This is a genomic window from Roseovarius sp. MBR-6 (assembly GCF_040547525.1).
GTDB lineage: Bacteria > Pseudomonadota > Alphaproteobacteria > Rhodobacterales > Rhodobacteraceae > Roseovarius.
In genome coordinates this window covers 109,781-332,189 of record NZ_JBEPPW010000001.1, presented here as the reverse complement: position 1 = coordinate 332,189, position 222,409 = coordinate 109,781, and the positions used below count along the sequence as shown (strand labels likewise).

228 protein-coding genes, 1 tRNA gene and 1 pseudogene (1 of these 230 only partly in view) are annotated in these 222,409 nt (G+C 65.6%); 173 read left to right on the top strand and 57 right to left on the bottom strand.

The features are described from left to right. Positions 1–62: 62 nt before the first annotated feature. The 9 genes from ABIE57_RS01740 (at position 63) to ABIE57_RS01700 (ending at position 6,687) form a co-directional block, all read left to right on the top strand. On the top strand, positions 63–443 hold the full coding sequence (locus ABIE57_RS01740; protein WP_354537254.1) for a hypothetical protein: 381 nt from the start codon (positions 63–65) through the stop codon (positions 441–443). After that, positions 440–1,297: an alpha/beta fold hydrolase gene (locus ABIE57_RS01735; RefSeq protein WP_354537253.1), complete on the top strand. Its 858-nt coding sequence runs from the start codon at positions 440–442 to the stop codon at positions 1,295–1,297. Before ABIE57_RS01740 ends, ABIE57_RS01735 begins: the two co-directional genes overlap by 4 nt. Next, positions 1,297–2,136 (top strand): 3-oxoadipate:acetyl-CoA acetyltransferase, encoded by an 840-nt coding sequence (locus ABIE57_RS01730; protein WP_354537252.1) that lies wholly within the window; start codon positions 1,297–1,299, stop codon positions 2,134–2,136. Before ABIE57_RS01735 ends, ABIE57_RS01730 begins: the two co-directional genes overlap by 1 nt. Before the next feature lie 330 nt (positions 2,137–2,466). Next, a complete protein-coding gene (locus ABIE57_RS01725) occupies positions 2,467–3,630 on the top strand; it encodes an isovaleryl-CoA dehydrogenase (protein WP_354537251.1) in 1,164 nt (387 codons plus the stop codon). Beyond that, positions 3,627–4,136, top strand: a complete 510-nt coding sequence (locus tag ABIE57_RS01720; RefSeq protein ID WP_354537250.1) for a hypothetical protein — start codon at positions 3,627–3,629, stop codon at positions 4,134–4,136. Before ABIE57_RS01725 ends, ABIE57_RS01720 begins: the two co-directional genes overlap by 4 nt. Further along, on the top strand, positions 4,133–4,348 hold the full coding sequence (locus ABIE57_RS01715) for a hypothetical protein (RefSeq protein ID WP_354537249.1): 216 nt from the start codon (positions 4,133–4,135) through the stop codon (positions 4,346–4,348). Before ABIE57_RS01720 ends, ABIE57_RS01715 begins: the two co-directional genes overlap by 4 nt. Then, complete coding sequence (locus tag ABIE57_RS01710) at positions 4,345–4,821, top strand: lysozyme inhibitor LprI family protein (RefSeq protein ID WP_354537248.1); 477 nt, start codon at positions 4,345–4,347, stop codon at positions 4,819–4,821. The genes ABIE57_RS01715 and ABIE57_RS01710 overlap by 4 nt, the downstream gene beginning before the upstream one ends. 4 nt (positions 4,822–4,825) lie before the next feature. Further along, positions 4,826–5,113, top strand: a complete 288-nt coding sequence (locus ABIE57_RS01705; RefSeq protein ID WP_354537247.1) for a hypothetical protein — start codon at positions 4,826–4,828, stop codon at positions 5,111–5,113. 5 nt (positions 5,114–5,118) lie between these two features. Next, the gene (locus tag ABIE57_RS01700; protein WP_354537377.1) at positions 5,119–6,687 is read left to right on the top strand and encodes an AMP-binding protein; all 1,569 of its coding nucleotides are present in this window, start codon (positions 5,119–5,121) and stop codon (positions 6,685–6,687) included. A 68-nt stretch (positions 6,688–6,755) separates the two neighbouring features. On the opposite strand, the gene ABIE57_RS01695 is transcribed toward ABIE57_RS01700, so the two are convergent. After that, positions 6,756–7,367 (bottom strand): OmpW/AlkL family protein, encoded by a 612-nt coding sequence (locus ABIE57_RS01695; RefSeq protein WP_354537246.1) that lies wholly within the window; start codon positions 7,365–7,367, stop codon positions 6,756–6,758. A 137-nt stretch (positions 7,368–7,504) separates the two neighbouring features. Here ABIE57_RS01695 and ABIE57_RS01690 point away from each other — a divergent pair, with 137 nt between their 5' ends. From ABIE57_RS01690 to ABIE57_RS01540, 31 genes are all read left to right on the top strand, one after another. After that, entirely contained in the window at positions 7,505–9,109 is a 1,605-nt protein-coding gene (locus ABIE57_RS01690; RefSeq protein WP_354537245.1) for a carboxyl transferase domain-containing protein, read from the top strand. A gap of 57 nt (positions 9,110–9,166) precedes the next feature. Then, entirely contained in the window at positions 9,167–11,104 is a 1,938-nt protein-coding gene (locus ABIE57_RS01685; protein ID WP_354537244.1) for an acetyl/propionyl/methylcrotonyl-CoA carboxylase subunit alpha, read from the top strand. After that, complete coding sequence (locus ABIE57_RS01680) at positions 11,101–11,763, top strand: glutathione S-transferase family protein (RefSeq protein ID WP_354537243.1); 663 nt, start codon at positions 11,101–11,103, stop codon at positions 11,761–11,763. The genes ABIE57_RS01685 and ABIE57_RS01680 overlap by 4 nt, the downstream gene beginning before the upstream one ends. After that, positions 11,760–12,626 (top strand): hydroxymethylglutaryl-CoA lyase, encoded by an 867-nt coding sequence (locus ABIE57_RS01675; RefSeq protein ID WP_354537242.1) that lies wholly within the window; start codon positions 11,760–11,762, stop codon positions 12,624–12,626. Before ABIE57_RS01680 ends, ABIE57_RS01675 begins: the two co-directional genes overlap by 4 nt. 53 nt (positions 12,627–12,679) lie before the next feature. After that, on the top strand, positions 12,680–13,465 hold the full coding sequence (locus tag ABIE57_RS01670; protein ID WP_354537241.1) for a crotonase/enoyl-CoA hydratase family protein: 786 nt from the start codon (positions 12,680–12,682) through the stop codon (positions 13,463–13,465). 220 nt (positions 13,466–13,685) lie between these two features. Next, positions 13,686–14,051, top strand: a complete 366-nt coding sequence (locus ABIE57_RS01665; RefSeq protein WP_354537240.1) for an NADH-quinone oxidoreductase subunit A — start codon at positions 13,686–13,688, stop codon at positions 14,049–14,051. Beyond that, the gene (locus ABIE57_RS01660) at positions 14,042–14,575 is read left to right on the top strand and encodes a NuoB/complex I 20 kDa subunit family protein (RefSeq protein WP_354537239.1); all 534 of its coding nucleotides are present in this window, start codon (positions 14,042–14,044) and stop codon (positions 14,573–14,575) included. The genes ABIE57_RS01665 and ABIE57_RS01660 overlap by 10 nt, the downstream gene beginning before the upstream one ends. Then, positions 14,572–15,177: an NADH-quinone oxidoreductase subunit C gene (locus ABIE57_RS01655; protein WP_354537238.1), complete on the top strand. Its 606-nt coding sequence runs from the start codon at positions 14,572–14,574 to the stop codon at positions 15,175–15,177. Before ABIE57_RS01660 ends, ABIE57_RS01655 begins: the two co-directional genes overlap by 4 nt. Further along, positions 15,174–15,377 (top strand): hypothetical protein, encoded by a 204-nt coding sequence (locus ABIE57_RS01650; protein WP_354537237.1) that lies wholly within the window; start codon positions 15,174–15,176, stop codon positions 15,375–15,377. The genes ABIE57_RS01655 and ABIE57_RS01650 overlap by 4 nt, the downstream gene beginning before the upstream one ends. Next, positions 15,377–16,594: an NADH-quinone oxidoreductase subunit D gene (locus ABIE57_RS01645; RefSeq protein ID WP_354537376.1), complete on the top strand. Its 1,218-nt coding sequence runs from the start codon at positions 15,377–15,379 to the stop codon at positions 16,592–16,594. Before ABIE57_RS01650 ends, ABIE57_RS01645 begins: the two co-directional genes overlap by 1 nt. Beyond that, positions 16,591–16,878: a hypothetical protein gene (locus ABIE57_RS01640; RefSeq protein ID WP_354537236.1), complete on the top strand. Its 288-nt coding sequence runs from the start codon at positions 16,591–16,593 to the stop codon at positions 16,876–16,878. Before ABIE57_RS01645 ends, ABIE57_RS01640 begins: the two co-directional genes overlap by 4 nt. 1 nt (position 16,879) lies before the next feature. Then, on the top strand, positions 16,880–18,091 hold the full coding sequence (locus tag ABIE57_RS01635; RefSeq protein ID WP_354537235.1) for an NADH-quinone oxidoreductase subunit E: 1,212 nt from the start codon (positions 16,880–16,882) through the stop codon (positions 18,089–18,091). Between the two features lie 34 nt (positions 18,092–18,125). Continuing rightward, complete coding sequence (locus ABIE57_RS01630; RefSeq protein WP_354537234.1) at positions 18,126–18,893, top strand: helix-hairpin-helix domain-containing protein; 768 nt, start codon at positions 18,126–18,128, stop codon at positions 18,891–18,893. Between the two features lie 12 nt (positions 18,894–18,905). Continuing rightward, entirely contained in the window at positions 18,906–19,127 is a 222-nt protein-coding gene (locus ABIE57_RS01625) for a DUF5337 domain-containing protein (RefSeq protein ID WP_354537233.1), read from the top strand. A gap of 4 nt (positions 19,128–19,131) precedes the next feature. Continuing rightward, the gene (gene nuoF / locus ABIE57_RS01620; RefSeq protein WP_354537232.1) at positions 19,132–20,430 is read left to right on the top strand and encodes an NADH-quinone oxidoreductase subunit NuoF; all 1,299 of its coding nucleotides are present in this window, start codon (positions 19,132–19,134) and stop codon (positions 20,428–20,430) included. Further along, complete coding sequence (locus ABIE57_RS01615) at positions 20,427–20,780, top strand: hypothetical protein (RefSeq protein WP_354537231.1); 354 nt, start codon at positions 20,427–20,429, stop codon at positions 20,778–20,780. The genes nuoF and ABIE57_RS01615 overlap by 4 nt, the downstream gene beginning before the upstream one ends. Before the next feature lie 124 nt (positions 20,781–20,904). Beyond that, positions 20,905–21,303 carry a DUF5333 domain-containing protein gene (locus tag ABIE57_RS01610; protein ID WP_354537230.1) on the top strand — a complete coding sequence of 133 codons (399 nt, stop codon included), beginning with the start codon at positions 20,905–20,907 and terminating at the stop codon, positions 21,301–21,303. Positions 21,304–21,309: 6 nt separating this feature from the next. Continuing rightward, on the top strand, positions 21,310–23,322 hold the full coding sequence (nuoG, locus tag ABIE57_RS01605; protein ID WP_354537229.1) for an NADH-quinone oxidoreductase subunit NuoG: 2,013 nt from the start codon (positions 21,310–21,312) through the stop codon (positions 23,320–23,322). A gap of 2 nt (positions 23,323–23,324) precedes the next feature. Further along, positions 23,325–23,729 (top strand): YNQ4 family lipoprotein, encoded by a 405-nt coding sequence (locus ABIE57_RS01600; protein WP_354537228.1) that lies wholly within the window; start codon positions 23,325–23,327, stop codon positions 23,727–23,729. Positions 23,730–23,742: 13 nt separating this feature from the next. Continuing rightward, a complete protein-coding gene (gene nuoH, locus ABIE57_RS01595) occupies positions 23,743–24,780 on the top strand; it encodes an NADH-quinone oxidoreductase subunit NuoH (RefSeq protein ID WP_354537227.1) in 1,038 nt (345 codons plus the stop codon). Positions 24,781–24,783: 3 nt separating this feature from the next. Further along, on the top strand, positions 24,784–25,278 hold the full coding sequence (gene nuoI / locus ABIE57_RS01590; RefSeq protein ID WP_354537226.1) for an NADH-quinone oxidoreductase subunit NuoI: 495 nt from the start codon (positions 24,784–24,786) through the stop codon (positions 25,276–25,278). Then, positions 25,275–25,688, top strand: a complete 414-nt coding sequence (locus ABIE57_RS01585) for a carboxymuconolactone decarboxylase family protein (protein WP_354537225.1) — start codon at positions 25,275–25,277, stop codon at positions 25,686–25,688. The genes nuoI and ABIE57_RS01585 overlap by 4 nt, the downstream gene beginning before the upstream one ends. Continuing rightward, on the top strand, positions 25,685–26,293 hold the full coding sequence (locus tag ABIE57_RS01580) for an NADH-quinone oxidoreductase subunit J (RefSeq protein WP_354537224.1): 609 nt from the start codon (positions 25,685–25,687) through the stop codon (positions 26,291–26,293). Before ABIE57_RS01585 ends, ABIE57_RS01580 begins: the two co-directional genes overlap by 4 nt. 84 nt (positions 26,294–26,377) lie before the next feature. Continuing rightward, on the top strand, positions 26,378–26,683 hold the full coding sequence (gene nuoK, locus ABIE57_RS01575; protein WP_354537223.1) for an NADH-quinone oxidoreductase subunit NuoK: 306 nt from the start codon (positions 26,378–26,380) through the stop codon (positions 26,681–26,683). Between the two features lie 8 nt (positions 26,684–26,691). Further along, a complete protein-coding gene (nuoL, locus tag ABIE57_RS01570) occupies positions 26,692–28,731 on the top strand; it encodes an NADH-quinone oxidoreductase subunit L (protein ID WP_354537375.1) in 2,040 nt (679 codons plus the stop codon). Further along, a complete protein-coding gene (locus ABIE57_RS01565; RefSeq protein WP_354537222.1) occupies positions 28,731–30,278 on the top strand; it encodes an NADH-quinone oxidoreductase subunit M in 1,548 nt (515 codons plus the stop codon). The genes nuoL and ABIE57_RS01565 overlap by 1 nt, the downstream gene beginning before the upstream one ends. 19 nt (positions 30,279–30,297) lie before the next feature. Then, a complete protein-coding gene (gene nuoN / locus ABIE57_RS01560; protein WP_354537221.1) occupies positions 30,298–31,731 on the top strand; it encodes an NADH-quinone oxidoreductase subunit NuoN in 1,434 nt (477 codons plus the stop codon). A gap of 54 nt (positions 31,732–31,785) precedes the next feature. Then, complete coding sequence (locus ABIE57_RS01555) at positions 31,786–32,550, top strand: biotin--[acetyl-CoA-carboxylase] ligase (RefSeq protein ID WP_354537220.1); 765 nt, start codon at positions 31,786–31,788, stop codon at positions 32,548–32,550. A gap of 16 nt (positions 32,551–32,566) precedes the next feature. Beyond that, positions 32,567–33,337 carry a type III pantothenate kinase gene (locus ABIE57_RS01550; RefSeq protein WP_354537219.1) on the top strand — a complete coding sequence of 257 codons (771 nt, stop codon included), beginning with the start codon at positions 32,567–32,569 and terminating at the stop codon, positions 33,335–33,337. A gap of 6 nt (positions 33,338–33,343) precedes the next feature. Then, on the top strand, positions 33,344–35,011 hold the full coding sequence (locus ABIE57_RS01545) for a ribonuclease J (protein ID WP_354537218.1): 1,668 nt from the start codon (positions 33,344–33,346) through the stop codon (positions 35,009–35,011). A gap of 10 nt (positions 35,012–35,021) precedes the next feature. Then, positions 35,022–35,513, top strand: a complete 492-nt coding sequence (locus ABIE57_RS01540; protein WP_354537217.1) for a DUF2478 domain-containing protein — start codon at positions 35,022–35,024, stop codon at positions 35,511–35,513. An 8-nt stretch (positions 35,514–35,521) separates the two neighbouring features. On the opposite strand, the gene ABIE57_RS01535 is transcribed toward ABIE57_RS01540, so the two are convergent. Next, positions 35,522–36,283, bottom strand: coding sequence for an NAD kinase (locus ABIE57_RS01535; RefSeq protein ID WP_354537216.1), 762 nt, complete (start codon positions 36,281–36,283; stop codon positions 35,522–35,524). A 160-nt stretch (positions 36,284–36,443) separates the two neighbouring features. Between ABIE57_RS01535 and glyA the strand changes: the two genes are divergently transcribed. Beyond that, positions 36,444–37,751, top strand: a complete 1,308-nt coding sequence (gene glyA, locus ABIE57_RS01530; protein ID WP_354537215.1) for a serine hydroxymethyltransferase — start codon at positions 36,444–36,446, stop codon at positions 37,749–37,751. 21 nt (positions 37,752–37,772) lie between these two features. Here the strand turns inward: glyA and crtC are convergent, their stop codons facing one another. Together crtC and crtD are read right to left on the bottom strand one after the other, a co-directional pair. Further along, complete coding sequence (gene crtC / locus ABIE57_RS01525) at positions 37,773–38,597, bottom strand: carotenoid 1,2-hydratase (protein WP_502950130.1); 825 nt, start codon at positions 38,595–38,597, stop codon at positions 37,773–37,775. A 14-nt stretch (positions 38,598–38,611) separates the two neighbouring features. Further along, the gene (gene crtD, locus ABIE57_RS01520) at positions 38,612–40,177 is read right to left on the bottom strand and encodes a 1-hydroxycarotenoid 3,4-desaturase CrtD (protein WP_354537214.1); all 1,566 of its coding nucleotides are present in this window, start codon (positions 40,175–40,177) and stop codon (positions 38,612–38,614) included. Positions 40,178–40,271: 94 nt separating this feature from the next. On the opposite strand from crtD, the gene ABIE57_RS01515 reads away from it, so the two are divergent. The 29 genes from ABIE57_RS01515 to ABIE57_RS01375 all read left to right on the top strand — a co-directional run bounded on the left by ABIE57_RS01515 (position 40,272) and on the right by ABIE57_RS01375 (position 69,057). After that, positions 40,272–41,141, top strand: a complete 870-nt coding sequence (locus ABIE57_RS01515; RefSeq protein WP_354537213.1) for a polyprenyl synthetase family protein — start codon at positions 40,272–40,274, stop codon at positions 41,139–41,141. Continuing rightward, positions 41,138–42,283, top strand: a complete 1,146-nt coding sequence (locus ABIE57_RS01510) for a methyltransferase (protein ID WP_354537212.1) — start codon at positions 41,138–41,140, stop codon at positions 42,281–42,283. Before ABIE57_RS01515 ends, ABIE57_RS01510 begins: the two co-directional genes overlap by 4 nt. Before the next feature lie 115 nt (positions 42,284–42,398). Next, positions 42,399–43,340, top strand: coding sequence for a chlorophyll synthesis pathway protein BchC (gene bchC / locus ABIE57_RS01505; protein ID WP_354537211.1), 942 nt, complete (start codon positions 42,399–42,401; stop codon positions 43,338–43,340). After that, positions 43,337–44,341: a chlorophyllide a reductase iron protein subunit X gene (locus ABIE57_RS01500; RefSeq protein ID WP_354537210.1), complete on the top strand. Its 1,005-nt coding sequence runs from the start codon at positions 43,337–43,339 to the stop codon at positions 44,339–44,341. Before bchC ends, ABIE57_RS01500 begins: the two co-directional genes overlap by 4 nt. Next, positions 44,328–44,483, top strand: a complete 156-nt coding sequence (locus tag ABIE57_RS01495; protein ID WP_354537209.1) for a hypothetical protein — start codon at positions 44,328–44,330, stop codon at positions 44,481–44,483. The genes ABIE57_RS01500 and ABIE57_RS01495 overlap by 14 nt, the downstream gene beginning before the upstream one ends. Beyond that, positions 44,480–45,979, top strand: coding sequence for a chlorophyllide a reductase subunit Y (bchY, locus tag ABIE57_RS01490; RefSeq protein ID WP_354537208.1), 1,500 nt, complete (start codon positions 44,480–44,482; stop codon positions 45,977–45,979). The genes ABIE57_RS01495 and bchY overlap by 4 nt, the downstream gene beginning before the upstream one ends. Continuing rightward, positions 45,979–47,445, top strand: a complete 1,467-nt coding sequence (bchZ, locus tag ABIE57_RS01485) for a chlorophyllide a reductase subunit Z (RefSeq protein WP_354537207.1) — start codon at positions 45,979–45,981, stop codon at positions 47,443–47,445. The genes bchY and bchZ overlap by 1 nt, the downstream gene beginning before the upstream one ends. 4 nt (positions 47,446–47,449) lie before the next feature. Next, complete coding sequence (gene pufQ, locus ABIE57_RS01480; protein WP_354537206.1) at positions 47,450–47,674, top strand: cytochrome PufQ; 225 nt, start codon at positions 47,450–47,452, stop codon at positions 47,672–47,674. Positions 47,675–47,806: 132 nt separating this feature from the next. Further along, positions 47,807–47,956, top strand: a complete 150-nt coding sequence (pufB, locus tag ABIE57_RS01475; protein WP_354537205.1) for a light-harvesting antenna LH1, beta subunit — start codon at positions 47,807–47,809, stop codon at positions 47,954–47,956. A 15-nt stretch (positions 47,957–47,971) separates the two neighbouring features. Next, a complete protein-coding gene (gene pufA, locus ABIE57_RS01470) occupies positions 47,972–48,133 on the top strand; it encodes a light-harvesting antenna LH1, alpha subunit (RefSeq protein ID WP_354537204.1) in 162 nt (53 codons plus the stop codon). Between the two features lie 116 nt (positions 48,134–48,249). After that, a complete protein-coding gene (gene pufL, locus ABIE57_RS01465; RefSeq protein WP_354537203.1) occupies positions 48,250–49,089 on the top strand; it encodes a photosynthetic reaction center subunit L in 840 nt (279 codons plus the stop codon). A 3-nt stretch (positions 49,090–49,092) separates the two neighbouring features. After that, positions 49,093–50,082 (top strand): photosynthetic reaction center subunit M, encoded by a 990-nt coding sequence (pufM, locus tag ABIE57_RS01460; protein ID WP_354537202.1) that lies wholly within the window; start codon positions 49,093–49,095, stop codon positions 50,080–50,082. A gap of 3 nt (positions 50,083–50,085) precedes the next feature. Then, positions 50,086–51,177 carry a photosynthetic reaction center cytochrome PufC gene (gene pufC / locus ABIE57_RS01455; protein WP_354537201.1) on the top strand — a complete coding sequence of 364 codons (1,092 nt, stop codon included), beginning with the start codon at positions 50,086–50,088 and terminating at the stop codon, positions 51,175–51,177. Between the two features lie 92 nt (positions 51,178–51,269). Then, positions 51,270–53,201: a 1-deoxy-D-xylulose-5-phosphate synthase gene (dxs, locus tag ABIE57_RS01450; RefSeq protein ID WP_354537200.1), complete on the top strand. Its 1,932-nt coding sequence runs from the start codon at positions 51,270–51,272 to the stop codon at positions 53,199–53,201. A 49-nt stretch (positions 53,202–53,250) separates the two neighbouring features. After that, positions 53,251–54,501 (top strand): chromate efflux transporter, encoded by a 1,251-nt coding sequence (gene chrA, locus ABIE57_RS01445; protein ID WP_354537199.1) that lies wholly within the window; start codon positions 53,251–53,253, stop codon positions 54,499–54,501. A 72-nt stretch (positions 54,502–54,573) separates the two neighbouring features. Beyond that, a complete protein-coding gene (locus ABIE57_RS01440; protein ID WP_354537198.1) occupies positions 54,574–55,026 on the top strand; it encodes an SspB family protein in 453 nt (150 codons plus the stop codon). A gap of 99 nt (positions 55,027–55,125) precedes the next feature. Beyond that, complete coding sequence (locus ABIE57_RS01435; protein WP_354537197.1) at positions 55,126–55,683, top strand: class I SAM-dependent methyltransferase; 558 nt, start codon at positions 55,126–55,128, stop codon at positions 55,681–55,683. A 51-nt stretch (positions 55,684–55,734) separates the two neighbouring features. After that, complete coding sequence (gene fumC, locus ABIE57_RS01430; protein ID WP_354537196.1) at positions 55,735–57,126, top strand: class II fumarate hydratase; 1,392 nt, start codon at positions 55,735–55,737, stop codon at positions 57,124–57,126. Continuing rightward, the gene (locus ABIE57_RS01425; RefSeq protein WP_354537195.1) at positions 57,123–57,305 is read left to right on the top strand and encodes a DUF4169 family protein; all 183 of its coding nucleotides are present in this window, start codon (positions 57,123–57,125) and stop codon (positions 57,303–57,305) included. Before fumC ends, ABIE57_RS01425 begins: the two co-directional genes overlap by 4 nt. An 82-nt stretch (positions 57,306–57,387) precedes the next feature. Further along, a complete protein-coding gene (locus ABIE57_RS01420; protein WP_354537194.1) occupies positions 57,388–57,627 on the top strand; it encodes a ribbon-helix-helix domain-containing protein in 240 nt (79 codons plus the stop codon). 231 nt (positions 57,628–57,858) lie between these two features. After that, positions 57,859–59,511 carry a BCCT family transporter gene (locus ABIE57_RS01415; protein WP_354537193.1) on the top strand — a complete coding sequence of 551 codons (1,653 nt, stop codon included), beginning with the start codon at positions 57,859–57,861 and terminating at the stop codon, positions 59,509–59,511. Positions 59,512–59,610: 99 nt separating this feature from the next. Beyond that, complete coding sequence (locus tag ABIE57_RS01410; RefSeq protein ID WP_354537192.1) at positions 59,611–60,831, top strand: aminotransferase class V-fold PLP-dependent enzyme; 1,221 nt, start codon at positions 59,611–59,613, stop codon at positions 60,829–60,831. Positions 60,832–60,878: 47 nt separating this feature from the next. Beyond that, the gene (locus ABIE57_RS01405; protein WP_354537191.1) at positions 60,879–62,303 is read left to right on the top strand and encodes a cryptochrome/photolyase family protein; all 1,425 of its coding nucleotides are present in this window, start codon (positions 60,879–60,881) and stop codon (positions 62,301–62,303) included. A 5-nt stretch (positions 62,304–62,308) separates the two neighbouring features. Next, positions 62,309–63,544, top strand: coding sequence for a class I SAM-dependent methyltransferase (locus tag ABIE57_RS01400; RefSeq protein WP_354537373.1), 1,236 nt, complete (start codon positions 62,309–62,311; stop codon positions 63,542–63,544). 18 nt (positions 63,545–63,562) lie between these two features. Next, positions 63,563–64,003, top strand: a complete 441-nt coding sequence (locus ABIE57_RS01395; RefSeq protein WP_354537190.1) for a TrgA family protein — start codon at positions 63,563–63,565, stop codon at positions 64,001–64,003. Continuing rightward, positions 64,000–64,815, top strand: coding sequence for an NUDIX domain-containing protein (locus ABIE57_RS01390; protein ID WP_354537189.1), 816 nt, complete (start codon positions 64,000–64,002; stop codon positions 64,813–64,815). The genes ABIE57_RS01395 and ABIE57_RS01390 overlap by 4 nt, the downstream gene beginning before the upstream one ends. A 56-nt stretch (positions 64,816–64,871) precedes the next feature. Then, positions 64,872–65,903: a cysteine synthase A gene (locus ABIE57_RS01385; RefSeq protein WP_354537188.1), complete on the top strand. Its 1,032-nt coding sequence runs from the start codon at positions 64,872–64,874 to the stop codon at positions 65,901–65,903. After that, positions 65,900–68,344, top strand: a complete 2,445-nt coding sequence (locus tag ABIE57_RS01380; protein ID WP_354537187.1) for a DUF3772 domain-containing protein — start codon at positions 65,900–65,902, stop codon at positions 68,342–68,344. Before ABIE57_RS01385 ends, ABIE57_RS01380 begins: the two co-directional genes overlap by 4 nt. Beyond that, positions 68,341–69,057 carry an alanyl-tRNA editing protein gene (locus ABIE57_RS01375; protein WP_354537186.1) on the top strand — a complete coding sequence of 239 codons (717 nt, stop codon included), beginning with the start codon at positions 68,341–68,343 and terminating at the stop codon, positions 69,055–69,057. The genes ABIE57_RS01380 and ABIE57_RS01375 overlap by 4 nt, the downstream gene beginning before the upstream one ends. A gap of 3 nt (positions 69,058–69,060) precedes the next feature. On the opposite strand, the gene ABIE57_RS01370 is transcribed toward ABIE57_RS01375, so the two are convergent. Both ABIE57_RS01370 and ABIE57_RS01365 read right to left on the bottom strand, forming a co-directional pair. Continuing rightward, positions 69,061–70,182: an AI-2E family transporter gene (locus ABIE57_RS01370; RefSeq protein ID WP_354537185.1), complete on the bottom strand. Its 1,122-nt coding sequence runs from the start codon at positions 70,180–70,182 to the stop codon at positions 69,061–69,063. Positions 70,183–70,213: 31 nt separating this feature from the next. Beyond that, on the bottom strand, positions 70,214–70,828 hold the full coding sequence (locus ABIE57_RS01365) for a histidine phosphotransferase family protein (protein ID WP_354537184.1): 615 nt from the start codon (positions 70,826–70,828) through the stop codon (positions 70,214–70,216). Between the two features lie 26 nt (positions 70,829–70,854). Between ABIE57_RS01365 and ABIE57_RS01360 the strand changes: the two genes are divergently transcribed. The 4 genes from ABIE57_RS01360 to ABIE57_RS01345 all read left to right on the top strand — a co-directional run bounded on the left by ABIE57_RS01360 (position 70,855) and on the right by ABIE57_RS01345 (position 73,687). After that, a complete protein-coding gene (locus tag ABIE57_RS01360; RefSeq protein ID WP_354537183.1) occupies positions 70,855–71,037 on the top strand; it encodes a DUF3553 domain-containing protein in 183 nt (60 codons plus the stop codon). Between the two features lie 106 nt (positions 71,038–71,143). After that, positions 71,144–71,908, top strand: a complete 765-nt coding sequence (gene olsB, locus ABIE57_RS01355) for an L-ornithine N(alpha)-acyltransferase (protein ID WP_354537182.1) — start codon at positions 71,144–71,146, stop codon at positions 71,906–71,908. A gap of 2 nt (positions 71,909–71,910) precedes the next feature. After that, on the top strand, positions 71,911–72,720 hold the full coding sequence (gene olsA / locus ABIE57_RS01350) for a lyso-ornithine lipid O-acyltransferase (RefSeq protein WP_354537372.1): 810 nt from the start codon (positions 71,911–71,913) through the stop codon (positions 72,718–72,720). A 436-nt stretch (positions 72,721–73,156) separates the two neighbouring features. Further along, positions 73,157–73,687 (top strand): CIA30 family protein, encoded by a 531-nt coding sequence (locus tag ABIE57_RS01345; protein WP_354537181.1) that lies wholly within the window; start codon positions 73,157–73,159, stop codon positions 73,685–73,687. A gap of 6 nt (positions 73,688–73,693) precedes the next feature. Here the strand turns inward: ABIE57_RS01345 and ABIE57_RS01340 are convergent, their stop codons facing one another. Next, positions 73,694–74,311 (bottom strand): thiamine phosphate synthase, encoded by a 618-nt coding sequence (locus ABIE57_RS01340; protein ID WP_354537180.1) that lies wholly within the window; start codon positions 74,309–74,311, stop codon positions 73,694–73,696. A 134-nt stretch (positions 74,312–74,445) separates the two neighbouring features. Here ABIE57_RS01340 and ABIE57_RS01335 point away from each other — a divergent pair, with 134 nt between their 5' ends. From ABIE57_RS01335 to ABIE57_RS01325, 3 genes are read left to right on the top strand one after another with little or no spacing between them, the layout of a single operon-like run. After that, complete coding sequence (locus ABIE57_RS01335; protein WP_354537179.1) at positions 74,446–75,861, top strand: YcjX family GTP-binding protein; 1,416 nt, start codon at positions 74,446–74,448, stop codon at positions 75,859–75,861. Then, positions 75,858–76,298: a GNAT family N-acetyltransferase gene (locus ABIE57_RS01330; protein ID WP_354537178.1), complete on the top strand. Its 441-nt coding sequence runs from the start codon at positions 75,858–75,860 to the stop codon at positions 76,296–76,298. Before ABIE57_RS01335 ends, ABIE57_RS01330 begins: the two co-directional genes overlap by 4 nt. Then, positions 76,295–77,290 carry a YcjF family protein gene (locus tag ABIE57_RS01325; RefSeq protein WP_354537177.1) on the top strand — a complete coding sequence of 332 codons (996 nt, stop codon included), beginning with the start codon at positions 76,295–76,297 and terminating at the stop codon, positions 77,288–77,290. The genes ABIE57_RS01330 and ABIE57_RS01325 overlap by 4 nt, the downstream gene beginning before the upstream one ends. A gap of 12 nt (positions 77,291–77,302) precedes the next feature. Here ABIE57_RS01325 and ABIE57_RS01320 read toward each other — a convergent pair whose 3' ends face one another. After that, positions 77,303–77,761, bottom strand: a complete 459-nt coding sequence (locus ABIE57_RS01320; protein WP_354537176.1) for a GatB/YqeY domain-containing protein — start codon at positions 77,759–77,761, stop codon at positions 77,303–77,305. Between the two features lie 153 nt (positions 77,762–77,914). On the opposite strand from ABIE57_RS01320, the gene carA reads away from it, so the two are divergent. Then, on the top strand, positions 77,915–79,063 hold the full coding sequence (carA, locus tag ABIE57_RS01315) for a glutamine-hydrolyzing carbamoyl-phosphate synthase small subunit (protein ID WP_354537175.1): 1,149 nt from the start codon (positions 77,915–77,917) through the stop codon (positions 79,061–79,063). A gap of 70 nt (positions 79,064–79,133) precedes the next feature. Next, positions 79,134–80,369 carry an acyl-CoA dehydrogenase family protein gene (locus ABIE57_RS01310; RefSeq protein ID WP_354537174.1) on the top strand — a complete coding sequence of 412 codons (1,236 nt, stop codon included), beginning with the start codon at positions 79,134–79,136 and terminating at the stop codon, positions 80,367–80,369. Here the strand turns inward: ABIE57_RS01310 and ABIE57_RS01305 are convergent. Further along, positions 80,366–81,121 (bottom strand): alpha/beta fold hydrolase, encoded by a 756-nt coding sequence (locus ABIE57_RS01305; protein ID WP_354537173.1) that lies wholly within the window; start codon positions 81,119–81,121, stop codon positions 80,366–80,368. The two genes, ABIE57_RS01310 and ABIE57_RS01305, sit on opposite strands and share 4 nt — an antisense overlap. Before the next feature lie 77 nt (positions 81,122–81,198). Here ABIE57_RS01305 and ABIE57_RS01300 point away from each other — a divergent pair, with 77 nt between their 5' ends. Further along, the gene (locus tag ABIE57_RS01300; RefSeq protein WP_354537172.1) at positions 81,199–81,573 is read left to right on the top strand and encodes a hypothetical protein; all 375 of its coding nucleotides are present in this window, start codon (positions 81,199–81,201) and stop codon (positions 81,571–81,573) included. Here ABIE57_RS01300 and ABIE57_RS01295 read toward each other — a convergent pair. Further along, positions 81,549–83,045, bottom strand: a complete 1,497-nt coding sequence (locus tag ABIE57_RS01295) for a class I adenylate-forming enzyme family protein (RefSeq protein ID WP_354537171.1) — start codon at positions 83,043–83,045, stop codon at positions 81,549–81,551. The genes ABIE57_RS01300 and ABIE57_RS01295 overlap by 25 nt on opposite strands. A gap of 114 nt (positions 83,046–83,159) precedes the next feature. Here ABIE57_RS01295 and ABIE57_RS01290 point away from each other — a divergent pair, with 114 nt between their 5' ends. The 4 genes from ABIE57_RS01290 (at position 83,160) to aat (ending at position 86,308) form a co-directional block, all read left to right on the top strand. After that, complete coding sequence (locus ABIE57_RS01290) at positions 83,160–83,702, top strand: LuxR C-terminal-related transcriptional regulator (protein WP_354537170.1); 543 nt, start codon at positions 83,160–83,162, stop codon at positions 83,700–83,702. A 116-nt stretch (positions 83,703–83,818) separates the two neighbouring features. Further along, on the top strand, positions 83,819–84,310 hold the full coding sequence (gene accB / locus ABIE57_RS01285; protein ID WP_354537169.1) for an acetyl-CoA carboxylase biotin carboxyl carrier protein: 492 nt from the start codon (positions 83,819–83,821) through the stop codon (positions 84,308–84,310). Between the two features lie 7 nt (positions 84,311–84,317). After that, positions 84,318–85,667: an acetyl-CoA carboxylase biotin carboxylase subunit gene (accC, locus tag ABIE57_RS01280; RefSeq protein WP_354537168.1), complete on the top strand. Its 1,350-nt coding sequence runs from the start codon at positions 84,318–84,320 to the stop codon at positions 85,665–85,667. Beyond that, positions 85,667–86,308, top strand: coding sequence for a leucyl/phenylalanyl-tRNA--protein transferase (aat, locus tag ABIE57_RS01275; RefSeq protein ID WP_354537167.1), 642 nt, complete (start codon positions 85,667–85,669; stop codon positions 86,306–86,308). Before accC ends, aat begins: the two co-directional genes overlap by 1 nt. On the opposite strand, the gene ABIE57_RS01270 is transcribed toward aat, so the two are convergent. From ABIE57_RS01270 to ABIE57_RS01245, 6 genes are all read right to left on the bottom strand, one after another. Beyond that, a complete protein-coding gene (locus ABIE57_RS01270) occupies positions 86,275–86,634 on the bottom strand; it encodes a DUF2155 domain-containing protein (RefSeq protein ID WP_354537166.1) in 360 nt (119 codons plus the stop codon). The two genes, aat and ABIE57_RS01270, sit on opposite strands and share 34 nt — an antisense overlap. Further along, positions 86,631–87,092: an outer membrane lipid asymmetry maintenance protein MlaD gene (gene mlaD / locus ABIE57_RS01265; RefSeq protein WP_354537165.1), complete on the bottom strand. Its 462-nt coding sequence runs from the start codon at positions 87,090–87,092 to the stop codon at positions 86,631–86,633. The genes ABIE57_RS01270 and mlaD overlap by 4 nt, the downstream gene beginning before the upstream one ends. Positions 87,093–87,102: 10 nt before the next feature. Then, positions 87,103–87,486, bottom strand: coding sequence for an NADH:ubiquinone oxidoreductase subunit NDUFA12 (locus ABIE57_RS01260; RefSeq protein WP_354537164.1), 384 nt, complete (start codon positions 87,484–87,486; stop codon positions 87,103–87,105). A 76-nt stretch (positions 87,487–87,562) separates the two neighbouring features. Continuing rightward, positions 87,563–87,931: a RidA family protein gene (locus ABIE57_RS01255; RefSeq protein ID WP_354537163.1), complete on the bottom strand. Its 369-nt coding sequence runs from the start codon at positions 87,929–87,931 to the stop codon at positions 87,563–87,565. A 62-nt stretch (positions 87,932–87,993) separates the two neighbouring features. After that, positions 87,994–89,259 carry an ATP-dependent Clp protease ATP-binding subunit ClpX gene (gene clpX / locus ABIE57_RS01250; protein WP_354537162.1) on the bottom strand — a complete coding sequence of 422 codons (1,266 nt, stop codon included), beginning with the start codon at positions 89,257–89,259 and terminating at the stop codon, positions 87,994–87,996. A 130-nt stretch (positions 89,260–89,389) separates the two neighbouring features. Next, positions 89,390–90,025: an ATP-dependent Clp protease proteolytic subunit gene (locus ABIE57_RS01245; protein WP_354537161.1), complete on the bottom strand. Its 636-nt coding sequence runs from the start codon at positions 90,023–90,025 to the stop codon at positions 89,390–89,392. 209 nt (positions 90,026–90,234) lie between these two features. Between ABIE57_RS01245 and ABIE57_RS01240 the strand changes: the two genes are divergently transcribed. Continuing rightward, on the top strand, positions 90,235–90,576 hold the full coding sequence (locus ABIE57_RS01240; protein WP_354537160.1) for an ArsR/SmtB family transcription factor: 342 nt from the start codon (positions 90,235–90,237) through the stop codon (positions 90,574–90,576). A 5-nt stretch (positions 90,577–90,581) separates the two neighbouring features. On the opposite strand, the gene ABIE57_RS01235 is transcribed toward ABIE57_RS01240, so the two are convergent. Both ABIE57_RS01235 and ABIE57_RS01230 read right to left on the bottom strand, forming a co-directional pair. After that, complete coding sequence (locus tag ABIE57_RS01235) at positions 90,582–91,166, bottom strand: carboxymuconolactone decarboxylase family protein (protein ID WP_354537159.1); 585 nt, start codon at positions 91,164–91,166, stop codon at positions 90,582–90,584. Positions 91,167–91,283: 117 nt separating this feature from the next. Then, entirely contained in the window at positions 91,284–92,186 is a 903-nt protein-coding gene (locus ABIE57_RS01230; RefSeq protein ID WP_354537158.1) for a DMT family transporter, read from the bottom strand. Positions 92,187–92,342: 156 nt separating this feature from the next. Here ABIE57_RS01230 and ABIE57_RS01225 point away from each other — a divergent pair, with 156 nt between their 5' ends. The 4 genes from ABIE57_RS01225 to gnd all read left to right on the top strand — a co-directional run bounded on the left by ABIE57_RS01225 (position 92,343) and on the right by gnd (position 97,507). Then, positions 92,343–93,590 carry an MFS transporter gene (locus tag ABIE57_RS01225; protein ID WP_354537157.1) on the top strand — a complete coding sequence of 416 codons (1,248 nt, stop codon included), beginning with the start codon at positions 92,343–92,345 and terminating at the stop codon, positions 93,588–93,590. Positions 93,591–93,766: 176 nt separating this feature from the next. Continuing rightward, positions 93,767–94,942 (top strand): aspartate aminotransferase family protein, encoded by a 1,176-nt coding sequence (locus ABIE57_RS01220; protein WP_354537156.1) that lies wholly within the window; start codon positions 93,767–93,769, stop codon positions 94,940–94,942. A 78-nt stretch (positions 94,943–95,020) separates the two neighbouring features. Then, the gene (argF, locus tag ABIE57_RS01215) at positions 95,021–95,947 is read left to right on the top strand and encodes an ornithine carbamoyltransferase (RefSeq protein WP_354537155.1); all 927 of its coding nucleotides are present in this window, start codon (positions 95,021–95,023) and stop codon (positions 95,945–95,947) included. A gap of 165 nt (positions 95,948–96,112) precedes the next feature. Further along, positions 96,113–97,507 (top strand): NADP-dependent phosphogluconate dehydrogenase, encoded by a 1,395-nt coding sequence (gene gnd / locus ABIE57_RS01210; RefSeq protein WP_354537154.1) that lies wholly within the window; start codon positions 96,113–96,115, stop codon positions 97,505–97,507. A gap of 241 nt (positions 97,508–97,748) precedes the next feature. On the opposite strand, the gene ABIE57_RS01205 is transcribed toward gnd, so the two are convergent. Continuing rightward, the gene (locus ABIE57_RS01205; RefSeq protein ID WP_354537153.1) at positions 97,749–98,642 is read right to left on the bottom strand and encodes a LysR family transcriptional regulator; all 894 of its coding nucleotides are present in this window, start codon (positions 98,640–98,642) and stop codon (positions 97,749–97,751) included. Between the two features lie 167 nt (positions 98,643–98,809). On the opposite strand from ABIE57_RS01205, the gene ABIE57_RS01200 reads away from it, so the two are divergent. The 10 genes from ABIE57_RS01200 (at position 98,810) to ABIE57_RS01155 (ending at position 110,178) form a co-directional block, all read left to right on the top strand. Next, a complete protein-coding gene (locus ABIE57_RS01200) occupies positions 98,810–102,229 on the top strand; it encodes an indolepyruvate ferredoxin oxidoreductase family protein (RefSeq protein WP_354537152.1) in 3,420 nt (1,139 codons plus the stop codon). Positions 102,230–102,310: 81 nt separating this feature from the next. After that, positions 102,311–103,174 carry a lysophospholipid acyltransferase family protein gene (locus ABIE57_RS01195; protein ID WP_354537151.1) on the top strand — a complete coding sequence of 288 codons (864 nt, stop codon included), beginning with the start codon at positions 102,311–102,313 and terminating at the stop codon, positions 103,172–103,174. Positions 103,175–103,190: 16 nt separating this feature from the next. After that, positions 103,191–104,003 (top strand): glutamate racemase, encoded by an 813-nt coding sequence (locus tag ABIE57_RS01190; protein ID WP_354537150.1) that lies wholly within the window; start codon positions 103,191–103,193, stop codon positions 104,001–104,003. 30 nt (positions 104,004–104,033) lie between these two features. After that, positions 104,034–105,062 carry an N-acetyl-gamma-glutamyl-phosphate reductase gene (gene argC, locus ABIE57_RS01185; RefSeq protein WP_354537149.1) on the top strand — a complete coding sequence of 343 codons (1,029 nt, stop codon included), beginning with the start codon at positions 104,034–104,036 and terminating at the stop codon, positions 105,060–105,062. 18 nt (positions 105,063–105,080) lie between these two features. Beyond that, positions 105,081–105,527: a cytochrome c maturation protein CcmE gene (ccmE, locus tag ABIE57_RS01180; protein WP_354537148.1), complete on the top strand. Its 447-nt coding sequence runs from the start codon at positions 105,081–105,083 to the stop codon at positions 105,525–105,527. A gap of 149 nt (positions 105,528–105,676) precedes the next feature. Then, complete coding sequence (locus tag ABIE57_RS01175) at positions 105,677–106,285, top strand: holin-associated N-acetylmuramidase (RefSeq protein ID WP_354537147.1); 609 nt, start codon at positions 105,677–105,679, stop codon at positions 106,283–106,285. Then, positions 106,279–106,854 carry a holin family protein gene (locus ABIE57_RS01170; protein WP_354537146.1) on the top strand — a complete coding sequence of 192 codons (576 nt, stop codon included), beginning with the start codon at positions 106,279–106,281 and terminating at the stop codon, positions 106,852–106,854. Before ABIE57_RS01175 ends, ABIE57_RS01170 begins: the two co-directional genes overlap by 7 nt. A 58-nt stretch (positions 106,855–106,912) precedes the next feature. After that, a complete protein-coding gene (locus ABIE57_RS01165; protein WP_354537145.1) occupies positions 106,913–108,877 on the top strand; it encodes a heme lyase CcmF/NrfE family subunit in 1,965 nt (654 codons plus the stop codon). Continuing rightward, positions 108,874–109,326 carry a cytochrome c-type biogenesis protein gene (locus tag ABIE57_RS01160; RefSeq protein ID WP_354537144.1) on the top strand — a complete coding sequence of 151 codons (453 nt, stop codon included), beginning with the start codon at positions 108,874–108,876 and terminating at the stop codon, positions 109,324–109,326. Before ABIE57_RS01165 ends, ABIE57_RS01160 begins: the two co-directional genes overlap by 4 nt. 72 nt (positions 109,327–109,398) lie before the next feature. Beyond that, positions 109,399–110,178: an enoyl-CoA hydratase-related protein gene (locus tag ABIE57_RS01155; RefSeq protein ID WP_354537143.1), complete on the top strand. Its 780-nt coding sequence runs from the start codon at positions 109,399–109,401 to the stop codon at positions 110,176–110,178. Positions 110,179–110,190: 12 nt separating this feature from the next. On the opposite strand, the gene ABIE57_RS01150 is transcribed toward ABIE57_RS01155, so the two are convergent. Then, positions 110,191–111,204 (bottom strand): Hint domain-containing protein, encoded by a 1,014-nt coding sequence (locus ABIE57_RS01150; RefSeq protein WP_354537142.1) that lies wholly within the window; start codon positions 111,202–111,204, stop codon positions 110,191–110,193. Positions 111,205–111,361: 157 nt separating this feature from the next. On the opposite strand from ABIE57_RS01150, the gene ABIE57_RS01145 reads away from it, so the two are divergent. Continuing rightward, positions 111,362–112,141 (top strand): SDR family oxidoreductase, encoded by a 780-nt coding sequence (locus tag ABIE57_RS01145; RefSeq protein ID WP_354537141.1) that lies wholly within the window; start codon positions 111,362–111,364, stop codon positions 112,139–112,141. A gap of 161 nt (positions 112,142–112,302) precedes the next feature. Here ABIE57_RS01145 and ABIE57_RS01140 read toward each other — a convergent pair. After that, positions 112,303–112,476, bottom strand: a pseudogene (locus tag ABIE57_RS01140) (recombinase family protein); the annotation flags it as partial. A gap of 130 nt (positions 112,477–112,606) precedes the next feature. Here ABIE57_RS01140 and ABIE57_RS01135 point away from each other — a divergent pair. Together ABIE57_RS01135 and preA are read left to right on the top strand one after the other, a co-directional pair. Further along, positions 112,607–113,935, top strand: coding sequence for an NAD(P)-dependent oxidoreductase (locus ABIE57_RS01135; RefSeq protein ID WP_354537140.1), 1,329 nt, complete (start codon positions 112,607–112,609; stop codon positions 113,933–113,935). 3 nt (positions 113,936–113,938) lie between these two features. After that, a complete protein-coding gene (gene preA / locus ABIE57_RS01130) occupies positions 113,939–115,243 on the top strand; it encodes an NAD-dependent dihydropyrimidine dehydrogenase subunit PreA (RefSeq protein ID WP_354537139.1) in 1,305 nt (434 codons plus the stop codon). 71 nt (positions 115,244–115,314) lie between these two features. Here preA and ABIE57_RS01125 read toward each other — a convergent pair whose 3' ends face one another. Together ABIE57_RS01125 and ABIE57_RS01120 are read right to left on the bottom strand one after the other, a co-directional pair. Then, positions 115,315–115,551 (bottom strand): hypothetical protein, encoded by a 237-nt coding sequence (locus tag ABIE57_RS01125; protein WP_354537138.1) that lies wholly within the window; start codon positions 115,549–115,551, stop codon positions 115,315–115,317. Positions 115,552–115,586: 35 nt separating this feature from the next. Continuing rightward, positions 115,587–116,204, bottom strand: coding sequence for a TetR family transcriptional regulator C-terminal domain-containing protein (locus ABIE57_RS01120; RefSeq protein ID WP_354537137.1), 618 nt, complete (start codon positions 116,202–116,204; stop codon positions 115,587–115,589). Between the two features lie 147 nt (positions 116,205–116,351). On the opposite strand from ABIE57_RS01120, the gene ABIE57_RS01115 reads away from it, so the two are divergent. The 7 genes from ABIE57_RS01115 to ABIE57_RS01085 all read left to right on the top strand — a co-directional run bounded on the left by ABIE57_RS01115 (position 116,352) and on the right by ABIE57_RS01085 (position 124,127). Further along, a complete protein-coding gene (locus ABIE57_RS01115) occupies positions 116,352–117,602 on the top strand; it encodes a Zn-dependent hydrolase (protein WP_354537136.1) in 1,251 nt (416 codons plus the stop codon). A gap of 57 nt (positions 117,603–117,659) precedes the next feature. Continuing rightward, on the top strand, positions 117,660–119,114 hold the full coding sequence (gene hydA, locus ABIE57_RS01110; RefSeq protein ID WP_354537135.1) for a dihydropyrimidinase: 1,455 nt from the start codon (positions 117,660–117,662) through the stop codon (positions 119,112–119,114). A gap of 26 nt (positions 119,115–119,140) precedes the next feature. Continuing rightward, a complete protein-coding gene (locus ABIE57_RS01105) occupies positions 119,141–119,950 on the top strand; it encodes an ABC transporter ATP-binding protein (protein WP_354537371.1) in 810 nt (269 codons plus the stop codon). A gap of 243 nt (positions 119,951–120,193) precedes the next feature. Further along, the gene (locus tag ABIE57_RS01100) at positions 120,194–121,057 is read left to right on the top strand and encodes an ABC transporter permease (protein ID WP_354537134.1); all 864 of its coding nucleotides are present in this window, start codon (positions 120,194–120,196) and stop codon (positions 121,055–121,057) included. Further along, positions 121,057–121,905, top strand: a complete 849-nt coding sequence (locus ABIE57_RS01095; protein WP_354537133.1) for an ABC transporter permease — start codon at positions 121,057–121,059, stop codon at positions 121,903–121,905. Before ABIE57_RS01100 ends, ABIE57_RS01095 begins: the two co-directional genes overlap by 1 nt. Before the next feature lie 45 nt (positions 121,906–121,950). Beyond that, a complete protein-coding gene (locus tag ABIE57_RS01090; RefSeq protein ID WP_454281511.1) occupies positions 121,951–122,931 on the top strand; it encodes an ABC transporter substrate-binding protein in 981 nt (326 codons plus the stop codon). Positions 122,932–123,038: 107 nt separating this feature from the next. Beyond that, positions 123,039–124,127: a PQQ-dependent sugar dehydrogenase gene (locus tag ABIE57_RS01085; protein ID WP_354537131.1), complete on the top strand. Its 1,089-nt coding sequence runs from the start codon at positions 123,039–123,041 to the stop codon at positions 124,125–124,127. Between the two features lie 61 nt (positions 124,128–124,188). On the opposite strand, the gene ABIE57_RS01080 is transcribed toward ABIE57_RS01085, so the two are convergent. Then, a complete protein-coding gene (locus ABIE57_RS01080) occupies positions 124,189–125,190 on the bottom strand; it encodes a GlxA family transcriptional regulator (RefSeq protein WP_354537130.1) in 1,002 nt (333 codons plus the stop codon). 172 nt (positions 125,191–125,362) lie between these two features. Between ABIE57_RS01080 and ABIE57_RS01075 the strand changes: the two genes are divergently transcribed. After that, positions 125,363–126,733, top strand: a complete 1,371-nt coding sequence (locus ABIE57_RS01075) for a class II 3-deoxy-7-phosphoheptulonate synthase (RefSeq protein ID WP_354537129.1) — start codon at positions 125,363–125,365, stop codon at positions 126,731–126,733. Here the strand turns inward: ABIE57_RS01075 and ABIE57_RS01070 are convergent. Then, positions 126,715–127,734, bottom strand: coding sequence for a type I glyceraldehyde-3-phosphate dehydrogenase (locus tag ABIE57_RS01070; RefSeq protein WP_354537128.1), 1,020 nt, complete (start codon positions 127,732–127,734; stop codon positions 126,715–126,717). The two genes, ABIE57_RS01075 and ABIE57_RS01070, sit on opposite strands and share 19 nt — an antisense overlap. Before the next feature lie 110 nt (positions 127,735–127,844). Next, positions 127,845–128,492 (bottom strand): sulfotransferase family protein, encoded by a 648-nt coding sequence (locus ABIE57_RS01065; RefSeq protein ID WP_354537127.1) that lies wholly within the window; start codon positions 128,490–128,492, stop codon positions 127,845–127,847. Positions 128,493–128,565: 73 nt separating this feature from the next. Between ABIE57_RS01065 and htpX the strand changes: the two genes are divergently transcribed. From htpX to ctaD, 3 genes are all read left to right on the top strand, one after another. Beyond that, positions 128,566–129,426, top strand: a complete 861-nt coding sequence (gene htpX, locus ABIE57_RS01060) for a zinc metalloprotease HtpX (RefSeq protein ID WP_354537126.1) — start codon at positions 128,566–128,568, stop codon at positions 129,424–129,426. Between the two features lie 107 nt (positions 129,427–129,533). Next, positions 129,534–131,480, top strand: coding sequence for a threonine--tRNA ligase (thrS, locus tag ABIE57_RS01055; RefSeq protein ID WP_354537125.1), 1,947 nt, complete (start codon positions 129,534–129,536; stop codon positions 131,478–131,480). A gap of 206 nt (positions 131,481–131,686) precedes the next feature. Further along, the gene (gene ctaD, locus ABIE57_RS01050) at positions 131,687–133,360 is read left to right on the top strand and encodes a cytochrome c oxidase subunit I (RefSeq protein ID WP_354537124.1); all 1,674 of its coding nucleotides are present in this window, start codon (positions 131,687–131,689) and stop codon (positions 133,358–133,360) included. A gap of 54 nt (positions 133,361–133,414) precedes the next feature. Here ctaD and ABIE57_RS01045 read toward each other — a convergent pair whose 3' ends face one another. After that, positions 133,415–134,347: a hydrogen peroxide-inducible genes activator gene (locus ABIE57_RS01045; protein WP_354537123.1), complete on the bottom strand. Its 933-nt coding sequence runs from the start codon at positions 134,345–134,347 to the stop codon at positions 133,415–133,417. A gap of 126 nt (positions 134,348–134,473) precedes the next feature. Between ABIE57_RS01045 and ABIE57_RS01040 the strand changes: the two genes are divergently transcribed. The 4 genes from ABIE57_RS01040 to ABIE57_RS01025 all read left to right on the top strand — a co-directional run bounded on the left by ABIE57_RS01040 (position 134,474) and on the right by ABIE57_RS01025 (position 137,406). Beyond that, positions 134,474–134,704 carry a YdcH family protein gene (locus tag ABIE57_RS01040; protein ID WP_354537122.1) on the top strand — a complete coding sequence of 77 codons (231 nt, stop codon included), beginning with the start codon at positions 134,474–134,476 and terminating at the stop codon, positions 134,702–134,704. Positions 134,705–135,083: 379 nt separating this feature from the next. Further along, positions 135,084–136,010 carry a dihydroneopterin aldolase gene (locus ABIE57_RS01035; protein WP_354537121.1) on the top strand — a complete coding sequence of 309 codons (927 nt, stop codon included), beginning with the start codon at positions 135,084–135,086 and terminating at the stop codon, positions 136,008–136,010. Continuing rightward, positions 136,010–137,020 carry a dihydropteroate synthase gene (gene folP, locus ABIE57_RS01030; RefSeq protein ID WP_354537120.1) on the top strand — a complete coding sequence of 337 codons (1,011 nt, stop codon included), beginning with the start codon at positions 136,010–136,012 and terminating at the stop codon, positions 137,018–137,020. The genes ABIE57_RS01035 and folP overlap by 1 nt, the downstream gene beginning before the upstream one ends. A gap of 95 nt (positions 137,021–137,115) precedes the next feature. Then, a complete protein-coding gene (locus tag ABIE57_RS01025) occupies positions 137,116–137,406 on the top strand; it encodes a hypothetical protein (RefSeq protein WP_354537119.1) in 291 nt (96 codons plus the stop codon). Between the two features lie 16 nt (positions 137,407–137,422). Here ABIE57_RS01025 and ABIE57_RS01020 read toward each other — a convergent pair whose 3' ends face one another. Then, on the bottom strand, positions 137,423–137,629 hold the full coding sequence (locus ABIE57_RS01020) for a cold-shock protein (RefSeq protein WP_354537118.1): 207 nt from the start codon (positions 137,627–137,629) through the stop codon (positions 137,423–137,425). A 164-nt stretch (positions 137,630–137,793) separates the two neighbouring features. Here ABIE57_RS01020 and ABIE57_RS01015 point away from each other — a divergent pair, with 164 nt between their 5' ends. Then, positions 137,794–138,114 (top strand): arsenate reductase family protein, encoded by a 321-nt coding sequence (locus ABIE57_RS01015; protein ID WP_354537117.1) that lies wholly within the window; start codon positions 137,794–137,796, stop codon positions 138,112–138,114. 3 nt (positions 138,115–138,117) lie between these two features. After that, positions 138,118–138,486, top strand: a complete 369-nt coding sequence (locus tag ABIE57_RS01010) for a hypothetical protein (RefSeq protein ID WP_354537116.1) — start codon at positions 138,118–138,120, stop codon at positions 138,484–138,486. 111 nt (positions 138,487–138,597) lie between these two features. Here ABIE57_RS01010 and ABIE57_RS01005 read toward each other — a convergent pair whose 3' ends face one another. Continuing rightward, entirely contained in the window at positions 138,598–140,412 is a 1,815-nt protein-coding gene (locus ABIE57_RS01005; protein ID WP_354537115.1) for a M3 family oligoendopeptidase, read from the bottom strand. 142 nt (positions 140,413–140,554) lie between these two features. Between ABIE57_RS01005 and ABIE57_RS01000 the strand changes: the two genes are divergently transcribed. Beyond that, positions 140,555–141,502, top strand: a complete 948-nt coding sequence (locus ABIE57_RS01000; RefSeq protein WP_354537114.1) for a hypothetical protein — start codon at positions 140,555–140,557, stop codon at positions 141,500–141,502. On the opposite strand, the gene ABIE57_RS00995 is transcribed toward ABIE57_RS01000, so the two are convergent. Together ABIE57_RS00995 and ABIE57_RS00990 are read right to left on the bottom strand one after the other, a co-directional pair. Next, positions 141,499–143,091 carry an ATP-dependent DNA ligase gene (locus tag ABIE57_RS00995; RefSeq protein ID WP_354537113.1) on the bottom strand — a complete coding sequence of 531 codons (1,593 nt, stop codon included), beginning with the start codon at positions 143,089–143,091 and terminating at the stop codon, positions 141,499–141,501. The genes ABIE57_RS01000 and ABIE57_RS00995 overlap by 4 nt on opposite strands. Beyond that, entirely contained in the window at positions 143,088–144,083 is a 996-nt protein-coding gene (locus tag ABIE57_RS00990) for a ligase-associated DNA damage response exonuclease (protein ID WP_354537112.1), read from the bottom strand. The genes ABIE57_RS00995 and ABIE57_RS00990 overlap by 4 nt, the downstream gene beginning before the upstream one ends. Positions 144,084–144,180: 97 nt before the next feature. Here ABIE57_RS00990 and ABIE57_RS00985 point away from each other — a divergent pair, with 97 nt between their 5' ends. Beyond that, entirely contained in the window at positions 144,181–145,008 is an 828-nt protein-coding gene (locus ABIE57_RS00985; RefSeq protein WP_354537111.1) for a fumarylacetoacetate hydrolase family protein, read from the top strand. 25 nt (positions 145,009–145,033) lie between these two features. Here ABIE57_RS00985 and ABIE57_RS00980 read toward each other — a convergent pair whose 3' ends face one another. Then, positions 145,034–145,993: an alpha/beta fold hydrolase gene (locus ABIE57_RS00980; RefSeq protein WP_354537110.1), complete on the bottom strand. Its 960-nt coding sequence runs from the start codon at positions 145,991–145,993 to the stop codon at positions 145,034–145,036. Then, the gene (locus ABIE57_RS00975; protein WP_354537109.1) at positions 145,993–146,283 is read right to left on the bottom strand and encodes an SCP2 sterol-binding domain-containing protein; all 291 of its coding nucleotides are present in this window, start codon (positions 146,281–146,283) and stop codon (positions 145,993–145,995) included. Before ABIE57_RS00975 ends, ABIE57_RS00980 begins: the two co-directional genes overlap by 1 nt. Before the next feature lie 82 nt (positions 146,284–146,365). Here ABIE57_RS00975 and ABIE57_RS00970 point away from each other — a divergent pair, with 82 nt between their 5' ends. Together ABIE57_RS00970 and ABIE57_RS00965 are read left to right on the top strand one after the other, a co-directional pair. After that, on the top strand, positions 146,366–146,914 hold the full coding sequence (locus ABIE57_RS00970) for a tetratricopeptide repeat protein (RefSeq protein ID WP_354537108.1): 549 nt from the start codon (positions 146,366–146,368) through the stop codon (positions 146,912–146,914). A gap of 45 nt (positions 146,915–146,959) precedes the next feature. Then, on the top strand, positions 146,960–149,830 hold the full coding sequence (locus tag ABIE57_RS00965; RefSeq protein ID WP_354537107.1) for a helicase-related protein: 2,871 nt from the start codon (positions 146,960–146,962) through the stop codon (positions 149,828–149,830). Positions 149,831–149,850: 20 nt separating this feature from the next. On the opposite strand, the gene ABIE57_RS00960 is transcribed toward ABIE57_RS00965, so the two are convergent. Next, positions 149,851–150,726, bottom strand: coding sequence for a hypothetical protein (locus ABIE57_RS00960; protein WP_354537106.1), 876 nt, complete (start codon positions 150,724–150,726; stop codon positions 149,851–149,853). A 131-nt stretch (positions 150,727–150,857) separates the two neighbouring features. Between ABIE57_RS00960 and ABIE57_RS00955 the strand changes: the two genes are divergently transcribed. The 6 genes from ABIE57_RS00955 (at position 150,858) to ABIE57_RS00930 (ending at position 155,523) form a co-directional block, all read left to right on the top strand. Continuing rightward, positions 150,858–150,933, top strand: a tRNA-Thr gene (locus ABIE57_RS00955). 95 nt (positions 150,934–151,028) lie between these two features. Further along, the gene (locus ABIE57_RS00950) at positions 151,029–151,679 is read left to right on the top strand and encodes a histidine phosphatase family protein (RefSeq protein ID WP_354537105.1); all 651 of its coding nucleotides are present in this window, start codon (positions 151,029–151,031) and stop codon (positions 151,677–151,679) included. Between the two features lie 13 nt (positions 151,680–151,692). Beyond that, entirely contained in the window at positions 151,693–152,307 is a 615-nt protein-coding gene (locus ABIE57_RS00945; protein ID WP_354537104.1) for a glutathione S-transferase family protein, read from the top strand. Between the two features lie 10 nt (positions 152,308–152,317). Then, positions 152,318–153,370, top strand: coding sequence for a saccharopine dehydrogenase (locus ABIE57_RS00940; protein WP_354537103.1), 1,053 nt, complete (start codon positions 152,318–152,320; stop codon positions 153,368–153,370). Between the two features lie 3 nt (positions 153,371–153,373). Next, positions 153,374–154,513 (top strand): saccharopine dehydrogenase family protein, encoded by a 1,140-nt coding sequence (locus ABIE57_RS00935; RefSeq protein WP_354537102.1) that lies wholly within the window; start codon positions 153,374–153,376, stop codon positions 154,511–154,513. A gap of 17 nt (positions 154,514–154,530) precedes the next feature. Further along, positions 154,531–155,523 (top strand): P1 family peptidase, encoded by a 993-nt coding sequence (locus ABIE57_RS00930; protein ID WP_354537101.1) that lies wholly within the window; start codon positions 154,531–154,533, stop codon positions 155,521–155,523. 5 nt (positions 155,524–155,528) lie between these two features. Here the strand turns inward: ABIE57_RS00930 and ABIE57_RS00925 are convergent, their stop codons facing one another. Continuing rightward, the gene (locus ABIE57_RS00925; protein ID WP_354537100.1) at positions 155,529–156,506 is read right to left on the bottom strand and encodes a Hint domain-containing protein; all 978 of its coding nucleotides are present in this window, start codon (positions 156,504–156,506) and stop codon (positions 155,529–155,531) included. Between the two features lie 404 nt (positions 156,507–156,910). Between ABIE57_RS00925 and ABIE57_RS00920 the strand changes: the two genes are divergently transcribed. Together ABIE57_RS00920 and ABIE57_RS00915 are read left to right on the top strand one after the other, a co-directional pair. Next, positions 156,911–157,669 (top strand): TylF/MycF/NovP-related O-methyltransferase, encoded by a 759-nt coding sequence (locus ABIE57_RS00920; protein ID WP_354537099.1) that lies wholly within the window; start codon positions 156,911–156,913, stop codon positions 157,667–157,669. A 129-nt stretch (positions 157,670–157,798) separates the two neighbouring features. Then, positions 157,799–159,721, top strand: a complete 1,923-nt coding sequence (locus ABIE57_RS00915; RefSeq protein WP_354537098.1) for a glycosyltransferase — start codon at positions 157,799–157,801, stop codon at positions 159,719–159,721. Here ABIE57_RS00915 and ABIE57_RS00910 read toward each other — a convergent pair. Continuing rightward, positions 159,662–160,306: a GntR family transcriptional regulator gene (locus ABIE57_RS00910; protein ID WP_354537097.1), complete on the bottom strand. Its 645-nt coding sequence runs from the start codon at positions 160,304–160,306 to the stop codon at positions 159,662–159,664. The two genes, ABIE57_RS00915 and ABIE57_RS00910, sit on opposite strands and share 60 nt — an antisense overlap. Positions 160,307–160,422: 116 nt before the next feature. Here ABIE57_RS00910 and ABIE57_RS00905 point away from each other — a divergent pair, with 116 nt between their 5' ends. The 6 genes from ABIE57_RS00905 (at position 160,423) to ABIE57_RS00880 (ending at position 167,349) form a co-directional block, all read left to right on the top strand. Then, a complete protein-coding gene (locus ABIE57_RS00905; RefSeq protein WP_354537096.1) occupies positions 160,423–161,115 on the top strand; it encodes a M48 family metalloprotease in 693 nt (230 codons plus the stop codon). 186 nt (positions 161,116–161,301) lie between these two features. After that, positions 161,302–162,618 (top strand): glutamine synthetase family protein, encoded by a 1,317-nt coding sequence (locus tag ABIE57_RS00900; protein ID WP_354537095.1) that lies wholly within the window; start codon positions 161,302–161,304, stop codon positions 162,616–162,618. Between the two features lie 45 nt (positions 162,619–162,663). Further along, positions 162,664–163,350 (top strand): type 1 glutamine amidotransferase, encoded by a 687-nt coding sequence (locus tag ABIE57_RS00895; protein WP_354537094.1) that lies wholly within the window; start codon positions 162,664–162,666, stop codon positions 163,348–163,350. After that, positions 163,343–164,710, top strand: coding sequence for a glutamine synthetase family protein (locus ABIE57_RS00890; RefSeq protein ID WP_354537093.1), 1,368 nt, complete (start codon positions 163,343–163,345; stop codon positions 164,708–164,710). The genes ABIE57_RS00895 and ABIE57_RS00890 overlap by 8 nt, the downstream gene beginning before the upstream one ends. Before the next feature lie 48 nt (positions 164,711–164,758). Next, positions 164,759–166,063, top strand: a complete 1,305-nt coding sequence (locus tag ABIE57_RS00885; protein ID WP_354537092.1) for an NAD(P)/FAD-dependent oxidoreductase — start codon at positions 164,759–164,761, stop codon at positions 166,061–166,063. A gap of 77 nt (positions 166,064–166,140) precedes the next feature. Continuing rightward, on the top strand, positions 166,141–167,349 hold the full coding sequence (locus tag ABIE57_RS00880; RefSeq protein ID WP_354537091.1) for a DegT/DnrJ/EryC1/StrS family aminotransferase: 1,209 nt from the start codon (positions 166,141–166,143) through the stop codon (positions 167,347–167,349). A 72-nt stretch (positions 167,350–167,421) separates the two neighbouring features. Here the strand turns inward: ABIE57_RS00880 and ABIE57_RS00875 are convergent, their stop codons facing one another. Beyond that, positions 167,422–167,997, bottom strand: coding sequence for a YceI family protein (locus tag ABIE57_RS00875; protein WP_354537090.1), 576 nt, complete (start codon positions 167,995–167,997; stop codon positions 167,422–167,424). A 138-nt stretch (positions 167,998–168,135) separates the two neighbouring features. Then, complete coding sequence (locus ABIE57_RS00870; protein WP_354537089.1) at positions 168,136–168,639, bottom strand: hypothetical protein; 504 nt, start codon at positions 168,637–168,639, stop codon at positions 168,136–168,138. 233 nt (positions 168,640–168,872) lie between these two features. Between ABIE57_RS00870 and rpsF the strand changes: the two genes are divergently transcribed. From rpsF to ABIE57_RS00845, 5 genes are all read left to right on the top strand, one after another. Beyond that, entirely contained in the window at positions 168,873–169,289 is a 417-nt protein-coding gene (gene rpsF / locus ABIE57_RS00865) for a 30S ribosomal protein S6 (RefSeq protein ID WP_354537088.1), read from the top strand. 29 nt (positions 169,290–169,318) lie between these two features. Then, positions 169,319–169,546: a 30S ribosomal protein S18 gene (gene rpsR, locus ABIE57_RS00860; RefSeq protein ID WP_068292848.1), complete on the top strand. Its 228-nt coding sequence runs from the start codon at positions 169,319–169,321 to the stop codon at positions 169,544–169,546. An 11-nt stretch (positions 169,547–169,557) separates the two neighbouring features. Then, complete coding sequence (gene rplI, locus ABIE57_RS00855) at positions 169,558–170,163, top strand: 50S ribosomal protein L9 (protein ID WP_354537087.1); 606 nt, start codon at positions 169,558–169,560, stop codon at positions 170,161–170,163. A 147-nt stretch (positions 170,164–170,310) separates the two neighbouring features. Continuing rightward, complete coding sequence (locus tag ABIE57_RS00850; RefSeq protein ID WP_354537086.1) at positions 170,311–171,012, top strand: autoinducer binding domain-containing protein; 702 nt, start codon at positions 170,311–170,313, stop codon at positions 171,010–171,012. Between the two features lie 191 nt (positions 171,013–171,203). Beyond that, positions 171,204–171,947 carry an acyl-homoserine-lactone synthase gene (locus ABIE57_RS00845; RefSeq protein WP_354537085.1) on the top strand — a complete coding sequence of 248 codons (744 nt, stop codon included), beginning with the start codon at positions 171,204–171,206 and terminating at the stop codon, positions 171,945–171,947. Between the two features lie 117 nt (positions 171,948–172,064). Here the strand turns inward: ABIE57_RS00845 and tig are convergent, their stop codons facing one another. Both tig and mnmA read right to left on the bottom strand, forming a co-directional pair. Then, positions 172,065–173,396, bottom strand: a complete 1,332-nt coding sequence (gene tig, locus ABIE57_RS00840) for a trigger factor (RefSeq protein WP_354537084.1) — start codon at positions 173,394–173,396, stop codon at positions 172,065–172,067. A gap of 114 nt (positions 173,397–173,510) precedes the next feature. Next, positions 173,511–174,656 carry a tRNA 2-thiouridine(34) synthase MnmA gene (gene mnmA, locus ABIE57_RS00835; protein ID WP_354537083.1) on the bottom strand — a complete coding sequence of 382 codons (1,146 nt, stop codon included), beginning with the start codon at positions 174,654–174,656 and terminating at the stop codon, positions 173,511–173,513. Between the two features lie 124 nt (positions 174,657–174,780). Between mnmA and sciP the strand changes: the two genes are divergently transcribed. The 5 genes from sciP to ABIE57_RS00810 all read left to right on the top strand — a co-directional run bounded on the left by sciP (position 174,781) and on the right by ABIE57_RS00810 (position 180,355). Beyond that, the gene (gene sciP, locus ABIE57_RS00830) at positions 174,781–175,059 is read left to right on the top strand and encodes a CtrA inhibitor SciP (RefSeq protein WP_354537370.1); all 279 of its coding nucleotides are present in this window, start codon (positions 174,781–174,783) and stop codon (positions 175,057–175,059) included. Between the two features lie 95 nt (positions 175,060–175,154). Next, positions 175,155–175,874 carry a response regulator transcription factor CtrA gene (gene ctrA / locus ABIE57_RS00825; RefSeq protein ID WP_354537082.1) on the top strand — a complete coding sequence of 240 codons (720 nt, stop codon included), beginning with the start codon at positions 175,155–175,157 and terminating at the stop codon, positions 175,872–175,874. A 63-nt stretch (positions 175,875–175,937) separates the two neighbouring features. Next, positions 175,938–178,058, top strand: a complete 2,121-nt coding sequence (gene ligA, locus ABIE57_RS00820) for an NAD-dependent DNA ligase LigA (RefSeq protein WP_354537081.1) — start codon at positions 175,938–175,940, stop codon at positions 178,056–178,058. Beyond that, a complete protein-coding gene (recG, locus tag ABIE57_RS00815; RefSeq protein ID WP_354537080.1) occupies positions 178,055–180,145 on the top strand; it encodes an ATP-dependent DNA helicase RecG in 2,091 nt (696 codons plus the stop codon). The genes ligA and recG overlap by 4 nt, the downstream gene beginning before the upstream one ends. A gap of 60 nt (positions 180,146–180,205) precedes the next feature. Continuing rightward, complete coding sequence (locus ABIE57_RS00810) at positions 180,206–180,355, top strand: hypothetical protein (RefSeq protein WP_354537079.1); 150 nt, start codon at positions 180,206–180,208, stop codon at positions 180,353–180,355. A gap of 178 nt (positions 180,356–180,533) precedes the next feature. Here ABIE57_RS00810 and ABIE57_RS00805 read toward each other — a convergent pair whose 3' ends face one another. Then, a complete protein-coding gene (locus tag ABIE57_RS00805) occupies positions 180,534–181,751 on the bottom strand; it encodes a HAMP domain-containing protein (RefSeq protein WP_354537078.1) in 1,218 nt (405 codons plus the stop codon). Between the two features lie 103 nt (positions 181,752–181,854). Continuing rightward, on the bottom strand, positions 181,855–182,310 hold the full coding sequence (locus ABIE57_RS00800) for an iron-sulfur cluster assembly scaffold protein (protein WP_354537077.1): 456 nt from the start codon (positions 182,308–182,310) through the stop codon (positions 181,855–181,857). A 66-nt stretch (positions 182,311–182,376) separates the two neighbouring features. Between ABIE57_RS00800 and hisI the strand changes: the two genes are divergently transcribed. From hisI to ABIE57_RS00780, 4 genes are read left to right on the top strand one after another with little or no spacing between them, the layout of a single operon-like run. Then, positions 182,377–182,745 carry a phosphoribosyl-AMP cyclohydrolase gene (gene hisI, locus ABIE57_RS00795; RefSeq protein WP_354537076.1) on the top strand — a complete coding sequence of 123 codons (369 nt, stop codon included), beginning with the start codon at positions 182,377–182,379 and terminating at the stop codon, positions 182,743–182,745. A gap of 28 nt (positions 182,746–182,773) precedes the next feature. Continuing rightward, positions 182,774–183,415, top strand: a complete 642-nt coding sequence (gene gmk / locus ABIE57_RS00790; RefSeq protein WP_354537075.1) for a guanylate kinase — start codon at positions 182,774–182,776, stop codon at positions 183,413–183,415. After that, a complete protein-coding gene (locus ABIE57_RS00785; protein WP_354537074.1) occupies positions 183,412–183,933 on the top strand; it encodes a gamma carbonic anhydrase family protein in 522 nt (173 codons plus the stop codon). Before gmk ends, ABIE57_RS00785 begins: the two co-directional genes overlap by 4 nt. A 6-nt stretch (positions 183,934–183,939) precedes the next feature. After that, positions 183,940–184,980, top strand: coding sequence for an ATP-binding protein (locus ABIE57_RS00780; protein WP_354537073.1), 1,041 nt, complete (start codon positions 183,940–183,942; stop codon positions 184,978–184,980). Between the two features lie 9 nt (positions 184,981–184,989). Here ABIE57_RS00780 and ABIE57_RS00775 read toward each other — a convergent pair whose 3' ends face one another. Further along, positions 184,990–185,901, bottom strand: coding sequence for a LysR family transcriptional regulator (locus tag ABIE57_RS00775; protein ID WP_354537072.1), 912 nt, complete (start codon positions 185,899–185,901; stop codon positions 184,990–184,992). A 104-nt stretch (positions 185,902–186,005) separates the two neighbouring features. Here ABIE57_RS00775 and ABIE57_RS00770 point away from each other — a divergent pair, with 104 nt between their 5' ends. The 5 genes from ABIE57_RS00770 to ABIE57_RS00750 all read left to right on the top strand — a co-directional run bounded on the left by ABIE57_RS00770 (position 186,006) and on the right by ABIE57_RS00750 (position 191,418). After that, the gene (locus tag ABIE57_RS00770) at positions 186,006–187,229 is read left to right on the top strand and encodes an acyl-CoA dehydrogenase (RefSeq protein WP_354537071.1); all 1,224 of its coding nucleotides are present in this window, start codon (positions 186,006–186,008) and stop codon (positions 187,227–187,229) included. Positions 187,230–187,251: 22 nt separating this feature from the next. After that, a complete protein-coding gene (locus tag ABIE57_RS00765; protein ID WP_454281510.1) occupies positions 187,252–188,526 on the top strand; it encodes an NAD(P)/FAD-dependent oxidoreductase in 1,275 nt (424 codons plus the stop codon). Between the two features lie 88 nt (positions 188,527–188,614). Continuing rightward, positions 188,615–190,018, top strand: coding sequence for an MATE family efflux transporter (locus ABIE57_RS00760; RefSeq protein ID WP_354537070.1), 1,404 nt, complete (start codon positions 188,615–188,617; stop codon positions 190,016–190,018). 204 nt (positions 190,019–190,222) lie between these two features. Then, positions 190,223–190,666 (top strand): type II 3-dehydroquinate dehydratase, encoded by a 444-nt coding sequence (gene aroQ, locus ABIE57_RS00755; RefSeq protein WP_354537069.1) that lies wholly within the window; start codon positions 190,223–190,225, stop codon positions 190,664–190,666. Then, the gene (locus ABIE57_RS00750) at positions 190,663–191,418 is read left to right on the top strand and encodes a LuxR family transcriptional regulator (protein WP_354537068.1); all 756 of its coding nucleotides are present in this window, start codon (positions 190,663–190,665) and stop codon (positions 191,416–191,418) included. Before aroQ ends, ABIE57_RS00750 begins: the two co-directional genes overlap by 4 nt. A 362-nt stretch (positions 191,419–191,780) precedes the next feature. Here the strand turns inward: ABIE57_RS00750 and tsf are convergent, their stop codons facing one another. After that, positions 191,781–192,653: a translation elongation factor Ts gene (gene tsf, locus ABIE57_RS00745; protein ID WP_354537067.1), complete on the bottom strand. Its 873-nt coding sequence runs from the start codon at positions 192,651–192,653 to the stop codon at positions 191,781–191,783. Positions 192,654–192,726: 73 nt separating this feature from the next. Next, positions 192,727–193,506: a 30S ribosomal protein S2 gene (gene rpsB / locus ABIE57_RS00740; RefSeq protein WP_354537066.1), complete on the bottom strand. Its 780-nt coding sequence runs from the start codon at positions 193,504–193,506 to the stop codon at positions 192,727–192,729. Positions 193,507–193,741: 235 nt separating this feature from the next. On the opposite strand from rpsB, the gene ABIE57_RS00735 reads away from it, so the two are divergent. Then, the gene (locus ABIE57_RS00735; RefSeq protein WP_354537065.1) at positions 193,742–194,437 is read left to right on the top strand and encodes a DUF502 domain-containing protein; all 696 of its coding nucleotides are present in this window, start codon (positions 193,742–193,744) and stop codon (positions 194,435–194,437) included. Between the two features lie 19 nt (positions 194,438–194,456). Here ABIE57_RS00735 and lipA read toward each other — a convergent pair whose 3' ends face one another. The 3 genes from lipA to ABIE57_RS00720 form a co-directional block, all read right to left on the bottom strand. Continuing rightward, positions 194,457–195,401, bottom strand: a complete 945-nt coding sequence (lipA, locus tag ABIE57_RS00730) for a lipoyl synthase (protein WP_454283702.1) — start codon at positions 195,399–195,401, stop codon at positions 194,457–194,459. Positions 195,402–195,519: 118 nt separating this feature from the next. Next, positions 195,520–196,479, bottom strand: coding sequence for a hydrogen peroxide-inducible genes activator (locus tag ABIE57_RS00725; protein WP_354537064.1), 960 nt, complete (start codon positions 196,477–196,479; stop codon positions 195,520–195,522). Positions 196,480–196,520: 41 nt separating this feature from the next. Continuing rightward, the gene (locus ABIE57_RS00720; RefSeq protein WP_354537063.1) at positions 196,521–197,609 is read right to left on the bottom strand and encodes a DUF6456 domain-containing protein; all 1,089 of its coding nucleotides are present in this window, start codon (positions 197,607–197,609) and stop codon (positions 196,521–196,523) included. Positions 197,610–197,859: 250 nt separating this feature from the next. On the opposite strand from ABIE57_RS00720, the gene ABIE57_RS00715 reads away from it, so the two are divergent. Beyond that, on the top strand, positions 197,860–198,192 hold the full coding sequence (locus ABIE57_RS00715; protein WP_354537062.1) for a DUF6477 family protein: 333 nt from the start codon (positions 197,860–197,862) through the stop codon (positions 198,190–198,192). Here ABIE57_RS00715 and ABIE57_RS00710 read toward each other — a convergent pair. Further along, positions 198,147–199,694, bottom strand: a complete 1,548-nt coding sequence (locus ABIE57_RS00710) for a trimethylamine methyltransferase family protein (RefSeq protein ID WP_354537061.1) — start codon at positions 199,692–199,694, stop codon at positions 198,147–198,149. The two genes, ABIE57_RS00715 and ABIE57_RS00710, sit on opposite strands and share 46 nt — an antisense overlap. A 269-nt stretch (positions 199,695–199,963) precedes the next feature. Here ABIE57_RS00710 and ABIE57_RS00705 point away from each other — a divergent pair, with 269 nt between their 5' ends. The 9 genes from ABIE57_RS00705 to ppk2 all read left to right on the top strand — a co-directional run bounded on the left by ABIE57_RS00705 (position 199,964) and on the right by ppk2 (position 209,029). Then, the gene (locus tag ABIE57_RS00705) at positions 199,964–201,229 is read left to right on the top strand and encodes an OmpP1/FadL family transporter (protein ID WP_354537060.1); all 1,266 of its coding nucleotides are present in this window, start codon (positions 199,964–199,966) and stop codon (positions 201,227–201,229) included. Positions 201,230–201,271: 42 nt separating this feature from the next. Continuing rightward, positions 201,272–202,840, top strand: a complete 1,569-nt coding sequence (guaA, locus tag ABIE57_RS00700) for a glutamine-hydrolyzing GMP synthase (protein WP_354537059.1) — start codon at positions 201,272–201,274, stop codon at positions 202,838–202,840. Then, positions 202,831–203,103, top strand: a complete 273-nt coding sequence (locus ABIE57_RS00695) for a putative quinol monooxygenase (protein WP_354537058.1) — start codon at positions 202,831–202,833, stop codon at positions 203,101–203,103. The genes guaA and ABIE57_RS00695 overlap by 10 nt, the downstream gene beginning before the upstream one ends. Next, complete coding sequence (locus tag ABIE57_RS00690; protein ID WP_354537057.1) at positions 203,100–203,978, top strand: DMT family transporter; 879 nt, start codon at positions 203,100–203,102, stop codon at positions 203,976–203,978. Before ABIE57_RS00695 ends, ABIE57_RS00690 begins: the two co-directional genes overlap by 4 nt. 141 nt (positions 203,979–204,119) lie before the next feature. After that, positions 204,120–205,223: an outer membrane protein transport protein gene (locus ABIE57_RS00685; protein WP_354537056.1), complete on the top strand. Its 1,104-nt coding sequence runs from the start codon at positions 204,120–204,122 to the stop codon at positions 205,221–205,223. A 114-nt stretch (positions 205,224–205,337) separates the two neighbouring features. Next, the gene (locus ABIE57_RS00680; protein ID WP_354537055.1) at positions 205,338–206,201 is read left to right on the top strand and encodes an ATPase; all 864 of its coding nucleotides are present in this window, start codon (positions 205,338–205,340) and stop codon (positions 206,199–206,201) included. A gap of 18 nt (positions 206,202–206,219) precedes the next feature. Further along, positions 206,220–207,164 (top strand): homoserine O-acetyltransferase MetA, encoded by a 945-nt coding sequence (gene metA, locus ABIE57_RS00675; protein ID WP_354537054.1) that lies wholly within the window; start codon positions 206,220–206,222, stop codon positions 207,162–207,164. Positions 207,165–207,167: 3 nt separating this feature from the next. Beyond that, positions 207,168–208,121 (top strand): alpha/beta fold hydrolase, encoded by a 954-nt coding sequence (locus ABIE57_RS00670; RefSeq protein ID WP_454283703.1) that lies wholly within the window; start codon positions 207,168–207,170, stop codon positions 208,119–208,121. A gap of 38 nt (positions 208,122–208,159) precedes the next feature. Continuing rightward, positions 208,160–209,029, top strand: coding sequence for a polyphosphate kinase 2 (gene ppk2, locus ABIE57_RS00665; RefSeq protein ID WP_354537053.1), 870 nt, complete (start codon positions 208,160–208,162; stop codon positions 209,027–209,029). A 6-nt stretch (positions 209,030–209,035) separates the two neighbouring features. On the opposite strand, the gene ABIE57_RS00660 is transcribed toward ppk2, so the two are convergent. Then, entirely contained in the window at positions 209,036–209,809 is a 774-nt protein-coding gene (locus tag ABIE57_RS00660; protein WP_354537052.1) for a DUF2189 domain-containing protein, read from the bottom strand. Between the two features lie 72 nt (positions 209,810–209,881). Then, complete coding sequence (locus tag ABIE57_RS00655) at positions 209,882–210,310, bottom strand: PaaI family thioesterase (RefSeq protein ID WP_354537051.1); 429 nt, start codon at positions 210,308–210,310, stop codon at positions 209,882–209,884. 58 nt (positions 210,311–210,368) lie between these two features. Between ABIE57_RS00655 and ABIE57_RS00650 the strand changes: the two genes are divergently transcribed. Genes ABIE57_RS00650 through gluQRS form a run of 3 tightly spaced genes read left to right on the top strand, consistent with a single transcriptional unit; the run spans position 210,369 to position 213,401 of the window. Continuing rightward, the gene (locus ABIE57_RS00650) at positions 210,369–211,154 is read left to right on the top strand and encodes an enoyl-CoA hydratase (RefSeq protein ID WP_354537050.1); all 786 of its coding nucleotides are present in this window, start codon (positions 210,369–210,371) and stop codon (positions 211,152–211,154) included. A 42-nt stretch (positions 211,155–211,196) separates the two neighbouring features. Next, complete coding sequence (trmFO, locus tag ABIE57_RS00645) at positions 211,197–212,555, top strand: methylenetetrahydrofolate--tRNA-(uracil(54)-C(5))-methyltransferase (FADH(2)-oxidizing) TrmFO (protein ID WP_354537049.1); 1,359 nt, start codon at positions 211,197–211,199, stop codon at positions 212,553–212,555. Between the two features lie 12 nt (positions 212,556–212,567). Further along, the gene (gene gluQRS / locus ABIE57_RS00640; RefSeq protein WP_354537048.1) at positions 212,568–213,401 is read left to right on the top strand and encodes a tRNA glutamyl-Q(34) synthetase GluQRS; all 834 of its coding nucleotides are present in this window, start codon (positions 212,568–212,570) and stop codon (positions 213,399–213,401) included. Positions 213,402–213,443: 42 nt separating this feature from the next. Here gluQRS and ABIE57_RS00635 read toward each other — a convergent pair whose 3' ends face one another. After that, complete coding sequence (locus ABIE57_RS00635; protein ID WP_354537047.1) at positions 213,444–214,331, bottom strand: YicC/YloC family endoribonuclease; 888 nt, start codon at positions 214,329–214,331, stop codon at positions 213,444–213,446. Between the two features lie 211 nt (positions 214,332–214,542). Here ABIE57_RS00635 and ABIE57_RS00630 point away from each other — a divergent pair, with 211 nt between their 5' ends. After that, entirely contained in the window at positions 214,543–215,187 is a 645-nt protein-coding gene (locus ABIE57_RS00630) for a PAS domain-containing protein (protein WP_354537046.1), read from the top strand. Between the two features lie 9 nt (positions 215,188–215,196). Here ABIE57_RS00630 and ABIE57_RS00625 read toward each other — a convergent pair whose 3' ends face one another. The 4 genes from ABIE57_RS00625 to recA all read right to left on the bottom strand — a co-directional run bounded on the left by ABIE57_RS00625 (position 215,197) and on the right by recA (position 219,618). Next, positions 215,197–215,481: a DUF1330 domain-containing protein gene (locus ABIE57_RS00625; RefSeq protein ID WP_354537045.1), complete on the bottom strand. Its 285-nt coding sequence runs from the start codon at positions 215,479–215,481 to the stop codon at positions 215,197–215,199. A 19-nt stretch (positions 215,482–215,500) separates the two neighbouring features. Beyond that, entirely contained in the window at positions 215,501–215,785 is a 285-nt protein-coding gene (locus ABIE57_RS00620; RefSeq protein WP_354537044.1) for a DUF1330 domain-containing protein, read from the bottom strand. Between the two features lie 11 nt (positions 215,786–215,796). After that, positions 215,797–218,460, bottom strand: a complete 2,664-nt coding sequence (gene alaS / locus ABIE57_RS00615) for an alanine--tRNA ligase (protein WP_354537043.1) — start codon at positions 218,458–218,460, stop codon at positions 215,797–215,799. Between the two features lie 87 nt (positions 218,461–218,547). Continuing rightward, on the bottom strand, positions 218,548–219,618 hold the full coding sequence (gene recA, locus ABIE57_RS00610) for a recombinase RecA (protein ID WP_354537042.1): 1,071 nt from the start codon (positions 219,616–219,618) through the stop codon (positions 218,548–218,550). A 183-nt stretch (positions 219,619–219,801) separates the two neighbouring features. Between recA and ABIE57_RS00605 the strand changes: the two genes are divergently transcribed. Then, positions 219,802–220,443, top strand: coding sequence for a gamma-glutamyl kinase (locus ABIE57_RS00605; RefSeq protein WP_354537041.1), 642 nt, complete (start codon positions 219,802–219,804; stop codon positions 220,441–220,443). Here ABIE57_RS00605 and ABIE57_RS00600 read toward each other — a convergent pair whose 3' ends face one another. Beyond that, complete coding sequence (locus ABIE57_RS00600) at positions 220,444–222,330, bottom strand: ATP-binding protein (protein ID WP_354537040.1); 1,887 nt, start codon at positions 222,328–222,330, stop codon at positions 220,444–220,446. A 63-nt stretch (positions 222,331–222,393) separates the two neighbouring features. On the opposite strand from ABIE57_RS00600, the gene ABIE57_RS00595 reads away from it, so the two are divergent. Continuing rightward, a protein-coding gene (locus ABIE57_RS00595; protein ID WP_354537039.1) for a hypothetical protein crosses the window boundary here: on the top strand, positions 222,394–222,409 show its start. Its footprint extends 395 nt past the window's final position; only the first 16 of its 411 coding nucleotides appear in the window; its start codon is at positions 222,394–222,396; its stop codon lies off the right edge, out of view.

Sequence of the window (222,409 nt, the reverse complement as noted above, 5' to 3'; positions counted from 1 at the left end):
TTGGCATGGCCTTGGTGCGCTGATCCGTGTCAGCAAAGGGCACCATCAAAAGGGAGGCCACGGTGATCGACACCTTCACGCATATCCAGACCACGCTTGAGCAAACGCCGCATCTTTTGCGCCTTGGTCGCCTGTTCTCCGAGACGGTTCTGATCGAGGTGGACAGCCGCGAATATTACCTGACCTTCGAGAAGGGCCGCATCGTGGCCCTGAACGAAGGGCCAAGCCGCAAGACGCCGTGGCGCTTTGCCCTGCGCACCGATGCCGAGGCGCTGGAAAAATTCTGGCAGGAGCGGCCCGAACCGGGCTTTCACGACATTTTCGGCCTTGTGAAGATCGGCCGTGGCCGGATCGACGGCGACATTCTGGCGCTGGTCAAGAACCTGCGCTTTTTCAAAGAGGTTCTGGGCCTTGCCCGCGCGAAAGAGGAGGTAACGGCATGAGCATTGAACCGATCACCGGTCGCTATGTGACCGTCACCATCCAAGGCGCACCGCGCCGCATCTATTTCGAGGAGGCGGGGCAAGGCCGCCCGGTTTTGTGCCTGCACACCGCAGGTGCCGACACCCGCCAATGGCGACACCTGATGAACGATGGCGATATCACCGCAACCAACCGCCTGATCGCGTTTGATATGCCCTGGCACGGCAAATCCCTGCCGCCCGAAGGGTTCGAGACCGAAGAATACATGCTGACGACCGAGGCCTATATCGAGACGGTTCTGGCTGTCATCAACGCGCTCGGGCTGGATCGCCCGGTGCTGGCGGGCTGTTCCATGGGCGGGCGCATCGCGCTGCAACTCGCGGCCCTGCACCCGGATCATTTCAGCGGCTTCATCGCCATCGAGGCGTCGGATTTTCAGCCCGCCTGGTATGATATCGACTGGTTTCACCGTCCCGATGCCCATGGCGGCGAGATGGGCGCGGCGCTTGTGTCGGCCAATATCTCGCCCTTTGCGCCGAATACGGAGCGGTGGAATACGCTCTGGATGTTCATGCAAAGCGGTCCGGGCGTGTTTCGCGGCGATCTGAGCTTTTACACCCGCGACGACAGCCTGATCGCCCGCCTGGCCGGGATCGACACCGACCGCACCCCGGTTCACATCATCGTCGGTGCCTATGATCTGACCTGCACGCCCGAGGATGCCGCGCGCACCGCCAAGGCCATTCCCGGCGCCACGCTGGCAGTGATGGACGAGCTGGGCCATTTCCCGATGAGCGAACATCCCGAGGGGTTCCGCCCCTTCTTCGTCGACGCCTTGGCGCGGATGCCCGCCGCCCGGACGGAGGCCGCGTGATGACCACCCCCTGCATCATCTGCGTCGCCATCACCGGCAGCCTGCCCACCAAGGCCAACAACCCCGCCGTGCCGATCAGCGTGCCGGAACAGGTTGACTCCACCCACGAGGCGTTCGAGGCAGGCGCGACCATCGTTCATGCCCATGTGCGCAACGCCGATGAAACCCCGTCCTCGGACCCCGAGAAATTCGCAGCGCTGAAAGAGGGGATCGAGAAACACTGCCCCGGCATGATCATTCAGTTCTCGACCGGCGGCCGTTCGGGCGCGGGCAAAACGCGCGGCGGGATGCTGTCCCTGCGGCCCGACATGGCGTCGCTTTCGGTGGGGTCCAACAACTTCCCGACCCGCGTCTATGAAAACCCGCCCGATCTGGTGGATTGGCTGGCCGCTGAAATGCTGACCCATGATGTCAAACCCGAGATCGAAGCGTTCGACCTGAGCCATATCCTGAAAGCCAGGGACATGGCCGACAAGGGGCAGTTGGCAGGCACGCCTTATGTGCAATTCGTGATGGGGGTGAAGAACGCGATGCCGGTCGACCGCGACGTGTTCGACTATTACATCCACACGGTCAAGCGGCTGTTTGGGGCGGATGCGCCGTGGTGCGCGGCAGGTATCGGGGCGCATCAGCAAACGCTGAACGAATGGGCCATCGCCGCAGGCGGCCATGCCCGCACCGGGCTTGAGGACAACGTGCGCCTTGACCGCGACCGGCTTGCCCCCTCGAACGCGGCCCTTGTCCGCCGCGCCGCCCAAATCTGCGAACAGCACCATCGCCCCGTGGCAAGCTGGCAGGAGGCGCGCCGCCTTCTCGGGCTGCGCCAGCCCGCAGGCTGAAGCGAGGACAATCAGCATCAGGACGGGGGGCGCGGCGCTCGACGGGTTCGTGCATGACGCAAGGCTGATGGCCGCCGGGGGCTTTGGTCGCCGCGGCCTTTCGGCCGTGCGCATCGACGCGCTTTTGGAGAGAGGTGCCAGACCGGCCATTCCCGTTGGGCACGGATGGCCTCCACGGAGGCGATGTCATGTCCGCCTCCCTCGGGCGCGCCATCAGACCCCGCGTGTCGGGCCGTGCGGTCCACGCCGCGCGCGGGATTGACGCGACTCATCACTCGTGCCTATAAATGAACACATGTTCAATAAACCGGGCCGGGGAGGAAAGGCGCGATGTTCAACGCGGTGATGACATTCGATCTGGGCGAGGATGTGAATGCCTTGCGCGACATGGTGCATCGTTGGGCGCAGGAGCGCGTCAAGCCGATGGCCGCAGAGGTGGACCGCAGCAATGCCTTTCCCAATGAGCTGTGGCCCGAGATGGGCGCGCTTGGCCTTCTGGGGATCACCGTGCCCGAGGAATATGGCGGGGCGGGCATGGGCTATCTTGCGCATGTGGTCGCGGTAGAGGAGGTGGCGCGCGCCTCGGCCAGCGTCTCGCTCAGCTATGGCGCGCATTCCAACCTCTGCGTCAACCAGATCAAGCTCAACGGCTCGTCCGGGCAAAAGGCGAAATACCTGCCGGGGCTGGTCTCGGGCGCGCATGTCGGCGCGCTGGCCATGTCCGAGGCGGGGGCGGGCAGCGATGTCGTCTCGATGAGCCTGCGCGCCGAACGGCGCAATGATCACTACCGCCTCAACGGCAACAAATACTGGATCACCAACGGGCCGGATGCTGACACATTGGTGGTCTATGCCAAGACCGACCCGGAGGCGGGCAGCCGGGGGATCACCGCCTTCCTGATCGAAAAGACGATGGCCGGATTCAGCACCTCGCCGCATTTCGACAAGCTGGGGATGCGCGGCTCCAACACCGCCGAGCTGATCTTCGAGGATGTCGAGGTGCCCTTCGAGAACGTGCTGGGCGAGGAGGGGCGCGGCGTGCTCGTGCTGATGTCCGGGCTGGACTATGAACGCGTGGTGCTGGCGGGGATCGGAACGGGGATCATGGCGGCCTGTCTGGACGAGATCATGCCTTACCTCTCGGAGCGCAAGCAGTTCGGCCAGCCCATAGGCTCTTTCCAGCTCATGCAGGGCAAGATCGCCGATATGTATACCGCGATGAACTCGGCGCGCGCCTATGTCTACGAGGTGGCCAAGGCCTGCGACCGGGGTGAGGTCACGCGCCAGGATGCCGCCGCCTGCTGTCTTTACGCAAGCGAACAGGCCATGGTGCAGGCGCATCAGGCGGTGCAGGCCATGGGCGGCGCGGGGTTCCTTGCAGATGCCCCCGTTGCGCGGCTCTTCCGCGATGCCAAGCTGATGGAGATCGGCGCGGGCACCTCCGAGATCCGGCGGATGCTGGTGGGCCGCGAGATGATGGGGGCGATGGGGTGAGCGATTATAAAGAATATCGAAAAGAGCTGAAGGAAAATGAAATTTTCTTTGATAAGCGTATATCTGACAGGCAAAACAAAGCCTACGAATATGGTGTCATGGTCGTAAAAAACTCGGTCATTATTTCTGGGGGTGGGCTTTTGGCGATTCCTGCCATAGTAGGCTTGAATACCAACATGAATATTGACATAGGTGAAATAACTAAAGCCGGATTTGCGTTTGCGTGTGGTCTTTTTTTAAGTATTCTTGCTACATATGTAGTTCATTGGAATTGGAGTCTGCATGCGCAGGCTTGGGAAAAATATTGGGAAGACCGACGCGAGTTTCTGAAGAAGCTATATATTGATGATATCCCCAATGAAGAAATTAACTTTGAATCAAAAGAACATTTTAGTAATTTAATTACTTGGACATATGTGTTGCCGCATATTCTTGCGATCCTTTATCTAATTTCTGTTGGCTATGGTTTTTTGCGTCTTTACGCAGCTATGGGGGTATCAGGATGAAAGCCGCACTTTCATTTATTGAGATGGCTCACTTAGAGACCGCGCAAGGCCTTGTTTTTGCATTTCTTCGGTCGAGGTCAGTATCCGCACAGGCGCGGCCGCGAGTTGCGCTGGGCAGGCGCATCGGGCTGTGCAGGCGATGGGCGGCAACGGATACCAGCGAAATCCGCCGGATGCTCGTGGGCCGCGAGATGATGGCGGCGATGGCATGAGGGGGCTGATTGCCGCGCTGATGCTCGTGCCGCTGCCGGTTGGCGCGCAGGATCTGGTCTTTGACATCGCGCCGGTCGAGGCGTGCATCCGCGCGGGCGGCGGCGAAGCCTGCGCAGGCAAGGCTGCGGAGAGGTGCATGGAGGTCTCACCGGGGGGCCATACCACCGTGGGCATGGGGACCTGTGCGGACCGTGAGCGGGCCTATTGGGATGGCTGGCTCAACGCGGTCTATCAGCAGCTTTACGTAAACCTGGCGGCGCAGGATGCTCAGGTCGCCTCGGCCGCGCCCAGACAGGCCGAGGCGCTGCGCGACATGCAGCGGGCCTGGATCGGGTTCCGCGATGCCAAATGCGGCTACGAGGCGGCGCAATGGGGCGGCGGCACCGGGGCGGGGCCTGCCTCGGTCAGCTGTCACCTGCACGAGACGGCGCGGCAGATGCTTTACCTGCAATCGAGCCGATTGGGGGACTGAGGCAATGGCGCGGGCCTTCCTTCTGCCGGTGGCGGGGCTTGTCGGGCTGGCGGGTGTGCTTGGGCTGATCCTGGGGCTGCGGGGCATCGGCGCGAGCGAGACAGAGGTGATAGAGCGCGTTGCGGCGCGCTACGTGGTCGAAACGGGCGGGGCGGTGACCGATTGCGCGGCGCGGCCCGCAACAGGCGGGGGGCTGTGGCTGGTGGTGATCTGCGGCTCCGAGAGCGGACGCGTGGCTTATTTCGTGGACCGTGCCGGACGGGTCGCGGACCGGCGGGAGGATGAGGTGTGACAGAGATGCGGCCCATCCTGCGGCGCGCCCCTCATGAGGCGCTCCATGACGGGTTCCGCTGGGAGATCCCCGAGCGGCTCAACATGGCGGCGCAGGTCTGTGACGCCTGGGCCGGGGCAGAGCCCGACCGCGTGGCGATCCGCGATCTGTCGGGCGATGGCGCGCGCGAGGTGAGCTATGGCGCTTTGCGGGCCATGGCGGACGCGCTGGCGCGCGCGTTGGTGGCGCGCGGCGTGGCACGGGGCGATCGGGTGGGCGTGCTGCGGTCACAGGGCGCGTGGTGCGCGGCGGCGCATATCGCGATCTGGAAAATAGGTGCGATTTCAATCCCCTTGTTCAAGCTCTTCAAGCAGGATGCGTTGCTGAGCCGGGTGGGGGATGCGGGCGCGCGCGTGGTCGTGACCGATGCCGAGGGCGCGGGCCTGCTGGCGGCAATGCCCGAGGTTGCGGCGCTTGTGCCCGAGGCCGGGGCGCTGCCCGAGGGGCGGTTCGAGACGGTGGAGACCGGCGCGGACGAGCCTGCGGTGCTGATCTACACAAGCGGCACCACCGGCAGCCCGAAGGGCGCGCTGCACGGCCACCGCGTGCTGACCGGGCACCTGCCGGGGGTGGAGTTGAGCCATGATTTTCTGGGGCAACCCGGCGATTGCCTCTGGACGCCCGCCGACTGGGCCTGGATCGGCGGGCTTTTTGATGTGCTGATGCCGGGGCTAGCCATCGGCGTGCCGGTGGTGGCCGCGCGCATGGCGAAATTCGGCGTCGATGATTGCTTGAAGATCGTCCGAGAAGGTTCTGTCAAAAATGTGTTTTTTCCGCCAACCGCGCTCCGGATGCTGAAAGCGGACGGCGCGCGGATCGACGGCCTGCGCAGCGTTGCAAGCGGCGGCGAGCCGCTGGGGGCGGAAATGCTCGACTGGGGGCGCGCGGCGTTCGGCCTCACGATCAACGAGTTCTACGGTCAGACCGAGTGCAACATGGTGGCCACCTCCTGCGCGACCCTCTTCAGCCCGGTGCCGGGCTGTCTCGGGCGGGCGGTGCCGGGGCATGAGGTTGCGGTGATCGACGTGGCGGGGCGCGAGATCACCGGCGAGGGCGATATCGCCGTGAGGCGAGGTTCGGCCTCCATGATGCTGGAATATTGGGGAAAACCGCGCGAGACGGCAGAGAAGTTTCGCGGCGACTGGCTGGTGACGGGCGACCGGGGGGTGATCGAGGGCGGCTATATCCGTTTCGTCGGGCGCGAGGATGACGTGATCACCTCCGCCGGCTACCGCATCGGCCCCGCCGAGATCGAGGATTGCCTGTTGACCCACGAGGCGGTGGCAACGGTGGGCGTGGTGGGCAAGCCCGACCCCCTGCGCACCGAGATCGTCAAGGCCTATGTGGTGTTGCGTGCGGGCGTCACAGCCTCCGGGGCACTGGCCAGGGAGTTGCAGGATCATGTCAAGGAACGGCTGGCAAGCTATTCCTATCCAAGGGAAATCGCTTTTCTCGATGCGCTTCCGATGACCGTGACCGGCAAGGTCATCCGCAAGGAGTTGAAGGCGCGTGCGGCGGCGGAGGGGGGCGCATGAGCGGGCGCATGGAGAAAAGGGCTGGCGCGATGGCCAGCCCCCTTGGTCGGGTCCGCACTGTGCCGGGATCAGAATTTCAGCACATAGGCGATGTTGAACACCCAAGGGTCGATCTCGACCGTGCCGATATCCACGCCGCCGACCTTGGTATCGGATTCGATCTCGATATAGCGGACATCGGCGCGCAGGGCGGAGCGTTCGCTGATTTCGTAGTCGAGGCCAGCGTGGAGCGCGAGGCCCCAGCTGTCATCCATGTCGACATTGACACCGGCCAGCGCGCCCTTGCCGGTCTCGTCGAAGAAATAGGTGTAGTTGATGCCCGCGCCGACAAAGGGCGTGACCTTGCTGGCATTGACGAAGTGATATTGCAGCGAGAGCGTCGGCGGCAGGTGCTTGACCTCGGCGACCTTGCCCGCGCCCTGAAGATTGGCGTCATGCTCGAAGGGCCAGGCGGCCAGCAGTTCGATGCCGATGCGGTCGGCGATGAAATACTCGATCGTGATCGTCGGGCGCAGGTTGCCGTCGACATCGATCCGACCGGCCAGCGTGTCGGAGTTCTGGGTCGGTTCGACCCAACCGAGGCCGAGGCCGAGCAGGAAGTCACCCTTTTCCTGCGCGAGGGCAGGGGCGGCCGTGCTGGCCATGAGGGCGGCGAGGGTGAGGGCTGTGATCTGTTTCATGGTCTTTCCACTTTCATACTGACGCCGCCCGGTATGGGGGCTTTTCGGTCAGATCACTTTGACGTGAATCAAATTCGGGGCACTGTGCTGCGCTGCGGCAAAATTGCCACAGGCCTGCGGCAAGAGGAGGGACTTTCATGCGTCTGAAATCATCGGCGCTGCCGTCATCGGAGGCCTTTGCAACAAATCGCGCGGCCCATCTTGCGGCGCTGCGCGAGATCGAGGCGGCGGCAGCGTCTGCCGCCGAAGGCGGCGGTGAGCGGGCGCGCGAGCGCCATGTCTCACGCGGCAAGATGCTGCCGCGCGACCGTGTGGCGGGGCTGCTCGATCCCGGCAGCCCGTTTCTGGAGGTGGGGGCCACGGCGGCGCATGGGCTTTATGACGGGGCGGCCCCCTGTGCCGGGGTGATCGCCGGGGTGGGGCGCGTCATGGGGCGCGACGTGATGGTGGTGTGCAATGACGCCACGGTGAAGGGCGGCACCTATTACCCGATGACCGTCAAGAAGCACCTGCGCGCGCAGGAGATCGCCGAGGACTGCCATTTGCCCTGCATCTATCTGGTGGATTCGGGCGGCGCGAACCTGCCCAATCAGGACGAGGTGTTCCCCGACCGCGATCATTTCGGGCGCATCTTCTACAATCAGGCGCGGATGAGCGCGAAGGGCATCGCGCAGATTGCCGTGGTGATGGGAAGCTGCACCGCCGGGGGGGCCTATGTGCCCGCGATGTCGGATGTGACGATCATCGTGCGCGACCAGGGCACGATCTTTCTGGCCGGCCCGCCGCTCGTGAAGGCCGCGACCGGAGAGGTGGTCACGGCCGAGGATCTGGGCGGCGGCGATGTGCATACGCGCCTCTCGGGCGTGGCGGATTACCTGGCCGAGGATGACGGGCACGCGCTGGCACTGGCGCGGCGCGCGGTGGGCAATCTGGGCGCGGCCCCCCAGCCCATGCAGGACTGGCAGAGCCCGGAGGCACCCGCCTATGACCCCGAGGAGATCCTCGGCGTGGTGCCCGCCGATCTGCGCACGCCCTATGATATCCGCGAGGTGATCGCGCGGCTGGTCGATGGCAGTCGTTTCGACGAGTTCAAGGCGCGGTTCGGCGAGACGCTGGTGACGGGCTTTGCTCACGTAACGGGCTGCCCGGTGGGAATCGTGGCCAATAATGGCGTGCTGTTCTCGGAGGCCGCAGCGAAGGGCGCGCATTTCATCGAGCTGTGTTCGCAGCGCCGCATCCCGCTGGTATTCCTGCAAAACATCACCGGCTTCATGGTCGGGCGCAAATACGAGAACGAGGGCATCGCGCGGCATGGCGCCAAGATGGTGACGGCGGTGGCGACCACGAGCGTCCCGAAGATCACCATGCTGGTGGGCGGCTCTTTCGGCGCGGGCAATTACGGCATGGCGGGGCGGGCCTATCAGCCCCGGTTCCTCTGGACATGGCCCAACAGCCGCATCTCGGTGATGGGCGGCGCGCAGGCGGCGGGGGTGCTGGCCACCGTCAGGCGCGACGCGATGGAAAAGCGCGGCGAGACCTGGTCGGCAGCAGATGAAGAAGCGTTCAAGCGGCCCACGGTGGAGATGTTCGAGCGGCAGTCGCATCCGCTCTATGCCTCTGCGCGGCTTTGGGATGATGGCTGCATTGACCCGCGCAAGAGCCGGGATGTGCTGGCGCTTTCGCTCAGGGCGGCGCTCAACGCGCCGGTGGCGGAGACGCGCTTTGGCGTCTTCCGGATGTGAGGGTGGCGATGATGGGATTTGGATATTTGAGGCAAGATGAAGCTGGGAGCACGGGCCATGTTTGAGCGAATCCTTGTGGCCAACCGGGGCGAGATCGCAGCCCGTGTGATGCGCACGGCGCGCGCGATGGGTGTGGAGGTGGTGGCGGTCTATTCCGATGCCGATGCGGGGGCCGCGCATGTGGCGATGGCCGATCTTGCGGTGCATATCGGCGGCCCGGCCCCAGCGGAGAGCTATCTGCGCGGCGAGGCGATCATCGCGGCGGCGCTGGAGACGGGGGCGGAGGCCATTCATCCCGGTTACGGGTTTCTGAGCGAGAACCCCGATTTCGTGGAGGCGGTGGAGGCGGCGGGGCTCAGGTTCATCGGGCCGTCGGCGCGGGCCATTCGGGCGATGGGGCTGAAGGATGCCGCCAAGGCGCTGATGGAGAAAGCGGGCGTGCCGGTGGTGCCGGGTTATCACGGGGCCAATCAGGACCCCGAGCATCTGGCGGGGGCGGCGGACGCCATCGGTTATCCGGTGCTGATCAAGGCCGTGGCAGGCGGCGGCGGCAAGGGGATGCGGCTGGTCGAGCGGGCGCAGGATTTCATGGATGCGCTGGAAAGTGCGCGGGGCGAGGCCAGGACGGCCTTTGGCAATTCGGATGTGCTGGTCGAGAAATACATCCTCAAGCCCAGGCATATCGAGGTTCAGGTGTTCGGCGACGGCACGCGGGCCGTGCATCTTTTCGAGCGCGATTGCTCGTTGCAGCGCCGCCATCAGAAGGTGATCGAGGAGGCCCCGGCGCCCGGCATGACGCCAGAGATGCGCGCGGCCATGGGCGGGGCGGCGGTGCGCGCGGCGGAGGCGATCGGCTATAGCGGTGCGGGCACGGTGGAGTTCATCGTCGATGGCGCGCATGGGCTGCGCCCCGACGGGTTCTGGTTCATGGAGATGAACACGCGGTTGCAGGTGGAGCATCCGGTGACCGAGGCGATTACCGGCGTCGATCTGGTGGAATGGCAGTTGCGGGTGGCCGCGGGCGAGGCGCTGCCTGCGCGGCAGGAGGATTTGAGCATCACCGGCCACGCGTTCGAGGCGCGGCTTTATGCCGAGGATGTGCCCAAGGGGTTTTTGCCCGCGACGGGGCGGCTCACGCATCTGGCCTTCCCGGGAGGGGCGCGCGCCGATAGCGGCGTGCGGGCGGGTGACGAGATCAGCCCGTTCTATGACCCGATGATCGCCAAGCTGGTGACGCATGGGCCGACGCGCGCGGTGGCGCTGCGGCGGCTGGCGACGGCGCTGGCGCGCACGCAGGTGGCCGGGACGGTGACCAATCTCGGGTTTCTGGGGGCGCTGGCGCGGCATGAGGGGTTCGCGCGCGGCGATGTGGATACCGGGCTGATTGCGCGCGATATCGACGCGCTGGTGGTGGTGCCGGAGCCGGGGCCGCGCGAAGTGGCTTGGGCCGCGCTGGCGGGGCTGGGGCTGTTGGAGGGCGCACCGCAGGATGCGGGCTTTGTCCTGTGGCAGCCGCTGGAGCGCGAGGTGGTGTTGATCCATGCCGGTGAGGAGATCACGGTGCGGGTGCGCACGCTGTCGGCCAGCGCGCATGATCTGCGCGTGGGCGAGGTCTGGGTCGCGGCGCGGCGCGTGGACGGGGGCTGGCGGCTCGACGGGCAGCCTGCGGCCCCGGTGGCGGTGGATGGCGCGCGGGTGACGGTCTTCGCGCAATATGGCCTTGCCTTCGATCTGGTCGATCCGCTGGCGCGCGATAGTGCGGCGGGCGGCGATGCCGCGTTGATCGAGGCCCCGATGCCGGGGCTGGTGAAGGCGGTCCATGCCGTGGCCGGGCAGGCGGTGGCCAAGGGCGACCGGCTGGCGGTGCTGGAGGCGATGAAGATGGAGCACAGCCTTCTGGCCGCGCGCGACGGGGTGGTGGCCGAGGTGCTGGCGCGCGCGGGCGATCAGGTGAGCGCGGGGGCGGCGCTGATCCGGCTGGAGGCGGAGGCGTGATCCGGCTGCACCATGTGCCGCTGGCGCGCTCGCTGCGGGTGATGTGGCTCTTGGAGGAGCTGGGGCTGGACTATGAGGTGGCCTATTACTCGATCCGTGACGGCTCCATGCGCACGCCCGCGTTCCTTGCGTTGTCGCCTGCCGGTCGGGTGCCGGTGCTGGAGCATGGGGGGGATGTGTGGTTCGAGAGCGGGGCCATCGTGCAGATGCTGTGCGAGACCTATCCACAAGCGGGGCTGATGCCGCCGCCGGGCCATCCCGACCGGGCGCGCTTTCTGGAGATCCTGCATTATGCCGAGACGGTGGGGTCTCTGCTGGAAAATCTCAACCTCAACCTCGTTTTCCTGCGCCCGCCCGCGAAGCCCTCTGTGACGGTGGTGAAGCTGCTCAACGCGCGGCTGCGCGCAAGCCTTGCGGCGATGGAGGGGCGGGTTTCGGGCGATCATCTTTTGCCCTCCGGGTTTTCGGCCGCCGACATCATGTTCGGCTATGGGTTCGAACTGGCGCGGTATTACGTCGATCTGGACCAATACCCGCGTCTTGTGGCCTATTGGGAGGGCCTGCGCGCGCGCGCGGCCTATGCCCGCGCCAAGGCGCGCGACGGCGAGCAGGATATCTATGCGCGGGAGTTCTATCCCGTGCCGGAGGAGGGGGCATGAGCGGACGGGTAGAGATCTTCGAGGTAGGTCCGCGCGACGGCTTGCAGAACGAGAAAGGCCGCATCGCCACGCGCGACAAGGTCGCGCTTGTGGACCTGCTGAGCGACGCGGGCTTTGCGCGCATCGAGGTGGCGAGTTTCGTCAGCCCCAAATGGGTGCCGCAGATGGCCGACAGCGCCGAGGTGCTGCGCGCAATCAGGCGCGCGCCGGGGGTGCGCTATGCCGCGCTCACGCCCAACCTGCGGGGCTTGACCGACGCGCTCGAGGCGGGGGCGGATGAGGTGGCGATCTTCGGGTCCGCCTCGGAAGGGTTTTCCAAGGCCAATATCAACGCCACCATCGACGAGAGCCTTGCCCGCTTTGCGCCCGTCATGGAGACGGCGGGGGCCGAGGGGCTGCGCGCGCGCGGGTATGTTTCCTGTGTGGTGGAGTGCCCCTATGACGGGCCGGTCGCCCCGGCGCAGGTGGCGCGGGTGGCAGAAAATCTTTGGGAAATGGGCTGTTACGAGATCAGCCTTGGCGATACCATCGGGCAGGGCAGGCCCGAGGCGGTGGATGCCATGCTGGCGGCGGTGTGCGACGCGGTGCCTGCGGAGCGGCTGGCGGGGCATTTTCACGACACGTCGGGCCGTGCGCTGGGCAATATCGAGGTGGCGCTGGGGCGCGGCCTCCGGGTGTTCGACGCGGCTGTGGGGGGCTTGGGGGGCTGTCCCTATGCGCCGGGCGCGGCGGGTAACGTGGCGACCGAAGCGGTGCATGACCGGCTGGTGGCGCTGGGCTACGAGACCGGGCTTGACCGGCACGTGCTGGCGCGTGCGGCGGACATGGCGCGGGCGATGCGGGTTGCGTCGCAAAAATCTTGAAAAGATTTTTGACAAATTTCTTTTGAAGAAATTTGGCGCGAAAAGGAGAGGGTATGAGCGGAACCATCAGCATCGAGACGGACGCGCGGGGCGTGGCCACGCTCTGGCTCGACCGTGCCGACAAGCACAATGCCATGTCCGCGCAGATGATCGCGGAGGTGCATCGGGCGGCTCTGGATCTGGGGGCTGACGATGCGGTGCGGGTCGTGGTGCTGGCGGCACGGGGCAAGACATTCTGCGCCGGTGGCGATCTGGGCTGGATGCGCGAGCAGTTCGAGGCCGATCCCGCGACCCGGAGCCACGAGGCGGGCAAGCTTGCGCACATGTTGCAGGCGCTCAACACGCTGCCCAAGCCGCTCATTGGCCGGGTGCAGGGCAATGGCTTTGGCGGCGGCGTGGGGATGATGAGCGTCTGCGATGTGGCGGTGGCGGTGGAGGGCGCGCAATTCGCGCTGACCGAGACGCGGCTGGGGCTGATCCCGGCCACCATTGGCCCCTATGTGGCGGCGCGCATGGGCGAGGCGATGGCGCGGCGGGTGTTCATGTCGGGCCGCCGCTTCGATGCGCCCGAGGCGGTGCGGCTTGGCCTTCTGGCGCGCGCGGTGCCCGAATCCGCGCTCGATGAGGCGGTGGAGGCCGAGGTCGCGCCTTATCTTGACTGCGCGCCGGGGGCGGTGGCGGCGGCCAAGGCGCTGCTCAGGGGCTTCGGGCCGCGCATTGACGAGGATGTGATCGCGGGCACTGTCGCGGCCCTGGCCGGGGTTTGGGCGGGCGACGAGGCTCCCGAGGGCATTGCCGCATTTTTCGAGCGCCGCAAACCACGCTGGCAGACGGGGTGAGTCGCGCGGATTTGCCGCGGCGCGGCGCGCGCGGTCTGAATCCTTGGCCAATTGCGGGAGATTGCCGCATACCACCGCATACAAATTGCAAGAATCCATCGCGGACAGGGGGCAAAGCCGCGCGGCTTCGGTTGACCGCGTGAAGGGGCAGGGGTAAACCCCGAAGGAGTATGCAGCCATCTTGATGCGCGCCGGGTGCGCGCATGAAAGGAGCCACCCCGTGGAAGAGATGCTGAGGGAATACCTCCCCATCCTGATCCTCATGGCCGTTGCCATCGGTCTGGGCCTTGTTCTCATCCTTGCCGCCGTCATCATCGCCGTGCGCAACCCCGACCCCGAGAAGGTGAGCGCCTATGAATGCGGCTTCAACGCGTTTGACGATGCGCGGATGAAATTCGACGTGCGCTTCTACCTGGTGTCGATCCTCTTCATCATCTTCGATCTGGAGATTGCCATGCTCTTTCCCTGGGCGGTGGCCTTCGCGGATCTGAGCATGGCGGCGTTCTGGTCGATGATGGTTTTCCTCGCGGTGCTGACCGCGGGCTTTGCCTATGAATGGCGCAAGGGAGCGATGGAATGGCAGTGATGACAGGGGCCAACACCGCCGGGCCGGACCGCGAGGTGGCGACACAGGCGCTCAATGCCGAGTTGCAGGACAAGGGATTTCTGCTCACCTCGACCGAGGATATCGTGAACTGGGCGCGCACCGGCTCGCTCCATTGGATGACCTTCGGCCTTGCCTGCTGCGCGGTCGAGATGATGCACACCGCCATGCCGCGCTATGACGTGGAACGTTTCGGCTTTGCGCCGCGCGCCTCCCCGCGTCAGTCGGACGTGATGATCGTGGCGGGCACGCTCACCAACAAGATGGCGCCCGCGCTGCGCAAGGTCTATGACCAGATGCCCGAGCCGCGCTATGTGATCTCGATGGGCTCCTGCGCCAATGGCGGGGGCTATTACCACTACAGCTACAGCGTCGTGCGCGGCTGCGACCGGATCGTGCCGGTCGATATCTACGTGCCGGGCTGCCCGCCCACGGCCGAGGCGCTGGTTTACGGGATCCTGCAATTGCAGCGCAAGATCCGCCGGACGGGGACGATCGTGAGATGAGCAACGCACTCAGGGAACTTGGCGAATATATCGAGCTCAAGCGCGCGGATTGTGTGCTGGGCTGGGAAATCGCCCATGGCGAACTCACCGTCGATGTGTCGCTGTCCAGTATCGCCGGGCTGGCGGAATTTCTGAAAACCGATCAGAACTGCGCCTTTTCCACGTTGGTGGATATCACGGCGGTCGATTACCCCGAGCGCCCCAAGCGGTTCGACGTGGTCTATCACCTGCTGTCGATGTATCAGAACCACCGCATCCGCCTGCGCGTGGCCACGCGCGAAGAGGATATGGTCCCCTCGATCACGGCGGCCTATCCGGCGGCCAACTGGTTCGAGCGCGAGGTGTTCGACATGTTCGGCATCCTCTTCTCGGGCCATCCCGACCTGCGCCGGATCCTGACCGACTACGGCTTTCGCGGGCATCCGCTGCGCAAGGATTTCCCGACCACGGGCTACACCGAGGTGCGCTATGACGAGGCGCAAAAGCGGGTGGTCTACGAGCCGGTGAAGCTGGTGCAGGAATACCGGCAGTTCGATTTCATGTCGCCTTGGGAAGGGGCGCAATACATCCTTCCCGGTGATGAGAAGGAGGCGGGGAAATGATGGGAGGGTATGGCATGGGCGGCGGCGGTCTGATCATGATGCTGATCGTGGCGGCGCTTCTGGTGATCCCGTTCTGGCGGCTCTTGCCGAAATTCGGAATCCCCAACTGGGTAGCGCTGGCGGCGATCATCCCGCTGGGGGCGCTGGTCCTTTTGTGGGTGATGGCGTTCCGCGACAAGCTTGACGGAGGGCGCGCATGATGGACGGCTCCAAGTTCGAGGACGCGCTCACCGGCGAGCAGAAGATCCGCAATTTCAACATCAACTTCGGTCCGCAACACCCTGCGGCACATGGGGTTTTGCGTCTGGTGCTGGAGCTTGACGGCGAGTTGGTGGAGCGCTGCGATCCGCATATCGGCCTGCTGCATCGCGGCACCGAGAAGCTGATGGAAAGCCGCACCTATCTGCAAAACCTGCCCTATTTCGACCGGCTCGATTACGTGGCGCCGATGAACCAGGAACATGCCTGGTGTCTGGCCATCGAGCGGCTGACCGGCACGCCGGTGCCGCGCCGTGCGAGCCTCATCCGGGTGCTCTATTGCGAGATCGGGCGCGTTCTGAACCACCTTCTGAACGTGACCACGCAGGCGATGGATGTGGGCGCGCTGACCCCGCCGCTCTGGGGGTTCGAAGAGCGCGAAAAGCTGATGGTGTTCTACGAGCGGGCCTGCGGTGCGCGTCTGCACGCGGCCTATTTCCGCCCCGGCGGCGTGCATCAGGACCTGCCACCGGCGCTCATCGACGATATCGAGACCTGGGCCAATGAGTTCCCGCGCGTGCTCGATGACATCGACGGCCTGTTGACCGAGAACCGCATTTTCAAGCAGCGCAACGCCGATATAGGCGTGATCACGCAGCAGGAGGCGCTCGACTGGGGCTTTTCCGGCGTGATGGTGCGGGGCAGCGGCATGGCGTGGGATCTGCGCCGCGCGCAGCCCTATGAATGCTATGACGAGTTCGATTTCCTGATCCCGGTGGGCAAGAACGGCGATTGCTACGATCGCTACCTCTGCCGGATGGAGGAAATGCGCCAGAGCCTGCGCATCATCCATCAGGCGGTCGAGAAGTTGCGCGCGCCCGAGGGCCAGGGCGATGTTCTGGCGCGTGGCAAGATCACGCCACCGTCGCGTGGCGAGATGAAGACCTCGATGGAGGCGCTCATTCACCACTTCAAGCTTTATACCGAAGGGTTTCACGTCCCCGAGGGCGAGGTCTATGCCGCCGTCGAGGCCCCCAAGGGCGAGTTTGGCGTCTATCTCGTGGCCGACGGCAGCAACCGGCCCTATCGCGCCAAGATCCGCGCGCCGGGCTTCCTGCATTTGCAGGCGATGGACCATGTCGCCAAGGGGCATCAACTGGCCGATGTGGCGGCGATCATCGGCACGATGGACGTGGTGTTCGGGGAGATCGACCGTTGATCGAGTTGGGCCGCCTGAGCGTCGCACTGGCCGGGCTTGGCCTTGTGGCCGGCTGTGTCGTGCCGCCGCAAGGCACCACGCGCGACGATCTGGCGATTTACGAGCAGGCGGCGCAAAGCCTCAACTGCACCCTCGTGACCGAGGGCGATTTTCTGGCCATGGAGATGCAGACGGGGCTGGCGCGCCAGCAACTTCTCGACATCACCGGGCGTTACCTGTCCACCGGGGGGGCCGAACGGTTGCCCGGCGGTGGCGTGAAACTGACCACAGGAGCCTGTGCCTGAGATGCTACGCCGTCTTTACCACGAGCAGCCCGCAAGCTTTGCCTTCACCCCTGCCAATCAGGAGTGGGCCGAGGCGCAGATCAGCAAATACCCCGAGGGGCGGCAGGCAAGCGCGATCATCCCGCTTTTGTGGCGCGCGCAGGAGCAGGAGGGCTGGCTGAGCCGCCCGGCCATCGAGCATGTCGCCGACCGGCTGGGCATGGATTATATCCGCGCGCTGGAAGTGGCCACGTTCTACTTCATGTTCCAGTTGCAACCTGTTGGTAGTATTGCACATTTCCAGATTTGCGGCACGCTTTCGTGCATGATCTGCGGGGCCGAGGACCTGATCGCGGTCTGCCGCGAGAAAATCGCGCCGAAGCCGCATCAGCTCTCGGAGGATGGCAAGTTTTCCTGGGAAGAGGTGGAATGCCTGGGGGCCTGTGCCAATGCGCCGATGGCGCAGATCGGCAAGGATTATTACGAGGATCTGAGTGCCGCGCGGTTCTCCGAGATCATCGACGAATTGGCCGCGGGCAAGGTGCCCGTGCCGGGGCCGCAGAACGGGCGCTATGCCGCCGAGCCGAAATCGGGGCTCACGAGCCTGACCGAGTTCGAGAGCGGGCGCGCGCAGTATAATGCCAGCGCGCAGGCGGCCGTCGATCTGGGCGAGACCGTGAAGCGCATCGACGGCACCGAGGTGCCGATCCTGGCCCCCTGGCGCGAGAAGGGGGCCGATCACAAGCCCGCGCCGTCCTCTGTCACACTCAACGCGGAACCTGTCGCCGTGACGGCAGCGGCAAAGGCCGAAGCCAAGGCCACGCCGATGGCCAAGGCCGAGAAAAAGCCCGAAGAGGCAAAGGCGCAACTGGTCAAGGCCGAGGCACCCAAAGCGGACCCCGCGCCGGACGCCAAGCAGAGCGTCGCCGAGAGCAAGGCCGAGGCGGGCAAGCGCCCCGAGGCGCTGAGCGCCCCGCGTGCGGGCAAGGCGGACGATCTCAAGCGGATCAAGGGGATCGGGCCGAAACTGGAGAAGCTGTGCAATTCCATGGGTTTTTACCATTTCGATCAGGTCGCCGCATGGACGGAGGAAGAGGTCAGTTGGGTGGACCTGAACCTTGAAGGATTCAAGGGACGCGTCAGCCGTGACAACTGGGTTGAGCAGGCAAAACTGCTGGCCGAGGGCAAGGAGACGGAGTTTTCCGCCCGGGTCAAGAAAGGCGATGTCTACTGACGCGCCAATCTGAGAACCAACGGGAGAGAGTGACATGTCCACAACGTCGAAACTGAGCACTTGCCAGATTGTTTGCTGGGGCCTTGCGTCTTTGGCCGGCCTGGCCGTTCTGATCTCTGCAACCGGCTCGGTCGGATTTCTTGCCGCGTTGCTGCTGGCGGTGGCCTTCGCGGCCTTTATCGGGCTGGTTTTCGGTCGGCTCATCTGCACCGGTTACGGGGCCGAGGATCGCGGGATCGAGGCGAAAGACGTCGAGGCAAGCCTGCGTCAGGCCACGGGCATCACGGGTTACAAGGCCCCGTTCGACGAGGATGACGACGCGCCCGCGCCCAAACCCGCCGCCGCGTCTGCCCCTGCCCATGCCGCAGAGCCGACGGCGAGCGCTGCCACGGCGGCCCCTGCCGTCAGGGCGGGCACGCTGCTGGACGGCGAAGAAGAGCTGTCGACGCGCAAGGGCGAATGGCGTTATGGAGAGCAAGCGGCCCCGGCCGCAAAGCAGGACGAGGCTGACGTGGGCACCCGCCCCGAGGCGCTGAGCGCGCCCAAGGACGGCAAGGCCGACGATCTCAAGGCGATCAAGGGCGTGGGCCCCAAGCTGGAAAAGCTGTGCAACGAGCTGGGCTTTTATCATTACGAGCAGATCGCGAACTGGACCGCTGCCGAGGTGGCCTGGGTCGATGAGAACCTCAAGGGCTTCAAGGGCCGGGTCAGCCGCGATGGCTGGGTCGATCAGGCGAAAATCCTCGCGGCCGGGGGCGAGACCGAGTTCTCGCGCCGTGTCGGCGAGGGCGATGTATATTGAGCATGAAGGACGATGCCGCAACAGGATCAGGAGATCGCGCGCCTTGGGCGCCGCGCCGCGCTTGTGATTGCGGGGACGGGGGTGCTTTGGGTCCTCGCCTCGCTGATCGGGGCTCAATATGGACTGAGCCTGCGCATGCGCGCGCTGTTCGATCTGATGGCGCTTGGCGGCTTCGTCTACGCCTTCGTGCTGATCTATCAACTCTGGCGCGCGCGTCAGGGCAACCGGAGGTGACGGGATGCTGAAGGACCAGGATCGTATCTTTACCAATCTCTACGGGATGCATGACCGCAGCCTGAAGGGGGCCATGGCGCGGGGCCATTGGGACGGAACTGCGAAAATCCTCCAGAACGGGCGCGACTGGATCGTGAACCAGATGAAGGCGAGCGGGCTGCGCGGGCGCGGCGGCGCGGGCTTTCCCACCGGCCTCAAATGGTCCTTCATGCCGAAAGAAAGCGACGGGCGCCCCGCCTATCTGGTGGTCAACGCGGACGAGAGCGAGCCGGGCACCTGCAAGGACCGCGAGATCATGCGCCACGATCCGCATACGCTGGTCGAGGGGTGTCTGATCGCCAGTTTCGCCATGAATGCCCATGCCTGCTATATCTACATTCGCGGCGAATACATCCGCGAGAAAGAGGCGCTTCAGGCGGCCATCGACGAGGCCTACGAGGCGGGGCTCATCGGCAGGAACGCCTGCAAGTCGGGCTGGGATTTCGACCTCTACCTGCATCACGGCGCGGGCGCTTATATCTGTGGCGAGGAAACCGCCCTGCTGGAAAGCCTTGAGGGCAAAAAAGGCATGCCGCGCATGAAGCCGCCGTTTCCGGCGGGGGCGGGGCTTTATGGCTGTCCGACCACGGTGAACAACGTCGAGAGCATCGCCGTGGTGCCCACCATCCTTCGGCGCGGGCCGGAATGGTTTTCGGGCTTTGGCCGCCCCAACAACGCGGGCACCAAGCTTTTTGCCATCTCGGGCCATGTCAACACGCCCTGCGTGGTCGAGGAGGCCATGTCGATCCCCTTCGAGGAACTCATCGAAAAGCATTGCGGCGGGATTCGCGGCGGCTGGGACAATCTGCTGGCGGTGATCCCGGGCGGGTCGTCCGTGCCCTGCGTGCGCGGAGAGAACATGCGCGACGCGATCATGGATTTCGACTATCTGCAAAAGGATCTGCGCTCGGGCCTCGGCACGGCGGCGGTGATCGTGATGGACCGCAGCACCGATATCGTCAAGGCAATCTGGCGGCTGTCGAAATTCTACAAGCACGAGTCGTGCGGGCAATGCACGCCCTGCCGCGAGGGCACCGGCTGGATGATGCGGGTGATGGAGCGGCTGGTGCGCGGCGAGGCCGAGATCGAGGAAATCGACATGCTGTTCGACGTGTCCAAGCAGGTCGAGGGGCACACGATCTGCGCGCTTGGCGATGCGGCGGCCTGGCCCATTCAGGGCCTCATCCGCAATTTCCGCGACGAGATCGAGGACCGTATCCGCGCGCAGAAGGCCGGACGCATCAGCGCGGTGGCCGCAGAGTGAGGGCCGCGCGCGCATATCGGCGGGCGGGGCTGATCGTGCTTTGTGCGGTGCTTGTGGCGGGATGCTCCAAGCGCGAGGAGCGTGTGCTCTTTGACGGGAATTATTATCCGGCGAAGGTGCGCGCCGAGCGCAGCGACCGGCGTGTCTTCACCGCGTCGGTGGGCCGGGCGGGGCGTGGTGTCGAAGGCGCGCGCAAGGCGGCGGTGCATGAGGCCACGCGCCATTGCATCGCGAATTTCGGCACCTCTGCCATCGAATGGAAAGGGGCGCGCGAGGGGCAGGAGGGGCCTGTTTATACCCGTTCGGGGGATCGCGTGTCGGTGTCGGGGACCTGCGTCATATGGCGTTGACCTTTGTCATATCAGGGGTTTGGTTTGCCTGTTATTGCATGACAGGCCGCTGCCTTCCCATCTGCGACGCAGGTGGGCGGGCCGCGTTGGCCGCGCTCCGGTTTGACGGGAAAGGAGCCATGTCATGCGTGTGATTCTCGGGGCAATTCTGGGGTTCGGGCTGGCGGTGCCGGGGGCAAGTGCGGCCTCTCTGGCGCAGGAGACGGACATCAATCAGCGGCTGATGGAAATGTCGGTGGCCGACGAGATCCGCAAGCGCTGCGACAGCATTTCGGCGCGCATGTTTCGCGGTCTGGGGCTCATGAACGAGTTGAAGGCCGAGGCGGTGGCACGCGGCTATTCGGAGGCCGAGATCGAGGCCTACGTGAAGGATCGCGAAGAGAAACGGAAGATGCGCGCGCGCGCCGATGCCTATATCCGGGCGCGCGGTGCGGAACCGAATGACGGGCCGAGCCTCTGTGTGCTTGGCCGGGACGAAATCGAGAAGCAAAGCCGGATCGGCGCGCTTCTCAGGGCAAGGTGAGACGGGATGGCGGACCTACGCAAGATCATCATCGACGGGCAGGAAATCGAGGTCGAGGCGGCGATGACGCTGATTCAGGCCTGTGAACAGGTTGGCGTCGAGGTCCCGCGCTTTTGCTATCACGAGCGCCTGTCGATCGCGGGCAACTGCCGGATGTGTCTGGTCGAGGTCCAGCCCGGCCCGCCGAAACCGGCGGCAAGCTGTGCCATGCAGGTGCGTGACATGCGCCCCTTTCCCGATGGCAGCCCGCCGCAGGTGAAAACCAATTCGCCCATGGTCAAGAAGGCGCGCGAGGGGGTGATGGAGTTTCTGCTCATCAACCACCCGCTTGATTGCCCGATCTGCGATCAGGGCGGCGAATGCGATCTTCAGGATCAGGCCATGGCCTATGGCGTGGATTTCAGCCGCTACCGCGAGCCCAAGCGCGCGACCGAGGATCTGGACCTTGGCCCACTGGTGGAAACGCATATGACGCGCTGCATCTCCTGCACGCGCTGCGTGCGCTTTACGACCGAGGTGGCGGGGCTGCATGTCATGGGTCAGACCGGACGCGGCGAGGATGCGGAAATCACCTCCTATCTGGGTGAGACGCTCAACAGCAATCTTCAGGGCAATATCATCGACCTGTGCCCCGTGGGCGCGCTGGTCTCCAAACCCTATGCCTTTACCGCGCGGCCATGGGAGTTGACCAAGACCGAGACCATCGACGTGATGGATGCGCTCGGCTCCAATATCCGCGTCGACACGAAGGGCCGTGAGGTCATGCGCATCCTGCCGCGCAACCATGACGGCGTGAACGAGGAATGGATTTCCGACAAGACCCGCTTTGTCTGGGACGGGCTGCGGCGGCAGCGGCTTGATCGGCCCTATATCCGCGAGAACGGGCGTTTGCGCCCCGCTGGCTGGCCCGAGGCGCTTGGCGCAGCGGCATCGGCGATCAAGGGTGCGTCGAAACTGGCCGGTCTGGTCGGCGATCTGGCCCCGGTGGAGGCCGCCTATGCGCTCAAGCTGCTGATCGAGGGGCAGGGCGGCGTGGTGGAGTGCCGCACCGACGGCGCGGCGCTGCCTGCGGGCAACCGCTCGGGTTACGTGGGCACCGCGCTGATCGAGGATATCGACCACGCGAAACACATCACCCTGATCGGCACCGATCCGGGCACCGAGGCGCCGGTTCTGGGGGCGCGCATCCGCAAGGCCTGGCTCAAGGGGGCGGAGATCGTGCATGTGGGCCAGCCGGCCGATCTGACCTTCGGGGCCGAGCAACTGGGCGCGCGCAACAAGTTTCTGGCGCGCCTTCTCAACGAGGCGACCCCGCGCGAGGGCGCGCTGGTGATCGTGGGGCAGGGCGCGCTGCGCGGCGAGAACGGTGCCGGCGTGTTGAGCCTTGCCATGCAGGTGGCCGAAAAGCAGGGTGCCGGCCTTCTGGTGCTGCATACGGCGGCGGGCCGCGTCGGCGCGATGGATGTGGATGCCACCTGCGAGGGCGGTGTGGCGGCGGCGCTGGAGGGGGCCGATGTGGTCTACAACCTTGGTGCCGACGAGATCGAGATCGCGCCGGGGGCTTTTGTGATCTATCAGGGAAGCCATGGCGACCGGGGCGCGCATCGCGCCGACGTGATCCTGCCGGGCGCGGCCTGGACCGAGGAACAGGGCCTCTTCGTGAACACCGAAGGGCGTCCGCAACTGGCGCTGCGCGCGGGCTTCGCCCCCGGCGAGGCCAAGGAGAACTGGGCGATCCTGCGCGCGCTTTCGGGTGAGACGGGCGCGGTGCTGCCCTTTGACAGCCTTGCGCAATTGCGTCAGGGCCTGGTCAAGGCGGTGCCGCATCTGGCGCGGATCGACGAGGTTCCGGAAAACGACTGGCAGCCCGTGCCCGCGACCGAGATCGGCGCGGGGCAGGTCGGGGCCGCCATCGGCGATTTCTATCTGACCAATCCGATTGCGCGCGCCAGCGAGCTGATGGCCGAGTTGAGCGCGCTCGCCCGTGCGCGCAGGCCAGAGCCGGTAGCGGCGGAGTGAAGATGGCCGCGCCCCTCATACCCGCGCTCGCGCTCGGCCTGACGGGCGGGCTTGCGGGTTGCGCCGAGCCGGATGGCGCGGCTGTCGTGTCCGATTTCCGGCCCGATTACCGGGGCGTGGAGACGCGGCTTCTGGATGGTGATCTGGTGAATTTTCACGTCACCATGCGGGGCGCGCGCGATGCCTCGGACGTGGAGGCCTATGCCGAGTGCGCTGCGGCGCAATACACGCTGATCCGGGGCTACGGATTTGCCCGCCATGTGCGCACACAGGTGTCGCAAGAGGGTGGTAACTGGCAGGGCGATGCGGTTTATACGATCTCCGAGTCGCTGCCTCGGGGGCTGATGACACTCGACGCCGAAGTCGTCGCCGCGAATTGCGCGGAAAACGGAATACCGATGGTATGAGGACCGGGAGCAAATGGCTGAATTCTTGACAACCCCGTTCGGGACCTTCGTTCTGATCCTCGCGCAATGCCTGGCGATTGTCGGCTTCGTGATGATTTCGCTGCTGTTCCTTGTCTATGGCGACCGCAAGATCTGGGCCGCCGTGCAGATGCGGCGCGGGCCTAACGTGGTGGGCGCTTTTGGGTTGCTGCAATCGGTGGCCGACGCGCTCAAATACGTGGTCAAGGAGGTGGTGATCCCGGCGGGGGCGGACCGGCCGGTGTTCCTGCTGGCGCCGATGACGTCCTTTGTGCTGGCGATCCTGGCCTGGGCGGTCATCCCGATGAACGAGGGATGGGTGCTGTCGGATATCAACGTGGCCGTGCTTTTCGTCTTCGCCGTCTCCTCGCTGGAGGTTTACGGCGTGATCATGGGGGGGTGGGCGTCGAACTCGAAATATCCGTTCCTCGGCTCGCTCCGCTCTGCCGCACAGATGATCTCCTACGAGGTCTCCATCGGCCTCATCATCATCGGGGTGATCATCTCCACCGGCTCGCTCAATTTCAGCGCCATCGTGGCGGCGCAGGATACCGCCTATGGGTTTTTCGGCTGGTATTGGCTGCCGCACCTGCCGATGGTGTTCTTGTTCTTCATCTCGGCGCTGGCCGAAACCAACCGCCCGCCTTTCGATCTGCCCGAGGCGGAATCGGAACTGGTGGCGGGCTATCAGGTGGAATATTCCTCGACGCCGTTCCTTTTGTTCATGGCCGGGGAATACATCGCCATCTTCCTCATGTGCGCGCTCATCTCGCTTCTGTTCTTCGGCGGGTGGCTCTCGCCCGTTCCGGGCCTGCCCGACGGGGTGCTGTGGATGGTCGGCAAGATGGCGTTCTTCTTCTTCCTCTTCGCCATGGTCAAGGCGATCACCCCGCGCTACCGCTACGATCAACTCATGCGCATCGGCTGGAAAGTGTTCCTGCCCATGTCGCTGGCCTGGGTGGTGATCGTGGCGTTTCTTGCGAAATTCGAGGTTCTCGGCGGGTTCTGGGCCCGTTGGGCGATAGGAGGCTGAGCCATGACGCAGATGGATTACGGACGCGCGGCGGGGTATTTCCTGCTCAAGGATTTCTATGTCGGGTTCAAGCTGGGGCTGAAATACTTCTTCGCGCCCAAGGCGACGCTGAACTATCCGCACGAAAAAGGCCCGCTTAGCCCCCGCTTTCGCGGCGAACATGCGCTGCGCCGCTATCCCAATGGCGAGGAGCGCTGCATCGCCTGCAAGCTCTGCGAGGCCATTTGCCCCGCGCAGGCCATCACCATCGACGCAGAGCCGCGCGATGATGGCAGCCGCCGCACCACGCGCTACGACATCGACATGACGAAATGCATCTATTGCGGCTTCTGTCAGGAGGCCTGCCCGGTCGATGCCATCGTCGAGGGGCCGAATTTCGAGTTTGCCACCGAAACGCGCGAAGAGCTTTTCTATGACAAGGCGCGGCTTCTGGAGAACGGCGACCGCTGGGAGGCCGAGATTGCCCGCAACCTCGAAATGGATGCACCCTACCGATGAGCGATCCAACCAACCCATTCGAGATGATGATGCGTCAGGCCCAGGAAATGGCCAAGGCGATGAACCCCGCGCTCGAGAGCTTTTCGCCCAAGGGGTTCGAGAAGCTGTGGCCGACCATGCCAAAGGAATTCATGGAGATGAGTTTCGGCAAGGGCGTCAACAAGAACGGGCTTGACGCCAAGACGCGGCTTTTGATCACGCTGGCGGGGCTGACGATGCTGGGCGCGCAGAGCGATACGCAGATCCGCCTGACCGTCCGCCACGCGCTTGAGGCGGGGGCGACGAAAGACGAGATCGCCGAGACCATCGCGCAGATGGCGATGTTTGCCGGCATCCCCTCGATGACCCGCGCGATGGATTTCGCGCGCGAGGTCATGGACGAGGCAGGCGAGAAAGGATCGGAAAAATGACCATAGCGGCGATGTCCTTCTATCTTTTCGCGGCGGCCCTTCTGGTGGGCGGGCTTTTCACGGTGGTGAGCCGCAACCCGGTCCATTCCGTGCTCTGGCTGATCCTGTCCTTCATCAGCGCGGCGGGGCTTTTCGTGCTCTTGGGGGCCGAGTTCGTGGCGATGCTCTTGATCATCGTCTACGTGGGCGCAGTCGCCGTGCTGTTCCTGTTCGTGGTGATGATGCTCGACGTGGATTTCGCCGAGTTGAAGGCGGAGATGGCGAAATACATGCCGCTCGCGCTGCTCATCGGGGTGATCCTGCTGATGCAGTTCGGCATCGCCTTCGGCAACTGGCAGGTGGCCGAGGGGGCATTGGGCGCGCGGGCCGCGGTGACGCCCGAGGGGGTGGAGAACACCGCCGCTCTGGGGCTGCTGCTTTATGATCAATACTTCATCCTCTTTCAGCTTGCCGGGCTGATCCTGCTGGTGGCGATGATCGGGGCGATCGTGCTGACACTGCGCCACCGCGAGGGGGTCAAGCGCCAGGACGTGCTGGCGCAGATGTATCGCGACCCGGCCAAGGCGATGGAGTTGAAGGACGTGAGACCGGGGCAGGGGCTGTGAGCGGCGACGGGATTTGACGCGCCCGCGCGCCGACGCGCGCCCCAGGACAAAGACGACAATCGGGCACGGCCCGGAGGGACAGACATGATCGGACTTGAACATTATCTGACGGTGGCCGCCGCGCTTTTCGTCATCGGGATCTTCGGGCTTTTCCTGAACCGCAAGAACGTCATCGTTCTCTTGATGTCGATCGAGCTGATGCTTCTGTCGGTCAATATCAACCTCGTCGCCTTTTCCGCCCATCTGGGGGATCTGGTGGGGCAGGTGTTCACGCTCTTCGTGCTGACCGTTGCCGCCGCCGAGGCCGCCATCGGCCTTGCGATCCTTGTCTGTTTCTTCCGTAACCGCGGCACCATCGCCGTGGAAGACGTCAACGTGATGAAAGGCTGATCCCGATGATCTACAAGATAATCCTATTCGCGCCACTCATCGGGGCGATCATCGCGGGCTTCGGCTGGCGCGTCATCGGTGACAAGGGCGCGCAATGGCTGACCACGGGGCTTCTGTTTCTGGCCGCGGTGCTGAGCTGGGTCGTGTTCCTGCAAGGCGCGCATGAGGCGCAGGCGGTGCATATCCTTGATTGGGTGCAGTCGGGCACGCTCGATGCCGCGTGGTCGATCCGGGTGGACCGGCTGACGACGATCATGCTGATCGTGGTGAACACGGTTTCGGCGCTCGTGCATCTCTATTCCATGGGCTACATGGCGCATGACGAGAATTTCCGCGAGAACGAGAGCTATCGGCCGCGCTTCTTTGCCTATCTCTCGTTCTTCACCTTCGCCATGCTGATGCTGGTGACCTCCGACAACCTCGTGCAGATGTTCTTTGGCTGGGAGGGGGTGGGCGTCGCCTCCTACCTGCTGATCGGGTTCTATTACCGCAAGCCCTCGGCCAATGCCGCCGCGATCAAGGCCTTCGTGGTCAACCGGGTGGGCGATTTCGGTTTCGCGCTTGGGATCATGGCGCTTTATTTCCTGACTGACTCGGTGCGCTTTGACGACATCTTTGCCGCAGCCCCGCAACTGGCCGAGACGCAACTGACCTTCCTCTGGTCCGAATGGAACGCCGCCAACCTGATCGCGGTGCTGCTATTTATCGGTGCGATGGGCAAATCGGCGCAGCTTTTCCTGCACACATGGCTGCCCGACGCCATGGAAGGCCCGACGCCCGTTTCGGCGCTCATTCACGCCGCGACCATGGTGACGGCGGGCGTGTTCCTTGTCTGCCGCATGTCGCCGCTGATGGAATACGCTCCGGAGGCGATGACATTCGTTGTGTTCCTAGGGGCCTCGACCGCGTTTTTCGCAGCGACCGTGGGACTTGTGCAGAACGACATCAAGCGCGTGATCGCCTATTCGACCTGCTCGCAGCTTGGCTATATGTTCGTGGCCGCAGGCGTGGGCGTATATTCGGTGGCGATGTTCCACCTTTTCACCCACGCCTTCTTCAAGGCGATGCTGTTTCTGGGCGCCGGGTCGGTCATCCATGGGATGCATCACGAGCAGGACATGCGCAACTATGGCGGCTTGCGCCGCAAGATGCCCTATACGTTCTGGGCGATGATGATCGGCACGCTGGCCATCACCGGCGTCGGTATCCCGCTCACCCATATCGGCTTTGCCGGGTTCCTCTCGAAGGATGCGGTGATCGAGAGTGCATGGGCCGGAACGGCGGGCGGCTATGCGTTCTGGATGCTGGTCATCGCGGCGCTTTTCACGTCCTTCTATAGCTGGCGCCTGATGTTCCTGACCTTCTTCGGCACGCCGCGCGGCGACAAGCACACCCATGAACACGCGCATGAAAGCCCCACCGTGATGCTGGTACCGCTTGGTGTGCTGGCGCTTGGCGCGGTGTTCGCGGGCATGATCTGGTATAACAGCTTTTTCGGCAGCCATGAGCAGGTGAACCGATTCTTCGGGATTGCAGCTCATGCCGAGGCGAGCGACACCCATGGCGAGGCCGCGCCGGTGGCGCATGGCGTGGCACCCGAGGGGGCGATCTTCATGCATCCCGACAACCACGTTCTGGACGACGCCCATCACGCGCCGACATGGGTCAAGGTGAGCCCCTTTGTCGCCATGCTGATCGGCCTCATCACCGCGCTCTGGTTCTATGTCTGGGATCCGGCGATGCCGCGCCGCGTCGCCGAAACCAACCGCCCGCTCTACCTCTTTCTGCTCAACAAGTGGTATTTCGACGAGATCTATGATTTTCTCTTCGTTCGGCCGGCCAAGGCGCTCGGGCATCTTCTGTGGAAGCGCGGCGACGGGGACGTGATCGACGGCTCGCTCAACGGGGTGGCGATGGGGCTGATCCCGCGCCTTACCCGCCTCGCGGGGCGCGCGCAGTCGGGCTATATCTTCACCTATGCCTTTGCCATGGTGCTCGGCATCGTCGCGCTCGTGACCTGGATGACCATCTTCGGGGGGGCCAACTGATGGACAACCTTCTTTCCATCGTCACATTCATCCCGGCCATCGCGGCGGCAATCCTTGCCGTGTTCCTGCGCGGCGAGGATGCAGCTGCGCAGACCAACGCGAAATGGGTGGCGCTGATTGCCACCACGCTGACCTTCCTTGTCTCGCTCTTCATCCTGTTCGGGTTTGATGCGTCGAATACCGGCTTTCAGTTCGTGGAAGAGCGCGAATGGCTTTTGGGCCTGAAATACAAGATGGGCGTGGACGGGATCAGCGTGCTCTTCGTGATGCTGACCACCTTCATGATGCCGCTGACCATCGCCGCGTCCTGGGGCGTGACGACCCGCGTCAAGGAATACATGATCGCCTTTCTGCTGCTTGAGACGCTGATGCTGGGCGTGTTCATGGCGCTCGATCTGGTGCTTTTCTACCTCTTCTTCGAGGCGGGGCTCATTCCGATGTTCCTCATCATCGGGATCTGGGGCGGCAAGGCGCGGATCTATGCGGCGTTCAAGTTCTTTCTCTACACCTTTCTTGGCTCGGTGCTGATGCTGGTGGCGATGGTGGCGATGTTCGCCGAGGCGGGCACGACCGATATCCCGACGCTCCTGCGGCACGAATTCGCCTCCGACAGTTTCCCGGTTCTGGGGATACATCTCGTGGGCGGGATGCAGACGCTCATGTTCCTGGCGTTCTTTGCCAGCTTTGCGGTCAAGATGCCGATGTGGCCGGTGCATACCTGGCTGCCGGATGCGCACGTTCAGGCCCCCACGGCCGGTTCGGTGGTGCTGGCGGCGATCCTCCTGAAGATGGGCGGCTACGGCTTCCTGCGCTTTTCGCTGCCGATGTTCCCGGTGGGCGCCGAGGTGCTGACGCCGTTCATCCTGTGGATTTCGGCGATTGCCATTGTCTACACCTCGCTCGTGGCGCTGGCGCAGGAGGACATGAAAAAGCTCATCGCCTACAGTTCCGTCGCGCATATGGGCTATGTCACGATGGGGATTTTCGCGGCCAACCAGCAGGGGCTCGATGGCGCGATCTTCCAGATGATCAGCCACGGCTTCATCTCGGGGGCGCTCTTTCTCTGCGTCGGCGTGATCTATGACCGGATGCACACCCGCGAGATCGATGCCTATGGCGGCCTCGTGAACCGGATGCCGGCCTATGCGCTCATTTTCATGTTCTTCACCATGGCCAATGTGGGCCTGCCGGGCACATCCGGCTTCATCGGCGAGTTTCTGACGCTGGTGGGCGTGTTTCAGGTCAACACCTGGGTCGCGGCGGTGGCCACCACGGGCGTGATCCTCTCGGCGGCCTATGCGCTCTGGCTCTACCGCCGGGTGGTGATGGGCGATCTCATCAAGGAGAGCCTCAAGACCATCACCGACATGAGCCGCCGCGAGCGCGCGATCTTTGCGCCGCTGGTGGTGATGACGCTGCTTCTGGGCGTCTATCCGCGGCTTGTCACCGATATCACCGGCCCCTCTGTCGAGGCGCTGATTTCCAATGTCGAGCTTGCCCAATCCGTCGCGCGTGCCGCGACGGCGGTGGCGCAGGTTGCGCACTGATCCCCGGAGGCCCTGATCCATGCAGGCTGATCTGAACGTAATCCTTCCGGAAATCCTGCTGTCGGTCTATGCGATGGCAGCGCTTCTGGGGGCGGTCTATACCGGCCGCGACCGGCTTGCGCCGCTGCTCGTCTGGGTGACGGCGGCACTGATGGTGCTGCTGGCGATCTGGATCGGGATGAGCGGCGCGGGCACGCGCACGGCCTTCGGCGGCATGATCAACGATGACGGGTTCGCGCGCTTCGCCAAGGTGGTGATCCTGTTGTCGGCGGCGGCGGTGCTGGTGCTGGGACAGGACTACATGGAGCGCCGCGGCATCCTGCGGTTCGAATATCCCATCCTCATCGCGCTCTCGGTCGTGGGCATGATGGTGATGGTGAGCGCGGGCGATCTGATGGCGCTCTACATGGGGCTCGAGCTGCAATCGCTGGCGCTTTACGTGGTCGCGTCGCTGCGGCGCGACAATCTGAAATCGACCGAGGCGGGTCTCAAGTATTTCGTGCTGGGTGCGCTGTCCTCCGGCCTGCTGCTCTTTGGCGCCTCATTGGTCTATGGCTTTGCCGGCACCACGCTTTTCTCGGGCATCATCGCCGCCGCCGACGGGCAGACCCCGCTTGGCCTGCTGATCGGGCTTGTTCTGGTCATTTCCGGGCTGGCCTTCAAGATCTCGGCGGTGCCGTTCCACATGTGGACACCCGATGTCTACGAGGGCGCGCCGACACCGATCACCGCGTTTTTCGCCACCGCGCCCAAGATGGCGGCCTTGGGCCTGTTTGCCCGCGTGGTGCATGACGCCTTTGGCGGCGTCGTCGCGGACTGGCAGCAGGTGCTGGCGGCGCTCAGCCTTCTGTCGATGTTCCTGGGCGCGGTGGCGGCCATTGGACAGACCAATATCAAGCGGCTGATGGCCTATTCCTCGATCGCGCATATGGGCTATGCGCTGATGGGGCTGGCCTCGGGCACCGTCTTTGGCGTGCAGGCGATGCTGGTCTATGCGGCGATCTACGTGACGATGAATGTGGGCACGTTCGCCTTCATCCTGTCGATGGAGCGCGACGGGCAGCCGGTGACGGATATCCGCAGCCTGAACCTCTATTCCAAGGCCGAGCCGGGCCGCGCGCTGGCCATGCTGATCCTGCTCTTCAGCCTTGCGGGCGTCCCGCCGCTTCTGGGCTTTTTCGGCAAGCTCTACGTGCTGCGCGCGGCCTATGAGGCGGGGCTTGTCTGGCTGGCCGTGGCGGGCGTGGTGGCAAGCGTCATCGGCGCGTTCTACTATCTTCGCATCGTCTATTACATGTATTTCGGCGAGGAGGGATCGACGCTGGAAACCGGTCGCTCGCTGGTGCAATGGGCCTTCCTGATGGGATCGGCGGCGGTGATGCTGTTGGGCATCGTCAACATGTTCGGCGTCGAGACCATGGCGCAGGCGGCGGCGGCGAGCCTTGTCCGCTGAGGCCTGCGCCTGCTGCGGGGCGGGGATGCCTCCGGCGGGAGTATTTGGGGAACGATGAAACCGGGGGCGCGCAGCGATTGGCCCGAGGGCTATGGGCGGCGGGTGCTGGCGCGGGTGGACAGCACCAATGCCGAGGCCGCGCGGATCGCGTCGCAACTGGCGGGGCCGGAATGGATCCTGGCGCTGGAGCAGAGCGCCGCGCGGGGGCGGCGCGGCCGGGCCTGGGCCAACCCGCCCGGCAATTTCGCGGCAACACTGGTGATGCGCCCGTCGGAGACGCCCGACCGCGTGGCATTGCGGTCTTTCGTGGCGTCGCTGGCGCTCCATGAGGCGGTTGTGGCGGCGACGGGACGGGCGGCGGGGCTGGCGCTCAAATGGCCCAATGATGTGCTTCTGAACGGCGGCAAGCTGGCAGGGATATTGCTTGAGAGCGCGGGCGTGGGGGCACATCTCAGCCATTTCGCCATCGGCATCGGCGTGAACCTCGTGGCCGCACCGGACGCGGCAGAGGTGGAGGCGGGGGCGCTGCGGCCGGTCTCGCTTTTGTCCGAAACCGGGGTGGCGATCGGTCCGGAGGCGTTTCTCGACCTGCTCGCCCCTGCCTATGCGCGGCTCGAGGCGCAGTTCGTCACGTATGGCTTCGAGCCGCTGCGCCGGGCCTGGCTCGACCTGGCGGCGCGTCTCGGTCAGGTGATCACCGCGCGCACCGCCCGCGAGACGCATGAGGGCCGGTTCGAGACGGTGGACGCGGCGGGCAACCTGGTGCTGGCGACGGCACGGGGCCGCGTGTCCATCGCCGCGGCCGAGGTGTTTTTCTGAAAACGGGGGGCGGGACATGCTTCTGGCGATCGACTGCGGCAATACCAACACGGTATTCTCGATCTGGGACGGGACGCGGTTCCTGTGCACGCTGCGCACCTCGACCGAGCATCAGCGCACGGCGGATCAGTATTTCGTCTGGTTCTCGACGCTGATTCAGCATCACGGCATCCGCGCCGAGATCACCGAGATGATCATTTCCTCGACCGTGCCGCGCGTGGTGTTCAATCTGCGGGTTCTGGCGGATCGCTATTTCAACTGCCGCCCGCTCGTGGTGGGCAAGCCCGAATGCCGCCTGCCCGTCGATGTGCGGGTGGATGCGGGCACGCAGGTGGGGCCGGACCGGCTGGTCAACACGGTGGCGGGGTTCGATCTGCATGGCGGGGATCTGATCATCGTGGATTTCGGCACCGCCACCACCTTTGACGTGGTCGATACCGACGGGGCCTATATCGGCGGCGTGATCGCGCCGGGGGTGAACCTGTCCTTGCAGGCCCTTCACGAGGCGGCGGCGGCCTTGCCGCATGTGGATGTGACCAAGCCCGAGAAGGTGATCGGCACCAATACCGTCGCCTGTATGCAATCGGGCGTATTCTGGGGTTATGTCGGGCTGATCAATGGGATATGTGAGCGGATAAAGGCCGAGCGCGGACGCGCCATGACGGTCATCGCAACCGGGGGGCTGGCCCCGCTCTTCCAGCAAGGCACGGACCTGTTCGACAGGTTCGAGGATGAACTGACGATGCACGGGCTGACCGTGATCAACGCATATAACAAGGAGGGCTGACGCCCCATGAGCAGCGAACGATTGATCTACCTGCCCCTCGGCGGGGCGGGTGAAGTGGGTATGAATGCCTATGTCTACGGCTATGGCAAACCCGGCAAGGAGCGGCTGATCCTTGTCGATCTGGGCGTGACCTTCCCGGATATGGACGGCTCTCCGGGGGTGGATCTGATCCTTCCGGATATTGCATGGCTGGAGGAGCGCAAGGACCGGCTGGAGGCGGTGTTCGTCACCCATGCGCATGAGGATCACATCGGCGCGGTCGCGCATTACCACGACCGGCTGGGGGTACCCGTTTACGCGCGCGCCTTCACCGCCAATATCGCGCGCCGCAAGATGAAGGAGCATGGCCATCCCGAGCAGGCCGTGCAAACCGCAAGCGTCTGGCCCGGGACGGTGGCGGCGGGGCCGTTCACCGTGGGTTTCGTGCCGATCTCGCATTCCATTCCCGAGGCATCCGGGCTGGTCATCGACACGCCCGGCGGGCGCATCGTGCACACGGGCGATTTCAAGATCGACACCAACCCCGGCGTGGGTGAGCCGTTCGACCGCGATCTCTGGGCCTCGATCGGGGCGGCGGGGGTCAAGGTTCTGGCTTGCGATTCGACCAATGTCTTCAGCCATCACGAGGGCCGCTCCGAGAGCAGCGTGGCGCAGCCGATCACCGATCTGGTTGCCGCCAGCCGGGGCATGGTCGTGGCCACCACATTCGCCAGCAACGTCGCGCGCGTGCGCACGCTGGCCGAGGCGGGCGTGCGGGCCGGGCGGTCCGTCTGCCTGATGGGGCGGGCGATGCAGCGCATGGTGGAAGCCGCGCGCGAGACCGGCGTTCTGCCGGATTTCCCGCAGACCGTGACACCGGAGGAGGCGGGCAACATCCCGCGCGAGAGCCTCATGCTGATCGTCACCGGCTCTCAGGGCGAGCGGCGCGCGGCAAGCGCACAACTGGCCAATGGCAAATACAACGGGATCACCATGAAGGAGGGCGATACGTTCCTCTTTTCCTCCAAGACCATTCCGGGCAACGAGCGCGGCGTGATCCGCATCATCAACCAGTTTTCCGAACAGGGTGTCGACGTGATCGAGGGCGATGACCGCTATCACGTCTCGGGACATGCCAACTGGCCCGATCTTGACGCGATGCACAAGCTCCTGAAGCCGCAAATGCTCATCCCCATGCATGGCGAGCACCGGCATCTGCGCGAGCATGTCAAGCTGGCGCGCGCGAACCGGATCGAGGGCATTCTGGCCGTCAACGGCATGATGATCGACCTCAGCGGCAACGCGCCCAAGGTTGCTGAATATGTCGAGACGGGACGGACCTATCTGGATGGCTCGGTGACGTTCGGCGCGCTTGACGGTGTCGTGCGCGACCGGATCCGCATGGCGCTCAACGGGCATGTGATGATCAATGTCATTCTCGACGAGGAAAATGCGCCGCTCGGCGATCCATGGGTCGAGACGATGGGGCTTGCCGGCACCGGGCGCAGCCGCGCGCCGCTGCCAGATGTTCTGGAAGAAGAGCTTGCGCAGTTCATGGAGCGCGCGGGAGACAAGGTGCTGCGCGACGATGGCAAGCTCGAGGAAGGGCTGCGCCGGGTGGCGCGGCAGAGCGCGCAGACCGAGATCGGCAAGCGGCCCGAGGTGACGGTGGTCATCAGCCGCCTGACCGACTGAGGCCGGGGCGATGCGGATCGCCTGTGTCATGGCCGGGGGGCGGGGGGATATGGACCTGCTGCTGCACGGTTTCGCCATGCGCGCCATCGCGCGCGGGCGACGGCTATGCGGGACGGTGCAGGTCAATTCCGATTGCGGCGAGGGGCGTCCCTGCGACATGGATGTGCAGGTGCTGCCCGACGGGCCGGTGATACGCATCTCGCAAAGCCTCGGCCCCGGCGCGCGGGGCTGTCGGCTTGACCCGGAGGCGCTCGAACAGGCAGTGGCGGAAGCCGAGGCGCGGTTGAGCGCGGGGGCCGATCTGGTCATCGTCAACAAGTTCGGCAAGCACGAGGCCGACGGGCGCGGGTTTCGCGCCCTCATCGCCGAGGCGGTGGCGCTTGGCGTGCCGGTGCTGGTGGGGGTCAACGCGCTCAACGCGCCACGGCTGGCCGAGTTCGTCGGCGGTGAGGTCACACGGCTTGATCCCACCCCCGAGGCGCTTGACGCCTGGCTGGGGTGATCCGCGCCTCAGGTGAATTGCTCACGCAACAGCCGCTCTTCCAGCCCGTGGCCGGGATCGAACAGGATCCGGTGCGCAATGCCGGTCTCGGAGCGGATTTCCACCCAGAGCACGCTTTCGATCCAGCGGCTGTCGGCATCGGCCATGACCGGGCGCTTGTGCGGCTCGATCACGTCAAAGCGCACCGTCGCCGTCTTGGGCAGGAGCGCGCCGCGCCAGCGGCGGGGACGGAACGCGGCGACGGCGGTCAACGCCAGCACATCCGCGCCAATGGGCAGGATCGGGCCGTGGGCCGAGTAGTTATAGGCGGTGGAGCCTGCGGGCGTCGAGACCAGCGCGCCGTCGCAGATCAGTTCTTCCAGCCGCAGCCGCCCGTCGATGCTGATGCGCAGCTTGGCCGCCTGCGGCCCCGCGCGCAGAAGCGAGACCTCGTTGATGGCCAGCGCCTCGTGGATCGTGCCGTCGCCCGCCTCGGCGCGCATCGCAAGCGGGTTGATCACCTCTTCCTCGGCGCGTGACAGCCGCTCGGGCAGGTCGGTCTCGGAATAGTCGTTCATCAAAAAGCCGACCGTGCCGCGATTCATCCCGTAAACCGGCACGTCAAGGGCCTGTGTGCGGTGCAGCGTGGCCAGCATGAAGCCATCCCCGCCAAGCGCCACGATCACATCCGCCTGCGGCTCGGACACGGAGCCGTAGCGCCCCACAAGGGCCGCGCGCGCGGTCTGTGCCGTGGGCGCCTCGCTGGCGACAAAGGCGATTTTCTGCGTCATGGGCTGTTCCCGGCCTGTCCTGCCCAAGTCCAAGCACAATTCGCGCGCCAAGGCCAGAGATGCCGGTCAGGCGGGGGGATGCGTCGCTTTACAATCTTTCCTTGAGGGCATGTTTGGGCTAGGTGCTTCGCGAGTTGCATCTTCTGGCGGAGGACATGCCATGCCCCATGACGGAAACCGGCCCGTGGCCGATATCGGATTTTTCACCGAGGCACTCGCCACGCGCGACCCCGAGATCGCCCGCGCGATCGGTCTGGAGCTTGGCCGCCAGCGCGACGAGATCGAATTGATCGCGTCGGAGAACATCGTCAGCGCCGCCGTGATGGAGGCGCAGGGCTCGGTGATGACCAACAAATACGCCGAAGGGTATCCGGGGCGGCGTTACTATGGCGGCTGTCAGTTCGTCGACATCGCCGAAAACCTTGCCATCGAGCGGGCGTGCCAGCTCTTCGGTTGCGGTTTTGCCAATGTGCAGCCCAATTCCGGATCTCAGGCCAATCAGGGCGTGTTCACGGCACTTCTGCAACCGGGCGACACCATCCTCGGCATGAGCCTCGACGCGGGCGGGCATCTGACGCACGGGGCCGCGCCGAACCAGTCGGGCAAATGGTTCAACGCCATTCAATACGGCGTGCGGCGCGAGGATAACCTGATTGATTACGATCAGGTGCAGGCGCTGGCCACCGAACATCAGCCGAAGCTCATCATCGCCGGTGGCTCTGCCATTCCGCGCCGGATCGACTTTGCGAAGATGCGCGAGATTGCCGATAGCGTGGGGGCCTGGCTGCATGTGGATATGGCGCATTTCGCGGGGCTCGTCGCGGCCGGCGAGCATCCCAGCCCCTTCCCCCACGCGCACGTGGCCACCACCACCACGCACAAGACGCTGCGCGGCCCGCGCGGCGGCATGATCCTCACGAACGACGAAGGCTTGGCCAAGAAGTTCAATTCGGCCATTTTCCCCGGCATCCAGGGCGGCCCGCTGATGCATGTCATCGCGGGCAAGGCCGTGGCCTTTGGCGAGGCGCTGCGCCCGGAATTCAAGGATTACATCAAGGCCGTGATCGCCAATGCGCAGGCGCTGTCGGATCAACTGATCAAGGGCGGGCTCGATACGATCACGCATGGCACCGACACCCATGTGGTGCTCGTGGATCTGCGGCCCAAGGGCGTCAAGGGCAATGCCACCGAAAAGGCATTGGGCCGCGCGCATATCACCTGCAACAAGAACGGCGTGCCGTTCGACCCTGAGAAACCCACCGTGACCAGCGGCATTCGTCTCGGCTCTCCGGCGGGCACGACGCGCGGTTTCGGTGAGGCCGAATTCCGCCAGATCGCCGACTGGATCATCGAGGTGGTCGATGGTCTGGCCGCCAATGGCGAGGATGGCAACGGTGCCGTCGAGGAGAAGGTCAAGGCCGAGGTGGCCGCGCTCTGCACGCGCTTCCCGCTTTATCCAGGCCTCTGAAAAGCGCGCGCGCGGGCGGGATCAGTCCGGAAACCGCCAGCGCGCCCGTCGCGGCACCCGCACGGCGAGCATCGGCTTGAGCAGGGCCGCGCGGAAACGGTCGAGGTCGAGCGCCTCGTGGACGCCCACGCTTTCCTCGCCGTCGATCACGGTGCGCACAGCCGAGCGGCAGTAGAACGGCGCATCCAGCATCGGTTTCACCTGCCGTGGCGTATGGCCCGGATCGGCGCGGGTCTCGCGCGCCACGGCCCAGAGGCTGCGGGCCATGCGCGCCTTGGGGGGCAGGGGGATGGTGTCGGCGCGGCCCTCCGCGTCAAAATGCACGCCCAATTCAAACGTGCTGCCGTCGCGGCGCGTGGCGTCGTAAAAGCAGGTGCTGCCGCCCGCGCGCGGGAACCGGCCCCAGGTCCAGCGGCTGAAGTCCGCTTCGAGCGCGCGGGTGCCGAAATTGGCGTCGAAATAGCCATGCCCGCGCCATTGCCAGCCGGGAGCCTCGAGATCGACCTCGATATCCGAGGTGGGCGCAAAAGGCCGCCAGACATGCGCCCCGTCATCCGTCAGCGCCACCTCCACGCCGCTGAGCGCTGCGGGCGTGACCACCACCCGCCCGCGCACGCGGCTCACCATCGGCGGCGCGCCCCACTCATTGATCTCGACGATCAGCCGCCCGTCCTGCCAGCGCATCGACGAGGGCCCGACCGTCAGGCAATCGGCGCTCTGGCGCAGCGCGCTTTCGCCCCGGTCGGTCATGGTGAACCGCCCGCCGGGGCCGTAGGTGGCGACGTTGATGCAGCAATGATTGGCCGGGTTGCGCCGCCCCGACCAGGCATACCAGGGCGAGAACACCGACCCGATGAAGCCTATGACCGAGATCGCGCGCGTGCCATCCTCGCTGATCCCGTCGAGATACCACCAGGCGTATCCGTCGGGCGGGACGTCGAGGTTGAAATTCGGTCGCGCATGATCGCCTCGGCCGCGTGCCGACCGGAGAGGGCCGCCATCGGCACCCCCGCCCCCGGATGCGTGCCGCCCCCGGCCAGGTAAAGCCCCCGAATTCCCGTCCGCGCCGTGGGACGCCGCAGGGCCGCCAGCGCCCCGTGCGGGCTCTGCCCGTAAAGCGCACCGTTCGAGGCCGGGAAGAGCGCCGCAAAGCCCGCCGGGGTGGTCAGCGCCGCGCGCGTCGGCTCCGGCGAGAAGGTCAGGCCGAAGCGGGCCAGCGTTGCGAAACATCTCGGATGGCATGGGGCGGTCTCCTCGGGGGGGGCGTCATCGGGGTACGCGGGCGCATTGGCGATGATCTCGAGACGCTCGGGATCGGGCGGGGTGGCCCCCAGCCCGCGATCCATGGCGCAGACATAAAGCGTGGGATCCGGCACCGTCTCGCCGCGCATGAGGGCAGCGAATTCCGGTGCCGGATCGGCGCGAAAGAACACATTGTGATGCGCAAGGTCCGGGCCAAGGGGGCGCGCGGCGAAGGCCCAGACCTCGGCCGAGAGGCTGCGCGGCGCGCGGCGCGTGACGGAGGCGACCGAGGCGCAATCGGGGCCGAGCGCGCCGGTAGAGAGCGCGCGAGGATCGCCGTTGAAGACGACGCGGGCGCAAGCGATGTGGCGGCCATCGGCCAGGATCACGGCGTGCACCGCGCCGCCCGTGGCCTCGATCCGGGCGACATGCGCGCGCGTCTCAATCACCGCGCCCTTGCGGCGGGCAAGTGCGGCCAGCGCCTCGGCCAGCCGGTGCATGCCCCCCTCGACCGCCCAGACCCCGCCTGCCTCGGCGCGCCATATCAGCGCCAGAAGCGCGGGCACGCCGTCGGGCGTGCCGCCGACATAGGTGGCGTAGCGCCCGAACAATTGGGCAAGGCGGGGATCATCAAAGCTCTCGCGCAAAAGGTCCGCCAGCGATTTGAGCGGGGCCATCTGGCGCAGGAGATGCGGGCGCGCGGCGACATGGGCGACAAGGCGCATCAGGCGCGGCGCGGCAGCCTGCATCATGGGCGCGTCGAACCCGTCAAAGAGCGCGCGCGCGCGGGCGTCGAAGGCGCGGAACTGATCGGCGGCGCGCGGCCCGGCGAAATCGGCGATGGCCTGCGCGTTGCGGCGGCTGTCGTCATAAAGGTCAAGCCGACTGCCATCGGGCCAGAAATGCCGCGCCAGAAGCGGTTGACGAACAAGGCGAAGGTGATCCTCCAGCCGCTCTCCGCAATCGGCAAAAAGCGCGTCGAACACGGCCCGCAGTGTGAGCACGGTCGGCCCCGCCGCCACCGGACCGGCGCGTGAGGGCAGGGCGCGCATCTTGCCGCCCACAAGGTCATGGCGCTCCAGCAGGGTGACGGCATGGCCCGCATGGGCCAGCCGCGCGGCGGCGACAAGCCCCGCAACCCCCGCCCCGATGATCACTGTCTGATCCTGCGCCCCGGCTGTCATGGGAGGATTGTTGACTCTGCACGGCAATATGTCCAGTATGATTTACACAATGTATGTCATGTATAAATGACACAAGCGGCTCAGGAGGCCCGACATGCAGCTTTCGCACCGGATCGAAGGGGCCATTGGCACCGCACTCGCGCGCGCAGGAGGGCCGCCCGCGCCCCGTCAACTGGCCGCGGCGCTCAGCCACGCGGTCTTGCCGGGTGGGGCGCGGATCAGGCCCACGATCCTTTTGTCGGTGGCGATGGCCTGCGGTGACGATCGTCCCGCGCTCTCGGATGCGGCGGCGGTGGCGCTCGAACTCATTCACTGCGCAAGCCTCGTGCATGACGATCTGCCCTGTTTCGACGATGCCGACACGCGGCGCGGTAAGGCGACCGTGCACCGCGCCTATTCCGAGCCGCTGGCTGTGCTGGCGGGTGACAGCCTCATCGTGCTGGCCTTCGAGACGCTCGCGCGTGCGGGCGAGGAGGACGCCGCGCGCGCGCTGCGGCTGACATCGGCGCTGGCGCGGCGCACGGGGATGCCGGGCGGCATTTGCGCAGGCCAAGGCTGGGAGAGTGAGCCGACGGTCGATCTTGCCGCCTATCACCGGGCCAAGACTGGCGCGCTTTTTGTGGCCGCCACGCAGATGGGGGCCATAGCGGCGGGGCATGAGCCCGAGCCGTGGCATGATCTGGGCGCGCTTATCGGCGAGGCGTTTCAGGTGGCCGACGATCTGCGCGACGCGGTGATGGATGCCGAGAGCCTGGGCAAGCCCGTGGGGCAGGATGATCTGCACGGGCGGCCCAATGCGGTGACGCAGCTTGGCGTCAAGGGGGCGGTGTCGCGGCTGTCGGACATCCTCGCGGGTGCCATCGCCTCGATCCCGTCCTGCCCCGGCGAAGCGGCGCTGGCAAAGATGGTGCGGCTTCAGGCCGAGCGGATCATGCCCCGGATGCCCGCCCGGCACAGGGCATGACAGCGGTGGCCGGACCGCCCGCCACGCGGGGCGGGCTTCGGGGCTGGTTCCTGCGGTTGCTCACACGGCCCGAGGTGCAGGCACGGGCGGCGCGATTGCCCTTCGGGCGCGGTTTGGCGCGGCGCGACGGGGCCGAGATTTTCGATATATTGCAGGGGTTTGTGAAATCCCAGGTGCTGCTGGCGCTGGTCGAGACCGGCACATTGCGCGCGCTTCTGGACGGTGCGCGCACGCCGGAGGATCTGGCGCGCGCGGCAGAGATTCCCGCGCCCCGGATGGCCGCGCTCTTGCAGGGGGGGGCGGCGCTTGGCCTGCTCACGCGGCGGCGCGACGGGCGGTTTGCGCTGGACCGGCGCGGCGCGGTGATCCTTGGCGTGCCGGGGCTTGAGGCGATGATTCGCCACAACCGCGCCTTTTATGCCGACATGGCCGATCCGGTCGCGCTGCTGCGCGGCGAGGGTGAGACGGAACTGGCGCGGTTCTGGCCCTATGTCTTCGGGCAGGCGGGCGAGGTCGCGCCCGAGGTGGCGGCGCGCTATTCCGACCTCATGGCGCAGAGCCAGCGGCTCGTGGCCGAGGACGTATTGCGGGCGGTGGGGCTCTCGGGCGCGCGGGTGCTGATGGATGTGGGCGGCGGCACGGGGGCCTTCGTCACCGCGGCGCTCACGGCGCATCCGTCGCTGGAGGTGATGCTCGTGGACTTGCCCGAGGTGCTCGCGGGTGCCCGTCAGCGACTCGGTGCGGCGGGGCTGGCGTCTCGGGTGACACTGTGCCCGATGAGTTTTCGCGAGGCGGACCTGCCCGAAGGGGCCGACACCGTGAGCCTTGTGCGTGTGCTTTATGACCATTCGGACGCGACGGTGCGCGCGCTTCTGGCGAATGTTTACGCTGCGTTGCCCTCCGGCGGGCGGCTCATTGTGGCCGAGCCGATGGCGGGCGGCGTGCGCCCCGAAGCGGCGGGGGATCTCTATTTTGCCTTTTACACCATGGCCATGGGCACCGGGCGCGCGCGCTCTGCCGCCGAGATCGGCGCGCTGTGCCAAGAGGCGGGATTCGTGGTTCGCCACAGCCCGCGTCCGGATCGGCCTTATGTGACCAGCGTCGTTGTCTGCGAAAAGCTGAAACCTTCACCTGACAGTTGACATATCAGGTGTAAACAAAGGTTGACACTAAAGCCTGTCCCTTTAAGATGACATTAGGGAAACTGCTACCCCGCTGCGTCAAACCGGCGCAGGTGCCACCGAGGAGGGGGCCATCATGGAAACCCGCGCAATCTGCCTGAAAGGTCCGGAGGATCTGATCATCGACCTTCTGCCGCTCAAGGCACCGGGCGCAGGTGATATCGTGGTGAAGATTTCCCATTCCGGAATTTCGACCGGCACGGAAAAGCTGTTCTGGTCCGGGCAGATGCCCCCCTTTCCGGGGATGGGCTATCCGCTGGTGCCGGGCTACGAGGCCGCAGGTGAAGTGGTCGAGGCGGACCCCGCCACCGGCTTTCGTGCGGGCGATCATGTCTTCGTGCCGGGTGCGGATTGTTTCGAGGGCGCGCACGGGCTTTTCGGTGGTGCCGCCGCGCGGCTGGTGAGTCGCGCGGACCGCGCGGTGCGCATCGACGCGGGTCATGGGCCCGAGGGCGCGCTTCTGGCGCTGGCCGCCACCGCGCGGCACACCATGGCGGGGCTCGACAAGGCCATGCCCGATTTGATTGTCGGTCACGGCGTTCTCGGTCGGCTTCTCGCACGGCTGGCGATTGCGGCGGGCGCGCCCGCGCCGGTCGTGTGGGAGGTCGAGCCCGGTCGGCGCGGCGGGGCCGAGGGCTATCAGGTGATCGCCCCCGAGGACGACCCGCGCCGCGATTATCGCGCGATCTACGACGCCTCCGGCAATGCCGCGATCCTCGATGATCTCATCGGGCGGCTGGCCAGGGGCGGCGAGATCGTGCTCGCGGGATTTTATCCCCAAGGCCTCAGCTTTGCCTTTCCGCCCGCCTTCATGCGCGAGGCGCGGCTGCGGGTGGCGGCGGAATGGACGCGTGGCGACCTCATCGCCGTGCGCGACCTTGTCGAAACCGGCGCTCTGTCACTCGGCGGTCTCATTACCCATCAGGCGCGGGCCGAAGATGCGCCCCAAGCCTATCGCACGGCCTTCGGGGACCCCGATTGCCTCAAGATGATACTCAACTGGAAGGACGCCGCATGAAAGACGACGTGCCCAATCTCAAGGCATTCGACAAGCGGCTGCGCGACGAGGCGGCCCAGGAGCCGACCCTTGAAGTGCCGCAGGCCCCGCCCTCGAAAAAGACGCAGATCATCGCGATCTACGGCAAGGGCGGGATCGGCAAATCTTTCACGCTGGCCAATCTCAGCCACATGATGGCCGAGCAGGGCAAGCGCGTGCTGCTGATCGGCTGCGACCCGAAATCCGATACCACCTCGCTGCTTTTCGGCGGCAAGGCGTGCCCCACGATCATCGAGACCTCGACGAAAAAGAACCTCGCCGGTGAGCCGGTGAAGATCGGTGATGTGTGTTTCAAGCGCGGTGGTGTCTTTGCGATGGAGCTTGGCGGGCCGGAAGTGGGCCGGGGCTGTGGCGGGCGCGGGATCATCCACGGATTTGAACTGCTGGAGAAGCTGGGCTTTCACGACTGGGATTTCGATTACGTCCTGCTGGATTTTCTGGGCGACGTGGTCTGTGGCGGGTTTGGCCTGCCGATTGCGCGAGACATGGCGCAGAAGGTCATCCTGGTGGCCTCGAACGATCTGCAATCGCTTTACGTGGCCAACAATGTCTGCTCGGCGGTGGAATATTTCCGCAAGATGGGCGGCAATGTCGGCGTCGCGGGCCTTGTGATCAACAAGGATGACCATTCCGGTGAGGCGCAGGCCTTTGCCAAGGCGGTGTCCATTCCGGTTCTGGCGGCCATTCCGCAGGATGACGACCTGCGCAAGAAATCGGCCAATTACCAGATTGTCGGCACCATGCAGAGCCAGTGGGGCAATCTCTTTGCCGGGTTGGCCGAAGCGGTTGGCGTGGCCCCGCCGGTGCGGCCCAACCCGCTCGATCAGGACGGGTTGCTGGCGCTGTTCGACAGCAAGGATACGGGCGGCGACTATGTGCTTGTGCCCGCTACCGATGCTGACATGCGCGGCAAACATGCCAAGCCGAAGCCGAGCCTCGAGGTGATTTATGACGAGGCGTGATCCCTCCCTTCGCCGTGAAACGCTGGCCGAGGTGCAGCGGCTGCTGTCCGAGGCGCGCCCCGAGCAGATCCGGCGTCTGATGGCCGATGTCATGGCCGCGGGCGAGGGGCGCGACGAGACCCCCGAAAGGCGGGCGTCATGAGCGGGCAGGACCATATCCCCGACGCAGGCCTTGGCTGTCACGCCAGGGACGAGATGACCCAGGCCGCGCGCAAGGCGGGGGCGTCAGAGGTGCTCGACCGCTATGCCGCCGATTACCCGCAAGGGCCGCATGACAAGCCGCAGAGCATGTGCCCGGCTTTCGGGTCGCTCCGCGTGGGCCTGCGGATGAAGCGGGTGGCAACGGTGCTCTCGGGCTCTGCCTGCTGCGTCTATGGCCTGACCTTCGTCAGTCATTTCTACGGCGCGCGCCGCTCGGTCGGCTATGTGCCGTTCAATTCCGAGAGCCTTGTCACGGGCAAGCTCTTTGAGGATATCCGCGACGCGGTGCACGAGTTGGCCGATCCCGACCGCTATGACGCGGTGGTGGTGACGAACCTCTGCGTGCCGACGGCGAGCGGCGTGCCGCTGCGTCTTTTGCCGAGCGAGATCAACGGCGTGCGCATCGTTGGCATCGACGTGCCGGGGTTCGGCGTGCCGACCCATGCCGAGGCCAAGGATGTGCTGGCGGGCGCGATGCTGAACTATGCCCGCAAGGAGGCCGAGGCAGGCCCGGTGGCGGCCCCCGAGGGCGGCGTGTCGGATCGCCCCACCGTCACGCTTCTGGGTGAGATGTTCCCGGCCGATCCGATGATCATCGGGCAGATGCTGGCCCCCTTGGGGCTGGCGGTCGGGCCGGTGGTGCCGTGCCGCGAGTGGCGCGAGCTTTATGCCGCGCTCGATTGCGGGGCGGTGGCGGCGATCCATCCGTTCTACACGGCGGCTGTGCGCGAGTTCGAGGCCGCCGGGCGGCCCATCGTGGGCTCTGCGCCGGTCGGGGTGGACGGCACTGAAATGTGGTTGAACAACATCGGCCAATGCTTTGGTTTATCACAGGAAAAGATTTCCGAGGCGCAGAATGCCATCCTGCCCGCGATCCGGGGCGCGCTGGCCGCGGCACCGATCAAGGGGCGGATCACCGTTTCGGGCTATGAGGGCAGCGAGTTGCTGGTCGCGCGGCTCTTGATCGAGAGCGGGGCGGATGTGCCTTATGTGGGCACGGCCTGCGCGAAATCGGCCTGGTCGGCGGCGGATGCGGAATGGCTCGTGGCGCATGGCGCGCGGGTGAAATTCCGCGCCTCTCTCGAGGATGATTGCGCGGCGATGGAAGCGCTGGAGCCTGACCTTGCCATCGGCACAACGCCGGTCGTGCAAAAGGCGAAAGAACGTGGAACACCAAGCCTTTACTTCACGAACCTCATCTCGGCGCGGCCGCTGATGGGACCGGCGGGCGCAGGCAGTCTGGCCACCGTCGTGAATGCCGCCATGGGCAACCGCGAGCGCATGGGAAAAATGCGCGCCTTCTTCGAGGGGGTGGGCACGGGCGACAGCGCGGGTGTCTGGGAAGGCGATCCGAATATCCGCGCCGATTTCCGCGCCACGAACCTCAAGAAGCTGGAGAAAAAGGCCCGCGCGGCCAAGGCGGAGGAAATGATCTGATGCTGGTGCAGGATCATGACCGGGCGGGCGGCTACTGGGGCGCGGTCTATGCGTTTTGCGCCGTCAAGGGGCTGCAAGTGGTGATCGACGGCCCGGTGGGCTGCGAGAACCTGCCGGTGACATCCGTGCTGCATTACACCGACGCGTTGCCGCCCCATGAGTTGCCCATCGTGGTGACGGGCCTGGGCGAGGGCGAGATGGGCGCGGGCACCGAAGAGGCGATGAAACGCGCCTGGGGCACGCTCGATCCGGCGCTGCCTGCGGTGGTTGTCACCGGCTCGATTGCCGAGATGATCGGCGGGGGCGTCACGCCACAGGGCACCAATATTCAGCGGTTCCTGCCGCGCACCATCGACGAGGATCAATGGCAATCCGCCGACCGGGCGATGACGTGGATTTTCACCGAGTTCGGCATGACCAAGGGCCGGATGCCGCCCGAGAAAAAACGGGACGAAGGGGCCAAGCCCCGCGTCAACATCCTCGGGCCGATGTATGGCACGTTCAACATGCCCTCGGACCTGCATGAAATCCGGCGTCTGGTCGAGGGGATCGGGGCCGAGGTCAACATGGTGATGCCGATGGGCGCGCATCTCGCGGAGATGCGCAACCTGGTGAACGCCGACGCCAATATCGTGATGTACCGTGAGTTTGGCCGTGGTCTGGCCGAGGTTCTGGGCAAGCCCTATCTGCAAGCGCCGATCGGTGTCGAGTCGACCACCCTGTTCTTGCGTAAACTCGGCGAGATGCTGGGGCTTGACCCGGAACCGTTCATCACCCGCGAGAAACATTCGACGCTCAAGCCCGTCTGGGACCTCTGGCGCTCGGTCACGCAGGATTTCTTTGCCACGGCGAATTTCGGGATCGTGGCCTCCGAGACCTATACGCGCGGCATCCGCGCCTATCTCGAGGACGATCTGGGCCTGCCTTGCGCCTTCGCCATCCCGCGTCTTGCGGGCAAGAAGACCAATAACGAGGAGGTGCGCGCCCTGATCCACGGCAGGCGCCCGCTGATCCTGATGGGGTCGATCAACGAAAAGATGTATCTGGCCGAGATGAGCGCGGGCCATGGGCCGCGCCCGGCCTTCATCCCCGCAGGATTTCCCGGTGCCGCGATCCGGCGCGCCACGGGCACGCCGGTGATGGGCTATGCCGGGGCGGTGTGGCTCTTGCAGGAAGTGTGCAACGGGCTCTTTGACGCGCTCTTTCATATCCTGCCGCTGGGATCGGAGATGGATGCGGGGGCGGCGACGCCCACCCCGCTGCGCCGCGATCTGCCCTGGGACGCGGAGGCGAGTGCCGCGCTGGCGCGCATCGTCGAGAGCCATCCCGTTCTGACCCGGATTTCTGCCGCCAAGGCGCTGCGCGACAGCGCCGAGGCGGATGCCCTCAACCACGGGGAAGGACGCGTCACGCTGGCCGCCCTCACCCGCGTTTCCCCGAACATGCCATCCGATCAGGAGGAGTGAACCGATGACCGACATGACATCCAGCCCGCCGGTGCGCCGCCGCGCCCCACGGCGCAACAGCGCCGAATACCGGGTCTATTTCTTCTGCATCTTCTTCGTCGCGATCCCCTTCGCCGCTGTGCGTTGGATCCGCGACGTGATCCGGCACCGGACGCTCAACCTCACCGGGCCGCTGGCGCGCGCCTGGCTCGAGGCCGACCGGATCACGCCGATGATTTTCTCGGTCTGAGGCCCATGGCCCCTGACCGAAATCCGAGACTGCACGCCCGAAAGGGCGGACAGACCCTGAAGGGCCATCCGGCCCCGAGGGACCCGGCCGCGGGGTGCCGCGGCGTCAGCATAACATTCCGGAGGAAAGTTCATGGCTGATAAATCCGACCTGTCGTTCACAGGTCTCACAGACGAGCAGGCCCAGGAACTGCATTCAGTGTATATGAGCGGCCTCTGGCTGTTCTCGCTGGTTGCAGTGGTCGCACATATCGCGACCTTCATCTGGTTCCCGTGGTTCTGAGGAAAGGGGTAGAAAATGGCTAAGTTTTACAAAATATGGCTGATCTTCGACCCCCGCCGCGTTTTCGTGGCGCAGGGCGTGTTCCTGTTTCTTCTGGCGGTGATGATTCACCTCGTGCTTCTGAGCACCGACGGTTTCAACTGGTTTGAAATCGCGTCCCAGAAATACGGGCGCTGAAAAGGCGTTCGCCAGAAAAAGCGCCGCGGGCGGAACCCCCGCCCGCGGCAGACGACACCCAAACCAACGGCCGCCCGTGATGCGAACGCGGGGCCGCCATATGCGGAGGCAGAGACATGGCTTTGCTCAGTTTCGAACGCAAATACCGGGTTCGCGGAGGGACGCTGATCGGCGGCGATCTGTTCGACTTCTGGGTCGGACCGTTTTACGTGGGCTTTTTCGGGGTGACGACGGCGTTTTTCGCCACGCTCGGCACCATTCTCATTTTCTGGGGGGCCTCTCAACAGGGGACTTTCAACCCCTGGCTCATCAATATCGCGCCGCCTGACCTGAGCTACGGGCTCGGCCTTGCGCCGCTGATGGAAGGCGGGCTCTGGCAGATCATCACGATCTGCGCAGTCGGTGCCTTTAGCAGCTGGGCGCTGCGCGAGGTGGAGATCTGCCGCAAGCTGGGGATGGGCTATCACGTGCCCTTTGCCTTCAGCGTGGCGATCTTTGCCTATGTCACGCTGGTGATCTTTCGCCCGCTCCTGATGGGGGCCTGGGGGCACGCCTTTCCTTACGGCATCTTCAGCCATCTCGATTGGGTCAGCAACACCGGCTATGCCTACCTGCACTTCCACTACAACCCGGCGCATATGCTGGCGGTGACGTTCTTCTTCACCACCACGCTGGCGCTCGCGCTGCATGGCGGGCTGATCCTGTCGGCGGCCAACCCCGAAAAGGGCGAGGAGATGAAGACGCCGGATCACGAGGACACGTTCTTTCGTGATTTCGTCGGGTATTCGGTGGGCACGCTGGGGATTCACCGTGTGGGCCTGTTGCTCGCGCTCAATGCCGGGTTCTGGTCGGCCGTCTGCATCATCATCTCCGGCCCGGTCTGGACCAAGGGCTGGCCCGAATGGTGGAACTGGTGGCTCGATCTGCCGATCTGGCCCTCTCAGGTGGGGATGTAAATCATGATCGAATATCAGAACATATTCACGCAAGTTCAGGTGCAGGGCGCACCCGAGATGGGCATGGACGACACCGGCGGCCGCCTGATGGAGGAACGTGCGGGCACGCCGCGCTTCTCCACCCTGGTGGGCTGGCTGGGCAACGCGCAGTTGGGGCCGATCAACCTCGGGATGCTGGGGGTCGTGAGCCTTGCCAGCGGCTTTGCCTGGTTCTTCATCGTCGGCTTCAACATGCTGGCGCAAGTGGGCTGGTCGATCCCGGAATTCCTGCGGCAGCTTTTCTGGCTGGCGCTGGAGCCGCCGGGGCCAGAGCATGGCCTGTCGATGCCGCCGCTGAATGACGGGGGGTGGTATATCATCTCGTCGTTCTTCCTCTTGGTCGCGGTGATGGCCTGGTGGGCGCGCAGCTATCAGCTGGCGGCGAGCCACAAGATGGGCAAGCACGTCTTCTGGGCCTTCGGGTCGGCGATCTGGCTCTTTCTGGTGCTGGGCCTCTTCCGCCCCATCCTGATGGGCTCCTGGTCCGAAGCGGTGCCCTACGGGATCTTCCCGCATCTCGACTGGACCACGGCGTTCTCGATCCGCTACGGCAACCTCTATTACAACCCGTTCCACGCACTCTCGATCGTGTTCCTCTATGGCTCGGTGCTGCTGTTTGCCATGCACGGGGCGACGATCCTGGCCGTGACCCGTTATGGCGGCGACCGGGAGCTGGAGCAGATCGTGGACCGGGGCACGGCCTCGGAGCGTGCCGCCCTCTTCTGGCGCTGGACCATGGGGTTCAACGCGACGATGGAGGGGATTCACCGGTGGGCCTGGTGGTTTGCGGTGCTGACGCCCATTACCGGGGGCATCGGCATCCTGCTGACGGGCACGGTGGTTGATAACTGGTTCATCTGGGCACAGGAGCACAATTTCGCGCCCATCTATGACGGCTCTTACGGCTACGAGGCTTACGGCTCCTACGAAGCCTTCATCGGACAGGGAGAGTGAGCCATGTTTCCAAGATGGTTTGACAAATGGAACCGCGACAATCCGCGCGACATCTACGGCCCCGCCATTGCCATCGGCGTGGTGGGGGGGGCGGTCTTCGCCGCCTCCATGCTGGTGGCCTTCGGTCAGCCCTATGCGACCGACAGCCTGCAAACCGGCCCGCGCGGCACGGGCATGTCGGTGCCCGAGTTCAAGACCGATCTGGCACGGCCCGATCCGGGTATTGCGGGATTTCTCGCGACAACCTCGGCACCCGTGGTGCCGCAGGGTGGCGAGCAGACGGCGGGCGAGGCGCGTGAGAACGTGCCTCCGGGCCTCGGCGATCTGACAGTTGAAAATTACGACCGGCTGCTGAACGCGATGCGGGCCTGGACGGGTATCCCCGATCTCTTCGAGGATCCCGACAATTACCAGACCGCCGTGGGCCATACGATGATCGCCATGACCAGGATGCTCAACGAGGAGTGGGGCGGTCATGTCAACGCCAACAAGGAGGTGGGTGTGACCTGTTACACCTGCCATCGCGGTCAGGCAGTGCCCTCGGATATCTGGTTCAGGATCAGCCCGGTCAACGAGAGCGCCGAAGGCTGGTCGGCCAATCAGAACCGGGTGACGGTGCAATCGCAATTCACCTCGCTGCCCTCGGATGCGCTGGAGAAATACCTGCTCGATGGCGAGAGCATCAAGGTGCATGACTTGGAGAGCCGCGTGGCGGGTGTTCCGGGCAAGGACGACTATCCCGGTATCCAGCAGGCCGAGCGGACCTATTCGCTGATGAACTATGTCAGCAACTCGCTCGGGGTGAACTGTGTGTTCTGCCACAACAGCCGCGCTTTCTATGACGGTGCGCAGGTGACGCCGCAATGGGGCACCGAGATCCTCGGGATCGAAATGGTGCTGGGGCTGAACAATGACTGGCTTGTGCCGCTCGAGGGGCTTTTGCCCGAGAACCGGCTTGGCCCGGTTTATGCGGATGCCCCCAAGGCCGCCTGCAAGACTTGTCACAAGGGCTATCAGCAGCCGCTGCAAGGCACCAACGTGATTGCCGACTGGCCGGAACTGGCGACCACCGAAACGCCGGTTTACGGTAACTGACCACAGGGCAGGGGCGCGCGACGCGCCCCTGCCGTATCCCTCGCCGCCCTTCGCGCGGGTGGCGCGCGCCACCCTTGAGAGGAGGCCCCGAGATGACCCATCCCAGACCCTTGACCCCCATCCTGGACCGTGTCGCAGGCCCTTCGGATCTTCGACGGCTGTCGGATCGGGAGCTGAGCCAGCTTGCCGGTGAGGTGCGCGCCGAGGTGATTTCCGCCGTGTCGGAGACCGGCGGGCATCTGGGATCGAGCCTTGGGGTGGTGGAGCTTTCGGTGGCGATTCATGCGGTGTTCAACACGCCCATGGATAAGCTGATCTGGGATGTCGGCCATCAATGCTATCCCCACAAGATCCTGACCGGGCGGCGCGACCGCATCCGCACACTGCGCCAGAAAGGCGGGCTGTCGGGCTTCACCAAGCGGTCGGAGAGCCGGCATGACCCGTTCGGGGCCGCGCATAGTTCCACCTCGATCAGCGCAGCCCTCGGTTTCGCGGTCGCGCGCGACATGGGGCAGGCCACGGGCGACGCCATCGCCGTGATCGGCGACGGGGCGATCAGCGCGGGCATGGCCTATGAGGCCTTGAACAACGCCGGGGCCGAGGGGCGGCGGCTCTTCGTGATCCTCAATGACAATGAAATGAGCATCGCGCCGCCGGTGGGGGCAATGTCGCGCTATCTGAGCCGTCTTTACGCGAGCGAGCCGGTGGCGCGGATAACCTCGCTGGCCGAAGGGTTCGAGGCCGCCTTGCCCGCACCGCTGCGCGAGAGCGCACGGCGGGCGCGGCAGTTGGTGACGGGGCTGACCGGATCGGGGACGCTCTTCGAGGAGTTGGGATTTCAATATGTCGGCCCCATCGACGGGCACGACATGGCGCAATTGCTGCCGGTGCTGCGCGCGGCGCGGGCGCGGGCGACGGGGCCGGTGCTCATTCATGTCTGCACCGTCAAGGGCAAGGGCTATGCGCCCGCCGAGGGCGCCGCCGACCGGGGACACGGCGTGTCGAAATTCGACCCTGTCACTGGCGCGCAGGCGAAATCCGCGCCCTCCGCCCCCTCCTATACCGCCGTGTTCGGCGAGAGCCTTGCCGATGAGGCGGCGCGCGACGAGCGCATCGTCGCGGTGACGGCGGCCATGCCCGATGGCACCGGCGTGGGCAAGATGGCCGCGCGGTTCCCGTCCCGCGTCTTTGACGTGGGCATCGCCGAACAGCATGGCGTGACTTTTGCGGCGGGGATGGCGGCTGCTGGGCTGAAGCCCTTCTGCGCGATCTACTCGACCTTCCTGCAACGCGCCTATGACCAGGTGGTGCATGACGTGGCCTTGCAACGCCTGCCGGTGCGCTTTGCGATTGACCGGGCCGGGCTGGTCGGCGCCGATGGCGCGACCCATGCAGGCGCGTTCGATATCGGCTATCTTGGCAACCTGCCGGGCATGACCGTGATGGCCGCCGCCGACGAGGCGGAACTGGTCCATATGGTCGCCACCGCAGCGGCGCATGACGACGGGCCAATTGCCTTTCGCTATCCGCGTGGGGCGGGGACCGGCGTGGCGTTGCCCGAGCGGGGGCAGGTGCTGGAGATCGGGCGCGGCCGCGTGATCGAGGAGGGCACGGACGTGGCGATCCTGAGCTTTGGCGCCCATCTCTTCGAATGCCAGGTGGCCGCCGACATGGTGCGCGACGACGGCATCTCCGTCACGCTGGCCGATGCGCGCTTTGCCAAGCCCCTCGATACCGATCTGCTGATGCAGCTGGCGCGCCATCACCGCGCGATCATCACGGTCGAGCAGGGGGCCGAGGGCGGGTTCGGCTCCATCGTGCTGCACGAGTTGGCGCGGCGCGGCGCGTTCGACCGGGGGCTGGCGATCCGCACCATCTGTTTGCCGGACCGCTTCATAGATCAGGCGAGTCCGGCGGACATGTATGCGGATGCCGGCATGACGGCGGGCGATATCGCGGCAAGCTTGCGCGCGGTGATGGCGGCGGGGCGCGGCGAAGTGGTGCCGCTGAGCGTCGCCCGATAGGGCGCGTTTCCCGCTTGCCCTGCGCGCACACGCAGGCAACAAAGGGCGCATGGACGCGCCTGCATTCCCCGAGCTTTTCCGCAGCTTCGCGCGGATCGGACTGCTGAGTTTCGGCGGGCCGGCGGCGCAGATATCGGTCATGCATGATGAGTTGGTGACGCGGCGCGGCTGGCTGCGCGAGGAGCAGTTCCTTGGCGCGCTGTCGTTCTGCATGCTCTTGCCGGGGCCGGAAGCGATGCAGCTTGCCACCTATGCGGGCTGGCGGTTGCGCGGCGTGGCGGGCGGGCTCATGGCGGGGCTGCTCTTCGTGCTGCCGGGGGCGGCCGTGATCCTTGCGCTCGGACTTGGCTATGCGGTCTGGGGTGGCATGCCCTTGGTGCAGGCGGTGTTTCTGGGCATCAAGGCGGCGGTGGTGGCGATCGTGATGCAGGCGCTGGTGCGGCTGGCCGGCAAGGCGCTGGCCGGCCCTGCGCATTGGGTGGTGGCGGGACTGGCCTTCGTGGCGATGTTTGCGCTGTCGGTGCCGTTTCCGGCGATCATCCTGGCGGCCGCTCTCTGGGGCGCGTGGCGCGCGCGCGGCGCCGCGGCGGGGCCGGTGCCGGTGGCCCTTGCGGTGCGGCCCGCCGACACGCTGCGAACCGCCCTCACATGGGGCGCGCTCTGGGTCGCGCCGATTTTCGTCGCCGGGGCGATGGGGGCCACTTTTCTCACAGAACTGGCGCTTTTCTTCTCGAAACTGGCGGTGGTGACGTTTGGCGGGGCTTATGCGGTTCTGGCCTACATGACCGACACTGTGGTGGGGGTCAAAGGCTGGCTCGGCACGCCGCAGATGATCGACGCGCTGGGGCTGGCCGAGACGACGCCGGGGCCGCTCATCCTGGTGACGCAGTTCGTGGGGTTGCTCGCGGGCTATCTTCAGGGCGGCATCGGGCTGGCGGTCACGGCGGCGGCGCTCACGCTCTGGGTGACCTTCGTGCCGTGCTTCCTGTGGATCTTCACCGGCGCGCCCTATGTCGAGCATATTCTGGCCAGGCCGCGTCTGAAGGGGGCGCTTTCGGGCATCTCGGCGGCGGTGGTGGGGGTGATCCTCAACCTGTCGGTGTGGTTCGCGCTGCATGTCGTATTCGGCGAGGTGCGCCAAGGCACCCTCTTGCCGGTGCCAGTCTGGGCGTCGTTTTCATGGCTCGGGGCAGGCTTTACAGCGCTGTCGGTGGCGCTGCTTCTCGGGGCGCGGCTCTCGATGGGCCGGGTTCTGGGGCTGATGGCGGGGCTTGCGGGGGCATGGCATCTTGTGATGTGAGAGGTGCCAGAGGCTCTTTTGTTTTGATCCGAATCCCCTATGCTGACCATGAAAGCGGACCCGAGGTAAGGCATGACGCGCTCCATCGATTACGGAAACCTGATGCATCGCGCGATGCGGGGCCTCATTCAGGAGGTTCTGACCGATGTGGCCGCGAACGGGTTGCCGGGGGCGCATCATTTCTTCATCACCTTCGACACGACCCACCCGGAGGCCCGGCTTGCCGGCTGGCTGCGCGAGCGCTACCCATCCGAGATGACCGTGGTCATGCAGCACTGGTATGAGGCGCTGGACGTGGGCGATGACGGCTTTGGCATCACCCTCAATTTCGGCGATGCACCCGAGCCGCTCTTCATCCCCTATGACGCGATCCGCACGTTCGTCGATCCCTCGGTGGAATTCGGCCTGCGCTTCGAGACGCAAGAGAGCGACGCGGATGACGACGACGAGGAAGATGAGGACAGCCCCGAACCGGACCCGCATGACGGCGGCGAGGTGGTGAGCCTCGACAAGTTCCGCAAGTAACCGCCGGTTCCATGAAATTTCGGTAACGCCAATCGCCCGGTTATGCGGCTGTCACAGTCGCGCCTTAGCTCTGATTCGAACATGGATCAGGAGGCCGGCATGGCAAAGGATTTCGGGCTTTTCATCGGCGAGATGCTGCGCCATCCCGGCGAGGTCGTGGCAATCGCGCCCTCGTCCGGGGCGGTGGCGCGGCGCATCACCGAGGGGCTTGAGGGGGTAGAGGGCCCCGTTGTCGAGATCGGGCCGGGCACCGGCAGCTTTACCCGCGCGATCCTTGCGCGCGGGATCAGGCCGGACCAGTTGACGCTGCTGGAGACGAATGCACGTTTCTGCGCGGCGCTGGCAGAGCGGTTTCCGGGCGTGCGCGTGCTCAATCGCCCGGCACAGGAGATTGCCGGGATCGGATTGAGCGGCATCGGCGCGGTTATCTCGGGTGTGCCGGTTCTGGCGCGTCCAAAGATTCAGCGAGAGGTCGTGGGCCGCGCCTTCGAGGTGATGGCACCGGGTGGGTTCTTTGCGCAGGTCACCTATAGTCCCAAGGCCCCAATTGCGCCCGAGATGCAACGCGAACTGGGCATCCGCGCCGAGAAACGCGGCACGGTCTGGGGAAATCTGCCGCCTGCGCGGGTCTTTGTATTCCACCGTATACAGCATTGATCTTTTCACCGCCTGCGGTATGAACGGGCAAACCGCCAAGGAGATCCCGCCATGACCGCCACCCGCACCGAATCCGACAGTTTCGGCCCTCTGGACGTTCCCGCCGACAAATACTGGGGCGCGCAGACGCAGCGCTCGATCCTGAATTTCCCGATCGGCTGGGAAAAGCAGCCCGTTGCCATCGTGCGCGCGCTTGGCGTGATCAAGAAGGCCTGCGCCGAGGCCAACAAGGCCTCGGGCAAGCTCGACGCGCGTCTGGCGGATGCCATCATCCAGGCGGCGGGCGAGGTGATCGAGGGGCGCTTCGACGACAATTTCCCGCTGGTCGTGTGGCAGACGGGATCGGGCACGCAGTCCAACATGAACGCCAACGAGGTGATCGCCAACCGCGCCATCGAAATTCTGGGCGGCACCATCGGCTCCAAGGACCCGGTGCATCCCAACGACCATTGCAACATGGGGCAGTCCTCGAACGACACCTTCCCCACCGCCATGCACATCGCCGCCGCCACCACCTGCCACGAGGTGCTGATCCCCGGCCTCGAGAAACTGGCCGCAGGCCTCGAGGCCAAGGCGGAGGCGTTTGCCGACATCATCAAGATCGGCCGCACCCACACGCAGGACGCGACCCCGCTCACGCTGGGGCAGGAGTTTTCGGGCTACGCCATGCAGGTCCGGAACGGCATTGCGCGCATCAGGCTGGCGCTGCCGGGCATCTACGAGCTGGCGCAGGGCGGCACCGCCGTCGGCACCGGGCTCAACACCGCAAAGGGCTGGGACACGACCGTGGCCGCCCATATCGCCGCCATCACCGGCCTGCCTTTCGTCACTGCGCCGAACAAGTTCGAGGCCCTGGCCGCCCATGATGCGATGGTGTTCATGTCGGGCGCGATCAAGACCGCCGCCATGGCCTGCTACAAGATCGCCAATGACATGCGCTTTCTCGGCTCCGGCCCGCGCTCGGGTCTGGGCGAATTGATCCTGCCCGAGAACGAGCCGGGCTCTTCGATCATGCCGGGCAAGGTCAACCCGACGCAGGCCGAGGCGATGACGCAGGTCTGTGCCCATATCCTCGGCAATGACGCGGCGATTTCCTTTGCCGGCAGCCAGGGCCATTTCGAGCTGAACGTCTACAACCCGATGATGGCCTACAACCTCTTGCAGTCCATGACGCTTCTGGGCGACGCCGCCGACAGTTTCACGCTGCGGATGCTGGAGGGCACGCAGGCGAATGTGGAGCGGATCGAAAAGCTGATGCGCGAATCCCTCATGCTGGTGACGGCGCTGGCCCCCACCATCGGTTATGACAACGCCACCAAGGTCGCCAAGACCGCGCACAGGAACGGCACCACCTTGCGCGAGGAGGCGATCGCGCTCGGCTTCGTCGACGGCGAGACCTTTGACCGCGTGGTGCGTCCCGAAGACATGATCGGCCCGAAATGACCGACGGCCCGGTGAACCTCAACCGGGTGCGCAAGCAAAGGGCGCGGGCCGAGCGACAGGCCCGCGCCGACGAGAACGCCGCGAGGTTCGGGCGGACCAAGGCACAGAAAAAACTGGAAGAGGCGGAGGCTGACAAGGCGCGCCGCACGCTTGATCAGCACCGCCGCGAGGAGGACTGATGCGGGTTTCTTCTGGCCTGAAATATCCCGGGGGAATCGCCGCGTGCGGCGATGGGGGCAGCGCCCCCCGGCACGGCCGGCCATGAGCGCGCGGCCGGTCAAGCGCTCCCTCACCCTGCAAGGGCACCGCACCAGCGTTTCGCTCGAGGATGATTTCTGGCAGGCCTTCCGTGACATCGCGCAGGCGCAGGGGCGCGCGCTCAATGCGCTTGCGGCCGAGATCGACGCCACGCGCGATCCCGAAACGGGGCTGGCCTCGGCGATCCGGGCCTATGTGCTCGCGCATTATCGCGCGCAGGCGGGCGAAAACCGCAAACTGTGACGACCCATGTCGTTTTTCGCATGAATCCGACCGCGCCCGGTTGAAGGCCGGACACAAGGCTTGTTACGGTGAGGGGGCGCGCAGATCGTCCCTCGGGGCGGTCTTTCGATCCCGGAGGCAATGACCGCCACCGGATCCCTGTCCGTCGGGCACGCGCGGCGTGCCGTGTCCCATCCGCCGGAGGCGGAGAGTGGGCAAGTGCGGCGACAATGAGAAAACAGGAGGGACGGCATGTCAGACGACACCGCCAATCAGGGCATTCCCGCGCCGGAGGGCGCGTCGGATATCATCGAGACCGAGTATGAGATCGGTCAGGACAATATCCAGACACGGATCGGGCCATTCGGCCTCGACATCCACAACCCGGTCTTTGCGATCTCGGGTTTGGCGATCATCGCTTTCGTCGCCTATGCGATGGTGGCGCCGCAGCAGGCGGGAGATTTCTTCGGCTGGCTGCGTCCGGCGCTCACCTCGACCTTCGACTGGTTCTTCCTGTTGTCGGCGAATGTCTTCGTGCTGTTCTGCCTGCTGCTGATCGTGACACCCTATGGCTCGGTCCGGCTCGGCGGGTCGGATGCGACGCCGGATTACAGCTATGTCGGCTGGTTCGCGATGCTCTTTGCCGCCGGCATGGGCATTGGCCTCATGTTCTTTGGCGTGTTGGAGCCCGCCTATTACTTCGGCACGCCCTGGGGCGATGCGCCTCTGGGCACGGTGCGGCCCTTTACCGAGGATGGTCAGTTGATCGAGGCCAATGTCGCGGAGGCGCGCCGTATGGCGCTGGCCGCGACCTCCTATCACTGGGCGCTGCATCCGTGGGCGATCTATGCGGTGGTGGCGCTGGCACTCGCGCTCTTCAGCTACAACAAGGGCTTGCCGCTGACGATCCGCTCGGCGTTCTACCCGCTCCTGGGCGAGCGGGTCTGGGGCTGGTGGGGCCATGTCATCGACACGATGGCGGTGTTTGCCACGCTCTTCGGTCTCGCCACCTCGCTTGGCTTCGGGGCGCAACAGGCCAATGCGGGGCTGGAATATGTCTATGGCATCCCCAACAATGTGACGGTTCAGGTGATCCTGATTTGCGCGATCACGGCGGTGGCGCTCGTCTCGGTGCTGCGTGGGCTCGATGGCGGCGTCAAGGTGCTCTCCGAGATCAACATGGTGATCGCGCTGGTGCTGCTTGTCTTTGTGATGTTCGCGGCCGGTGCGGTCAGCATCCTGACCGAATTTGTCGCGGGCGTCGGGGCCTATTTCCGCGAGGTCATTCCGCTCTCGAACCCGTTCGGGCGCGAGGATACCGGCTATATGCAGGGCTGGACGGCGTTCTACTGGGCCTGGTGGATCAGCTGGTCGCCCTTCGTGGGCATGTTCATCGCCCGCGTGAGCCGGGGCCGCACGGTGCGCGAATTCGTCACCTGCGTGCTGATCATCCCGTCGCTGGTCTGCGTGTTCTGGATGGCCACCTTCGGCGGGGCTGCGATCAACGACATGATCGCCGATCCGGCGGCAAGCGCGGTCAAGGCGCAGGTCATCGACAGCTACAACCCGCCACTGTCGCTCTTTGCGATGCTGGACGGGCTGCCGCTCTCGTCGATCACCTCGACGATCGGCATCGTGCTGGTGATCGTGTTCTTCGTCACCTCGTCGGATTCGGGCAGCCTTGTGATCGACACGATCACGGCGGGCGGCAAGGTCGACGCGCCGGTGCCGCAACGGGTGTTCTGGTGCACCTTCGAAGGGCTGGTGGCCATCGCGCTTCTGATCGGCGGGGGCCTTGGGGCCTTGCAGGCGATGGTGATTTCCACCGGCCTGCCGTTCACGGTCATCCTGCTGCTCATGTGCGTGGCGATCTGGAAGGGACTTGCCGCAGAAAAACGCGGCTGAGACCGCGCCGCGGCGCAATCGACGCTCAGGGCCCTCCGGCTGTTGCAGGCCGGGGGGCTTTGGTGTTTTGTGACATCGTCATCAGCGGAAGGGATGAGCATGACGCTTGATCTGGAGTTTGTGCGCACGCAGTTCCCGGCTTTTGCCGAGCCATCGCTTGCGGGCCAGGCGTTTTTCGAGAACGCGGGCGGGTCCTATACCTGCGCGCCGGTCATTGCCCGGCTGGAGCGGTATTACCGGCAACGCAAGGTGCAGCCTTACGGCCCCTATGACGCAAGCCGTCTGGCGGGCGAGGAGATGGACGAGGCGCGCACGCGGCTGGCGGCGATGATGGGCGTGGCCACCGATGAGCTTAGCTTCGGCCCCTCGACCACGGCGAACACCTATGTTCTGGCGCAGGCGTTCCGGCAATGGATGGATCCGGGCGATGCGATCATCGTCACCAATCAGGACCATGAGGCCAATTCCGGCCCCTGGCGGCGGCTGGCCGAGGCGGGGTTCGAGGTGCGCGAATGGAAGATCGACCCCGAGAGCGGCCTGCTCGACCCCGAAGATCTTGAACACCTGCTGGATGAGCGGGTGCGGCTGGTCTGTTTCCCGCATTGCTCGAACGTGGTGGGCGCGGTCAACCCGGTGGTCGAGATCACCGCGCTGGCGCATGCTGCCGGGGCCTTTGTCTGTGTCGATGGTGTCAGCTACGCGCCCCATGGTCTGCCCGAGGTGGGCAAGATGGGGCCGGATATCTACCTCTTTTCGGCCTACAAGACCTACGGGCCGCATCAGGGGATCATGGTGATCCGGCGCGAATTGGGCAATCTCCTGCCCAATCAGGCGCATTATTTCAACGAGGGCACGCTTTACAAACGCTTCACGCCTGCCGGCCCCGACCATGCGCAGGTGGCGGCAAGCGCCGGCATGGCCGATTATATCGACGCGCTGGCGGCGCATCACGGCATTGCAGGCGATGCCGTCACGCGCAATGCGGCTGTGCATGATCTCATGCGCGCGCATGAAACGGCCCTTTTGCAGCCGCTTCTCGATTACCTCAAGGACCGCAATTCCGTCCGCCTCATCGGCCCGACCGACGCCGCAGAGAAGGCCCCCACCGTGGCGGTCGCGCTCAATCGTCCGGGGGCCGAGGCGGCGGCAGACCTGGTCGCGCATGGCATCATGGCGGGGGGTGGCGATTTCTACGCCGTGCGCCCGCTTCAGGCGATGGGGGTGGATCCCGCCCGCGGCGTGCTGCGGCTGAGTTTCGTGCATTATACGAGCGCCGACGATGTTGACCGGCTGATGACGGCGCTTGATGATGTTCTTTGATCCAACCCGCCGCAGCTTGCGTAACAAAAGGTAAACAAGGGGCGGGGATGGGACAGAACCAGGCCACATTGCTTTGGCTGCGTCGGGATTTGCGTCTGGGTGATCACCCGGCGCTTCTGGCGGCCTGCGCGGGTGGCGGCCCCGTGGTCCCCGTGTTTATCCACGATGAGAGCGTGAGCGCGCTTGGGGCAGCCGCGAAATGGCGGCTGGGCCTGTCGCTGGCATCACTTGCGCGCGAGCTTGAGGCGCGGGGCAGCCGCCTCATCCTGCGGCGCGGTGCGGCGCGCGACGTGCTGCTGGCCTTGGCCGAAGAGCTGGACGCGGCGGCGGTTCATTGGTCGCGCCTCTATGATCCCGAGACGATCGCACGCGACAGCGCGATCAAGACGGCGCTGAAGGCGCGCGGCATCGAGGCGCAGAGCCACAATTCCCACCTCCTCTTCGAGCCTTGGACGGTCGAGACCGGCACGGGCGGGTTCTACCGCGTCTACAGCCCGATGTGGCGCGCGGTAAAGGACCGGGACGTGCCCGGGCCGATGGCGGCCCCGTCACGCATCCCCGCGCCGGACGCCTGGCCCTTGAGCGAACGCCTCGACGACTGGCAGATGGGCGCGGCGATGCGGCGCGGCGCGGCGGTTTGCCTGCCCCATCAATGCGTGGGCGAGGCGGCGGCGCAAGACCGGCTGGCCGAGTTCGTCGGCGGTGCCATCGGGCCTTACAAGGACGCGCGCAACAATCCCGGTATCAGCGGCACCTCGGGCCTGTCGGAAAACCTGACCTATGGCGAGATTTCGCCGCGCACCTGCTGGCACGCGGGGCTGCGCGCGCTGCACGAGGGGGCGCAGGGGGCCGAGCATTGGTTGAAAGAACTCGTGTGGCGCGAGTTTGCCTATCACCTGATGTATCACACGCCCGAGATCCTTGCCCGCAACTGGCGGCGGGAATGGGATGCGTTTGCCTGGACGCAGGGGCGCGCGGGTGACGTGCTGCGCTGGAAACAGGGGCGCACCGGCGTGCCCTTTGTCGATGCGGCCATGCGAGAGATGTATGTGACGGGAAAGATGCACAACCGCGCGCGGATGAACGTGGCGTCCTATCTCACCAAGCACATGATGGTGCATTGGACGGTGGGACGCGACTGGTTCGCCCAATGCCTGACCGATTGGGACCCGGCGTCGAACGCGATGGGCTGGCAATGGGTGGCGGGTTGCGGGCCGGATGCCGCGCCCTATTTCCGCATCTTCAACCCCGAGACGCAGCTTGCGAAATTCGACCCCGACGGGGCCTATGCACGGGCGTGGATTGCCGAGGGGCAGATGCGGCCATCGCAAACGGCGCTGAGTTATTTCGACGCCATTCCAGAGAGTTGGGGGCTGCGTCCCGAGGATGCATACCCCGCGCCGCTGGTGGGTCTGGCCGAGGGGCGCAAGCGGGCTCTTGAGGCTTATGAACAAAGGGAGGTCCGTGCATGAAGGACATGGCGACCGAGGCGGGCCTTGTGGGCACGGTGCTGACATCGACGCAAGGGGCGCAGCACCTGCCGCGCTATTTCGCGCGGTGTTTTTCAGTGGCGTTGGCGATGCGGGCGGGGCGGCTCGATATCCGGCTGCCCGATGGCCGGGTGTTCCGTGCCGAAGGACGCACGGCAGGCATCGAGGCGGAATTGCATGTCCACGATACGGAGGTCTTCGCGCGGCTGGTGCGCGAGGGCTATCTGGGGTTTTGCGAGGCCTATCTTGACGGCGGCTGGTCGACCCCCGACCTGCAAGCCTTTCTCGACCTGCTGAGCGATGACAATGACGCCATCTATTGTGGCTATCCGGGGCAGAAAATCGCGCAGATCTACGAGCGGATCCGCTTCTGGTTCAAGCGCAATTCCAAGGAACAGGCACGGCGCAACATCGAATATCATTACGATCTGGGCAACGATTTCTACGCGCTCTGGCTCGATGACACGATGACCTATTCGAGCGCGGTTTTCGACACCGGCACCGAGAGCCATGAGGCCGCACAGCGCGAGAAATACCGCCGCATGGTCGATGCGATGGGGGTGAAACCGGGCGATCATGTGCTTGAGATCGGTTGTGGCTGGGGCGGCTTTGCCGAATATGCGGCAGGCGAGCGGGGGCTGCGGGTCACCGGTCTGACGATAAGCCCGTCGCAACTTGCCTATGCGCAAAAACGCATGATGGATGCCGGTTTGACCGATAAGGTCAACCTGAAATTGCAGGACTACCGCGACGAGACCGGCCATTATGACGGCGTGGCCAGTATCGAGATGTTCGAGGCGGTGGGGGAAAAATACTGGCCCGTGTTTTTCGATACCCTGCGCGCGCGGCTGAAACCCGGTGCGCGGGCGACACTCCAGATCATCACGGTCGAGGATCGCCGCTTCGAGAGCTATCGCAAGGATATCGATTTCATTCAGAAATATATCTTTCCCGGCGGGATGCTGCCGGGGCCATCGGTGCTTCGGCATGAGGTGGCGCGCGCCGGATTGCACGAGATCGGATCGGTCGAGTTCGGCCAGAGCTATTCGGAAACGCTGCGCCGCTGGCACGCCACGTTCAACGACAAATGGCCCGAGATCGCCGCCATGGGCTTTGACGCGCGGTTCCGGCGGATGTGGAATTTCTACCTCACCTCTTGCGCGGCGGCCTTCAAAGGGGGTAGTTGCGATGTGACACAGATCACCATCGCAAGGCCCGGATAGATGCCCGTCTCCGATTCCATGCCAACGGCCGGCAAGTTCGTGGCGGCCATCGGTCTGGGTGCTCTTGGCTGGATCGGATCGGACCTGTTCCGCCCGTTGATGCCCGCAGAGACGCAGTTCGGCATGTTCAATTACGTCAATGTCGGTCTTGGGATTGTCTGCGGCTGGATGGTGACAGGCAGACGGCTGGGCCATGGATATGCCACCTCGATCAGCGCCGGGCTGACGGGGATGATGGCCCTTGTGTTCTGGGCGCTGTTTTTCCAGAGCCTGAACGAGATGCTGCGCCTTGCGCTTGACCGCCGGATCAACGGGCTGATGACGGGATTTACCACGATGCTGGAGCTTGCCGCCGAGTATGTGGTGATCATGCTTGACGGCACGCTGATCGGCGTGCTGCTGGCGGGCGGCTTTCTGGTGGGCGTTCTCGGCGAATTCGTGGCGCGGCGGTGGTCGTGAGCGCGGCGCAGGATGCCTATGTGACGGCGGTTCTTGGGGAGGCCGTGGGCGAGGCACTGCGCGTCGAGGCCATGGCCGAGGTGCTGCGCGGATATGAGCGGGGCGCGGAGGCCGCAGAAATGGCCACGCGGCGGCAGATGATCCTGGCGCGCGCCCATGCACGGCTGGCCGCGCGGGCGCATGCCGCGCCGGTGACCCTGCGCAGCGATGCCCCGCGAGACGCGGTTCGCGAAGAGGCCGTCGAGATCACCCATGACGGGTTCTTTCTCACCCGCCGCTACAGCTTGCGCGCGCCGCTTTTCGATGGCGGGCAGAGCGAGATGCTGGCGCGCGAGGTGTTCGTGGCGACCGATGCCGCGCTGGTGCTGCCCTATGATCCGGCGCGCGACCGGGTGCTTCTGGTGGAGCAGTTCCGCATGGGGCCATATGGGCGCGGCGATCCGCGCCCCTTCTTGCTCGAGCCGGTGGCGGGGCGCATCGATGGCGGCGAGACGCCCGAGGAAACCGCGCGCCGCGAATGCCGCGAGGAGGCCGGGCTCGAGTTGCGCGGGCTGGAGAAGATTTCAAGCCATTACTGCACGCCGGGCTATTCGACCGAATATTTCCATCTTTTCCTGGGGATTTGCGACCTGCCGGAGCTTGGGCAAGGGCGCGGCGGTCTGGAGACCGAGCACGAGGACATCCGCACGCATGTCATCGGCTTCGCGCAGGCCATGGATCTCTTGCGCTCGGGCGAGGCCAATAACGGGCCGCTGGTGCTGAGCCTTCTGTGGCTTGAGCGCGAGCGCGCGCGGCTTCGGACGGCGGGTTGAGTTCCGCAGCCCAACCCCATAAACCTGAAGGCCGAGACAGGACAGGAGCGACCAAAATGCGCATTGCACGGGATCTGGCCGAGGCCGTGGGGAACACCCCCCTTATCCGGCTCCGCCGCGCCAGCGAGGAAACCGGCTGCGAGATCCTCGGCAAGGCCGAGTTTCTCAACCCCGGTCAGTCGGTCAAGGACCGCGCTGCGCTCTATATCATTCGCGATGCGGTGGCGCGCGGGCTGCTCGCGCCCGGCGGCACCATCGTCGAGGGCACGGCCGGCAATACCGGCATCGGGCTGGCGCTGGTGGGCGCGTCGATGGGGTTCAGGACGGTGATCGTCATCCCCGAGACGCAGAGCCAGGAAAAGAAGGACATGCTGCGGCTGGCCGGGGCCGATCTGGTGCAGGTGCCCGCCGCCCCTTACAAGAACCCCAACAACTATGTGCGCTATTCGGGACGACTGGCCGAGGAACTGGCGCGCACCGAACCCAATGGCGCGATCTGGGCCAACCAGTTCGATAACGTGGCCAACCGTCAGGCGCATGTGGAGACCACGGGGCCGGAAATCTGGGAGCAGACGGGCGGCAAGGTGGACGGGTTCATCTGCGCGGTGGGATCGGGCGGCACGCTGGCGGGCGTGGCGATGGCGCTTCAGGGCAAGGGCGTCAAGATCGGGCTGGCGGACCCCGACGGCGCGGCGCTGCACAGCTTTTACACCACCGGCGCGCTCAAGGCCGAGGGCAGTTCGATCACCGAAGGGATCGGGCAGGGGCGCATCACCGCCAACCTCGAGGGCTTCACCCCCGATTTCAGCTACAACATCCCCGATGCCGAGGCGCTGCCGCTCGTGTTTGACCTGCTGGCAGAGGAGGGGCTGTGCATGGGCGGCTCAACGGGCATCAACATCGCGGGTGCCATGCGCATGGCGCGCGAGATGGGGCCGGGGCATACCATCGTCACCATCCTGTGCGATTTCGGCAACCGATATCAGTCCAAGCTCTGGAATCCCGAGTTCCTGCGCGAAAAGGGCCTGCCGACGCCTGCCTGGCTTGAGGGGGCACCACGCTCGATCCCGGGGGTGTTCGAGGCGTGAGACATCTCCTTGTTGCTTTCTGGCTTGCACTGGCGACGGCACTGATAGGTGCCGTCTCGACCGTTTCCATGATCCCGGCCGCGCAGGCGCAGCAGGCGCTGAGCGGACCGGATTATGGGGTTTGGGAAAACCTTGCAGGGCGCGTCGAGGGGGCACTGGAAAGCGACGAAGTCGAGACGCTCGAGCTTGAGAACCTGCGGCGGCAGCTGGTCGAGTTTCGCCAGCAGTTCCTTGACGCGCAGGGTGTCAACGCCACTCCGATACGCACCGTTCGAGATCAGATCGAGGCGCTCGGGCCGGTGCCTGAAAGCGGCACCGAGCCGGATGACGTCGCCGCGCAGCGCGAGGAGCTGAACCGGCGGCTGGTGCGGCTGGAGGGTCCGGTGCGCACCGCCGAACTGGCGCGGAGCAGAGCGGATGGGCTGATCAACGGTATCGACGAGATGATCCGCAACCGGCAGACCGCCGAACTGTTGCGGCTGGGGCCGATGCCGGTCAATCCGCTGCACTGGCCAGAGGCGGTCAAGAGCGTGTTTGCCCTGCTGGACGGGATCCGCGCCGAGGTGGTGCAATCCTGGCGCAGCCCGCTGGGGCGTGTCATTCTCAACGACAACTTGCCGGTGATCTTTGTCTGGACCATGCTTGGGCTGCTGCTGATTGCACGGGGCCGGTTCTGGTCGATGCGGCTGATGCGGCAATTGTCCAAGGACGAGCCGAGCGCGGGGCGCTGGATCGCGAGTTTCGGGGTCTCGCTGGGGGAGTGGTTCCTGCCCTATGCGGGGATCTATGCGCTGGTCAAGGCGATTTCGGCGTCGTCCCTTCTGGGGCCGACGGGTGAGATCGTCATCAGTCAGATCCTGCCCGCCGCGTTCATCTTTCTGCTGGCGCGCTGGTTGTCGCAGCGGGTCTTTCCCCGGCGCGAGCCGCGCGGCCCGGTGCTGCGGCTCGACGAGCGGTGCCGCTATTCGGGCAGGCTCTATGGTGCGCTGCTGGGGCTGGTGGTGGCGGCGTTCTATTTCGTGCAGGCCGTGGCGCATGAGGCGGACTGGAGCGAGGCCGCGACCAATGTCGTGATCTTCCCGATCATGGTTCTGACCGGGTTGTTGCTGTGGCGGCTGGCGGCGCTTCTGCGGCTTCACCACCGGGCCTGCGTGGAGGATGCCGAGACCGAGACCGGCTTTGCCGACAGGATCACGCGGGCGGTGTCGCGGATCATGGTGGCGGTGGCCTTTGTCGGGCCGCTGCTGGCCGCCGTGGGCTATGTCAAGGCGGCGCAGGCGATGATGCTGCCGATGGCGATGTCGATCCTGATGCTGGCCGCGCTGCTCATTCTGCAACGGTTCTTCACCGAGCTTTACGTGATGATCACCGGCAACCGGGCGGGGGCGCGGGAATCTCTGGTGCCGGTGCTGGCGGGCTTTGCGCTCATCCTCGGGTCCTTGCCGGGATTCGCGCTCATCTGGGGCGCGCGTCCCGCCCAGCTCGAGGAATTCTGGATGCGTCTGAGGGAAGGGATAAGCCTTGGCGGGATAAAGCTGTCGCCAACGGTTTTCCTCACCTTCGTTGCCGTCTTCGGCGCGGGCTATGTTGCGACGCGGCTGTTGCAGGGCGCGCTCAAGAACACGATCCTGCCCAAGACCAAACTCGATATGGGCGGGCGCAATGCCATCGTCTCGGGTCTGGGCTATGTCGGGATATTTCTCGCGGCGCTCATTGCCATAACGAGCGCGGGCATCGACCTCAGCTCGCTTGCGATTGTCGCCGGGGCGCTCTCGGTGGGCATCGGTTTCGGCCTTCAGAACATCGTGTCGAATTTCGTTGCGGGCATCATCCTTCTCATCGAGCGGCCGATTTCCGAGGGCGACTGGATCGAGGTGGGCGGGCAGCATGGCTATGTGCGGGGCATCTCGGTGCGCTCGACCCGGATCGAGACCTTCGACCGCACCGACGTGATCGTGCCCAATGCCGATTTTGTCAGCGGAACGGTGACGAACTATACCCGTGGCAATACCGTGGGCCGGGTGATCGTGCCGGTGGGCGTGGCCTATGGCACCGATACCCGGAAGGTGGAGGCGATCCTGCGCGAGGTGGCCGAGGCGCATCCGATGGTGCTGATGAACCCCAAGCCGACGATCCTTTTTCAGAATTTCGGCGCAAGCTCGCTCGATTTCGAGATCCGCGCGATCCTGCGCGATGTGAACTGGGTGGCGAGTGTCAGATCGGACATGAACCACGAGATTGCGCGGCGCTTTGCCGAAGCGGGCATCGAGATTCCATTCCCGCAGCAGGATCTGTGGCTGCGCAATCCCGAGGCGCTGCGTGGCGAGGCCGCACCCGCCACCGAACCACCCGCACCCGCACCAGGCGCGCCGTCCTCCGCACCCGCGATGATGACCGAGGGCGATATGGACGGCGATGGCGGCGAAGGCGACGGACGATGAGTGTGGCGCTCTATCTGGACGATCCTTACCTTGCCGAAGCCCCGGCGCGGGTGGTGGCGCATACGCAGGAGGGCGGCGTGGTCCTTGATCGCTGCCTCTTCTACGCCACCGGCGGCGGGCAGCCGGGGGACAGCGGCCGGCTGGACTGGCCGGGGGGCAAGATGGTGGTGGCCACCGCCCTGAAGGCCGAGGCGGGCATCGCCCTTGTGCCGGGCGCGCCTCAACCGTTGCCGCCTGTGGGGGCGGAGGTGATGCAGTATCTCGACTGGGAGCGGCGGCACCGTCACATGCGGATGCACACCGCGCTGCACCTGCTGTCGGTGGTCATCCCCTTGCCCGTCACCGGCGGGCAGGTGGGTGAGGCGCGCAGCCGACTGGATTTCGACATGCCCGAGGCACCCGAGGACCGCGAGACGCTGGAGGCGTATCTCAACCTTTTGGTGGAGCGCGATCTGCGCGTGTCGGAAGACTGGATCACCGATGCGGAGCTGGACGCCAATCCGGCGCTGGTCAAGACCATGTCGGCAGCGCCGCCGCGCGGGCAAGGGCGGGTGCGTCTCATCCGAATCGGGCAGGGAGAGGGTCAGGTCGATCTTCAGCCCTGCGGCGGCACCCATGTGGCGCGCACCGGCGAGATCGGTGCGCTGCGTCTCGGCAAGGTGGAGAAGAAGGGCCGCCAGAACCGGCGGGTCTATCTGCATCTGGACGACTGAGCGTTACCGCCGCCGGTCCAGATCCGATTCGGTCTCGGCCAGACCTTCGCGCGACAAGAGCACCGCCACCGAGCGCAGCCCCGGCACATGACTGCACACGATCATGATCCCCACCATGATCGGCACCGCGAGAAACATCCCCGGTATTCCCCAGACCGCGCCCCAGAAGGCGAGGCTGATCATGATGCCGAAGGAGGACACGCGCAACGCGCGCCCCATCAGCGTCGGGTCGATGATGTTGCCGTTGAGGAACTGGATCGCGCCGGTAATGGCGAAAATGGCAAGTGTCAGCGGGCCGTCGGCCAGTTGCACGAAAGCCACCAGCGCCACCAGCACCGTGGCGATGATCGAGCCGATGGCCGGAATATAGTTGAGCACGAAGGTAAGGATCCCCAGGGGCCCCGCGAGATCGAGCCCGAAGGCGCGCGCCACGAAATAGACCATGAGGCCGGTGATCGCGCTTACCGCGGTCTTGACCAGCAGGTAATAGTTCACCCGGTGGATGATCGAGGAGATGATGCGGCTGGCCTTGGCGGCCTGTGTGGCGTCGCCCAGAAGGTTTTCCAGCTTGGTGTCGAACCACACGCGCTCGGCGAAGAGGAAGCCGACGAAAAGGATGACCAGAACGGCACCCTGCATCAGGCTGCCCGCCTGTCCCGCGAGCGTGCGCAGATAGCCCGCCACATCAAAAGTGGCGACCGCGTTGCGCACCGCGGTTTCGGCATCGGGACCAAGCCAGGCGACGGTGGCCGCGAGCGCCTCGGGGGCGCGGTCGGTATAGGCCAGCGTGGTCGAGAGCACGGTATTGGCCTGCGACAGGATGATCGCCGAGAGGCTGAGCAGGGCCGCCGAGATGAGCGCGAGCGCGGTGAGGCTGGCCAGCCAGTTGGGGATTCGGGCCGGCCCGATGCGCACCCGCGCGATGGAGTTGATCGCATCGGAGGTCAAGCTGAAGAGGATGATCGCGGTGGCAAGCGAGATCAGCATGAAGCGCGCCTGCACCAGCAGGAACAGCACCACGGCAAAGGCGATGATCACCTGTGCGGCGGTGCGGACGCGCCCGAGATCGGTCGCGGGGTCTGGCGTGGGCACGGGGGCGTGCGGAGGGCGCTCGGCTTTGGTCATGGCCCTGAGTATCGGGAAATCCCCGCCAAGATCAATCGGCCTTGGCCTGCGACAGAACGAGGCGGAGGGTTTCGGCATCGTGGGTGATCCGGATCGCGGCAGCGCTTTCGGCAAGGGCCCGGTCGAGGACGGCAAACTCGATCCGGCGCGGGTCAGGCGCGGGCCGGGCGGCGCGCCCCGAAAGCCCGTCCCAGAGCGCGGGATCGGCGTTGATCTGACCGGTGGCGGTCAGCGCGAGTGCCGCGCCATCGCGCGCCACATGCAGCGTGCCGCCGCGCGGCAGGGCGTGGAGCGCGCACATGAGCGCGAGGGTGAGCTGCTGCGCCTCGGAGCGCGTCAAACTGCCGTCAACTGCCCAGGTGAGCGAGAGGCGCGGGCGCGCGGCGAGCGGGGCGGCCAGCAACCTGTGCAACACCTCGCTGTCAACGGATGCGCCGGTGCTGGCCTGACCGAAGGCAAGCCGCATGAGATCGAGCGTGGCGCGCGCGCTGTCAACGCTTTCGCGCATGAGCGCCAGTTCCGGTGTTGGCGGTCCGGCCATCTCCATCAGGTCGAGCCCTGCCATGAGCGCGCCCAGGGGGCTTGCCAGATCGTGGCAGATACGCGACGCTAGAAGCGGCGCGAGGTCGGGCACGTCATCGGCCATCGCGCAACCGTCGGCAGGGCCTTGGTATGACAGAGATGAACGCCTTTCTCGAGCCGGGGATGCTTGTGACCAACCCGGCGCGCCCCGAGTGGGGCGTGGGGCAGGTGCAATCTAACGTGTCCGGGCGCATCACGGTGAACTTTCGCGAAGAGGGCAAGGTGGTCATTGACGGCAACCGGGTGGTCCTTCTGCCCCATCTGGATGACTGAACTTGGTTAGCAAGAGGTTAACACGCGCATGGCCATGCGCCAACGCCGCGTTGCAAGCCTGCCCCTGGATAGGCTAAACCCGGCCAACCGCAGAAAGCCGAGGCCGATGAGCGCAGCCCCCCGATTCCGAGTAGAGCTTGCCCGCACCGAGGCCGATGTCATGGCGGCGCAGCGCCTGCGCTACGAGGTTTTTGTCGAGGAACTGGGCGGCGATGGCGAGATGGTCGATCACGCCGCGCGGCTGGAACGGGACCGGTTCGATCCGTTCTTCGACCATCTTCTGTTGCGCGACGACACGCGCGGCGGCGCGGTGGTGGGCGTCTATCGCCTGTTGCGGCAGGAGGCCGCAGCGCGCGCGGGGCAGTTCTATTCCGAGGATGAATACGATCTGGCCCCGCTCAAGGCAAGCGGGCGGCCCTTGCTCGAACTGGGCCGGTCCTGCGTGGCGCGGTCCTATCGCGGGGGTGCGGGGCTCTATCATCTCTGGCAGGGGCTGGCGCGCTATGTCGAGGCGCATGGCATCGAGGTGCTCTTTGGCGTGGCAAGCTTTCACGGGACCGATGCGCAGGCGCTGGCGCAGCCGCTGTCGCTTCTGCATCATCGCCACCTTGCGCCGCCCGAATTGCGGGTGCGCGCGCGGCAGGCGCATTTTCAGCGGATGGATCTGATCCCCGAGGCCGGGATCGAGCGGCCCGTGGCGATGCGCGCGGTGCCCGCGCTGATCAAGGCCTATCTGCGGCTGGGGGGCTGCGTGGGCGAGGGGGCGTTTGTCGATCATGCCTTCAACACGATCGACGTTTGTCTCGTGATGGATACCGCGCGGCTGAGCGCGCGGCAAAGGGCGCTCTATTCCGGCGAGGATGCGCGGTGAGCATGACCTGGTATTCGGACGCGCCGCCGCCCGAGGTGGCGCGCGCGCGCGGGTATTGGTGCCGCGTGATCTGGCGCGGCGCGCGCATTGCAGCGGTGATCGGCGCGGGCGTGCTGGCGACGCTCATTCTGCGGGGACCGGAGCACGCGCTGCACGGGCTGCAACGGCCCTGGACACAGCCCGTGACCGTCTACGTGATGGGCCGCGTGTTTGCCATTCTCGGCATCGCGCTGGTGGTCGAGGGCACGCCCATGACCGGCCCCGGCGCGGTGGTGGCCAATCATGTCTCATGGCTCGACATCTTCGCGCTCAACGCGCGCAAGCGGGTCTATTTCGTGGCCAAGTCCGAGGTGTCGGGCTGGCCCGGCATCGGGTTTCTGGCGCGGCTGGTCGGCACGGTCTTCATCCGCCGCAACCCGCGCGAGGCGAAGGCGCAGACCGGGATTCTGGCGGCGCGTCTCGGCGCGGGGCATCGGCTGCTGTTCTTTCCCGAGGGCAGCAGCACCGACGGGCAGCGCGTGTTGCCGTTCAAATCCACGCTCTTTCAGGCGCTGCGCGGTCTGGGCGCAGGGGTCCGGGTGCAGCCGGTGACGCTGATCTACGAGGCGCCAGAGGGGCAGGACGCGCGGTTCTACGGCTGGTGGGGCGATATGGAGCTTGGTGCGCATCTGGGCCAGGTGCTGGGTGCGGCGCGGCAGGGGCGGGTGCGGATCATCTGCCACGCGCCGCTTGACGTGGCGGCTTTCCCTGACCGCAAGGCGCTGGCGCTCGCGTGTGAGCGCGCGGTGCGGGCTGGGATGGGCGCGCGATGATCGGGCAGGGCACGAAAAAACCCCGTGAAACCCCCGTGCGGAACGTCCGCACGGGGGCTGGCCTGCCCGCAAGCGGGCAGGAGGAGAGCCGTAACACGCCTAGGAAGAGTGCCCGGAGAGCGCCGTCACCGAAACGGGGCTGGGGATGAGACTGGTCACAGCTACCGGATCGTTTTCGCCACTCACGTCGCGACCCTGATACACAACAAACCCCGCGACGATCAGACTTGCCAGAACAAGCATCCTGATTGTGTTGGCCACCCGCATGATCCCGTGCTCCTTTTTTCCCAAGCGTCACACACCTGCAACCGGCAGGCAGATCATCGTTGCCGCGGCGCGGCACGGTCAGGCAATAACGGCGGGGTGTTATCGGATAACACGGGCCTTTTTCGGCGGGCAGGTCGTGCTATCTTGAACACATCAAAGGGAGAAACCCATGGCTTTACGTCTTGTGCTGGCAATGATGCTTGCCATGTCCGGCCCCGCCCGATCCGATCAACCCATGCTCGATTACACCCCGCCGCCGCTTTCGTCCTGGAGCTATGTCAGCGATCAGGTCATGGGCGGGGTGAGCGAAGGTGGCGCGCGCGTCGCGGCCGATCATGTCCGGCTTGAGGGCGCGGTGAGCACGGCGAATCGGGGGGGATTCATTCAGACGCGGGTGATGCTCGACACGCCGTTTCCGGAAAATGCCCAAGGGCTGGTGATTCGCGTGCGCGGCAACGGCGAGCGGTATTTCATGCATCTGCGCACCGGCGGCACGCTGTTGCCGTGGCAATATTACCAAGCGGCGTTCGAGACCGGGCCGGCGTGGCAGGTTCTGCGGGTTCCGTTCACGGCTTTCCGGCCCTCTGGCGCGATGCTGCGCGCGACGCCGCGCCCCGAGACGGTCAAAAGCGTGGGTTTCGTGGCCTTCGGGCGCGACCACCGGGCCGATCTGGCGGCAGAGTGGCTAGGGCTTTACTGAGCCGGGTCACATCGCCGCGAGAAGCCGGGACAGCGCCGCACCGGCATCGTCCTCGCGCCAGATTTCCTCGCCGAAGGCCAGGAAGTCGCTGACCGGGGCAAGGCTGGCGACGGTCTGGCCATCAAGCGCGCCCTCGGCCACGACCGGCAGTTCGATCATCTCGGACCACCACTCGAAGAGTTCTCGCTCGGCGCGTGTGCCCGAGCCGAGCGCCGTTGCCCCGACCGGACCGAAGGACACGTAATCCGCGCCCGCCTCTCCGGCGCTCATGCCGTCATGGCGCGAGGCCCCGCAAAAGGCCCCGACAATGGCATCGGGACCAAGCGCCTTGCGCGCCGCGCGCACCGAGCGCGCGCCGTCCGGAAGGTGCACCCCGTCGAGGCCAAGCCGTTCCACCAGCCCGAGATGGCGCTCGATCACCAATGCCACGTCGCGCGCGTGTGTTATTTCGCGGCAGGCATCCGCGGCGCGCGCGACACTGTCCTCGTCGGTGCTGGCCAGGGCGAGGCGCACGCAGGCCACGGCCTGCGCATCGAGCACGGCGGCAAGGCGGGGGGCAAACGCGTCCCGTTCGAAGGCGGGCGGGGTGACGAGGTAGATCTGCGGTTGCTCTGCTTCGGCCATGGCGCGAACTCCTTGAAATCGTGCCGCTCTCTTAGCGGGGAAAATCGTGTTTGACCACTCGTCGCGGGAAATGGCCTCTGGCAAGGTGCGGCACCGCTCTCTATCTTGGGCGCAACGGGCAAAAGGGGCGGGGCGTGGCGATTGCGGGGCTGGCCGAAGGGCTGACACGGGGCATCGAGGATCTGGGCGACCGCGTATCGGGCGCGTTCTTCGAGCCGGTGATCCGGCTGGGCGTCACTGGCCTTGCGCGCGCGGGCAAGACGGTGTTCATCACCGCGCTGGTGGCCAACCTCATGGACCGGGCGCGCATGGGCGGGCTGCGCGCGGCGGGTGAGGGGCGTATCCTTGCCGCCTATCTGCAACCGCAGCCCGATGTGACCCTGCCGCGTTTCGATTACGAGACGCATCTGGCGGCGCTCACCGGACCCGAGCCGCACTGGCCCGAAAGCACGCGCGCGGTGTCGGAATTGCGGCTCTCGCTGCGGGTGCGGCCTGCGGGGATGCTGGCGGGGCTGGCGGGGCCGCGCACGGTGCATCTCGATATCGTCGATTACCCGGGCGAATGGCTGCTTGATCTGGCGCTTCTGGACCAGAGTTACACACAATGGTCGCGCGGCGCGCTGGCCCGGGCCGAGGGGCAGGCGGAGGCCGGGGAATGGTGCGCGGCGCTCGATGCTGCCGATCCCGCAGCCCCCCATGACGAGGCCGAGGCGCAGCGGCTGGCGCGGGCCTATACCGGATGGCTGACAGCGGCGCGCGCCAAGGGGCGCGCCGATTGCACGCCGGGGCGGTTCCTGCTGCCCGGCGATCTGGCGGGCGCGCCGGTCGTCACCTTCGCGCCGCTGCCCGAGTTGCCGGGGGCGGGACGCCGCAGCCTTCTGGCCGAGATGGCGCGCCGGTTCGAGGGCTACAAGCGCGAGGTGGTCCGCCCGTTCTTTCGCGCCCATTTCGCGCGGATCGACCGGCAGATCGTGCTCGTCGATGCGCTGGATGCGATCCACAAGGGGCCGCAGGCGCTGGAGGAGACGCGCGGTGCCATGGCGGGCATCCTTGGCGCGTTCCGGCCGGGGCGCAACGCGTTCCTGACGCGGATCTTGCAGGGGCGGCGGGTGGAGCGGATCCTTTTCGCCGCCACCAAGGCCGACCATCTGCACCACACGCAGCACGCGCGCCTTGCCGCGATCATGGAGGCGCTTCTGCGCGAGGCGCGCGACCGGGCGGATTTCGCCGGGGCGCAGACGCGCGCCATGGCCATCGCCGCGCTGCGCGCCACGGTGGAGGAAGAGCGCGGCCATGGCGGCAAGGTGCTTGGCATGGTGCGCGGGCGGCTTCTGGAGACCGGGCGGCAGGCGGCGTTTCATCCCGGCGATCTGCCCGAGGATCCTGCCGCGCTGCTGTCGCCTGCCCGCGCGGGGGCCGAGGCGTGGCTGGGCGACGGCTTTGGCGCCATGCGCTTTGCGCCTGCGCGCCTGAGCCTGCGCCCCGGCGAGGGGCCGCCGCATATCCGGCTCGACCGGGCGGCGGAGTTCCTGATCGGGGACCGGCTGTGAGGCTGGCGCGCGCGCATATCTGGCAGGTGCCCCGGCTGGCGGCGATCCTCTGGGCCTTTACCCGCGAGACGCCGTGGTTGCCGCGCGCGCGCAGCCGGGGCGCGGATCTGCGGGTGCTGGTCACGGTGGTGCGGCGCGGCTGGGTGCGGGTGGCGTGGCTGCGCGGGCGCGTCGCGGGTTTCGTGGTGCGCGAGGGCAGCCGCATTCACGCCCTCTATGTCTGTCCGCGCATGCGGGGGCAGGGGGTGGGCCGCGCGCTCCTGACCGAGGCCAAGGCGGCGGGGGCGCTTGATCTCTGGGTTCTGGTGGCCAATGCGCCCGCCCGCGCCTTTTACCGTGCCGAGGGCTTTGCCGAGGAGAGTTATGCGCGGGGCGGCGGCAACGACGAGGGGCTGCCCGATATCCTGATGATCTGGCGCGAAAGGAACGGGGCATGAGCAAGGGGCCGGTGCTGATCGAGCTGGACGAGGGATCCGAGGCCGCGCCCGACCGTGCGCCCCCGGTGCCCGAGGCGCTGCCCGAGGGGCAGGCCATGCGCGCGGTGATGGCGGGCATGGCGCGGCGGCCGTCCTGGCTCGGCCGGGCGTTCTGGGGGCTGGCGCTGGCGCTTCTCGGCGCGGCGGTGTCGGTCGCGGCCTGGGATTTCGTCATGGCGCTCCTTGCGCGCGCGCCCCTGCTTGGCTGGGCGGTGGCGGGCGTCGGCGTGGCGTTGCTGGGGGTGGCCGTGCTCATCGGCCTGCGCGAGGTGGCGGGGTTTGCCCGTCTCGGGCGGCTCGATTCGCTGCGCGCAGAGGCCGGGGCGGCGCGTGATGCGGGCGATCTGGCCGCGGCGCGCAGGGTGCTGGCGCGGCTGCGCGCGCTCTACCGGGGCCGGGCCGAGGCGGCCTGGGGTCTGGCGCGTCTTGACGAGCGGGCGGGCGATGCCTTTGACGCCGACGCGCTTCTGGCTCTGGCCGAGGCCGAACTGCTAGCGCCCCTCGACGCCGCAGCCCTGCGCGAGGTGGAGGGTGCTGCGCGGCAGGTGGCCGCGATCACGGCGCTGGTGCCCCTGGCGCTCGCCGATGTGGTGGGCGCGCTGGTGGTCAATCTGCGGATGATCCGCGCGGTGGCGACGATCTATGGCGGGCGCACCGGCACGCTTGGCAACTGGCGGCTGGCGCGGGCGGTGATGGCGCATCTGGTGGCCACGGGCGCGGTGGCCGTTGGTGACGACCTCATCGGCAGCGTGGCGGGCGGCGGGCTGGTGTCGCGGCTCTCGCGGCGCTTTGGCGAGGGGGTCGTCAATGGCGCGCTGACGGCGCGGGTGGGGCTGGCCGCGATCGAGCTGTGCCGCCCCCTGCCGCGCATCGCCACGCCCGCGCCCTCGGTCGGCGGCGTGGTGCGGCGCGCGCTGACCGGGCTTTTTTCGCGTGGAGACGCGGCGGGGTAGGGCGCGGCGCGGTTAGCCGAGCCGCGCCTTGACCTGCCCGCCCACGGCACCGAAATCCATCTGACCGGCGTGGCGGTCCCTGAGCCGGGCCATGATCTTGCCCATGTCGCGGATCGAGCTTGCGCCCACATCGGCGATGGCGCGGTCGATGGCGGCCGCGACCTCGGCGTCATCGAGCTGGCGCGGCAGGAAATCCTCGATCACCGCGATCTCGGCGCGCTCGCGTTCGGCAAGATCCAGACGCCCGCCCTCTTCATAGGCGCGCACGCTTTCGTTGCGCTGCTTGGTCATCTTGGCGAGAATCGCCAGAATGTCGGAATCGCCCAACGGGGCCGCATCCTCGGAGCCGCGCTGCGCGATTTCCTGATCCTTGATCGCGGCATTGACCAGCCGCAGCGTGGCGAGGCGGCTCTGGTCCTTGTCCTTCATGGCCTGTTTGAGGGCGTGGTTGACCCGGTCGCGCAAATCCATCTGTCCATCCCCATGGCAGTTCGCAAGTCCATGACATTAGCCAATGCGCAGACCCAAGGCAACCTGTCCACATGCGGCGTGGATCGCGGCTTGACCCTGTCGGGGGCTGGGCCTAGGTATGCGCCGATTTGCCCAAGCCCGGAGACGCGCCCGATGGCCCACGCCGCCAAGCCCCGCCCGACCGCCTGCCTTGCGCTTGCCGATGGCTCGCTGTTTTACGGACACGGCTTCGGGGCCGTGGGCGAGACGGTGGCGGAACTGTGCTTCAACACCGCCATGACCGGCTATCAGGAAATCATGACCGACCCCTCCTATGCCGGGCAGATCGTGACCTTCACCTTTCCGCATGTCGGCAATGTCGGCGTGAACGCGCAGGATGACGAGACCGCCGAGCCGGTGGCCGAGGGCATGGTGGTCAAGTGGGACCCGACCGAGCCGTCAAGCTGGCGCGCCGAGGAGCATCTGGCGCAGTGGCTCGCGCGACGCGGGCGCATCGCCATCGGCGGCGTGGACACGCGGCGGCTGACGCGGGCGATCCGCCAGCAGGGCGCGCCGCATGTGGCGCTGGCGCATGATCCGTCGGGTAATTTCGACGTGGGCGCGCTGGTGGCGAAGGCGCGCGGTTTCGCGGGGCTGGAGGGGATGGACCTTGCCCGCCGCGTGACCTGCGCGCAGTCCTACCGCTGGGACGAGATGAGATGGGCCTGGCCCGAGGGTTATGCGCGCCAGACAAAGGCGCGCCACAAGGTTGTTGCGGTCGATTACGGGGCCAAGCGCAACATCCTGCGGTGCCTTGCAAGCGCGGGCTGCGAGGTCACGGTGCTGCCCGCGACGGCCACGGCCGAGGACGTGCTGGCCCATTCCCCTGACGGGGTGTTCCTGTCCAATGGCCCCGGCGATCCGGCGGCCACGGGCGACTATGCCGTGCCGATGATCCGGGGCGTTCTAGACAAGGGGCTGCCACTCTTCGGGATCTGCCTTGGTCATCAGATGCTGGCGCTGGCCCTCGGGGGCCGCACGGTCAAGATGAACCACGGCCATCACGGCGCGAACCACCCGGTCAAGGATCTGGAGACCGGCAAGGTCGAGATCACCTCGATGAACCACGGCTTTGCCGTCGATGGCCAGAGCCTGCCCAAGGGCGTGATCGAGACGCATGTCTCGCTTTTCGACGGGTCGAATTGCGGCATACGTCTCAAGGACCGGCCGGTGTTCTCGGTGCAGCACCACCCCGAGGCAAGCCCCGGACCGCAAGACAGCTTTTACCTCTTCGAGCGGTTCGCGGCCTCGATGGCGCAGTGACGGGCATTGCCTCTTGCCGTCGCGCGCGGCACGCGCTCAACTGGCGGTAAAACGGCGAAAGGCGGCTGAGATGGACATGAACCTTGGAATGCGCCCCGAGATGCGGGCGCTGCTCGCGCGGGTGGCGGAGATGGTGCGCGACGAGATCGCGCCCATGGAGGACGCGTTTCACGCAGAGGTGGAGAAGGGCGACCGCTGGCAATTCACGCCCCGGCAGGCCGGGATCCTCGACGGGCTGAAGGCACGGGCCAAGGCGGAGGGGCTGTGGAATTTCTGGCTGACCGAGGGTGAGGCGGGGTTTGGCCTCACAACGGTCGAATACGCCTATTTCGCCGAGGAACTGGGCAAGAGCCCGCTCGCCCCGGAGGTGTTCAACTGCAACGCGCCCGACACCGGCAACATGGAGGTGTTTCACCGCTACGGCACGGCGGCGATGAAAGAGCGCTGGCTCAAGCCGCTGCTCGCGGGCGATATCCGCTCGGCCTACCTGATGACCGAGCCGGATGTGGCCAGTTCGGACGCCACCAATATCGCCATGTCCTGCGTCCGTGAGGGCGATCACTACGTTCTGAACGGTGAGAAATGGTGGGCGACCGGCGCGGGCGATCCGCGCTGTGCCGTCTATATCGTGATGGTGCGGACGGGGGGCGAGGACCTGCCCAGGCACCAGCGTCATTCGATGATCGTCGTGCCCGCCGACAGCCCCGGTATCGAGAAGCTGCGCGCGATGGAGGTCTACGGCCATGACGACGCGCCGCACGGGCATATGCATATCCGTTTCTCGGGCGTCCGCGTGCCGGTGGAAAACCTGCTTCTGGGCGAGGGGCGCGGCTTCGAAATCGCGCAGGGGCGGCTTGGGCCGGGGCGGATCCATCACTGCATGCGTGCGATCGGGCTGGCCGAGGCGGCGCTGGGGATGCTGTGCAAGCGCAGCCTCGCACGCGAGGCCTTCGGTAAGCCGCTGGCAGAGCTGGGCGCGAATTACGACATCATCGCCGAATGCCGCATGGAGATCGAGCAGGCGCGGCTTTTGTGCCTCAAGGCCGCGTGGATGATGGATCAGGGCGATCCGCGCGCCGCAGCGCCGTGGATTCACCAGATCAAGGTGGTGGCCCCGCGCGTCGCGCTCAAGGTCATCGACGAGGCCGTGCAGATGTTCGGCGCGCAGGGCATTTCGCAGGACGTGCCGCTGGCGGCGATGTGGCACCATGTGCGCACGCTGCGGCTGGCCGACGGGCCGGATGCGGTGCATCGGCGGCAGGTGGCGCGGGCCGAGTTGCGGCGGCACACGCAGGCGAAGGTCTAACCCAGCCACTCCCGCACGGCCGCCTCGAATTCGCGCGGCTTCTCGGCGTGGAGCCAATGGCCCGCGCCGGGGATCTTCATGAATTGCGCGCGCGGGAACATCGCCTTGATCCGGGGGCGGTGTTCGGGCGTGACATAGCCCGAGTCCGCGCCGGTCAAAAACAGGCATTTGCCCTCGTAAACACCTGATATATCAGGAAACCCTATGATTTTCGGCATCTCGCGCGCCAGCGTGTCGAGATTGAGCAGCCAACGCTTTTCCTTGACGTCGAGCGCCTGAAGGAAAAACGGCACGAGGTCGGGATTGTCGATCCGTTGCAGAAGTTGCGCGCCCGCGTCAGAGCGCCGTTCGATCACAGAGAGATCGACCGATTTCATCGCCTCGACATAGGCAAGCTGGCTGTGAGAATAGGCGACGGGGGCGATATCCGCCACGATCAGACGGTTCACAAGCTCGGGGTGCGTCAGTGCCAGCACCATCGCCGCCTTGCCGCCCATGGAATGCCCCATCACATCCCATGTGCCACCTTCGGCCGCGATCACCTCGGCCAGATCGGCGGCCATGTCCTCATAGGAATGTGTGTCGAACCAGGGGCTTGCACCGTGATTGCGCATGTCCACGGCAAGCACGCGGCGGGTATCCGACAGGCGCTTGGCGATCACGCCCCAGTTGCGGGCAGAGCCGTAGAGCCCGTGTGCGATCAGCAGTCCGGGGCGATCGGTCGGCTTGCCATGGTCGATATGGGTCAACATGGAATATCCTTAGCGCCACAGGCCGGTCTTGGCCAGAGCGGACGGGCGTAGTAAACTGTCTCAAAAGAGGTGTGCAAGTGATTGATACAGCGGAATTTCATAGAAAAGTCGAGGCGTTGCGCGTGGCGCTTGGCAACAAGCTGCGCGTGAAAGGGGCGGATCTGGACCGCCAGATCCGGCGCGCGGGGCGTCGTCTGCCAAAACGCCAGCGGCGTGCGGCGGCGGTGATTCTCGGCGCGCAGGACTGGATGGGTCATCCCCGTCTGGCACGGCTGGTCGATCATCGCGCGGTGAACGCGGCCTTTGGCGATCTGCACGGCCATCTCGGGCGGCTCGATCCGGGAGAGGCGCGCAAGACAGCGCTTTTGCGTTTTCTGGGCGGTATCGTTCTCAACCTGATGGTGTTCGGGGCGTTGCTTTACCTGATCTATTCGCTTGTCGGCGCGTCCTGAACCTCCTGCAGGCGCGCGCGCAGCGCGGTTTTCAGAACCTTGCCGTAATTGTTCTTGGGCAGGCTCTCGACCGCGACATAGCGTTTGGGGGCCTTGAACCGGGCGATATGCGCGCGGCAATGGGTGTCGAGCGCCTCGGCGCTGACATCGCCCACGATGAAGGCCACCACCACCTCGCCCCAGTCGGGATCGGGCGCGCCCACGACGGCGGCCTCCGTCACGTCGGGGTGGATGAGCAGCACCTCCTCCACCTCGCGGGGATAGATGTTGCTGCCGCCCGAGATGATCATGTCCTTGGACCGGTCGCAGAGCGTCAGGTAGCCCGCGCCGTCCATCCGCCCCAGATCGCCGGTCCGGAGCCAGCCGCCCCGCAGCGCCTGCGCGCTGGCCTCCGGGTTCTGCCAGTAGCCGGGCATCACCAGATCGCCGCGCACGAGGATTTCGCCCACAGCGCCCTCGGGCACGTCCTGCCCGCTCTCGTCGGCGATGCGCACCTCCACCACCGATTGCGCGCGCCCGACCGAGCCGAGCCGCGCGCGCCAGTCGGGATGGGCGCGGTCCGCCACCTCGGCGCGGGAAAGTGCCGTGATCGCCATGGGCGCTTCGCCCTGACCGTAGATCTGGAGAAAGACCGGGCCGAACCAGTCCACCGCGTCGAGGATGTCGGCCTCATACATCGGCCCGCCGCCATAGACGATGCGGCGCAGCCCCTCGCCGCGCGCGCCCGTCGCCCTGGCATGGGCGGTCAGGCGGCGGACCATGGTGGGGGCGGCGAACATGTGCAACCGGCCATGATGGCGCGCGAGATCGAGGATCTCGCCCTCGTAGAAGCCGCCCGATGCGGGGCAGACATGGCGCGCGCCGCGCAGCACATGGACCAGCGCGTAAAGCCCCGCGCCATGGCTCATCGGCGCGGCATAGAGCGTGGCATCGTCGCCCGAGACCGCGTCCACATCGGCCAGATAGGCAAGCGACATCGCCGCCAGCATCCGGTGGGTGATCATCACCCCCTTGGGCCGCCCGGTGGTGCCCGAGGTGTAGAAGAGCCAGGCCAGATCCTGCGGCGCGCGCGGGGCCACATGGGCCAGCGGCGCGCCCTCGGTGACGGGCTGCGCGGCCACGCCTTCGGCCTCAAGCGCGGCGCGGCGCGGCGCGTCTGCCAGCACCATGCACGCGCCCGCATCGGCAATGATCCAGGCCGCCTCGGCCCCGTGCAGCTTGGCATTGATCGGCACCGCGACCGCGCCCGCATACCAGATGCCGTAAAGCGCGTTCAGGTAGTCCGGCGCGTTGCCCATGAAAAGCGCGACCCGGTCGCCCGACGTGACCCCCTGCGCCATGAGCCGGCCCGCGACGCCGCGCGCGCGGGCATCAAAGCCCGCATAATCGGCCACCTGCTTGCGCCCGAGAAAGAGCGCAGGGTGTCGGGGCGCGCCACGCGCCGCCCGCTCAAGCCAGAGACCGATATTCATGGGGCCATCCTTCCCTTGTCCGGGGCAACAAACCACCCTCTGCGCGGCGGCGCAATTCCGTAGGACTACGCAAATCGCTTGGAGCGGCGCGGCGCGCGCGGCATAACGGAGGCCATGGAGATCGGAACCCTCGCCTTCGAACACGCGCCCATCGGTCTTGCCGTGCTCGAACATCGCATCATCCGCGCCTGCAACCGGCAATTCGCCGCGACCTTCGGCGGTGCGCCCGGGGATTATGGCGACGTGCCGCTCGCACGGTTCTACCCGTCGATCGAGGATTACCGGCGCATCGGGGCCGATGCGCTGGCGGTCATGCGCCGCACCGGACGCTATGGCGATGAGCGTGTGATGCGGCGGGCGAGTGGCGATCTCTTCTGGTGCCGCGTGCGCGGCGCGTCGCTCACGCCATCGGCCCCGTTTCAGCGCGGGGTCTGGTCTTTTGCCGATCTGTCGGAGGAGCGGCCCCTTGTGCGGCTCACGCAACGCGAACGTGAAGTGGCGATCCTGACCTGCCGGGGCCAGACATCCAAGGAAATCGGGCTGGAACTGGGGCTGAGCTATCGCACGGTGGAGGTCTATCGCGCGCGCCTGCTGGAGAAATTCCACGCCCGCAATCTGGCCGAACTGGTGGCCAAGCTGTCGGGGATGCCGCTTTGACGCACCTGCCGCCACGGCAATTGGCCGCTTTTCTCAGCCCCCCGCATGGCCTATAAGCGGCCAAACTCACGCCATGCGGGCACGTCATGCCTGCTACGCACTTACCGAGGACGCAAATGTCGAACAAATCGCATGAATCGGACGTGGCCTTTATCAAGGCCCTCGCGGAACTTCTCAACGAGAATGACCTGACCGAGCTGTCGGTCAAGCGCGAATATGGCGAGGATGACACGCTTCACGTCCGGGTGAGCCGCAAGGGCGAGGCCGTGACCTATGCCGCCGCCCCGGCCCCCGTGGCCCATGCCGCCCCCGCTGCCGCTGCCGCTGCCGCCCCTTCCGCCGCTGCCGCGCCTGCCGAGGACCCGGCAAGCCATCCCGGTGCTGTCACCTCGCCCATGGTGGGCACCGTCTACATGCAGGCAGAGCCGGGCGCGCCCGCCTTTGTCAGCGTGGGTGCGCAGGTGGCGGAGGGTGACACCCTTCTGATCATCGAGGCGATGAAGACCATGAACCACATCCCCGCCCCGCGCGCGGGCACCGTCAAGCGCATCCTGATCGAGGATGGCGCGGCGGTGGAATATGGCGCGCCCCTGATGATCATCGAGTGAGGCGCAAATGTTCGACAAGATCCTTGTGGCCAACCGCGGCGAGATCGCGCTCCGGGTGATCCGTGCCGCGCGCGAGATGGGGATTGCCTCGGTCGCCGTCCATTCCACGGCGGATGCCGATGCGATGCATGTGCGCATGGCCGACGAATCGGTCTGCATCGGCCCGCCGCCCTCGTCCGAGAGCTATCTTTCCATCCCCTCGATCATCGCCGCCTGCGAGGTGACGGGCGCGCAGGCGATCCATCCCGGCTATGGCTTCCTGTCGGAAAACGCCAATTTCGTGCAGATCGTCGAGGATCACGGGCTGACCTTCATCGGCCCCTCGGCGGAGCATATCCGCATCATGGGCGACAAGATCACTGCCAAGGACACGATGAAGGCGCTTGGCGTGCCTTGTGTGCCCGGCTCCGAGGGCGGCATCGCCGATGTGGCCGCCGCCAAGGCGCTCTGTGCCGAGATCGGCTTTCCGGTGATCGTCAAGGCGACGGCGGGCGGCGGCGGGCGCGGCATGAAGGTGGCGCAGAGCGCCGACGAGCTGGAACGCGCCTTTCTCACCGCGCGGTCCGAGGCCAAGGCGGCGTTCGGCAATGACGAGGTCTATATCGAGAAATACCTGACCACGCCGCGGCATATCGAGGTGCAGGTGTTCGGCGATGGCAAGGGTCGTGCGGTCCATCTGGGCGAGCGGGACTGCTCGCTTCAGCGCCGCCACCAGAAGGTTCTGGAAGAGGCACCCGGCCCCTGCATCACCGAGGAAGAGCGCGCGCGCATCGGCAAGATCTGCGCCGACGCCTGCGCCAATATCAGCTATCGCGGCGCGGGCACGATCGAGTTTCTCTATGAGCAGGGCGAGTTCTTCTTCATCGAGATGAACACGCGCCTTCAGGTGGAACACCCCGTCACCGAGGCGATTTTTGGTGTCGATCTGGTGCAGGAACAGATCCGCGTGGCCGAGGGGCTGCCGATGTCCTTCACGCAGGAGGATCTGCGCATCAATGGCCATGCCATCGAGGTGCGGATCAATGCCGAGAAACTGCCCGATTTCGCGCCGCGTCCCGGCCGGATCACGCAGTTTCACGCGCCGGGCGGTCTGGGCGTTCGGATGGATAGCGCGCTTTATGACGGCTATAAAATCCCGCCTTATTACGACAGCCTGATTGCCAAGCTGATCGTCCACGGGGTTGACCGGCCCGCCGCGCTCAACCGGCTTGCGCGCGCGCTTGGCGAGTTGATCGTCGATGGCGTGGACACCACCGTGCCGCTCTTTCACGCGCTCTTGCAGGAAGAGGACATCCAGCGCGGGACCTACAATATCCACTGGCTCGAACGCTGGCTGGAAACCAATCTGCGGGCGTGATGCCCGCGTTTCTGCCCCCGGACATGCTGTTGCGTGCCTATGCGGCGGGGGTGTTCCCGATGGCCGAGCACCGCGACGACCCGGAGGTGTTCTGGGTCGATCCGAAACGGCGCGGGGTGCTGCCCTTGGACGGGTTCCACATCTCTCGCTCGCTGTCCCGGCGGATGCGGCGGGGGGGCTACCGGGTGACGCTTGACGGCGATTTCGCCGGCGTGCTCGACGCCTGCGCCGAGCGCGCGGATACCTGGATCAGTGCGCCGATCCGCGCGGCCTATCTGGTCTTGCACGCGCGGGGGGATGCGCATTCGCTGGAGGTGTGGGAGGGCGGCGCGCTTGCGGGCGGGGTCTATGGCGTGACGCTGGGACGGGCGTTTTTCGGCGAAAGCATGTTCTCGCGGCGCACTGATGCGTCCAAGCTGGCGCTGGCATATCTGGTAGACCATCTGCGGCGCTGCGGTTTTACCCTGTTTGACACGCAGTTCCTGACCGACCATCTGGCCAGTCTCGGCGCTATCGAGATCAGCCGCGCCGCCTATCACGCGCGTCTCGCCGAGGCGCTGTCAGGCGCGGCGGATATCCACGCCGTGCCGCTGGAAGGCGATCCGGTTCAGGTGGTGCAGCGCAACACCCAGACATCGTAGCGCGGATGCTCCAGCGCGTTGAGCGCGGGCGAGGAGGCCAGCATCCAGCCTGAGAAGAGCACCTGCCCGCCTTGTGTCGTGCGGATGTTGAGAAAGGCATAGGCGTCGCTGGCGGGGTTTTCGACGGGGTAGCGGCATTCGCCGAGTTCCACGGTCAGAGAGCCGAATTCCGCCGTGCCCCCGTTGGCCAGTTCCAGATCGCGCACTTCGGTGGTGATCTTGTCGAGCGCGCGCAGCACAGCGCCCGTGCCGGGGGTGGCAGGCTCCTGTGCCCAAGCGGGCCCAGCCAGAGCCAGAGCGCAGAGCGCCGCGAACGTGCGCCTCATTGACCCGCAGGCGCCTGCTCGCCCCCCGAGACGAATTTCATCAGGAGGGACACGAGGCTGACCGAGCCTTGGGTGAATTCGATCTCGTCGCCCGCCTCGAAATGGAAGGGCGATCCGCCGGGCAGAATCTCGACATAGTTGCCGCCCAGCAGCCCCTCGGAGGAGATGGCCACGGCGCTGTCATCGGGCACGTTGATGCCCTCGCGCACGGTAAAGACCGCGTTGGCGCGATAGGTTTCCGGATCGAGCCGTATATCGGAGACGCGGCCCACCTTGACACCGGCAAGGCGCACATCAGTGCCGACGTTCACACCGTCCGCGCTGCGGAAAGAGGCGGTGAGCGTGTATTCACTACCCCCCCCGGTCATGCCGGTGGTCTTGCCGGCATAGACCAGGAACCCCAGTGCCACGGCAAGAACGACCCCGCCCACCAGAACCTCGGATTTGTTCTCGGACATGTTGCGCCCCTTATTCCGGTTGCCATGCCTCGTAATCGCGCCGCTCCACCGGGGCGGTGCGGCGGATCGAGCCTGCGGGCGCATAGGCGAGCGGTGTGCCGGTCAGGTTCTCCTGATGCGGCTTTTCCCAGGATTTGCGGGGCAGGGGGCGCTCGGTCGGTGCCTCGGCAAAGGTGTGATGCAGCCAGCCATGCCAATCGGGGCTGACGCGGCTTGCCTCGGCCTCGCCGTTGAAGATCACCCAGCGGCGCTTGGCGTCACGGCTCTGGTAAAAGATGTTGCCCTGGTCATCCTCGCCGACGCGCACGCCCTTGCGCCAGGTATGTAACTGGGTGTTGAGCGTCTGCCCGTTCCACCAGGTGACGGCGCGCAGCAAGGTGTTGAGAATGCCCATGGACGACTCCTGTCTCGTGTCCCGCTCTTATAGGCCGAACCGCGCCGCAAGGTCCAGACGCAGCGCCGTCGCGGGGTCAGGCGCGGTCCGGGGTTGGGGCCAGCGCGGTCAGTTCGATCTCGATGCGGTATTTCGGGTCGATGAGATTGCATTCCACCATGGTCGCGGCGGGCGGATTGGCACCGAAGGTCTCGCGCAGGATAGGCCAGCACGCCTCGAACTCGGCCGCGTCGGGCAGGTAATAGGTCACGCGCACCGCATCGGCAAACCCGGCCCCCGCCTTGGCCAGCGCAGTCTCGATGGTGGCGAGCGCCGCGCGGCACTGTTCGGTCACGGTGTCGCCCGCGCCGACGGTGCCCGCCACATGGACGAACCCACCCGCCACCACGGCGCGGGCATAGCCCACCTTTTCCTCGAAAGGGCTGCCTGAAAAGATCCGCTTCATATCCTGCTCCACGTAAAAAGGCGGGGCCTGTGCCCCGCCTTGGCCGGTCCGGTTGGCGGGGGTCAGCCCGCGCTCTTGCCTTCCTTCTTGCCGCGTTTCTCGGCGTATATGATCAGAGGGGCGGCGGCCACGGCCACGGCCTCTTCGTTGACCACCACCTCTTCGACATTCGTGAGGCTGGGCAGGTCGAACATGGTGTCGAGCAGGATATCCTCGAGGATCGAGCGCAGGCCCCGCGCGCCGGTCTTGCGGGCGATGGCGCGCTTGGCGATGGCCTTGAGGGCGTCATCGGTAAAGGTGAGCCGCGCGCCCTCCATCTCGAAGAGGCGCTGATACTGTTTCACCAGCGCGTTCTTCGGCTCGGTCAGGATGATGACAAGCGCGTCCTCGTCGAGATCCTCGAGCGTGGCCAGAACCGGCAGACGGCCGACGAATTCCGGGATCAGGCCGAACTTGAGCAGGTCCTCCGGCTCCAGTTCCTTGAAGAGTTCGCCCACGTTGCGTGCGTCGGGGTCCTTGACCTCGGCGCCGAAGCCCATGGCGCTGCCCTTGCCGCGCTGCGCGATGATGCGGTCAAGCCCGGCAAAGGCCCCGCCGCAGATGAAGAGGATGTTGGTCGTGTCCACTTGCAGGAATTCCTGCTGCGGATGCTTGCGCCCGCCCTGCGGCGGCACGCTGGCCACGGTGCCCTCCATCAGCTTCAGAAGTGCCTGCTGCACGCCCTCGCCGGACACGTCGCGGGTGATCGAGGGGTTTTCCGATTTGCGCGTGATCTTGTCCACCTCGTCGATATAGACAATGCCGCGCTGCGCGCGCTCGACATTGTATTCGGAGGACTGCAAGAGCTTGAGGATGATGTTTTCCACATCCTCGCCCACATAGCCCGCCTCGGTCAGGGTGGTGGCATCGGCCATGGTGAAGGGCACATCGAGGATGCGGGCCAGCGTCTGCGCCAGAAGCGTCTTGCCGCAGCCGGTCGGGCCGATCAGCAGGATGTTGGATTTCGACAGCTCGATATCGTTCTTGCCCGACTGGTTGAGGCGCTTGTAGTGGTTGTGCACCGCGACCGACAGAACGCGCTTGGCGCGCGCCTGACCGATCACGTAATCGTCGAGCACCTTGCAGATGTCATGCGGCGCAGGCACGCCGTCGGTGGACTTGAGCCCGGCGCTCTTGGTTTCCTCGCGGATGATGTCCATGCACAGCTCGACACATTCATCGCAGATGAACACGGTCGGCCCCGCGATCAGCTTGCGCACCTCGTGCTGGCTCTTGCCGCAGAAGCTGCAATAGAGCGTGTTCTTGCTGTCGCCGGAATTGTTCGCCATGGCTTTCCTTTCAGCGCCGCTGCCCGCGCGGCGTCGGTCGTCTTGTCTGGTGCTTCCCGCCAAGCTTAAGTCAGGGCGAAAAGCACCACAATGCGAATTTCACGATCGCCCGCGCACGGGCGATCACCGATCATTTATCGTCGGCCTCATCGGGTTTCGCGCGGTTGGCCACGATTTCGTCGATCAGGCCCCAGTCCTTGGCCTCTTCGGGCGACATGAAGTTGTCCCGCTCGAGCGCGGCCTCGACCGCCTCGATCTTCTGTCCGGTGTGGCGCACGTAGATTTCGTTCAAGCGGTCCTTGAGCTTTTGCGTCTCGCGGGCGTGGATCATGATATCGGTGGCTTGCCCCTGATAGCCGCCCGAGGGCTGGTGCACCATGATCCGGCTGTTGGGCAGCGAAAACCGCATCCCCGGCTCGCCGGCGGTGAGCAGCAGAGAACCCATGCTTGCCGCCTGACCGACCACGAGGGTCGAGACCTTGGGCTTGATGTATTGCATGGTGTCGTAGATCGACAGGCCGCTCGTCACAACGCCGCCGGGGCTGTTGATATACATGCTGATTTCCTTGGACGGGTTTTCCGCCTCAAGATGCAGCAATTGCGCGACAATGAGGCTCGACATGCCGTCATGCACGGGCCCGCTCAGGAAGATGATCCGTTCCTTGAGCAGGCGCGAGAAGATGTCATACGCGCGCTCGCCCCGGCTGGTCTGCTCCACGACCATCGGCACGAGGGTGTTCATATATGTCTCGAAAGGGTCTTTCATCCTGTCCCGCCTGCTGGTTCGCCCGGACCCCGAGAGGCGCGAGCCGTCAAAATACGCCGATGATACCGGCTGGTTGCTAAAGGAGTCTTAGTGGCGCGCCCCACCCCCTGCAAGGGCCGCGCGCGCGATTCGTGTGAGACAATCGCGGCTTTGGCGATTGCCGCGCGGGCCCGAAAGCCTTAAAATCGGCGCAAAAGGATGGCTGGACGATGACCTTGCCCGATATCACCGAGACCGACATGGCCCAGATGCAGGACAGCGCGGAAAAAGCCGCGGATTTCCTGCGCGCTCTTTCGCATGAGGGGCGGCTGATGATGCTGTGCCATCTGGTGCCGGGCGAGCGGTCCGTGGGTGAGCTTGAAGAGTTGCTCGGCGCGCGTCAGGCTGCGGTGTCACAGCAACTGGCGCGGCTGCGCCATGAGGGGCTTGTGCGGACGCGGCGCGACGGAAAGACCGTGTATTACAGCCTTGCCGATCCGCGCGCGCTCCGGCTTCTCGAAGTGCTCTACGAGATGTTCTGCGCCCCCGCAGGGCAGGGGCGCAAAGGTTAGGCCTCTCAGGCCGGTTCGACCGATTTGCCAACCGCGAAGGGCGCGAATTTGGCGTCAAGCTCGGTGTGGTTGACGTGGTTGGCATAGTTCGAGATGGTCTTGACCGCCAGCGCGAGAATGATCTCGAGGATGTGCATGTCGCTGTAGCCTGCGGCCTTGAACGCCTCGGCCTCGGCCTTGGTTGGCAGGCCGCGCGTCTCCCACATGTGGTGGGTGAATTTGCGCAGCGCCTCGAGTTTCGCGTCACTGAGCGGCTTGCCATCGCGCAGAGCCTGCGTATGCGCCTCCGAGAGTTTCGAGACATGGATGGCCAGCATCGAATGCGCCGCGGTGCAATAGTCACAGCCATTGCCCTCGGAAATGGTCAGGAATACGACCTCCTGTTCCGGCGGGGTGAAATTGGCCTGCTCGCGGAAATGGGCATAGCCGTGCAGATAGGTGCTCAGCAGGCCCGGATTGTTGGCCATGCCGCGATACATGTTGGGCACGAAGCCCAGCTTGGCGCGCGCGCCGTCAAGCAGGTCCTTGGCCTTGCCCGTGGCGGCGTCGTCGCTCACTTGCGGCAGATCGGTCTTGTATTCGGCAGTCATCAGCGCCTCCTTTGGTTGCGTTGCCATGTTAGTTATTGCGCTTCGAGGTGGAATGTAACCGCCGCCGCGTTCACCAGAACGTGAGCGCCGTGCGCAGGCGAGAAGCCGGGTGTGCAGTCATGCAGGGCCTCGGGGCGCGGGCACCCGTCGCCGCCCCTCACGCCACAAAAGCACGCCCGCCCCGGTGAGGATGACCGCGGCGCCGAGGATCGAGACCGCATCGGGCCAGACCCCGAAAAAGATCCCGTCATAAAGCGCCGCAAAGATCAGCGCGGTATAGAAGAACGGTGCGACAAAGCTCGCATCGCCCCGCGCCATGGCATTGACAAAGGCGGTCTGCGCCAGCGCCATCAGCAGCCCGAGTGCCACCAGCGCCGCCCATTGCGCGGGCGTGGGTGCGGCCCAGACCCAGATCACGGCGAGCGTGGCGAGGACAAGGCCGATCGCGTTGTTGACCAGCAGGATCTGCCACGGCCCCTCGCGCCCCGCGAGCCGCTTGATGAAGATAAGCTCGCCCCCCAGACAGACCGCCGCGCCAAGCGCCAGTAATGCGCCGGTCTCGATGACGCCCGAACCGGGGCGCATCAGGATTGCCGCGCCGACAAGTGCGGTCGCCGCCGCGCCCCACCGCACCGGCCCGACCTTCTCGCCCAGAAGCGGGATGGCCAGCATCATGCCGAAAACCGGGTTGAGAAAGCTGATCGCGGTGGCGTCCGACAGCGGAATGAAGGCGGCGGCCGCAAACATCAGCGTGACCCCGCCCCAGCCAAGGGCCGAGCGCTTGGCATGGGTGGCGAGGTCCGGCTGCGTGAGGCGGGGCCGGATCACCGCCGTCATGGTAGCGATGGCGAGAAAGGCAAAGAGAAAACGTCCGTGGCTGATCTGGAACGGGCTGAGCGCGGGGCCAAGCGCGCCGGTCCCGAGCGCCTTGGCCAGCAGCGTCGTGCCCGCCAGCAGCGCGGCGGCCAGAAGCGTGAGCAGGGCGGCGAGGCCGGGATTGGGGGCGCGCGGCGTGAACATGGCCGATCCATGCGTCAGCGCCGCCGCCCCCGCAAGCGGGAAACGTGCTCGCCATGCGACAAGATTTCGTGCGCCGTGCCCCGAAAACGACATCGCGTCGCGCCCTGCCAAGCCCGCGCGCGCGGCCCGTGCCAAGCCGGGGGCAGAGGAGAGCCCATGCAACCGCGTTCCGTCCCAGACTGGCTGCGCCATCCGCCCACCCCTTCGGTGCGCGGTTTCGGCTTTCTGGCGGGGTTCGAGGCGATGGCGCGCGGCATTCTCATCTCGGTCATGCCGCTCGAGATCTATCGCGCGCTCGGGGCCGCGACGCGGGTGTCGGAGATCTATTTCCTCGTCGGGCTGCTGTCGCTTGGCACCGGGCTGATGGTGCCCTATGTCACGCGCTTCGTGCCGCGCCGCCGGGTCTATGCGGGTGGCTGCGTGATGTTCGCCGCCGGCGCGGGGCTTGGCGCGCTTGGCGGTCCGGTGGCGATGGTCGCGGCGCTGGCGCTGGTGACGGCGGCGACGGTGACGATCTTTGTGTGTTTCAACGCCTATGTGCTCGATCATATCGCCAAGTCCGATCTGGGCCGGTGCGAGACCTCGCGCATGTTCTTCGGTGCCTTCGGCTGGACGGTGGGGCCGTGGCTGGGCGTCGTGCTGCTCGATGTCTGGCGGCCCTTGCCCTTTGCCATCGCGGCGCTGGCCGCGCTCACCATGCTGGGCGTGTTCCTCTGGCAGCGGATGGGCAACGGGCGGCTCATCACCCGTGCGCGGGGGCCTGCCCCCAATCCGCTGGCCTGGCTGCCGCGCTTCGCCGCGCAGCCGCGCCTTGTGGCGGGCTGGATATTCGCGGTGGTGCGCTCCTGCGGCTGGTGGGTCTATGTGGTCTACCTGCCGATTTTCGCGCTGGAGCGGGGCTTGGGCGAATCCCTTGGCGGGATGTTGCTGTCGGCCTCGAACGGGATGCTGTTTGCCACGCCGCTGATGCTGGCCTGGATGCAGCGCCGCTCGATCCGGCAGGCGGTGCGCACCGGCTTCAGCGTGGCGGGCGCGCTCTTTCTCGTCGCGGCCCTGATGGGCACCTGGCCATCGGGGACGGTGGCCGCAGTGGCGGCGCTGGCGCTCGCCTCGGTCTTTCTGGTGCTGCTCGACATCTCGGCGGGGCTGCCGTTTCTCTTGGCGGTCAAGCCCTCGGAGCGCACCGAGATGTCGGCGATCTATGCCAGTTTCCGCGATGTCTCGGGGATCGTGACGCCGGGGGTGGCCTGGATCGTGCTGCTCGCCGCCCCGCTCTCGGGGGTGTTCGCGGTGGCGGGGGCGGGACTTCTGGCCTGCGCGCATCTGGCCGGGCGGCTGCATCCACGACTTGGCACGGTGCGCAGCCGCGAGATTCCGCTTCCCCAGGGGCAGGAAACCGGCTAAAGCCGACGCCATGATCACGACCTTCGCATATGCCGGGACCCGACGCCGACGCATCCGCGCCTGACGTTCCGTCTTTGCTGTGATCCCCGGCGCGCTTGCGCCAACTCCCCGAAACGTTGACTTGCCCCCGCCCATGCGGCACTCAAGGGGCCTTATGTTCCTCAAAGGACCTTGCCATGATCCCGTCGATCCTGCCCACCTATAACCGCGCGCCGCTCTCCTTCGTCAAGGGCGAGGGGGTCTGGCTTATCGAGGCGGACGGACGACGCTTTCTCGATCTGGGCGCGGGGATCGCGGTCAATGCGCTCGGCCATGCGCATCCCGATCTGGTGGCGGCGCTGACCGCGCAGGCGGGCAAGCTCTGGCACACCTCGAACCTCTATCACATCCCGGCGCAGCAGGACCTTGCCGACCGGCTGGTCGAGGCGACATTCGCCGATACGGTCTTTTTCACCAATTCCGGCACCGAGGCTTGTGAGTTGGCCATCAAGATGGCGCGCAAGCATTTCCATGACGCGGGCCAGCCCGAGCGCACCACGATCCTGACCTTCGAGGGCGCCTTTCACGGCCGCTCTTCGGCGGCCATCGCGGCGGCCGGATCGGAGAAGATGACCAAGGGTTTCGGCCCTCTCTTGCCCGGCTTCAAACACCTGCCCTGGGGCGATCACGACGCTCTCCACGCCGCGATAGACGAAACCGTAGGTGCCATCCTGATCGAGCCGGTGCAGGGCGAGGGCGGTATCCGTCCGTTGCCCGACCAGTGCCTCAAGGGGCTGCGCGCGCTCTGCGACGAGAAGGGCCTGCTCTTGATCCTCGACGAGGTGCAATGCGGGATGGGGCGCACGGGGCGGCTCTTCGCCCATGAATGGGCGGGGATCACCCCCGATATCATGATGGTCGCCAAGGGTATCGGCGGCGGTTTTCCCCTGGGCGCGGTGCTCGCCACCGAGCGGGCAGCAGCGGCCATGGGCGCGGGCACGCATGGCTCCACCTATGGCGGCAACCCGCTGGCTTGCGCCGTGGGCTGCGCGGTGATGGCGCATATCGCCGAGCCGGAATTTCTGGCCGAGGTGAACCGCAAGGCGGCCCTTCTGCGTCAGCGCCTCGAAGGGCTGGTGGCGGCGCACCCTTCGGTCTTCGAGGAGGTGCGCGGCATGGGCCTCATGCTCGGCCTCAAGTGCCGTGTGCCCAATTCGGACGTGGTGCAGGCCGGCTATGACGCGCTGCTCGCCACGGTCCCTGCCGCCGACAACGTGCTGCGCCTCTTGCCGCCGCTCAACATCACGGATGCGGAGATTTCCGAGGCGCTCACCCGCCTCGATGCCGCCGCCACTGCATTGCAAACGGCCTGAGTTTCTTCTGGCCTCAAATATCCCGGGGGTGCGGGGGCTGGCCCCCCCATGCGCCCCAAGACACAAGCGAACCGCATCATGACCCATTTCCTCGATATCCATACAACCCCCGCCGATGACCTGCGCGGCATCATCGACAGCGCCCGCACCATGAAGGACGCGCGCCACGGCCGCCCGCGCGGCGCGCCCGATGACGAGCAGCCGCTTGGCGGTCACATGGTGGCGCTCATCTTCGAGAAGCCCTCGACGCGCACGCGCGTTTCCTTCGACGTGGGCGTGCGGCAGATGGGCGGCCAGACCATGGTGCTGTCGGGCACCGACATGCAGTTGGGCCATGGCGAGACCATCGCCGATACCGCCCGGGTGCTGTCGCGCTATGTCGATCTGATCATGATCCGCACCTTCGACGAATCCGTGTTGCTGGAAATGGCCGAGCATTCGGACGTGCCGGTGATCAACGGTCTGACCGATCGCACCCATCCCTGCCAGATCATGGCCGATGTGATGACCTACGAGGAACATCGCGGCCCCATCGCAGGGCGCAAGGTGGTGTGGTCGGGCGACGGCAACAATGTCTGCGCCTCGCTTCTGCATGCCGCGGCGCAATTCGGCTTCGATCTGACCTTCACCGGCCCGGTGCAGCTCGACCCCGAAGCCGAGTTCATCGGCCTCGCGCGCAAGGCCGGTCGCAGCATCATCATCGAGCGCGACCCGCTGAAGGCCGTCGAGGGGGCCGATCTGATCGTCACCGACACCTGGGTGTCGATGCATGACAGCCAGTCCACCAAGGAGCGCCGCCACAACATGCTGCGGCCCTATCAGGTGGATCCGCGTCTGATGGCGGCGGCCAAGCCCGATGCGCTCTTCATGCACTGCCTGCCCGCGCATCGCGGCGAGGAGGTGACATCGGAGGTGATGGACGGCCCGCAATCGGTCATTTTCGATGAGGCCGAAAACCGCCTGCACGCGCAAAAGGCCGTGATGCGCTGGTGTCTGGGGGTCTGAGGCGGCGGCCGTCGTGACGGGAGATCCTCCGGTCAAGCCGGAGGATGACGTCGTCGGTTACCTCCGTCACCCTCGGGCCTGACCCGAGGGTCCCGTCGGCGCTTGCATTCGCGCCGCGCACGGGCGTAGCCTGATCCGGCGGTGTTAGCGGTAGCAGGGGGGCGCATGGCACAGATTGGGATCTACGGGCTGGGCACCATGGGCAGCGCGCTGGCGTTGAACCTGGCAGAGCACGGCTTTGATGTAGCCGTCACCAACCGCGAGGTGGAGTGGATTTCACCCTTCATCGAGGAGGCGGGCGATCTGGCGGCGCGATTACACCCCCGCGAACGGCTGGCGGAGTTTGTCGCGGCGCTGGGGGTGCCCCGTGTCATCCTCCTGATGATCCCCTCGGGTGCGCCGGTGGATGCGATGCTGGCGCAGATCACGCCGCTTCTGGAGCCCGGCGATATCGTGATCGACGGGGGCAATGCCGATTTCCACGACACCCGCCGCCGCGCCGGGGCGCTGTCGGCGACCGGTCTGCATTTTGTCGGTCTCGGCGTCTCGGGCGGCGAGGCGGGCGCGCGGCACGGCCCCTCGATGATGATGGGCGGCAGCGCCGGGGCGTGGGCCGCGCTCGAACCGATCCTGACCGCCATCGCTGCGCGGCACGAGGGCGTGCCTTGCGTCGCGCATCTTGGCCCCGACGGGGCGGGGCATTTCGTCAAGACGGTGCATAATGGCATCGAATATGCCGACATGCAGATCATCGCCGAGATTTACGGCCTTCTGCGCAACGGTGCCGCGCTCTCGCCGCCAGATATCGCGGCGATTTTCGCAGACTGGAACGCGGGGCCGCTGCGATCCTACCTTGTCGGGATCACCGCCGAGGTGCTGGCCGCGCGCGACCCCGAGACCGGGCACCCGGTGGTGGATGTCATCAAGGACGCCGCCGGGCAGAAGGGCACCGGGCGCTGGACGGTGATCGAGGCGCTGCGGCTGGGCCAGTCGGCCAGCGTGATCGAGGCCGCCGTGGGGGCGCGCGGCTGGTCCTCGGAAAAGGAGACGCGGCAGCAAGCCGAGACGGTGCTGGGCGGCGCGGTCGGGGCGATCATCGCCAGCCCCGAGGTTCTGGCCGAGGCGTTTCTCGCGGCCAGGATGCTGGCCTACGCGCAGGGGTTCCGCGTCATGGCGGCGGCGTCCAATGACTATGGCTGGGCGCTCGATCCGGCACAGATCGCGCGGATCTGGCGGGCGGGCTGCATCATCCGTGCCGACATGCTCGACACCATCGCCGATGCCTTTGGCGCGGGCGCGCCGCGCGGCGAATTGATCCTTGTGCCCGGCATCGCCCGCGACCTGACCTTGCGGTTGCCCGCGCTGCGGCAGGTGGTGGCCGAAGCGGTCCATGCTGGCCACGCGGTGCCCGCGCTCTCGGGGGCATTGGCCTGGTATGACACGATGCGGCGCGGGCATGGCACGGCCGCGCTCATCCAGGCGCAGCGCGACCGGTTCGGACATCACGGGTTCGAGCGGTTGGGGCAGGCGGGGCGGCATCACGGGCCGTGGTGGGATTGAGGGCAGCCCTGCCCGGAATCGCGGCAGCGAAAAAAAGGCCGAGCACTAAGCTCGGCCGAAGTCCAACAGGGAGGTATGAAAGTGATCGCGCGAGCGCCATCAAATCCATGACCTGCAAATAAAACCGGCATCCCGCCCGATCAAGGAAAATAATGCCGCAGGTGCAGCATGGCCGATATGATCTTGGCGCATGGCTTATTTTCGAAGTGCCGCCCTGGCGGGCAGGATGCGCAAAGCTGCGTCAGACTTTCAGGGTGCGACGGTAGATCACGATTTCGTCCTGCACGAAATCCCGGAACACCGAGACGCGCTTGGACTGGCGCAATTCCTCCGGATAGGCGAGAAAGACCGGCACCTCGCTCGAGGAGACATCCGGCAGGACGCGCACCAGTTGGGGAAAGTCGTGCGACAGGTAATCGGGCAGCACGCCGATGCCGAGATCGTTGAGCACCCCCTGAAGCACGCCGAAATAGTTGTTGACGGTCAGCAGCGAGGAAATGTCGTTTGTCATCAACTCGCTAACAAGCGTGGCCCCGGCACCCACCTGGGCCGAGCGCGGGTTCTGGCAGATCAGCCGATGCGCCGAAAGCGCCTCTGGCGTGTCGGGCGCGCCATGGGAGTCCACATAGGACCGGCTGGCAAAGAGGCACATATGCACGCTCATCAGCCGCTTGCGGATAAGGTCCGCCTGAGACGGCTCCTTCATGCGGATGGCCACATCCGCCTCGCGCATGGGCAGGTCAAGCACGCGCTCCTCAAGCATGAGGTCGATCTTGAGATCGGGATATTTCGCATAGAGCTTGGGCAGGCGCGGCACCATCCACAGCGTGCCGAATCCGGTGGTGGTGGTCACGCGCAACTCGCCGAACACCTCTTCCTCGCTGTCGCGGATACGCGCGGTGGCGGCGTCGAGGCGTTTCATCATCGCGCGGGTGGCGTCAAACAGCAATTCGCCCTGTTCGGTGAGAATCAGACCGCGCGCGTGGCGGTGAAACAGCGTGGTGTTGAGCGAGTCCTCCAGCGCGCGGATTTGGCGCGAAACCGCCGATTGTGACAGGTGCAGCGCATCGCCCGCATGGGTGAGACTGCCCGCATCGGCCACTGCGTGAAAGATTCTGAGCTTGTCCCAGTCCATGAGCTAATACCTGAAAATCTGCGCCGCCCTTGACGCAATAGCAGGAAATCCCGCATCGGCGATAGCAAGAGCACGATTTTTTTATGATTTTGCGCTTTGTAGGTCATAAATTATGACCTATTATGGCCCTATACTGGGGCATATGTCTCAGAACAGGGAGGCACGACATGACCACGCAGAAGGTATCGCTCACCGACCGGTTCGATCTGGAGAAGTCGCCGGTTCTTCTCAACGGCACGCAGGCGCTCGTGCGGCTGATGCTGATGCAGAAGGCGCGTGATCGGGCGGCGGGGCTGAACACCGCAGGCTATGTCACGGGCTATCGCGGCTCGCCTCTGGGGGCGGTGGATTTGCAGATGCGGCGCGCGGAAAAGGTGCTGACCGCGTCCGACATCCGGTTTCAGGAAGGGCTGAACGAGGATCTGGCCGCCACCGCGCTCTGGGGCACGCAACAGGCGGAACTGCGCGGCGAGGGCACGCATGACGGCGTTTTCGGCCTCTGGTATGGCAAGGGGCCGGGGGTGGACCGTTCGGGCGATGTGATGCGCCATGCCAACATGGCAGGCACTTCGCCCTACGGGGGCGTGCTGATGGCCATGGGCGATGACCACACCGGCGAAAGCTCGACCGTGTGCCACCAATCCGACTGGGCGCTGGTCGATGCCTATATGCCGGTGCTGTCGCCCGCGGGCGTGCAGGAAATCCTTGATTTCGGGCTTTACGGCTTTGCGCTGTCGCGCTTCGCAGGCGTCTGGGCCGGTCTCAAGACGATGAAGGACACGGTCGAGGTCACAAGCGTCGTGGATGGCCGCCCCGACCGGATGCAGTTCGTCCTGCCCGAGATCGACATGCCCGAGGGGGGCCTCAACATCCGTCTGAACGATCACTGGATCGCGCAGGAGGCACGGATGATCGACCACAAGCGCTTTGCCGCCGAGGCGTTTTCCCATGCCAATGGCATGGACCGGCGGATGCATGGCAAGGCGGGCGCGAAGATCGGGTTCGTGGCAGCGGGCAAGAACTGGCTGGACCTCGTGCATGCGCTGTCGCTTCTGGGGATCGACGAGGCGGAATGCGCGCGGCTGGGGATCACCACCTACAAGGTGGGCCAGACATTCCCGATGGACATGAAGGGGTTTCACGACTGGGCCGAGGGGCTGGAGCTGATCGTCGTGGTCGAGGAAAAGCGCAAGCTGATCGAGGTGCAGATCAAGGAAGCGATATTCGATGACCGCCGCGGGCGGCGCGTCTATGGCTGGTACAAGGGCGGCGCGGGCGGCATGCACCGCGAGGAGCTTTTCCCGACGCGCTATGCGCTCGATCCGGTCTGGATCGCGGAAAAGCTGGGCGCGATCCTGATCGAGGAGGGGCGCGGCACCGACCGGATCAAGGCCGGTATGGCCGAGATCAACGAGGCGAAGAAGGGCGACAATGCCGAGGAAATCGCCAGCCGTCTGCCCTATTTCTGCTCAGGCTGTCCGCACAACACCTCCACCAAGCTGCCTGAGGGCAGCCGCGCCTATGCGGGGATCGGCTGTCACATCATGGCGCTCTGGATGGATCGCGGCACCAGCGGCTACACCCATATGGGCGGCGAGGGGGCCAACTGGATCGGCGAGGCGCCGTTTTCCACGCGCGGCCATGTTTTCCAGAACCTCGGCGACGGGACCTATAACCACTCGGGTATCCTCGCCATTCGCGCGGCTTTGGCGGCGAATACCACGATCACCTACAAGATTCTCTATAACGATGCCGTCGCCATGACCGGCGGGCAGCCCAATGAGGGCGGCCTCAGCCCGCAGCGCATCGCGCAGGAATTGCGCGCGATGGGGGTGGCCCATATTTTTGTGGTCTACGACGAAAAGGAAGAGGTGGCGCGCGACGGCTTCCCCTCCGGGTTGGAGTTTTCCGAGCGGGCAGACCTGCCGCGCGTGCAGGACCGCTGCACCGAGATCAAGGGCGTCAGTGTCATCCTCTATATCCAGACCTGCGCCGCCGAGAAGCGCCGCCGCCGCAAGCGCGGCAAATTCCCCGACCCGGATCGTCGCGTGTTCATCAATACGGATGTCTGCGAGGGATGCGGCGATTGCGGGGTGCAGTCGAATTGCGTCTCGATCGTGCCGGTGGAGACGGAACTGGGCCGCAAGCGGGCGATTGATCAGTCAAGCTGCAACAAGGATTTTTCCTGCCTCAAGGGGTTCTGCCCCTCTTTCGTGACGCTGGAGGGCGCGCAAATCCGCCGCGAGGCCAGCGCCGATCTGGCGCTGCCGGATCTGCCCCTGCCGAAGCTGCCCGAAATCCGTGGCACGCATAACGTGGTGATCACCGGCGTGGGCGGCACCGGCGTTGTCACCATCGGCGCGATCCTTGCGCAGGCGGCGCAGATCGACGGCAAGGGCGCGGGCATGATGGAAATGGCCGGGCTCGCACAAAAGGGCGGCGCGGTGCATATCCATTGCCGCATCGCCAACAGCCCCGCCGATATCAGCGCCATCCGCGTAGCCACCGGCGAGGCCGATGCCCTTATCGGCGGCGATCTGGTGGTGAGCGCGGGCGCAAAGACGCTGGGCCTCACGCGGCAGGGGCGCACCGGGGCCGTGGTCAACAGCCACGAGATCATCACCGGCGAGTTTACCCGCAACACCGACTTCCGCCTGCCCGCCGAGCGGCTGACACTGGCGCTGGAGGCGCGGCTGCGCGAGGACGTTCAGCTTTTCGACGCATCAGAGCTGGCGCGCGTCGCCATGGGAGATTCGATCTATTCCAACATGATGGTGTTCGGTGCGGCCTGGCAGCGGGGCCTTGTGCCGCTGAGCCTTGAGGCGATTACCGAGGCCATCCGCCTCAACGGGGCGGCGGTGGAGGCCAATCTGCGCGCCTTCGAGGTGGGCCGTTGGGCGGCGCATGACCCGCAGGCGGCGGCGCGGCTGGTGACGCCTTCGGTGGTGGCGAAACCGAAAACGCTGGAAGAGCGGATCGCTTACCGCGCCGATCACCTTGTGAAATATCAGGGCAAGCGGCTGGCCAAGCGCTATCGCAAGCTGCTCGATGGCGTGACGGATGAGGCCGTGAAAGAGGCGGTTGCCAAGGGCTATCACAAGCTCTTGGCCTACAAGGATGAATACGAGGTGGCGCGGCTGCATCTGGAGACGGAAGCGAAGGCGCGGGCCGAGTTCGGCGGCGATTTCAGGATGAAATTCCACCTCGCCCCGCCGATCCTGTCGAAAACCGGCCCCGATGGCCGCCCCGTCAAGCGCGAATACGGCCCCGGCATGATGCGGATGTTCCGCCTTCTGTCGCGGCTGAAGGGCTTGCGCGGCACGCCGCTCGATCCCTTCGCGCGCAACCCCGAACGCCGGATGGAGCGCGCATTGATCAAGCAATACGAGGCCGACATGGCCGAGGTGCTGCCCAAACTCGATGCGCGCACCCGCGACGCGGTGATTGCGCTGGCGGAACTGCCCATGCAGATCAAGGGTTTCGGCCCGGTGAAACAGGCCAATGAGCAAAAGGCCGCGAAACGGCGCGAGGAGTTGCTGGCCGTGATCCGCGCGGGCGGGCCCGAGATGGCACGTGCGGCAGAATGACCGTCATGAAATTGTCATGTGATCTGGTCATGGGTGTCGCATAAATTTAACAGGGCAGCGACTCAGCCCGAGGGAAGGCCCATGCGCCAGGATCGTCACATCGCCCGCGACATCAGCTATTCCTTTTCCGCCCAGACCAAGGGCGGACGGGCCATGATCCGCACGATGGAGAACCTCACCGGGCGGATCGGCCTGATCAAGCGCGCGGCGGGCTACGAGCATGAGGTGGCGCAGGGCCGCGATTTCTGGGAGGTGATCGTCGAGCGCTATGGCCTCAGCCTTGATATCATCGGTGGGAGCCTTGATCTGGTGCCGCGCGAGGGGCCGCTGGTGCTGATTGCCAATCATCCCTACGGGATCCTCGACGGGCTGATGATGGGCCATATCCTGAGCCGGACGCGGGGCGATTTCCGCATCCTCGCGCATCAGATCTTCCGCCGCGCCCCCGATCTGGAGCGCGTCGTCCTGCCGATCAGTTTCGACGAGACCAAGGAGGCCGTGGCGCTCAACCTCGAGACGCGCAAGACGGCGCTGTCGTATCTGGGCCAAGGTGGGGCCATCGGCATCTTTCCCGGCGGCACGGTCAGCACGGCGGCCAAGCCCTTCTCGCGCCCGCTCGATCCCGGCTGGCGCGGCTTTACCGCGCGGATGATCGCCAAATCCAATGCCACGGTCCTGCCGGTCTTTTTCGACGGGCACACGAGCCGCCTCTTTCAGCTTGCGAGCCACCTGCATGTGACGTTGCGCATGGGGCTTCTGATCAAGGAATTCCGCAAGCGGGTGGATACGCCCGTGCGCGTGGTGATCGGCGCGCCGATCCCGCGCGCCGAACTGGTGCCCTATGCGGGCGATACCAAATCGCTCATGGCGTTCCTGCGGCAAAAGACCTATGAGTTGTCGCCAAATCCGGTCGCGGCCTCCGAGATCGGGTTCGAGTTCGACTGATTTCGCGGGTGGCCTCATGGCGGTTGGGATTTTCGATAGCGGGCTGGGTGGCCTGACGGTCTGGGATGCGGTGCACAAACGCCTGCCCGAGGTGCCCTTTGTCTATCTGGGTGACAATGCGCACGCGCCTTACGGGGTGCGCGACGCGGACGACATCTATGATCTGACCACGGCTGCGGTGGCGCGGCTGTTCGAGGAGGGGTGCGATCTGGTGATCCTTGCCTGCAATACCGCAAGTGCGGCCGCGCTGCGCCGGATGCAGGAAAGCTGGGTGCCCGAGGGCAAGCGCGTGCTGGGCGTGTTCGTGCCGCTCATCGAGGCGCTGACCGAGCGGCACTGGGGCGACAACTCCCCCCCGCGCGAGGTGGCGGTGAAGAACGTGGCGCTTTTCGCCACCCCCGCCACGGTGGCAAGCCGCGCCTTTCAGCGTGAGCTTGCGTTCCGCGCCATCGGTGTCGATGTCGAGGCGCAGGCCTGTGGTGGCGTTGTCGATGCCATCGAGGAGGGCGACATGATCCTCGCCGAGGCGCTGGTGCGGTCCCATGTCGACGCGCTCAAACGCAAGATGCCGCACCCGGAGGCCGCCGTGCTGGGCTGCACGCATTATCCGCTGGTCGAGGACGTGTTCCGTGACGCGCTTGGCCCCGATGTGGCGGTCTATTCGCAGCCCTCCCTCGTGGCGGCGAGCCTTGCCGATTACCTCGCGCGCCGCCCCGAGAAGGTGGGCGCGGGTTCTGATGCGATGTTTCTTACCACGGGCGACCCCAGGCGCGTGTCCTCCCGCGCGACGCAGTTTCTGCGACGAGAGATCACATTCCGCCCCGCCTGACCCTGCCAAACCATCCTCTGCGAGGACCAGATGACCCATAAAATCGCCATTCTCGGGGCCTCGGGCTATACCGGTGCCGAGCTTGTCCGCCTCATCGCCACCCATCCGTCGATGGAGATTGCCGCGCTTGCCGCCAATTCCAAGGCGGGGCAGTCCATGGGGCAGGTCTTTCCGCATCTGCGCCATCTCGACCTGCCCGATCTGGTGACCATCGAGGAGATTGATTTCTCGGGCATTGACCTCTGTTTCTGCGCCCTGCCGCACAAGACGAGCCAGGAGGTGATCGCCGCCCTGCCGCGCGATCTGCGCATCGTGGACCTCTCGGCCGATTTCCGGCTGCGCGATCCGGCGGCGTATGAGAAATGGTATGGCAACCCCCATGCCGCGCCCGACTTGCAGCGCGAGGCGGTTTACGGCCTGACCGAGTTCTACCGCGCGGAAATCGCCGCCGCGCGGCTGGTGGCGGGGACGGGGTGCAACGCGGCCACGGGGCAATATATCCTGCGGCCGCTGATCGCCGCCGGGGTCATCGACCTTGACGAGATCATCCTCGATCTGAAATGCGGCGTGTCGGGGGCGGGGCGCAGCCTCAAGGAAAACCTGCTCCATGCCGAGCTCAGCGAGGGCTATCACGCCTATTCCGTGGGCGGCACGCATCGCCACCTGGGGGAATTCGATCAGGAATTCTCGCGCGTCGCCGGGCGGCCCGTGGAGATTCAGTTCACCCCGCACCTCATTCCGGCCAATCGCGGCATCCTTGCCACCGCCTATGTGCGGGGCGCGGCGGACCGGATTCATGACACGCTCGCCGCCGCCTATGCAGGCGAGCCGTTCGTGATCACCTTGCCCATGGGGGAGACCCCGAGCACGCGCCATATTCGCGGCAGCAATTTCTGCCATATCGGCGTGGTGGCCGACCGGCGCGCGGGGCGCACCATCGTCATCGCCGCGCTCGATAACCTGACAAAAGGTAGCAGCGGGCAGGCGTTGCAAAACGCCAATCTGATGTTATCTGAGACAGAGGAGGCGGGCCTGATGCTCGCTCCCGTCTTTCCCTGATCGCCGCAAGGTCGCCCCATGAAAACCCTCAAGAAAAAGCGTCGCGTTCAGATCATCGCCATCGCGGCCATCGCCCTGATCGCGGCGACCGCGCTCATTGGCTACGGGATGCGCGACGGGATCAATTTCTTTCGCTCGCCAAGCCAGGTTGTGGCCGAGCCGCCCGCGCCGTCCGAGGTGTTCCGGATCGGCGGGCTGGTCGAGACGGGCAGCATCGTGCGCGGGCAGGGTGAAGAGGTGCGTTTTGTCGTGACTGATGGCGGGGCGTCGGTGCCGGTCGTCTATCGCGGCATCCTGCCCGATCTCTTCTCCGAAAACGAGGGCATGGTCGGCACCGGCAGCTATCGTGACGGCGTCTTCGTCGCCACCGAGATCCTGGCCAAGCATGATGAGACCTACATGCCGCGCGAGGTGATCGACGCGCTCAAGGAACAAGGCGTCTATCAGGACCCCAAGGATAGCTGAGCGGTTTCTTCTGGCCTGAAATATCCCGGGGGAATCGCCGCGTGCGGCGATGGGGGCAGCGCCCCCGCCATGCACCGCGCGCCGCGCACATCCGCCGTTAACCGCCGCATCGCCACTCTTGCCACGACACAAGGCAAGAGGTGGCAGTCATGCGCAGCATCCGGCAACTGGCCGAGGATATCGTCGCCCGCGAGGGCGGTTTCGTCGACGACCCCGACGATCCGGGCGGGGCCACGAATTTCGGCGTGACGATCCACACGTTGCGCCGTCTCGGGCTTGACCTTGACGGCAACGGGATCACCGACGCCGCGGATGTGCGCGCGCTGACCCGCGCGCGCGCCGTCGACATCTTCATCGAGCAATATTACCACCGCACCGGGATTGCCCGCCTGCCCGAGGCGCTGCGCCCGAGTGTCTTTGACATGCAGGTGAATGCGGGCGCGAACGCGGTGCGCATCCTGCAACGGCTTCTGCGCGAGATGGGCCATGCGGTCGATGTGGACGGGGTGATCGGGCCGCAGACCGTGGCGGCGGCAGAGGCCGCCGCAAACGCCGCGCCCGATCATATCGCCGATGCCTACGGGATCGCGCGGCGCAATTATTACTTCCGTCTGGCCGATACCCGCCCCTCCAGCCGCAAGTTTGCGCGCACGCGCGCGGGGGGGAAGGGCGGCTGGATCCGGCGCGCGGAAGAATTCATCTCGCCGCGCTTTCATCTGAGTGGGGCGGAATTCAGCGAGAGGGTGGCGGCATGGTAAGCGATATTCTGCGGATTCTTTTCGGCGGCGGCGGCAATATCGTGCGCGAGACGGCCGAGGTCTTCCGCGTCAATGCCGAAGCCGCGGACGCGCGCGGTGCCGAGATGCAGCGCGCCGCACTCGACCAGATGGCGGCAGAGTTTCGCGCCACCGAGCGCGGGCTGTTCGACCGGATCATCGACGGGCTGAACCGCCTGCCGCGCCCGGCGATGGCGCTTGGCACGCTGGGGCTCATGGTGGCGGCGATGGTCGATCCCTTGTGGTTCGGCGAGCGCATGGCGGGCCTCGCGCTTGTGCCCGAGCCGCTGTGGTGGCTTCTGGGGGCGATCGTCAGCTTCTATTTCGGCGCGCGCCATCAGGCCAAGGGGCAGGAGTTCCAGCGCTCGCTGGCCACCACGCTGGCGCGCGCGCCGCAGGTGGTCGAGAGCGTGGCGGCGATGCGCGCGCTGCGCGCGGACAGCCCCGGCGCGGCTGATCCGGGCGCGGATGCCGGGGCTGTGCTCGCCGCGAGCGCGCCCGCGGCGAACCCGGCGCTGGCCGAATGGCGTTTGCGGGCCGCGACAATGTGATCCGCACGGCGCACCGATTACGATTGGACCGCCCGCGAGCCTGCGCTATCATCACCGCATGATTACAGAGCTCGGTCACTTCGCCCTCATCCTGGCCTGCCTCGTGGCGGTGCTTCAATCCATCATTCCGCTCATCGGCGCGCACAAGCGATGGCAGGGCTGGATGGCCGTGGCCGAGCCTGCGGCGGTGGCACAGTTCCTGCTGACGGCGGCCTCGTTCGCGGCGCTGACCTATGCCTTCGTCATCTCGGATTTCTCGGTGCGGCTGGTGACGCTCAACAGCCATACCGACAAGCCGATGCTCTACAAGATCACCGGCGTCTGGGGCAATCACGAGGGCTCGATGCTGCTCTGGGTGCTGATCGTGGCGCTCTTTGGCGCGGCGGTGGCGTGGTTCGGATCGAACCTGCCGCCGACGCTCAAGGCGCGGGTGCTGGCGGTTCAGGGCATGATCGGCGTGGCGTTCTTTCTCTTCATCCTGCTCACCTCCAACCCGTTCCTGCGCATGGCGGTGCCGCCCTTCAACGGGCAGGACCTCAACCCGCTCTTGCAGGATCCCGGCCTCGCCTTTCATCCGCCGTTTCTCTATCTCGGGTATGTCGGTCTTTCGATGACCTTCTCCTTTGCCGTGGCCGCCCTCATCGAGGGCCGCGTCGATGCGGCCTGGGGCCGCTGGGTGCGGCCCTGGACGCTGGCGGCATGGATTTTCCTGACCATCGGCATCGGCCTAGGCTCGTGGTGGGCCTATTACGAGCTGGGCTGGGGCGGGTTCTGGTTCTGGGACCCGGTGGAAAACGCCTCGTTCATGCCCTGGCTCATCGCGGCGGCGTTGCTGCACTCGGCCATTGTGGTGGAAAAACGCGAGGCGCTGAAAAGCTGGACCATACTCATGGCGATCATCGCTTTCGGCTTCTCGATGGTCGGCGCGTTCATCACCCGCTCGGGCGTGCTGACAAGCGTTCACGCCTTCGCCACCGACCCCGAGCGCGGCGTGTTTCTGCTGGCTATTCTCGCGGTCTTCATGATGGGGGCGCTGACACTCTTTGCCGTCCGCGCGGGCGCGATGCAGGCCAAGGGTGTGTTCTCCATGGTCAGCCGGGAATCGGTGCTGGTGCTCAACAACATCCTTCTGGCGGTTTCGGCCTTTGTGGTCTTCGTCGGCACGATCTGGCCGCTGGTGGCGGAGATGGCCTTTGACCGCAAGCTGTCGGTCGGCGCACCGTTCTTCGACGCGGCCTTCTCGCCCTTCATGCTGGCGCTTGGCCTCGTCCTGCCGGTCGGCGCGATGCTGCCCTGGAAGCGCGCCAAGCTGGGGCGGATCGTGCGGCCGCTGGTGCCTGCCTTCGTGCTGGCGCTGGCCATCGGCGCACTGGCCTGGGCGATGCAGTCGGGGCGTTCGACGCTGGGGCCGATCGGGCTGTTCCTTGCCGCTTGGCTGGTGATGGGGTCTGCGGTCGACCTGTGGTCGCGTACCGGACGGGGGCAGGGGCGGCTGGCACGCCTCACCCGGCTGCCGCGCGCGGACTGGGGCAAGTCGGTCGCCCATGCCGGCTTTGGCGTGACCATCGCGGGCGTCGCCGCGATGATGGCATGGGCCACCGAGGATATCCGCGTGATGCGGGAGGGCGATACCGTCGATATCGCGGGCTACACGCTGCGGCTTGATACGGTGGAAGAGTTGGAAGGCCCGAATTTCCTCTCGACCACGGCGAATTTCACGCTGTTGCGCGAGGGAAATGTCGTGGGCACCATGCACCCGGAAAAACGGATTTATCCGGTGGCGCAGATGCCCACAACCGAGGCCGCGCTGAACAATGGTTTCCTGCGCGACATCTATATCGCCGTGGGCGATCCGCAGGAGGGCGGTGGCTGGGCGGTGCGCAGCTATTACAAGCCGCTGGCCAACTGGATCTGGGGCGGCTCGATCCTGATGGCGCTTGGCGGGTTCCTGTCGCTCAGTGACCGCCGGTTCCGGGTGGCGGCGGGCGCGCGCAAGGTGCCGCAAGGGGTGCCTGCGGAATGAGACGGCTCATTCTTGCGCTTTGCGTGATCGCCGCCCCCGCATTTGCGGTTCAGCCTGACGAGATCCTCGACGATCCCGTACTCGAGGCGCGCGCGCGCGATATCTCCTCGGGCCTGCGCTGCCTCGTGTGCCGGAACGAGAGCATCGACGATTCGAACGCGGAACTGGCGCGCGATCTGCGGCTTCTGGTGCGCGAGCGGCTGGTGGCGGGGGACACGAACGAGGAGACCGTGGCCTATATCGTGGACCGCTACGGCGAATACGTGCTGCTGAGCCCCACGGCCACCGGCACAAACCTGCTTTTGTGGCTTGCAGGGCCGATCATGTTCGGGGCGGGGCTGATCATGGCCGGGGTATACCTGCGGCGGCGCGCCACGGCCCCGGAGCCTGCCGTTGCGCGGCTCAGCGCGGAGGAAGAGGCGCGGCTGCGCGACATTCTGCGCGACTGACGCGCCGTTTCGCTTGGCCTTGGCCGTGGGCTGCGCTCTAAAGGGCGCAGGATCAGCGAAAGGCCCGCCCTTATGAAGGATTATCAGACCATCACGCTCGACATCGCCGAGGGCGTTGCCGTGCTCGCGCTCAACCGGCCCGAGAAAATGAATGCCCTCAATGCGCAGATGCGCGCCGAGATCACCGATGCGATGACCCATGCGGGGCGCAGCGCGCGCGCCGTGGTGCTGACGGGCAACGGGCGGGCGTTCTGTTCGGGGCAGGACCTGACCGATGGCGGCAACGTGGCGACCCTCGATCTGGAGCGGGTGCTGCGCGAGGAATACGTGCCGATGCTGCGCGCCATCACCGATTGCCCGGTGCCGGTCATTTCGGCGGTGAACGGGCCTGCGGCGGGGGCAGGGGCCAATCTGGCGCTGGTGGCCGATGTGGTGATCGCCACCGAGAGCGCCTATTTCCTTCAGGCCTTCGCGCGGATCGGCCTTGTGCCCGATGCGGGGGGCACATGGTTCCTGCCGCGCCAGATGGGACAGGCCAAGGCCATGGGGGCCGCGCTTTTCGCCGAGCCGATCAGCGCCCGGCAGGCAAGCGACTGGGGCATGATCTGGGAATGTGTCAGCGACGATGGCTTTGCCGCGCAGTGGCGCGCCCGCGCGGAGCATCTCGCCAAGGGACCGACGCAGACCTATGCCCGTGTGCGTCAGGCGATCCGCGAAAGCTGGTCCAACACGCTTGACGCGCAGCTCGATCTCGAGGCGCGTTTGCAGGGGGCCTGCGGGCAGAGCCGTGATTTCCAGGAAGGCGTCATGGCCTTTCTGGAAAAGCGCCCCCCGCAATTCGAGGGGCGTTGAGGGGCACGGACCCTATTGCCGGGTCGACGCACGCCTGAGCAGGTCGGCGGCGTTGGGGTGGTCGAGCAGCGCGCGGCTGATCTCGAATTGCAGATGCGCGCGCGCGTCATGATCGGCGCAAGGGGCGGTGCCCGTCCCGGCCTCGTCGGGCAGGGCGGAGCGGGTGCGCGGGTCGAGCAGAAGGGTTTCGGCGGCGATCCCCTCGGCATAGATGATCTGGTGGCGGTCAAACAGAAGCTGGACATAATCCACATGCCCGCCGTTCTCAAAGCGCACGGTGTCGCCGTTGACCAGATGGCGCGCGCGCACCAGCACCTCGTTCCGTCCGGCTCCCAGGGTATCATCGCGCTGATAGATGAACAGCCGGTGATCGGGGCTGACCAGCAGGTCATGCGCGTTGTTGAGGGTGCCGGCGGTGATCCTCACCGGGGCAAACTCGCCGATGGCGCGCATCGTGCTTTGCCCGATCCAGCGCAACGGCTGCGGCCCGTCACCGCGCGTGAGCACCATGTCCCCGGGTCGGAGTGCCTCGACCGGGACCTGCGCACCGGTGGCCATGGTGATCCGGGTGCCGCGCGTGAACGAGACGCAAGCCGCCTGCGCGAAGCGTTGCCGCGCGCTCGCCCGGTCGATCCCGACAAGCGCATAGCCCGTGCGCGGCGCGACATGTGCAAGCGGCATGGCGTAGACGCCGGCAACACAACCCTCGGGGTCGGTCTCGACGAAAATCAGCACCTCCACCACATTGCCGGAGGCGGGCATGAGGGTCAGGCACGAATCAAGATGAACCGCCGCGCCGGGTGTGCCAAGCTCGGAGCCTGCGTCGATGGTGAAGGGCCCGGACCCGTCCATCACCAGCGCGAGCCTGCGCGCGCGCGCGCGCGGCCCAAGTTCGTAGATGTCGTCAAGGTCAAGCTCATCGGCAAAGGACAGCGTGTCACCGAGATTGGCACCGTTGACCACGCGCAGATCGCAGGCCTCGAAGACCGGGACGGATTGGGCGGGCAGGTGGGTTGAAACGGGCATGGCGGCAGACTCTGATGACATCGTCGTGATGCCGGAAAGCTAGGATAGGATTGTGGCACCTTCGGGTCAATTCCGGCAAGAAATCCCGGCGGCGGCGGCACTGGCCATTTTCCGCCCAGGGGTGTTAACTCCGGGTGAAGAACAGAAGGGATAACGGATGGATCTGGGAATTCGGGGCAAGAGGGCGTTGGTTTGCGCCTCGTCCAAGGGGCTTGGGCTGGGCTGCGCGCGGGCGCTGGCGGCGGCGGGCGTGGATCTGGTGATGAACGCGCGGGGCGCGGAGGCGCTCGAGGCGGCAGCAGATGCCATCCGCGAGGCGTTCGGCGTCGGGGTGGTGACGGTCGCTGCCGATGTGACCTCCGAGGAGGGGCGCGCAAAGCTGCTCGAGGCGGCGGGCGATGTGGATATCCTGGTCAACAATGCGGGCGGGCCGCCGCCGGGGCTGTGGACCGACTGGGAGCGTGCGGATTTCATCAAGGCGCTTGACGCCAACATGCTGACGCCCATCGCGCTCATCAAGGCGCTGGTGCCGGGCATGATGGAACGGGGCTGGGGCCGGGTGGTCAACATCACCTCGCAATCGGTCAAGTCGCCCATCCCGATCCTGGGGCTGTCGAACGCCGCGCGCGCGGGACTGACGGGCTATGTCGCGGGCACCGCGCGGCAGGTGGCGGGCAAGGGCGTGGTGATGAACAACCTTTTGCCCGGCATCCACGCCACCGACCGGGCGGTGGCGCTCGATCAGGGCGTGGCCGCGCGCGAGGGGATCACCGTGGACGAGGCGCGCGCGCGCCGCTGCGCCACCATTCCCGCGGGCCGCTACGGCTCGGCAGAGGAATTCGGCGCGACGTGCGCCTTTCTTTGCAGCCAGCATGCGGGCTTCATCATCGGCCAGAACATCCTGCTTGACGGAGGGGCGATCAACGCCACGCTCTGAGCGGAACGGCAATGGGGGCACTCAGGAAACTTTCAAAGTTTCCTGACCGGAGTTTTGCGAAAACTCCGGTCCCGCGCGTTCAAGGCGTTTCGGTTTTTCGTTGAAAAGCCAGAACAGTCCTCTGATTTCGTGCAATGACGAACCGAAAACGTCTGTCAACACTCACGCTCACACTGCGCGAAGCTGAGCAGGATGTTCAACGTCAGCCGCCCCATGGACGTGGTGGTGTTGAAGGACTGCGTGACCGACACGAACGTCACGCCATTCCGGTCGAACACCTCGACCAGCTTCGAGAAGTCCATCAGCGACCGCGACAGGCGGTCGATCTTCCAGACGCAGCGCGCGCGTCTGAAACGTCAGGTGTTTGGCGCGTCATAAAATTTTACCGATTGATAAAAAAATGATTCGTGGAATACTGCATCCAGACCGAACGGCACCGAAACGGCACCAACAGGAGAGGATGACATGGCTGCGAATGCGCTTACGCCGGGCATTGTCACGGGGCGGCTGACGCCGCAGGACTATGCGCGGAATTTCTCGGACCTGCATCCGCCGCTCGACGCGCATGAGGCGCGGGTGGAGGCGGACCGCTGCTATTTCTGCCATGATGCGCCCTGCATCACGGCCTGCCCCACCAGCATCGACATCCCGCTTTTCATTCGCCAGATCGCCACCGGCACGGCGCAGGCGGCGGCGGTCACGATCTTCGAGCAGAACATCCTGGGCGGCATGTGCGCCCGCGTCTGCCCGACCGAAACGCTCTGCGAGGAGGCCTGTGTGCGCGAGGCGGCCGAGGGCAAGCCGGTCAGGATCGGACAGTTGCAGCGCCATGCCACCGATACGCTCATGGTGGCGGGCGGGCATCCTTTCACGCGCGCGGCCCCCACCGGTCGGCGCGTTGCGGTTGTGGGGGCGGGGCCAGCGGGCCTTGCCTGTGCGCACCGGCTGGCGATGAAGGGGCATGAGGTGGTGATCTTCGACGACCGGCCCAAGCCCGGCGGGCTGAACGAGTTCGGCATCGCCGCCTACAAGACGCCCGGGGGATTTGCCCAGGCGGAGGTGGCGTGGCTTCTGGAAATCGGCGGGATCACGCTGCGCGCGGGCACGGCGCTCGGGGGCGAGATGACGCTCGCGGCGCTGCGCGCCGAGTATGACGCGGTCTTCCTCGGGATCGGTCTTGGCGGGGTCAATGCGCTTGGCGCGCCAGGGGACGACAAGGAGGGCGTGGAGGACGCGACCGGCTTCATCGCGGAGTTGCGGCAGGCGGGCGATCTTGGCGCGCTGCCGGTGGGGCGGGACGTGGTGGTGATCGGCGGCGGCATGACGGCGATTGACGCGGCGGTGCAGGCGAAACTGCTGGGCGCGCTCAACGTGACGCTGGTCTATCGGCGCAGCCGCGAGCGGATGAACGCAAGCCGCTTCGAGCAGGATCTCGCGGCCTCGAGGGGTGTGCGGATCATCACCAATGCGCAGCCCGTCGCGGTGCATGGCAATGGCTGCGTGCGCGAGATCGAGTTCGAATATACCGATGACGATCTGACCCCCACGGGAGAGCGGTTCCGCCTTGCGGCCGATCAGGTGCTGCGCGCCATCGGCCAGACGCTCGACGGTGTCGGCCTGCCTGCGCTGGAAGGGCGCAAGATCGCGGTCACCGGGCATGGGCGCACCTCGTTGCCCGGCATCTGGGCGGGGGGCGATTGTGCGGCGGGCGGCGATGACCTGACGGTGACGGCGGTGGCCCAAGGGCGCGATGCCGCCGAGGATATCCATGCAACGCTGATGGCGGAGGGCTGAGCCATGGCCGATCTGACGACCACTTTCATCGGGATCACCTCTCCCAACCCGTTCTGGCTGGCCTCGGCACCGCCCACGGACAAGGAATACAACGTGCGCCGCGCCTTCGAGGCGGGCTGGGGCGGGGTGGTGTGGAAGACCCTCGGCGAGGACGGCCCGCCCGTCGTCAACGTCAACGGCCCGCGCTATGGCGCGGTCTGGGGCGCGGATCGGCGGCTTCTGGGTATGAACAACATCGAGCTCATCACCGACCGCCCGCTTTCCGTCAACCTCGAGGAGATCACCCGCGTCAAGCGCGACTGGCCCGACCGCGCGCTGGTGGTGAGCCTGATGGTGCCGATGAACGAGGGGGCCTGGAAGGACATCCTCAAGCGGGTCGAGGATACCGGCTGCGACGGGGTGGAGCTCAACTTCGGCTGCCCCCACGGGATGAGCGAGCGCGGCATGGGCAGCGCGGTGGGGCAGGTGCCCGATTACGTGCGCCAGGTCACCGAATGGTGCAAGACCCATTCCGACCTGCCTGTGATCGTCAAGCTCACGCCCAACATCACCGATATCCGCAAGCCCGCACAGGCCGCGAAGGATGGCGGCGCGGATGCGGTGAGCCTGATCAACACGATCAATTCGATCACGGCCGTTGATCTCGATCTTTTCGCGCCCGAACCCACCATCGACGGCAAGGGCGCGCATGGCGGCTATTGCGGCCCGGCGGTGAAACCCATCGCGCTCAACATGGTGGCCGAGATCGCGCGCACGCCCTCGCTGGCCGGATTGCCGATCTCCGGCATCGGCGGGGTGACGACATGGCGCGACGCGGCCGAGTTCATCGCGCTTGGTGCGGGCAATGTGCAGGTCTGCACGGCGGCGATGACTTACGGCTTCAAGGTGGTGCAGGAGATGATTTCCGGCCTGTCGCAATATCTGGACGAAAAGGGGCTGGCTTCGGTCGAGGCGCTGGTCGGGCGCGCTGTGCCGAACCTCAGCGACTGGCAGAACCTCAACCTCAACTACGTGACCAAGGCGCGGATCAACGAGGCGTCGTGCATCAAGTGCGGACGGTGCTATGCCGCCTGCGAGGATACCAGCCATCAGGCCATCGCCATGTCGCCCGAGCGGGTCTTTACCGTGAAGGACGAGGAGTGCGTGGCCTGCAACCTCTGTGTCAACGTCTGTCCGGTCGAGGGCTGCATCGCCATGGTCGAGATGGCACCTGGCAGCGTCGATCCGCGCACCGGGCGCGTGGTGGCGGGACAGCACGCGGACTGGACGACGCATCCCAACAACCCTGGTACCTGCGCGGCAGAGTGAGGCCCCGAGATTTTTCGTTCGAAAAATCTCGGGTTGGCGAGAAAATTCGCACGAATTTTCTCGCCCGCGCCTCAGCAGATCACGCGCAGATGACCATCGTGGCAGATGACGAGATACTGGTCCCCGCACTCGATCAGGTGAAATCCGCGCGCACGCACCTCGGCGACAAAGGCCTCATATCCTATCTCGCGATGTACATCGCGCTTCTTGCGGCGCACGACCCCGCCTGTTTGCGCGGCCCGTGCCCCGAAAAGCCGGGAGCACCAGGCGGGGTTGACGGGGCGCGGGGCAGGGTCGAAATCTCTCATGCCCCAAGTATTGCCCCGACAAGGTTAAACGCTCGTTAACGCGTGAGCAGTTTTCGGAACATCGCCTCCAGATGGGCCTCCGCGCCTTGCCAGAGCGCGGCGCGCTCGGGCATCAGCACCGCCAGTTGCGCCTCGAAATCGGCGTAGTGCTGCGTCGTGGCCCAGATCGACACGATCAGGTGGCCCGGATCGACCGGCGCGATCCGCCCCGCGCTCACCCAATCGGCGATCAATCGGCATTTGCGATCGAAAAGCGGTTTCAGGCCGGTTTCGAGGTGCGGTGCCATGCGCGGCGCGCCTTGCAGGATCTCGTTGGCAAAGAGGCGGCTTTCGCGTGGGAAATCGCGGCTCATCTGCAATTTGCGGCGGATATACCCCAGAAGTTCCTCAAGCGGTTCGCCATCCGCCTCCATCCGTTCCAAGGGCTCCAGCCATGTCAGCATCAGCCGGTTGAGCAGGGTCAGGTGAATATCCTCCTTGCCGGTGAAATAGTAGAGGATGTTGGGCTTCGAGAGGCCTGCGGCCTCGGCGATCTGGTCCAGTGTCGCGCCGCGATAGCCGTGCTGCGAGAACGTGTCGAGCGCCGCGTCGAGGATGCGCTTGCGGTTCTGGCGCTGAATACGGCTCGGGCTTTTCCGGCTGGGCTGGTCCATTCTTGCCGTAACCTTCATCAGGGGGCTCGCCCCGGGTTTGACGGATTTCTCGCGCGCCTTGACAGGCCGGGAGTGATTGGTAATCGTGACTTTACCAAATGGTAAAAAAGCGGCAAGCCAAGTCGTGAATGACAGGAGAATTGCGTCATGTCCGCAGCGGGCGAGAATCTTCGGATCAATGGAGAGCGGCTTTGGGACAGCCTCATGGAAATGGCGAAGATCGGCCCCGGCGTGGCAGGCGGCAACAACCGGCAGACCCTGACCGACGCCGATGCCGAGGGCCGCGCGCTCTTCCAGAGCTGGTGCGAGGCGGCGGGCATGACCATGGGCGTGGACGAGATGGGCACCATGTTCGCCACCCGCCCCGGCACCGACCCCGATGCGCTGCCGGTCTATGTCGGCAGCCATCTCGACACGCAGCCCACGGGCGGCAAATATGACGGGGTTCTGGGGGTTCTGGCGGGGCTGGAGATCATCCGCACGCTGAACGATCTGGATGTCAGGACGCGTCACCCCATCGTGGTGACCAACTGGACCAACGAGGAGGGCACGCGCTTTGCCCCCGCGATGCTGGCCTCCGGTGTGTTTGCGGGCGTGCTCGAGCGCGATTGGGCCTATGACCGGCTTGATGCACAGGGCAAGCGCTTCGGCGACGAGCTGGAGCGTATCGGCTGGAAAGGCCCCGAGGCGGTTGGCGCGCGGAAAATGCACGCGTTTTTCGAGCTGCATATCGAACAGGGCCCGATTCTCGAGGCCGAGGGCAAGGATGTGGGCGTGGTCACCCACGGGCAGGGGCTGCGCTGGATCGAATGCACGGTGACCGGCAAGGGCAGTCACACCGGCTCGACGCCGATGTACATGCGCCGCAACGCGGGGCGCGCGCTTGCGCGGGTGACGGAGCTTGTCCACGAGATCGCGCTGCAATATCAACCCAATGCGGTGGGGGCCATCGGTCATATCGACGTCTATCCCAACAGCCGCAACATCATCCCCGAAAAAGTTGTTTTCACGGTCGATTTCCGCTCTCACGTGCTCGAGACGCTGGAGGCCATGGTGGAGGAACTCACCGAGACAGCACCGGGGCTCTGCGCCGATATCGGGGTGAAATTCACCTCGGAACTGGTGGGCTTTTTCGATCCCCCCGCCTTCGATCCCGCGCTGGTGGATCGCGTGCGCCGCGCGGCCGAGCGTCTGGGGTATTCTCACACCGACCTGATTTCCGGTGCCGGGCACGACGCGTGCTGGATCAACAAGGTCTGTCCGACCACAATGGTCATGTGCCCCTGCAAGGATGGTCTGAGCCACAACGAGGCCGAGGAGATCACCCCCCGCTGGGCCACGGCCGGGGCCGAGGTGCTGTTTCACGCCGTGGTCGAGACAGCGCAGATCGTGGCATAACGACCGCGGGCGCGCATCAGGAAGAGAAGGGCGATACGCGCCCGCAGGGAGATCAGCATGAGCATCATCATCAGGAACGGAACCATCGTCACCCATGATCGCAGCTACAAGGCCGATCTGCGGATCGAGGGGGGGCAGATCGCCGAGATCGGCGAGGGCCTGACTGGCGGCACCGAGCTTGACGCTACCGGCTGCTATGTCATGCCCGGCGGCATCGACCCGCATACGCATCTGGAAATGCCGTTCATGGGCACCTATTCCAGCGACGATTTCGACAGCGGCACGCGCGCCGCGCTCTCGGGCGGCACGACGATGGTGGTGGATTTCGCGCTGCCCTCGCCCGGTCAGGGACTGCTGGATGCCCTTCAGATGTGGGACAACAAGTCCACCCGCGCGCATTGCGACTACAGCTTCCACATGGCGGTGACATGGTGGGGAGAGCAGGTCTTTGACGAGATGAAGACCGTGATCGAGACGCGCGGCATAACAACCTTCAAGCATTTCATGGCCTACAAGGGCGCGCTCATGGTCAATGACGACGAGCTTTACGCAAGCTTTCGCCGACTGGCGGAACTGGGCGGCATCGCCATGGTCCATGCCGAGAACGGCGACGTGGTGGCGGAATTGTCGGCGCGGCTTCTGGCCGAGGGCAATACCGGACCCGAGGCCCATGCCTATTCGCGCCCGCCGCAGGTGGAAGGCGAGGCGGTCAATCGCGCCATCATGGTGGCGGACATGGCGGGTGTGCCGCTTTATGTGGTGCATGTCTCCTGCGAGGAGGCGCATGAGGCGATCCGGCGCGCGCGCCAACAGGGCAAGCGGGTCTGGGGCGAGCCGCTCATCCAGCATCTGACGCTCGACGAGAGCGAGTATTTCCACCCCGACTGGGACCATGCCGCGCGGCGCGTGATGTCGCCGCCCTTCCGCAACAAGGCGCATCAGGCCAGCCTCTGGGCCGGGTTGCAGGCGGGCTCGCTGTCGGTGGTGGCCACCGATCATTGCGCCTTCACCACCGCGCAGAAGCGCTTTGGCATAGGGGATTTCACCAGGATCCCCAACGGCACCGGCGGGCTCGAGGACCGGATGCCGATGCTCTGGACGCATGGGGTCGGCACCGGGCGGCTGACGCCCGAGGAATTTGTCGCCGTGACCTCGACCAATGTGGCCAAGATCCTCAACTGCTATCCGAAAAAGGGCGCGCTCATCCCCGGCGCGGATGCCGATATCGTGGTCTGGGATCCCGAACGGGAAAAGACCATCACCGCCGCCGCGCAGGTCTCGGCCATAGATTACAACGTCTTCGAAGGGCACAAGGTCAAGGGTCTGCCACGCTATACGATCACACGCGGGCATGTGGCGGTGACCGAAGGCGCGATGCAGAGCCGCGAGGGACACGGGCAATTCGTTGCGCGCCGGGGCAACGGCACGGTGAACCGGGCGCTGTCGCAATGGAAGGACCTGACCGCGCCGCGCCCCGTGGAGCGCAGCGGCATTCCGGCGAGCGGGGTCTGAGCATGGGGGCTGCCACGGCGCAGGCGATGGCGGGGCAGGGCGCGGCGCGCGATGCGGTCGCGGCCGTGATCGCGGCGCGCAATCTCGACCTGACCTTCGAGACCGGTGACGGTCCGGTGCATGCGCTCAAGGGCGTGAGCCTTGATATCCGCAAGGGCGATTTCGTGAGCTTCATCGGCCCTTCGGGCTGCGGCAAGACCACCTTTCTGCGGTGCATCGCGGGGCTGGAGCAGCCCACCGGCGGCAGTCTCAGCGTCAACGGCATGACGCCCGATGCGGCGCGGCGCGCGCGTGCCTACGGCTATGTCTTCCAGGCGGCGGGGCTCTATCCCTGGCGGAGCATCGGGCGCAATGTCTCCCTGCCGCTCGAGATCATGGGGTTTTCGCGCGCCGAGATCAAGGAGCGGGTGGCGCGCGTGCTGGCGCTCGTCGATCTGGCAGGGTTCGAGAAGAAATTCCCCTGGCAGCTTTCGGGTGGAATGCAGCAGCGCGCCTCGATCGCCCGCGCGCTGGCCTTCGATGCCGATATCCTTCTGATGGACGAACCCTTCGGCGCGCTTGACGAGATCGTGCGCGACCATCTCAACGAACAGCTCCTGCACCTCTGGGCGCGCACCGACAAGACCATCGGTTTTGTCACCCACTCCATCCCCGAGGCGGTCTATCTGTCCACCCGCATCGTCGTGATGTCGCCACGACCGGGGCGGATCACCGATGTGATCGACAGCCCCCTGCCGCGCGAGCGCCCGCTTGATATCCGCGACACGCCCGAATTTCTCGAGGTGGCGCACCGGGTGCGCGAGGGGCTGCGCGCGGGTCATGCCTATGAAACTTGACCGCGTCCCCGCAACGGCCCGACCGGGAGCGGGCACCCGCCCCCTGCCGGAACCGTCCCGCGATTTGGGCAAGGGTGCGGCCCCCTTTTTCACCGTTCGCGGTCATCGGCTCTCCAGCCTGTACCGCGAGGGCATGAAACCACGAAATCCTTTCATCGTTCTTGAAATACTCAAAAATCCGCGCTCGCCCCGCGCGGGCGGATTTGAGTATTTCTGGAACAGTGAAGCCGGGGCGGGGCGGTCATGAGACGCACGGTCCTGCCTGTCCTTGCCGTGCTCGCCGCGCTCCTGGTGATCTGGTATGCCGGGGCGGTCTGGCTCAACGCGGCCTGGGCGCAGGACCGGGCGACGCGCGCCGGGGTGGAGCTGAGCCTTGTCGAGCTGGTCGCCGACACCTGGGCACAGGACAAGCCCAAGCTGCCCGCGCCGCATCAGGTGGCGGTGGAGTTGTGGCAGACCACCGTCGAGCAGAAGATCACCTCGCGGCGCAGCCTCATCCATCATTCCTGGGTGACGCTCTCGGCCACGCTGCTGGGCTTCGGCCTCGGCACCGGCCTTGGCATCGCGCTGGCCGTGGGCATTGTCTACAACCGGGTGATGGACATGAGCGTGATGCCCTGGGTGATCGCGAGCCAGACCATTCCGATCCTTGCCATCGCGCCCATGATCATCGTGGTGCTGAATGCGGTGGGGATATCCGGGCTTTTGCCGAAGGCGATGATTTCGATGTATCTGTCGTTCTTTCCGGTCGTCGTCGGAATGGTCAAGGGATTGCGCAGCCCTGCCGTCATGCAGATCGACCAGATGATGACCTGGAATGCCAGCGCCGCGCAGATGTTCTGGAAACTGCGGCTGCCCTCGTCGATGCCCTATCTCTTCACCTCGATGAAGGTGGCGGTGGCGGCCTCGCTGGTGGGCGCGATCGTGGGCGAATTGCCGACCGGTGCCGTGGCGGGGCTGGGGGCGAGGCTTCTGGCGGGAAGCTATTACGGCCAGACCATCCAGATATGGAGCGCGCTTTTCATGGCGGCGGCGCTGGCGGCGGGGCTTGTGGCGCTCATCGGCGCGGTGCAGCGGGTGGTGCTGCGACGGATGGGGATGGCGTGATGGTGTGGGTCGCGGCGGGTTTCACGGCATGGGCCATCGGTTTCTGGATCAATGTGCGTCTGGCGCGTCTGCCGCCGGGCCGCGCGACCGGCCTCGCGGCCCCGGTGATCTTTGGGGTGACCCTGCTGGCGATCTGGGAATGTTTCGTGCGGGGCCTCGGCGTGCCCTCCGTGATCCTGCCGCCGCCCAGTGCCATCGCCGCGCGGTTTGCGGTCTCGACCCATATCCTGTGGGCGGATTTCGTGCAGACCGCGATCAAGGGGGCGCTCACGGGCTATGTTCTGGGCTGCGGTGCGGCGTTTCTCACGGCGCTGGCGGTGGACCGCTTCGACTTTCTGCGCCGCGGCCTTCTGCCGGTGGGCAATTTCGTGGCCGCGCTGCCGATCATCGGCATGGCGCCCATACTGGTCATGTGGTTCGGCTTCGACTGGCAGTCGAAGGCGGCGGTGGTGGTGATCATGGTGTTTTTTCCCATGCTCGTGAACACCGTTCAGGGGCTTCAGGCCAGCGACCGGATGCAGCGCGACCTGATGCACACCTATGCCGCGAGCGACTGGCAAACACTTGTCAAGCTGCGCCTTCCCGCTGCGATGCCCTTTGTCTTCAACGGGCTCAAGATCACCACCACGCTGGCGCTGATCGGGGCCATTGTTGCCGAATTCTTCGGCTCGCCGATCAAGGGCATGGGGTTTCGCATCTCGACAAGTGTCGGACAGCTTGCGCTCGATCTGGTCTGGGCCGAGATTGTTGTGGCGGCGATGGCCGGTTCGGCGTTCTATGGCGGGGTCGCCCTGCTGGAGCGGTCAGTGACCTTCTGGCACCCGTCGCAGCGCGGGCGTGCAAATTAATCAAGAAACGACACAACCAACAAGGAGAGGACGATCATGAAACCGATGGGAATGACACTGGGCGCGGCGGCACTTGGCCTTTGGGCCGGGATGGCGGCGGCGGCGGATCAGGTGGTGTTGCAGCTGAAATGGGTCACGCAGGCGCAATTCGCGGGCTATTACGTAGCGCTCGACCAGGGGTTCTACGAAGAGGAGGGGCTTGACGTCACCATCAAGCCCGGCGGCCCCGATATCGCGCCCACGCAGGTGATCGCGGGCGGCGGGGCGGATGTGACCGTCGAATGGATGCCCGCGGCGCTGGCGGCGCGTGAAAAGGGCCTGCCACTTGTCAACATCGCGCAGCCGTTCAAGTCCTCGGGCATGATGCTCACCTGCCGCAAGGACAGCGGCGTTGCCACGACGGATGATTTCGTCGGGCGCACGCTCGGGGTCTGGTTCTTCGGCAACGAGTTTCCGTTCCTGAGCTGGATGAGCCAGCTTGGCCTCTCCACCGAAGGCGGCGCGGATGGCGTGACCGTGCTCAAGCAGGGCTTCAACGTCGATCCGCTGATTCAGAACCAGGCCGCCTGCATCTCGACCATGACCTATAACGAATACTGGCAGGTGATCGACGCGGGCTTTGCCCCCGAGGACCTCGTGGTGTTCAAATACGAGGATCAGGGTGTGGCCACGCTCGAGGACGGGCTTTACGTGCTGGAACAGAACCTGGCCGACCCGGCCTTTGCCGACCGGATGGTGCGGTTCGTGCGCGCCTCGATGAAAGGATGGAAATGGGCCGAGCAGAACCCCGATGCCGCCGCCGATATCGTGCTGGAGAATGACGCGACCGGCGCGCAGACCGAGGCGCATCAGCGGCGCATGATGAGCGAGGTGGCCAAGCTCACCTCGGGCAGCAACGGCGCGCTCGATCCGGCCGCTTATGAGCGCACGGTGCAATCGCTGCTGTCGGGCGGTTCCGATCCCGTGATCACGCGCGCACCCGAAGGGGCCTGGACCCATGCGATCACCGATCTTGCGCTGAACTGAGTCGCAGCCAATCGGTCGGGGCCCGGTGCGCGCCGGGCCCTGGTTTTGACCGGGACATCTTGAATGCTGTCGATTGCGCCTTACCCTATCTGGATAAGGAGATGCTCATGACCCGCCTTATCGCCCTCTGCCTTGCCCTGCTCATATCGATGCCCGCACAGGCCCTCGACTCGAGCGCGGGAAAGATCACGGTCACACGGATGGTGGCGGGGCTGAACGAGCCTTGGGCGCTCGGGTTCCTGCCCGCAGGCGGGCTGCTCATTACCGAGCGCGGCGGGCGGCTCCTGCATGTGGACGGCAGCCGGTCGCGCGCGGTGGCGGGCGTTCCCGAGGTGGCGGCGCGCGGGCAGGGGGGCCTGCTCGATGTGCTGGTGCCACGCGATTTCGCCGCGACGCGCGAGATTTTCCTGACCTTTTCGAAGCCGCAACCGGGCGGCGCGGGCACGGCGGTGGCGCGCGCGCGCCTGACGCAGGACGGGGCGAGGCTCGAGGATGTCCGGGTGATCTTCGAACTGGCCCCCGGTTCCTCGGGCGGGCGGCATTTCGGCTCGCGGATGGTCGAGGCAGGCGACGGCACGCTTTTTGTCACGATCGGCGATCGGGGCGACGGGCCCACGGCGCAGGACCTTTCCAACCAGAACGGCACGGTGATCCGGATTGCGCGGGACGGCTCCGTGCCTGCGGACAATCCTTTCGTGAACACGTCCGGCACCCGGCCTGAAATCTGGTCTTATGGCCATCGCAACCCGCAGGGGGCGGCGCTCGACCGGGAGGGGCGGCTCTGGGTGGTCGAACACGGCGCGCGCGGCGGCGACGAGGTCAACCATGTGACGCGCGGCGCGAATTACGGCTGGCCGGTGATCTCTTACGGGCGGCATTACTCCGGCGCGCGGATCGGCGAAGGCACGCGCAAGGACGGGATGGAGCAGCCCGCGCATTACTGGGATCCGTCCATCGCGCCCTCGGGGATGATCGTCTATTCCGGCGCGCTCTGGCCCGGGTGGCGGGGCGATGTCTTTGTGGGCTCGCTCAAGTTCGGCCTGATCTCGCGGCTGGAGGGATCGCCCCTGACCGAGGCCGAGCGGCTCAGGTCGCCCGAGACCGCGCGCGTGCGCGACATCCGCGAGGCCCCCGATGGCAGCATCTGGTTTCTGAGTGTGGGCCAAGGCGCGGCCTACCGCATCACGCCCGGCTGATCTTTCTTCTGGCCTGAAATATCCCGGGGGTGCGGGGGCTGGCCCCCGCTTTGCGCCGCTTTCAGACCGAGAGCCGCGCCCCGTGCGTGCCGCGCTCGCGGTAGGGTGTGGTCTGGTAATGCGCGCGGTAGCATTTGGAGAAATGCGACGGCGAGGCAAAGCCGCAGGCGAGCGCCACGTTGATCACCGTCATGTCGGTCTGCATCAGGAGGTTGCGCGCCTTTTGCAGGCGCAATTCCATATAATAGCGTTTCGGGCTGCGGTTGAGGTAGCGCCGGAAGAGGCGCTCAAGCTGGCGCGTGGACATGCCCACCTCCCGCGCGAGGGTCGAGGGGCTGATCGGCTCTTCGATATTGGCCTCCATGGCCTGGATGACCTGGCTCAGCTTGGGGTGGCGCACGCCGATGCGGGTGGGCACCGAAAGGCGCTGCGTGTCCTGATCGGTGCGGATCGAGGAATAGATCTGCTGGTCGGCCACCGCATTGGCGAGCTTTTCGCCATGCACATCGGCGATGAGGCTGAGCATCAGGTCGATGGAGGAGGTGCCGCCCGCCGTGCTCATGCGGTTGCCGTCGATGACGAAGACCGATTTGGTGAGGTTCACCTCGTCGAATTCCTCCAGAAAGGCATCGTGGTTTTCCCAGTGGATCGTGGCGCGCTTGCCATCGAGCAGACCCGCCTTGGCAAGCACGTAGGAGGCGGTGCAAAGCCCGCCGATGCGCAAGCCCCGGCGCGCCTCGCGCCGCAGCCAGTTGAGCATCCGCTTGTTTGCCGCGCGCTGCACCTCCATGCCGCCGCAGACCAGCACGATATCGTCGCGGTTCAACTCTTCGAGCGGGGCATCCACCGTAAAGCGGACCCCGGCCGAGGACACCACCTCGCCGTCGCTGTCGCCGGTCACCAGCCAGGTATAAAGCGTCTGCCCCGAGAGCCGGTTGGCGATGCGCAGGCATTCCACGGCGGCGGCAAAACTCAGCAGGGTGAACTTGTCCAGCAGCACGAAGACAAAGCGTGTCGGTGCCTTGGGGGCGTCCACCTCTATGGTTTCTGTCTCGGGTATCATGGCCTTTTTCCCCGTCGCGGCACGTGATACCTTGCCACTGTCACGAAACGGTTGCGATTCACAAGCGAAACCGCCGCATTCGCGTCGCATTTTGACCGGGGCGGGATATGGCCTATGTCGAGGTGGTCGGTTATAGGAGAGGCCCGACCGATAGACAAAGCGGAGACTGACGATGACGGAATGGCATAAAACCGGCTGGCGCGCGAAAGAGCGGGTTCAGATGCCGGATTATCCCGATGCGGGTGCGCTGGCCCGGGTCGAGGAGCGTTTGCGCCAGTATCCGCCGCTCGTCTTTGCAGGTGAGGCGCGCCGCCTCAAGCGCGCGCTCGGGGCCGCGTCGCGGGGCGAGGCGTTCCTGCTCCAGGGCGGCGATTGCGCCGAGGCGTTCGATCAGTTCAGCGCCGACGCGATCCGCGACACGTTCAAGGTCATGCTGCAAATGGCGATGGTGCTGACCTATGGTGCCAAGGTGCCGGTGGTGAAGGTGGGCCGCATGGCGGGGCAATTCGCGAAGCCGCGCTCGGCGCCCACCGAGGTGGTGGATGGCGTGGAACTGCCCAGCTACCGGGGCGACATCATCAACGAATTGCCCTTCACCCCTGAGGCGCGCATGCCCAACCCCGAAAAGATGTTGCAGGCCTATACGCAGGCGGCGGCGACGCTGAACCTGTTGCGCGCCTTCTCGACGGGGGGTTACGCGGATGTGCATCAGGTGCATCAATGGACCCTTGGCTTCACCGAGAGCGAGAAGGCCGCGAAATACCGCGAGATGGCCAACCATATCGCCGATGCGCTCGATTTCATGAAGGCGGCGGGTGTGGACAGCGACAGCGCGCACACGCTGCGCACGGTCGATTTCTACACCTCGCATGAGGGGCTTTTGCTGGAATACGAAGAGGCGCTGTGCCGCAACGATTCGACCTCCGGCAAATGGCTGGCGGGGTCGGGCCACATGCTCTGGATCGGCGACCGCACGCGTCAGCCGGACGGCGCCCATGTGGAATTCCTGCGCGGCGTGCTCAACCCCATCGGCCTCAAGTGCGGCCCGACCACGACCGCCGAGGATCTCAAGCGTCTTTTGGCCACGCTCAACCCCGAGAACGAGGCCGGGCGGCTCACGCTCATCGCGCGTTTCGGCGCGGGCAAGGTGGGCGAGCATCTGCCGCGCCTCATCCGCACCGTGCGCGAAGAGGGGGCAAAGGTGCTTTGGGTCTGTGATCCGATGCATGGCAACACGATCAAATCGGCCTCGGGCTACAAGACCCGGCCGTTTGATGCGGTGCTGCGCGAGGTGCAGGAGTTCTTTGCCATCCACCGCGCCGAGGGCACCATTCCCGGCGGCGTGCATTTCGAGATGACCGGGCAGGACGTGACCGAATGCACCGGCGGGATGCGCGCACTGTCGGACGAGAACCTTTCGGCGCGGTATCACACGGCGTGCGATCCGCGTCTCAACGCCTCGCAATCGCTCGAACTGGCCTTTCTGGTGGCCGAGGAACTCAAGGCGGTCCGCGCGGGCGCGCGTCAGGCCGAAGCGGGCTGAGCGCGGCCCCGTTGCCCGATCAGCGCGGCCATGTCGAGAAGCCGCGCCGAGAACCCCCATTCGTTGTCATACCAGCCAAACACCCTGAGCAGACCGCCAACCGAGACCGAGGTTTGCGGCCCGCTCAGGATCACGCTTTCGGGCCTCCCCCGCAGGTCCGACGAGACCAGCGGTGCCTCTGTCCAGCCAAGCCAGTGACGGTGCCCTGCCGCGTCGCGCAGCATGGCGTTCACGGCGGCCGCGCTGACCGTGTCGCGCGTCTGCACCGTCAGGTCGATGCACGAAACCGAGGCCACCGGCACGCGGATGGCGCGTGCCTCGATCCGACCCGCAAGCGCGGGCAGGACCAGCCCGGTAAGACGCTGCGCGCTCGTGGTCGTGGGCACCATGGACAGGGCGGCGGCACGGCTGCGCTCGGGCGCGCCCCGCGGCTTGTCCACCGTGGGCTGGCTGCCGGTATAGCAATGCACCGTGGTCATCTGGCCGCTGACGATGCCATAGGTTTCATCGAGCAACTTTGCCAGCGGTGCCAGCGCGTTGGTGGTGCAGGACGCGTTCGAGATGATCCGGTGATCGCCGAGCGCGTCCTCGTTCGCGCCCAGCACCACGGTGATATCGGCCTCCTCGGATGGTCCCGACACGAGCACCGCCGCCGCGCCTGCCGCCAGCCCGCGCTCGGCCACCGCCCGCGCGCCGGCCATGCCGGTGCATTCCAGCACCAGATCGACGCCCGCGAGGTCCAGCGTGCTGAGGTCGCGCGCGGCATGGAAGGGAATCTCGCGCCCGTCGAGCACCAGCGCGCCGGGCCGCGTCCCTACGGTGCCCGGCCAGGGGCCGAAAACGCTGTCGTAGTGAAAGAGATAGGCGCAGGTCTCCAGCGGCTCGATCTCGTTGATACAGACCAGATCGAATTCGGGCCGGTCGCGCATCAGGATCCGCAGCACGGTGCGCCCGATGCGCCCGAAGCCGTTGATGGCGATGCGAATGGGCGGGGTGGTCATGGCGCGCGCCTCCGGGCAAGATCAAACGTGGCAAGGTCAACAAGCCTGACATTGTCGCAGCGCCTCCGGCTTGACCAGAGGTGAAACAAGATTTGATCAAATTCGGGCGCTCAGAACCTGTAACCAAAGCGGGCGATATCCTCGGCGGCCATGGCGGCAAGCGTTGCTGCGTCGCGGTCGGTATAATAGGCCCGGTAATCGCCCCGCGCCGAGGCGTTGAGGCGCGGCAGGTCGATCCTGAAGCCGAGATGCTCCCAGAGGGGGGCCGCATCCTCGGCAAACCGTTCCAGCCGTATATAGAGGCGGCATCGCTCCTCTCCGTCCGCCGTGGTCATGTAATGGCGCGCGGGCGTGGCGGCCCAGGCGGCGCGCGTCATGGGGTCGTCCAGAAAGGCCGCAAAATCGACCGAGCGCGCCAGCCGCACCGCCGGATGATCGAAGCGTTGTGCGCGCGCCCATGTGTAATAGCTCACCATCCGGTCCCAGGGGTTGCGCACGAGGGTGACGGTGAACATCCCCGCGATCTCCTGCGGGCTCACGATCCCGTCGATATCGGCCAGCGTCGCATGCTTCCAGAGCCGCCCGCACGCCTGCGCCCTGAGCGGAGCCAGCCGCCCTCGCCTGCGCCGCGCCTTGGGTGTATCGCCGATCAGGATATCGCCCGCCATGGCGCGCCCCTCCAACGCCTGCGCCAGAGAGGTGCCCCCGGTCTTGGGGATATGGACAAAGATGTAACCGCGGTCGCTCGACAGGATCATGGGCGCAGTCTAGCGCCTTGCCACCGCCGCAAAAGCCCCCATATTGCGCGCGTCGGACAAGGGGGACCAAAGGATGACCGGATATCTCAAGACGGCCGTTCTCATGGCGGCGATGACCGCGCTTTTCCTCGGGATCGGCGCGCTTCTGGGCGGCGCGGGCGGCGCGATGATCGCCTTTGTCGTGGCGCTGGCGATGAATGCCTTTACGTGGTGGAAATCGGACAAGCTGGTGCTCCGGATGCACAATGCCCGCCCCGCCGACGGCCCCGAAGGGGCGGCCCTCAGCCGGATGGTGCATGAGATGGCCGATGCCGCCGGGATGCCGCGCCCGGCGGTCTATATCCTCGACAATGACCAGCCCAATGCCTTTGCCACCGGGCGCAACCCGGCCAATGCCGCCGTCGCCGCCACCACGGGCCTTCTGCGCAGCCTCAGCCGCGAGGAAATCGCCGCCGTCATGGCGCATGAGCTCGCGCATATCCGCAACCACGACACCACCATCATGACCATCACCGCGACATTCGCCGGTGCCATTTCCATGCTGGCGAATTTCGCCATGTTCTTCGGGCGCGGGCGCAACGGCATGGGCCTGATCGGCACGCTGGCGCTGATGATCCTCGCCCCCATGGCCGCGGCGCTGGTGCAGATGGCGATCAGCCGAAGCCGCGAATACGAGGCCGACCGTGTCGGGGCCGAGATCTGCGGCAACCCGCTCTGGCTGGCCTCGGCCTTGCAGAAAATCTCGGGGCTGGCGGCGCGCATCGACAATGACGCCGCCGAACGCAACCCCGCCACCGCGCATATGTTCATCGTCAACCCGCTTCATGCCCATGCCCATGACCGGCTGTTTTCCACCCATCCCAACCCGGAAAACCGTATCCGCGCCCTGCGCGAGATGGCCGGGCAGGGGGCGCGGCGCGGTCCCTGGGCCTGAGCGCCGCACCTCCCCGTCTTGACAGTCCGCGCAGCCCGCGCCATCAGGGGCCAAAGCAACCCGCAACCGGGCGTTTCGTAGGCGCCAGACCGACGAGGAGACGGACCATGTCCCAGATTTCCCTGACATTTCCCGATGGATCAGAGCGCGCCTATCCGGCGGGCACCACCCCCGCCGAGGTGGCCGAAAGCATCGCGCCCTCGCTCGCCAAGCGGGCGATTTCCGCCCATGTCGGCGGCGCGCATTGGGATCTGCAATGGCCGATCACAAGCGACGCCGAAATCAGCATCAACACGATGAAGGACGAGGCGCCCGCGCTCGAACTCATCCGGCATGATCTGGCGCATATCATGGCCCGCGCGGTGCAGGAGATCTGGCCCGATGTGAAGGTGACTATCGGCCCGGTGATCCAGAACGGCTGGTATTACGATTTCGACCGGGCCGAGCCGTTCACGCCCGAAGACCTTGGCCGCATCGAGGCGAAGATGCGCGAGATCATCAACGCGCGTGACCCGGTGCGCACCGAGGTCTGGGACCGCCCCCGCGCCATCGCCCATTACGAGGGGACGAATGAGCCCTACAAGGTCGAGTTGATCGAGGCCATTCCGGGCGACGAGCCGCTGCGCATGTATTGGCACGGCGATTGGCAGGATCTCTGCCGCGGCCCGCATCTGCAAAACACCGGCCAGGTGCCCGCCGACGCCTTCAAGCTGATGAGCGTGGCAGGGGCCTATTGGCGCGGCGATTCGAGCCGACCGATGCTGCAACGCATCTACGGCGTGGCCTTCCAGAGCCGCGAGGCGCTCAAGGCGCATCTGACCTTTCTGGAGGAGGCCGAGCGCCGCGACCATCGCCGCCTTGGCCGCGAGATGGACCTGTTCCACATGCAGGAAGAGGCCCCCGGCCAGGTCTTCTGGCACCCCAATGGCTGGACCATCTACACCACGCTTCAGGATTACATGCGCCGCCAGCAGGCGAAGGGCGGCTATGTCGAGGTGAACACGCCGCAGGTGGTGGACCGCAAGCTGTGGGAAGCCTCGGGCCACTGGGAGAAATATCAGGACAACATGTTCATCGTCGAGGTGGACGAGGACCACGCCCGCGAAAAGGCCGTGAATGCGCTCAAGCCGATGAACTGCCCCTGCCATGTGCAGATCTTCAACCAGGGGCTGAAGAGCTACCGCGACCTGCCCTTGCGCATGGCCGAATTCGGGGCCTGCAACCGCTATGAGCCCTCGGGCGCGCTGCATGGCATCATGCGGGTGCGCGGTTTCGTGCAGGATGACGCGCATATCTTCTGCACCGAGGATCAGATCGAGGCCGAGACCGCGCGCTTCATCGCGTTCCTCTCGAACATCTACCGCGATCTTGGCTTCCCCGAATTCGAAGTGCTGTTTTCCACCCGCCCCGACGTGCGCGCGGGTAGTGACGAGGTCTGGGACCGGGCCGAGGCGGCGCTTTTGTCGGCCACCCGTGCTGCGGGCATCGAGCCGAAGGTGAACCCCGGCGAGGGGGCGTTTTACGGCCCCAAGCTCGAATTCACCCTGACCGACGCCATCGGGCGCAAATGGCAATGCGGCACGCATCAGGTGGATTTCGTCCTGCCCGAGCGGCTGGATGCCACCTATATCGGGCAGGACGGCGCGAAACATCGCCCCGTGATGCTGCACCGCGCCTGTCTGGGGTCTTTCGAGCGCTTCATCGGGATTTTGATCGAGGAACATGCCGGGCGGCTGCCCTTCTGGCTCAGCCCCCGTCAGGTGGTGGTGGCCTCCATCGTGTCCGATGCGGATGGCTATGTGCGCGAGGTGGTGGAGATGTTGCGCGCGCGCGGTGTCCGTGCCGAGGCCGATCTGCGGAATGAGAAAATCAATTACAAGGTGCGCGAACACTCGGTCGCCAAGGTGCCGGTGATCCTTGCCTGCGGGCTGCGCGAGGTCGAGGAGCGCAGCGTGTCCCTGCGCCGTCTTGGCGTCAAGGAGACGCGCAGCGCCACGCTTGACGCGGTCGCGGCAGAGCTTGCCCGAGAGGCGACACCGCCCGATATGGCGTGACGGTTTGACGGTGCGTCCGGTCCGGGCAGGGCGCATCGGGCCGGTGGGTGACAGGGCAGCATCCGCCTTGGGTGCGACAATATTCTTTGATCTGCATCAAATTCGCGCATTGCCGCTCTGCCGCTGACCTTTTAGAACCGGAAGCATCACGCGGGTGTGAGACTCAGCTTTTCTCGCCCGTCGTCAACACCAGCAGGAGGCATCCAATGGCAGACGCAGCCATTCACGGCCACGAACACGAAGATCAGCGCGGGTTCTTCACCCGGTGGTTCATGTCCACGAACCACAAGGATATCGGCATCCTCTACCTGATCGTCTCGGCGTTCGTCGGTCTCATCTCGGTCATGTTCACCGTTTACATGCGGATGGAACTTATGGAACCGGGCGTGCAATACATGTGCATGGAAGGCGCGCGCTTCATTGCCTCCGATGTCGCCGACTGCACCCCCAACGGGCATCTGTGGAACGTCATGATCACCTATCATGGCGTGCTGATGATGTTCTTCGTGGTGATTCCCGCGCTCTTCGGGGGTTTCGGCAACTATTTCATGCCGCTCCAGATCGGGGCGCCCGACATGGCGTTCCCGCGTATGAACAACCTCAGCTTCTGGCTGTTTGTCGCGGGCACCTCGCTTGGCGTCGCTTCGCTTCTGGCACCGGGCGGCAACGGTCAGCTTGGCTCGGGCGTGGGCTGGGTGCTTTATCCGCCGCTTTCGACCAGTGAGAGCGGGATGTCGATGGATCTGGCGATCTTCGCCGTCCACGTCTCGGGGGCCTCCTCGATCCTTGGCGCGATCAACATGATCACCACCTTCCTGAACATGCGCGCGCCGGGCATGACGCTCTTCAAGGTGCCGCTCTTTGCCTGGTCGATCTTCGTCACTGCCTGGCTCATCCTGCTGGCGCTGCCGGTTCTGGCGGGTGCCATCACCATGCTTCTGACGGACCGCAATTTCGGGACCACCTTCTTTGATCCGGCGGGCGGCGGTGATCCGATCCTCTATCAGCACATCCTGTGGTTCTTCGGCCACCCGGAGGTGTATATCATCATCCTGCCCGGTTTCGGCATCATCAGCCACGTGATCGCCACCTTCTCGCGCAAGCCGGTCTTCGGTTATCTGCCGATGGTCTGGGCGATGATCGCCATCGGGTTCCTAGGCTTCATCGTCTGGGCGCACCACATGTATACGGTCGGCATGAGCCTCAGCCAGCAGAGCTATTTCATGCTGGCCACAATGGTCATCGCGGTTCCGACGGGTGTGAAGGTGTTCAGCTGGATCGCGACCATGTGGGGCGGCTCGATCGAGTTCCGCACGCCGATGCTCTGGGCCTTCGGCTTCCTCTTCCTCTTCACCGTGGGTGGCGTCACCGGCATCGTGCTGAGCCAGGCTGCCGTGGACCGCGCCTATCACGACACCTACTATGTCGTGGCGCATTTCCACTACGTGATGAGCCTTGGGGCCGTGTTCGCCATCTTCGCGGGGATCTATTTCTACTTCCCCAAGATGACCGGGCGCATGATCCCGGAATGGGCAGGCAAGCTGCATTTCTGGGCGATGTTCATCGGGGCGAACCTGACCTTCTTCCCGCAGCACTTCTTGGGTCGTCAGGGCATGCCGCGCCGCTATATCGACTACCCCGAGGCGTTTGCGGTCTGGAACTGGTGGTCGTCGGTGGGCGCGTTCATTTCCTTCGCCAGCTTCGTGTTCTTCTTCGGGTTGGTGATCCACACGCTGCTTCGCGGCGCACGCGAGACGCGGCCAAACCCGTGGAACGAATATGCCGACACGCTGGAGTGGACGCTGCCCTCGCCGCCGCCGGAGCACACGTTCGAGACGCTCCCCAAGCGCGAAGACTGGGACAAGCAGCACGCGCACTGAGCCACGGCTGAGCATGACCACCAAAGGCCCCGGCAACAGCCGGGGCCTTTTGCGTCACTCCATGCGCAATATCCCGGCAAAGCGCCCCTGTGCGACGCTGCGGATCACCCCGGCAATGCGCGCGATCAGCGCGCCATGGGCCGAGCGCCGTCGCCATGCAAGCCCCACAGAGCGCGTGAGCCGGTCATCCCGAAAGGTCAGGAGTGCGACATCGCCGGTCTCGGGGCGCACCTCGGACAAGGCGTAGAGCGCGGGCAGAAAGCTTGCGCCCATGCCGAGCGCCGTCATCTGCCGCAGCGCATCAAGGCTCGTGCCCTCGTAATCCTGCCGCAGCCGCGCCCCCACGTCCTCGCAGAGCGCCGCGATCTGGCTGTGCAGCAGATAGCCCGGCGGCAAGGCAAGAATATCAAGGCCGGCAAGATCACCATCGGCCACGGTGCCGCGCCCTGCCAGCGGATGATCCTGCGCCACGGCCAGCTTGAGCGGCTCGCGGAACAGCCGCGTCACCATGAGATCGCCCGAGCGCACCGGCAGTTGCGCCAATACCAGATCGTGTTTCCCCTCAAGCAACTCCTCCTGCAAGACCAGCGGTGCTGCGTCGCGGATCAAGAGCTTCACCCCCGGATGGTCGCGCCGCAACGGCCCCACCACATGCGGCAGGAAATAGGGCCCGAGCGTGGGGCTGGCGCCAAGCCGGATGGTGCCGGTCTCGCCCTCCCGGCTTGCCCGGGCCAGTGCCGCCAGCGCCTCGGTCTCGTCGAGCACGCGGCGCGCCTGCGCCAGCACCTCGCGCCCCGCCGGTGTCAGGATCGCGCCGCGCGCCCCCCGCTCCACCAGCGCCAGCCCGAGCGCCCCCTCCAGCCGCAGGATCTGCTGGCTGAGCGAGGGCTGGCTGACACCGACACGCTCGGCCGCCTTGCGGTAATGGCCGGTCTCGGTCAGCGCGAGAAAATAGCGCAACTGCCGCAGGGTGATGTCATCGCTCATGTCGCGCCTCCATTGTTTGATAGGATATGACGATCAAGTATTATCATTCAATTGTATTTTCCTCGCTCTGTCAGACCTTATCTCGGTGACACAACAGAGGTTCACCACCACAGACGGGAGACGAGAATGATAACCCACAGAAAGATTTCCCCCCGCTCGCTTCTGGCGCGCATGGCCACGTTGCGCCGTCGCCACCGCGACGTGGATGCCCGCATCCTCGCCGAGGAAAAGCGCCCGATGCCCGACATGGCCCGGCTCAAGCGGCTCAAGCAGGAAAAGCTCGGGCTCAAAGACGCCATCGCGGTGACCCGAACCATCCTTGGTCGGATCGCCCCAGATACGGCCCGCGCGGGTTGATGCGCGCCGCCACCACTCATGGAAAGGCAAGGTCAATGCCGTTTTTCTACGTCGCGCTGATGTCCACACGGTTTTTCCAAAGCGCCCGTCTCGAAGAATTGCGAGACGCCCTGACCGAGACGGCGGAGCGGTCCGCCAGAGGCCAACCGCCGCTCGACAAGGGATAAACCGGCGCTCGTTCCGGGCCTGTCGCCAATCGGGGAGAGCGACAGGCCCGGCCCCGACCCCAAATCTGCCCGCGCTCGCGCAACTTGCCCTCTCGGTCCTGCCGGGGGGGCCTTGTTGCTGCCGCTCGCCCCGCCTCATGCGTCGCTTTCCCGGTTTCCCGCGCCCCGTGCCCCGTGTTACCCAAGGCGGGCAACGCATCAGGACCGCCGCGATGAGCCATGAAATCCGCCTTGCCTTCGAGCACCCCGCCGCCCGCGCCCGCGCCACCGAGCCGGACGGCCCGCTTGACCGCATTTCCGTGCGCGATCACGTCGTCGAGGTCGAGATCGGTGCCTTTCAGGCCGAGCGCGGCACCACACAGCGGGTCTCGTTCAACATCGTGGTCGAGGTGCGCCCGCCCGACGCCCCACTCTCGGATGATGTGGACCGCATCCTGTCCTATGACCGGGTGACCGAGGCGATTGCCCTGGCGCTTGCCGAGGAACGACTCAACCTGCTCGAGACGCTGGCCGAACGCATCGCCGCGCGCATCCTGAGCGAACCGCAGGCGATGCGCTGTTTCGTGCGCATCGAGAAGCTGGATCGCGGCCCCGGCGCGCTCGGGGTCGAGATCGTGCGCTCTGTCGCGGATCTGGCGACCCGCGCCACGCCCCTGCCGGACACGACGCCCCATCCGCATGTCGTCTACCTCACCAATGCCGCCATCGCCTCGCCCAATCTCGGGCGCTGGCTCGATCAGCTTCAGGCACGCGCCGAGCCGGTGATCCTGTGTGTGGGCCATCCCGATGCACCCGCCCCCCGCACGGGCCACCGCATGACACAGCGCCGCGTCGATCTGCTGGCGCTTGAACAGAACGCCTGGGTTCTGGCCGGGCGCGATGACCGCTGCGTGGTGGTCGCCACCCGGACCGAGCTTGACTGGGCCATGAAACACGGCCAGATCAGCGTCTGGGCACCCTCCAAGATCGTGCTCGACGCGGTGGATGGCCCCAGAAACGGCCCCGGGCATCCGGTCGATCTCGCCGCGTGGTTCGCGGGCCATATCGAGGCGTCGGACCTGCTCCTGATCGGCGCGCCGCCGCCCTCCGCCAGCGCCGTGCCGGTGATCCTTCAGGATATCGCGCGGTCTGGTCTCTGATGGGCTATTACCGCCCCCTGCCGCAAACCGGCCCCGCCCGCCCCGAGGGTGCCTTGTCGCTCGCGGGCGGCTGGTGCTGGTTCGATACGGTCGAGGTGCTTGCGCGCGACGCCGCTCCGCGCCTCATGCCCGCGCGCGACCTCCCCGAGGCGGTGCGGACCCGCCTCATCACGCCGCGTGCGCCCCTGGCCTCGCTCGAGATGACCGCGCCGCAGATCATGGGCATCCTCAACGTGACCCCGGACAGCTTTTCCGATGGCGGCCGGCATTTCGATCCCGCGCAGGCGCTGAGCCATGCCCGCGCCATGGCCGCAAGCGGCGCGGCCATTCTCGACGTGGGCGGCGAATCCACCCGACCGGGTGCCGCGCCGGTGCCGCTCGACGATGAAATCGCCCGCACCGCCCCGGTGATCGCCGCCATCCGCGCCGAGATCGGCCTGCCCATCTCGATCGACACCCGCAAGACGGCGGTCGCGCGCGCGGCGGTGCGGGCAGGGGCCAACATGGTCAACGATGTGGCGGGCTTTACCTTCGACCCCGCGCTCGCGCCGTTCGCCGCGCTGCACGCGCTGCCGGTCTGCGTCATGCACGCCCAGGGCACGCCCGAGACGATGCAGCAGGACCCGCGCTATGACGATGTCGTGCTTGACGTCTACGATTGGCTTTCCGCCCGTGTCGAGGCGCTGATCGCGCTTGGCATTCCACGCGCGCGCATCGCCGTCGATCCCGGCATCGGCTTTGGCAAGACGCGCGGCCACAATCTGCGGCTTTTGCAAAACCTGTCGCTCTTTCACGGTCTGGGGTGCCCCGTCCTTCTGGGGGCGTCGCGCAAGCGGTTCATCGGCGATGTGACCGGAACGCCCGTCGCCGCCGACCGCGTTCCCGGTTCGCTCGCCGTGGCGGTGCAGGCCATCGGGCAGGGGGTGCAGATCCTGCGGGTGCATGACGTGGCCGAGACCCGCGCCGCGCGCGACATGTGGCAAGCTGTGACATGCGCCCCGCAGGCTTGAGCGGTTTTGCAAACACTGTGTTGCCGATTTGGAAATTGACAGGGGCCGCGCATCGCTTACCATCGCGGCAGATTAACCGTATTTGAGGGGGTTTCATGCGTCCGTTTTCCGCGAAGATCATGACCGCGCTGGCGCTCGCCTGTCTGGCGGCACCGGCACTCGCGCAGGGGCCGCGCGTCTATGCCTATGACAGCAAGGCGAATTTCTGCCCTGCCGGGCTTCAACCGGTGAGCATCAACGGCACCATCTGCTGCGGCGTTCCCAATCAGGCGCAAAGCTATCAGGAGGCCATGCGCCACCCGGTGAGCACGCGCATTCACCATGTGGCCCGCAGCGCGCGCCCGCGTTACGACGATTGCCCGCCGGGGTCGAAGGGCTGCAACTGAGCGCGCGGGATAGCGCTCAGAGCAGTCGCAGGTCCGAGGCCATCTGCCGCCCGTCGCGGCCGTCGCGAAGCTCGAACCCGACTTTCTGATTGTCGGCAAGGCCGGTGAGCCCCGACCGCTCCACCGCCGAGATATGCACGAACACGTCCTTGCCGCCGTCATCGGGGGCGATAAATCCGTAGCCTTTCGTGGTATTGAACCATTTCACGGTGCCTGTCGGCATGCCGCTCTCCTTCGTATGCGCGTCCCCGGGAGTATGCCGGGCCATATGCGCCAGGTCGCAGGCGCACAGCCCGATGATTGCACCGCCATTGTAAAAATCAAGCGAAACCCCGTGACGGGCCGGGCGCGGCGCGCTAAGAGGGGGGCCGGATACGAGGGCTTGCGATGATCCTTTATGGTCTTAAAACCTGCGATACCTGCCGCAAGGCATTGAAATCCCTTGGAGATGCGGAGTTTCGCGATGTCCGCGCCGATGGGCTGCCCGAAAATGTCGCACGCGCCGCGCATGATCGGTTCGGGGCCGCGCTGGTGAACCGGCAATCGACGACATGGCGCGGCCTCAGCGAGGCGGAGCGGGCGGGCGATCCGCTGGCGCTCATCGCCGCGCATCCCGCGCTGATGAAGCGCCCCTTGATCGAGGCGGGGGGGCGGCTCTATCTCGGGTGGGGCAAGGATGTTCAGGACGCCCTTTTGGGAGACGGATAGGCGATGCGCAGCGCGGCAATGGTTCTGGGGGTGATCGGTGGCTGTCTTGCGGTGCTCGTGGGCTTCTTCAGCTACGGCTATACCGAGGTGGTGGGCCGCTATGGCGAGGTTGAGGGGCTGCTTCATCAGGTGCGCGACCCCGCGCTCATCCGCACGGCAAGCTTCATGGCCCCCTTGCTGGCGATTGCGGGCGGGGCCATGGCCCGGATGCGCGCGCTCTGGGGCGGCGTGTTGCTGCTCGTGTCGGCGGGGCTGATGTATGTCGCTTTCGGCTTTGGCGTCTTTACCATGTTTCCCATCGGCATGACCGGACTGGCCGGGGTGCTGGCGCTGGTCGCGGGCAAACCGGACGAGCCGAAGGCGCATTTCTGAGCAGGCGGGCCGGGCCGGGCCGGGCCGGGCCGGTGACCGGGTGATGGCCCGCCCGACCGTGTCAAGCCGGGCCGGGCGATATTTGTGCTTTTGCCAGGGCTTCGGGCGTCTTTAACCCTCCATCGCCTCCAACTCGTCGATCATGCCCTCGATCATCGACAGCCCCTTGTCCCAGAAAGCGGGGTCGCTGGCGTCAAGGCCGAAGGGGGCGAGCAATTCCTTGTGGTGCTTGGAGCCGCCTGCGCGCAGCATGTCGAAATATTTCTCCTCGAAGCCCTCGGGCGCGGCCTCGTAGGCCGCATAAAGCGCGTTCACAAGGCCATCGCCGAAGGCATAGGCGTAGACGTAGAAGGGCGAATGGACGAAATGCGGGATATAGGCCCAGAAGGTCTCATACCCGTCCATGAAGTCGAACGCCTCGCCCAGGCTCTCGGCCTGCACCGACATCCAGAGCGCATTGATGTCCTCGGGCGTGAGTTCCCCCTCGCGGCGCGCGGCGTGCAGCTTGCACTCGAAATCATAGAACGCGATCTGGCGCACGACCGTGTTGATCATGTCCTCGACCTTGCCCGCGAGCAGCACCTTGCGCTCGGCTTGGGTCTTCGCCCCTGCAAGCAGACGGCGAAATGTCAGCATCTCGCCAAAGACACTTGCCGTTTCGGCCAGCGTGAGCGGCGTCGAGGCCAGCATTTCGCCCTGCGGGGCCGCCAGCCGCTGATGCACGCCATGGCCCAGCTCATGCGCCAGCGTCATCACGTCGCGCGGCTTGCCCAGATAGTTGAGCATCACATAAGGGTGCGCATCGGTCACGGTGGGATGGGCAAAGGCCCCCGGCGCCTTGCCCGGCTTCACGCCCGCGTCGATCCAGCCTTTCTCGAAGAACGGCGCGGCGAGATCGGCCATTTCGGGGGCGAAACCGGCATAGGCGGCCATCACCGTCTCGCGCGCCTCCTCCCAGCCGATGAGGCGGGTTTCCTCCATCGGCAGCGGCGCGTTGCGGTCCCAGACCTGCATCCGCTCAAGGCCCAGCCATTTGCGCTTGAGCTCGTAATAGCGGTGCGAGAGGCGCGGATAGGCCGCGACAACCGCGCCCCGAAGCGCCTCGACCACCTCCGCTTCGACATCGTTGCTGAGGTGTCGCCCGGTCTGTGCGGTCGGCATCTTGCGCCAGCGGTCGAGCACCTCCTTTTCCTTGGCCTGCGTGTTGTGGATACGGGCGAAGGTGCGGATATTCTCGCCGAATACACGCGCGAGTTCGCGCGCGGCCGCCTCGCGTTGGCTGCGGTCATGGTCGGTCAGCAGGTTGAGCGTGCCCTCGATGGTCAGATCCTCGCCATCGACGCTGAACGAAAGCCCCGCGATGGTCTCATCGAAAAGCCGCTCCCACGCGTCGCCGACAACGCCCAGATCGTGCAGGAACTTTTCCAGCTCATCCGAGAGCTGATGCGGCTTCATCGCCCGGATACGGCGCAGCGCGGGAGCATAGCGCGCGAGATCGGCGTTCGCGGCATACATCGCGTCAAGCGCCGCCGCGTCCAGCCGGTTCAGTTCCAGCGAGAAGAACACCAGCGGCGTGGTGTAAGTCGTCACCTTCTCCTGACAATCCGAAAGGAACTTGGCCCGCGCGCCATCGGTCGTCTGCTGGTAATAGCGCAGCCCCGCATAGGACATGATCCGCCCTGCCACCCGGCTGATCGCCTCGTCGCGGTGCAGGCAGTCAAGCAATCCGGCGGCGTCGAGATCCGCCAGCTTGCCCTCGTAATCACTGGCGAAATCCGCGCAGGCACCGCGCAGCCAGTCCAGATCGCGCGCCAGTTCAGGCGCGTCGGGGCTCTGGTAGAGGTCGCTCAGGTCCCATTCCGGCAGACGGCCCAGATCCTTGCCTCCCGAGGCGGTATTGGCGTCAAAGACGGGTTTCACGGTCATGTCACGCTCCTTGTCAGTGCTTTGCGGCAGAGGTAGCGCGCGGGCGGGCGGATGTATATGCGCCGGGGTCGAGAGGCATGAAAAAATCTGCCCGAACGTGGCGAATCCCTTTAACATCTTTTGCAAAAGGGAGGATTGGATCATGTCTGACATTCTGAAGAACCCGGTTGTGATCGGGGTTGGCGGTGGCGTCGTGGGGCTTTTGCTCGGATCGCTTCTGTCGCTCTCGGCGATCGACAGCAAGGTGCGCACCGGTGTGGAGCGCGCCATGGGACCGATGACCGAGGCGGCGCAGGGGGACAAGGACGTGCTCGCCGGTCTGTCGGACCGTCTCGCGGCGCTGGAAACGGCGGTGACGGGCACCGCCGGGGACGCGGTTGCCGTGACCGAAGAGGCCATGGATGCCTTTGGCTCGCGTCTCAGTGCGCTTGAGGGCCGGATCGAGGAGGTGGCCGCCGATCTTGGCGCGCGCATTTCCGAGACCGCCTCGGAGCAGGTGGCGGCGCTGCGTGGCGCGCTTGACGCGCGGCCCGCGCCGGAACCTGCCCCCGCGCCGGAGGTTGCGGCGGCCCCGTCGCACGCCGCGAACATCGAAGGGCTGAGCGACGCCGGCGCGGCGCGCGGCGTGGGGCAGACCTTTGTGCTTGCGGGCGGCGCGGTGCGGGCCTTCGTGCAGCGGCTTGACGCCGGGGCGGGCGCGGCGCGGCTCTCGGTCAATGGCGCGACCTCGGATCTTTCGGTGGGCGAAACGGTGGTGGTCAGTCACGCGGGCGGGGCCTGCCGCCTCGGGCTTGCGGGCGTCGGGGCGGACGGCGTGCGGCTTGTCTCGGATTGCGACAACGCGGGCGGGGGCGATGCGCTCGGCACGGCCTATTCTCCCGGCGAGATGGCCATTCTGGGCGACGGGCTGTTGCGGGTCTTCGTTTCGGGCGCGATCGGCGACCGGGCGCGGCTGGCGATCAACGGGCTTGAGACCGAGCTTGTCGGCGTCGGCGAGAGGCGGAGCGTCACGATCGTCGGGCGCGGCTGTTCGCTGAGCGTGACCGGGATTCGCGGCACATCCGTGCTGCTCGACGGGGGCTGCTCCTAACCGAAAAGCGCCAGCATCGCGCGCAGGTCGGCAAGGGTATCGGCTTCGGTCGGCGGCTTGTCCCGACGCCAGCGCGCGATGCGCGGAAAGCGCAGCGCCACGCCGGATTTGTGTCGCGGGCTGGCCTGTATGCCCTCGAAGGCGATTTCGAACACCTGTTCGGGGCGCACTTGCCGCACCGGGCCGAAACGGTCCAGCGTATTCTTGCGCACCCATGCGGTAATCTGGCGAAACTCGGCATCGGTCAGACCGGAATAGGCCTTGGTGAAGGGCAAGAGCGTGTCGCCGTCCCGGACCGCGAAGGTGAAATCGGTATAGAGATTGGCGCGCCGCCCGTGGCCCGCCTGCGCATAGATCATCACCGCGTCGATGGTCAGCGGATCGAGTTTCCATTTCCACCAGTCACCTCTTTTGCGGCCCGCGTGATAGGGGCCGCTGCGCCGCTTGAGCATCAGCCCCTCGGCGCGGTGGGTGCGGGCGGTGGCGCTGATGGCAGCCAGATCGGTCCATGAGGTGTAGGGGATCGTCGGCGAGGGGCGCAGCGGGGCTTCCTGCGGCAGGGCGCGCACGAGGGTTTCCAGCCGTGCGCGGCGCTCGGCAAGAGGCATGGCGCGCAGGTCGCGGCCATCCTGTTCCAAGAGGTCATAGGCCATCAGGATCACAGGGGCCTCGGTCAGCAGTTTCTTCGGCACGGTCTTGCGGGTGATCCGCTTTTGAAGCGCGGCAAAGGGCAGGGGGGCGGTGCCGTCATGCGCCAGCACCTCGCCGTCGATCACGGTGCCGTCGGGCAAGAGCCTGCGCAAATCGGCCAGTTCGGGGAAGCGGTCGGTCATCAACTCTTCGCCGCGCGACCAGATAAAGACCTGCCCGCCCCGCGCGATCACCTGTCCGCGAATGCCGTCCCATTTCCATTCCGCCAGCCAGTCATCCGGCGGCCCAAGGCTCTCGGGCGCTTCCTCCAGCCCGTAGGCAAGGCAGAAGGGATAGGGGCGCGACAGGCTGTCGCCGGGGTCATGGCTCTCGATCAGATCGGCCCATGTGGTGCTGTCGGGTGACCAGTCGCCCATCAGCCGATGCGCCAGTTCCGCCGGGTCGCGCCCGGTGGCCTGCGCCAGCGCGCGCGTCATCAGCCCGGCGCTGACGCCGACGCGGAACCCGCCGGTGATGAGCTTGTTGAAGACCAGACGTTCCAGCGGCTCCAGCCCCTCCCAGGCCGCCAGCACCTGCGCCTTGCGGGTGCTGTCATCGGCGTCTTTCAGGGCGCGCAGGTGGTCGATCCATGCGCCAAGGCTCGCGTCATGGGAGGTCGAGGGCGGCGGCAGGACAATGGCGATGGTCTCGGCCAGATCGCCCACCACCGCATAGCTGTCCTCGAAGAGCCACAGCGGGATGCCCGCGCGTTCGGCGGCCCATTCGCGCAGGCGCGTCGTGGTGATGGCGCGTTTCGGGCGGCGGCCGGAGAAAAGCGCGATGGTCCAGAGGCGGTCAGGGTCGGGGGCGGTGCGGTAATACCCGGCCAGCGCCGCGAGTTTGGTCGTGGTGCGCGTGGTCTGGTCGAGCGTGGCGAAGAGTGCGGCGAACGCCTTCATGCCTCCTCCTCCAGCGTCTCGCCGGTGAATTCGGTGCGCAGCACGCGCGCGTCATACCCCTGATCGGAGAGCCAGCGGGCGAAGACCTCCGTATAGCCGTGGGTGACATGGATGGTCTCTGCCCCGGTTTCGGCAATGGCGCGGTTGAGACCCGCCCAGTCGGCGTGGTCGGAGAGGACAAACCCACGGTCGGCTGCGCGCCTGCGGCGCACGCCCCGCAGCCGCATCCAGCCGCTTGCCAGCGCGGTGGAGGCCGGGCGGAACCGCCGCGCCCATGGCCCCGCCAGCGCGCCCGGCGGGGCCAGAACCAGCGCTCCCTGCCAAGCGCGCAGATCGGTTTCGGGGGTGACATGGCGGGTCTCGGGCAGGGCGAAGCCCTGTGCGCGCAGCACCGCGTTGGTGGCCTCGATGGCCCCATGCGTCAGGATCGGCGCGATGCTCGGGTCAAGCATCGCAAGCACCCGCTGCGCCTTGCCAAGCGCATAGGCGCCAAGCAGCGAAAACCGCCCCTCGGCGGCGTTGGCAGCCCACCATGCGTTGATGTCGCGCGCCACCCCGGCGGGGTCCGGCCAGTCGAAGACCGGCAGGCCGAAGGTGCATTCGGTCACGAACTGATGACAGCGCACCGGCTCGAACGGGGTCGAGAGCGGATCATGCTCCAGTTTGTAATCGCCCGACACGACCCAGACCTCGCCCGCCACCTCCACCCGGATCTGCGCCGATCCGGGGACATGGCCTGCGGGGTGGAACGAGACGCGCGCCGCGCCGATCCGGCGCGTCTCGCCATAGCGGATCGTATCCAGCGTGAGTGCGCCAAGCCGGTGGCGCATCACGGGTGCGGCAATATCGGTGGCAAGATAGGCACCGTGCCCGCCCCGTGCATGATCGGCATGGCCATGGGTAATGAGCGCCCGCGCCACCGGGCGCCACGGGTCGATGTGAAAATCGCCGGCCGGGCAATAAAGGCCGTTCGGAGTGCGCGTCAGGACCATGGTGCAATCCTAGCGCGGCGCGCAGGCGGGGCCAGCCCTTGCGCCGGGGCGCGGGCGGGATATGGTGCGCGGGTAACGCAAGACGGAGGGACAGGCGATGCGGTTTGCACGATATGGTGCGCGGGGAGAGGAGCGGCCCGCGGTTCTCGATGGCACGGGGCGGCTCAGGGATCTGTCGGGCGTGGTGCCCGATCTGGCGGGCGCGGTGCTGGGCAACCTGCCGCGCGTCGATCCCGAGACGCTGCCGCTGGTAGAGGGCGCGCCGCGCCTTGGCGTGCCGGTGGCGGGCGTGGGCAAGCTTGTCGGTATCGGCCTCAACTACAGTGATCACGCCGCCGAACTCGGGGCCGAGCCGCCGACGGAACCGGTGGTCTTTCTCAAGGCGATCACGGCGCTCAATGGTCCGAACGATCCGGTGATCCTGCCGCGCGGCGCGCAGAAGGGCGACTGGGAGGTCGAGCTTGGCATCGTCATCGGCACCCGCGCCACATACGTGACCGAGGCCGAGGCGATGGCCCATGTGGCGGGGTTCACCATCTTCAACGATGTCTCCGAGCGCGCGCTGCAACTCGAAGGTTCGGGGCAATGGACCAAGGGCAAGAGCGCGGACACGTTCGCGCCGGTGGGGCCATGGCTTGTCACGCCCGACGAGGTGGACACGCAGGCGCTCGACCTTGTGACCGAGGTGAACGGCGCGGCCATGCAGACCGGCAACACGTCGCGCATGATCTTCGGCGTGGCCGAGATCGTCGCCTATCTCAGCACCCTGATGACGCTCGAGCCGGGCGATATCATCGCCACGGGCACGCCACCGGGGGTGGGCATGGGCCACAAGCCGCCGCGCTTCCTCAAAGACGGCGACGAGATGGTGTTGCGCATCACCGGGCTGGGCGAGCAACATGTGAGGGTGCAGGCAGGAGGCTGAGGCGGTCCGGCGCGCGCGGGCCCTCTCAGGACACCGCGCGCGCCGGTGCCATGCCCGCGCTGTCGTAGAAGTCACAGATCAGCCCAAAGAGCCGCGCCCGCATCGCGGGCGTGTCCATCAACGTCTCGTGCCGCCCGCCGGGGACAATCTCGAACCGGACGCCGGGCCAATGGGCCATACGGTCATGGATGCGGCGCGGATCGACGATCTCCTCGTCGCTGCCCAGAAGCGTGAGACAGGGCAGGGCGGGCGAGGGGCGGCGGGCAAGCGCGCGCATCTCCATCAGCGCCTCGTGCAGCCAGCGCAGGCTCGGGCCGCCGATGCCAAGCTCGGGATGCGCCTCGAGTTGACGGGCCATGTAGCCCCACATCTCGCGGTCATTGGTCAGCTTGTTGGTCTCGAACGGCTCCGACAGGACGTAATGCTCTGCCCCGGTGCTGGGCGCGTAGACATGATCGAGGCAAAGCCGCCGCGCGCCCCACCCAAGCGACCAGGCGAAGGGGCGCAGCGCCGCGCCCATCTGGATGCCCCACATCGGCCCGGAAAAGACGACGCTTTTGACGTCAAGCCCCGCCATGACCGCGCGCAGACCGATACAGCCGCCCATGGAATGCGCCAGCAGATGCCAGGGGCGCGGCAGATCGAGCGCCTGCGCCGCCGCGATCATCGCGGCCACGTCCTGCTGATAGTCGATGAAGTGATGGACATGACCGGCCATGGTGTCGCCGGTCAGCCGGTCGGCCAGTCCCTGCCCGCGCCAGTCCACCGCCAGCGTGGCATAGCCGTGCGCGGCAAAGTCCCGCGCCGCGCGGCCGTATTTCTCGACATATTCGGTGCGCCCCGGAAAGAGCAGCACCGTGCCCTTCGTGGCTGCCCGGTGCCAGAGACCCACGCGAATGCGCGGCCCGTCCACCGTGCGCAGCCAGAAGGCGGCCCCGTCACCGGGACCGTCCGCCACCTCGGAGAAAAGCGGCGCAGCCTCCATCAGGCGAGGACGCTGCCAAGCTTCATCGCCATGCCCATGTCGCCATCGACAGAGAGGCGCCCCGACATGAACGCCGCCGTCGGGTCGAGATCGCCCGAGAGAATCGCCTGGAACGTCTCGGTATCGGCCGAAAGGGTCACGTCGGTCTCATCGTCGGCGGCGCGCGCGCCGGAGGCGTCGAGCACGATGCCGCCCTCGCCCTCGATCACGAATTTCGCGGAGCCGTCAAAACCTTCGTCACCCATCTTTTCGTTGAGCGCCTTCACGGCGGCTGCAATCACGTCGCTCATTTCTGTGTCCTTTCACGTTTGCGATGACGGGGCTTTGCATCCCGCCAATCCGCGCTACACTAGGCACGTTATGGGAGACGTCATGAAACATCTCAACCGTATCGTCGCGGCAGGTCTGGCGGTAGTCATGTTTTCCCTACCTCTCGGGGCGCAGGAAAACCGGCTTGACGACCTCTTCGCGCAGCTTTCCGGGGCAGACCCGGCCGAGGCGCGGCGCGTTGCCGCGGAGATCGAGCTTGAACTGTCGCGCTCTGGCTCTCCGGCGATGGACCTTCTGTTGCGCCGTGGCGAGGACGCGATCGAGGCGGGCGATCTGGCCATGGCGGTCGAACATCTGAGCGCCGCCATAGATCACGCGCCGGATTTCGCCGAAGCCTGGCACCTGCGCTCCATCGCCTTTTACCGGCAGGAGCGGTATGGGCTGGCGCTTCATGACATCGAGCGGGTACTGGCACTTGAGCCGCGCCATTTCAACGCGATCTACGGGCTGGGCGTGATCCTCAACAAGATGGACCGTCCCGAATTGGCGCATGATGCCCTGATGCGCGCCCAAGCTATACATCCTCACCACGAAGAGATAGGCACGACCCTGGAACGCGTGTCGCGCAAGCTGGGTGGCGAGACACTCTGAGCGGGCGCACAAGGCCCGGACGCACAGGCAAGAGGAACGGGGCGGATGTCCGAGCAGTCGAGAATCCTCGCGGTTCTGGGCCCGACCAATACCGGCAAGACCCATTACGCCATCGAGCGGATGCTGGGCTACCGCACCGGGATCATCGGGCTGCCGCTGCGCCTGCTGGCGCGCGAGGTCTATGACAAGATCGTGGCCGCGCGCGGCCCATCGGTGGTGGCGCTTGTCACCGGCGAGGAACGCATTGTTCCGCCGCGCGCGCAATACTGGGTCTGCACCGTCGAGGCGATGCCGGAGGGGATGGGCACGGATTTCGTCGCCATCGACGAGATCCAGCTTTGCGCGGACCCCGAGCGCGGCCATGTCTTCACCGACCGCCTGCTTCGGATGCGCGGGACACGCGAGACGCAGTTTCTGGGCAGCCATACGATGCGGCCCACCATTGCCGCGCTGGTGCCGGGGGTGGAGTTTCTGGGCCGCGAACGCATGTCGCAACTCAGCTATACCGGCCCGCGCAAGATTTCGCGCATGCCCGCGCGCAGCGCCATCGTCGGCTTTTCGGTGGAGAACGTCTATGCCATCGCCGAGTTGATCCGGCGGCAAAAGGGCGGGGCGGCGGTGGTGATGGGCGCGCTCAGCCCGCGCACGCGCAACGCGCAGGTGGCGCTTTATCAGAATGGCGATGTGGATTACCTGGTGGCGACGGACGCCATCGGCATGGGCCTCAACCTCGATATCGATCATGTGGCGTTCTCGTCGCTGACCAAGTTCGACGGGCGGCGGATGCGCCCGCTTTTCCCGCATGAGCTGGGCCAGATCGCGGGCCGTGCGGGGCGGGGCATGCGCGACGGCACCTTCGGCGTGACCGGCGAGGCCCCCGATCTGGAGCCGGACCTCGCGCAGGCGATCACCGACCACCGCTTTGCCCCGGTGCGCAAGCTGGAATGGCGCAACGCGCGGCTTGCCTTCGGCTCTGCACAGGCGCTCATCGCGTCGCTGGAAGCGCGGCCCGAACATGAATTGCTTGTGCGTGCCCGCGAAGCGGACGATCTGGCCGCGCTCAAGACGCTCGCAGATGTGCCGGATGTGCGCGCGCGCGCCATGGGTGCCCCTGCCGTGCGCTTGCTGTGGGATGTCTGCCGCATTCCCGATTTTCGCGGCATCAGCGCCGCCGAGCACGCCAGCCTTCTGGAGCGCATCTTTTGCGACCTGCACGAGCTTGGCCGCGTGCCCGATGACTGGCTGGGCCAGCAGATCCACCGCATCGACCGCGTGGATGGCGATATCGACACGCTGTCGAAACGTCTCGCGCATATCCGCACCTGGACCTATGTCGCACAGCGCAAGGGATGGGTGGATGACGAAACCCATTGGCGAGAGGCGACGCGCGCTGTAGAAGACCGCCTGTCGGACGCGCTGCATGGGGCGCTGACCCAGAGATTTGTGGACCGGCGCACATCCGTGCTGATGCGCCGGCTCAAGCAGAAGGAGGCCATGGTGGCCGAAGTGAACGATCAGGGCGCGGTCAGCGTCGAAGGCGAATTCGTGGGCCGTCTCGAAGGGTTCCGCTTTATCCGTGACAAGGCCGCCGCCGGTCAGGAGGCGCGCACGCTGGAGCAGGCCAGCCTTGCCGCGCTCGCCCCGCATTTCCATCTCAAGGCGGATCGCTTCTACAACGCGCCCGATACCGAGATCGACTTTACCGAGCAGGGCGGCCTCCTGTGGGGCAAGGACGCGGTCGGCAAGCTGGTGGCCGGGGCGGACCCGATGAAGCCGCTGGCCACGGCCTTCGTGGATGACGAGGCCGGGCCGGATATCGCCGCCAAGGTGCAGCGCCGCCTGCAACATTTCATCGACCGCAAGGTGACGACGCTGTTCGAGCCGCTGACCGCGATCAGCCGCGACGAGACGCTGAGCGGCATGGCGCGCGGCTTCGGCTTTCGCCTTGTCGAGGCGATGGGGGTGATCCCGCGCGGCGACGTGGCCGATGAGGTCAAGGCGCTCGATCAGGAGGCGCGCGGCGCGTTGCGCAAGCATGGCGTGCGCTTCGGGCAGTTCACCGTTTTTCTGCCGCTTCTGCTCAAGCCCGCGCCGACGCGGCTGCGGCTGGTGCTGTGGTCGCTCAGCACCGGGCTGGACGAGTTCCCCGAGGCCCCGCCGCCGGGCCTTGTGACCGTGCCCGCTCAGACGGGCGCGCCGCGGGGCTACTTCACCATGGCGGGTTATCGCGCGGCGGGCGAGCGGGCGATTCGCATCGACATGCTGGAGCGGCTGGCCGACATGCTGCGCAGCGTCGATACACGCGCCGGTTTCGAGGCGACGCCGGACATGCTCTCGATCACCGGCATGACGCTGGAACAGTTTGCCGGATTGATGCAGGGGCTGGGCTACCGCGCCGAGAAGGCCGAGCGTGAGAAGGTCAAGCCGGTGGATCAGGCCATGGCCGAGGCCCCCGCCGATGCCGCAACCGAGGCGGAGCCCGCGCCCGAGACCGTCGAGCAAGCGGCCGAGGCCATTCCCGACGCGGGCGTATCGCCGCTGGCGGAAGAACCGAACCCCGAGGCCGAAATTGCCGCAGAGATCAGCGAAGCCCCCGAGGCCGACCTGACACCCGGCGAGACACCCGAGGTAGCCGCGCCCGAAATCGAGGTGTTCTATACCTTCACATGGGCCCCGCGCAGCCGCCGCCCCGAGCGCCCCGCTCAGGCCGAGGGCCATAACCGTGGCGAACGCGCCAAACCGGGCAAGAAGTCCGGCGGCGACCGGCCAAGGGGCGGCAAACCCGGCAAGGGCAAGCCGCGTGAGGACCGCGAGGACCGCGCCAAGAGCTTCTCGGCACGTCCCGAGAAAAAGGACCGCATCGACCCCGACAATCCCTTTGCGGCGGCGCTTATGGGACTCAGGACCAAGGGATAGGCGCGCCGCGCCCGCGTTCTTTACGGCGCGATGAACGTGACCCCTTCCATGGCGGCGATGGTCTCCATATCGGCGTCGTAGAGCGCGCTGAGGCGATCGACGAGCGGCGCATCCCAGCCGGGCACGTCAAGCTCTTCCTCGATGGCCGCCTCGTCCGCGAACTTGTCGAGAAACGCCGCCACCACGCGGCGTTTCTGCTCCTCGGTCAGGCCCGGACGGCTTGCGACATAGTCGTGAAAGCGTTTGAGGCCCGGTGCCGACATGATTTCGGGCAGCAGCGCGAATTCACCGGCAAGCGGCGTCTCGGGGTCCACCCCGGCCATCTTGCGCAACACCTCGCCCCAGATCATCGGCGTGTCTTCATTGCACCAGACCGTCAGCGCCATGTCGGGAAAGGCCGCGCGCAGCCGCGCGACCGTTTCGGACCAGCGCAGGGTCATCGGGTCGTCACCGCGCAGAAGGTCGGCCACGGTGGCGAACGGGGTATCCGGCAGCAGCGCGGGCAGAAAGGTCGCCGGGTTGCGCAGCGCCAGAAACAGCTCGATCCCGTCGCCCGCGAACATCTGCCGCAACTGCGCAAGCCGCATCTCGGCGGCGGCATAGAACCGCCCGCTGCCCACGGTCATCTTGGGCGTGCCGAAAAACCCGTGATTGGACAGCACAAGCCGCGCCGTCGCCTCATCGGCCCCGGTCACGCCGAGCACCGAGGCGCGCGCGTCCTCAGGAAGAACATTGGCTTGCGCGGTCTGGAACAATTCCCGAATCGGGCGGCGATAGCTCTCGGGAAGGGGCACGAGCGTGCCGCGCGCGCGCAGCGCCTCGAAATTGTCGCGCAGACAGGTGACGAGCCTGTCCTCATCGGTCATGTGCGCCCCGGCGTGAATGACGACCTGCATACCTCTGATGTGCCTCTTTCGGGTGATTTTGCGCCACTATAAGCCGTTTTCGGCCAAGGAAAACCGCAATCGGCGGGCGCGGCCCGCTTGCCCGCGCCCGCGAATGGCTTTAATCAGCGCGTTATCGACGTGCCGCGTTAGCTCAGCTGGTAGAGCAGCGCTCTTGTAAAGCGAAGGTCGGGGGTTCGATCCCCTCACGCGGCACCACGATCTGACGGGAAATCGCGGACAGTCCGGCGGATGACGCCTTTCCCCCGCTCCGCTCCGGCGCTAACGTCCGGCCCGACAGGCGGAGAGACGCGATGACGGAAATCATTCTGGTGCGGCACGGGCAGGCCAATAGCCACGCCACCGACGAGGCGGGCTATGACCGTCTATCGGCCTTGGGGGTGCAGCAGGCCGAATGGCTGGGCGCGCATCTGCGCGCCACCAATCCGCATTTCGATCACGTCGTCACCGGCACGCTCAACCGCCAGAGAGGCACCGCAGAGGCCATGGGCTATGCAGGGTCCGAGAGCGATGCGCGGCTTGACGAGTTGAGCTATTTCGCGCTGGCACAGGCCGTAGAGGCGCAGCACGGCATTCCCGCGCCTGTCGACGCCACCGAGTTCGCCCGCTACCTGCCGCAGGTCATCACCCATTGGGCCGAGGGCGGGCTGAGCGGCCTGCCCGAGACATTCGACACCTTCACCGCGCGGGTCGCGTCGATCATCGACGATCTGAACGGGGCCGGGGGCCGGGTTCTGGTGGTGACATCGGGCGGCGTCATCGGCATGGTGATGCGACACGCGCTGCATCTGGGAATTCCGGGACTGTCGAAGGTCATGCTTCAGGTGATGAACAGTTCGCTTCACCGGGTGCATCATGTGCACGAGATGCTGATGGTCGGCGCGTTCAACACCACGCCGCATCTCGATACGCCCGACCGCGCGCATGCGCGCACATTCATCTGAGAAGGGGACAGGGATGAAACTCTATTACGCAAAAGGCACCATCGCCGTGGCCGTGGCCATCGCGCTGCACGAGGCGGGGCGCGCGTTCGAGCCGGTGCGGCTCGATTTCAAGGCAGCCGAGCAGACGCGCCCCGATTATCACGCCATCAACCCCAAGGGCCGTGTGCCCGCGCTGATAACAGGGCAGGGTATCCTGACCGAGACGGGCGCGATCCTCGACTACATCGCCGATCTCGCGCCGCAGGCGGGCCTGCGGCCCGAAGACCCGTATGAGGCCGCGAGCATGCGCGCGGCGATGTATTACCTCGCCTCCACCATGCATGTGAACCATGCGCATCGCGCACGCGGGCAACGATGGGCGAGCGAGGAAAGCTCGATTGCCGACATGCGTGCCAAGGCGGTGCAGACCATGACCGACAGCGCGAGTTTCGTCGAAACCCACATGCTGCGCGGGACTTATGTTCTGGGCGAGGCGTTTTCGCTTGCCGACCCCTATCTTTGGGTGGCCACCGGCTGGCTGGAGGGCGACGGGGTGGATCTTGCGCCCTTCCCGAAAATCCGCGCCTTCCGCGCGGCGATGGCGGCGCGCGCCTCTGTCGCGCGGGTGCTGGCCGACGGCATGATCTGAGGGGGCGGGCATGACACATCTCTGGGTGCGCGCCGAGCAGCGCGCGAACGAGGAACGCGTGGGCCTCACCCCCGAGGGCGCGGCAGCGCTGATCAGGCGGGGCTTTGCCGTGACCGTGGAGGAGAGCAGGGCGCGCGCCATTGCGATCAACGGATACCGCGCGGCGGGTTGCGACATCGTGCCCGAAGGTGCCTGGCCCGAGGCACCGCGTGACGCGATCATCTTCGGCCTGAAGGAATTGCCCGAGGACGGCACGCCCCTGCCGCATCGTCACATCATGTTCGGCCATGCCTTCAAGGGCCAGCATTCGGGCCGTCGCCTGCTGGAGCGGTTTCGCGCGGGCGGCGGGGCGCTCTACGATCTGGAATATCTGGTGGACGAGACGGGGCGCCGCGTCGCGGCCTTCGGCTATTGGGCGGGCTACGCGGGCGCGGCGGTGTCGCTGATGGCATGGGCGGCGCAGGCGGGGGGCGGGATATGCCCGGCGGTGGCGACCTTTGCCGGGCGCGAGGCCTTGCTCGCCGATCTGGCGGCACGTCTCGCACCTCTCGGGTCGCGCCCCTCGGCGCTGGTCATCGGTGCGCTTGGCCGGGTTGGCACCGGGGCAAGCGATCTTTGCGCGGCGATGGGGCTCAGCGTGACCCAATGGGACATGGCAGAGACCGCCCATGGCGGGCCGTTCCCCGAAATTCTCGATCATGACATCTTCATCAACTGCATCCTCGCGCGTCCCGGCGCGCCGGTCTTTGTGCCAAAATCCGCGCTGGCCGCGCCCCGGCGCCTGTCGGTGATCGGTGATGTGGCCTGCGATCCCGACAGCGATTACAACCCGGTGCCGGTCTATGACCGCGCCACCACATGGGCCGCGCCGGTGGTGCGGGTGCAGGATGCGCCGCCGCTCGACGTGATGGCAATCGACAACCTGCCCTCGCTCTTGCCGCGCGAATCCTCGGAGGATTTCGCCGCGCAATTGCTGCCGCATCTTCTGACACTCGACGCGCTGGATCAGGGCGTGTGGGGCCGGGCGCGCGCCACATTCGATACTCATGCAAAGGAGGTCTGAACCATGACAATCCATTGGTGCGGCACCGGCCTTTCGGCCATCCCCGGCCTGCGGCGGCTGATCGCGGCGGGGCATCCCGTTGCGGTCTGGAATCGCTCGGTGGACAAGGCGCGCGCGGCGGTGGGGGACCTGACCGGCGATATCCGCGGCTTTGACATGGAGGCGCTCGGCGCCGCGCTGGCCCCCGGCGATGTGGTGGTCTCGATGCTGCCGGGCGACTGGCATGTGCCGCTGGCCACGCTCTGCCTTGAGCGGGGCGCGCATTTCGTGTCGTCCTCCTATATCTCGCCGGAGATGCGCGCGCTTGACGGGGCGGCGCGCGACAAGGGGCTGTGTCTTGTCAACGAGATCGGCCTTGATCCCGGCATTGATCATCTGATGGCGCATCATCTGGTGGCCGATTACCGCGCCTCGGACGCGTATGACGCGGGCAACGATCTGTCCTTCCTGTCCTATTGCGGCGGCGTGCCGAAACATCCCAACCCGTTTCGCTACAAGTTCAGCTGGTCGCCTCTGGGCGTCCTGAAGGCGCTGCGCTCGCCCTCGCGCTCGATCCGCAATTTCTCGGAACTGAGCGTGGCGCGGCCATGGGACGCGATCTCGCGCTATGATGCGCCGCTGCCCGCACCCGAGAGCTTCGAGGTCTATCCCAACCGCGATTCGCTGCCCTTCATCGCCGACTATCGCTTTGATCCTGACTGGAAGGTCCGCGATTTCGTGCGCGGCACGCTGCGGCTGAATGGCTGGGCACAGGCGTGGCGCGATGTCTTTGCAGAAATCGAGACGCTGGACGGCGCTGCGGGCGAGGCGCGGTTGCGGGAGATGTCCGAAGCCTTCTGGCAGGCGCATGCCTATGCCGAGGGCGAGCCGGATCGTGTCGTGCTCTGCGTGGACCTCAAGGCCGCGCATGGCGGCAAGACGGTCTGGCACAAGACCTATGTGATGGACGCCTGGGGCGATGCGCGCGGCACGGCGATGGCGCGGCTCGTGTCGGTGCCGGTGTCGCTGGCGGTGGAGTCGGTGCTGGCGCGTGAAATTCCGGCGGGGGTGAGCGCCGCGCCGCATGACCCCAGGCTGGTCGCGCTCTACCTTGCGGAGGTGGACCAGCTGGCGCAGCATTTGCAGCTGGTCGATCACCTCTGAACCGCAAGGGAGCCATCATGACGACGCGCACCGGGCCGCGCAACCTGATCACCGATGTCGCCGGACTGCGCGTCGGGCAGGCCGGGAATCATGTGCTGCGCTCTGGCGCCACCGTGCTGGTGGGCGACGCGCCGTTCGTGGCGGGCGTGCATGTCATGGGCGGCGCGCCGGGCACGCGCGAGACCGATCTGCTGGCGCCTGACCGCGCGGTGCAGGCGGTGGATGCGCTGGTGCTCTCGGGCGGCTCGGCCTTCGGCCTCGATGCGGCCTCGGGCGTGGCGGATGGTTTGCGTGCCATGGGACGGGGCTTTGCCGTGGGGGAGGTGCGTGTGCCGATCGTGCCGGCCGCGATCCTGTTCGACCTGCTCAATGGCGGTGACAAGGGCTGGACCGAAAACCCCTACAAGGCGCTCGGGCGGGCGGCGCTGGCGGCGGCGGGCGAGATGTTCGAGATCGGCACGGCGGGGGCGGGGACGGGGGCCACGACGGCGACGCTCAAGGGCGGGATCGGCTCGGCCTCGGCCGTCCTGCCCTCTGGTGTCACGGTGGGCGCGCTGGTGGCGGTCAATGCGCTCGGCTCTGCCACGGTGGGTGAGGGGCCGCAGTTCTGGGCCGCGCCCTTCGAGATCGGGGGGGAATTCGGCGGACGCGGCGTGGCGCGTGTCTTTCCCGATCCGATGGCCGCGCCGACCAAGCTGTCGCTGCACGGGCATACCACCATCGGGATCGTGGCAACCGATGCCCGCCTCACGAAGGCGCAGTGCACGCGGCTGGCCGTGGCGGCGCATGACGGGCTGGCGCGCGCGCTGGTGCCGTCCCATACGCTGATGGATGGCGATGCGATCTTCGCCGCCGCGACCGGCGCGCGCGGCGCGCCGGACCTGGCCGAGGAGGTCGCACTCGGCCATGCGGCGGCCTGCGCCCTGGCGCGGGCGGTGGCGCGTGGGGTTTACGCGGCGCAACCGATGGCAGGCGATGCGCGGCCCGCCTGGTCCGCGCGCTTCGGCTGATCCGGTCACAGCGCGGGGAGGCGCGGCGGCAGGCGCGCACCCGTGACGCAAAGCGCCTCTCGATAGGTGAGCACGGGGCGCGCAGCGTGGAAACGACCCGCGCAAGCGGGCAGATCCGCACCAAGGATGGCCTCGGCCACATCGCCGGGCAAGAGACTCTCGCAAGGGGCACCATCGGCGGCGTCAAGGATCTCGTGCCGCCCCATGAGCAGATGAACATAGGTGATCCGCGCGCAGGGCATGAGGCGGACGGCCTGCCCGTCGATCAGTGCCCTGGCCGGGACAAGCACCTCGGGCGCCGCGAACATCAGCTCGGCCATGGCCGAGCCGATCAGCACGCGATGCTGTTGCGACAGGCGCAGCGGTGCCCGGTTGCCGATGCTGCCGGGGGCAAACAGGACGGGCGCATTGGCCCCCGACCCCGTCCCCTCACGCCGCGCGACCCAGACCACCGGTTGCGGCCCATGATCGCGCGTCATGACCATGTCACCGGGGCGCAGCACCTCGACAGGACGGGCACCGCGCGGCGTGGCGATCCGGGTTCCGGCAGCGAAGCACACAACCTGATGGCTGTAGGCCGCATTCTGGTCAACGGTGTGAAAACCGGGCGAGGCGCCCGCGCTGAAATTGTCCCAATACCAGCCTTCGAGATCGAAATCTGGGGTCCAGACGACATGGACAAGCTCACCCCTGTCGGTCACGCCCTCGAACACGATGATCCCGCCCTGGCCGGGGGCGGCATCGCTGCGGATGATCGTCGCATTCTGAATGGTGCCGCCGCCGCCATTGCCGGTCCAGCCGAGCGAATAGGTCTCGCCCGGTTCGAACAGGTTGGGGTTGGTGTCATCCGGGTGCGAGGTGACGACAAGGTTGAACGTGCCGTTCGGCGGATAGTCGAAGGTCGAGCGCCCCGGCCCGCTGTTGACATTGCCCTCGGTGGCAACCGCGAATTCGTTATCGACCGCCTCGAACGTTTTGACCATGCCGCGCCACTCCTCGCGGGCAGCTTGCTGCGTGACCTCTCAAGGAGCCGTTAAAACGGATCGCAAGGCGGGCGGAAACTATCGCGCATTTGAACGATTGAGGCCCCGCCCCCGAAGGCAGAAAGCCCCGGTGTTTCCACCGGGGCGCACTGGCACGCGAAACCGTGAGCGATGGCGCGCCTGTGTTCGTTAACCGTGACATACTCGTGATACCGGACGTGATAGCCAAAGCGGCTCACGCGTGTATGGGGACAAAGCCCGGCCCTGTCCCGTCAGGAAAACCTTACCTTCGGCCCATTGACCGGCATCACGTTGCGTCACGAGTGCGTTAGATTCGGCCGGGCGGAGGTTGACAGGACGGTCAAACACCGAGAGTGACCAGTCGCGGCAAGGAGGGCGTGCTCATGATCATGAGAGGCATTGATTATCTGGGCGAGCGCCTTTGGGGTCCTGACCGCTACCGGCGCAAATATTACAAGCTGGCCAAGTGGATCTCGGCGATCAAGGGCTTTGAGGTCTACAAACCCCAAATGATCTGGCTCCGCGACGAGGAGTTCGTCGCCGCCCGCGAGGAGGTTGAGCGGCGCGGCATCGAGGGTGTTCCGAACGACCGTTCCTACACCTTGCTTGCCTCGGCGCGCGCGGTGCGAGACATCCCCGGCGATTTCGCCGAATGCGGCGTGCGCTACGGCAAATCCTCGCGCTTTCTGCTGGGCGGGGCCGGGCCACAGAGCGCCAAGCGGTTGTTCATTTTCGATTCCTTCGAGGGCCTGTCCGATCCTGGCGCGGATGATACCAGGTCGGGCGGCGGCTCGGCCTGGGCAAAAGGCGATCTGGCCGTGGCCGAGGATATCGTGCGCCGCAACCTGTCGGATTTCGGCGACCGCGTCGTGCTCTACAAGGGCTGGATCCCTGATCGTTTCGGGGAGGTCGAGAACGAGCGTTTTTCGCTCGTCCATGTGGATGTGGACCTTTATGAGCCAACGATGGCGGCTATCGAGTTCTTCTATCCGCGCGTCAATTCCGGTGGCGTGATCCTGTGCGACGATTACGGCTCTGCCGATTGCCCCGGCGCAAAGAAGGCGATTGATGAGTTTTTCGCAGACAAGCCGGAAAACGTGATCGGTCTGACCAGCGGGCAGTCCCTCGTCATCAAGCGCTGAGGCAAGGTCCGCGACCATACGGCCCAAGTCAGCGGCCCGACTGGATTTCCCGTTTCGTTAACCAATAATTAATCGTTCGTTAACCCTCCGCCCGATAGCGTTTTCTCCAGGACAGCCAGGAGCGGCGGGATGGGGATTTCCGAATTGCGGCAGGGCGGCGTGGCGGGTGATCGGGGCGCGGTCGACCGGCTCGGGCGCGATCTTGTCCAGCGCGGTGTGCTCAGCCGGGCCGATGCCGCGCGCGCGGCGCTGGTGAGACGGCAGTGCGACACCTCGCTTGACCGCATCCTTCTGGCCGAAGGGCTGGCGCGGGAGGCGGACCTGTTGGCCGCCCATGCCCGCCACCTCAACAGCCGCAGGCTCGATGCCACGTCCCTGTCGCGCGCCGAGGTGATCGATACCGGGCTTGATCCGCGGATCCTGCTCAGGCACGGCACGCTTGTTCTGCGCGACGACATGGGCGCGCCGAGACTGGCCCATGACGGGGCCGAGAGCCTGCACCGGTTGCGCGGCATCCTGCCGGACGATCTGGCGCGCGCGCGGCCCATCATCGCCCCGCGCGCGGCGGTTCAGGACCGCCTGGCCGCGCTCTACCGGGACGAGTTGCGCGACATGGCCGCAGCCCGCACCCCCGAAGCGGAGAGCTGCCGCACCTGGCGGCCGCAGTCGCGCGCGCGCTTGTGGTGGATATGCGCGGCATTGGTGATCATCTGCGCGCTGTGCGTGGCGTTCCCGATTGCGGTTTTCGGCGCGCTCGCGGTCTGGGCGGCGCTCACGCTCATGGTGACTGCAGGTCTCAAGGTTGCGGCTTTCGCGGCGGCCATGGCCACGCGCAACGCGCCATCGCCCACGCCCGTGGCCGGCCCCCTGCCGCGCGTCTCGATCCTCGTGCCTCTCTTCCGCGAGACGGACATCGCCCATGCCCTTGTCGCGCGCCTGTCGCGGTTGACCTATCCGAAATGCCTGCTCGACGTGATCCTCGTGCTGGAAGAGGAGGACCACCTGACCCGCGACACGCTGGCCGGCATCGATCTGCCGCCCTGGGTGCGCCCCGTGGTGGTGCCCGACGGGCAGCCCCGCACCAAGCCGCGCGCGATGAATTACGCGCTCGATTTCTGCCAGGGTGAGATCGTCGGCATCTTCGACGCCGAGGACGCGCCCGACCCCGATCAGATCACCCGCGTCGCGCGCCGGTTCCAGAGCGCACCGCGCGATCTGGTCTGCCTTCAGGGCGTGCTCGACTACTACAACCCGCGCCAGAACTGGCTCGCGCGGTGCTTTACCATCGAATACGCCACCTGGTTCCGCACACTCATGCCCGGCATGGAACAGCTTGGCCTTGCGCTGCCGCTTGGCGGCACGACGCTATATATCCGCCGCGACGTGCTCGAGGATCTGGGCGGTTGGGACGCGCATAACGTGACCGAGGATGCCGACCTTGGGTTCCGGCTTGCGCGGCACGGCTACCGGACCGGGATGATCGACACGGTAACCGAGGAAGAGGCCAATTGCCGCCCCTGGGCCTGGGTCAAGCAACGCTCGCGCTGGCTCAAGGGCTACATGATCACATGGCTGGTACACATGCGGGCACCCCGAAGGCTCCATGCGCAACTCGGGCCGCGCCGGTTCTGGGGGTTTCAGGCACATTTCGTCGCCGCCGTCTCACAGGTCCTGCTTGCGCCGGTGCTGTGGTCATTCTGGCTGGTGCTCCTCGGTCTGCCGCACCCGCTCGACCCGGTGATCCCGCGCGCGGCGCTCGCGCTCATCTGCGCGATGTTCCTGACCGCCGAGGTGCTCGGCATGTGCATTCATGCGGTCACGGTCTCGGGGCCGCGTCACCTTCACCTGTTGCCGTGGGTGCCGACGATGCATGCCTATGCGCCGCTTGCCGCCATAGCCGCCTACAAGGCGGTCTACGAGCTTGTTTTCAAGCCGTTCTTCTGGGACAAGACCGCGCATGGCCTGTCTGTGGCCGCGCGCGGGCGCCGCCGCTCAGATGGCGGATTTGACCTCACCGGAATCAAGCTTGAGCCGGGTCACGAAGGCCTTTGAGATATGGTCGCGCAGGGCCTTTGCCGCCGCCTCTCCGTCGCGCGCCTCGATGGCGCGGACAATGGCCGCGTGCTCGGCAAGCGCATCCTCGCCCCGCCCCTCCGCCGCCAGCGAGGTGGTCGCCAGAAGCGCCATGGAGCGATGCACAAGGTCAAGCTGCTGAACCAGGAACCGGTTGTGCGAGGCAAGGTGGATCTGCTTGTGAAAGCGCCGGTTGGCGCGCGACAGCTCCTGCGGGCGCCCCAGGAGCGCGCGGTCATCCTCCACCATGTCGCGCAGCACGCGCACCTCCTCGGCCGTGGCATGGCGCGCGGCAAGCTGGGCGGCCAGACCCTCCAGTTCGGCGCGCACGACGTAAAGCTCGGCCAGTTGGTTGTAGTCGAGCGAGGCCACGATCAGGCTGCGCCCGTCGCGCGTCAGCATGGATTGCGTCTCCAGCCGCTGAAGCGCCTCGCGGATCGGAGTGCGCGAGACACCGAACCGCTCGGCCAGATCGCTCTCGACAAGCCGGTCACCAGGCTTGAACATGCCCACGTCGATGGCTTCGAGGATCAGCGCATAGGCATCCGTTGTCGGGGTCTTCATCGGCAGGTCCGTCCGTAGTTGTCCGGTCAGGGACCTTACCCGCTTTGACAGGGCGTGCAAGGCTCCGGGTCGATGCGGCGCTTGCCAGCCTGCCCCATGCGCCCCATATCTCACGCATGTTCAAGGTCATGCCCATCCTTCTGGCACTGCTCTATGCGATTGCCATGTATCGCCTCTCGGTCTGGCGCACCACGCGCGAGCTTGACGCGCGCTCGACCGAACTGGCCGATCCCCGGCTCAAGGCCGTGTGCGACCGGCTGGCGCGCGCGCTCGATCTGCCGCGCGTGCGGGTGCATCTTTACGAGATAGACCCTGTGAACGGGCTTGCCGCGCCGGACGGGCGCATCTTCATCACCCGTGGCTTCTACCGGAAATTCCAGACCGGAGAGGTCAGCGCCGAGGAAATGGGTTCGGTCATCGCCCACGAGCTTGGCCATGTGGCGCTCGGGCATTCGCGGCGGCGGATGATCGACTTTTCCGGGCAGAACGCGCTGCGCACGGCGCTGGCCATGATGCTGTCGCGGTTTCTGCCAGGGGTGGGGGTGCTCATCGCCAACGGGTTGACGACGCTTCTGGCGGCGCGCCTGTCGCGCGGCGACGAATACGAGGCCGACGCCTATGCTGCGGCCCTTCTGACCAAGGCGGGGATCGGCACGGGGCCGCAAAAGTCGCTGTTCCAGAAGCTCGAGGCGCTGACCTCGGGGGCGGGCGGGGCCATGCCCGCCTGGCTGCTCAGCCACCCGAAGACCGCCGAGCGTATCGCCGCCATCGAAGCGCTCGAAACGCGCTGGCAGCAGAGCCTCAGTTGAGCCGCTTTCCCCGTCATCCTCGGGCTTGACCCGAGGATCTCCCGAGCAGAGGATCGTCCGATCAGGCCGGACGAAGGCGACGGGAAACAGCCCTGCACCGTCTTCGAAAACTTTTGATCAAATTATGCTTGGCAAATCCCCCCGCGCCGGGCTAGGCTCTGTGCATCCTCAATCAGGTGTTTTCCGATGGACCTCACACAGTTCCAGACCTTCCGCGTGGCCGCGTGCGATCTCAACGGTCGGATGCGCGGCAAGCGTCTGCCCGCCAGCTTTGCCGACAAACTCTCGGATGGCTCGGTGCGTATGCCGCTAAGCTCCTTGAACCTTGATGTTTTCGGGGCCGATATCGAAAATTCGCCGCTGGTTTTCGAAAGCGGCGACATTGACGGGCGGCTTTTTCCCACCGAACGTGGCGCGGTGCCCTTGCCCTGGCTCGAAGAGCCACAGGCCCTTGTCCCGATGGTCATGCACCACGAGGATGGCACGCCCTTCGCAGGTGATCCACGCCACGCGCTGGCCAGCGTTCTTGCGCGCTTTGCCGCCCGGGGATGGGAGGTTTTCGCCGCCACCGAGCTTGAGTTCACGCTGGTCGATCCGTCCGGCAAGCTGTTGAAAACCGTTCGTGATCCGCGATCCGGGCGGCGCATGAAGGCCCCCGGCATCCTCAGTCTCGGGCAAATGGATGCGTTCGATGCGTTTCTCAGCGCGCTCTATTCCGCCGGGGCCGAGATGGAGATTCCGGTGGAATCGGCCATCTCGGAGGCGGGAATCGGGCAGTTCGAATTGACCCTGCGCCATCAATCGGCTTTGCGCGCCGCCGATGATACCTGGCTTTTCAAGAACCTTATCAAGGGCATGGCGCGGCGGCACGGGTTTGTTGCCAGTTTCATGGCCAAGCCATTCCCGGATGACAGCGGCAACGGGATGCACATGCATTTCTCGGTGCTCGATAGTGCGGGCCGCAACGTGTTTGACGACGGCACGTCGCGCGGCACCGATCTTCTGCTCTCTGCGGTGGCCGGATGCCTTGCCGCCATGCCGGCCTCGACGCTCGTTTTCGCTCCGCATTCAAATAGTTACACGCGACTTGTGCCCGGTGCGCACGCGCCGACCGGGGCGGGCTGGGGTTATGAGAACCGCACCGCCGCCGTGCGCATCCCCGGCGGCCCCAATACCGCGCGGCGCATCGAGCATCGCGTCGCGGGGGGCGATATAAACCCCTACCTGACCTTCGCCGCCATTCTCGGCGCGGCGATCACCGGGATCGAGGATGGCATGACCCCGCCCGAGCCGATCACCGGCAACGCCTATGAGGCAGACCTGCCGCAACTGGCCCCGGACTGGGCGACGGCGATCATCCGTTTCGATGAGAACCCCTTGATCCGGCGCATCTTTTCGCCCGATCTCATCGCCAATCTGGTGATGACCAAGCGGCAGGAGTTGCGGGACATGTCCGAGATCCCCGCACGCGACCACTGGAAGACCTATCTCGAAACGGTGTAGGCTGGCGCATCTGCCGCCCCAATAATTTGATCAAAAAGAGGCCCCATGAAAATCGGCATCCTCAAGACCGGCCACGCCCCGGATATCGTCCTGGGCGAGCTGGGCGATTATGACGCGATGTTCGCGCGCCTGCTCGACGGGCAGGGGTTCGAGTTCGCGCCCTTCAACGTGGTGGACGGAGAGTTTCCCGCAGGGCCGCACGCCGCCGATGGCTGGCTGATCACCGGCTCGAAACACGGGGCCTACGAGGATCACCCCTGGATCGCGCCGCTCGAGACGCTCATCCGCGAGATCCGCGATGCGGGAAGGCCGCTGGTGGGCGTCTGCTTTGGCCATCAGATCATCGCGCAGGCGCTTGGCGGCTCTGTGGTCAAACACGCGGGCGGCTGGCGCGTCGGGGCCACGGAGTATGAGATCGACGGCACCCCCCTCACCCTCAACGCCTGGCATCAGGATCAGGTCGTGACCGTGCCGCCCGGAGCCGAGGTGGTGGGCCGCGCCGAGGGCTGCGAGGTCGCCGCGCTGCGCTATGGCGACCGGATCTTTACGGTTCAGCCCCACCCGGAATTCGGCGCCACCATGATGGACCGGTTGATCGAGCATCGCGCGATCGGCGTGGTCCCCGATCCGTTGCGCGATCACGCGCGCGGCCTGCTCGACACCCCAACCGACAGCGCGGCCATGGCCGAAACCATCGCCGCCGTCCTGAAGAAAGGCGCAAGCCATGGCTGATCTGAGCCAACTCACCGCCGCGCTGCCACCCGCCGCGCAGGCCTATCTGGAAAACCGCCGCCTCGACGAGGTGGAGTGCATCATTTCGGACCTGCCCGGCATCGCGCGCGGCAAGGCGGTGCCCGCGACCAAGTTCGCGCGCCAGCAGTATTTCCACCTGCCCGATTCGATCTTTTACCAGACCATCACCGGCGACTGGGGCGAGGCGGCAGGCGAGGAGGGGTTCATCGAGCGCGACATGATCCTGCGCCCCGACATGAGCACCGCCACCGCCGCGCCCTGGACCGCAGACTGGACGCTTCAGGTGATCCATGACGCCTTTGACCGCGAGGGCGCGCCGATCCCCTACAGCCCGCGCAACGTGCTGCGCCGGGTGGTCGAGATGTATCATGCGCGCGGGATGAAGCCGGTTGTCGCCCCCGAAATGGAATTCTTCCTTGTCGCGCGCAACCTGGACCCGGCGCAAAGCATCAAGCCGATGATGGGCCGCTCGGGCCGCCCGGCGGCCGCGCGGCAGGCCTATTCGATGACGGCGGTCGATGAATTCGGCCCGGTGATCGACGATATCTACGATTTCGCCGAGGCGCAGGGTTTCGAGATCGACGGCATCACCCAGGAGGGCGGCGCGGGGCAGCTCGAGATCAACCTGCGCCACGGCGACCCGATCAAGCTGGCCGATGAGGTGTTCTATTTCAAGCGGCTCATCCGCGAGGCGGCGCTGCGCCATGACTGTTTCGCCACCTTCATGGCCAAGCCGATCGCCGACGAGCCGGGCAGCGCCATGCATATCCATCACTCGATCCTCGACATCGAGACCGGGCGCAACCTTTTCGCCGGGCCGCAGGGCGGCGAGACGGATGCGTTTTTCCACTTCATCGGCGGCCTGCAAAAGCATCTGCCCTCGGCCATCGCGGTGCTGGCCCCTTATGTCAATTCCTACCGGCGCTACGTCAAGGATCACGCAGCCCCCATCAACCTGGCCTGGGGGCGCGACAACCGCACGACGGGCATTAGGGTGCCGCTTTCGGGGCCGGACTCGCGCCGGGTGGAAAACCGGATGGCGGGGATGGATTGCAACCCCTATCTGGGGATCGCGGCCAGCCTTGCCTGCGGCCTGCTCGGGATCATCAAGGAAGAATGGCCCGACAAGCAGTTCAAGGGTGACGCCTATTCCGGCGAGCCGGATATTCCCAACGTGATGGGAGATGCGCTTGACATGTTCGAGGAGGCGAAAGACCTCCACGACATCCTCGGACCCGAATTCGCCCGCGTCTACGCCATCGTGAAACGCACCGAATACGAGGAATTCCTGCAAGTCATCAGCCCGTGGGAGCGCGAGCATCTCCTGCTCAATGTCTGAGCCTGGCGGAAGGCGCTGAGTCTTGAGTATTTCCTGAACGGTGAAACGATGAACCTGCTCCATGCCAATGACCGGCGCGGGAAATATCCCGATAGCTGGTATGCGGCCACCGCCGCGCCGTTGCCGCGTTTCGCGCCGCTCAAGGGGGCTGTGCGGGCCGATGTCTGCGTGGTGGGGGGCGGTTATACCGGCCTTTCGGCGGCGCTGCATCTGGCCGAGGCGGGGTTTGACGTGGTCCTCCTCGAGGCGCAGCGCGTCGGGTTCGGTGCCTCGGGGCGCAATGGCGGGCAATTGGGCAGCGGGCAGCGCATGGAACAGACCGCGCTGGAGCGGCTGGTGGGCGCGGACGACGCCGCGCATCTGTGGCGCCTGGCCGAGGAGGCCAAGGACCTTGTGAAGTCGCTGGTCGCGCGCCACGGCATCGACTGTCACCTGAAACCGGGCGTGGCCCATGCCTGCTTCACGGCGCGCGAGGTGGCCGGGGAGCACGCCTATGCCGAGCATCTGTCCGCGCGCTATGGCTACGGGCAGATCGAGACGCTCGATGCCGAGGGTTTCGCCGCGCTCTGCCCGTCGCCCGCCTACAAGGGGGGCACGCTCGATATGGGGGCAGCACATCTGCACCCTTTGGCCTATGCGCTCGGTCTGGCGCGGGCGGCCGACGCGGCGGGGGTGCGGATTCATGAGGGCTCGGAGGTGCATGATATCCGGCGGGGGGCGCGGGTGCGCGTGGCCACCGATGCGGGCCATGTCGAGGCCGATCATCTGATCCTGGCCTGCAACGGCTATCTGGGCGGGCTTGATCGCCGGGTTGCCGCGCGGGTCATGCCGATCAACAATTTCATCGTGGCAACCGCCCCTCTGGGCGAAGACGCACGGCGCGTGCTGACGCGCGATGTGGCCGTGGCGGACACGAAATTCGTGGTGAACTACTTTCGACTGAGCCATGACGGGCGGCTCCTGTTCGGCGGCGGCGAGAGCTATGGCTACCGGTTTCCGCGCGATATCCGGGCGACGGTGGCGAAGCCGATGCTGGAGATCTTTCCGCATCTGGCGGGCGTGCCGCTCGAATATGCCTGGGGCGGGACGCTCGCCATCACCCTGCGGCGGATGCCATGCCTGGCGCGGCTTGCGCCCAACATCCTGTCGGCCTCGGGGTATTCGGGGCACGGCGTGGGCACGGCGACATTGGCGGGGCGGCTCATGGCCGAGGCGGTGCAGGGACAGGCGGGCGGATTCGAGTGCATGGCGCGGGTGCCATGCCCGCCCTTTCCCGGTGGCGCGGCGCTGCGCAGCCCGCTTCTGGTGCTGGCGATGAGCTGGTTTGCGCTGCGCGACCGGCTGGGGTTCTGACAGGCTTTGACAAACCGTCATATTTTGGCCCTATATGTTTGGCAAATCCGAAGTTCAGTTTCAGGAAAGCCGAAAACATGACCCGAATGCCCAATGTTCACGCTGCGGATCCCATCCCCGACACCGCCCGCGCCGAGATCGAGCGCCTTTTGTCGAGCGGCGATCTGTTCCGCTATACCGCGCCGCAAGATGCGCCGGTGACACTCCTGGAGCGCGAGTTCGCGCAGGCCATGGGAGTGCGCTATGCGCTGGCGGTCTCGTCGTGCTCGGCGGCGCTGTTCTTGTCGCTCAAGGCGCTTGGCCTGCCGCGCGGGGCAAAGGTTCTGATCCCCGGTTTCACCTTTGCCGCCGTGCCCTCTTCGGTCATCCATGCCGACTGTGTGCCGGTGCTGTGCGAGGTGGGCGAGAATTACCGGATCGATCTGGCGGATTTCGAGGCGCGGCTGGGGGGCGTCGATGCCGTTCTTGTGAGCCATATGCGCGGGCATACCTCGGACATGGATGCGATCATGTCCATGGCCGAGGCGCACGGTCTGCCGGTGATCGAGGATGCCGCGCATTCGCTGGGCACGCTCTGGCGCGGGCGGCGGATCGGCACGATCGGGCGCGTCGGCTGTTTCAGCTTTCAGTCCTACAAGCTGGTGAATGCGGGCGAGGGGGGTATCCTGATCACGGACGACGCCGATCTGGTGGCGCGGGCGGTGATCATGTCGGGGGCCTATGAGCACAACTGGGCCAAGCACATGGATGCGCCCGACGCCACGCTGGAAGGGGCGTTTGCCCGCTGGCAAAACCGGCTTCCGCTTTACAATCTGCGGCTCAACAATCTTTCTGCGGCGATCATCCGCGCGCAGATCCCCGAGATCGCGCACCGGGTGCGGGCGGGACGGGCCAATCACGATCACGTGGCGGCACGGCTTGACGCCTCTGCCTGGTTCTCGGTGCCGCGGGCGCTGGCAGGCGAGGAACGCGCGCCCGATTCGATCCAGTTCAACCTCGTGGGACTGGACGAGCGCGAGATCTCCGCTTTTGTCGAAGAGGCGGCCGCGCGTGGCATCAAGGTGCAGGTTTTCGGACAGAGCGCCGACAATGCGCGCGCATTCTGGAACTGGGGGTTTCTGCCCGGTGGGGTGCCGGACTTGCCGCGCACGCGGGCGATGCTGATGCGGGCCTGCGATGTGCGCTTGCCTGCGCGCCTGACCCGCGCCGAGTGCGACGTGATCGCCGACACGCTTCTGGTGGCGGCGGAGACGGTGACAGGCGCGCGGCGCGCCTATGGCACCTGACAAAAAAACGGGCCGTCCGCCAGATGCGGACGGCCCCGGCTTCGTGAGTGGAGCCTGGTGAAGCGGGTCCGCTTATTCGGGCTGGCCCGCTTCGATCGAGATACGCAATTCGACCTCGTCGCTGATGAACGGCACGGCCATATCGACCCCGAAATCGGAGCGCAGAAGCGTGGTGGTGGCGTCAAAGCCGATCCAGGGACGGTTGTTCATCGGGTGGGCATCGGCCTTCTTGTTCATCACCGTGTCGAGCACGACAGTCCGGGTGGTGTCCTTGATCGTCAGGTCCCCGGTGATGAGCGCGGTATTCTCGCCGGTCACTTCGATGGCCGTCGAGGTGAAGGTGACAAGATCGCCGTCTTGCGCGCCGAAGAGCTCGTCGGACATGAAATGCGCCTCGCGCTTTTCCCAGCCGGTCATCATGGACATGAGCGGCATGGAAACGGTGACCGAGGAATTGGCCGGCTCTGCCTCGTCGAACTCGATCGTGCCCTCGAAGCCCGAGAACATTCCCGTGGTGGTCGAGAAGCCGAGGTGGTCATAGGTGAAAACAACCTGACTGTGGCTCGGGTCAAGCTGGTAGGTTGCGGGCGCGGCGAGGGCAGGGGTGGTGCCAAGGGCAAGCGCGGCGGCGAGCAGGATACGGTTCATTCAGAAATCTCCAATGCAGATCATGTCGAATTGACAGGATAAACATCGGGTCGGATCTGGAAAAGAACAATACAGCAGTTTCAAACAAACCTTGTGGATTGGCGAACATCCGCGCGGGCCCGCCGCGTCCCGACCGGATCAGGCGGCGAGCGAGAGTGCCTCGCGCAGATGACGCTCCATGCGGGCATCGCTCACCTCGAGCGACAGGATCAGGCACCCGGCCCTGTCGCGCGCGCTGAGCATCCCGTCGCGCAGCGACAGTTCCGACAGCGCGTCGAACGGGTGCACGACACAGCGCGCCGGACGGCCGTCAAGGGCCGGATGCAGGATGCGGATCTGGTCATTCCGCCGGTCGATCTGGACAACCGGGCGCGCATCCGGGCGGCGCGCATTGTGCACTGCCAGCAATCCCGCCCACAGCAGACACAGCGAAAACAGGAGCTTGATCAGCATCATCGCCGGGTCAGCCGCGACCGAGGGCAAGAGCCAGAGGCCGAGCGACGCGCCGATGAAGGCCCCGCCCAGAAGCCGCAAGAGACCACGCAGCAGCGCAGGCCCCGCATCGTCGGATACCGGTGCATCGGCGGTGTCGGAATATGGCGGGACGAGGAACTCTCGCTCGTAATCGGGAAGTGCGACCATGGGTATACTCCTTCAACTCTTGATCAACAGTCTGGCCCGGAAAAAAGCCGGGATTTGGGCACCGCCGTGGCCGTTCCGGGACGCGCCCGATCCGCCCTTGCAGGCAAGCGCGGGTCAAGCTATACGCCCCCAACCTTTCGCAATCGTTATGATCCGCGCAGACTCTCGTGGACGGGCCGCGAAAGGGAACCCGCCCGTCCTATGAAATGCGCCTTGACAGAAATGGAGACGACATGCCGCTTTACGAGCATGTGATGATTGCGCGTCAGGATCTTTCCAACGCGCAGGCCGAGGGCCTCATCGAACATTTTGGCACCGTCCTCGCCGATAACGGTGGCAAGGTCCTCGAATCCGAGTATTGGGGCGTCAAGACGATGGCCTACAAGATCAACAAGAACCGCAAGGGACATTACGCCTTTCTCAGAACCGATGCCCCCTCTGCCGCCGTGCAGGAAATGGAGCGGCTGATGCGCCTGCATGACGATGTGATGCGCGTGCTGACCATCAAGGTAGAGGCTCATGAAGAGGGCCCGTCGGCGCAGATGCAGAAGCGCGAGGAGCGTGGCGAGCGCGGAGACCGTGGTGACCGGGGCGACCGGGGCGACCGGAGTGACCGGGGCGACCGTCCCGAACGCCGCGAACGCCGCTGAACCATCGCGTGAGAAAAGGACGATAACTCATGGCTACCAAACCGTTTTTCCGCCGCCGCAAGGTCTGCCCCTTCTCGGGCGATAACGCGCCCGCGATCGACTACAAGGATACGCGCCTGCTGCAACGCTATATTTCCGAGCGTGGCAAGATCGTGCCGTCGCGCATCACCGCCGTTTCGGCCAAGAAACAGCGCGAACTGTCGCGGGCGATCAAACGCGCGCGCTTTCTTGCGCTGTTGCCTTACGCCGTGAAATAAGGAGTGACCCGATGCAAGTGATCCTTCTGGAACGCGTGGCCAAACTTGGCCAGATGGGCGACGTGGTCGATGTCAAAGCCGGCTTTGCGCGCAATTACCTGTTGCGTCAGGGCAAGGCGCTGACCGCGTCCGAGCGCAACATCGCCGATTTCGAGGCGCGCAAGGCGCAGCTCGAAACGCAGAACCTCGAAACCCGCAAAGAGGCCGAGGCCATGGCCGAACGTCTCGGCGGGCAGCAGTTCATCGTGATTCGTCAGGCCTCTGACAGCGGTGCGCTTTACGGCTCGGTGAGCACGCGCGACGCCGCCGACGCGGCGACCGAAAACGGCTTTACCGTTGATCGCAAGCAGGTGGCGCTCACCCGCCCGATCAAGGAGCTTGGCCTGCACGATGTGACCGTGACGCTGCATCCCGAAGTCGTGGTGACGATCCATCTCAACGTCGCGCGCTCGCCCGAGGAAGCCGAGCTTCAGGCCACCGGCAAGTCCATCCAGGACGCTGCGGCTGAGGCCGAGGCCGCCGCCGATTTCGAGATTGCCGAACTCTTCGACGATCTCGGCGGGGCCGCGTCGGACGATGATTACGCGTCCGCCGAATCGGACGACGACAGAAACTGATCCCCGTGATCGACAATTGACCGCCCGCACCATGTGCGGGCGGTCAATGCATCTGATACCCGCCGGTGGCCGTTCATTCACAAGATTGTCACGCGGGTCAAATTTCAGTTATAGTGCGTCGGTCGCTCTATAATGAGGGCCATCTGCATGGACCTGATCGATCTCAGCACGATACCTGACGCGGATGACCGTTTTGTTCGCTTTCTCGACGATGTATGTCAGTCGCTGGAATTCGATCATGCCTCCTATGCCACGTTCAATCCCATTTCCGGCGCGGTGCAGGGGTTTGCCAATTACCACCCCGATTGGGTGAACCATTACATGTCCCGTGGATTTCATCGGATTGACCCGACAATCCATGTCGGTCGCAAATCGATCGCGCCGGTGGACTGGACCAGGCTCGAACGGACGGCCCATTTCCAGACGATCTTTGCCAATGCGCCGGATTTCGGCATGTCGGAGCGTGGGCTTACGGTTCCGGTTCGTGGTCCCTATGGCGATGTCGGCCTTTTCAGCGTCACCCGGAAGTGCCCGGAAGACCAGTGGCAGGCACTTCGCAAACATGTCATCGGCAATCTCCAGATGGCTGCGGTTCACATGCATGACAATGTGATGAGTTCCAGTCTTTCGATGTCCGCTCTTCGTCTGCCGGCCCTTTCGCTGCGGGAGCGGGAGATCCTTCAATGGGTGGCCGAAGGCAAGTCGCAGCAGGATATCGGCGATATCCTGTCGATCTCGCATCGGACGGTAGAGGTTCACCTGCGCTCGGCGCGAAGCAAGCTGGGGGCGCTGACGACGCCTCAGGCCATTGGGCGCGCGGTCGGCTTTGGCATCGTGAAGCCGAGTTGAGCGAAAACCAGCCGCGGCGCGAACCTGTCCCGAAATCGTGATCAATATGCCTTCCAGATACGGGAAACCCCTAATGGAATAAATTCGCGCTTTGCGCGAACCTTGTCGGACAAGGCTAAAATGGGGATAGCACAATGATTATCGTTCTTGATGCTCTTAACAGGCATCGCTTTGGCGATGTTGAGAAAGAGATGTATCGCCTTCGGGCGCGTGTTTTTCACGACCGGTTGGGATGGGATGTGACCGTGCGCGACGGACTCGAGAAGGACGAGTTCGACGCGCTGGACCCGGCCCATGTGATCGCGCTTGATGATGACGGGAACGTCGTCGGCTGTATGCGCCTATTGCAGACCACAGGCCCGCACATGCTGGCGGATGTGTTCTCGGGACTGCTGGATGGAGAGCCACCACTCCGAAGCCCGCAGATCTGGGAGGCGACCCGCTTTTGTGTGGATACCGAACGGCTTAGCCGAGGTGGACGGGCGCGGAACTCGATTTCCTACGTGACCTCGGAGGTGATGGTCGGAGCGTTCGAATACGGGCGCAACGCCGGTGTTCTCGATGCTGTGGCAGTTATCGACCCGGTGATGAACCGGGTGATGATCCGCTCGGGCAACGCGCCGTACGATTATATCGGCAAGACGGTCGATATGGGTAAGGTTCATGCCCTTGCCGCGCTGCTTGACTGTTCCGAGGAGCGGATAGCGCGCATCCGCGCCCATGCCGGGATCGAGGGGGACGTTTTCCTGAGCGAAGAGCGCGCTCTTGCGCTGTTTGCCAAGACCAGGATGATTCGACCGGCAAAGACCGCTCTCGAAACCTATTGCGACGAGCAGGTTGCTGCCGCCACCACCACCAGTGAAAGGGTCGCTGCGCTGCGCCTCAAGGCCGCGCTCGCCGACAGGGTTCGTTCACACTCGGATATCAGCGCCTGATCCCCCAATCTCGCGCATCCCAACCGGGCCTTTCCCGAACCGGGTGTTGATACGAAAAGGGCCGCCCTCATTCTCCCCGGGGCGGCCCTTGCTTTGGTGCGGATATGAGCCTGTGGCTTACATCTCGTTCATGCTTTCGATGGCTTTTTCAAGCTCTTCGCGCGTGATTTCCTTGTCGTTCACCTCGGCAAGCTCGACCACGTAGTCGATGACCTTGTCCTCGAAGATCGGCGCGCGCAGTTGCTGGCGCATCTGCGGGTTCTTCTGCACGAATTCGAAGAATTCGCGCTCGTGGCCAGGGTATTGCCGCGCCTGGGTCATCACCGCCTGGGTCATCTCGGCATCGGTGACCTTCACTTCGGCCTTCTGGCCCAGATCGGCAAGCAACAGGCCAAGGCGCACGCGGCGTTCGGCAAGCTTCACCTGCTCCTCGGTCGGCTCGACCTCGTCGTGATCGTGGCCCTGCACGTCGGGATTGTCCTCGTGCCAGAGCTGGTGCGCGATCTGCTTGGCCTCGGTCTCGACCATGGTGGGGGGCAGATCGAAGCCGACCAGCGCGTCGAGCGCGTCCAGAACGTTGCGCTTGAGAATGGCGCGCGCGGCCCCGGCATATTCCTGCTCCAGCCGCTCGCGGATCTGCTCTTTCAGCGCATCGAGGCTCTCGGCCCCGTATTTCTGCGCCAACTCGTCGTTCACCTCGGCGGCGACGGGTTCCTTGACGGCCTTGACGGTGCAGTCGAACACCGCTTCCTTGCCCGCCAGATGCGGTGCCTGATAGTCGTCGGGGAAGTTGACCGTGACGGATTTTTGGTCACCCGCCTTCACGCCGACAAGCTGCTCCTCGAAGCCGGGGATGAAGCTGCCCGAGCCGAGGGTGAGCGGATAGTCTTCCGCCGCGCCGCCGTCGAACGGCTCGCCGTCGATCTTGCCGACAAAGTCGAATACGATCTGATCGCCGTCCTGTGCAGCGGCCCCGTCCTCGCGGTCGCGGAAATCCTGCGCGCTTGCGGCAAGGTTGCCAAGGGCCTCATCCACGGCGGCATCGTCGGCCTTGACGACCATGCGCTCCAGCTTGACGGCGGAAAGCTCGACGGTCGGGACCTCGGGCAGGGCCTCGTAGCTCAGCTCGATCTCGACATCGTCGCCCTCTTTCCATTCCTTGTTGGACATCTTCACATCGGGCTCGAACGCCGGACGCTCGCCCTTTTCCTCGAAATGGGCCTTCATGGCGTCATCGACGGTCTCTTGCATCGCCTCGCCAAGCATCCGCTGGCCGAACTGTTTCTTCAACAGCGGCAGCGGCACCTTGCCCTTGCGAAAGCCCTTCAGCTCGATATCCGGCTGGGCTTCTTTCAGCTTTTCGGTGACCTTGTCATCGAGGGCCTGCGCCGTCAGGATCATCCTGTAGCCGCGCTTGAGACCTTCGTTGAGGGTTTCGGTGACCTGCATGTTCGTCCTTCCATATGCATCGGGCCGCGGAGGCGTCCGCGGCGGTCAAGATCACGCGCCTTCTAGTGAGGGGCGCACTGCGCCGCAAGGGAAAACCGGCGGGACAGAGTGGGCTCAGGCCCCGCGCCAGATCCAGCCGCCACCCATCACGCGGCTGCCGCCGGTCTCGTAGAAGACGCAGGCCTGTCCGGGCGAGACACCTTCCTCCGGGGTGAGCAAGTCCACCTCGGCCTCGGTCTCCGACAGGGGGCGCAGCACCGCCTCACGCGGCGGGCGGGTCGAGCGCACCTTGACCGACAGGGGCCATTCGGGCCGCGAGGTGAGCGGCGCGTCGCCCAGCCAGTTGATCTCGCGCAGGGGCACGGTGCGGGTCGACAGCAGCGCCTTGGGGCCGACGATCACGCGGCGGCCCTCCACGTCGAGGCGCACCACGTAGAGCGGCTCTTCCAGCCCGCCGATGCCAAGGCCCCGCCGCTGGCCGATGGTATAGTGAATCACCCCCTCATGCCGCCCGAGGATGCGCCCGTCGGCATGGACGATCTCGCCCGGATCGGCGGCGCCGGGGCGCAGTTTCTCGATCACGGCGGCATAATCGCCATTCGGCACGAAACAGATATCCTGGCTGTCGGGCTTGTCGGCCACGATCAGCCCGTATTTCGCCGCCAGCGCCCGCGTCTCTGCCTTGGAGGCGAGCCCCCCCAGCGGAAAGCGCAGAAAGGCCAGTTGTTCGGGCGTGGTGGAGAACAGGAAATAGGACTGGTCGCGCGCCGAATCAGCCGCCGCATGCAGTTCGGGGCCGTTCGCGCCCATCTCGCGCCGGATGTAATGCCCCGTGGCCATGCAATCGGCCTCAAGATCGCGGGCGGTTTCAAGCAGGTCCTTGAACTTCACGCGCTCGTTGCAGCGGATGCAGGGCACGGGCGTGGCCCCGGCGAGATAGCTGTCGGCAAACTCGTCGATCACGGCATTTTGAAAGATGTTCTCGTAATCCAGCACGTAATGCGGAAAACCCATTTCCTCGGCCACGCGGCGGGCGTCGTGAATGTCGATGCCCGCACAACACGCCCCCTTTTTCGCCAGCGCCGCGCCGTGATCGTAAAGCTGGAGCGTGACGCCCACCACGTCATAGCCCTCTTGCGCCAGCTGCGCCGCCACCACGGACGAATCAACGCCGCCCGACATCGCCACAACCACCCGCGTCTCGGATGGCGGCTTGGCAAACCCTAGCGAATTCAGTGGCATGGTGGTGTCGAGGGACATGGAACGCTCCGGCAAGATCTGTCGAGATGTAGGAAAATCCTAAACATTTTCAAGGCTGTGCTTCATCCCCCGTTAAGCGCGTTTGCGCATTCTGAAGACCGCATCGGAAAAAGGGGTGAGAGTGATGTATCTGAAGAAAGTGGATGGGCCAAGGGCGGTCACGCTGCCGGATGGAACTGCGTTCAGCCGCGCCGATCTGCCACCACCCGAGACCACGCGTTGGGTCGCCTCGCGCAAGCTTTCGGTCGTGCACGGGATCGCCTATGGGTTGATTTCCCGCGCCGAGGCAATGCACATCTACGGGTTGAGCGACGAGGAATTGGACGGCTGGACGCGCGCGGCCAACAGGTTTGGAAAAAAGGGTTTGAAGGTCACCAAGGCAAGAGGAATTGACAACCCTTGAATGAGTTTCGAAAATGTTTCCCGGTGGTAACGCTAGATTAACCATTTCTGCTCAGTGTTGTGAACAAAGCGGCACCATTGAACGGAGACAGACCTATGCGTGTATTGCTCGTCGAGGATGACCCCACCACAACCAAGAGCATCGAGATGATGCTGACCCATGCCAATCTCAACGTCTACACGACCGATCTGGGCGAAGAGGGGATCGATCTGGCGAAGCTTTACGATTACGACCTCATTCTTCTCGATCTCGGCCTGCCGGACATGCACGGGCACGAAGTGTTGCGCCAATTGCGGCTGGCGCGGATTTCCACCCCGATCCTGATCCTGTCGGGCACGGACGACACCGAAAGCAAGCTCAAGGGGTTCGGTTTCGGCGCGGATGACTACCTTACCAAGCCGTTTCACCGCGACGAGCTTGTGGCGCGCATCCATGCCATCATCCGGCGCTCCAAGGGCCATTCGCAATCGGTGATCCGCACCGGCAAGATCAACGTCAATCTCGACGCCAAGACGGTCGATGTGGCGGGGCAGGCGGTGCATCTCACGGGCAAGGAATACCAGATGCTCGAGCTTCTGAGCCTGCGCAAGGGCACCACCTTGACCAAGGAAATGTTTCTCAACCATCTCTACGGCGGCATGGATGAGCCCGAACTCAAGATCATCGACGTGTTCATCTGCAAGCTGCGCAAGAAGCTGGTCGAGGCGACCGGCGGCGAGAACTACATCGAGACGGTCTGGGGGCGCGGCTATGTGCTGCGCGATCCCGAACCTGCCGCGCGCTCCGGCGGCGCACCGCTCGCCATCGGTGCCTGAGCGCGTCTGGACCTCGCCCCGCCGCCGCCCTATCACTCGGTTGGGCGGATCACGGAGGGGCCGATGTCCGAAGAGATTTCTGTCGAGCGCCTGACCGGGGCGCAGGCAAGCGCGGAACTGGCACGGCTGGCCGCGTTGCTGGCGCGCGCCAATGCGGCCTATCATGCCGAGGACGCGCCGATCATGTCCGACGCGGCGTTCGATGCGCTCAAGGCACGCAATGCCGCGATCGAGGCACGCTTTCCCGCGCTCCGGCGTGCCGACAGCCCGTCCGGTCAGGTGGGCGCGGCCCCCGCCGAGGGGTTCGCCAAGGTGCGGCACAGCCAGCGGATGCTCAGCCTTGCCAACGCCTTCGATGCCGAAGAGATCACCGAATTCGATGTCCGCATCCGCCGTTATCTCGGCCTGGGCGACGACGCTCCGCTCACCTATACCTCCGAGCCCAAGATTGACGGGCTGAGCCTGAGCCTACGCTATGAGGCGGGCCGCCTCGTTCAGGCGGCCACGCGCGGCGATGGCGAGACCGGCGAGAACGTCACCGCCAATGCCCGCACCATCGCCGACATTCCCGAGGCGCTGGAAGGCGCGCCCGACCTCCTCGAGGTGCGCGGCGAGGTCTACATGAGTCACGACGATTTCGAGGCGCTCAATGCGCGGCAGGCCGAAAGGGCTGACAAGCCGTTCGCCAATCCGCGCAACGCTGCCGCCGGGTCGCTGCGCCAGCTCGACGCCACGATCACCGCCGCGCGTCCGTTGCGGTTCTTCGCCTATGCCTGGGGCGCGACCTCCGCGCCGCTCGCCGAGACGCAGATGGGCGCGATCGAGCGGCTCGCCGCGCTCGGCTTCCAGACCAACCCGCTCACCGTGCTCTGTCACGGGCCCGAGGCGCTCATCGCCCATTACCGGCGCATCGAACAGGCCCGCGCCACGCTCGGCTATGATATCGACGGGGTGGTCTACAAGGTCAACGATCTTGGCTTGCAGGCGCGGCTCGGCTTTCGCTCGACCACTCCCCGCTGGGCGATTGCGCATAAATTCCCCGCTGAACTGGCCTGGACGCGGCTGGAATCCATCGACATTCAGGTCGGCCGAACCGGCGCGCTCAGCCCCGTCGCCCGGCTCAGCCCGGTCACGGTGGGCGGTGTCGTGGTGCGCAACGCGACCCTGCATAACGAGGACTATATCGCCGGGCGCGACAACCGGGGCGGTCCGATCCGGGAGGGCAAGGACATCCGCGAGGGTGATTGGGTGCAGGTCTATCGCGCGGGCGATGTGATCCCCAAGATCGCCAATGTGGACCTTGCCAAACGTCCCGCCGGTGCCGCGCCTTACGTCTTTCCCACCACCTGCCCGGAGTGCGGCTCGGACGCGCGCCGCGAGCCGGGCGATTCGGTGCGCCGCTGCATGGGGGGGCTCATCTGCCCCGCGCAGGCGGTGGAACGGCTCAAGCATTTCGTCTCCCGCGCCGCGTTTGACATCGAGGGGCTGGGCGCAAAACAGGTCGAGGCGTTCTATCGGGACGGCTGGATCACCGAGCCTGCGGAGATATTCACGCTGCGAGAGCGGTTCGGGCAGGGCCTTCAGCAATTGAAGAACCGCGAGGGCTGGGGCGAGAAGAGCGCCAGTAATCTCTTCGACGCGATTGACGAAAAGCGCACCATTCCCTTCGCGCGGCTTCTCTTCGCGCTTGGCATCCGCCATGTCGGCGAGCAGGCGAGCAGCCTTGTTGCGCGCCATTACGGCACATGGGCCGAGTTCACCGCCGCGATGGACGCGGCCCGTGATCTTCAGGGTCCCGACTGGGAGCGGCTTCTGGGCATCGACGGGGTGGGCGAGGCGATGGCGACAAGCCTTGCGCAGGCCATGACCGAGCCGCATGAACGTGCGAGCATCGAGCGTCTGACCCGCCACCTCACCATCGAGCCCGCCGCACGCCCCGATACGTCCGGCAGCCCCATCGCGGGCAAGACCCTTGTTTTCACCGGCAGTCTCGAAAAGATGACCCGCGCCGAGGCAAAGGCGCGCGCCGAAGCCATGGGTGCCAAGGTGGCGGGAAGCGTCAGCGCGCGCACCGATCTGCTGATTGCCGGACCGGGGGCGGGGTCCAAGGCCAGGAAGGCCGCGGAGATCGGCATCGAGGTGATCGACGAGGACGCCTGGCTTGCCCTCATCGGGGCCGCGTGAGCACCCGGCCCGCGATCCTTTTTCCGCTTTTCGCGGGGGTCGAGACGCTTGACGGCGTGGGGCCGAAGACCGCCAAGCATCTTGCCACGCTCGACATCACCCACCCGCGCGATCTTCTTTTCACGCTGCCCTGGTCCGGGGTGGACCGCCGCCGCCGCGCCACCGTGCAGGGGGCCGAAATCCCCGGCGTGGTCACGGTCGAGGTGGTGGTGGGCCGCCATGATGCGCCCGCGCGCCCCACGGGTCCCTACCGTGTGGTGGTCGAGGATGCCGCGACCAGCTTTCACCTGATCTTTTTCCGCGCGCGCGGCGATCACCTGCGCCGCCTGCTGCCCACGGGCGCGCGGCGCATTGTCTCGGGCAAGGTCGAGCTTTTCGACGGTATCGCGCAGATGGTGCATCCCGATCATGTCCTGCCCATCGAGGAGGCGGGCGAGATCCCCGATTTCGAGCCGGTCTATCCGCTGACCGCCGGTGTCACGCAGCGGGTGATGGCCAAGGCGGCGCAGGCGGCGCTTTTGCGCGCGCCTGACCTTGCCGAATGGATCGACCCCGCGCAGAAGGCGCAGGCCGGCTGGCCCGACTGGAAGGAGGCACTGCGCGCGGCGCACGCCCCGTCCTCGCTGCGCGACCTGTCGCCTGCGCACCCCGCGCGCGAGCGGCTGGCCTATGACGAGATGATGGCGCATCAACTCACCCTTGCGCTTGCGCGCGCCAAGCTGCGCCGCGCCAAGGGGCGCGCGACCGTGGGAACCGGCGCGTTGCAGGCACGGGTCATCAAGGCGTTACCCTTCGCGCTGACCAATGCGCAGACCCGCGCGATTGCCGATATCGCCGCCGATATGGGCCAGCCCATGCGCATGAACCGCCTGCTTCAGGGCGATGTCGGCGCGGGCAAGACGCTGGTGGCGTTCAAGGCGCTTCTGATCGCGGTCGAGGCGGGCGGGCAGGGGGTGTTGATGGCCCCCACGGAAATCCTCGCGCGCCAGCATTTCCAGGGGCTTGCACCGCTCGCCGAGGCGGCGGGCGTGCGGCTTGAGATCCTCACGGGCCGCGACAAGGGGGCCGCGCGCACGGCCAAACTCGGGGCGTTGGCGGCGGGCGGCATCGATATTCTCGTGGGCACCCATGCGGTCTTTCAGAAGGATGTGGAATTTGCCGACCTGCGCCTTGCCATCGTCGATGAGCAGCACCGTTTCGGTGTGCGCCAGCGGTTGGAGCTGGGCAAAAAGGGCGCGCAGGCCGATGTGCTGGTGATGACCGCGACGCCCATCCCGCGCAGCCTTGCGCTGGCGCAATATGGCGACATGGATGTGAGCGTGCTGGACGAGAAACCGCCCGGCCGGCTGCCGATCAAGACCGCGCTGGTCAACACGGGCCGGATGGACGAGGTCGTGGATCACCTGCGCCGCGCCATTGCCGAGGGGCGGCAGGCCTATTGGGTCTGCCCGCTGGTCGAGGAAAGCGAGGCGGTGGACCTCAGCAGCGCCGAAGAGCGGTATCGCCGCCTTCGCGCGGCGCTTGGCGAGGGGCGCGTGGGGCTGGTGCATGGCCAGATGCCGCCCGAGGAGAAAGACGCGGCCATGGCGCGCTTTCAGCGTGGCGAGACATCGGTGCTGGTGGCAACGACTGTGATCGAAGTGGGGGTGGATGTGCCCAATGCCTCGATCATGGTGATCGAGCGCGCCGAAAGCTTCGGTCTGGCGCAACTCCATCAGTTGCGCGGGCGGGTGGGGCGCGGCACGGCGGCCTCCACCTGCCTTCTGATGTATCAGGCACCCCTGTCCGAGGGCGGGCGGCGGCGGCTCGAGACGATGCGCGACACCGAGGACGGGTTTCGCATCGCGGAGGTCGATCTCGAGATGCGCGGTGCGGGCGATCTCATCGGCACGGCGCAATCCGGGCTGCCGCGGTTTCGCGTGGCCGATCTCGAGGCGCAATCGGCGTTGATGGCGGTGGCCCAGTCGGACGCGCGCACATTGCTGGCAGGTGACCCCGACCTTGCCTCGCCGCGCGGACAGGCGGCGCGGGTGCTCCTGTGGCTGATGGAGCGCGATCAGGCGATCCGGCTGATTTCCGTGGGATAGCGTTTTGTTCTCATTTGTTCTCATAAAGTTCTTTACATTGGCCTGTCAATATGAGAACACTTGAGCAACATCACGGAGGAACACGCCATGTTGCACCAGATCAGGACAACCGCTGCCCGCGCCGGGGACACGCTCCTTGGCGATGCGATCGGGGCCGTTGCCCTTATGGTCACGCTTATTGGCGCGCTCTACCTGCCCGCGATGTTCTGACCGGTTTCTGCCTGCCGGTGCGCGGCTCTTGCCGGTCCCCCCTGTCCCAACACGGGGATCGTGCACTCTGCCTGTCCCAAGGGTTTCGGGTTTGCCTCATTCCGCCCGATTTATCCCCATGGGCCGCGTAACCGGCCACTGATCCGCCGCCGTTCCCCGGAACGTGCGGCGGTTTTTTTCATCGGTCATCCTTCGGCGGATTGATCCGCTGCACCAGAACCGACCCGGTCTCGACGATCCCGCGCATCCGCTCTTCCAGCCGGATCATCTCCGACATGGCGCGTTTGAGCTTGTCGCTCTCGTCGCCCAACTCTCCCAGATCGGCAAAGACGCGCTCGGTCGTGGCGATCTGCGCCTCGGCATTGCTGACCACGGCGTGCAGATCCCCGACGAGACCTTCCAGTTCTCGCGCGCCGCTCTTTTCCTCGAGCGTGCGCACGGCACTGCGCGCCGCATCGAACCAGGCTTGCGACAGGCGCGGTTCGGCCTTTGCGCTCATCATCGCCGAGCGTTCAAGCCGCCGGATCCGGCTGGTGAGCCCGTCGATCCGGTCGCGCAACTCGCTCTGGATGCTGACGATATCGGCATTGACGGCAACGACGCGCGCGAGCACGGCGTCAAGCTCCTCCATCAGTTTGCAGACCCGGTCGAGAAACAGGTTCAAATCGCGCGCCAGCACGCCGAATTCGTCCGCCGTGCGAATCTCGGCCCGATGCGTCAGCCCGCCATAGGCGCGCGCGAGGTTGCTGACCACCGCGCGCAGGCCCAGAAGCGGCTCGAGCCGCGCGCGCAGGATGAGAAAGAGCAGCACCGAATGCAGCACGATCTTGCCCACCGACAGCGTGGCGGAGAGGCGCATGTCGCTCACCCATTCGGCGAAATCCGTGGCCAGATCGCGCCGCACCACCACCGCCCCCAGCACATCGCCGACATTTGCCTCGGTATGGCAGGCAAGGCAGAAGGGCTCGGCCGTGATGGGCTGTTGGGCGATATTGTGCTGGCGCGCAGGCCAATCGCCCTGGGGGATGCCCTCAGGGGTAAAGCCGAAGCCCGCCTCGATGGAGGTGACGGTGACCGGTGAGGGGGTGATGGCGATGCGATAGCCCAGATCGCCCCAGTTGCGTTCGAGGATCGGATAGAGCGTGCGTGCTGCCACCGGCCCGCCCTCGTTGCGCATGATCGAGCGCACATCGTCGGCAATGGTGGCGGCGGCCTCTTGCACCACGTCGGGTCCCTTCACGCGAAAGCCGTAATAGACCATCCCCGCCTTGAGCGCGAATTCGAGCACCGTGACGAGCACCAGAAGCACGAAGAAATCGCGGATCATGTGGATGAGAAAGGACTGGTCGAACCGCCCGATCAGCGGGCTTTTCTCGTCGAGCGGGCCTTGGGCCATGTCAGATCCCTCGCTGTTACCAGAGCAACTAGGCACGAAAAGCGAAAGGGAAAGTGAAACGCCCCTCACCGCGCGACGCAAATGCGCGAGCGGTCTGACACAATCAGGCGCAGGAGGTCTGCGCCGCGATCTCCTCCATCGCCTCGGTGGCAGCCTCGAGCGTGAGGAGGATCGAGGCATGACGGTTCTTGTAGTCGCGCGCGGGGCGCAGCACCTCGAGCCCGTCAAAGGGCGCGGGTGGGGTGGGACCATCTGATTTCAGCATCTCGCGCAGCGCATCGCGCGCACCCCGCACCTGCGCCAGATCGCAGCCGGGGATATTGGCCCCCACCACGCTCGCCGCCGCCTGACCGAGCGCACAGGCGCGCACCTCGGCGGCATAGTCGCTGACGCGGCCCTCGGACATCGAGAGATCGACCGTCACGGTCGAGCCGCAGAGCGGCGCGCGGCGCTTGACGCTGGCCTGCGGCGCATCCAGCCGCCCGTGTCGCGGAATATCCGAGGCCAGTGCGAGGATGCGCGCGGAATAGAGCTTGATCAGGTCGGTTTCGCCGCTCATGGCTTTCCCTTTCGTCCGTTGCCCCATAAATAGACCCGACACGCCCCGATGCAAAAGGATTTCGCCATGGGATTCGACCCCGCGACACTAAAGTATGATGCGCAGGGCCTCATTCCGGCCATCGCACAGGAGGCGGAGACCGGCGAAGTGCTGATGATGGCCTGGATGAATGCCGAGGCCGTGGCACGAACGCTCGCGACGGGGCGCGTGACCTATTGGAGCCGCTCGCGCGCCGCGTTCTGGGTCAAGGGCGAAAGCTCGGGCCATGTGCAGGAGTTGGTGGAAATGCGCATCGACTGCGACCGCGATTGCCTTTTGCTCCAGGTGCGTCAGACCGGGCCTGCCTGTCACACCAACCGGCGGTCGTGTTTCTACCTCGCGCTGCGCGACGGCGCGGAAACCGAGATCATGGCACCTGTGGCGGGCGCGCAATGAGTATTTTCAGAACGATGAAGGGCAAGGCATGGGCGCGCGACGGGGACTTCTGATCATCCTTTCCTCGCCCTCGGGGGCGGGCAAGTCGACGCTGTCGCAGCGCCTGCGGGCGTGGGATCCCGGTTTGCGGTTCTCGGTCTCGGCCACCACGCGCGCGCCGCGACCGGGAGAGGTGGAGGGACGGGATTACCATTTCCTGCGCGAAGAGGCGTTCAAACGCGCGGTGGCGGCCGGAGAGATGCTGGAGCACGCGCATGTCTTCGGCAATTTCTACGGCTCGCCCACGGGGCCTGTGCAGGCGGCGATCGACGCAGGAAACGATGTGCTCTTTGACATCGACTGGCAGGGCGCGCAGCAGATCCGCAACTCGGACCTCGGGCCGCATACGCTGTCGATCTTCCTCTTGCCGCCCTCGATCCGCGAATTGCATCGCCGCTTGCAGGCGCGCGGGCAGGATGCGCCCGAGGTGATCGCGCGGCGGATGCAGAAGAGCTGGGACGAGATCAGCCATTGGGACGGCTATGACTTCGTGCTGGTCAACGAAGACCTTGACGCCACCGAGGCAAAGCTGAGAACCATCATCGAGGCGACGCGCCTGCGCCGGTCGCAGCAGCCGTGGCTGACCGATCATGTGCGTGCGCTGCACGCCGAATTCGAGGGGATGCAATGACCATCTACGCCCTTGACGGCCATGCGCCGCAGTTAGATCCCGAGACCTGGGTCGCCCCTGATGCCAATATCATCGGCAAGGTGGTGCTGGAGGCCGGGGCCTCGGTCTGGTTCGGCTGCACCTTGCGCGGCGACAACGAGGTGATCCATGTGGGCGCGGGCACGAATGTGCAGGAACACACCGTGATGCATACGGATATGGGCTATCCGCTGGTGATCGGGGCGGGCTGCACCATCGGGCACAAGGTGATGCTGCATGGCTGCACGATCGGCGAGAACACCCTTGTCGGGATGGGGGCCACGGTGCTGAATGGCGCGCGGATCGGGCGGGATTGCCTGATCGGCGCAGGCGCGCTCGTGACCGAGGGCAAGGAGATCCCCGATGGCAGCCTTGTGATGGGGGCGCCGGGGCGCGTGGTGCGCGCGCTCGACGCGGCGGCGATTGCCGGTCTGCGGGCCGCCGCACAGCATTACCAGGACAACATGCGCCGGTTTCGCGCCGGGCTGCGGGCGGTCTGACGCGCGATGCAGGGATTTGGCTCGGTCCTTGCCGGTATGCCCTTCGCGGCGCTGCTCATCGGGCCGGACGAGCGCATCCATGCCGCCAATGCCGCGGCGCGCGAGATGCTGGGGCAGGGCATCGAGGGACGGCATTTCCTGACTGCGCTGCGGCAGCCCGACGTGCTTGACGCGATCGAGCAGACCGGGCGCGACGGGCAGGCGCGACGCACCACCTATCAGACATCCGAGGGCGGGCGCGACAGCACCTTTCAGGTGCATGTGGCGCATGTGGATGCGGGGGCGTCGGCGCGCGGCGTGCTGGTTGCCTTCGAGGATCTGACCGAGCGCGAGCAGGCCGCGCAGATGCGTCGCGATTTCGTGGCCAACGTGAGCCACGAGTTGCGCACGCCGCTCACCGCGCTCATCGGGTTCATCGAGACGCTGCAAGGCCCCGCCCGCCACGATCAGGCCGCCATCGACCGGTTTCTGGCGATCATGGGCCGCGAGGCGGCGCGGATGGAGCGGCTGGTGCATGACCTGCTGTCGCTCAGCCGGGTCGAGGGCGAGGAGCGTATCCGCCCGCGCGAGCCGGTCGATCTCGCGGGGATCATCGGCACGGTGATGACGATGTTGCGCCCTCTCGGGCACGAAAGCGGCTGTGCCATGAAATTCTCGGGCGGGCAGGGCTTTGTCGTGCCCGGCAATGCCGATCAGTTGCAGCAGGTCTTTACCAATCTGCTGGAGAACGCGATCAAATATGGTGGACAGGGCAACCAGGTGGAGATCACGCTGGAGCATCACGCCCGCGATGCCACCCTGCGGATGCCGGCCATCGTGGCGAGCGTGCGCGACCATGGTCCCGGCATCGACCCGCTGCACATTCCGCGCCTGACCGAGCGGTTCTATCGTGTCGATACGCATCGCTCGCGCGAGATGGGGGGGACGGGGCTTGGCCTTGCCATCGTCAAGCACATCGTCAACCGCCATCGCGGACGGCTTCGGATTGCGTCTGAGCCGGGGCAGGGCAGCACGTTTTCGGTGATCCTGCCGCGCTGGAACGGCTGAGATCGGGGATCAGCGCGGCAGGTTGTCTTCGTCCTCGGCCTGCCCGGCAAGCCAGTTGCGGAACGTCAGGAGCGCCGGATCGCGCGCATTCGCCTCGGGCCACACAAGGTAATACGCGCCGGTCATGAGCGTCTTGTCGCCCCAGGCCACGGCAAGGCGTCCCGTGGCAAGATCCTGTTCGGTCAGGTAATCCGGCAAGAGCGCCACTCCCAACCCGTGCAGCGCGGCCTGCGTTATGGTTGAGAATTGATCATAGACCGTGCCGCCTGGCCGCGCCTCGGTCACGCCATGCGCCGCAAACCATTCCGCCCAGGCATGGGGCCGGGTTTCGATATGCAGGAGCGGCAGGCGGAGCATGTCCGCCGCGTCGGCAATGGCACCGTATCGGGCAAGAAGATCGGGGGCCGCCACCGCAAGAACCGCCTCGCTCCTGAGGCGGAGCGCAGTCGTTCCCGGCCAATCCGCTTGTCCAAAATGTATAGCTGCATCAAAGTTTTGCGAGGCGAAGTTGAACGGACGCAATCGCGTGGAAAGGTTGATCGTCACCTCCGGGTGACGCCGGGCGAAATCGGCGAGGCGCGGCACCAGCCAGCGCATGCCGAACGTGGGCAGGATTGCAAGGCTGAGGCTGCCGCCGAGCGGATTAACCGTCAGCCTGACCGAGGCCTGGGCGATCTGCTGCAAGGCGGCCCGCACCTTTGCGGCATAAGTGGCCGCTTCCGGTGTCAGACGGATATGCCGCCCTTGCCGCAGAAACAGGGATACGCCAAGTTGTTCCTCCAATGTTTTCAATTGCCTGCTGACTGCACTTTGTGTTTGCGCCAACTCCTCCGCCGCCGCTGTCGCGCTGCCGAGACGGTCGAGCGCCTCCAATGCGCGCAGCGCGGAAATCGAGGGGAGGAAACGACGGGGCAGAGTCATACTTGCGTAAATCTCATGGTTTCATGTGAAAATATCGTTATTCCGGTTGGTTTTGCTAGTGTAGTCTGTCCGAAAGCCGTAACAATTCTCATAAGGAGGCTGCCATGAACGTGGAAGCACCGACCCTGCGCGCCAAGGATTCACCGGATCTTCACTCTTTCGAGTGGAGCGATCCGTTCCGCCTTGCCGATCAACTCTCCGAAGAGGAGCGCATGATTGCCGAGAGCGCGCGCACATTCGCGCGGGAGGTCCTGCAACCGCGCGTCATCGACGCCTATCGTGAAGAACGGGTGGATCCGGACATCTTCCGCGAGATGGGGCAAATGGGCCTGCTTGGCACGACGATTCCCGAAGAATATGGCGGGCTTGGCAGCAATTACGTCAGCTACGGTCTGGTCGCGCGTGAGATCGAGCGCGTTGATTCGGGCTATCGCTCGATGATGAGCGTGCAAAGCTCGCTCGTGATGTATCCGATCTATGCCTATGGCTCGGAGGAGCAGCGGCGCAAATACCTGCCCGGACTGGCCAGTGGCGAGCTGATCGGCTGTTTCGGCCTGACCGAGCCGGATGCGGGCAGCGACCCTGCAGGCATGAAAACCCGTGCGGTGCGCATTGACGGTGGCTATCGTCTGACCGGATCGAAGATGTGGATTTCCAACAGCCCGATTGCCGATGTGTTCGTGGTCTGGGCCAAGTCCGAGGCACATGACGGCAAGATCCGGGGGTTTGTGCTGGAAAAGGGCATGAAGGGGCTGAGCGCGCCGAAAATCGGTGGCAAGCTGAGCTTGCGCGCCTCGGTCACGGGCGAGATCGTGATGGACGGTGTCGAGGTGCCGGACTCTGCACTTTTACCAAATGTTCAAGGGCTTAAAGGGCCTTTCGGATGTTTGAACCGGGCACGCTACGGCATCGCCTGGGGGGTGATGGGGGCCGCCGAATTCTGCTGGCACGCCGCGCGGCAATATGGCCTCGACCGCAAGCAGTTCAACCGCCCGCTGGCGCAGACGCAGCTTTTCCAGTTGAAACTCGCCAATATGCAGACCGAAATCGCGCTTGGGCTGCAAGCCTGCCTGCGCGTAGGACGCCTGATGGACGAGGCGAACGCCGCGCCCGAAATGATCAGCCTGATCAAGCGCAACAATTGCGGCAAGGCGCTGGAGATTGCCCGCCACGCCCGTGACATGCATGGCGGCAACGGAATTTCCGAGGAATTTCAGGTTATTCGCCATATGGTCAACCTTGAGACGGTCAACACCTACGAGGGCACGCATGATGTTCATGCGCTGATTCTCGGTCGGGCGCAGACCGGGCTTCAGGCATTTTTCTGATGCGCAGGCGGGGGGAGTTATCCTGAAAAAAACTCATGGGTCGGTCACGAGCAATCTATGGGGCAAGACGGCGGTAAGCGCCCCTGATGCGGCCAGCTTTCAAGGTGAGCGAAGCGTCGATCTGGCGATCATCGGCGGGGGATATACCGGGCTCTCTGCGGCGTTGGCGGCGGCGGAGCAGGGGGCCGAAGTCACGCTTCTGGAAGCCGAGACCGTGGGGCATGGCGGCTCTGGGCGCAATGTCGGGCTGGTCAATGCCGGGCTCTGGCTGCCGCCCGAGGCGGTGAACGCGCGGCTCGGGCCGGCGGCAGGCGAGCGGCTCAACGCGGCTCTCGCAGCCGCGCCTGATATGGTGTTCGATCTGATCGAGCGTCACGCAATGGCGTGCGAGCCGGTGCGCGCCGGGACCTTGCACCTTGCACATGCGCGCAACGGATTGAAAGATCTGGAAAACAGGGCGGCGCAACTTGCAGCGCGAGGGGCACCCGTGCGCCTTCTGGACGCCGCAGAGACGGCGCGGCGCACCGGGTCTGACCGCTTCCATGGCGCGCTTTATGATCCGCGCGCGGGGACGATTCAGCCGCTTGGTTACGCGCGCGGACTTGCCCGGGCGGCGCAGGACGCGGGCGCGCGGCTGCATGAGAAAAGCCCGGTCGTTGCGGTGCAGCAAGTGGGGGGGCAATGGATCCTGCGCACGAGCGGCGGCAAGCTGCGTGCGCGTTCCCTGATCGTCGCCACCAATGCCTATCATCAGCCGATCGACCAGACCCCGGTTCCGAAGGTGCCGATCGTCCAGTATTTCCAGATCGCCACAGAGCCGCTCGGGGATAATCTTGCCGGCGATATTCTCATGAATGGAGAGGGGTGTTGGGATACCGGACTGATCATGACCTCGCTGCGTCGTGATCGTGCCGGGCGGCTGATCCTCGGCGGCATGGGCGGAGGCGGGCGCATCCATGAGGATTGGGCGCGGCGCAAGCTGGCGCAACTCTATCCACGTTTGCGGGGTGCCGGGATCGAGCACACCTGGTCCGGGCGCATCGCGATGACCGGGGACCACCTTCCCAGAATTCGTAGGTTCGGCCCCAATGCCTTTGCAATATATGGATATTCCGGGAGAGGGATCGGGCCGGGAACGGTCTTTGGCCGCGCCGTGGCGCACGCGCTCATCGAGCAGAGCGAAACCGCCTTGCCGGTGCCCGTGATTGAGGGCCACCACGAACCTTTCGTGCGCCTCAAGACCCTGTTCTATGAGACAGGCGCGCGGCTGGCCCATTTCGCCGCCGCCCGCTCATGACATTTTCGCACAGGACCTGTGACCGGGTCCCGGCTTGGCGATGCGCGCGCGCGCGCCTATCTGCCTGCGAAACAAACCGGAGCGCCCCATGGCCCTGACCGATACCGACGCGCGCTTTACCCAAGGCAATCTTTTCCGGCATGTCACCGTCATGTCGGTCACGTCGAGCCTGGGCATTGCGGCGATTTTTGCCGTCGACCTGATTGATGTGCTCTTCATCTCGATGCTGGGCCAGGCCGAGCTTGCGGCGGCGGCGGGCTATGCCGGGGTGGTGATGTTCTTTGCCAGCGCGATGAATATCGGCCTGTCGATCGCGGCGGGCGCACTCGTGGCGCGGGGCCTGGGACAGGGCAACAAGCGTCTGGCCGCCGAACACGCGGCCAGCACGGCTGTGGTGGCGGTGGCGTTCGGTGCCCTGCTGCCGCTTCTGGCCTTGCCGAATATTCATGCCATTCTCGGGTTGCTCGGGGCCGAAGGAGAGGTGGCAGACCTTGCCGCGCGCTATCTCTGGATCATCCTGCCGACCACGGCACTCTCGGGATTGGCGATGGTGGCCGTGGCGGTGTTGCGCGCCCATGGCGACGCGCGGGACGCGATGACGCCATCGCTGCTTGGGGCTCTGGTCAACGGCGTGGCCGATCCGATCCTGATCTTCGCAGTCGGGCTTGGCCTGGACGGGGCGGCGATTGCGACGGTCCTGGCGCGTCTGGCCACGGCTACGATGGCCTTGTGGTTGGCGCAGAAGGGTCATCGGGGGTTCTGCTGGCCCGATCTGCCCTGTCTGCGGCGCGACCTGAAAGACGCGCTCGGCATCGCGCTACCCGCGATGCTGGCCACGGTGGCGACACCCGTCGGCACGGCCATCGTCACGCGCGAGATGGCGCGCCACGGCTCGGACGCGGTGGCGGGCATGGCGGTGATCAACCGGCTGGTGCCGTTTGTTTCTGCGGTGATCCTGGCGCTGTCGGGCGCGCTCGGGCCGATCTTCGCGCAGAATTTCGGGGCAGGGCGGATGGACCGTGTTCTGGGCACATTCCGGGAGGGGCTGCGCTTTCTGACAGTTTACGTTCTGGGTGTCTCGGCACTGTTGTTCCTTGTGCGGGAGCCGGTCGCCGATCTGTTCGATGCGACCGGCAAGATGCGGGATCTGCTATATCTTTTCATGGGCCCACTGGCGCTGGCGATGATCTTCAACGGGGCGATCTTCGTCTCCAATGCGGCCTTCAACAATCTCGGACATCCGGGATATTCGACGGTGGTCAACTGGGGGCGCAACACGCTTGGCACCTGGCCGTTTGCGGTTGGCCTCGGGATGATCTGGGGGGCCGAGGGCGTGCTTGTGGGGCAGGCTGTTGGCGGCGCGGTGTTCGCGGTGGTCGGTCTGTGGCTGGGGCTTCGGGTGATCGAGGCCCCGTGTCGCGACCCGCTTGGCGCGCATCATACATGCCCGGATCAGCGGATGCAGGTCGTCTCGCATCGCAGTTACCGGTGACAGGCAGTGCACATGAATTGCGCATAATCAGTATTATGTAATATTAATGTCTGCCACGAAGACGCGTCCTGTTCGGAATATCGCGCCAAATCAGATAATTGAACGGTTGAGTTCAAAACGCGGCATTGACGTGACTTTCCCGCCTCCGGCTCTCGACAGAAACCCGCCAGCCGGTTTATTCCCATGGGTAAAGGAGCGTTTCGCATGCCATCCATTCTGATTCTCAACGGCCCGAACCTCAACCTGCTCGGCACGCGTCAGCCAGAGGTCTATGGCCGCACGACACTGGCGGACATCGAGACCATGTGCCGCGCCCATGCAGAGATGCTGGGTATCGACCTCGATTTCGCGCAGAGCAACCATGAAGGCGCGCTGGTCGATGCCATTCACGACGCGCGCGGGCGTCATGGCGGTCTCATCCTGAATGCCGGGGCCTATACCCACACCTCGATCGCGTTGATGGATGCGATCAGCTCGGCCGAGGTGCCGACGATCGAGCTGCACCTGTCCAATGTCCACGCGCGCGAGAGCTTTCGCCACATCTCTTATATATCCAAGGTTGCGCTTGGTGTGATCTGCGGCTTCGGCGCGCAGGGATATATCCTGGCCATCGACGCGATGCGCGGCCATCTGGAGCGGGCCGGATGATCGAGCCTGCGGCTGTTACCCGGCTGCTCGACGCCACGACCATGGAGGAGTTGTGGGACATCCACACCCGCACCATGGCCGATTACGGCTTTGACCGGCTGCTTTACGGCTGCACACAGTTCCGCACCTCGACCTCGCTCGGGAATCCGGATGATTTCATCGTCCTCACCAATCATGCGCCCGCCTATATCGAAGGTTTTGTGCATGGCGGGCTCTATTTCCACGCTCCGATGGTGCGCTGGTCGCTGGAGCATGACGGGGCGTGTTCCTGGTCGCTTCTGGCACCGCGCTTTGTCGCGAACGATTTCACCTGTGAAGAGCGTGCGGTGATTGATTTCAACCGCAAGCACGATGTCACGGCGGGCTATTCGATCAGCTTCAAATCGCTGCGCCCGCGCATGAAGGCGGCGATTGCGCTGACGGCGCGCGCGTGCATGACGCAGGCGGAGGTCGACGCGCTCTGGCAGGCGCATGGCGCGACGATCCTTGCGCTCAACAATATCGCGCATCGCTGCATCCTCTCCCTGCCCTACGATTCGCCCAAACGCCCGCTTACCGAGCGGCAGCGCGAGGTGCTGGGCTGGGTCGGCGATGGCAAAGCGGTGCAGGACATTGCGATTCTCATGGGGCTGACGCCTGCCACGGTGGAAAAGCATCTGCGCCTTGCCCGCCACGCGCTTTCGGTCGAAACCACGGCTCAGGCTGTTCTGAAAGCAGCATTTCAGAACCAGATTTTCGTCCTCGACCGGTAATTTTATTTCAAAATCAAATGAATCATCTGCGGTAAGGATTTCCTTACTTCCTTTACGCTAGGTAAAAGGGCACACTATCAATGTTCCGTGAGTGGTGGCTTTTAAGCTTGGGACATTGGGGAAAGGCTCATCTCTCTGGTTTTTCGAGGGGCCAATCCCCACCGGTTCTGCCGGATGCCGGCTGCATCTCTTTATAGTCAAGAGAGGCAGTCGGCGCTTCTGACCGTCGTTTCATCCCCATTTTGCGACCGGTTCAGGCGGTGCGCTCCTTCGGGAGCGCACCGCGCCTTTCCTGCTCCGAGCGTTCGCAAATAAAAAAGGCCCCCGAAACCGGGAGCCTTTCGCGCAAAGCGCCGTATCTGTCAGCCCTGGGCAACCTTGGCCACTTCGGCGGCGAAATCTTCCTGCTTCTTCTCGATGCCTTCGCCGACCTCGAGCCGCACAAAACCGCTGATCGCCGTGCCTGCCTCCTTGGCCGCCGCCTCGACCGTCAGATCGGGGTTCATGACGAAGGCCTGACCGAGCAGGGTCGAGTCGGCCATGAACTTCTTCATCCGGCCCACGATCATCTTTTCGATCACCGCGTCGGGCTTGCCCGATTCGCGCGCGATGTCGATCTGAACCTGACGCTCCTTCTCGACCAGCGCCGGATCAAGCGCCGCCTCGTCAAGGGCGGCAGGGTTCGAGGCGGCGATATGCATGGCGACCTGACGGGCAAATCCCTCGTCGCCATCGAACGCCACAAGAACGCCGATCTTGCCCATGCCCTCGGCGGCAGCATTGTGGACATAGGACACGACGCCCGCGCCCTCGACCCGCGCCATGCGGCGCAACGACATGTTCTCGCCGATCTTGGCGATCTTGTCGGTGATCGTGTCGGCAACGGTCTTGCCGTTGATTTCGGCAGCATTCAGCGCCTCGAGATCGGAGACGCCAAGGGCGACCCCGGCGACATCGGCGACCATCGCTTGGAATTCGGCGTTCTTGCCGACGAAATCGGTCTCGGAATTGATCTCGACCGCGACGCCGACGCCGCCATCGACGCGCACGGCGACAAGGCCCTCGGCGGCGGTGCGCCCGGATTTCTTGGCCGCCTTCGACAGGCCCTTGGTGCGCAGCCAGTCCACGGCCGCCTCCATGTCGCCGCCCGTCTCGGTCAGCGCCTTTTTCGCGTCCATCATGCCTGCGCCCGTGCTGTCGCGCAGTTCCTTCACCATTGCAGCAGTGATCGCCATCGGGGATCTCCTCAAAGTCTAGCGGGTCTCAGGGGGCGAGATAGCCCTGCCCCCATGACGGTTTCGTGACGGCTCAGCCCTCGGCCGGCTCGGTGATCTGTTCGGCCAGAACGTCCTCGACCGGGGCCTCCTCGAGCGCGCCCACATCCACACCGGCAGCGCCAAGCTGGGCGGACATGCCGTCAAGCGCGGCGCGGCTCACGAGATCGCAGTAAAGTGCTATGGCGCGGGCGGCGTCATCGTTGCCGGGGATGATGTAATCCACGCCCGAGGGCGAGCAGTTGGTATCGACCACGGCGACGACCGGGATACCCAGCTTGTTGGCCTCGGAAATCGCCAGCGCCTCTTTCTTGACGTCGATCACGAACAGAAGGTCCGGCACGCCACCCATCTCGCGGATGCCGCCAAGGCTGGCCTGAAGCTTGGCCTGGTCGCGCTCGATGCCAAGACGCTCTTTCTTGGTCAGGCCCTCGGCACCGGTTTCAAGTGCCTCGTCGATCTCACGCAGGCGCTGGATGGATTTCGAAACGGTCTGCCAGTTGGTCAGCGTGCCACCCAGCCAGCGGTGGTTCATGTAATACTGTGCGCATTTCTCGGCCGCCTCGGCAATCGGCTGCGCCGCCTGCCGCTTGGTGCCGACAAAGAGGATACGGCCGTTCTTGGCCACGGTCTCGCGGATGACGTTGAGCGCCGCGTCGAGCATCGGCACGGTCTGCGTAAGGTCAATGATGTGGATGCCGTTGCGCGCGCCGTAGATGAATTCGCCCATGCGGGGATTCCAGCGTTGCGTCTGGTGGCCGAAGTGAACGCCAGCTTCCAGAAGCTGACGCAGATTGAACTCGGGAAGAGCCATTTTCGTTTCCTTTTCCGGTTTGCGCCTTGGCACGGGATGAGAAGCGGATGCTTCAACCGGTGGACCGTTCGGGGATGTCTCCCCCGAGGGCCCGCCCATGCCTGCGGATTTACAATGCCGCGCGTATAGCGCCCTGCGCGGACGGGTGCAAGCGATATGCAGCCCGCGCGATTCGGTCATTGTGGCGTGGGTTTTTCGTGCCTAGATAGCGGCGTGGCCGCGCGATGGATTTGACATGAATACGCCTTTCGACGAATTGACCCCGGAGCCAAGGAAACCCAAGCGCCTGTCAGGACTACGCGCCAGCTTCCTCACGGGCATCGTGGTGATCGCGCCCGTGGGGCTCACGCTCTGGCTGATCTGGACGGTGGCGGGCTGGGTGGATGGCATGGTGCTGCCGCTCATCCCCGAGGGCTACAAGCCCGAGCAATATATCGGCATCAACCTGCGCGGGGTCGGTGTCATCATCTTCCTGATCTTCACGATTGTGGTGGGCTGGATCGCCAAGGGGCTGATCGGGCGCTCGCTGATCGTTTTCGCGGAATCGCTTGTCAACCGGATGCCGGTGGTCCGGTCGATCTATTCGGGCGTCAAGCAGATCGCCGAAACGGTGTTCGCGCAATCCGAACGCAGTTTCGAGAAGGCCTGTCTGGTGCAGTATCCGCGCAAGGATATCTGGGCCATCGGCTTTATCTCGACCGAGGCGCGCGGTGAGATCAACGAGAAGGCGCAGACCGCCAGCGACCTGCTGAGTGTCTTTGTGCCGACCACGCCCAACCCGACCTCGGGCTTCTTGCTCTATTTCCCGCGCGAAGACGTGATCATGCTCGACATGAGCATCGAGGACGCGGCCAAGCTGGTGATTTCGGCGGGGCTCGTCTATCCGCCGGATCGCAAACCCGAGGATGACGCCACGCGTCGCCGCGCCTGATCCCCCTGTCCCCCCCGTATCAGGCGAATTTCGCCTGACGCGCCGCGCGCAACCGCGCGAAATCCTCGCCCGCGTGATAGCTTGAGCGCGTGAGCGGCGTGGCCGAAACCATCAGGAACCCCTTGCCATAGGCCGCCTTTTCGTAGGCGGCGAATTCATCGGGATGCACGAAACGCGCCACCGCGTGATGCTTGGGCGTGGGTTGCAGATATTGCCCGATGGTCAGGAAATCGACATTCGCCGCGCGCATGTCGTCCATCACCTGATGCACGCCCTGCCGCTCTTCTCCGAGGCCGACCATGATGCCCGACTTGGTGAACATTGTCGGATCAAGCTCCTTGACCCGCTGCAACAGGCGCAAGCTGTGGAAATAGCGCGCGCCGGGGCGGACCGATGGATAAAGACCGGGCACGGTTTCGAGGTTGTGGTTGAACACATCCGGTCTGGCCGCAACCACGGTTTCAAGCACGCTGTCGGCGCAATGCAGGAAATCGGGGGTGAGAATCTCGATGGTTGTTCCCGGCGCGCGGTGGCGGATGGCGCGAATGGTCTGGGCGAAATGCTCTGCCCCGCCATCCTCCAGGTCGTCGCGGTCCACGCTGGTCACCACAACATGTTTGAGCCCCAGCTTCTGCACCGCGTCGGCCACGCGCCCCGGCTCGAACGCATCGAGCGTTTGCGGCTTGCCGGTGGCGACGTTGCAGAAGGTGCAGCCGCGCGTGCAGATCTCGCCCATGATCATCATGGTGGCGTGCCCCTGCCCCCAGCATTCGCCCGCATTGGGACAGCCTGCCTCCTCGCAGACCGTCACCAGCTTGTGCTCGCGCATGATCCGGCGCGTCTCGAAATAGCCCTTCGATGTCGGGGCCTTGACCCGGATCCAGTCGGGCTTTTTCGGTTGGGCATTGTCGGGGCGGTGCGCCTTTTCGGGGTGCCGGCCGCCGGGCAGTTTGAGATCGCGCACGATATTTTCCCCGCGAATGGACTGGTAACCTTTGCAAAGTATAAGCGACAGCGGTGGAGAGTGCCAGTGAGGCGTTGCCGCATCCCGGTATGCGCCTGTGTAAACGGTGCCACCGCTGTCACGAGTGTCCCGGTGTTCGGCGGCCCGCGGCGTCCACGTCGCGGGCCGTGCCCGTGGCCGCCAGACCGGCCGCGCGCAGGATCTCGGCCAGATCGTCGAACCATTGCGCGCGCTCCGCGCCCGCGCGGCGCACCAGCGCGATGCGGCGCGCGGGTTCGGGGGCTGCAAAGCGGCGCAGTTCCAGCCCCGGTGCCGCCCGCGCCTCGGTCTCCGCCGCCATTTCAGGAATGAGCGTCAGGCCGAACCCGGCGGCCACCAGCCGCGCCAGCGTGCCGAGCGATGAGGCCCCGGTGTCGATCTGCGCGTGTCCCCTGCCCCGCCCGCAGACCTCGAGCGCCTGATCGGTCAGGCAATGCCCGTCCTCCAGCAGAAGAATCGGGCTTGAACCAAGGGCGCGCGGATCGAGCGCGTCCAGCGCGTCGCCAAGGGCGGCCAGCCGCGCCGCGCTGCCCGCCAGAAGGAACCGGTCCTCGAAGAGCGCCACCGCCTCCAGCCCCTCGCAGGGCAAGGGCAGTGCCATGAGCGCCGCGTCGATCCGTCCTGCGCGCAGATCGGCGGCCAGATCCTCGGTGCGCGCCTCGCGCACCCGCACGTCAAGCAGGATGTCGCGCGCGCGCAGCCGCGCCAGCGCGCCGGGCAGGATATAAGGCGCGATGGTCGGGATGATGCCAAGCGCAAGTTCGCCCGCCAGCCCGTCGCGCCAGCGTGCGGTCTCCTCCAGCGCCTGCATTTCCGCATGCACCCGCAGGGCATGGGCCAGCACCCTTCGGCCAAAGGGCGTCAGCGCGATGTCGCGGGCGCGCCGCTCCACCACCGGCGCGCCGAGCGTCGCCTCAAGCTCGCGGATCTGCACCGACAGGGCGGGCTGCGAGACATGCACCGCCTCCGCCGCCCGCCCGAAATTGCGGTGTTGGGCCAGAGCCCTGAAATAGCCAAGTTGCCGCAGCGTGATGTTCATCGCGCCATGATCGGGCGGGCGCGGCCTGCGTGCAAGGGCGATCAGCCGATCATGTCCGCCTGCGCGCCCAGCCTCTCGTAATGACGCTTGAGCCGGTGGAGCGCGATGCGCAGCACGATCTTGCCCGAGCGCGCGGACCAGCCCATCTTGCGCTCTGCCGTCTCCAGCCCCTGAAGATAACAGCAGCACCGCAGCACCACATCCCCCAGCCCCGGCCCCAGATCCCGCAGCGCGCCGATGAGCCGCGCGCGCGCCGCCTCGGCCCCGTAGCCGGACGCGTCGGGCACGGTCCCGTCCTCGTCTACATGGGTCAGGAAATGATCCCAGTTCTGCGCCATGCGCGGGGCCATCTGCGCCAGTTCGAAATCCTCGCGCAGCCGCTCGCCCGCGCGCACCAGATCGGCGCCGAGAAACGGTGTGCCGTCCTTGTCGCGCCGCCGTGCCAGCGCGGCAAGCGGCGTGTCGCTCGGCGCAAGGCGTTGCGGGCGCGCCTCGGTCCCGTCCTCGGTCAGGATCACCGCCGGTTCCCGCAGTCCGGTGGCGGCGTTTTCCTCCTCGGCCAGCAATTCGCCAAGGGCCGCGCGGCCTTTGGCGGTGATGTGATAGCGCGAGATGCGCCCCGGCGCGTCGCAGGCGATCCAGGCCTTGAGCGCCAGCGCCTCGGCCACATCGCGGTCCACCACGGCGGTGCGGGTGGTGCCGGTTTCGGTCTCGCGCACCACGACGGCCTTGTCCATCTCGGAGGCCACCGCCAGCAACGCGCCGCGCTCGCAAAGCCGCCGCAGCACGCGCCGTGCCTCCTGCCGGAGCCGCGCCACGCTCAACGGGATTTCGGAATGGGTATCGGGTTGACGGGTCATGCAGCGTTCCTTGGCTGAAGAACCGGCCTGCCTTGCCGCGCCGCCCCCCTTCCCAAGCCGCCGCAGCGCCTCGTCCACAAGCAGATCATCCCTGCGTGTCTCGAAGGCGCGGATCTGGCGCAGGACGGTCGAGGCATGTTTCCCCGAGCGTCTGGCAAGATCGCGTATCGACGCGCCACTCTCGGTATGGGCGAGATAATGGCGCGCCGCTTCGGGCACCCAGGCGGGCACCTTCGGCTGGGTCGGTTTGGTGGTAAGCTGTTGTTGCATCACAATTCCCCAGAGTTCGGCCTGCGGCGGCTCAGACACGCCGCCCAGGTTATCCACAAGGTTATCCACATGGCGAGTGCAACTTAAGCGGGCAATGATTACCGGTTCGTTAACTGTTTCCGTAAAATCAACCTTCGTTTACAAATCGTAAACAATTCACAGGACCGTCGTGCGCCGGTGAGCAGCGTGACGCAACACCGCACACACCCGTGCAAGGCTTCCCTCACATGATCCCTGTGGAGGCACGAGAATGCATGATATCCGCGCAAGACTTGTCCGGCTGAGCCGCCCGCCGCTCATGGTGCGCGCCGCGCGCATCGGGGCCGAGCACTATGACCGTGCCCGCGTTCTGCAGCATCTTCTCGGGGTGCAATCGCCGCCCGCACCGGCCCCGGCCTTGGAGCGGCTCATCGAGATCGAGGCAGCCGAGGAGCAGGACCGCAAGACGCGCGCCGCCCATTACAGCGCCGCGCGTCATGTCACGATATTGATTGCCCTGATGGCTGAGGCACGGAGCCTGGCCGACGCGCCCGCGCCTCAGCCAAAGGCGTCGCGCATCCCGGCCTTGCGCTGCGCCACATAGTCGGCCAGCGCCTCGCCGATGCCCGGGTCAAGCGCGGGCTGCTGGTAATCGGCCAGCAGTTTCTTGACCCGCGCATTGGCCAGCGCCATCGTGTCGCGCCCGCCCTCCTCGGACCATGTCTCATAGGGTTTGTAATCGAGCAGGTCCGAGCGCCAGAAGGCCGACTTGAAATTGGCCTGCGTATGCGCGCAGCCAAGGTAATGCCCGCCCGGCCCCACCTCGCGGATCGCGTCCATTGCCTGACCGTTCTCGTCCATGTGAACGCCAAGCGCCAGATGGTGCAGCGCGCCAAGCTGGTCGGCATCCATGACGAATTTCTCGAAGGACGACACCAGCCCCCCCTCCAGCCAGCCACAGGAATGCAGCATGAAATTGACCCCCGCGAGCAGCCCCATGTTGAGGCTGTTGGAGGTCTCGTAGGCCGCTTGCGCGTCGGGCAGCTTGGAGCCGGTGAACGCCCCCGCCGAGCGATAGGGCAGCCCCAGCCGGCGCACCAACTGCCCCGCGCCATAAGTGATGTGCGCGGCCTCGGGCGTCCCGAACGTGGGCGCGCCGCTGTTCATGTCGATCGAGGTGACGAACGCGCCCGCGATCACCGGCGCGCCGGGGCGCACAAGCTGGCTGTAGGCGATGCCCGCGAGCACCTCGGCCAGCACCTGCGTGAGCGTCCCCGCCACCGTGGTCGGTGCCATGGCACCGCCGACGATGAAGGGCGAGATGATGCTGGCCTGATTGTTGGCGGCGTAGACCTCCAATGACCCCATCATGACATCGTCAAAGGTCATCGGCGAGTTGACGTTGATGAGGCTGGTCATCACCGTGTTCTGTTGCACGAACGCCTCGCCAAAGAGGATCGAGGCCATGTCCACGCTGTCCTGCGCGCGGCTGGGTTCTGTCACCGATCCCATGAACGGCTTGTCCGACAGCGTCATATGCGCCAGCAGCATGTCGAGATGGCGCTTGTTCACCGGAATATCGGTGGGCTCGCAGACCGTGCCGCCGGAATGGTGCAGCCATTTGGACATGTAGCCAAGGCGCACGAAGTTGCGGAAATCCTCGATGGTGGCGTAGCGGCGGCCCTTCTCCATGTCATGCACGAAGGGCGGGCCGTAGACCGGGGCCAGAACGAGGTTGCGCCCGCCGATCTCGACATTGCGCGCGGGGTTGCGGGCGTGCTGGGTAAAGCTGGACGGGGCCGTGGCGCAAAGCTTTCGGGCCAGACCGCGCGGGATGCGCACGCGCTCGCCCTGCACATCGGCCCCCGCCTGCCGCCAGCGTTCGAGCGCGGCGGGGTTCTGCACGAAGTTGACGCCGATCTCTTCGAGCACGGTATCGGCGTTCCACTCGATGATCTCGAGCGCCTCTTGGGTCAGCACCTCGAAATTGGGGATATTGCGCTCGATATAGTGCGCGGTCTCGACGCTCACGGCGGTGCGCTCGGCCCGTCGCGCGGCCCCGCCGCCGCCCCGTGCCCGTCTGCCTTGCGTTGCTGCCTCTGCCATGAAAGCCCCCTTTGCTGAGCCGGACCCCGAGTCGAAGACGCCCGCGCACGGGCGGGCTTTGACGGGTTCTAACCCGCCTGACGAGCGTCTCAGTGGCCGATAGCGGCGCGTGCGACGTGAAAACGACATGTGACCGAAACACCATGACCGGAAGGTTTTTCTCCCCCGCAGTGGTAAAAGAGAATGGAGCGGCGCGCCTCCTTGTCCTAGATACGCACGGATATGAATGTGGTGCTGCAAAGACGGCGCCTGCGATCCGGGGACACTCCATGACATGTTTTTCCAAGACTCTGCGCATTGGCGCAGCCCTGGCACTCGGCGCGCTTGCCGGCCCCGCACTGGCCACCAATGGCTATTTCGCCAATGGCTATGGCGGTCAGTCCAAGGGCATGGCGGGTGTGGGCGTCGCCGTCCCGACCGGCGTTCTGGGCATGGCGCAAAACCCGGCCACCGGCGTCAAGGTCGGCAACAGCGCGGCGCTCTGCCTGACTTTTTTCGCACCGGACCGGGACGTGACCATCGCCCCCGGCGGGCCGCTCATACCGGGCAAGTTCAAGTCGCAGAACGATGTTTTCGTCATCCCCTGCGGCGGGGCCAATTTCGAGTTGGGGTCGCGTGCCACTCTTGGGCTTTTTGTCTTCGGCAATGGCGGCATGAATACCGAGTTCGACACGAATTTCTTTGCGGGCTTCGGCGCGGGGTCTGCGCCGCTTGGCGTCAATCTCGAGCAGGCATTCATCACGGCGAACCTCGCCTATCAGGTCACGGACCGGCTGAGTCTCGGCATCTCGCCCATTCTGGCCGTGCAGCGGTTCAAGGCCGAGGGGCTTGAGGCTTTCGACAATCCCGGGTTTTCGGCAGCCCCCGGTCAGGTGACGAATCGCGGCCATGACTGGTCTACCGGGGGCGGCGTCAATCTCGGGCTGCTTTACGAGGCAAGCGAGGCCTGGACCCTGGGTGCGGCCTATCGCAGCCGTATCCAGATGTCGCGCTTTGACAAATACAGCGGGCTATTTGCCGATGGCGGCGATTTTGACATTCCTGCCATGCTGACGCTTGGTGCCGCCTATACCCCCGCCGCCCTGCCGGACTGGACCTTTACAGGCGAATATCAACGCATTTTCTATGGCGAGGTTGACAGCATTGCCAACCCGAGCGCGCCGCCGGGTGGCCCGCTTGGCGCGCCCGGTGGCCTTGGTTTCGGCTGGGAGGATGTCGATATCCTGAGGCTGGCCGCGATCTGGCGCAAATCCGACCGGCTCACGCTGCGCGGCGGCGTGAGCTATTCGACCGATTTCATCTCGAACGATGGCGAAGTGGTGATCAACACCATCGCCCCCGGCACGCCTCAATGGCACATCTCGGTCGGCGGCAGCTATGCGCTCAATGACCGCTGGGAGGCGACAGTCGCCTATACCCATGCCGTCTCCAACAGCTTCAGCGGGTCGAACCCGGCGCTGACCGGCGCGCCCCAGAACGTCAAGATCCGGATGCATCAGAACGAGGTCGTCACGGGCCTGAGCTATCGCTGGTAGGCCACACTTGCGCAGGCCCGTCCCGCGCATTAATGGGCGGTCATGAGCCAGATCATTCATGACCGCCTGTTGATCATCGACTTCGGCAGCCAGGTGACGCAGCTGATTGCGCGTCGCCTGCGCGAGTTGAACGTCTATTGCGAAATCCATCCCTATCAGAAGGTGGATGAAGCGCTGTTGAAGAACATCGCCCCGCGCGCGGTGATCTTCTCGGGCGGACCTGACAGCGTGACGCGAGAGGGATCGCCCCGGCCGCCCCGCGCGGTCTATGATCTCGGTGTCCCGATCCTCGGGATCTGCTACGGCCAGCAGGTGATGATGCAGGACCTTGGCGGCAAGGTGGAGGCCGGAGAGCACGCCACCGCCGAATTCGGCCGCGCCTTCGTCACACCCGCCGGGGTGCAGAGCGATTTCACGGGCGGTTGGTTTGCCGACGGCGCGCGCGAGCAGGTCTGGATGAGCCATGGCGATCATGTCTCTGAAATCGCGCCGGGGTTCGAGGTTCTGGGCACCTCTCCCGGCGCCCCCTTCGCCATCACCGCCGACCGCGACCGCCGCTTTTACGCGGTGCAGTTTCACCCCGAGGTCCACCACACCCCGAACGGCGCGCGGCTTTACGAGAATTTCGTGCGTCTGGCCGGGTTCAAGGGCGACTGGACCATGGGTGCCTATCGCGAAGAGGCGATTGCGAAGATCCGTGCGCAAGTTGGCGACCGCCGCGTGATCTGCGGGCTGTCGGGGGGCGTCGATTCGTCGGTCGCCGCCGTGCTGATCCACGAGGCGATCGGCGATCAACTCACCTGTGTCTTCGTCGATCACGGTCTCTTGCGGCAGGGCGAGGCCGAAGAGGTCGTCGCCATGTTCCGCGACAACTACAACATTCCGCTGATCCATGCCGACGAGGCAGAGCTTTTCCTGGGTGAGCTTGACGGCGTAAGCGACCCGGAAACCAAGAGAAAAATTATCGGCCGTCTCTTCATCGACGTGTTCCAGAAATACGCCGGGCAGATCGACGGCGCGGAATTTCTGGCGCAGGGCACGCTTTATCCGGACGTGATCGAAAGCGTGTCGTTCTCGGGCGGCCCCTCGGTCACGATCAAATCGCACCACAATGTCGGCGGCCTGCCGGAAAAGATGGGCCTGAAGCTCGTGGAGCCGCTGCGCGAACTCTTCAAGGACGAGGTGCGCGCCCTGGGCCGCGAATTGGGCCTGCCCGCCTCTTTCATCGGTCGTCACCCTTTCCCCGGCCCCGGCCTTGCCATCCGCTGCCCCGGCGAGATCACGCGGCAGAAACTCGACATCCTGCGCAAGGCCGATGCGGTCTATATCGACCAGATCCGCAAACACGGACTTTACGATGACATCTGGCAGGCCTTCGTCGCCATCCTGCCGGTGCGCACCGTGGGCGTGATGGGCGACGGGCGCACCTATGATTTCGCCTGCGCGCTGCGCGCGGTCACAAGCGTGGACGGGATGACCGCCGATTACTACCCATTCACGCATGAATTTCTGGGCGAAACCGCGACGCGAATCATCAACGAGGTCAAGGGCATCAACCGCGTGACCTATGACATCACCTCCAAACCGCCGGGAACGATCGAATGGGAGTGATCCGCCTGACCGGGCGGATGACCTGCGCACCCCATGAGATCGACATCGCCCGCGCTGCCCTGCCCGAACACATCCGTCTGAGCCGCGCCGAGGCCGGGTGTCTCTCGTTCGACGTGACCGAGACCGCGCCGGGCGCGTTCACCGTCAGCGAGAGCTTTGCCGACCGCGCCGCTTTCGACGCCCACCAGACACGCACCCGTGCCAGCGACTGGTGGCGCGCGACCGGCCATATGCCGCGCGAATTTACCGTGACCGAAGGATGACAGCCCCCCTGCCCGCGCCGCAGACGCTGCGTGCCGCGCTCTGGATGCTGGGGGCGGTGGCGTCTTTCTCGTCCATGGCAGTCGCGGGGCGCGCGGTCAGTCTCGATCACGACACGTTCGAGATCATGCTTTACCGCTCCATCGTGGGCTTTCTGATCGTGCTGATCGTGGCGCGCGCGACCGGGCACCTGGGCGAGGTGCGCCGCGACCGTCTCGGCCTCCACGCGCTTCGCAACCTGAGCCATTTCACCGGGCAGAACCTGTGGTTTCTGGCGATCACGCTCATTCCGCTGGCGCAGGTCTTCGCGCTCGAATTCACCTCGCCGCTCTGGGTGCTGGTGCTGTCGCCCCTGGTGCTTGGCGAACGGATGACGCGCATCCGGGTGCTGGCGGCGACGCTCGGTTTTGTCGGCATCCTGATGGTCACGCGCCCCAGCCCCGAGACGCTCGGCCTCGGACAATTGGCCGCCGCCTGTGCGGCGCTCGGCTTTGCCGGGTCGATCCTTGCCACGAAGCGTCTCACGCGTCACGAGAGCCTCACCTCGATCCTGTTCTGGATGACGCTCATGCAGATCGGGCTTGGCCTGCTTTGTGCGGGCTATGACGGCGACATCGCCCTGCCCTCGGCCACCGCCCTGCCCTGGCTTGTGCTCATTGGGGTGGCGGGGCTGGTGGCGCATCTGTGCCTGACCACGGCGTTGTCGCTGGCACCTGCCACGGTGGTGGTGCCGGTGGATTTCCTGCGCCTGCCGCTCATCGCGGTCATCGCGCTTTTCCTCTACGGCGAGACGGTCGAAATCTGGGTGATCCTGGGCGCTGCCGTGATCTTTGGCGCGAATTACCTCAACCTTTGGCACGAAACCCGTCAGAAGTGATCACGAACCCGTGATCTCGCGTCAAAACTGTGTCGCCGACGCAACCCTTTGAGGAGTGGGAATTTGTGACGCGGCGTCAAAGATTGACCGAAGGGGGTGTGACGGTAATGTGACCTCAAATCTTCTGGAGGAGAGGGACAAATGAAAACACAACTTCTGGCCGCAACCGCGCTTGCCGTCACATCATCGCTTGCCACGGCAGGCGAAATTGAACGCCGCGGCGATCCGTCGATGATCCTGTTCGAGAAAAGCAAGAACTACGTCGAATTCTCGGCGGTGAACGTCAATCCGTCTGTCTCGGGCAAGCCGCGACCGGGGATCCCCACCGGAGGCACCGGGGGCATCCAGAAAAGCTATCGCTCTTTCGCGGGCTCCTACAAGCACCAGTACAACGACAAGCTCGCCCTTGCCCTCGTCATCGACGAGCCGATGGGGGCCTCGGTCAACTACAGCACGCCCGGATCGTTCTTTGCCGGCTCGGACGCGGCAGTGAACTCCATCGCGTTCACGGGCCTGGCCAAATATGCCTTTACAGAGCGCATGAGCGTTTATGGCGGTCTGCGCTACATGGGCCTCGGCGGCGATTTGACCGTGATCTCGCCCGCGACGCTCGGCAGCGCCATCCCCGCTCCGGGGCGGCCTTACGAGCTGAACGTGACGAAGGATTTCCAACTCGGCTACCTGATTGGGGCTGCCTATGAAATTCCCAAGATCGCGCTGCGGGTCGCTCTGACATACGAGTCGAAAACCGAACACGATTTCAAGGACAATCGCGGCGACTCCTTCGATGTGGAGATCCCACAGGCAGTGACCTTCCATTTCCAGACCGGTATCGCCGCCAACACCTTGCTGTTCGGCTCGGTCAAATGGCGTGAATGGAGCAAATTCTTCGTGCAACCGCGCGACTTCTTCTCGGTCGCAACCGGCGTTCCGGTCAACGTGCCGATCGCGTTCGGCACCGACGACATCTGGACCTATGAGATCGGTGTCGGTCGTCGCTTTTCGACCAACTGGAGCGGGGCCGCGACCGTCGGCTATGAAGCGGACACCGGCAACCAGGTCGGCAACCTTTCGGGCACGGACGGCTATATCCGCTATGGCCTCGCCGCGATCTACGAGAACGAGAACATCAAGATCACCACGGGTATCAGCTATGCCGATATCGGCAACGCGACCACCTCGGTCTCGAACTTCTCGGGCAGCAGCGCCTTCGCCGTCGGCACCAAGGTCGGCTTCAAGTTCTGATCCCGCCTCACGACCGCACCACAGCCCCGCCCCTCATCCGGGCGGGGTTTTTCTTTGGCCTCTTGCCAAATCCGGGCGAAACCAGCAGGTAAGGCGCGGTAAAAGGAGCCACCGATGATCTACCCAACCTCCCGGCATTGGCACGATGCCCCGCAAAAGAGGGTGCTTTTCTATGGCATGTCGGGATTGGGCAAGACCCATGTCTCGCAGATGCTGCGCGATGCGGGCGGGTGGTTTCACTACTCGATAGATTACCGCATCGGCACCCGCTACATGGGCGAATTCATCACCGACAACGCCAAGGCGCACGCCATGCAGGTGCCCTTCCTGCGCGAGTTGCTCTTGACGGATTCGATTTACATCGGCTCCAACATCACGTTCCACAACCTTGCACCGGTCTCGACCTATCTCGGCAAACCGGGCGCGGGTGCCAAGGGCGGGATGCCGATCGCCGACTATCGCCGGAGGCAGGAACAGTTCCGGCAGGCCGAAATCAGCGCCCTGATGGACACCGGCTATTTCATCGAGCGCAGCCAGCGGCTCTATGGCTATCCGCATTTCGTCTGCGACACGGGCGGGTCGATCTGCGAATGGGCGGATGGTGACGATCCCGCCGATCCGATCCTGACGGAGCTTTCACGCCACTGCCTGCTGGTCTATATCGAGGGGTCCGAGGCGCATACCGCCGAGTTGATCCGCCGCTTTGACCGCGCCCCCAAGCCGATGGCCTATCAGCCCGAATTCCTGTCCCGTGTCTGGGAGGAATATCTATTCAAAAACAAAATCTCAGAGGCCGAAGTTGATCCGGATGCCTTCATCCGCTGGACCTATGCGCAGGCGCTCGCGCATCGCCAGCCGCGCTATGAGCGCATGGCGAAATGGGGCGTTCGGGTGAGCGCCGACGAGATCGCCGCCGCCTCTGACGCCGCCCGGTTCGAGGCGCTGATCGCCACCGCCATCGACCGCCGCACCGCCTGAAACCACCGAGAGACGCCCATGCCCATCAAGATCCCCGCCAACCTGCCCGCCTATGACGTGCTCAAGCGCGAAGGCGTGATGGTGATGGATCCCGACCACGCCGCGCGGCAGGACATCCGCCCGCTGCGCATCGGCCTCTTGAACCTCATGCCCAAGAAAATCCAGACCGAGAACCAGTTTGCGCGGCTGATCGGGGCCACCCCCTTGCAGATCGACTTCGATCTCATCCGCATGACCGAGCACCAGACCAAGAACACCGCCGCCGAGCATATGGAAAGCTTTTACCGCCCCTTCTCGGAGGTCGCGGAAGCGGGCGACAAGTATGATGGCCTCATCATCACCGGCGCGCCGATCGAGCATCTCGATTTCGACGCCGTGACCTATTGGGACGAGTTGGCCCGCGTGTTCGAGTGGACCCAGAGCCATGTCCACTCCACCTTTGGCGTCTGCTGGGGCGGCATGGCGATGATCAACCATTTCCACGGCGTGAAAAAGCACATGCTGCAAGCCAAGGCCTTTGGCTGTTTCCGGCACCGCAACCGCGCGCCCGCATCGCCCTATCTGCGCGGCTTTTCGGATGATTGCGTGATCCCCGTCAGTCGCTGGACCGAGATGAAGCGCGCCGAGATCGAGGCCGTGCCGGGGCTCTCGATCCTTCTGGACAGCGACGAGGTCGGCCCCTGTCTGGTCGAGGATCAGGGCCGCCGCGCGCTCTATATCTTCAACCACTTCGAATATGACAGCGACACGCTGAAACAGGAATATGACCGCGATGTCGCGGCGGGAACGCCGATCAACGTGCCCTGCAACTACTATCCCGATGACGATCCCGCGCAGCCGCCGCTCAATCGCTGGCGCAGCCACGCGCATCTTCTCTATGGCAACTGGATTTCCGAGATTTACGAGACAACCCCATATGACAGCACGAAAATCGGGGTGGAAACGACCGATCTGCGGGTCTGAGCGGTGAAGCTGATCCTGTTCCTTGCCCTCCTCGCCGGTCTGGCTGTTTTCGTGCTGTGGAAGGCGCGCGCGCATGAGGGCCGCGCCGAGGCGGCCTTTCCCCCCGAGGGGCGCATCATCGAGGTGAACGGGCACCGCGTCCATGCCGTGATCATGGGGGAAGGGCCGGACATCGTGCTGATCCACGGCGCTTCGGGCAATACGCGCGACCTGACCTTCGATCTCGCCCCGCGCCTTGCCGCGCGCTACCGGGTGATCGTGCTTGACCGACCGGGCCTTGGCCATACCGACCGGATCGACGGGGATGGTGCGTCGATCACCGAACAGGCCGCGCTGCTTCAGGCCGCTGCCGCCGCCCTCGGGGCCGAGCGGCCCATCGTTCTGGGTCACAGCTATGGCGGCGCGGTAGCGCTTGCCTGGGCCGTGACCCGGCCCGAGCATGTCGCGGCGCTGGTCATCCTGGCCGGGGCCTCGCACCCGTGGCAGAGCGCGCTGCCGCTGGAATACCGCCTGCTCTCGCATCCTCTGGTCGGTCCCCTGCTTGCGCCGGTCCTCACGGCAGTCGTTCCCGATAGCTATGTCGAGCGCGCGGTTGCGGGCATTTTCGCGCCGCAGGTGGTGCCCGAGGGCTATATCGCCCATGTCGGGGCCGCCCTCACCCTGCGCCGTGACACCCTGCGTGAAAACGCCCTGCAACGCGCCAACCTGCTGAGCGAAATCGAGGCCCTGCACCCGCTTTATGCGAAAATCACCGCGCCGACCGAGATCGTGCATGGCGACCGCGACGCGACCGTGGGTCTTGCCATCCATGCCGCGAGACTGGCGAAGGACATCCCCGAGGCGCGGCTCACCGTGCTGCCCGGCATCGGGCACATGCCGCATCACGCCGCCCCCGATCAGGTGACCGCCGCCATCGACCGCGCCGCCGCGCACGCCGGATTGCGCCCCGCCCCCTGAGCGGCCATAGTTGCCCGACAAAACGACCGGAGCCGCCCATGGACCTGCCCTTTGACGGCGCGATCAGCGCCTTTTACGAGACCGAAGCGCCCGGGGCGATCCGCAAGGCCATCGCGCGCGCCGACAAGGACGATATTCTCGACCCCGGCTTTCCCTATTCCGAACGGATGCAGCGCAAAGCCTATGAAAAAGCCTTTGACAAGCTCCAGATCGAGCTTGTGAAGCTTCAGCATTGGGTGAGGGAAAGCGGCGCGCGCGTGGCGCTGGTCTTCGAGGGACGCGATGCGGCGGGCAAGGGCGGCACGATCACGCTGCTCACGCAGAACCTCAACCCGCGCGGCGCACGTGTCGTGGCGCTCCCCAAGCCCTCGGATCAGGAGGCGACGCAATGGTATTTCCAGCGCTATATCGCCCATCTGCCCGCCGCGGGGCAAATCGTGCTCTTTGACCGAAGCTGGTATAATCGCGGCGTGGTGGAGCCGGTCTTCGGCTTCTGCACCGAGGCGCAGCGCGAGCACTTCTTCGCGCAGGTCCCCGATTTCGAGCGGATGCTGGTCGAGGAGGGAATCCACCTCGTCAAATTCTGGCTCAATGTGGGCCGCGCCGAGCAGTTGCGCCGCTTCATGGACCGCGAACGCGACCCGCTCAAGCAATGGAAACTGAGCTGGATCGACGTCGAGGGCCTCAAACGCTGGGACGCCTACAGCGCCGCCATCGCCGAGACCCTGACCCGGAGCCACACGGCGCACGCGCCCTGGAGCGTGGTGCGCTCGGATGACAAGCGGCGCGCGCATCTTTCGGTCATGCGGCACCTTCTGGCCGGGATCGACTATGCGCGCAAGGATGCCAAGGCCGTCGACGCCCCCGATCCGGCCATCACCGGCGGCCCCGAAATCTGGTGCCCCTGACGGTGCTTACGCGGCCTCGCAGATCAGCCGGTAGAGATGCCATGTCGCATGACCCAGAAGCGGCAGCACGAGGAAGAGCCCGAGAAAGGCAGGCAGCAACGCCACAAAGGTCAGCGCCGCGATCATTGCCGCCCAGACCAGCATCGGCACCGGGTTTTCCGTCACCACGGTGAAACTCGTCAGCATCGCGGTCACGAAATCCACCTCCCGGTCCAGCAAAAGCGGCAGTGCGATCACCGTGATCGCATAGATCAGCAGCGCGAAACAGGCACCCACCCCCGTGCCCACCACCAACATGCTCAGCCCCTGCGATGTGAAATAAACGTCGAAGGACGAGGAGATGTTGGTCATCGTCGAGAGTCCCAGAAACAGCGCAAAGATCATGTGGGCCAGAAAGAACCAGAACAGGAACACCATGATGATGATCGCGCAGATGGAGGGCAGTTGCCGCCGCCTTTGATGCGCGATGACGCCGAGGATCTCCCCCATCACCAACGGCTCGCCCGCGCTCAGCCTGCGGCTCACCTCGTATAGGCCCACGGCGGCGAAGGGCCCGACCAGGGGAAATCCGACGGCGGCGAAAACCAGCCAATAGCTTTTGCCCGTCGCCCACGTGACGCCCGCAAGGAAAAGACCGACCGCCACATAGACCCCGGCAAAGAGCAGCGCGTAACCCGGCGCACGGGCCATGTCCGCCCATCCCCGGCGCAGCGCCTCGGCCAGCATGGCAAGGCTGACCTCGCCCATCTCCGGCACGCCCTGGGGCCGTGTCCTGTTCATGCCTCACCTCCCGGTTTTTCCGACACGTTAGCCAAGGTGCGGGCTCGCGCAAAGATAGAACTCGGATTCAGCTTATCCCGTCCCTTTCGGCGGGATCGAATAGGTCAGGTTTGCCCGCGCCACCGGCTCGACCGTGCCTTCCGAATGGATCAGCACATCGCCGATGGCCAGCACGCGCCCCACCTTCAACAAGCGGCACTCGGCAATGAGATCAACCCCCGCCGCAGGCTTGCGCAAGAAATCCACGGACGCATTCGTCGTGACGGCCAGCGCCTCCGGGCCGATCATGGCAAGAAGCGCAAGATAGACCGCCACATCCGCCAACGCAAAGATCGACGGCCCCGACACCGTGCCGCCGGGGCGCAAATGCCGCTCTCCGACGACAAGGCGCACCTTGATGCGCCGCGCGCCCACGTCCTCTATCGCGAAATCCGCCGCCACCTGCGGAAATTCCCGCGCCAGAAATTCGGTCAGCTCATCCGCCGTCATCTTCACGTCCATTCCTTTCCTCCGCCCTGTTGCGCGGTTAGAGTGGCCCCAACCACAGGAGGGAAACAAGATGTCAATTCTCGACCGCACCGATGAGGGGGCCATCGCGCGCCTTACGCTCAACTCGCCCGGCAATCTCAACGCACTTTCGGACGCCATGCTCGCCGCCCTCAGGGAGGAATTCGCGCGCTTGGCCGAGGACCCCACCATCCGCGTCGTCACGCTGCGCGGCACCGGCAAGGCGTTCTGCGCGGGCCACGACCTCAAGGAAATGCAGGCCGCACGCCAGTCAGAGGACAAGGGCCGTGCCTATTTCGCCGATCTCTTCGCGCGCTGCACGAGCGTCATGACGGCGATTCGCGACCTGCCGCAACCGGTCATCGCCGCGCCCCACGGCATCGCCACCGCTGCGGGCTGTCAGCTTGTGGCGTCCTGTGACATGGCGGTGGCGGCGCAGGGCACGCGCTTTGGCGTCAATGGCGTCAATATCGGCCTCTTCTGCTCCACGCCCATGGTGGCACTCTCGCGCAACGTGCCGCGCAAGCAGGCCTTCGAGATGCTGACCACCGGGGCCTTCATCGACACTGAGCGCGCGCAGGCGCTGGGCCTCATCAACCGCACCGTGCCCGAGGACCGGCTTGACGACGAGGTTATGGCACTGGCCGAAACCGTCGCCGCCAAGCTCGGCTCGGCGGTGCGGATCGGCAAGCGCGCCTTCTACGAACAGTTGGAGATGGGGCTCGATGACGCCTACGCCCATACCGGCGCGGTGATGGTCGAGAACATGCTCGAACCGGACACCGACGAGGGCATCACCGCCTTTCTTGCCAAGCGCGCGCCCGAATGGCAGCAATGACGCCCCTTTCCAAACCCCGCCGGGTCCCCTAGATCGGGCGGCATGACACAGGTTCTAAATATCGTCGGTGGCGGCATGGCGGGCTCCGAGGCCGCTTGGCAGGCCGCCAATCTGGGGGTGGATGTGGTGATCCACGAAATGCGCCCCAAGGTGGCAACCTTCGCGCATCGCACCGGCGATCTGGCCGAGATGGTCTGCTCCAACTCGTTCCGCTCGGACGATGACGAACAGAACGCCGTGGGCCTTCTGCATTGGGAGATGCGCGCGGCGGGCGGGATCATCATGGCGATGGCGGACCGCCACCGCCTGCCTGCGGGTGGCGCGCTTGCCGTGGACCGCGATGCCTTTTCCGGGGCGGTGACCGAGCGGCTGCTCGCGCATCCGAAGATCACCGTGCAAGGCGCTGAAATCACGTCACTTCCAGAAGATGGCCACTGGATTTTCGCAACCGGGCCGCTGACCTCGGACGCGCTCGGGGCCGCCATCGCGCGCGAGACCGGGCGCGAGGCGCTTGCCTTTTTCGACGCCATCGCCCCCATCGTGCATTTCGACAGCATCGACATGTCCAAGGCCTGGATGCAGTCGCGCTATGACAAGGGCGAAACCGAGGCAGAGCGCACCGCCTATATCAACTGCCCGATGGACCGTGCCCAATACGAGGCCTTCATCGACGCGCTGCTGGCGGCGGAAAAGACCGAGTTTCACGAGGGCGAGACGGCGGGCTATTTCGACGGCTGCCTGCCCATCGAGGTCATGGCCGAACGCGGCCGCGAGACACTTCGCCACGGCCCGATGAAGCCCGTGGGACTCACCAACCCGCATCAGCCCGACATCAAGGCCCACGCTGTTGTTCAGTTGCGCCGCGACAATGCACTCGGCACGCTCTACAACATCGTGGGGTTTCAAACCAAGATGAAGTATGGCGCTCAAACATCTGTTTTCAAGATGATTCCCGGACTGGAGAATGCCAGTTTCGCGCGACTTGGCGGCATCCACCGCAACACGTTTCTCAATTCGCCCACGCTTCTTGACCGGCAAATGCGCCTGCGCACGCGACCCCATATCCGCTTTGCCGGTCAGATCACCGGGGTCGAGGGGTATGTGGAATCCGCTGCCATGGGGCTTGTCGCGGGGCGGCTGGCCGCCGCCGAAATCCTCGGTCACTCCGTGCCAGAGGTGCCACAGGACAGCGCCATGGGCGCACTCCTGCATCACATCACCGGCGGGGCGGAGGCCAGGACCTTTCAGCCGATGAATGTGAATTTCGGCCTATTCCGACCCGTGGAGGGCCTCAAGGGCGGGCGGCGCGGTCGCGTGCATCGCTACAAGGCCTATACGGACCGCGCCAAGGCGGCCTGGACCGGCTGGCTGATGGATCAAGACATGAGATTTGCCACGTAACGCCCTGTCATCATGTTCATAACACGGTTTGCCCCCTCGCCAACCGGCCTGCTGCATCTGGGCCACGCCTTCTCGGCGATGCTGGCACATGATATGGCCCGCGCGGCGGGCGGGCGGTTTCTTTTGCGGATCGACGACCTTGACCAATCGCGTTGCCGCGCCGAATGGGAGGCGCGGATCCTTGACGATCTGCACTGGCTCGGCCTCGACTGGCCCGTGCCCGTGCTGCGCCAATCGGCCCGCCTGCCGCGCTACCGCGCCGCTTTGCAAGCGCTCTGGGACCGCGGCCTGCTCTACCCCTGCACCTGCACCCGCGCCGATATCCGCGCCGCAGCCTCCGCCCCCCAGGAGGGCGCGCCGATGCATGGCCCCGACGGGCTGGTCTATCCCGGCACCTGCCGCCCCGCGCGGCCGCCCGCAGGGACGATGCCGACGGATCTGGCATTGCGGCTCGACATGGAACGCGCATCAAGATCGATCAACAATCCTCTGATATACAAAGATAACGACTGCAAGATTACAGTGCATGACCTGACCGGAAATGTCGGTGACGTGGTCCTCGCGCGCCGCGACATGGGCGCGTCCTACCACCTTGCGGTGGTGCTCGACGATGCCGACCAACACGTCACCCATGTGATCCGGGGCGAAGATCTCCGCGAGGCCACGCAAATTCACATCCTGCTCCAGCGTCTCCTCGGTCTGCCCACACCCGCCTATCATCATCATCGCCTGATCCGGGACGAGACCGGCAAGCGCCTTGCCAAGCGTGACGACGCCCGCGCCATCGCCACCTATCGCGCCGAAGGGGCCAGCCCGCGCGACATCCGCGCCATGCTGGGCCTGTAAGGCTTCATCGTTCCAGAAATACTCGAAATCCGGCCGGGCCAGTCATTCCACGTTCTGAACCTGTTCGCGCATCTGGTCGATCACCGTCTTGAGATCAAGGCCAATGGCCGTAAGCCCCGCATTCTGCGCCTTCGAACAGAGCGTGTTGGCCTCGCGCATGAATTCCTGGCTGAGAAAATCGAGCTTGCGCCCCACGGGCGAGCCCTGCGCCAGCAACCCCCGCGCAGCACTCACATGGGCGCGCAACCGGTCCAGTTCCTCGGTCACGTCAAGCCGCACCGCCATCAGCGCCAGTTCCTGCGCAATCCGTTCCGGCGCGATCTCGGCGGGCTGCTCCATCACCCGGGCGAACGCCGCGCGATGGCTCTCGGCAATCGCCCCGGCACGGGAGACGAGCGCGCCGTCCGCAGCCTCGGTCAGCGCCCCGATCCGCGCGATCTGCCCGGTCAGGACCTGCGCCAGCGCGGCCCCTTCGGTTGCGCGCATGGCGTTGAAATCCAGAAGTAACAGCTCGAAATCGGCCAGCAGGACCTCGGCAAGGTCCTCCTCCTCCTCGGCGACCATGGCACCCGGCTCCAATATGCCGCGCAGCGCCAGGACCTGGGCCGCCGTTGCAGGCGCCAGCGTCAGGCCGCGAAGATCGGCCCGCCGCTCGGTCTCGGCCAGCGCGGCCAGGGCCGCGTCCAGCGCCGCCTCGTTGAGCAACAGCCCCTCCGCCGCTGCCGTCTGAAACCGCAGGTTCACCGTCACGTTGCCGCGCACCAGATATTTGCCCGCCGCCGCGCGAATACCCGCCTCAAGCCCCGCGACCTCGGGCAGGCGCAACCGAAGATCGAGCCCCTTGCCATTGACGCCGCGCATCTCCCACACCCAGCAGGCGCTCCCGTGGGCACCCGACCGGGTGGCAAAGGCAGTCATCGAACGCAGCATGAGAGGCCCCTTTCAAAGGTTGCAACCGCCCCTTCCTACCCGGCGCGCGTCTCGCAGGCAACGCGGCAAGGGTTAACCAGATGCGGTGAATTTTAGATACATGCGCCATAAATTGTGCGAATCTCACCCCGTCGCCCGCCCCGGCAAGCGGGTTTTTACCGGACCCGCGCAGATATGGGCGCGGGCATCGGGTTTGCAGGAGGGTAGCCGCATGTGGGACGATCAGAGAGACACGCAAGGTGCCGATGCGCCCGAGGCATCCCGCATGGAAACCCACCTGCGCGCCTTCCACGCGCATTGGGACGCCTGCCGCAAGGGCCGCGACGTGCCCAGCCGCGTCGATATCGACCCGCGCCGGATCGAGCCGCTTCTTGCCAATGCCTTTATCGCGGAGCGCATCGCGCCGGGGGTGGTGCGGTTGCGCATTGCCGGGATGCATCTGAACGATCTCATGGGCATGGAGGTGCGCGGCATGCCGCTGTGCAGCTTCATCGCCCCCGCCGCGCGCGCGGCCTTCGCGCTCCATCTTGTCGATCTTTTCGACGGTCCGGCGCGTTTGCGCCTCCGGCTTCAGAGCGGTGCCGGGCCGGGATGCCCCGCGCTCTCGGGCACCATGATGCTCCTGCCGCTTCGCAGCGATCTCGGCGACGTCTCGCGCGCGCTCGGCTGCCTTGTGACCCATGGCGCGATCGGTCGCCCCGCGCGCCGCTTCACCATAGAGAGCGCGCAGGTCATGCCGCTCACGAAACCGGCGCAGCCGGTGCCATTCCCGCCGCCATTCTCAGTGATCGAGGGCAGGCAAGCTGCCTCGCGTCCGACGACCGCGCCGCGCGCGCATCTGCGTCTGGTGACCTGAGCCTGCGCCTCAACTGGTCTCGACGATCACAAGATCGCGTTCGGACGCGCCCCGCGCGTGATCGAGCGCCTGCTGATATTCCGGACTATTGTAACAGGCCTCTGCCGCCTCGAGAGAGGGAAACCGTGCCACCACGTTACGGGCCCGGTCGCGCCCCTCCAGCTGCACATAGCGCCCGCCGCGCGCGATGAACTCACCGCCATGTTTGGCAATCGCCGGTCCGGCAAGCGCGGCATACCGGCCATAGGCCTCGGCATCGGTGACGGTGACATGGGCAATCCAGAGGGCAGGCATGGGCAGGTCCTTTCGGGGATCAGACGCCGTCGACGATGACAAGGTCGCGACTGCTGGACGACAGTGCAAGGGGCAGGATGCGGCGATAGGCATCGGAATTGTAAAATGCGAGCGCGGCGTCGCGGTCGGGAAACGCGATGATCACATGACGGTCGGGACAATTGCCCTCGACAACCACCTGCGCGCCGCCCTTGACAAGGAAGCGCCCACCGAATTTTTCGGCAAGCGCAACGGTCTGTGCGGCATAGGCCTGGTAATCCTGCGCATCGTTGATCGTTATCCGGCCGATGATATACGCACTCATTCCCTCTCCTTTCAGGAGACGAGCACCGCCTCCGCCGCCTTGATCGCCGCCTCTGCGCCACCGATATCGCTGCCGCCGCCCTGCGCCATGTCCGGGCGGCCACCGCCGCCCTTGCCGCCAAGCGCGGGCACCGCCGCGCGCACCAGATCGACTGCCGAAACGCGCGCCACCAGATCGCCGGTCACGCCGGCCGCCACCGCCACCTTGCCGCCGGTATCGGCAATAAGCAAGATCGCAGCGCTGCCGAGCCGCGCTTTCATCTCGTCAATGAGCGGAGGAAGATCGCGCCCCTCCACGCCTGACAGCACCTGTGCGAGGAAGGTCACGCCGCCCACCTCGCGCGGCTCGGAGGCCGCCCGCTGCCCCGCGCCGCCCGCCACGGCCAGTTCGCGGCGCAGTTGCGCCACCTCATTGGCCAGCGCGCGACGCTCCTCCATCAGCATGCGCACACGCTCCGGCACATCCTCTGGGCGTGCCCGGAGATCGGCGGCCACGGTCCCGAGCCGTGCCGCCTGCCCGCTCAGATAGTCGACGGCCGCAGCCCCGGTCAGCGCCTCGATCCGCCGCACGCCGGCGCTCGACGCGCTTTCTCCGACGATGACGAATGTGCCGATCTCACCGGTCTGGCGCACATGCGTGCCCCCGCAGAGTTCGATCGAATAGGTCGCGCCATTGCCCCCCTTGCCCGAGCCGTCCAGCGTGCCCATGGACACGACCCGCACCTCGTCGCCATATTTTTCGCCAAAAAGGGCCTGCGCGCCGATGGCGCGGGCATCGTCCGGCGTCATGATCCGCGTGGTGACAGGGCTGTTCTGGCGGATGAACGCGTTCACCTCCGCCTCGACGCGGCTCCGTTCCGCATCGTCGAGCGCCTTGGCATGGCTGAAGTCAAAGCGCAGGCGGTCTGCCGCGTTGAGAGAGCCACGCTGCGCGACATGATCGCCAAGCGCCCGGCGCAGCGCCTCGTGCAGAAGATGCGTGGCCGAATGGTTGGCGCGGATGGCGCTGCGGCGGGCCGGGTCCACGGAAAGGCGCGCCGCCTGCCCGGCGGTGATCTCGCCCGCCTCGATCACCGCGAGATGCGCAGAAACGCCTGCGATCTTCTTCGTGTCCGTCACACGCGCGCGGCCCGTCGCGGTCTCGATCACGCCGGTATCGCCCACCTGCCCCCCGGCTTCGGCGTAAAACGGCGTCTGGTTGACCACGATCTGAACGACCGCTCCGTCGACCGCACTCTGCGTCGTTGCTCCCTCCTGCACCAGCGCCAGGATCTGGGCCTCGGCGCTCTCGGTGTCATAGCCGAGGAATTCGGTCCCCCCCTTCTCCTCGGCGATGTCGAACCAGACCGCCTGATCTGCGGTCTCTCCCGTGCCAACCCAGGCCGCTCGGGCCTTGGCCTTTTGCGCGGACATGGCTTTGTCGAACCCGTCGATATCGACGCTTCGCCCCTTCTCGCGCAAGGCGTCCTGCGTCAGATCGAGCGGGAAGCCAAAGGTATCGTAGAGCTTGAAGGCCGCGGCACCGGGTAATGCTGCCGTCTCGGGAAGGGTCGCCAATTCCTCGTCGAGGAGTTTCAAACCGCGCTCGAGGGTCTGGCGAAAACGCGTCTCCTCCAGCCGCAAAGTCTCTTCGATCAGGGCCTGTGCGCGGCCGAGTTCGGGGAAAGCCTGCCCCATCTTCGCGACAAGCGCGGGGACCAGCCGATGCATCACCGGATCCTTTGTCCCGAGCATATGCGCGTGACGCATGGCGCGGCGCATGATCCGGCGCAGCACATATCCGCGCCCCTCGTTCGAGGGCATGACCCCGTCGGCGATGAGAAAGGAGGTGGACCGAAGGTGATCGGCGATCACCCTGTGATGCACCCGCCCCGGACCGTCCGGGTCCTGGCTGGTGGCATGGGCGCTCGCCTCGATGAGGCTGCGCATGAGGTCGGTATCGTAATTGTCATGCTTGCCCTGCAAGAGCGCGCCGATCCGCTCCAGCCCCATGCCCGTATCGATCGACTGCATGTCGAGTGCGCGCATCGAGCCATCCTCGAAGCGTTCGTTCTGCATGAACACAAGGTTCCAGATCTCGATGAAACGGTCACCGTCCTCATCGGCGCTGCCCGGGGGACCGCCCCAGATATCGGGCCCGTGATCATAGAAAATCTCGGTGCAGGGGCCACAGGGGCCGGTCGGACCCATCGACCAGAAATTGTCATCCGTGGCGATGCGGATGATCCGCTCATCGGGCAGGCCCGCGTATTTCTTCCATATCTCCGCCGCCTCGTCATCGGTGTGGTAGACGGTCACCAGAAGCTTCGACTTGTCGATCCCGAAATCGCGGGTCAGCAAATCCCAGGCAAAGGGAATCGCCTGCTCCTTGAAATAGTCACCAAAGCTGAAATTTCCAAGCATTTCAAAGAAGGTATGGTGTCGCGCGGTATAGCCCACATTGTCGAGATCGTTGTGCTTGCCGCCGGCACGCACGCATTTCTGGCTGGTGGTGGCGCGCACATAATCGCGATGCTCGACCCCGGTGAAGCAGTTCTTGAACTGCACCATTCCGGAGTTGGTGAACATCAGCGTCGGATCGTTATGCGGCACCAGAGTCGAGCTTTCGACCACGCGATGGTCCTGGCGCTCGAAGAAATTCAGAAAGGTGGAGCGGATTTCGTTCAGCGTTGGCATGAGCACGGGCTTCTTGCTGGAAATTGGACTGCGATTGACACGCTTTAGCCGCGCAAACGCCCCGTGTCCACCATCGAACCTGCGACCTCACCCCTCCATGACGTCGGTCGGGTCATCTGCGGACATGCTGAAGTCGAGCCCATGGGCAGCCCTGATCTTGTCCTCGATCTCGAGAGCGATTTGAGGATTGTCCTTGAGGTAAGTCTTGGCATTCTCTCGCCCCTGACCGACCCGTTGATCGCCATAGCTGAACCAGCTTCCGGATTTCTCGACCACGCCCGCCTTGACGCCCATGTCGATCAATTCCCCGGTCTTCGAAATGCCCTCGCCATACATGATGTCGAACTCCACCTGCTTGAAGGGCGGTGCCACCTTGTTCTTGACCACTTTCACGCGGGTGGCGTTGCCCACCACTTCGTCGCGATCCTTGATCGCGCCGATCCGGCGTATGTCAAGGCGCACCGAGCTGTAGAACTTGAGCGCATTGCCGCCCGTCGTCGTTTCCGGGCTTCCGAACATGACGCCGATCTTCATGCGGATCTGGTTGATGAAGATCACGGTGCACTTGGTGCGGCTGATGGATCCGGTCAGTTTTCGCATGGCTTGGCTCATGAGGCGCGCATGCACACCCACGCTCGAATCACCCATCTCGCCCTCAAGCTCCGACTTGGGGGTCAACGCGGCGACCGAGTCGACCACGATGAGACTGACCGCGCCGGATCGCACCAGAGTATCAACGATCTCGAGGGCCTGCTCGCCGGTATCAGGTTGCGAGATAAGCAATTCATCGAGATCCACCCCAAGCTTGCGCGCGTAGATCGGATCGAGGGCATGTTCGGCATCCACAAAGGCGCAAACCCCCCCTTTTTTCTGCTCCTCAGCCACGCAATGAAGTGTCAGCGTCGTCTTGCCCGAGCTTTCCGGCCCGTAAATCTCGACGACGCGCCCCTTGGGAATGCCGCCTATCCCGAGCGCGATGTCGAGACCGATGGACCCGGTCGATGTGGACTCAATATCGGCAATCGGATTGTCGCCGCCCATCCGCATGATCGAGCCCTTGCCGAATTGGCGCTCGATCTGCGCGAGAGCGCTGTCGAGGGCCTTCTGCTTGTCGGCGCTGCGTTTGTTGTCCATCGAGAGAAGATCCGCCATTGCCATGAATTCCATTCCTTATTTCACAGGCCGCCATCGGCGGCAATGCTGCGCAAAGTTCACTCTATGTTCTGCATGCCTTTATGAGCACAAAATGTGAACATTGCAACATGCAATCTCGTGGTGACACTCTGGACGCAATTGCTTAACACAAGGTTACCCTCCACCCGGTGCCGTGAAAGTTCCGTCATGCTGATCTTTGCCAGACAAAAACTCGTGTTTCTGTCGGTGCCCAAGACCGGCAGCACGGCATATGCGCGTGCCCTGGCCGAGCACGCAGCGCTTGTCGTCAGCGCGCCACCCGAACTCAAGCATGCGCCCGTGTTCCGCTACAACCGGTTTTTCCGGGAGATGGTGGAGCGCTTCGTGGGTTCTGATGTAACGATCGTCGCCGTCATGCGCGAACCTGCGGACTGGCTCGGAAGCTGGTATCGTTATCGCAGCCGCGAAGCGCTCCGCGGTCATCCGAACAGCACCTACGGCATGGACTTCGACGCCTTCGTCGAGGCCTATTGCGATCCCGAACCACCGGATTTTGCCCGGGTCGGCAGTCAGGCGAAATTTCTCGAACCACAACGGAACGGCACGCGGGTGACGCATCTCTTTCGATACGAGGACCAGCGCTCTTTGCAGGGGTTTCTCGCAGAGCGACTCGGGGTGGCCGTCGCACCCGAGCCAACCAATCGCTCGCCAGATCGCACCATTTGTCTCGCGCCCGGTACACGCGATCTTCTGCACAGGACATATGCCTCTGATTTTGCGCTTCACGCCAGCATCAAAGCGGATGGCACCTACGACCTGCCGAGACCTGCGCGGCGCAAAAGCCCATGATCACGGCACATCGTTTTCGCTCCCTGACGGAAGCTTTGCCGCCATTCGCTCGACGGTTGCGGCCAATTCGTCAAGGGAGAACGGTTTCGGCAGGAACACGGAGTGGGCAATGCGCGACCGGCTGTCTCCGACGGTCTCTTCGGCATAGCCCGAAATGAACACGACACGCACCTCAGGACGCCGCGCCAGCGCCTTTGTGACCCAGCTCGGACCATCCATTCCCGGCATGACAACATCCGTGACGAACACATCCACGTGGCAAGACTGATCCCGGAGCAGTTCGAGTGCCTCTTCGGCCGATCCTGCCTCGATCACGGTGAACCCCCGCAGCTGCAAGGCGCGACTGGCAAAGGCGCGCACGGGAACCTCATCCTCGACGAGCAGGACAACACCGCCGTTCGAGGGGCCGCGCACACGCGACTCGACGGGCGTGGTGGCAATCTCCACCGCGTGGTCATGCGCAGGGAAAAGAAGTTGGAACGTGGTGCCCTCATGCTCGACGCTGTCGACAAAGATGAATCCACCGGTCTGCTTGACGATCCCGTAGGCTGTGGAGAGGCCGAGGCCTGTTCCCTTGCCGACTTTCTTCGTGGTGAAGAACGGCTCGAAAACATGCTCCAACTTGTCTTTCGCGATTCCCTGCCCCGTATCGATGACCTCGACCGAAACGTAGTTTCCCGGAGCGATCTGGGCGCGATCACGATTGAGCGGAGTCTTGATGGTGCGATTGCGGGTCACGATCCTGATTTCACCCCCATCAGGCATGGCGTCCCGTGCATTGACAACGAGATTCATGACGACCTGTTCGAACTGGCGTTTATCGGCACGTATGGCGGACAATCCCGGGGCATGGTCGAGCGTCAGGGACACCTGTTCGCCCACGAGACGGTTGAGCAGGTGCGTCAGGTCGGAGAGCGTATCGCGCAGGTCCAGGATTTCGGGTCTGAGGGTCTGCTTGCGCGAGAAGGCCAGCAACTGGCCAACAAGCGACGCCGCCCGGTTGACGTTCTGGGTGATCTGCATGAGATCGGCATATTCCGGATCGCCGGGATCACGGTCGAGCAACAAGAGGTCGCAATGTCCGGAAATCGCTGTCAGAAGATTATTGAAATCATGCGCGATACCGCCGGCAAGTTGCCCGATGGCCTGCATTTTCTGGCTTTGAACGAATTGGGCCTGGAGTGACTTCAGCTCCGTGGCGTCGCTCAGAACGGCGATGAGAACAACCTCGGCACCATCGAGGGCGCGCCGAAGGGCGACCTGTACAAACGCTTCCCGGTCCGCGCGTCGCACCCTCAGAAACTCCGGCTTGACCGTGCCACGCCCGGCGGCGGCATCGGCGACCCAATCGGAGACAGGCCGACCGAGCCCCTCGAGCACCTCCGTCAGCCGGAAGGGATCGTCACTGCCTTGCCCGATCAGCGCGCGCGCGGGCGGATTGGCACGCAGAACCATGCCGTCGCCCCCGAGCTTCAGCAGGGGCACCGGCAGGACGTCAAATAGCGCCCAATCGTCGGGTGTGGCGAGCGGATCCTCGGCAATCGGCACAAGAAAGACCTCGCGCCGACCGGCCAGACCGGAGCGTTCCGCATAGATGCAGCGCAGCGGGCCACCCGGCGTCGGGATGTCGCAAGCGGTTCCGGGCTGCGGCGGCAGGGGGAAGATCGCGTCCAGTGACGTGATCCGCTCTCCGATCAGGTCGCGCGCGGCCGGGTTCATGAACAAGACGGTATTGTTACGGCCGAGGGTCAGCATCGGCAGCGGGTGGACATCGCTGCCGTGGGGGGGACGATCCGATGTCGGCTCGATCCGCCACACGAAGCGCCCGGTGCCCGCGCGGTGCGCGCTGATGCGCAAATGGCCGGCGCGCGTCACGATATCCTCCACCGCCGAGCCGGACGCAGTGGCGCGACTCTCGATCCGGAAGAGCAACGGGCCGGGATTGGCCAGATGATCGCGCAAGAGC

Bases quoted from the DNA above. Each gene is read 5' to 3' on its own strand.
- ABIE57_RS01735 (WP_354537253.1), top strand. From the start codon at position 440: ATGAGCATTGAACCGATCACCGGTCGCTATGTGACCGTCACCATCCAA.
- ABIE57_RS01730 (WP_354537252.1), top strand. From the start codon at position 1,297: ATGACCACCCCCTGCATCATCTGCGTCGCCATCACCGGCAGCCTGCCC.
- ABIE57_RS01725 (WP_354537251.1), top strand. From the start codon at position 2,467: ATGTTCAACGCGGTGATGACATTCGATCTGGGCGAGGATGTGAATGCC.
- ABIE57_RS01715 (WP_354537249.1), top strand. From the start codon at position 4,133: ATGAAAGCCGCACTTTCATTTATTGAGATGGCTCACTTAGAGACCGCG.
- ABIE57_RS01710 (WP_354537248.1), top strand. From the start codon at position 4,345: ATGAGGGGGCTGATTGCCGCGCTGATGCTCGTGCCGCTGCCGGTTGGC.
- ABIE57_RS01705 (WP_354537247.1), top strand. From the start codon at position 4,826: ATGGCGCGGGCCTTCCTTCTGCCGGTGGCGGGGCTTGTCGGGCTGGCG.
- ABIE57_RS01700 (WP_354537377.1), top strand. From the start codon at position 5,119: ATGCGGCCCATCCTGCGGCGCGCCCCTCATGAGGCGCTCCATGACGGG.
- ABIE57_RS01695 (WP_354537246.1), bottom strand. From the start codon at position 7,367: ATGAAACAGATCACAGCCCTCACCCTCGCCGCCCTCATGGCCAGCACG.
- ABIE57_RS01690 (WP_354537245.1), top strand. From the start codon at position 7,505: ATGCGTCTGAAATCATCGGCGCTGCCGTCATCGGAGGCCTTTGCAACA.
- ABIE57_RS01685 (WP_354537244.1), top strand. From the start codon at position 9,167: ATGTTTGAGCGAATCCTTGTGGCCAACCGGGGCGAGATCGCAGCCCGT.
- ABIE57_RS01675 (WP_354537242.1), top strand. From the start codon at position 11,760: ATGAGCGGACGGGTAGAGATCTTCGAGGTAGGTCCGCGCGACGGCTTG.
- ABIE57_RS01670 (WP_354537241.1), top strand. From the start codon at position 12,680: ATGAGCGGAACCATCAGCATCGAGACGGACGCGCGGGGCGTGGCCACG.
- ABIE57_RS01660 (WP_354537239.1), top strand. From the start codon at position 14,042: ATGGCAGTGATGACAGGGGCCAACACCGCCGGGCCGGACCGCGAGGTG.
- ABIE57_RS01655 (WP_354537238.1), top strand. From the start codon at position 14,572: ATGAGCAACGCACTCAGGGAACTTGGCGAATATATCGAGCTCAAGCGC.
- ABIE57_RS01650 (WP_354537237.1), top strand. From the start codon at position 15,174: ATGATGGGAGGGTATGGCATGGGCGGCGGCGGTCTGATCATGATGCTG.
- ABIE57_RS01645 (WP_354537376.1), top strand. From the start codon at position 15,377: ATGGACGGCTCCAAGTTCGAGGACGCGCTCACCGGCGAGCAGAAGATC.
- ABIE57_RS01635 (WP_354537235.1), top strand. From the start codon at position 16,880: ATGCTACGCCGTCTTTACCACGAGCAGCCCGCAAGCTTTGCCTTCACC.
- ABIE57_RS01630 (WP_354537234.1), top strand. From the start codon at position 18,126: ATGTCCACAACGTCGAAACTGAGCACTTGCCAGATTGTTTGCTGGGGC.
- ABIE57_RS01625 (WP_354537233.1), top strand. From the start codon at position 18,906: ATGCCGCAACAGGATCAGGAGATCGCGCGCCTTGGGCGCCGCGCCGCG.
- nuoF (WP_354537232.1), top strand. From the start codon at position 19,132: ATGCTGAAGGACCAGGATCGTATCTTTACCAATCTCTACGGGATGCAT.
- ABIE57_RS01610 (WP_354537230.1), top strand. From the start codon at position 20,905: ATGCGTGTGATTCTCGGGGCAATTCTGGGGTTCGGGCTGGCGGTGCCG.
- nuoG (WP_354537229.1), top strand. From the start codon at position 21,310: ATGGCGGACCTACGCAAGATCATCATCGACGGGCAGGAAATCGAGGTC.
- ABIE57_RS01600 (WP_354537228.1), top strand. From the start codon at position 23,325: ATGGCCGCGCCCCTCATACCCGCGCTCGCGCTCGGCCTGACGGGCGGG.
- nuoH (WP_354537227.1), top strand. From the start codon at position 23,743: ATGGCTGAATTCTTGACAACCCCGTTCGGGACCTTCGTTCTGATCCTC.
- nuoI (WP_354537226.1), top strand. From the start codon at position 24,784: ATGACGCAGATGGATTACGGACGCGCGGCGGGGTATTTCCTGCTCAAG.
- ABIE57_RS01585 (WP_354537225.1), top strand. From the start codon at position 25,275: ATGAGCGATCCAACCAACCCATTCGAGATGATGATGCGTCAGGCCCAG.
- ABIE57_RS01580 (WP_354537224.1), top strand. From the start codon at position 25,685: ATGACCATAGCGGCGATGTCCTTCTATCTTTTCGCGGCGGCCCTTCTG.
- nuoK (WP_354537223.1), top strand. From the start codon at position 26,378: ATGATCGGACTTGAACATTATCTGACGGTGGCCGCCGCGCTTTTCGTC.
- ABIE57_RS01565 (WP_354537222.1), top strand. From the start codon at position 28,731: ATGGACAACCTTCTTTCCATCGTCACATTCATCCCGGCCATCGCGGCG.
- nuoN (WP_354537221.1), top strand. From the start codon at position 30,298: ATGCAGGCTGATCTGAACGTAATCCTTCCGGAAATCCTGCTGTCGGTC.
- ABIE57_RS01555 (WP_354537220.1), top strand. From the start codon at position 31,786: ATGAAACCGGGGGCGCGCAGCGATTGGCCCGAGGGCTATGGGCGGCGG.
- ABIE57_RS01550 (WP_354537219.1), top strand. From the start codon at position 32,567: ATGCTTCTGGCGATCGACTGCGGCAATACCAACACGGTATTCTCGATC.
- ABIE57_RS01545 (WP_354537218.1), top strand. From the start codon at position 33,344: ATGAGCAGCGAACGATTGATCTACCTGCCCCTCGGCGGGGCGGGTGAA.
- ABIE57_RS01540 (WP_354537217.1), top strand. From the start codon at position 35,022: ATGCGGATCGCCTGTGTCATGGCCGGGGGGCGGGGGGATATGGACCTG.
- ABIE57_RS01535 (WP_354537216.1), bottom strand. From the start codon at position 36,283: ATGACGCAGAAAATCGCCTTTGTCGCCAGCGAGGCGCCCACGGCACAG.
- glyA (WP_354537215.1), top strand. From the start codon at position 36,444: ATGCCCCATGACGGAAACCGGCCCGTGGCCGATATCGGATTTTTCACC.
- crtD (WP_354537214.1), bottom strand. From the start codon at position 40,177: ATGACAGCCGGGGCGCAGGATCAGACAGTGATCATCGGGGCGGGGGTT.
- ABIE57_RS01515 (WP_354537213.1), top strand. From the start codon at position 40,272: ATGCAGCTTTCGCACCGGATCGAAGGGGCCATTGGCACCGCACTCGCG.
- ABIE57_RS01510 (WP_354537212.1), top strand. From the start codon at position 41,138: ATGACAGCGGTGGCCGGACCGCCCGCCACGCGGGGCGGGCTTCGGGGC.
- bchC (WP_354537211.1), top strand. From the start codon at position 42,399: ATGGAAACCCGCGCAATCTGCCTGAAAGGTCCGGAGGATCTGATCATC.
- ABIE57_RS01500 (WP_354537210.1), top strand. From the start codon at position 43,337: ATGAAAGACGACGTGCCCAATCTCAAGGCATTCGACAAGCGGCTGCGC.
- ABIE57_RS01495 (WP_354537209.1), top strand. From the start codon at position 44,328: ATGACGAGGCGTGATCCCTCCCTTCGCCGTGAAACGCTGGCCGAGGTG.
- bchY (WP_354537208.1), top strand. From the start codon at position 44,480: ATGAGCGGGCAGGACCATATCCCCGACGCAGGCCTTGGCTGTCACGCC.
- bchZ (WP_354537207.1), top strand. From the start codon at position 45,979: ATGCTGGTGCAGGATCATGACCGGGCGGGCGGCTACTGGGGCGCGGTC.
- pufQ (WP_354537206.1), top strand. From the start codon at position 47,450: ATGACCGACATGACATCCAGCCCGCCGGTGCGCCGCCGCGCCCCACGG.
- pufB (WP_354537205.1), top strand. From the start codon at position 47,807: ATGGCTGATAAATCCGACCTGTCGTTCACAGGTCTCACAGACGAGCAG.
- pufA (WP_354537204.1), top strand. From the start codon at position 47,972: ATGGCTAAGTTTTACAAAATATGGCTGATCTTCGACCCCCGCCGCGTT.
- pufL (WP_354537203.1), top strand. From the start codon at position 48,250: ATGGCTTTGCTCAGTTTCGAACGCAAATACCGGGTTCGCGGAGGGACG.
- pufM (WP_354537202.1), top strand. From the start codon at position 49,093: ATGATCGAATATCAGAACATATTCACGCAAGTTCAGGTGCAGGGCGCA.
- pufC (WP_354537201.1), top strand. From the start codon at position 50,086: ATGTTTCCAAGATGGTTTGACAAATGGAACCGCGACAATCCGCGCGAC.
- dxs (WP_354537200.1), top strand. From the start codon at position 51,270: ATGACCCATCCCAGACCCTTGACCCCCATCCTGGACCGTGTCGCAGGC.
- chrA (WP_354537199.1), top strand. From the start codon at position 53,251: ATGGACGCGCCTGCATTCCCCGAGCTTTTCCGCAGCTTCGCGCGGATC.
- ABIE57_RS01440 (WP_354537198.1), top strand. From the start codon at position 54,574: ATGACGCGCTCCATCGATTACGGAAACCTGATGCATCGCGCGATGCGG.
- ABIE57_RS01435 (WP_354537197.1), top strand. From the start codon at position 55,126: ATGGCAAAGGATTTCGGGCTTTTCATCGGCGAGATGCTGCGCCATCCC.
- fumC (WP_354537196.1), top strand. From the start codon at position 55,735: ATGACCGCCACCCGCACCGAATCCGACAGTTTCGGCCCTCTGGACGTT.
- ABIE57_RS01425 (WP_354537195.1), top strand. From the start codon at position 57,123: ATGACCGACGGCCCGGTGAACCTCAACCGGGTGCGCAAGCAAAGGGCG.
- ABIE57_RS01420 (WP_354537194.1), top strand. From the start codon at position 57,388: ATGAGCGCGCGGCCGGTCAAGCGCTCCCTCACCCTGCAAGGGCACCGC.
- ABIE57_RS01415 (WP_354537193.1), top strand. From the start codon at position 57,859: ATGTCAGACGACACCGCCAATCAGGGCATTCCCGCGCCGGAGGGCGCG.
- ABIE57_RS01410 (WP_354537192.1), top strand. From the start codon at position 59,611: ATGACGCTTGATCTGGAGTTTGTGCGCACGCAGTTCCCGGCTTTTGCC.
- ABIE57_RS01405 (WP_354537191.1), top strand. From the start codon at position 60,879: ATGGGACAGAACCAGGCCACATTGCTTTGGCTGCGTCGGGATTTGCGT.
- ABIE57_RS01400 (WP_354537373.1), top strand. From the start codon at position 62,309: ATGGCGACCGAGGCGGGCCTTGTGGGCACGGTGCTGACATCGACGCAA.
- ABIE57_RS01395 (WP_354537190.1), top strand. From the start codon at position 63,563: ATGCCAACGGCCGGCAAGTTCGTGGCGGCCATCGGTCTGGGTGCTCTT.
- ABIE57_RS01385 (WP_354537188.1), top strand. From the start codon at position 64,872: ATGCGCATTGCACGGGATCTGGCCGAGGCCGTGGGGAACACCCCCCTT.
- ABIE57_RS01375 (WP_354537186.1), top strand. From the start codon at position 68,341: ATGAGTGTGGCGCTCTATCTGGACGATCCTTACCTTGCCGAAGCCCCG.
- ABIE57_RS01370 (WP_354537185.1), bottom strand. From the start codon at position 70,182: ATGACCAAAGCCGAGCGCCCTCCGCACGCCCCCGTGCCCACGCCAGAC.
- ABIE57_RS01365 (WP_354537184.1), bottom strand. From the start codon at position 70,828: ATGGCCGATGACGTGCCCGACCTCGCGCCGCTTCTAGCGTCGCGTATC.
- ABIE57_RS01360 (WP_354537183.1), top strand. From the start codon at position 70,855: ATGACAGAGATGAACGCCTTTCTCGAGCCGGGGATGCTTGTGACCAAC.
- olsB (WP_354537182.1), top strand. From the start codon at position 71,144: ATGAGCGCAGCCCCCCGATTCCGAGTAGAGCTTGCCCGCACCGAGGCC.
- olsA (WP_354537372.1), top strand. From the start codon at position 71,911: ATGACCTGGTATTCGGACGCGCCGCCGCCCGAGGTGGCGCGCGCGCGC.
- ABIE57_RS01345 (WP_354537181.1), top strand. From the start codon at position 73,157: ATGGCTTTACGTCTTGTGCTGGCAATGATGCTTGCCATGTCCGGCCCC.
- ABIE57_RS01340 (WP_354537180.1), bottom strand. From the start codon at position 74,311: ATGGCCGAAGCAGAGCAACCGCAGATCTACCTCGTCACCCCGCCCGCC.
- ABIE57_RS01325 (WP_354537177.1), top strand. From the start codon at position 76,295: ATGAGCAAGGGGCCGGTGCTGATCGAGCTGGACGAGGGATCCGAGGCC.
- ABIE57_RS01320 (WP_354537176.1), bottom strand. From the start codon at position 77,761: ATGGATTTGCGCGACCGGGTCAACCACGCCCTCAAACAGGCCATGAAG.
- carA (WP_354537175.1), top strand. From the start codon at position 77,915: ATGGCCCACGCCGCCAAGCCCCGCCCGACCGCCTGCCTTGCGCTTGCC.
- ABIE57_RS01310 (WP_354537174.1), top strand. From the start codon at position 79,134: ATGGACATGAACCTTGGAATGCGCCCCGAGATGCGGGCGCTGCTCGCG.
- ABIE57_RS01305 (WP_354537173.1), bottom strand. From the start codon at position 81,121: ATGTTGACCCATATCGACCATGGCAAGCCGACCGATCGCCCCGGACTG.
- ABIE57_RS01295 (WP_354537171.1), bottom strand. From the start codon at position 83,045: ATGAATATCGGTCTCTGGCTTGAGCGGGCGGCGCGTGGCGCGCCCCGA.
- ABIE57_RS01290 (WP_354537170.1), top strand. From the start codon at position 83,160: ATGGAGATCGGAACCCTCGCCTTCGAACACGCGCCCATCGGTCTTGCC.
- accB (WP_354537169.1), top strand. From the start codon at position 83,819: ATGTCGAACAAATCGCATGAATCGGACGTGGCCTTTATCAAGGCCCTC.
- accC (WP_354537168.1), top strand. From the start codon at position 84,318: ATGTTCGACAAGATCCTTGTGGCCAACCGCGGCGAGATCGCGCTCCGG.
- aat (WP_354537167.1), top strand. From the start codon at position 85,667: ATGCCCGCGTTTCTGCCCCCGGACATGCTGTTGCGTGCCTATGCGGCG.
- ABIE57_RS01270 (WP_354537166.1), bottom strand. From the start codon at position 86,634: ATGAGGCGCACGTTCGCGGCGCTCTGCGCTCTGGCTCTGGCTGGGCCC.
- mlaD (WP_354537165.1), bottom strand. From the start codon at position 87,092: ATGTCCGAGAACAAATCCGAGGTTCTGGTGGGCGGGGTCGTTCTTGCC.
- ABIE57_RS01260 (WP_354537164.1), bottom strand. From the start codon at position 87,486: ATGGGCATTCTCAACACCTTGCTGCGCGCCGTCACCTGGTGGAACGGG.
- ABIE57_RS01255 (WP_354537163.1), bottom strand. From the start codon at position 87,931: ATGAAGCGGATCTTTTCAGGCAGCCCTTTCGAGGAAAAGGTGGGCTAT.
- clpX (WP_354537162.1), bottom strand. From the start codon at position 89,259: ATGGCGAACAATTCCGGCGACAGCAAGAACACGCTCTATTGCAGCTTC.
- ABIE57_RS01245 (WP_354537161.1), bottom strand. From the start codon at position 90,025: ATGAAAGACCCTTTCGAGACATATATGAACACCCTCGTGCCGATGGTC.
- ABIE57_RS01240 (WP_354537160.1), top strand. From the start codon at position 90,235: ATGACCTTGCCCGATATCACCGAGACCGACATGGCCCAGATGCAGGAC.
- ABIE57_RS01235 (WP_354537159.1), bottom strand. From the start codon at position 91,166: ATGACTGCCGAATACAAGACCGATCTGCCGCAAGTGAGCGACGACGCC.
- ABIE57_RS01230 (WP_354537158.1), bottom strand. From the start codon at position 92,186: ATGTTCACGCCGCGCGCCCCCAATCCCGGCCTCGCCGCCCTGCTCACG.
- ABIE57_RS01225 (WP_354537157.1), top strand. From the start codon at position 92,343: ATGCAACCGCGTTCCGTCCCAGACTGGCTGCGCCATCCGCCCACCCCT.
- ABIE57_RS01220 (WP_354537156.1), top strand. From the start codon at position 93,767: ATGATCCCGTCGATCCTGCCCACCTATAACCGCGCGCCGCTCTCCTTC.
- argF (WP_354537155.1), top strand. From the start codon at position 95,021: ATGACCCATTTCCTCGATATCCATACAACCCCCGCCGATGACCTGCGC.
- gnd (WP_354537154.1), top strand. From the start codon at position 96,113: ATGGCACAGATTGGGATCTACGGGCTGGGCACCATGGGCAGCGCGCTG.
- ABIE57_RS01205 (WP_354537153.1), bottom strand. From the start codon at position 98,642: ATGGACTGGGACAAGCTCAGAATCTTTCACGCAGTGGCCGATGCGGGC.
- ABIE57_RS01200 (WP_354537152.1), top strand. From the start codon at position 98,810: ATGACCACGCAGAAGGTATCGCTCACCGACCGGTTCGATCTGGAGAAG.
- ABIE57_RS01195 (WP_354537151.1), top strand. From the start codon at position 102,311: ATGCGCCAGGATCGTCACATCGCCCGCGACATCAGCTATTCCTTTTCC.
- ABIE57_RS01190 (WP_354537150.1), top strand. From the start codon at position 103,191: ATGGCGGTTGGGATTTTCGATAGCGGGCTGGGTGGCCTGACGGTCTGG.
- argC (WP_354537149.1), top strand. From the start codon at position 104,034: ATGACCCATAAAATCGCCATTCTCGGGGCCTCGGGCTATACCGGTGCC.
- ccmE (WP_354537148.1), top strand. From the start codon at position 105,081: ATGAAAACCCTCAAGAAAAAGCGTCGCGTTCAGATCATCGCCATCGCG.
- ABIE57_RS01175 (WP_354537147.1), top strand. From the start codon at position 105,677: ATGCGCAGCATCCGGCAACTGGCCGAGGATATCGTCGCCCGCGAGGGC.
- ABIE57_RS01170 (WP_354537146.1), top strand. From the start codon at position 106,279: ATGGTAAGCGATATTCTGCGGATTCTTTTCGGCGGCGGCGGCAATATC.
- ABIE57_RS01165 (WP_354537145.1), top strand. From the start codon at position 106,913: ATGATTACAGAGCTCGGTCACTTCGCCCTCATCCTGGCCTGCCTCGTG.
- ABIE57_RS01160 (WP_354537144.1), top strand. From the start codon at position 108,874: ATGAGACGGCTCATTCTTGCGCTTTGCGTGATCGCCGCCCCCGCATTT.
- ABIE57_RS01155 (WP_354537143.1), top strand. From the start codon at position 109,399: ATGAAGGATTATCAGACCATCACGCTCGACATCGCCGAGGGCGTTGCC.
- ABIE57_RS01150 (WP_354537142.1), bottom strand. From the start codon at position 111,204: ATGCCCGTTTCAACCCACCTGCCCGCCCAATCCGTCCCGGTCTTCGAG.
- ABIE57_RS01145 (WP_354537141.1), top strand. From the start codon at position 111,362: ATGGATCTGGGAATTCGGGGCAAGAGGGCGTTGGTTTGCGCCTCGTCC.
- ABIE57_RS01135 (WP_354537140.1), top strand. From the start codon at position 112,607: ATGGCTGCGAATGCGCTTACGCCGGGCATTGTCACGGGGCGGCTGACG.
- preA (WP_354537139.1), top strand. From the start codon at position 113,939: ATGGCCGATCTGACGACCACTTTCATCGGGATCACCTCTCCCAACCCG.
- ABIE57_RS01125 (WP_354537138.1), bottom strand. From the start codon at position 115,551: ATGAGAGATTTCGACCCTGCCCCGCGCCCCGTCAACCCCGCCTGGTGC.
- ABIE57_RS01120 (WP_354537137.1), bottom strand. From the start codon at position 116,204: ATGGACCAGCCCAGCCGGAAAAGCCCGAGCCGTATTCAGCGCCAGAAC.
- ABIE57_RS01115 (WP_354537136.1), top strand. From the start codon at position 116,352: ATGTCCGCAGCGGGCGAGAATCTTCGGATCAATGGAGAGCGGCTTTGG.
- hydA (WP_354537135.1), top strand. From the start codon at position 117,660: ATGAGCATCATCATCAGGAACGGAACCATCGTCACCCATGATCGCAGC.
- ABIE57_RS01105 (WP_354537371.1), top strand. From the start codon at position 119,141: ATGGCGGGGCAGGGCGCGGCGCGCGATGCGGTCGCGGCCGTGATCGCG.
- ABIE57_RS01100 (WP_354537134.1), top strand. From the start codon at position 120,194: ATGAGACGCACGGTCCTGCCTGTCCTTGCCGTGCTCGCCGCGCTCCTG.
- ABIE57_RS01095 (WP_354537133.1), top strand. From the start codon at position 121,057: ATGGTGTGGGTCGCGGCGGGTTTCACGGCATGGGCCATCGGTTTCTGG.
- ABIE57_RS01090 (WP_454281511.1), top strand. From the start codon at position 121,951: ATGGGAATGACACTGGGCGCGGCGGCACTTGGCCTTTGGGCCGGGATG.
- ABIE57_RS01085 (WP_354537131.1), top strand. From the start codon at position 123,039: ATGACCCGCCTTATCGCCCTCTGCCTTGCCCTGCTCATATCGATGCCC.
- ABIE57_RS01080 (WP_354537130.1), bottom strand. From the start codon at position 125,190: ATGATACCCGAGACAGAAACCATAGAGGTGGACGCCCCCAAGGCACCG.
- ABIE57_RS01075 (WP_354537129.1), top strand. From the start codon at position 125,363: ATGACGGAATGGCATAAAACCGGCTGGCGCGCGAAAGAGCGGGTTCAG.
- ABIE57_RS01070 (WP_354537128.1), bottom strand. From the start codon at position 127,734: ATGACCACCCCGCCCATTCGCATCGCCATCAACGGCTTCGGGCGCATC.
- ABIE57_RS01065 (WP_354537127.1), bottom strand. From the start codon at position 128,492: ATGATCCTGTCGAGCGACCGCGGTTACATCTTTGTCCATATCCCCAAG.
- htpX (WP_354537126.1), top strand. From the start codon at position 128,566: ATGACCGGATATCTCAAGACGGCCGTTCTCATGGCGGCGATGACCGCG.
- thrS (WP_354537125.1), top strand. From the start codon at position 129,534: ATGTCCCAGATTTCCCTGACATTTCCCGATGGATCAGAGCGCGCCTAT.
- ctaD (WP_354537124.1), top strand. From the start codon at position 131,687: ATGGCAGACGCAGCCATTCACGGCCACGAACACGAAGATCAGCGCGGG.
- ABIE57_RS01045 (WP_354537123.1), bottom strand. From the start codon at position 134,347: ATGAGCGATGACATCACCCTGCGGCAGTTGCGCTATTTTCTCGCGCTG.
- ABIE57_RS01040 (WP_354537122.1), top strand. From the start codon at position 134,474: ATGATAACCCACAGAAAGATTTCCCCCCGCTCGCTTCTGGCGCGCATG.
- ABIE57_RS01035 (WP_354537121.1), top strand. From the start codon at position 135,084: ATGAGCCATGAAATCCGCCTTGCCTTCGAGCACCCCGCCGCCCGCGCC.
- folP (WP_354537120.1), top strand. From the start codon at position 136,010: ATGGGCTATTACCGCCCCCTGCCGCAAACCGGCCCCGCCCGCCCCGAG.
- ABIE57_RS01025 (WP_354537119.1), top strand. From the start codon at position 137,116: ATGCGTCCGTTTTCCGCGAAGATCATGACCGCGCTGGCGCTCGCCTGT.
- ABIE57_RS01020 (WP_354537118.1), bottom strand. From the start codon at position 137,629: ATGCCGACAGGCACCGTGAAATGGTTCAATACCACGAAAGGCTACGGA.
- ABIE57_RS01015 (WP_354537117.1), top strand. From the start codon at position 137,794: ATGATCCTTTATGGTCTTAAAACCTGCGATACCTGCCGCAAGGCATTG.
- ABIE57_RS01010 (WP_354537116.1), top strand. From the start codon at position 138,118: ATGCGCAGCGCGGCAATGGTTCTGGGGGTGATCGGTGGCTGTCTTGCG.
- ABIE57_RS01005 (WP_354537115.1), bottom strand. From the start codon at position 140,412: ATGACCGTGAAACCCGTCTTTGACGCCAATACCGCCTCGGGAGGCAAG.
- ABIE57_RS01000 (WP_354537114.1), top strand. From the start codon at position 140,555: ATGTCTGACATTCTGAAGAACCCGGTTGTGATCGGGGTTGGCGGTGGC.
- ABIE57_RS00995 (WP_354537113.1), bottom strand. From the start codon at position 143,091: ATGAAGGCGTTCGCCGCACTCTTCGCCACGCTCGACCAGACCACGCGC.
- ABIE57_RS00990 (WP_354537112.1), bottom strand. From the start codon at position 144,083: ATGGTCCTGACGCGCACTCCGAACGGCCTTTATTGCCCGGCCGGCGAT.
- ABIE57_RS00985 (WP_354537111.1), top strand. From the start codon at position 144,181: ATGCGGTTTGCACGATATGGTGCGCGGGGAGAGGAGCGGCCCGCGGTT.
- ABIE57_RS00980 (WP_354537110.1), bottom strand. From the start codon at position 145,993: ATGGAGGCTGCGCCGCTTTTCTCCGAGGTGGCGGACGGTCCCGGTGAC.
- ABIE57_RS00975 (WP_354537109.1), bottom strand. From the start codon at position 146,283: ATGAGCGACGTGATTGCAGCCGCCGTGAAGGCGCTCAACGAAAAGATG.
- ABIE57_RS00970 (WP_354537108.1), top strand. From the start codon at position 146,366: ATGAAACATCTCAACCGTATCGTCGCGGCAGGTCTGGCGGTAGTCATG.
- ABIE57_RS00965 (WP_354537107.1), top strand. From the start codon at position 146,960: ATGTCCGAGCAGTCGAGAATCCTCGCGGTTCTGGGCCCGACCAATACC.
- ABIE57_RS00960 (WP_354537106.1), bottom strand. From the start codon at position 150,726: ATGCAGGTCGTCATTCACGCCGGGGCGCACATGACCGATGAGGACAGG.
- ABIE57_RS00950 (WP_354537105.1), top strand. From the start codon at position 151,029: ATGACGGAAATCATTCTGGTGCGGCACGGGCAGGCCAATAGCCACGCC.
- ABIE57_RS00945 (WP_354537104.1), top strand. From the start codon at position 151,693: ATGAAACTCTATTACGCAAAAGGCACCATCGCCGTGGCCGTGGCCATC.
- ABIE57_RS00940 (WP_354537103.1), top strand. From the start codon at position 152,318: ATGACACATCTCTGGGTGCGCGCCGAGCAGCGCGCGAACGAGGAACGC.
- ABIE57_RS00935 (WP_354537102.1), top strand. From the start codon at position 153,374: ATGACAATCCATTGGTGCGGCACCGGCCTTTCGGCCATCCCCGGCCTG.
- ABIE57_RS00930 (WP_354537101.1), top strand. From the start codon at position 154,531: ATGACGACGCGCACCGGGCCGCGCAACCTGATCACCGATGTCGCCGGA.
- ABIE57_RS00925 (WP_354537100.1), bottom strand. From the start codon at position 156,506: ATGGTCAAAACGTTCGAGGCGGTCGATAACGAATTCGCGGTTGCCACC.
- ABIE57_RS00920 (WP_354537099.1), top strand. From the start codon at position 156,911: ATGATCATGAGAGGCATTGATTATCTGGGCGAGCGCCTTTGGGGTCCT.
- ABIE57_RS00915 (WP_354537098.1), top strand. From the start codon at position 157,799: ATGGGGATTTCCGAATTGCGGCAGGGCGGCGTGGCGGGTGATCGGGGC.
- ABIE57_RS00910 (WP_354537097.1), bottom strand. From the start codon at position 160,306: ATGAAGACCCCGACAACGGATGCCTATGCGCTGATCCTCGAAGCCATC.
- ABIE57_RS00905 (WP_354537096.1), top strand. From the start codon at position 160,423: ATGTTCAAGGTCATGCCCATCCTTCTGGCACTGCTCTATGCGATTGCC.
- ABIE57_RS00900 (WP_354537095.1), top strand. From the start codon at position 161,302: ATGGACCTCACACAGTTCCAGACCTTCCGCGTGGCCGCGTGCGATCTC.
- ABIE57_RS00895 (WP_354537094.1), top strand. From the start codon at position 162,664: ATGAAAATCGGCATCCTCAAGACCGGCCACGCCCCGGATATCGTCCTG.
- ABIE57_RS00890 (WP_354537093.1), top strand. From the start codon at position 163,343: ATGGCTGATCTGAGCCAACTCACCGCCGCGCTGCCACCCGCCGCGCAG.
- ABIE57_RS00885 (WP_354537092.1), top strand. From the start codon at position 164,759: ATGAACCTGCTCCATGCCAATGACCGGCGCGGGAAATATCCCGATAGC.
- ABIE57_RS00880 (WP_354537091.1), top strand. From the start codon at position 166,141: ATGACCCGAATGCCCAATGTTCACGCTGCGGATCCCATCCCCGACACC.
- ABIE57_RS00875 (WP_354537090.1), bottom strand. From the start codon at position 167,997: ATGAACCGTATCCTGCTCGCCGCCGCGCTTGCCCTTGGCACCACCCCT.
- ABIE57_RS00870 (WP_354537089.1), bottom strand. From the start codon at position 168,639: ATGGTCGCACTTCCCGATTACGAGCGAGAGTTCCTCGTCCCGCCATAT.
- rpsF (WP_354537088.1), top strand. From the start codon at position 168,873: ATGCCGCTTTACGAGCATGTGATGATTGCGCGTCAGGATCTTTCCAAC.
- rpsR (WP_068292848.1), top strand. From the start codon at position 169,319: ATGGCTACCAAACCGTTTTTCCGCCGCCGCAAGGTCTGCCCCTTCTCG.
- rplI (WP_354537087.1), top strand. From the start codon at position 169,558: ATGCAAGTGATCCTTCTGGAACGCGTGGCCAAACTTGGCCAGATGGGC.
- ABIE57_RS00850 (WP_354537086.1), top strand. From the start codon at position 170,311: ATGGACCTGATCGATCTCAGCACGATACCTGACGCGGATGACCGTTTT.
- ABIE57_RS00845 (WP_354537085.1), top strand. From the start codon at position 171,204: ATGTATCGCCTTCGGGCGCGTGTTTTTCACGACCGGTTGGGATGGGAT.
- tig (WP_354537084.1), bottom strand. From the start codon at position 173,396: ATGCAGGTCACCGAAACCCTCAACGAAGGTCTCAAGCGCGGCTACAGG.
- mnmA (WP_354537083.1), bottom strand. From the start codon at position 174,656: ATGTCCCTCGACACCACCATGCCACTGAATTCGCTAGGGTTTGCCAAG.
- sciP (WP_354537370.1), top strand. From the start codon at position 174,781: ATGTATCTGAAGAAAGTGGATGGGCCAAGGGCGGTCACGCTGCCGGAT.
- ctrA (WP_354537082.1), top strand. From the start codon at position 175,155: ATGCGTGTATTGCTCGTCGAGGATGACCCCACCACAACCAAGAGCATC.
- ligA (WP_354537081.1), top strand. From the start codon at position 175,938: ATGTCCGAAGAGATTTCTGTCGAGCGCCTGACCGGGGCGCAGGCAAGC.
- ABIE57_RS00805 (WP_354537078.1), bottom strand. From the start codon at position 181,751: ATGGCCCAAGGCCCGCTCGACGAGAAAAGCCCGCTGATCGGGCGGTTC.
- ABIE57_RS00800 (WP_354537077.1), bottom strand. From the start codon at position 182,310: ATGAGCGGCGAAACCGACCTGATCAAGCTCTATTCCGCGCGCATCCTC.
- hisI (WP_354537076.1), top strand. From the start codon at position 182,377: ATGGGATTCGACCCCGCGACACTAAAGTATGATGCGCAGGGCCTCATT.
- gmk (WP_354537075.1), top strand. From the start codon at position 182,774: ATGGGCGCGCGACGGGGACTTCTGATCATCCTTTCCTCGCCCTCGGGG.
- ABIE57_RS00785 (WP_354537074.1), top strand. From the start codon at position 183,412: ATGACCATCTACGCCCTTGACGGCCATGCGCCGCAGTTAGATCCCGAG.
- ABIE57_RS00780 (WP_354537073.1), top strand. From the start codon at position 183,940: ATGCAGGGATTTGGCTCGGTCCTTGCCGGTATGCCCTTCGCGGCGCTG.
- ABIE57_RS00775 (WP_354537072.1), bottom strand. From the start codon at position 185,901: ATGACTCTGCCCCGTCGTTTCCTCCCCTCGATTTCCGCGCTGCGCGCA.
- ABIE57_RS00770 (WP_354537071.1), top strand. From the start codon at position 186,006: ATGAACGTGGAAGCACCGACCCTGCGCGCCAAGGATTCACCGGATCTT.
- ABIE57_RS00760 (WP_354537070.1), top strand. From the start codon at position 188,615: ATGGCCCTGACCGATACCGACGCGCGCTTTACCCAAGGCAATCTTTTC.
- aroQ (WP_354537069.1), top strand. From the start codon at position 190,223: ATGCCATCCATTCTGATTCTCAACGGCCCGAACCTCAACCTGCTCGGC.
- ABIE57_RS00750 (WP_354537068.1), top strand. From the start codon at position 190,663: ATGATCGAGCCTGCGGCTGTTACCCGGCTGCTCGACGCCACGACCATG.
- tsf (WP_354537067.1), bottom strand. From the start codon at position 192,653: ATGGCGATCACTGCTGCAATGGTGAAGGAACTGCGCGACAGCACGGGC.
- rpsB (WP_354537066.1), bottom strand. From the start codon at position 193,506: ATGGCTCTTCCCGAGTTCAATCTGCGTCAGCTTCTGGAAGCTGGCGTT.
- ABIE57_RS00735 (WP_354537065.1), top strand. From the start codon at position 193,742: ATGAATACGCCTTTCGACGAATTGACCCCGGAGCCAAGGAAACCCAAG.
- ABIE57_RS00725 (WP_354537064.1), bottom strand. From the start codon at position 196,479: ATGAACATCACGCTGCGGCAACTTGGCTATTTCAGGGCTCTGGCCCAA.
- ABIE57_RS00720 (WP_354537063.1), bottom strand. From the start codon at position 197,609: ATGCAACAACAGCTTACCACCAAACCGACCCAGCCGAAGGTGCCCGCC.
- ABIE57_RS00715 (WP_354537062.1), top strand. From the start codon at position 197,860: ATGCATGATATCCGCGCAAGACTTGTCCGGCTGAGCCGCCCGCCGCTC.
- ABIE57_RS00710 (WP_354537061.1), bottom strand. From the start codon at position 199,694: ATGGCAGAGGCAGCAACGCAAGGCAGACGGGCACGGGGCGGCGGCGGG.
- ABIE57_RS00705 (WP_354537060.1), top strand. From the start codon at position 199,964: ATGACATGTTTTTCCAAGACTCTGCGCATTGGCGCAGCCCTGGCACTC.
- guaA (WP_354537059.1), top strand. From the start codon at position 201,272: ATGAGCCAGATCATTCATGACCGCCTGTTGATCATCGACTTCGGCAGC.
- ABIE57_RS00695 (WP_354537058.1), top strand. From the start codon at position 202,831: ATGGGAGTGATCCGCCTGACCGGGCGGATGACCTGCGCACCCCATGAG.
- ABIE57_RS00690 (WP_354537057.1), top strand. From the start codon at position 203,100: ATGACAGCCCCCCTGCCCGCGCCGCAGACGCTGCGTGCCGCGCTCTGG.
- ABIE57_RS00685 (WP_354537056.1), top strand. From the start codon at position 204,120: ATGAAAACACAACTTCTGGCCGCAACCGCGCTTGCCGTCACATCATCG.
- ABIE57_RS00680 (WP_354537055.1), top strand. From the start codon at position 205,338: ATGATCTACCCAACCTCCCGGCATTGGCACGATGCCCCGCAAAAGAGG.
- metA (WP_354537054.1), top strand. From the start codon at position 206,220: ATGCCCATCAAGATCCCCGCCAACCTGCCCGCCTATGACGTGCTCAAG.
- ppk2 (WP_354537053.1), top strand. From the start codon at position 208,160: ATGGACCTGCCCTTTGACGGCGCGATCAGCGCCTTTTACGAGACCGAA.
- ABIE57_RS00660 (WP_354537052.1), bottom strand. From the start codon at position 209,809: ATGAACAGGACACGGCCCCAGGGCGTGCCGGAGATGGGCGAGGTCAGC.
- ABIE57_RS00655 (WP_354537051.1), bottom strand. From the start codon at position 210,310: ATGGACGTGAAGATGACGGCGGATGAGCTGACCGAATTTCTGGCGCGG.
- ABIE57_RS00650 (WP_354537050.1), top strand. From the start codon at position 210,369: ATGTCAATTCTCGACCGCACCGATGAGGGGGCCATCGCGCGCCTTACG.
- trmFO (WP_354537049.1), top strand. From the start codon at position 211,197: ATGACACAGGTTCTAAATATCGTCGGTGGCGGCATGGCGGGCTCCGAG.
- gluQRS (WP_354537048.1), top strand. From the start codon at position 212,568: ATGTTCATAACACGGTTTGCCCCCTCGCCAACCGGCCTGCTGCATCTG.
- ABIE57_RS00635 (WP_354537047.1), bottom strand. From the start codon at position 214,331: ATGCTGCGTTCGATGACTGCCTTTGCCACCCGGTCGGGTGCCCACGGG.
- ABIE57_RS00630 (WP_354537046.1), top strand. From the start codon at position 214,543: ATGTGGGACGATCAGAGAGACACGCAAGGTGCCGATGCGCCCGAGGCA.
- ABIE57_RS00625 (WP_354537045.1), bottom strand. From the start codon at position 215,481: ATGCCTGCCCTCTGGATTGCCCATGTCACCGTCACCGATGCCGAGGCC.
- ABIE57_RS00620 (WP_354537044.1), bottom strand. From the start codon at position 215,785: ATGAGTGCGTATATCATCGGCCGGATAACGATCAACGATGCGCAGGAT.
- alaS (WP_354537043.1), bottom strand. From the start codon at position 218,460: ATGCCAACGCTGAACGAAATCCGCTCCACCTTTCTGAATTTCTTCGAG.
- recA (WP_354537042.1), bottom strand. From the start codon at position 219,618: ATGGCAATGGCGGATCTTCTCTCGATGGACAACAAACGCAGCGCCGAC.
- ABIE57_RS00605 (WP_354537041.1), top strand. From the start codon at position 219,802: ATGCTGATCTTTGCCAGACAAAAACTCGTGTTTCTGTCGGTGCCCAAG.